Annotated in this window: 217 protein-coding genes and 1 tRNA gene (2 of these 218 running past the window's edge); 82 read left to right on the plus strand and 136 right to left on the minus strand. The window is 61.8% G+C overall.

Annotated features, from left to right (window positions below):
• The 5 genes from glgB to C9427_RS15225 all read right to left on the minus strand — a co-directional run.
• On the minus strand, positions 1–1,403 hold the 5' portion of the coding sequence (glgB, locus tag C9427_RS15205) for a 1,4-alpha-glucan branching protein GlgB (RefSeq protein ID WP_107649950.1). 811 nt of this gene lie to the left of the window's left edge; only the first 1,403 of its 2,214 coding nucleotides appear in the window; the start codon lies at positions 1,401–1,403; the stop codon falls past the left edge of the window.
• A gap of 138 nt (positions 1,404–1,541) precedes the next feature.
• Positions 1,542–4,004, minus strand: coding sequence for a glycogen/starch/alpha-glucan phosphorylase (locus tag C9427_RS15210; RefSeq protein WP_107649951.1), 2,463 nt, complete (start codon positions 4,002–4,004; stop codon positions 1,542–1,544).
• A 153-nt stretch (positions 4,005–4,157) separates the two neighbouring features.
• On the minus strand, positions 4,158–4,940 hold the full coding sequence (locus C9427_RS15215; RefSeq protein WP_167434371.1) for an ATP-binding cassette domain-containing protein: 783 nt from the start codon (positions 4,938–4,940) through the stop codon (positions 4,158–4,160).
• A gap of 2 nt (positions 4,941–4,942) precedes the next feature.
• Positions 4,943–6,004, minus strand: a complete 1,062-nt coding sequence (locus C9427_RS15220; protein ID WP_107649952.1) for an ABC transporter permease — start codon at positions 6,002–6,004, stop codon at positions 4,943–4,945.
• A 162-nt stretch (positions 6,005–6,166) separates the two neighbouring features.
• Positions 6,167–7,144, minus strand: a complete 978-nt coding sequence (locus C9427_RS15225; protein WP_425351652.1) for a sugar ABC transporter substrate-binding protein — start codon at positions 7,142–7,144, stop codon at positions 6,167–6,169.
• 271 nt (positions 7,145–7,415) lie between these two features.
• On the opposite strand from C9427_RS15225, the gene C9427_RS15230 reads away from it, so the two are divergent.
• The 4 genes from C9427_RS15230 (at position 7,416) to C9427_RS15245 (ending at position 11,422) form a co-directional block, all read left to right on the plus strand.
• Positions 7,416–8,642 carry an ROK family transcriptional regulator gene (locus C9427_RS15230; protein ID WP_107649954.1) on the plus strand — a complete coding sequence of 409 codons (1,227 nt, stop codon included), beginning with the start codon at positions 7,416–7,418 and terminating at the stop codon, positions 8,640–8,642.
• Positions 8,643–9,089 carry an RbsD/FucU family protein gene (locus tag C9427_RS15235; RefSeq protein WP_107649955.1) on the plus strand — a complete coding sequence of 149 codons (447 nt, stop codon included), beginning with the start codon at positions 8,643–8,645 and terminating at the stop codon, positions 9,087–9,089.
• Entirely contained in the window at positions 9,086–10,009 is a 924-nt protein-coding gene (locus C9427_RS15240; protein ID WP_107649956.1) for a carbohydrate kinase family protein, read from the plus strand. The genes C9427_RS15235 and C9427_RS15240 overlap by 4 nt, the downstream gene beginning before the upstream one ends.
• A gap of 270 nt (positions 10,010–10,279) precedes the next feature.
• Complete coding sequence (locus C9427_RS15245; RefSeq protein ID WP_107649957.1) at positions 10,280–11,422, plus strand: DegT/DnrJ/EryC1/StrS family aminotransferase; 1,143 nt, start codon at positions 10,280–10,282, stop codon at positions 11,420–11,422.
• 16 nt (positions 11,423–11,438) lie between these two features.
• Here C9427_RS15245 and cysQ read toward each other — a convergent pair whose 3' ends face one another.
• Genes cysQ through cysD form a run of 3 tightly spaced genes read right to left on the minus strand, consistent with a single transcriptional unit; the run spans position 11,439 to position 15,083 of the window.
• Positions 11,439–12,227 (minus strand): 3'(2'),5'-bisphosphate nucleotidase CysQ, encoded by a 789-nt coding sequence (cysQ, locus tag C9427_RS15250; protein WP_167434373.1) that lies wholly within the window; start codon positions 12,225–12,227, stop codon positions 11,439–11,441.
• Positions 12,228–12,237: 10 nt separating this feature from the next.
• Positions 12,238–14,175 carry a sulfate adenylyltransferase subunit CysN gene (gene cysN, locus C9427_RS15255; protein WP_167434359.1) on the minus strand — a complete coding sequence of 646 codons (1,938 nt, stop codon included), beginning with the start codon at positions 14,173–14,175 and terminating at the stop codon, positions 12,238–12,240.
• A gap of 2 nt (positions 14,176–14,177) precedes the next feature.
• Positions 14,178–15,083 carry a sulfate adenylyltransferase subunit CysD gene (gene cysD / locus C9427_RS15260; protein WP_107649960.1) on the minus strand — a complete coding sequence of 302 codons (906 nt, stop codon included), beginning with the start codon at positions 15,081–15,083 and terminating at the stop codon, positions 14,178–14,180.
• 590 nt (positions 15,084–15,673) lie between these two features.
• Here cysD and C9427_RS15265 point away from each other — a divergent pair.
• Both C9427_RS15265 and C9427_RS15270 read left to right on the plus strand, forming a co-directional pair.
• Positions 15,674–16,858 carry an O-antigen ligase family protein gene (locus C9427_RS15265; RefSeq protein ID WP_107650167.1) on the plus strand — a complete coding sequence of 395 codons (1,185 nt, stop codon included), beginning with the start codon at positions 15,674–15,676 and terminating at the stop codon, positions 16,856–16,858.
• A gap of 19 nt (positions 16,859–16,877) precedes the next feature.
• Positions 16,878–17,819: an NAD-dependent epimerase/dehydratase family protein gene (locus C9427_RS15270; RefSeq protein ID WP_107649961.1), complete on the plus strand. Its 942-nt coding sequence runs from the start codon at positions 16,878–16,880 to the stop codon at positions 17,817–17,819.
• 98 nt (positions 17,820–17,917) lie between these two features.
• Here the strand turns inward: C9427_RS15270 and C9427_RS15275 are convergent, their stop codons facing one another.
• From C9427_RS15275 to C9427_RS15285, 3 genes are all read right to left on the minus strand, one after another.
• Complete coding sequence (locus tag C9427_RS15275; protein WP_107649962.1) at positions 17,918–18,457, minus strand: sugar transferase; 540 nt, start codon at positions 18,455–18,457, stop codon at positions 17,918–17,920.
• Between the two features lie 99 nt (positions 18,458–18,556).
• Positions 18,557–19,489 carry a glycosyltransferase family 2 protein gene (locus C9427_RS15280; protein WP_107649963.1) on the minus strand — a complete coding sequence of 311 codons (933 nt, stop codon included), beginning with the start codon at positions 19,487–19,489 and terminating at the stop codon, positions 18,557–18,559.
• A gap of 51 nt (positions 19,490–19,540) precedes the next feature.
• Positions 19,541–21,544 carry a nucleoside-diphosphate sugar epimerase/dehydratase gene (locus tag C9427_RS15285; protein ID WP_167434360.1) on the minus strand — a complete coding sequence of 668 codons (2,004 nt, stop codon included), beginning with the start codon at positions 21,542–21,544 and terminating at the stop codon, positions 19,541–19,543.
• A gap of 226 nt (positions 21,545–21,770) precedes the next feature.
• Here C9427_RS15285 and C9427_RS15290 point away from each other — a divergent pair, with 226 nt between their 5' ends.
• On the plus strand, positions 21,771–22,556 hold the full coding sequence (locus C9427_RS15290) for an ABC transporter permease (protein WP_167434361.1): 786 nt from the start codon (positions 21,771–21,773) through the stop codon (positions 22,554–22,556).
• Positions 22,556–23,305, plus strand: a complete 750-nt coding sequence (locus C9427_RS15295) for an ABC transporter ATP-binding protein (protein WP_107649964.1) — start codon at positions 22,556–22,558, stop codon at positions 23,303–23,305. Before C9427_RS15290 ends, C9427_RS15295 begins: the two co-directional genes overlap by 1 nt.
• Positions 23,306–23,348: 43 nt before the next feature.
• Here the strand turns inward: C9427_RS15295 and C9427_RS15300 are convergent, their stop codons facing one another.
• The 18 genes from C9427_RS15300 to C9427_RS33820 form a co-directional block, all read right to left on the minus strand.
• Entirely contained in the window at positions 23,349–24,356 is a 1,008-nt protein-coding gene (locus tag C9427_RS15300) for a class I SAM-dependent methyltransferase (RefSeq protein WP_107649965.1), read from the minus strand.
• A complete protein-coding gene (locus C9427_RS15305) occupies positions 24,343–25,497 on the minus strand; it encodes a rhamnan synthesis F family protein (protein ID WP_146172547.1) in 1,155 nt (384 codons plus the stop codon). The genes C9427_RS15300 and C9427_RS15305 overlap by 14 nt, the downstream gene beginning before the upstream one ends.
• Positions 25,498–25,631: 134 nt before the next feature.
• On the minus strand, positions 25,632–26,234 hold the full coding sequence (locus C9427_RS15310; RefSeq protein ID WP_167434362.1) for a methyltransferase domain-containing protein: 603 nt from the start codon (positions 26,232–26,234) through the stop codon (positions 25,632–25,634).
• A 135-nt stretch (positions 26,235–26,369) separates the two neighbouring features.
• On the minus strand, positions 26,370–27,299 hold the full coding sequence (locus tag C9427_RS15315; RefSeq protein ID WP_107649968.1) for an NAD-dependent epimerase/dehydratase family protein: 930 nt from the start codon (positions 27,297–27,299) through the stop codon (positions 26,370–26,372).
• A 9-nt stretch (positions 27,300–27,308) separates the two neighbouring features.
• Positions 27,309–31,967 (minus strand): glycosyltransferase, encoded by a 4,659-nt coding sequence (locus tag C9427_RS15320; RefSeq protein ID WP_107649969.1) that lies wholly within the window; start codon positions 31,965–31,967, stop codon positions 27,309–27,311.
• The gene (gene rfbD, locus C9427_RS15325) at positions 31,960–32,859 is read right to left on the minus strand and encodes a dTDP-4-dehydrorhamnose reductase (protein ID WP_107649970.1); all 900 of its coding nucleotides are present in this window, start codon (positions 32,857–32,859) and stop codon (positions 31,960–31,962) included. The genes C9427_RS15320 and rfbD overlap by 8 nt, the downstream gene beginning before the upstream one ends.
• Positions 32,856–33,926: a dTDP-glucose 4,6-dehydratase gene (gene rfbB / locus C9427_RS15330; protein ID WP_107649971.1), complete on the minus strand. Its 1,071-nt coding sequence runs from the start codon at positions 33,924–33,926 to the stop codon at positions 32,856–32,858. The genes rfbD and rfbB overlap by 4 nt, the downstream gene beginning before the upstream one ends.
• 10 nt (positions 33,927–33,936) lie before the next feature.
• A complete protein-coding gene (gene rfbC / locus C9427_RS15335) occupies positions 33,937–34,491 on the minus strand; it encodes a dTDP-4-dehydrorhamnose 3,5-epimerase (RefSeq protein WP_107649972.1) in 555 nt (184 codons plus the stop codon).
• Positions 34,492–35,373, minus strand: coding sequence for a glucose-1-phosphate thymidylyltransferase RfbA (gene rfbA, locus C9427_RS15340; protein WP_107649973.1), 882 nt, complete (start codon positions 35,371–35,373; stop codon positions 34,492–34,494).
• 164 nt (positions 35,374–35,537) lie between these two features.
• Positions 35,538–36,857: an O-antigen ligase family protein gene (locus C9427_RS15345; protein WP_107649974.1), complete on the minus strand. Its 1,320-nt coding sequence runs from the start codon at positions 36,855–36,857 to the stop codon at positions 35,538–35,540.
• Positions 36,854–38,107 carry a tetratricopeptide repeat protein gene (locus tag C9427_RS15350; RefSeq protein ID WP_107649975.1) on the minus strand — a complete coding sequence of 418 codons (1,254 nt, stop codon included), beginning with the start codon at positions 38,105–38,107 and terminating at the stop codon, positions 36,854–36,856. The genes C9427_RS15345 and C9427_RS15350 overlap by 4 nt, the downstream gene beginning before the upstream one ends.
• A complete protein-coding gene (locus tag C9427_RS15355; RefSeq protein ID WP_107649976.1) occupies positions 37,995–40,367 on the minus strand; it encodes a GumC family protein in 2,373 nt (790 codons plus the stop codon). Before C9427_RS15355 ends, C9427_RS15350 begins: the two co-directional genes overlap by 113 nt.
• A gap of 52 nt (positions 40,368–40,419) precedes the next feature.
• Positions 40,420–41,163, minus strand: coding sequence for a polysaccharide biosynthesis/export family protein (locus C9427_RS15360; protein ID WP_245437081.1), 744 nt, complete (start codon positions 41,161–41,163; stop codon positions 40,420–40,422).
• Positions 41,164–41,210: 47 nt separating this feature from the next.
• On the minus strand, positions 41,211–42,020 hold the full coding sequence (locus tag C9427_RS15365; protein ID WP_107649978.1) for a tyrosine-protein phosphatase: 810 nt from the start codon (positions 42,018–42,020) through the stop codon (positions 41,211–41,213).
• 304 nt (positions 42,021–42,324) lie between these two features.
• The gene (locus C9427_RS15370; RefSeq protein WP_107649979.1) at positions 42,325–42,834 is read right to left on the minus strand and encodes a hypothetical protein; all 510 of its coding nucleotides are present in this window, start codon (positions 42,832–42,834) and stop codon (positions 42,325–42,327) included.
• A 457-nt stretch (positions 42,835–43,291) separates the two neighbouring features.
• Positions 43,292–43,756 carry a hypothetical protein gene (locus C9427_RS15375; protein WP_107649980.1) on the minus strand — a complete coding sequence of 155 codons (465 nt, stop codon included), beginning with the start codon at positions 43,754–43,756 and terminating at the stop codon, positions 43,292–43,294.
• Between the two features lie 72 nt (positions 43,757–43,828).
• Entirely contained in the window at positions 43,829–46,087 is a 2,259-nt protein-coding gene (locus C9427_RS15380; protein WP_107649981.1) for a mannose-1-phosphate guanylyltransferase/mannose-6-phosphate isomerase, read from the minus strand.
• Positions 46,088–46,108: 21 nt separating this feature from the next.
• A complete protein-coding gene (locus C9427_RS33820; protein WP_146172548.1) occupies positions 46,109–46,426 on the minus strand; it encodes a hypothetical protein in 318 nt (105 codons plus the stop codon).
• A 246-nt stretch (positions 46,427–46,672) separates the two neighbouring features.
• Here C9427_RS33820 and C9427_RS15385 point away from each other — a divergent pair, with 246 nt between their 5' ends.
• Together C9427_RS15385 and C9427_RS15390 are read left to right on the plus strand one after the other, a co-directional pair.
• A complete protein-coding gene (locus C9427_RS15385; protein WP_107649982.1) occupies positions 46,673–48,613 on the plus strand; it encodes an acyltransferase family protein in 1,941 nt (646 codons plus the stop codon).
• A gap of 515 nt (positions 48,614–49,128) precedes the next feature.
• Entirely contained in the window at positions 49,129–50,352 is a 1,224-nt protein-coding gene (locus C9427_RS15390) for an O-antigen ligase family protein (protein WP_107649983.1), read from the plus strand.
• Between the two features lie 6 nt (positions 50,353–50,358).
• Here C9427_RS15390 and C9427_RS15395 read toward each other — a convergent pair whose 3' ends face one another.
• The 12 genes from C9427_RS15395 to C9427_RS15450 all read right to left on the minus strand — a co-directional run bounded on the left by C9427_RS15395 (position 50,359) and on the right by C9427_RS15450 (position 62,172).
• Positions 50,359–51,081 carry a hypothetical protein gene (locus C9427_RS15395; protein ID WP_146172549.1) on the minus strand — a complete coding sequence of 241 codons (723 nt, stop codon included), beginning with the start codon at positions 51,079–51,081 and terminating at the stop codon, positions 50,359–50,361.
• A gap of 287 nt (positions 51,082–51,368) precedes the next feature.
• Positions 51,369–52,445: a glycosyltransferase family protein gene (locus C9427_RS15400; protein WP_107649985.1), complete on the minus strand. Its 1,077-nt coding sequence runs from the start codon at positions 52,443–52,445 to the stop codon at positions 51,369–51,371.
• Between the two features lie 13 nt (positions 52,446–52,458).
• Positions 52,459–53,202, minus strand: coding sequence for a methyltransferase domain-containing protein (locus C9427_RS15405; protein ID WP_167434363.1), 744 nt, complete (start codon positions 53,200–53,202; stop codon positions 52,459–52,461).
• A 61-nt stretch (positions 53,203–53,263) separates the two neighbouring features.
• Entirely contained in the window at positions 53,264–54,178 is a 915-nt protein-coding gene (locus tag C9427_RS15410) for a hypothetical protein (RefSeq protein ID WP_107649987.1), read from the minus strand.
• A gap of 33 nt (positions 54,179–54,211) precedes the next feature.
• Positions 54,212–54,946, minus strand: a complete 735-nt coding sequence (locus C9427_RS15415; RefSeq protein WP_107649988.1) for an FkbM family methyltransferase — start codon at positions 54,944–54,946, stop codon at positions 54,212–54,214.
• A complete protein-coding gene (locus C9427_RS15420) occupies positions 54,943–56,214 on the minus strand; it encodes a lipopolysaccharide biosynthesis protein (protein WP_167434364.1) in 1,272 nt (423 codons plus the stop codon). The genes C9427_RS15415 and C9427_RS15420 overlap by 4 nt, the downstream gene beginning before the upstream one ends.
• 82 nt (positions 56,215–56,296) lie before the next feature.
• Complete coding sequence (locus C9427_RS15425) at positions 56,297–56,914, minus strand: class I SAM-dependent methyltransferase (RefSeq protein WP_107649990.1); 618 nt, start codon at positions 56,912–56,914, stop codon at positions 56,297–56,299.
• A gap of 126 nt (positions 56,915–57,040) precedes the next feature.
• Complete coding sequence (locus tag C9427_RS15430; protein ID WP_146172550.1) at positions 57,041–57,814, minus strand: glycosyltransferase family 2 protein; 774 nt, start codon at positions 57,812–57,814, stop codon at positions 57,041–57,043.
• A 22-nt stretch (positions 57,815–57,836) separates the two neighbouring features.
• Positions 57,837–58,931: a GDP-mannose 4,6-dehydratase gene (gene gmd / locus C9427_RS15435; protein WP_107649992.1), complete on the minus strand. Its 1,095-nt coding sequence runs from the start codon at positions 58,929–58,931 to the stop codon at positions 57,837–57,839.
• A gap of 105 nt (positions 58,932–59,036) precedes the next feature.
• On the minus strand, positions 59,037–60,320 hold the full coding sequence (locus C9427_RS15440; protein ID WP_245437082.1) for a sugar transferase: 1,284 nt from the start codon (positions 60,318–60,320) through the stop codon (positions 59,037–59,039).
• Between the two features lie 274 nt (positions 60,321–60,594).
• On the minus strand, positions 60,595–61,194 hold the full coding sequence (gene nusG, locus C9427_RS15445) for a transcription termination/antitermination protein NusG (protein ID WP_107649994.1): 600 nt from the start codon (positions 61,192–61,194) through the stop codon (positions 60,595–60,597).
• A gap of 387 nt (positions 61,195–61,581) precedes the next feature.
• Positions 61,582–62,172, minus strand: a complete 591-nt coding sequence (locus tag C9427_RS15450) for a biotin transporter BioY (RefSeq protein ID WP_107650170.1) — start codon at positions 62,170–62,172, stop codon at positions 61,582–61,584.
• A 116-nt stretch (positions 62,173–62,288) separates the two neighbouring features.
• Between C9427_RS15450 and C9427_RS15455 the strand changes: the two genes are divergently transcribed.
• Entirely contained in the window at positions 62,289–63,197 is a 909-nt protein-coding gene (locus C9427_RS15455; protein ID WP_107649995.1) for an MBL fold metallo-hydrolase, read from the plus strand.
• A gap of 3 nt (positions 63,198–63,200) precedes the next feature.
• Here the strand turns inward: C9427_RS15455 and C9427_RS15460 are convergent, their stop codons facing one another.
• The gene (locus C9427_RS15460; protein ID WP_107649996.1) at positions 63,201–63,980 is read right to left on the minus strand and encodes a DUF1499 domain-containing protein; all 780 of its coding nucleotides are present in this window, start codon (positions 63,978–63,980) and stop codon (positions 63,201–63,203) included.
• Between the two features lie 75 nt (positions 63,981–64,055).
• Entirely contained in the window at positions 64,056–65,684 is a 1,629-nt protein-coding gene (locus C9427_RS15465; RefSeq protein WP_107649997.1) for a fatty-acid--CoA ligase, read from the minus strand.
• A gap of 178 nt (positions 65,685–65,862) precedes the next feature.
• Here C9427_RS15465 and C9427_RS15470 point away from each other — a divergent pair, with 178 nt between their 5' ends.
• Together C9427_RS15470 and C9427_RS15475 are read left to right on the plus strand one after the other, a co-directional pair.
• Positions 65,863–66,219, plus strand: coding sequence for a hypothetical protein (locus tag C9427_RS15470; RefSeq protein WP_107650171.1), 357 nt, complete (start codon positions 65,863–65,865; stop codon positions 66,217–66,219).
• Between the two features lie 155 nt (positions 66,220–66,374).
• Positions 66,375–66,764 (plus strand): DUF427 domain-containing protein, encoded by a 390-nt coding sequence (locus tag C9427_RS15475; RefSeq protein ID WP_107649998.1) that lies wholly within the window; start codon positions 66,375–66,377, stop codon positions 66,762–66,764.
• A 25-nt stretch (positions 66,765–66,789) separates the two neighbouring features.
• Here C9427_RS15475 and C9427_RS15480 read toward each other — a convergent pair whose 3' ends face one another.
• The 3 genes from C9427_RS15480 to ppdK all read right to left on the minus strand — a co-directional run bounded on the left by C9427_RS15480 (position 66,790) and on the right by ppdK (position 71,541).
• The gene (locus tag C9427_RS15480; protein ID WP_107649999.1) at positions 66,790–67,530 is read right to left on the minus strand and encodes a polysaccharide deacetylase family protein; all 741 of its coding nucleotides are present in this window, start codon (positions 67,528–67,530) and stop codon (positions 66,790–66,792) included.
• Between the two features lie 76 nt (positions 67,531–67,606).
• Complete coding sequence (locus C9427_RS15485; protein ID WP_107650000.1) at positions 67,607–68,698, minus strand: glycosyltransferase family 9 protein; 1,092 nt, start codon at positions 68,696–68,698, stop codon at positions 67,607–67,609.
• A gap of 164 nt (positions 68,699–68,862) precedes the next feature.
• Positions 68,863–71,541 (minus strand): pyruvate, phosphate dikinase, encoded by a 2,679-nt coding sequence (ppdK, locus tag C9427_RS15490; protein WP_107650001.1) that lies wholly within the window; start codon positions 71,539–71,541, stop codon positions 68,863–68,865.
• 217 nt (positions 71,542–71,758) lie between these two features.
• Here ppdK and C9427_RS15495 point away from each other — a divergent pair, with 217 nt between their 5' ends.
• Both C9427_RS15495 and C9427_RS15500 read left to right on the plus strand, forming a co-directional pair.
• On the plus strand, positions 71,759–72,103 hold the full coding sequence (locus C9427_RS15495) for a VOC family protein (RefSeq protein ID WP_107650172.1): 345 nt from the start codon (positions 71,759–71,761) through the stop codon (positions 72,101–72,103).
• A gap of 143 nt (positions 72,104–72,246) precedes the next feature.
• Positions 72,247–72,321, plus strand: a tRNA-Gln gene (locus C9427_RS15500).
• 641 nt (positions 72,322–72,962) lie between these two features.
• On the opposite strand, the gene C9427_RS15505 is transcribed toward C9427_RS15500, so the two are convergent.
• The 4 genes from C9427_RS15505 to C9427_RS15520 form a co-directional block, all read right to left on the minus strand.
• Positions 72,963–73,952 (minus strand): NAD-dependent epimerase/dehydratase family protein, encoded by a 990-nt coding sequence (locus C9427_RS15505; RefSeq protein WP_107650002.1) that lies wholly within the window; start codon positions 73,950–73,952, stop codon positions 72,963–72,965.
• Between the two features lie 106 nt (positions 73,953–74,058).
• Positions 74,059–77,517, minus strand: a complete 3,459-nt coding sequence (gene smc, locus C9427_RS15510; RefSeq protein ID WP_107650003.1) for a chromosome segregation protein SMC — start codon at positions 77,515–77,517, stop codon at positions 74,059–74,061.
• 69 nt (positions 77,518–77,586) lie between these two features.
• Positions 77,587–78,330 (minus strand): DsbA family protein, encoded by a 744-nt coding sequence (locus C9427_RS15515; protein WP_107650004.1) that lies wholly within the window; start codon positions 78,328–78,330, stop codon positions 77,587–77,589.
• Between the two features lie 142 nt (positions 78,331–78,472).
• Entirely contained in the window at positions 78,473–78,973 is a 501-nt protein-coding gene (locus C9427_RS15520) for a DUF721 domain-containing protein (protein WP_107650005.1), read from the minus strand.
• A gap of 52 nt (positions 78,974–79,025) precedes the next feature.
• Here C9427_RS15520 and mutY point away from each other — a divergent pair, with 52 nt between their 5' ends.
• Complete coding sequence (gene mutY, locus C9427_RS15525; protein ID WP_107650006.1) at positions 79,026–80,186, plus strand: A/G-specific adenine glycosylase; 1,161 nt, start codon at positions 79,026–79,028, stop codon at positions 80,184–80,186.
• A 34-nt stretch (positions 80,187–80,220) separates the two neighbouring features.
• The gene (locus C9427_RS15530; protein WP_107650007.1) at positions 80,221–80,832 is read left to right on the plus strand and encodes an HAD family hydrolase; all 612 of its coding nucleotides are present in this window, start codon (positions 80,221–80,223) and stop codon (positions 80,830–80,832) included.
• Between the two features lie 104 nt (positions 80,833–80,936).
• On the opposite strand, the gene C9427_RS15535 is transcribed toward C9427_RS15530, so the two are convergent.
• A complete protein-coding gene (locus C9427_RS15535) occupies positions 80,937–82,070 on the minus strand; it encodes a site-specific DNA-methyltransferase (RefSeq protein ID WP_107650008.1) in 1,134 nt (377 codons plus the stop codon).
• 178 nt (positions 82,071–82,248) lie between these two features.
• Here C9427_RS15535 and C9427_RS15540 point away from each other — a divergent pair, with 178 nt between their 5' ends.
• The gene (locus tag C9427_RS15540) at positions 82,249–82,929 is read left to right on the plus strand and encodes an HAD family hydrolase (RefSeq protein ID WP_107650009.1); all 681 of its coding nucleotides are present in this window, start codon (positions 82,249–82,251) and stop codon (positions 82,927–82,929) included.
• 37 nt (positions 82,930–82,966) lie between these two features.
• Here C9427_RS15540 and C9427_RS15545 read toward each other — a convergent pair whose 3' ends face one another.
• Positions 82,967–83,674 carry a hypothetical protein gene (locus tag C9427_RS15545; RefSeq protein WP_107650010.1) on the minus strand — a complete coding sequence of 236 codons (708 nt, stop codon included), beginning with the start codon at positions 83,672–83,674 and terminating at the stop codon, positions 82,967–82,969.
• Between the two features lie 127 nt (positions 83,675–83,801).
• Between C9427_RS15545 and thrC the strand changes: the two genes are divergently transcribed.
• The 4 genes from thrC to C9427_RS15565 are packed head-to-tail and all read left to right on the plus strand — an operon-like array spanning position 83,802 to position 90,009.
• Positions 83,802–85,199: a threonine synthase gene (gene thrC, locus C9427_RS15550; RefSeq protein WP_107650011.1), complete on the plus strand. Its 1,398-nt coding sequence runs from the start codon at positions 83,802–83,804 to the stop codon at positions 85,197–85,199.
• 14 nt (positions 85,200–85,213) lie between these two features.
• Positions 85,214–86,506, plus strand: coding sequence for a M16 family metallopeptidase (locus tag C9427_RS15555; protein WP_107650012.1), 1,293 nt, complete (start codon positions 85,214–85,216; stop codon positions 86,504–86,506).
• Between the two features lie 15 nt (positions 86,507–86,521).
• Positions 86,522–87,118, plus strand: coding sequence for a GNAT family N-acetyltransferase (locus C9427_RS15560; protein WP_107650013.1), 597 nt, complete (start codon positions 86,522–86,524; stop codon positions 87,116–87,118).
• A gap of 2 nt (positions 87,119–87,120) precedes the next feature.
• Positions 87,121–90,009, plus strand: coding sequence for an EAL domain-containing protein (locus C9427_RS15565; RefSeq protein ID WP_107650014.1), 2,889 nt, complete (start codon positions 87,121–87,123; stop codon positions 90,007–90,009).
• 270 nt (positions 90,010–90,279) lie between these two features.
• Here C9427_RS15565 and C9427_RS15570 read toward each other — a convergent pair whose 3' ends face one another.
• The 3 genes from C9427_RS15570 to C9427_RS15580 form a co-directional block, all read right to left on the minus strand.
• Positions 90,280–90,606, minus strand: a complete 327-nt coding sequence (locus C9427_RS15570) for a helix-turn-helix domain-containing transcriptional regulator (protein ID WP_107650015.1) — start codon at positions 90,604–90,606, stop codon at positions 90,280–90,282.
• Between the two features lie 5 nt (positions 90,607–90,611).
• Complete coding sequence (locus tag C9427_RS15575) at positions 90,612–90,941, minus strand: type II toxin-antitoxin system RelE/ParE family toxin (protein ID WP_342587249.1); 330 nt, start codon at positions 90,939–90,941, stop codon at positions 90,612–90,614.
• 106 nt (positions 90,942–91,047) lie between these two features.
• Positions 91,048–91,656: a YqgE/AlgH family protein gene (locus C9427_RS15580; protein WP_097576712.1), complete on the minus strand. Its 609-nt coding sequence runs from the start codon at positions 91,654–91,656 to the stop codon at positions 91,048–91,050.
• Positions 91,657–91,804: 148 nt separating this feature from the next.
• On the opposite strand from C9427_RS15580, the gene C9427_RS15585 reads away from it, so the two are divergent.
• The 3 genes from C9427_RS15585 to C9427_RS15595 all read left to right on the plus strand — a co-directional run bounded on the left by C9427_RS15585 (position 91,805) and on the right by C9427_RS15595 (position 93,717).
• Positions 91,805–92,611 carry a protein-disulfide reductase DsbD domain-containing protein gene (locus C9427_RS15585; RefSeq protein WP_107650016.1) on the plus strand — a complete coding sequence of 269 codons (807 nt, stop codon included), beginning with the start codon at positions 91,805–91,807 and terminating at the stop codon, positions 92,609–92,611.
• A 113-nt stretch (positions 92,612–92,724) separates the two neighbouring features.
• A complete protein-coding gene (locus C9427_RS15590) occupies positions 92,725–93,207 on the plus strand; it encodes a peroxiredoxin (protein WP_107650017.1) in 483 nt (160 codons plus the stop codon).
• A gap of 30 nt (positions 93,208–93,237) precedes the next feature.
• On the plus strand, positions 93,238–93,717 hold the full coding sequence (locus C9427_RS15595) for a DUF2938 domain-containing protein (RefSeq protein WP_107650018.1): 480 nt from the start codon (positions 93,238–93,240) through the stop codon (positions 93,715–93,717).
• Positions 93,718–93,721: 4 nt separating this feature from the next.
• Here C9427_RS15595 and C9427_RS15600 read toward each other — a convergent pair whose 3' ends face one another.
• From C9427_RS15600 to coxB, 13 genes are all read right to left on the minus strand, one after another.
• Positions 93,722–94,033: a type II toxin-antitoxin system RelE/ParE family toxin gene (locus tag C9427_RS15600; protein WP_107650019.1), complete on the minus strand. Its 312-nt coding sequence runs from the start codon at positions 94,031–94,033 to the stop codon at positions 93,722–93,724.
• A complete protein-coding gene (locus C9427_RS15605; RefSeq protein ID WP_107650020.1) occupies positions 94,023–94,304 on the minus strand; it encodes a ribbon-helix-helix domain-containing protein in 282 nt (93 codons plus the stop codon). The genes C9427_RS15600 and C9427_RS15605 overlap by 11 nt, the downstream gene beginning before the upstream one ends.
• A 103-nt stretch (positions 94,305–94,407) precedes the next feature.
• A complete protein-coding gene (gene rnhA / locus C9427_RS15610) occupies positions 94,408–94,947 on the minus strand; it encodes a ribonuclease HI (protein WP_107650021.1) in 540 nt (179 codons plus the stop codon).
• Complete coding sequence (locus tag C9427_RS15615; protein ID WP_107650022.1) at positions 94,944–95,906, minus strand: homoserine kinase; 963 nt, start codon at positions 95,904–95,906, stop codon at positions 94,944–94,946. Before C9427_RS15615 ends, rnhA begins: the two co-directional genes overlap by 4 nt.
• A gap of 7 nt (positions 95,907–95,913) precedes the next feature.
• Positions 95,914–96,918 carry a 4-hydroxy-3-methylbut-2-enyl diphosphate reductase gene (ispH, locus tag C9427_RS15620; protein ID WP_107650023.1) on the minus strand — a complete coding sequence of 335 codons (1,005 nt, stop codon included), beginning with the start codon at positions 96,916–96,918 and terminating at the stop codon, positions 95,914–95,916.
• Between the two features lie 149 nt (positions 96,919–97,067).
• Positions 97,068–97,865 carry an SURF1 family protein gene (locus tag C9427_RS15625; protein WP_167434365.1) on the minus strand — a complete coding sequence of 266 codons (798 nt, stop codon included), beginning with the start codon at positions 97,863–97,865 and terminating at the stop codon, positions 97,068–97,070.
• Positions 97,862–98,248: a DUF983 domain-containing protein gene (locus C9427_RS15630; protein WP_107650024.1), complete on the minus strand. Its 387-nt coding sequence runs from the start codon at positions 98,246–98,248 to the stop codon at positions 97,862–97,864. The genes C9427_RS15625 and C9427_RS15630 overlap by 4 nt, the downstream gene beginning before the upstream one ends.
• An 83-nt stretch (positions 98,249–98,331) precedes the next feature.
• Entirely contained in the window at positions 98,332–99,213 is an 882-nt protein-coding gene (locus tag C9427_RS15635; protein ID WP_107650025.1) for a cytochrome c oxidase subunit 3, read from the minus strand.
• 1 nt (position 99,214) lies between these two features.
• On the minus strand, positions 99,215–99,844 hold the full coding sequence (locus C9427_RS15640) for a cytochrome c oxidase assembly protein (protein ID WP_107650026.1): 630 nt from the start codon (positions 99,842–99,844) through the stop codon (positions 99,215–99,217).
• 1 nt (position 99,845) lies between these two features.
• The gene (locus tag C9427_RS15645; RefSeq protein WP_107650175.1) at positions 99,846–100,007 is read right to left on the minus strand and encodes a hypothetical protein; all 162 of its coding nucleotides are present in this window, start codon (positions 100,005–100,007) and stop codon (positions 99,846–99,848) included.
• A gap of 2 nt (positions 100,008–100,009) precedes the next feature.
• The gene (locus C9427_RS15650; protein WP_107650027.1) at positions 100,010–100,954 is read right to left on the minus strand and encodes a heme o synthase; all 945 of its coding nucleotides are present in this window, start codon (positions 100,952–100,954) and stop codon (positions 100,010–100,012) included.
• Between the two features lie 75 nt (positions 100,955–101,029).
• Entirely contained in the window at positions 101,030–102,682 is a 1,653-nt protein-coding gene (gene ctaD / locus C9427_RS15655) for a cytochrome c oxidase subunit I (RefSeq protein WP_107650028.1), read from the minus strand.
• 37 nt (positions 102,683–102,719) lie between these two features.
• Positions 102,720–103,634 (minus strand): cytochrome c oxidase subunit II, encoded by a 915-nt coding sequence (gene coxB, locus C9427_RS15660; protein ID WP_107650029.1) that lies wholly within the window; start codon positions 103,632–103,634, stop codon positions 102,720–102,722.
• A 376-nt stretch (positions 103,635–104,010) separates the two neighbouring features.
• Here coxB and C9427_RS15665 point away from each other — a divergent pair, with 376 nt between their 5' ends.
• The 4 genes from C9427_RS15665 (at position 104,011) to C9427_RS15680 (ending at position 106,919) form a co-directional block, all read left to right on the plus strand.
• Positions 104,011–104,565 carry an invasion associated locus B family protein gene (locus C9427_RS15665; RefSeq protein WP_107650030.1) on the plus strand — a complete coding sequence of 185 codons (555 nt, stop codon included), beginning with the start codon at positions 104,011–104,013 and terminating at the stop codon, positions 104,563–104,565.
• A gap of 147 nt (positions 104,566–104,712) precedes the next feature.
• A complete protein-coding gene (gene tldD, locus C9427_RS15670; protein ID WP_107650176.1) occupies positions 104,713–106,125 on the plus strand; it encodes a metalloprotease TldD in 1,413 nt (470 codons plus the stop codon).
• 142 nt (positions 106,126–106,267) lie between these two features.
• Positions 106,268–106,543: an AbrB/MazE/SpoVT family DNA-binding domain-containing protein gene (locus C9427_RS15675; RefSeq protein ID WP_107650031.1), complete on the plus strand. Its 276-nt coding sequence runs from the start codon at positions 106,268–106,270 to the stop codon at positions 106,541–106,543.
• Positions 106,530–106,919 carry a type II toxin-antitoxin system VapC family toxin gene (locus C9427_RS15680; RefSeq protein WP_107650032.1) on the plus strand — a complete coding sequence of 130 codons (390 nt, stop codon included), beginning with the start codon at positions 106,530–106,532 and terminating at the stop codon, positions 106,917–106,919. The genes C9427_RS15675 and C9427_RS15680 overlap by 14 nt, the downstream gene beginning before the upstream one ends.
• A 26-nt stretch (positions 106,920–106,945) precedes the next feature.
• Here the strand turns inward: C9427_RS15680 and C9427_RS15685 are convergent, their stop codons facing one another.
• From C9427_RS15685 to C9427_RS15740, 12 genes are all read right to left on the minus strand, one after another.
• Positions 106,946–107,317 carry an antitoxin Xre/MbcA/ParS toxin-binding domain-containing protein gene (locus C9427_RS15685; RefSeq protein ID WP_107650033.1) on the minus strand — a complete coding sequence of 124 codons (372 nt, stop codon included), beginning with the start codon at positions 107,315–107,317 and terminating at the stop codon, positions 106,946–106,948.
• Between the two features lie 95 nt (positions 107,318–107,412).
• A complete protein-coding gene (locus C9427_RS15690; protein ID WP_245437083.1) occupies positions 107,413–107,679 on the minus strand; it encodes a hypothetical protein in 267 nt (88 codons plus the stop codon).
• A 125-nt stretch (positions 107,680–107,804) separates the two neighbouring features.
• Entirely contained in the window at positions 107,805–109,046 is a 1,242-nt protein-coding gene (locus C9427_RS15695; RefSeq protein ID WP_107650034.1) for a class I SAM-dependent RNA methyltransferase, read from the minus strand.
• Positions 109,043–109,837 (minus strand): TlyA family RNA methyltransferase, encoded by a 795-nt coding sequence (locus tag C9427_RS15700; RefSeq protein WP_107650035.1) that lies wholly within the window; start codon positions 109,835–109,837, stop codon positions 109,043–109,045. Before C9427_RS15700 ends, C9427_RS15695 begins: the two co-directional genes overlap by 4 nt.
• A gap of 127 nt (positions 109,838–109,964) precedes the next feature.
• Positions 109,965–110,258, minus strand: coding sequence for a hypothetical protein (locus C9427_RS15705; protein ID WP_107650036.1), 294 nt, complete (start codon positions 110,256–110,258; stop codon positions 109,965–109,967).
• Between the two features lie 147 nt (positions 110,259–110,405).
• Positions 110,406–112,319, minus strand: a complete 1,914-nt coding sequence (gene dxs, locus C9427_RS15710; RefSeq protein WP_107650037.1) for a 1-deoxy-D-xylulose-5-phosphate synthase — start codon at positions 112,317–112,319, stop codon at positions 110,406–110,408.
• Positions 112,320–112,451: 132 nt separating this feature from the next.
• Positions 112,452–113,372, minus strand: coding sequence for a pirin family protein (locus tag C9427_RS15715; RefSeq protein ID WP_107650038.1), 921 nt, complete (start codon positions 113,370–113,372; stop codon positions 112,452–112,454).
• Between the two features lie 9 nt (positions 113,373–113,381).
• Positions 113,382–113,648: a DUF2277 domain-containing protein gene (locus C9427_RS15720; RefSeq protein WP_107650039.1), complete on the minus strand. Its 267-nt coding sequence runs from the start codon at positions 113,646–113,648 to the stop codon at positions 113,382–113,384.
• Positions 113,649–113,756: 108 nt separating this feature from the next.
• Positions 113,757–114,008, minus strand: coding sequence for an exodeoxyribonuclease VII small subunit (locus C9427_RS15725; RefSeq protein WP_006330579.1), 252 nt, complete (start codon positions 114,006–114,008; stop codon positions 113,757–113,759).
• Between the two features lie 3 nt (positions 114,009–114,011).
• Positions 114,012–114,938: a histone deacetylase family protein gene (locus tag C9427_RS15730; RefSeq protein ID WP_107650040.1), complete on the minus strand. Its 927-nt coding sequence runs from the start codon at positions 114,936–114,938 to the stop codon at positions 114,012–114,014.
• 75 nt (positions 114,939–115,013) lie between these two features.
• Positions 115,014–115,994, minus strand: a complete 981-nt coding sequence (locus C9427_RS15735) for a hypothetical protein (RefSeq protein ID WP_107650041.1) — start codon at positions 115,992–115,994, stop codon at positions 115,014–115,016.
• Between the two features lie 96 nt (positions 115,995–116,090).
• Complete coding sequence (locus C9427_RS15740) at positions 116,091–116,939, minus strand: SDR family oxidoreductase (RefSeq protein WP_107650042.1); 849 nt, start codon at positions 116,937–116,939, stop codon at positions 116,091–116,093.
• Between the two features lie 88 nt (positions 116,940–117,027).
• Here C9427_RS15740 and C9427_RS15745 point away from each other — a divergent pair, with 88 nt between their 5' ends.
• Positions 117,028–117,954 carry an AraC family transcriptional regulator gene (locus C9427_RS15745; protein ID WP_107650043.1) on the plus strand — a complete coding sequence of 309 codons (927 nt, stop codon included), beginning with the start codon at positions 117,028–117,030 and terminating at the stop codon, positions 117,952–117,954.
• Here C9427_RS15745 and C9427_RS15750 read toward each other — a convergent pair.
• Entirely contained in the window at positions 117,895–118,515 is a 621-nt protein-coding gene (locus C9427_RS15750; RefSeq protein ID WP_107650044.1) for a TetR/AcrR family transcriptional regulator, read from the minus strand. The genes C9427_RS15745 and C9427_RS15750 overlap by 60 nt on opposite strands.
• Positions 118,516–118,635: 120 nt before the next feature.
• Between C9427_RS15750 and C9427_RS15755 the strand changes: the two genes are divergently transcribed.
• The gene (locus tag C9427_RS15755; protein WP_107650045.1) at positions 118,636–119,856 is read left to right on the plus strand and encodes an MFS transporter; all 1,221 of its coding nucleotides are present in this window, start codon (positions 118,636–118,638) and stop codon (positions 119,854–119,856) included.
• A 31-nt stretch (positions 119,857–119,887) separates the two neighbouring features.
• Here C9427_RS15755 and ribB read toward each other — a convergent pair whose 3' ends face one another.
• Together ribB and aroC are read right to left on the minus strand one after the other, a co-directional pair.
• Entirely contained in the window at positions 119,888–120,988 is a 1,101-nt protein-coding gene (gene ribB / locus C9427_RS15760; RefSeq protein WP_107650046.1) for a 3,4-dihydroxy-2-butanone-4-phosphate synthase, read from the minus strand.
• Between the two features lie 96 nt (positions 120,989–121,084).
• Positions 121,085–122,200, minus strand: a complete 1,116-nt coding sequence (gene aroC, locus C9427_RS15765; protein ID WP_107650047.1) for a chorismate synthase — start codon at positions 122,198–122,200, stop codon at positions 121,085–121,087.
• Between the two features lie 181 nt (positions 122,201–122,381).
• Between aroC and C9427_RS15770 the strand changes: the two genes are divergently transcribed.
• Entirely contained in the window at positions 122,382–122,636 is a 255-nt protein-coding gene (locus tag C9427_RS15770; protein WP_107650178.1) for a DUF1344 domain-containing protein, read from the plus strand.
• Between the two features lie 153 nt (positions 122,637–122,789).
• Here the strand turns inward: C9427_RS15770 and C9427_RS15775 are convergent, their stop codons facing one another.
• From C9427_RS15775 to C9427_RS15795, 5 genes are all read right to left on the minus strand, one after another.
• The gene (locus tag C9427_RS15775) at positions 122,790–124,919 is read right to left on the minus strand and encodes an adenylate/guanylate cyclase domain-containing protein (protein WP_208636372.1); all 2,130 of its coding nucleotides are present in this window, start codon (positions 124,917–124,919) and stop codon (positions 122,790–122,792) included.
• 593 nt (positions 124,920–125,512) lie between these two features.
• Positions 125,513–126,100: a histidine phosphatase family protein gene (locus C9427_RS15780; RefSeq protein ID WP_107650049.1), complete on the minus strand. Its 588-nt coding sequence runs from the start codon at positions 126,098–126,100 to the stop codon at positions 125,513–125,515.
• Positions 126,101–126,157: 57 nt separating this feature from the next.
• The gene (gene fabI / locus C9427_RS15785) at positions 126,158–126,976 is read right to left on the minus strand and encodes an enoyl-ACP reductase FabI (RefSeq protein WP_107650050.1); all 819 of its coding nucleotides are present in this window, start codon (positions 126,974–126,976) and stop codon (positions 126,158–126,160) included.
• 106 nt (positions 126,977–127,082) lie between these two features.
• A complete protein-coding gene (locus C9427_RS15790; RefSeq protein WP_107650051.1) occupies positions 127,083–128,009 on the minus strand; it encodes a DnaJ C-terminal domain-containing protein in 927 nt (308 codons plus the stop codon).
• A gap of 100 nt (positions 128,010–128,109) precedes the next feature.
• Entirely contained in the window at positions 128,110–128,571 is a 462-nt protein-coding gene (locus C9427_RS15795) for an RT0821/Lpp0805 family surface protein (protein ID WP_107650052.1), read from the minus strand.
• 41 nt (positions 128,572–128,612) lie between these two features.
• On the opposite strand from C9427_RS15795, the gene pdxH reads away from it, so the two are divergent.
• Positions 128,613–129,230, plus strand: a complete 618-nt coding sequence (gene pdxH, locus C9427_RS15800; protein ID WP_107650053.1) for a pyridoxamine 5'-phosphate oxidase — start codon at positions 128,613–128,615, stop codon at positions 129,228–129,230.
• A gap of 11 nt (positions 129,231–129,241) precedes the next feature.
• Here pdxH and C9427_RS15805 read toward each other — a convergent pair whose 3' ends face one another.
• Together C9427_RS15805 and C9427_RS15810 are read right to left on the minus strand one after the other, a co-directional pair.
• A complete protein-coding gene (locus tag C9427_RS15805) occupies positions 129,242–129,994 on the minus strand; it encodes a crotonase/enoyl-CoA hydratase family protein (RefSeq protein WP_107650054.1) in 753 nt (250 codons plus the stop codon).
• A gap of 32 nt (positions 129,995–130,026) precedes the next feature.
• Positions 130,027–131,793, minus strand: coding sequence for an acyl-CoA dehydrogenase family protein (locus C9427_RS15810; RefSeq protein ID WP_107650055.1), 1,767 nt, complete (start codon positions 131,791–131,793; stop codon positions 130,027–130,029).
• A gap of 203 nt (positions 131,794–131,996) precedes the next feature.
• Here C9427_RS15810 and C9427_RS15815 point away from each other — a divergent pair, with 203 nt between their 5' ends.
• Positions 131,997–132,233: a hypothetical protein gene (locus C9427_RS15815; protein WP_107650056.1), complete on the plus strand. Its 237-nt coding sequence runs from the start codon at positions 131,997–131,999 to the stop codon at positions 132,231–132,233.
• Positions 132,234–132,402: 169 nt separating this feature from the next.
• Positions 132,403–133,512 (plus strand): glycoside hydrolase family 25 protein, encoded by a 1,110-nt coding sequence (locus C9427_RS15820; protein WP_107650179.1) that lies wholly within the window; start codon positions 132,403–132,405, stop codon positions 133,510–133,512.
• Between the two features lie 9 nt (positions 133,513–133,521).
• Here the strand turns inward: C9427_RS15820 and C9427_RS15825 are convergent, their stop codons facing one another.
• Complete coding sequence (locus tag C9427_RS15825; protein WP_425351649.1) at positions 133,522–134,535, minus strand: AraC family ligand binding domain-containing protein; 1,014 nt, start codon at positions 134,533–134,535, stop codon at positions 133,522–133,524.
• Between the two features lie 74 nt (positions 134,536–134,609).
• Between C9427_RS15825 and melA (C9427_RS15830) the strand changes: the two genes are divergently transcribed.
• The 6 genes from melA (C9427_RS15830) to melA (C9427_RS15855) all read left to right on the plus strand — a co-directional run bounded on the left by melA (C9427_RS15830) (position 134,610) and on the right by melA (C9427_RS15855) (position 143,589).
• On the plus strand, positions 134,610–136,076 hold the full coding sequence (melA, locus tag C9427_RS15830) for an alpha-glucosidase/alpha-galactosidase (RefSeq protein ID WP_107650058.1): 1,467 nt from the start codon (positions 134,610–134,612) through the stop codon (positions 136,074–136,076).
• A 107-nt stretch (positions 136,077–136,183) separates the two neighbouring features.
• Positions 136,184–138,265, plus strand: a complete 2,082-nt coding sequence (locus C9427_RS15835; protein WP_107650059.1) for an ABC transporter substrate-binding protein — start codon at positions 136,184–136,186, stop codon at positions 138,263–138,265.
• 109 nt (positions 138,266–138,374) lie between these two features.
• A complete protein-coding gene (locus C9427_RS15840) occupies positions 138,375–139,382 on the plus strand; it encodes an ABC transporter permease (protein ID WP_107650060.1) in 1,008 nt (335 codons plus the stop codon).
• On the plus strand, positions 139,383–140,522 hold the full coding sequence (locus tag C9427_RS15845) for an ABC transporter permease (protein ID WP_107650061.1): 1,140 nt from the start codon (positions 139,383–139,385) through the stop codon (positions 140,520–140,522).
• A 10-nt stretch (positions 140,523–140,532) separates the two neighbouring features.
• Complete coding sequence (locus tag C9427_RS15850; RefSeq protein WP_107650180.1) at positions 140,533–142,200, plus strand: ABC transporter ATP-binding protein; 1,668 nt, start codon at positions 140,533–140,535, stop codon at positions 142,198–142,200.
• A gap of 18 nt (positions 142,201–142,218) precedes the next feature.
• Entirely contained in the window at positions 142,219–143,589 is a 1,371-nt protein-coding gene (melA, locus tag C9427_RS15855; protein WP_107650062.1) for an alpha-glucosidase/alpha-galactosidase, read from the plus strand.
• An 18-nt stretch (positions 143,590–143,607) separates the two neighbouring features.
• Here the strand turns inward: melA (C9427_RS15855) and purD are convergent, their stop codons facing one another.
• A complete protein-coding gene (gene purD / locus C9427_RS15860; RefSeq protein WP_107650181.1) occupies positions 143,608–144,888 on the minus strand; it encodes a phosphoribosylamine--glycine ligase in 1,281 nt (426 codons plus the stop codon).
• Positions 144,889–145,019: 131 nt separating this feature from the next.
• Positions 145,020–145,817: a phytanoyl-CoA dioxygenase family protein gene (locus C9427_RS15865; RefSeq protein WP_107650063.1), complete on the minus strand. Its 798-nt coding sequence runs from the start codon at positions 145,815–145,817 to the stop codon at positions 145,020–145,022.
• A 180-nt stretch (positions 145,818–145,997) separates the two neighbouring features.
• Between C9427_RS15865 and ubiA the strand changes: the two genes are divergently transcribed.
• A complete protein-coding gene (gene ubiA, locus C9427_RS15870; RefSeq protein WP_107650064.1) occupies positions 145,998–146,981 on the plus strand; it encodes a 4-hydroxybenzoate octaprenyltransferase in 984 nt (327 codons plus the stop codon).
• 375 nt (positions 146,982–147,356) lie between these two features.
• Positions 147,357–147,569 carry a hypothetical protein gene (locus C9427_RS33825; RefSeq protein ID WP_146172551.1) on the plus strand — a complete coding sequence of 71 codons (213 nt, stop codon included), beginning with the start codon at positions 147,357–147,359 and terminating at the stop codon, positions 147,567–147,569.
• Positions 147,570–147,703: 134 nt separating this feature from the next.
• Here the strand turns inward: C9427_RS33825 and C9427_RS15880 are convergent, their stop codons facing one another.
• The 3 genes from C9427_RS15880 to C9427_RS15890 all read right to left on the minus strand — a co-directional run bounded on the left by C9427_RS15880 (position 147,704) and on the right by C9427_RS15890 (position 150,905).
• Positions 147,704–148,273, minus strand: coding sequence for a DUF6101 family protein (locus C9427_RS15880; protein WP_097575532.1), 570 nt, complete (start codon positions 148,271–148,273; stop codon positions 147,704–147,706).
• Positions 148,274–148,457: 184 nt separating this feature from the next.
• Positions 148,458–149,888: an FAD-binding oxidoreductase gene (locus tag C9427_RS15885; protein WP_107650066.1), complete on the minus strand. Its 1,431-nt coding sequence runs from the start codon at positions 149,886–149,888 to the stop codon at positions 148,458–148,460.
• Positions 149,889–149,897: 9 nt separating this feature from the next.
• Entirely contained in the window at positions 149,898–150,905 is a 1,008-nt protein-coding gene (locus tag C9427_RS15890) for an L-threonylcarbamoyladenylate synthase (RefSeq protein ID WP_167434367.1), read from the minus strand.
• A 161-nt stretch (positions 150,906–151,066) separates the two neighbouring features.
• Here C9427_RS15890 and C9427_RS15895 point away from each other — a divergent pair, with 161 nt between their 5' ends.
• Positions 151,067–151,501 (plus strand): hypothetical protein, encoded by a 435-nt coding sequence (locus C9427_RS15895; protein WP_107650068.1) that lies wholly within the window; start codon positions 151,067–151,069, stop codon positions 151,499–151,501.
• 19 nt (positions 151,502–151,520) lie between these two features.
• Here C9427_RS15895 and C9427_RS34790 read toward each other — a convergent pair whose 3' ends face one another.
• From C9427_RS34790 to glyS, 4 genes are all read right to left on the minus strand, one after another.
• Complete coding sequence (locus C9427_RS34790) at positions 151,521–151,676, minus strand: hypothetical protein (protein WP_245437084.1); 156 nt, start codon at positions 151,674–151,676, stop codon at positions 151,521–151,523.
• 72 nt (positions 151,677–151,748) lie between these two features.
• Complete coding sequence (locus tag C9427_RS34795) at positions 151,749–152,042, minus strand: hypothetical protein (protein ID WP_245437085.1); 294 nt, start codon at positions 152,040–152,042, stop codon at positions 151,749–151,751.
• A 176-nt stretch (positions 152,043–152,218) separates the two neighbouring features.
• Positions 152,219–152,584, minus strand: coding sequence for an ATPase (modular protein) (locus C9427_RS15905; protein ID WP_107650182.1), 366 nt, complete (start codon positions 152,582–152,584; stop codon positions 152,219–152,221).
• A gap of 110 nt (positions 152,585–152,694) precedes the next feature.
• The gene (gene glyS / locus C9427_RS15910) at positions 152,695–155,046 is read right to left on the minus strand and encodes a glycine--tRNA ligase subunit beta (RefSeq protein ID WP_107650069.1); all 2,352 of its coding nucleotides are present in this window, start codon (positions 155,044–155,046) and stop codon (positions 152,695–152,697) included.
• Between the two features lie 226 nt (positions 155,047–155,272).
• On the opposite strand from glyS, the gene C9427_RS15915 reads away from it, so the two are divergent.
• The gene (locus C9427_RS15915) at positions 155,273–155,461 is read left to right on the plus strand and encodes a hypothetical protein (RefSeq protein WP_107650070.1); all 189 of its coding nucleotides are present in this window, start codon (positions 155,273–155,275) and stop codon (positions 155,459–155,461) included.
• Here C9427_RS15915 and C9427_RS15920 read toward each other — a convergent pair.
• The 4 genes from C9427_RS15920 to C9427_RS34800 all read right to left on the minus strand — a co-directional run bounded on the left by C9427_RS15920 (position 155,422) and on the right by C9427_RS34800 (position 159,475).
• Complete coding sequence (locus tag C9427_RS15920) at positions 155,422–156,117, minus strand: DUF4328 domain-containing protein (protein ID WP_107650071.1); 696 nt, start codon at positions 156,115–156,117, stop codon at positions 155,422–155,424. The two genes, C9427_RS15915 and C9427_RS15920, sit on opposite strands and share 40 nt — an antisense overlap.
• An 87-nt stretch (positions 156,118–156,204) precedes the next feature.
• Positions 156,205–157,149: a glycine--tRNA ligase subunit alpha gene (locus C9427_RS15925; protein WP_107650072.1), complete on the minus strand. Its 945-nt coding sequence runs from the start codon at positions 157,147–157,149 to the stop codon at positions 156,205–156,207.
• 72 nt (positions 157,150–157,221) lie between these two features.
• Entirely contained in the window at positions 157,222–158,982 is a 1,761-nt protein-coding gene (locus C9427_RS15930) for a tetratricopeptide repeat protein (protein ID WP_107650183.1), read from the minus strand.
• 127 nt (positions 158,983–159,109) lie between these two features.
• Positions 159,110–159,475, minus strand: coding sequence for a hypothetical protein (locus C9427_RS34800; RefSeq protein ID WP_245437086.1), 366 nt, complete (start codon positions 159,473–159,475; stop codon positions 159,110–159,112).
• A 9-nt stretch (positions 159,476–159,484) separates the two neighbouring features.
• On the opposite strand from C9427_RS34800, the gene C9427_RS15935 reads away from it, so the two are divergent.
• The gene (locus C9427_RS15935; RefSeq protein ID WP_245437087.1) at positions 159,485–160,393 is read left to right on the plus strand and encodes a helix-turn-helix transcriptional regulator; all 909 of its coding nucleotides are present in this window, start codon (positions 159,485–159,487) and stop codon (positions 160,391–160,393) included.
• Positions 160,394–160,445: 52 nt separating this feature from the next.
• Here C9427_RS15935 and C9427_RS15940 read toward each other — a convergent pair whose 3' ends face one another.
• Positions 160,446–161,462 (minus strand): polyprenyl synthetase family protein, encoded by a 1,017-nt coding sequence (locus tag C9427_RS15940; protein ID WP_107650074.1) that lies wholly within the window; start codon positions 161,460–161,462, stop codon positions 160,446–160,448.
• 160 nt (positions 161,463–161,622) lie between these two features.
• Here C9427_RS15940 and C9427_RS15945 point away from each other — a divergent pair, with 160 nt between their 5' ends.
• The 6 genes from C9427_RS15945 (at position 161,623) to moaB (ending at position 165,379) form a co-directional block, all read left to right on the plus strand.
• On the plus strand, positions 161,623–161,847 hold the full coding sequence (locus C9427_RS15945; protein WP_097575540.1) for a putative signal transducing protein: 225 nt from the start codon (positions 161,623–161,625) through the stop codon (positions 161,845–161,847).
• On the plus strand, positions 161,847–162,647 hold the full coding sequence (locus C9427_RS15950) for a tRNA1(Val) (adenine(37)-N6)-methyltransferase (protein WP_107650075.1): 801 nt from the start codon (positions 161,847–161,849) through the stop codon (positions 162,645–162,647). The genes C9427_RS15945 and C9427_RS15950 overlap by 1 nt, the downstream gene beginning before the upstream one ends.
• A gap of 139 nt (positions 162,648–162,786) precedes the next feature.
• On the plus strand, positions 162,787–163,650 hold the full coding sequence (locus C9427_RS15955; protein WP_107650184.1) for a S49 family peptidase: 864 nt from the start codon (positions 162,787–162,789) through the stop codon (positions 163,648–163,650).
• An 82-nt stretch (positions 163,651–163,732) separates the two neighbouring features.
• Positions 163,733–163,918 carry a hypothetical protein gene (locus C9427_RS15960; RefSeq protein ID WP_107650076.1) on the plus strand — a complete coding sequence of 62 codons (186 nt, stop codon included), beginning with the start codon at positions 163,733–163,735 and terminating at the stop codon, positions 163,916–163,918.
• 44 nt (positions 163,919–163,962) lie between these two features.
• Positions 163,963–164,826, plus strand: coding sequence for a 4-(cytidine 5'-diphospho)-2-C-methyl-D-erythritol kinase (locus C9427_RS15965; protein ID WP_425351650.1), 864 nt, complete (start codon positions 163,963–163,965; stop codon positions 164,824–164,826).
• 1 nt (position 164,827) lies between these two features.
• Positions 164,828–165,379, plus strand: a complete 552-nt coding sequence (moaB, locus tag C9427_RS15970; RefSeq protein WP_107650078.1) for a molybdenum cofactor biosynthesis protein B — start codon at positions 164,828–164,830, stop codon at positions 165,377–165,379.
• Between the two features lie 9 nt (positions 165,380–165,388).
• Here the strand turns inward: moaB and C9427_RS15975 are convergent, their stop codons facing one another.
• Together C9427_RS15975 and C9427_RS15980 are read right to left on the minus strand one after the other, a co-directional pair.
• A complete protein-coding gene (locus tag C9427_RS15975) occupies positions 165,389–166,360 on the minus strand; it encodes a phytanoyl-CoA dioxygenase family protein (protein WP_107650185.1) in 972 nt (323 codons plus the stop codon).
• Between the two features lie 243 nt (positions 166,361–166,603).
• Complete coding sequence (locus C9427_RS15980; RefSeq protein WP_107650079.1) at positions 166,604–167,107, minus strand: glycosyltransferase; 504 nt, start codon at positions 167,105–167,107, stop codon at positions 166,604–166,606.
• A 150-nt stretch (positions 167,108–167,257) separates the two neighbouring features.
• On the opposite strand from C9427_RS15980, the gene C9427_RS15985 reads away from it, so the two are divergent.
• Positions 167,258–168,412 carry a PA0069 family radical SAM protein gene (locus C9427_RS15985; RefSeq protein ID WP_146172552.1) on the plus strand — a complete coding sequence of 385 codons (1,155 nt, stop codon included), beginning with the start codon at positions 167,258–167,260 and terminating at the stop codon, positions 168,410–168,412.
• 259 nt (positions 168,413–168,671) lie between these two features.
• Positions 168,672–169,367, plus strand: coding sequence for a ribonuclease HII (locus C9427_RS15990; RefSeq protein WP_107650081.1), 696 nt, complete (start codon positions 168,672–168,674; stop codon positions 169,365–169,367).
• Positions 169,368–169,615: 248 nt separating this feature from the next.
• On the opposite strand, the gene C9427_RS15995 is transcribed toward C9427_RS15990, so the two are convergent.
• The 8 genes from C9427_RS15995 to C9427_RS16030 form a co-directional block, all read right to left on the minus strand.
• Positions 169,616–170,107: a F0F1 ATP synthase subunit B gene (locus tag C9427_RS15995; RefSeq protein ID WP_107650082.1), complete on the minus strand. Its 492-nt coding sequence runs from the start codon at positions 170,105–170,107 to the stop codon at positions 169,616–169,618.
• Positions 170,108–170,117: 10 nt separating this feature from the next.
• Entirely contained in the window at positions 170,118–170,717 is a 600-nt protein-coding gene (locus C9427_RS16000) for a F0F1 ATP synthase subunit B (protein WP_107650083.1), read from the minus strand.
• Between the two features lie 77 nt (positions 170,718–170,794).
• Positions 170,795–171,019, minus strand: a complete 225-nt coding sequence (locus C9427_RS16005; RefSeq protein WP_006330271.1) for a F0F1 ATP synthase subunit C — start codon at positions 171,017–171,019, stop codon at positions 170,795–170,797.
• Positions 171,020–171,101: 82 nt separating this feature from the next.
• Complete coding sequence (locus C9427_RS16010) at positions 171,102–171,860, minus strand: F0F1 ATP synthase subunit A (protein WP_107650084.1); 759 nt, start codon at positions 171,858–171,860, stop codon at positions 171,102–171,104.
• 71 nt (positions 171,861–171,931) lie between these two features.
• Positions 171,932–172,330, minus strand: coding sequence for an AtpZ/AtpI family protein (locus C9427_RS16015; protein ID WP_097575556.1), 399 nt, complete (start codon positions 172,328–172,330; stop codon positions 171,932–171,934).
• A gap of 231 nt (positions 172,331–172,561) precedes the next feature.
• Positions 172,562–173,746: a cell wall hydrolase gene (locus tag C9427_RS16020; RefSeq protein ID WP_107650186.1), complete on the minus strand. Its 1,185-nt coding sequence runs from the start codon at positions 173,744–173,746 to the stop codon at positions 172,562–172,564.
• 392 nt (positions 173,747–174,138) lie between these two features.
• The gene (gene der / locus C9427_RS16025; RefSeq protein ID WP_107650085.1) at positions 174,139–175,566 is read right to left on the minus strand and encodes a ribosome biogenesis GTPase Der; all 1,428 of its coding nucleotides are present in this window, start codon (positions 175,564–175,566) and stop codon (positions 174,139–174,141) included.
• A gap of 68 nt (positions 175,567–175,634) precedes the next feature.
• The gene (locus C9427_RS16030) at positions 175,635–176,300 is read right to left on the minus strand and encodes a tetratricopeptide repeat protein (protein ID WP_107650086.1); all 666 of its coding nucleotides are present in this window, start codon (positions 176,298–176,300) and stop codon (positions 175,635–175,637) included.
• A 301-nt stretch (positions 176,301–176,601) separates the two neighbouring features.
• Here C9427_RS16030 and C9427_RS16035 point away from each other — a divergent pair, with 301 nt between their 5' ends.
• A complete protein-coding gene (locus tag C9427_RS16035; RefSeq protein WP_107650187.1) occupies positions 176,602–177,615 on the plus strand; it encodes a polysaccharide deacetylase family protein in 1,014 nt (337 codons plus the stop codon).
• Between the two features lie 24 nt (positions 177,616–177,639).
• Here the strand turns inward: C9427_RS16035 and sbmA are convergent, their stop codons facing one another.
• The 3 genes from sbmA to C9427_RS35320 form a co-directional block, all read right to left on the minus strand.
• On the minus strand, positions 177,640–178,899 hold the full coding sequence (gene sbmA / locus C9427_RS16040; RefSeq protein ID WP_107650087.1) for a peptide antibiotic transporter SbmA: 1,260 nt from the start codon (positions 178,897–178,899) through the stop codon (positions 177,640–177,642).
• 119 nt (positions 178,900–179,018) lie between these two features.
• A complete protein-coding gene (locus C9427_RS16045) occupies positions 179,019–180,179 on the minus strand; it encodes a YbfB/YjiJ family MFS transporter (protein WP_107650088.1) in 1,161 nt (386 codons plus the stop codon).
• A 168-nt stretch (positions 180,180–180,347) separates the two neighbouring features.
• Positions 180,348–180,680: a hypothetical protein gene (locus C9427_RS35320; protein ID WP_342587251.1), complete on the minus strand. Its 333-nt coding sequence runs from the start codon at positions 180,678–180,680 to the stop codon at positions 180,348–180,350.
• Between C9427_RS35320 and C9427_RS16055 the strand changes: the two genes are divergently transcribed.
• The 3 genes from C9427_RS16055 to C9427_RS16065 all read left to right on the plus strand — a co-directional run bounded on the left by C9427_RS16055 (position 180,657) and on the right by C9427_RS16065 (position 183,380).
• Entirely contained in the window at positions 180,657–181,571 is a 915-nt protein-coding gene (locus C9427_RS16055; RefSeq protein WP_107650089.1) for a LysR substrate-binding domain-containing protein, read from the plus strand. The two genes, C9427_RS35320 and C9427_RS16055, sit on opposite strands and share 24 nt — an antisense overlap.
• Positions 181,572–181,713: 142 nt before the next feature.
• Complete coding sequence (locus tag C9427_RS16060; RefSeq protein ID WP_107650189.1) at positions 181,714–182,970, plus strand: aminopeptidase; 1,257 nt, start codon at positions 181,714–181,716, stop codon at positions 182,968–182,970.
• A gap of 47 nt (positions 182,971–183,017) precedes the next feature.
• The gene (locus C9427_RS16065) at positions 183,018–183,380 is read left to right on the plus strand and encodes a DUF488 domain-containing protein (RefSeq protein WP_107650090.1); all 363 of its coding nucleotides are present in this window, start codon (positions 183,018–183,020) and stop codon (positions 183,378–183,380) included.
• A 158-nt stretch (positions 183,381–183,538) separates the two neighbouring features.
• Here C9427_RS16065 and C9427_RS16070 read toward each other — a convergent pair whose 3' ends face one another.
• Positions 183,539–183,892 carry an ArsC family reductase gene (locus C9427_RS16070; RefSeq protein ID WP_107650091.1) on the minus strand — a complete coding sequence of 118 codons (354 nt, stop codon included), beginning with the start codon at positions 183,890–183,892 and terminating at the stop codon, positions 183,539–183,541.
• Positions 183,893–184,064: 172 nt separating this feature from the next.
• Between C9427_RS16070 and C9427_RS16075 the strand changes: the two genes are divergently transcribed.
• Entirely contained in the window at positions 184,065–184,430 is a 366-nt protein-coding gene (locus tag C9427_RS16075) for an ArsR/SmtB family transcription factor (protein ID WP_107650092.1), read from the plus strand.
• Entirely contained in the window at positions 184,427–184,912 is a 486-nt protein-coding gene (locus tag C9427_RS16080; RefSeq protein WP_425351651.1) for an SRPBCC family protein, read from the plus strand. The genes C9427_RS16075 and C9427_RS16080 overlap by 4 nt, the downstream gene beginning before the upstream one ends.
• 10 nt (positions 184,913–184,922) lie before the next feature.
• On the opposite strand, the gene C9427_RS16085 is transcribed toward C9427_RS16080, so the two are convergent.
• From C9427_RS16085 to C9427_RS16120, 8 genes are read right to left on the minus strand one after another with little or no spacing between them, the layout of a single operon-like run.
• Positions 184,923–185,558: a 2'-5' RNA ligase family protein gene (locus C9427_RS16085; RefSeq protein ID WP_107650093.1), complete on the minus strand. Its 636-nt coding sequence runs from the start codon at positions 185,556–185,558 to the stop codon at positions 184,923–184,925.
• Positions 185,559–185,617: 59 nt separating this feature from the next.
• Positions 185,618–186,604 (minus strand): 2-dehydropantoate 2-reductase, encoded by a 987-nt coding sequence (locus tag C9427_RS16090; protein WP_107650094.1) that lies wholly within the window; start codon positions 186,602–186,604, stop codon positions 185,618–185,620.
• 2 nt (positions 186,605–186,606) lie between these two features.
• Positions 186,607–188,142, minus strand: a complete 1,536-nt coding sequence (locus tag C9427_RS16095; protein ID WP_107650095.1) for an acyl--CoA ligase — start codon at positions 188,140–188,142, stop codon at positions 186,607–186,609.
• Positions 188,135–188,827 (minus strand): fumarylacetoacetate hydrolase family protein, encoded by a 693-nt coding sequence (locus C9427_RS16100; RefSeq protein WP_107650096.1) that lies wholly within the window; start codon positions 188,825–188,827, stop codon positions 188,135–188,137. The genes C9427_RS16095 and C9427_RS16100 overlap by 8 nt, the downstream gene beginning before the upstream one ends.
• A 2-nt stretch (positions 188,828–188,829) precedes the next feature.
• Positions 188,830–189,585: an ABC transporter permease gene (locus C9427_RS16105; RefSeq protein ID WP_107650097.1), complete on the minus strand. Its 756-nt coding sequence runs from the start codon at positions 189,583–189,585 to the stop codon at positions 188,830–188,832.
• 6 nt (positions 189,586–189,591) lie between these two features.
• Positions 189,592–190,395 (minus strand): ABC transporter ATP-binding protein, encoded by an 804-nt coding sequence (locus C9427_RS16110; RefSeq protein WP_107650098.1) that lies wholly within the window; start codon positions 190,393–190,395, stop codon positions 189,592–189,594.
• A 1-nt stretch (position 190,396) separates the two neighbouring features.
• Positions 190,397–191,224, minus strand: a complete 828-nt coding sequence (locus tag C9427_RS16115) for an ABC transporter permease (protein WP_107650099.1) — start codon at positions 191,222–191,224, stop codon at positions 190,397–190,399.
• Between the two features lie 12 nt (positions 191,225–191,236).
• Entirely contained in the window at positions 191,237–192,229 is a 993-nt protein-coding gene (locus C9427_RS16120; RefSeq protein WP_107650100.1) for an ABC transporter substrate-binding protein, read from the minus strand.
• A gap of 190 nt (positions 192,230–192,419) precedes the next feature.
• Here C9427_RS16120 and C9427_RS16125 point away from each other — a divergent pair, with 190 nt between their 5' ends.
• Positions 192,420–193,112 carry a FadR/GntR family transcriptional regulator gene (locus tag C9427_RS16125; RefSeq protein WP_107650101.1) on the plus strand — a complete coding sequence of 231 codons (693 nt, stop codon included), beginning with the start codon at positions 192,420–192,422 and terminating at the stop codon, positions 193,110–193,112.
• A gap of 89 nt (positions 193,113–193,201) precedes the next feature.
• Here the strand turns inward: C9427_RS16125 and C9427_RS16130 are convergent, their stop codons facing one another.
• The 5 genes from C9427_RS16130 to C9427_RS16150 form a co-directional block, all read right to left on the minus strand.
• Positions 193,202–194,287: an ABC transporter ATP-binding protein gene (locus C9427_RS16130; RefSeq protein ID WP_107650102.1), complete on the minus strand. Its 1,086-nt coding sequence runs from the start codon at positions 194,285–194,287 to the stop codon at positions 193,202–193,204.
• Complete coding sequence (locus C9427_RS16135) at positions 194,277–194,885, minus strand: cupin domain-containing protein (protein ID WP_107650191.1); 609 nt, start codon at positions 194,883–194,885, stop codon at positions 194,277–194,279. The genes C9427_RS16130 and C9427_RS16135 overlap by 11 nt, the downstream gene beginning before the upstream one ends.
• A gap of 180 nt (positions 194,886–195,065) precedes the next feature.
• Positions 195,066–196,136 (minus strand): ABC transporter substrate-binding protein, encoded by a 1,071-nt coding sequence (locus C9427_RS16140; RefSeq protein WP_107650103.1) that lies wholly within the window; start codon positions 196,134–196,136, stop codon positions 195,066–195,068.
• Entirely contained in the window at positions 196,121–196,996 is an 876-nt protein-coding gene (locus tag C9427_RS16145) for an ABC transporter permease (protein ID WP_107650104.1), read from the minus strand. The genes C9427_RS16140 and C9427_RS16145 overlap by 16 nt, the downstream gene beginning before the upstream one ends.
• Positions 196,993–197,871: an ABC transporter permease gene (locus C9427_RS16150; RefSeq protein WP_107650105.1), complete on the minus strand. Its 879-nt coding sequence runs from the start codon at positions 197,869–197,871 to the stop codon at positions 196,993–196,995. The genes C9427_RS16145 and C9427_RS16150 overlap by 4 nt, the downstream gene beginning before the upstream one ends.
• A 400-nt stretch (positions 197,872–198,271) precedes the next feature.
• On the opposite strand from C9427_RS16150, the gene C9427_RS16155 reads away from it, so the two are divergent.
• The 5 genes from C9427_RS16155 (at position 198,272) to C9427_RS16175 (ending at position 203,627) form a co-directional block, all read left to right on the plus strand.
• A complete protein-coding gene (locus C9427_RS16155; RefSeq protein WP_107650106.1) occupies positions 198,272–199,429 on the plus strand; it encodes a fumarylacetoacetate hydrolase family protein in 1,158 nt (385 codons plus the stop codon).
• 281 nt (positions 199,430–199,710) lie between these two features.
• Positions 199,711–200,643, plus strand: a complete 933-nt coding sequence (locus tag C9427_RS16160) for a sugar ABC transporter substrate-binding protein (RefSeq protein WP_107650107.1) — start codon at positions 199,711–199,713, stop codon at positions 200,641–200,643.
• Positions 200,644–200,758: 115 nt separating this feature from the next.
• The gene (locus C9427_RS16165) at positions 200,759–201,745 is read left to right on the plus strand and encodes an ABC transporter permease (RefSeq protein WP_107650108.1); all 987 of its coding nucleotides are present in this window, start codon (positions 200,759–200,761) and stop codon (positions 201,743–201,745) included.
• A gap of 3 nt (positions 201,746–201,748) precedes the next feature.
• Complete coding sequence (locus C9427_RS16170) at positions 201,749–202,543, plus strand: ATP-binding cassette domain-containing protein (RefSeq protein ID WP_107650109.1); 795 nt, start codon at positions 201,749–201,751, stop codon at positions 202,541–202,543.
• A gap of 61 nt (positions 202,544–202,604) precedes the next feature.
• Entirely contained in the window at positions 202,605–203,627 is a 1,023-nt protein-coding gene (locus tag C9427_RS16175; protein ID WP_107650110.1) for a LacI family DNA-binding transcriptional regulator, read from the plus strand.
• A 275-nt stretch (positions 203,628–203,902) separates the two neighbouring features.
• Here C9427_RS16175 and C9427_RS16180 read toward each other — a convergent pair whose 3' ends face one another.
• Positions 203,903–204,484, minus strand: a complete 582-nt coding sequence (locus tag C9427_RS16180) for a TetR/AcrR family transcriptional regulator (RefSeq protein ID WP_097571595.1) — start codon at positions 204,482–204,484, stop codon at positions 203,903–203,905.
• A 263-nt stretch (positions 204,485–204,747) separates the two neighbouring features.
• Between C9427_RS16180 and C9427_RS16185 the strand changes: the two genes are divergently transcribed.
• Genes C9427_RS16185 through C9427_RS16195 form a run of 3 tightly spaced genes read left to right on the plus strand, consistent with a single transcriptional unit; the run spans position 204,748 to position 209,362 of the window.
• A complete protein-coding gene (locus C9427_RS16185) occupies positions 204,748–205,008 on the plus strand; it encodes a hypothetical protein (RefSeq protein WP_107650111.1) in 261 nt (86 codons plus the stop codon).
• Positions 205,002–208,190 (plus strand): efflux RND transporter permease subunit, encoded by a 3,189-nt coding sequence (locus C9427_RS16190; RefSeq protein ID WP_107650112.1) that lies wholly within the window; start codon positions 205,002–205,004, stop codon positions 208,188–208,190. The genes C9427_RS16185 and C9427_RS16190 overlap by 7 nt, the downstream gene beginning before the upstream one ends.
• 17 nt (positions 208,191–208,207) lie before the next feature.
• The gene (locus tag C9427_RS16195; protein WP_107650113.1) at positions 208,208–209,362 is read left to right on the plus strand and encodes an efflux RND transporter periplasmic adaptor subunit; all 1,155 of its coding nucleotides are present in this window, start codon (positions 208,208–208,210) and stop codon (positions 209,360–209,362) included.
• A 9-nt stretch (positions 209,363–209,371) separates the two neighbouring features.
• Here C9427_RS16195 and C9427_RS16200 read toward each other — a convergent pair whose 3' ends face one another.
• Positions 209,372–210,310 carry a LysR substrate-binding domain-containing protein gene (locus C9427_RS16200; RefSeq protein WP_107650114.1) on the minus strand — a complete coding sequence of 313 codons (939 nt, stop codon included), beginning with the start codon at positions 210,308–210,310 and terminating at the stop codon, positions 209,372–209,374.
• Positions 210,311–210,418: 108 nt separating this feature from the next.
• On the opposite strand from C9427_RS16200, the gene C9427_RS16205 reads away from it, so the two are divergent.
• From C9427_RS16205 to C9427_RS16240, 8 genes are all read left to right on the plus strand, one after another.
• Positions 210,419–211,207 (plus strand): HalD/BesD family halogenase, encoded by a 789-nt coding sequence (locus C9427_RS16205; RefSeq protein ID WP_107650115.1) that lies wholly within the window; start codon positions 210,419–210,421, stop codon positions 211,205–211,207.
• 110 nt (positions 211,208–211,317) lie between these two features.
• A complete protein-coding gene (locus C9427_RS16210; RefSeq protein WP_107650116.1) occupies positions 211,318–212,010 on the plus strand; it encodes a GntR family transcriptional regulator in 693 nt (230 codons plus the stop codon).
• A gap of 33 nt (positions 212,011–212,043) precedes the next feature.
• Positions 212,044–213,150: a mandelate racemase/muconate lactonizing enzyme family protein gene (locus C9427_RS16215; protein ID WP_107650117.1), complete on the plus strand. Its 1,107-nt coding sequence runs from the start codon at positions 212,044–212,046 to the stop codon at positions 213,148–213,150.
• 1 nt (position 213,151) lies between these two features.
• Positions 213,152–214,336 (plus strand): mandelate racemase/muconate lactonizing enzyme family protein, encoded by a 1,185-nt coding sequence (locus tag C9427_RS16220; protein ID WP_107650118.1) that lies wholly within the window; start codon positions 213,152–213,154, stop codon positions 214,334–214,336.
• Between the two features lie 233 nt (positions 214,337–214,569).
• Positions 214,570–216,234, plus strand: a complete 1,665-nt coding sequence (locus C9427_RS16225) for an ABC transporter substrate-binding protein (protein WP_107650119.1) — start codon at positions 214,570–214,572, stop codon at positions 216,232–216,234.
• 70 nt (positions 216,235–216,304) lie between these two features.
• Entirely contained in the window at positions 216,305–217,258 is a 954-nt protein-coding gene (locus C9427_RS16230) for an ABC transporter permease (protein ID WP_107650120.1), read from the plus strand.
• The gene (locus tag C9427_RS16235; protein WP_107650121.1) at positions 217,255–218,145 is read left to right on the plus strand and encodes an ABC transporter permease; all 891 of its coding nucleotides are present in this window, start codon (positions 217,255–217,257) and stop codon (positions 218,143–218,145) included. Before C9427_RS16230 ends, C9427_RS16235 begins: the two co-directional genes overlap by 4 nt.
• Positions 218,138–220,201, plus strand: a complete 2,064-nt coding sequence (locus C9427_RS16240) for a dipeptide ABC transporter ATP-binding protein (protein ID WP_167434368.1) — start codon at positions 218,138–218,140, stop codon at positions 220,199–220,201. The genes C9427_RS16235 and C9427_RS16240 overlap by 8 nt, the downstream gene beginning before the upstream one ends.
• Positions 220,202–220,207: 6 nt before the next feature.
• Here C9427_RS16240 and C9427_RS16245 read toward each other — a convergent pair whose 3' ends face one another.
• On the minus strand, positions 220,208–221,119 hold the full coding sequence (locus C9427_RS16245; RefSeq protein WP_107650122.1) for a LysR family transcriptional regulator: 912 nt from the start codon (positions 221,117–221,119) through the stop codon (positions 220,208–220,210).
• Positions 221,120–221,235: 116 nt separating this feature from the next.
• On the opposite strand from C9427_RS16245, the gene C9427_RS16250 reads away from it, so the two are divergent.
• The 4 genes from C9427_RS16250 (at position 221,236) to C9427_RS16265 (ending at position 226,889) form a co-directional block, all read left to right on the plus strand.
• Complete coding sequence (locus tag C9427_RS16250; protein WP_107650123.1) at positions 221,236–222,891, plus strand: ABC transporter substrate-binding protein; 1,656 nt, start codon at positions 221,236–221,238, stop codon at positions 222,889–222,891.
• A gap of 2 nt (positions 222,892–222,893) precedes the next feature.
• The gene (locus C9427_RS16255) at positions 222,894–223,784 is read left to right on the plus strand and encodes a DUF427 domain-containing protein (protein ID WP_167434369.1); all 891 of its coding nucleotides are present in this window, start codon (positions 222,894–222,896) and stop codon (positions 223,782–223,784) included.
• A 258-nt stretch (positions 223,785–224,042) separates the two neighbouring features.
• Complete coding sequence (locus C9427_RS16260; RefSeq protein ID WP_107650124.1) at positions 224,043–225,365, plus strand: NAD(P)H-dependent oxidoreductase; 1,323 nt, start codon at positions 224,043–224,045, stop codon at positions 225,363–225,365.
• A gap of 21 nt (positions 225,366–225,386) precedes the next feature.
• A complete protein-coding gene (locus C9427_RS16265; protein ID WP_107650125.1) occupies positions 225,387–226,889 on the plus strand; it encodes a xylulokinase in 1,503 nt (500 codons plus the stop codon).
• 44 nt (positions 226,890–226,933) lie between these two features.
• Here C9427_RS16265 and C9427_RS16270 read toward each other — a convergent pair whose 3' ends face one another.
• Positions 226,934–227,896, minus strand: a complete 963-nt coding sequence (locus C9427_RS16270) for a sugar-binding transcriptional regulator (RefSeq protein ID WP_107650126.1) — start codon at positions 227,894–227,896, stop codon at positions 226,934–226,936.
• A 332-nt stretch (positions 227,897–228,228) separates the two neighbouring features.
• On the opposite strand from C9427_RS16270, the gene C9427_RS16275 reads away from it, so the two are divergent.
• Positions 228,229–228,488, plus strand: partial view of an ABC transporter permease gene (locus C9427_RS16275; protein ID WP_167434377.1) — the start only. 718 nt of this gene lie beyond the right edge of the window; the window shows 260 of its 978 coding nt (coding positions 1–260); its start codon is at positions 228,229–228,231; the stop codon falls past the right edge of the window.

The raw sequence follows: 228,488 nt of genomic DNA on the forward strand, positions 1-228,488 counted from the left end.
ATCACGCCCGGATGGTGGCCGTAGACCTCCTTGTTCATCCTTTGCAGGAAGCTGACCGCTTCGAGGTTCTCGCGCCCGCCCTTGTCGTTGGGAATCCATTCGCCGGCCTTGCGCGAATAGTCGAGGTAGAGCATCGAGGCGACCGCATCGACGCGCAAGCCATCGACATGGTATTTCTCGGCCCAGAACAGCGCATTGTTGACGAGGAAGGAGACGACCTCGCGCCGGCCGAAATTGTAGATCGCGGTGTTCCAGTCGGGATGGAAGCCCTTGCGCGGGTCGGCATGTTCATAGAGCGCGGTGCCGTCGAACTTTGCCAGACCATGCTCGTCCACCGGGAAATGCGCCGGCACCCAGTCGAGGATGACGCCGATGCCGGCACGGTGTGCACCGTCGACGAAACGGGCGAATCCGTCCGGATCGCCGAAGCGAGCCGACGGTGCGTAGAGACCGGTCGTCTGGTAACCCCAGGACGGATCGTAGGGATGTTCGGAGATCGGCATGAATTCGATATGGGTGAAACCCGTCTCGACGACATAGGGGATCAGTCTCGTGGCGAGATCATCCCACGACAGGAAGCTGCCATCGTCGTTAAGCTGCCAGGAGCCGGCGTGAACCTCGTAGATCGACACCGCTTCGCGCCTGTGGTCGGCGTTGCGCCAGAAATTGCGGTGCGCCTCGTCGCCCCATTCATGCGCTGGCGGAAGCGCCACCACCGAAGCGGTGGCCGGGCGCAGTTCGGACCTGAAGGCAAACGGGTCGGCCTTGAGCGGCAGCCGCACGCCGTCGGGGCCGATGATCTCGTATTTGTAGGGCCGGCCGGCACCGATATCGGGAATGAACAATTCCCAGATGCCGGTGTCGCGACGGTCGCGCATCGGGTGCCTGCGGCCATCCCATTCGTTGAAGTCGCCGACCACGGAGACGCGCTTGGCATTGGGCGCCCACACCGCGAAATGCACGCCGGATGCACCCTCGTGATCGATGAGATGAGCGCCAAGCTTGTCGAACAGCCTGAGATGCGATCCTTCGGCGATATAGTAATCATCCAGCGGCCCAAGCACCGGACCGAAGGAATAAGGATCGGTCAGCCACCAGTCGCCGCCGGCGTTGCTGGCGTGATAGCGCAGCGGCTGGCGTTTCCTGAGCGACAGCTTGCCCTCGAAAAAACCGTCGTCGTCGCGCCGCGACAGTTCGCCCACCTTCTTGCCGGTCAGCGTATAGGCGGTCATGAACTCCGCATGCGGAACGAAGCAGCGGGCGACAAAGCCCTTGCCTGCCTCCTGCACACCGAGGACAGCAAACGGGTCGCCATGAGTGCCGGCGACAATCGCCGCGACATCGCCGGCTGGCGCCTGTCCGTCCGGCCCGCTTGTCGCAGCGGTCACGCGCGGCTTCCTCATCAGGCAGTCGCCCTCCCCGGGCACCAAGTATTTGTTTCAGCGGATTTTTTAATTCGATATTAGCATTGCCGACTGGCGCGTTGCGAATGTCAAATTCAATCCACCAAACCACGTTGTTCGTGGCCTCATGCAATCATATCAAACAGGCACGTTCCAGATTTCTTTCGCATATTGACGGATCGTGCGATCGGAAGAGAACCAGCCGACGCGCGCGACATTGCGGATCGCCTTGGCGTACCAGTCCGGGCTGTTGCGCCAGACAGCGTCGACATTGCGCTGGGTGTCGGCATAGGCATCGAAATCGGCCGCCACCATGAACCAGTCGCTCTGATAGAGACCGTTGATCAGGTCGCGGTAGCGCTCCGGATCGTCTGGCGAAAAAACGCCCGATGAAACGGCGGCGATGGCCTGCGACAGTTCCGGCGATGCCTCGATCACCGCGCGAGGATTGTAGCCGTTGTTGCGCCGCTCGGCGACCTGCTCCGTCGTCAGGCCGAAGATGAAGATGTTGTCGTCGCCAACGCACTCCTTGATCTCGACATTGGCGCCGTCGAGCGTGCCGATGGTGAGCGCACCGTTCAGCGCGAACTTCATGTTGCCGGTGCCGGAGGCCTCCATGCCGGCCGTCGAGATCTGCTCGGAAAGGTCGGCCGCCGGCATCATGATCTCGGCCAGGCTGACATTGTAGTTCGGCACGAACACCACTTTCAGCAGGCCGCGGACGGCCGGGTCGCGGTTGATGACCTTGGCGACGTCATTGGCCAGTTTGATGATCAGCTTGGCGTTGTGATAGCTCGGCGCCGCCTTGCCGCCGAAGAATTTTACGCGCGGCATCCAGTCGCGCTCCGGATGGGAGCGGATCTGGTCGTAAAGCGCGACCGCTTCGAGGATGTTCAGGAGCTGGCGCTTGTATTCGTGGATGCGCTTGACCTGGATGTCGAACAGCGCCGAGGGATCGACCTTGATGCCGAGGCGGTCGGCAACGAGATTGGCGAGCCTCACCTTGTTCGCCCGTTTGACGGCGGCGAACTTGTCGCGGAAAGCGGCGTCGCCGGCAAACGGGTCGAGGCCCTTGATCGCGTCGATGTCGTCCATGAAGCGATCGCCGATCGCCTCGCGGGTCAATCCGGTCAGGCCGGGATTGCACTGGATCAGCCAGCGCCGCGGCGTGATGCCGTTGGTCTTGTTGTTGATGCGGTCGGGGTAGAGCTTGTGCAGGTCGGCAAACACCGTCTGCTTCATCAATTCGGTATGCAGCGCAGAGACGCCGTTGATCGAGTGCGAGCCGACAAAGGCGAGATTGCCCATGCGCACCCGGCGGTCGCCGTTCTCCTGGATCAGCGAGATGCGACCGATCTGCTCGTCGGAGAACTGGTTGGTCGCGCGAGCCTCCAACAAGACCTCCGCATTGATGGCGTAGACGATCTGCATATGGCGCGGCAGCAACCGCTCGAACAGCGGCACCGGCCAGCTTTCAAGCGCTTCGGGCAGCAGCGTATGGTTGGTGTAGCCGAAGGTGCGCCTGGTGATGCCCCAGGCAAGATCGAAATCCATGCCATGGACATCCATCAACAGGCGCATCAGTTCGGCCACCGCAATGGCCGGATGGGTATCGTTCAGATGGATCGCCGCCTTGTCGGGCAGCGACTGCAATTCGCCATACTGGCTGAGATGACGCTGGACGATGTCCTGCAGCGAGGCGGTGGAGAAGAAATATTCCTGCCGCAGCCGCAGCTCCTGCCCGGCCATATGCGAATCGGCTGGGTAAAGGACGCGCGACAAGGCGTCGGCCTTGTTGCTTTCGGCCAGCGCGCCGATGTGATCGCCGGCGTTGAACTTGTCGAGCAGGATCGGGTCGATCGGCATGCCGGACCAGAGACGCAGCGTGTTGACGCGCTTGGCCCGCCAGCCGGCCACCGGCGTATCATAGGCGACGGCGAGCACATGTTCGGTCGGCTTCCAGACATGGCGCTCGAGCCGGCCGTCCTTCGAGGTGATCGATTCCACCGAGCCGCCGAAGCCGACCTCGAAGGAGCGTTCACGCCGCTCGAACTCCCAGGGATTGCCATGATCGAGCCAGGTCTCGGGCAGTTCCACCTGCCAGCCGCCATGGATCTCCTGGCGGAACATGCCGTTGGCGTAGCGGATGCCGTAGCCATGCGCGGGAATGTCGACGGTGGCCATGCTTTCCATGAAGCAGGCGGCGAGCCGGCCGAGACCGCCATTGCCAAGCGCCGCATCCGGTTCGAGCGCCGCTATGAGGTCAAGATCGACGCCAAGCGACGACAGGGCCTCGCGCATATTGTCCATCAGGCCGAGATTGGAGAAGGCATCGCGCATCAGGCGGCCGATGAGGAATTCGAGCGACAGATAGTAGACGCGCTTTTCCTGCTGGTCGTAGGCCTCTTTCGTCGCCTGCATCCAGTGATCGACGATGCGGTCGCGCACCACCTTGATCGAAGCGGTGAGCCAGTCGTACTGCGTGGCGACGGTGGTGTCCTTGCCGACCCTGTATTTGAGGGCCTTCAGGACTTCGTCCGCGAGTGTTTTGGGGTCTGGATTTTCGAGTATGGGGGCTTCGGAAGTCATCGCGCGTGTCATGTCGCCTCTCGTGCGGTTGCCATGATCATACCGGCTTTCACCATTCCTCCCAGCCCATGCTAGCGCATATGACCATATGTTCAATCGATTTAGGCAGCCACGGGGCAAGGCGGCCCTGCGGCAATTTGGCAATTCAGGCCACCGGCAAGCGCTTCAGGCAGCGAGCGCTGCTTCAGGCGGCAGCTTGGCTCCGGTCATGAAGGCGACAGCGTCGGACATCGTATATTGCTTGGGATCGATGACGCAGAGGCGACGGCCCAGACGATGGATGTGGACGCGGTCCGCCACTTCGAAGACATGCGGCATGTTGTGCGAGATGAGCACGATCGGCAGGCCGCGCTTCTTGACGTCGAGGATCAGCTCGAGCACGCGGCGAGATTCCTTGACGCCAAGGGCTGCCGTCGGCTCGTCCATGATCACCATCTTAGAGCCGAAGGCAGCGGCGCGCGCCACCGCCACGCCCTGGCGCTGGCCGCCCGAAAGCGTCTCGACGGCCTGGCTGATGTTCTGGATGGTCATCAGGCCAAGTTCGGTGAGCTTGTCGCGGGCGCGCTTTTCCATCGCCGGCCGGTCGAGCATGCGCAGCCATTCGCCCAGAAAGCCCGGCTTGCGGATCTCACGGCCGAGGAACATGTTGTCGGCGATCGACAGCGCCGGCGACAGCGCCAAGTTCTGGTAGACGGTTTCGATGCCGGCTTCGCGGGCCTCCATCGGCGATTTGAAGGCGACGGGTTGGCCTTCAAGCCGGATTTCGCCCTCGTCGGGCACGGCCGCGCCGGAAATCGCCTTGATCAGCGATGACTTGCCGGCGCCATTGTCGCCGATGACGGCCAGGATTTCGCCGGGATAAAGGTCGAAGTCGGCATTGTCGAGGGCTGTGACACGGCCATAGCGCTTGACCAGGCCGCGCGCGGTGAGGATGGGTTCCTGGGTCATGGCTATGCCGAAACCTTTCTGATCCATTGGTCGATCGCCACGGCGCCGATAATCAGCACGCCGGTAAGCAGCACTTTCCATTGCGGATCGGCGCCCAGCATGTTGAGGCCCATCGAGACGACGCCGACGATCATCGCGCCGAACAGCGTGCCCAAGATCGAACCGCGCCCGCCAAAGAGGGAAATACCGCCGATCACCGTCGCGGTGATCGCCTGCAGATTGTAATCGGTGACGGCGGCGGACGGCGAGATCGAGCCGTTGCGGCCGATGGAGACCCAGGCGGCAAAGGCAGCGATCAAGCCGGCAAGGGTGTAGACCGTCATCAAGACCTTTTTGGTCTGGATGCCCGACAGCTTCGCCGCCTCCTGATCATCGCCAACGGCGTAGACATGGCGGCCCCAAGCCGTGTGGTTGAGCACGTACCACAGGATCAGAACGAGCACGACCGTGGCAATGACGCCGAGCGTCAGCACCGCCGTGCCGACCTTGAAGCTCAGGGCAAACAGATGCAGCAGCGGCGCCTGAGTGTCGACGTCGGTGTCGCGGATCGTCTCATTGGCCGAATAGATGAAATTCGTGGCCATGACGATGTTCCAGGTGCCTAGCGTCACGATGAAGGGCGGCAGCTTCATATAGGCCACCAGCACCCCGTTGAGCAGCCCGCAGGCCGCTCCGGCGGCAAGCCCGATTGCCACGGCGAGCACGGCCGGCATACCGTAACTGACGGCGCAATTTCCCATGATCACAGCCGAGATCACCATGATCACGCCGATCGACAGATCGATGCCGGCGGTAAGGATGACCAGCGTTTGCGCGGCTCCCAGAATGCCGACGATGGCGATCTGCTGCAGGATCAGTGTCAGCGTGTAGGACGAAAAGAACCGCCCGCCGATCGTGATGCCGAAAATGATGATCGCCAGAACCAGCACGATCAGCGGCACCGCGGCCGGCGTCGAGTGCAGGAAATGCTGGATGCGCTTGACGGCCGATTTGTGCTCGTCAAAAGCCGCAACGCTTGTGTCGCTGCTCGAGAGAACCTTCTCGAATTCCTGAGCCTGAGCCATGCTTCCTCCCCGTCTAGGCCTCAGCCACCCGCTGACGCCCGTCCACGCCTTTCCGGTCTGCCGCCGGGATTGTTTCGCGTTTGTTGTGGTCCATCGTCCACCCGAAGCGGCCGGGGATCAAGTCCCCCCGGCCGATCGGGTCTATTGCCGGTCAGACCAGCATCAGCCCCAGCACTTGGCGAGGCCTTCCTTGGTGTCGATGGATTTCACGCCGTTTGCCGGCTTGTCGGTCACCAGGTTGACGCCGGTGTCGAAGAAATCCTTGCCTTCGGTCGGCTTGGGCTTGGTCCCATCCTTGGCGAAAGCGGCGATCGCCTCGATGCCGAGTGCCGCCATCTGCAGCGGATATTGCTGCGAGGTCGCACCGATCACGCCTTCCGCGACCGACTTGACGCCGGGGCAGCCGCCGTCCACCGAGACGATTAGCACCTGGCTTTCGAGACCGACAGCCTTGAGCGCCTGATAGGCGCCGACAGCGGCGGGCTCGTTAATGGTGTGGATGACGTTGATGGTGTTGTCCTTCTGGAGAAGGTTTTCCATAGCCTTGCGGCCGCCTTCCTCGTTGCCGTTGGTGACGTCGTGGCCGACGATGCGCGGATCGTCCTCGTCGCCGATCTTGTTGGGGTCCTTCACGTCGATGCCGTAGCCCATCATGAAGCCCTGGTCGCGCAGCACGTCCACCGTCGGCTGCGAGGGCGTCAGGTCGAGAAAGCCGATCTTGGCGTCCTTGGCCTTGTCGCCGAGCGTGGCGGCCGCCCACGCGCCGATCAGCTTGCCGGCTTCGAGATTGTCGGTCGCGAAGGTCGCGTCCGCGGCGTCGATCGGATCGAGCGGCGTGTCGAGCGCGATCACCAGCAGGCCGGCGTCGCGTGCCTTCTTTACCGTCGGCACGATGCCCTTGGTATCGGACGCGGTGATCAGGATACCCTTGGCGCCGTCTGCGATGCAGCTCTCGATCGCCGCAACCTGGCTCTCGCTGTCGCCGTCGATCTTGCCCGCATAGGATTTGAGGTCGACGCCGAGCTCCTTGGCCTTGGCGGTGGCGCCCTCCTTCATCTTGACGAAGAAGGGGTTGGTGTCGGTCTTGGTGATCAGGCAGGCGCCAACGCCGGCCGCCGACGCGGTCGAGGCAAACGCCATCAGGCTCAGCCCGGCCGCCGCAAAAACGGTGGACTTCAATAGATTTGTCTTGGTCACGATTTTCCTCCCAGTGGAACCATTTCGGACACCGGCCAACCGGTCTCCGCACAGGCGCCCTGACGAAATTCTCCCAGCGCGGGCGCCGTCTCCAACAGACACCAGCCCGAAGTTCCTGTCAATAATTAAATCACTCTTATTTATTATTGACAGCCTTGCATCGTTCACTCATTCTGGACCAAAAGCATTGAGGGGAAACGACGGGAGGTACAGGGTGGAGACCGGCATTGCGAGGCACGGTTCGCCCGAGGCAGCCGAAAGCCAAATTCACCGCGGCACCAACCAGAGCGGCATGCGGGACCACAATGAGCGGCTGGTGCTGTCGCTGGTGCGCCAGCACGGCAGCCTGGCCAAATCCGACATCGCCCGTATGACCGGGCTTTCGGCCCAGACCGTTTCCGTCATCATGCGCGAACTCGAGCAGGATAGCCTGCTGGTGCGCCAGGCGCCGTTGCGCGGCAAGATCGGCCAGCCCTCCATCCCGATGGCGCTCAATCCAGAAGGCGCCTTTTTCATCGGCCTGAAGATCGGCCGGCGCAGCGCCGAACTCGTACTGATCGACTTCCTCGGCAATGTTCGCTCGATGCTGCAGCACTCCTACCGCTATCCAGCACCGCGCGAGACGGTGGAGTTCGTCACCTCCGGCATGAAGAAGATGCGCGGGGAGCTGACCCAGGCGCAGGACAAGCGCATTGCCGGACTTGGCATCGCCATGCCGTTCGAGTTGTGGAACTGGGCCGACACCGCCGGTGCGCCACGCGACATCATGGACGAGTGGCGCCACCGCGACATTCGCGCCGACATTCAGGCGCAATGCGAATTTCCCGTCTACCTGCAGAACGACGCCACTTCGGCTTGCGGCGCCGAGTTGGTGTTCGGCCAGGCGGGCGCGGCGCGCGACTTCGTCTATTTCTACATCGGCGCCTTTGCCGGCGGCGGCATCGTGCTCAACGGCCGGCTTTTTGGTGGGCCCACTGGTAATGCCGGCGCACTCGGCTCGATGCCGGTGCCCGGACCGGACGGAAAGCCGACCCAGCTGATCGACGTGGCATCGATCGCCATGCTGGAAAAGGCGCTTAACGCCCGTGGCGTCGAGGCCTCGCATCTGTGGACATCGCCGCAGGACTGGGGCGAGATCGGCGTCGAACTGGACGACTGGATCGCCGACGCCTCCGAGGCGCTCGCCTATGCCATTGTCGCGGCGGCCTCGGTCATCGATTTCGAGGCGGCGGTGATCGACGGATGGATGCCGCTGACGGTGCGGCGACGCCTCGTCGAGGCCGTCGTCGTGGCGGTCGGCAAGATCGACTGTGAGGGTCTGAAGCTTCCGGCGGTGCGCGAGGGTACGGTTGGCATTCATGCACGCGCGCTGGGCGGCGCCAGCCTGCCGCTTTCCGAGCGCTTCCTGATCGGGTCGACGACGATTTCCAGGAGCACCTGAATGCTGATCGGCATCCCGGCGCTGCTTGGCCCGGAACTCCTGGCAACGCTGCGCGCCATGGGCCATGGCGACGAGATCGCGCTTGTCGATGGCAACTACCCGGCGCAAGAGCATGCACACCGGCTCATCCGCGCCGACGGTCATCATCTAGTTCCGATGCTCGATGCCGTATTGAGCGTGTTACCGGTGGATGACGCCGTGCCGGAGGCGCTGTTTCGCGCCTCGGTCAAAGGCGATCCCTCGCTTGCCGATCCCGTTCATCGCGAAATGGAGGCGATCTGCGCCAAACGCGCACCGGGCCGCAATGTGGTTGCGCTGGCTGGCGCCGACTTCTATGCACGGGTCAAGTCCGCGCACGCGATCATAGCGACAAGCGAGCCCAGGCTCTACGCCAACATCATCATTCGCAAGGGCGTGATCTATCCGCCGGAGAATACGAAATCATGATCCTTTGCTGCGGCGAAGCCCTCATCGACATGCTGCCTCGCACCACCACCGAGGGAGAGCCGGCCTTTGCCCCCTATGTCGGCGGCGCGGTGTTCAACTCGGCCATCGCGCTTGGCCGGCTCGGCGCGCCCGCCGGCTTCTTTTCCGGCCTGTCGTCGGATCTGTTCGGCGGCCAGTTCAGGGACGCGCTCGGAGCAAGCAAGGTCAGCTCCACCTATGCGCATACGTCGCCGCGACCGACGACGCTCGCCTTCGTGCGGCTCACCAACGGCCAGGCGACCTACACTTTCTACGACGAGAACACGGCCGGTCGCATGCTGACCACCGACGACCTGCCGGAGCTCGGCAGCGAGATCGAAGCCATGCTGTTCGGCGCCATCAGCCTGATCTCGGAGCCCGCCGGATCAGCCTATGAGGAATTCATGCGGCGTGAACATGAGCGCCGCCTGATGATGCTCGACCCCAACATCCGGCCGAATTTCATCCCGGACAAGGCCAGGCATCTCAGGCGCATCCGCTCCATGATGGCGATGGCCGATATCGTCAAGCTGTCGGACGAGGATCTGAACTGGTTCGATGAAGCCGGCTCGCATGAGGACGTTGTCCGCAATTGGCTGGATCGCGGGCCGAAGCTGATCGTCGTCACCCATGGCGCGGAAGGCGCCGTCGGCTATACTAGGGAGCACAAGGTCACGGTCGTGCCGGACAAGGTGACGGTGGTCGACACGGTCGGCGCAGGCGACACGTTCAACGCCGGCATTCTCGCCTCGCTGCATGAGCAAGGCATGCTGTCGAAGACCGCTATTGCCACACTTTCAGAAGGTATCATCCACGAGGCTCTGACGCTCGGCGCCAAGGCGGCGGCGGTGACGGTATCGCGAGCCGGCGCCAATCCGCCCTGGCGGCACGAAATCGCCTGAGCAGGCAGAGAACCCTTGGATCAGCCCTGGTTCCGCGATCACTTTATGTTTCGCCGGATCGGAGGGATGCGATCGAAAGGCTTGGCAGCGGCTTGCGAACGCCGGATTTCCGCCATCTTGCCAAGACAGGCTCGAAAACAGAGGTAACAGGCTGCGACACCTAGGCAATTCGCCGTTTGGCTGGTTCGGCTTTCTCGGCCGGCCCAAGTCTGGTACCAGCGGCCAATTACCCGGCTAACCCGGCGATCATCTGGCTAGAACGAGGCCAACATGCAGTTCATCGATCTTGGCGCGCAACGCGAACGCATCCGCGACCGGCTGAAAGCCGCGATCGACCGCGTCGTTGACGACGGCCGCTATATCCTCGGACCAGAAGTCACCGAATTCGAGAACAAGCTAGCCGCCTATGTCGGCACCAAGCATGTCGTGGCCTGCGCCAACGGCACCGACGCCCTACTCTTGCCGCTGTTTGCGGCCGGCATTGGCCCAGGTGACGCGGTGTTCGTGCCGAGTTTCACCTTCGCCGCCACGGCGGAAGTGGTGGCGCTAGCCAAGGCCGAGCCGGTTTTCGTTGATGTCGATCCTGAGACCTACAACATCGATATAGCCAGCCTCGAGGCGGCGATCGCGATGATCAAGAAGGAAGGCCGGTTGAGGCCGAAAGCGATCATTCCGGTCGACCTGTTCGGCCTTGCCGCCAACTATGAGGCGATCATGGCGATCGCCAACCGCGAAGGACTGTTGGTGATCGAGGATGCCGCCCAGTCGATGGGTGGCTCGCTCGACGGCACGATGTGCGGCGCGTTCGGCCATGTCGGCTCGACCAGCTTCTACCCGGCCAAGCCGCTCGGCTGCTACGGCGACGGCGGCGCGATGTTCACCAATGACGATGCGCTGGCGGAAAAGCTCCGCTCTCTCGCCTTCCACGGCAAGGGCGAAACGCAATATGATAATGTACGCGTCGGCATCAATTCGCGGCTCGACACGCTGCAGGCGGCGATTCTGATCGAGAAGCTGGCCATTCTCGAAGACGAAATGATTGCCCGGCAAGCGGTTGCGAAACGTTATGCCGAGGGTTTCGGCGACATCGTCAAGGCGGCGCGCAACCTGGATGGCAGCCGCTCGGCCTGGGCGCAATATGCGATCGAAACGCCAAAGCGCGACGGTCTGAAGGCGCATCTCGGCGAAAAAGGCATTCCCTCGGTCATCTACTACGTGAAGCCGCTGCATGCCCAGGTCGCCTATCGCGACTATCCACGCACGCCGACAGGCCTTGCGGTTTCGGAGGACCTGCCGAAGCGCATCCTATGCCTGCCCATGCACCCTTATCTGAGCGAGGCCGACCAGGACCGGATCATCGAGACGATCCGCAACTATATCGGTTCCAATTCGGCGCACGTCGCGGCGGCATAACCAAAGCCGAGAAGAATCACGCCGAGCTTGCAGCCTTGCCGCTGGCGACAAAATGCGGGTTGGCGAAATCCTCGTCGTCGGCCTGATTGCGCTTGCCGTAGGTGAGCGGCTGGCCGTCCAGCGTGCGCGTCATGCCGCCGGCGGCGCGCAACACCGCATCGCCGGCCGCCGTATCCCACTCCATGGTGCGGCCGAAGCGCGGATAGAGGTCGGCCTCGGCACCAGCGACGAGACAGAATTTCAGCGACGAGCCGACCGAGACGATCTCGGCGGCGCCGAGATCACGGATGAAGGCTTCGGTCTCAGGCGTGTTGTGCGAGCGGCTAGCGACGACGGCGAGCGGCGTGGCGCCTGCGCGCACCGAAATCGGCTGGCGGCCCGTGATCTGGTAGTCGGCATCGACTTCGATCGTTTCAGCCCTGCCCGGCCGGCCGGAAAAGAAACGCCCGGTGCAGGGCGCGAAGACCACGCCGATCTCCGGTACGCCATTGCGAACCAACGCGATGTTGACGGTGAAGTCGGTCCTGCGGTTGACGAACTCCTTGGTGCCGTCGAGCGGATCCACCAGGAAGAAGGCGTCGCCGAGATCCGGCGGCATGATGCCGGCCGACGCCTCTTCCTCGGCCACGCAAGGGATGCCAGGGAATGCGGCACGCAGCCCGGCCAGAATGATCTTCTCGCTCTCGCGATCAGCCTCGGTCACCGGCGAGGAATCGGATTTCCGGTCGACCGCGCAGCCGGCGTTGAAAACGCGCATCACCTCGCGTCCGGCCGCCAGCGCCAGGCGCTCGAACACGGCGAGCATCTGCCCGTCGTCAGATGCCGCCGCCGGCGTCGTATTGGTCTTCTGCAATGTCACGCTCGTTCAGCCAGAGTTCCAGGGCCTCCACCATCTCCTCGGCCGACTTGCCGAGCGTCTTGAGGTGGATTTCGGGATTTTCCGGAGCCTCGTATGGAGAATCGACGCCGGTGAAATTCTTGATCTCGCCATTCAGCGCCCGCGCATAGAGCCCCTTCGGATCGCGCCTGGCGCATTCCTCGAAGGGTGTATCGACGAAGACTTCGACGAATTCGCCATCCGCCATCAATTCGCGCGCCATGCGCCGCTCGGCGCTGAACGGCGAAATGAAGGAGACGATGACGATCAGCCCGGCATCGGCCATCAGGCGCGCCACTTCCGCAACACGGCGAATATTTTCGACCCGATCGGCGTCGGTGAAGCCGAGGTCGCGATTGAGCCCGTGGCGGACGTTGTCGCCGTCCAGGATGTAGGTGTGGCGCCCGGTGGCGAACAGCTTCTTCTCGAAGAGGTTGGCGATGGTCGACTTGCCGGATCCCGAGAGCCCGGTGAACCAGAACACGGCGGGCCGCTGGTTCTTCATGTCGGCGCGGCCGCGCTTGCCGACATCGAGCGACTGCCAGTGGATGTTTTCGGCGCGGCGCAGCGAGTGCAGGATCATCCCGGCGCCGACCGTGGCGTTGGTGATGCGGTCTATCAGGATGAAGGCGCCGGTGGTGCGGTTCTCGGCGAACGTGTCGAAGGCGATCGGCGCCCGCGTCGAGAGGTTGCAGATGCCGACTTCGTTCATTTCGAGCGACTTGGCAGCCTCATGGGCGAAGTCGTTGACATTGACGCGATATTTCAGGTCGGTGACGGTGGCGCTGGTCTGGTCGGTCTCCGTGCGCAGTATGTAGGAGCGGCCCGGCAACAGCGCGTGCTCGTCGAACCAGACGATGTTGGCGGCGAACTGGTCTGCAACCTGCGGCCGCGCAGCCGGCGACACCAGCATGTTGCCGCGCGAGACCTCGACTTCGTCGTCAAGAACAAGGGTAATGGCCTGGCCGGCCACCGCCTGGTTCAGATCGCCGCCATGCGCGACGATGCGCTTGACGCGCGACGACTTGCCGGATTTGGCGACGACGACCTCATCACCTTGCGACACCGAGCCGGAAGCGATCGTGCCGGCAAAACCGCGAAAATCGAGGTTGGGACGGTTCACATACTGCACCGGAAAACGGAACGGCAGTTCGACCGCGGCTTCGTCCACCGAAACGGTTTCGAGATGCTCGATCAATGTCGGCCCGGAATACCAGTCCGTCTTTACTGAGCGGCTGGTGACGTTGTCGCCATAACGGGCGGACATCGGAATGGGCACGATCGTCTCAAAGCCGAGCTTGTGCGAGAACTGCCGGTAGTCCTCGACGATGCGTTCGAAGACGGTCTTGTCGAAGCCGACGAGATCGATCTTGTTGACGGCCAGAACGACGTGCCGGATGCCGAGCAGCGAGGCGATGATCGAATGGCGCCTTGTCTGGCGCAGCACGCCCTGGCGCGCGTCGATCAGCACGATGGCGAGATCCGCGGTCGAGGCGCCGGTGGCCATGTTGCGCGTGTACTGTTCGTGGCCGGGCGTGTCGGCAACGATGAATTTGCGTTTCGGCGTGGCGAAGAAGCGATAGGCGACGTCGATGGTGATGCCTTGCTCGCGCTCGGCCTCGAGGCCGTCGACCAGCAGCGCGAAATCGATGTCGTCGCCGGTCGTGCCGTGCTTGCGCGAGTCGCGCTCGAGCGCGGCGAGCTGGTCTTCGAAAATCTGCTTGGTGTCGGACAAAAGGCGGCCGATCAGCGTCGACTTGCCATCGTCGACCGAGCCGCAGGTCAGGAAGCGCAGCAGCGACTTCTTTTCCTGCGCAGTCATGTAGTCGCGGATACCGTCGGTCGGGGCGAGGCTCTTGGCCATGATGTGGCGCATGCTCAGAAATATCCCTCGCGCTTCTTTTTCTCCATCGAGCCGGCTTCATCGCGGTCGATCAGACGGCCTTGGCGCTCGGAGGTGCGCGCCGTGAGCATCTCGCCGACAATGGCCTCCAGCGTGTCGGCATCCGATTCGATCGCACCGGTCAGCGGATAGCAGCCAAGGGTGCGAAAACGCACCAGGCGGTTCTCGACCGTCTCACCGGGCCGCAATTGCATGCGCTCGTCGTCCTTGAGGATGAGCATGCCGTCGCGCTCGACGACCGGGCGTTCCTTGGCGAAATAGAGCGGCACGATCGGGATATCTTCCTGCAGAATGTATTGCCAGATATCGAGTTCGGTCCAGTTGGACAGCGGAAAGACCCGGATCGATTCGCCAGAGGCGATGCGGGTGTTGAATATCTTCCACATCTCCGGCCGCTGGTTCTTCGGATCCCAGACATGCTGGGCGTTGCGGAAGGAGAAGATCCGCTCCTTGGCGCGCGACTTCTCCTCGTCGCGGCGAGCGCCGCCAAAGGCTGCATCGAAGCCGTATTTGTCGAGCGCTTGGCGCAGCGCCACGGTCTTCATCACATGGGTGTGGGTGTTCGAGCCATGGTCGAACGGATTGATGTTGTCGCGCACGCCATCTTCGTTGACATGGACCAGAAGGTCGAAGCCGAGCTTTTGCGCCATCTGATCGCGAAAGGCGATCATCTCACGGAACTTCCATGTCGTGTCGACATGGAGGAAGGGAAAAGGCGGCTTGGCGGGGTAAAACGCCTTCATCGCCAGATGCATCAGCACCGACGAATCCTTGCCGACGGAGTAGAGCATGACCGGCTTGGCGAAGGCCGCCGCAACTTCGCGAAAAATATGGATGGATTCGGCTTCAAGCCGCTGCAGATGCGTAAGCGCGATATTCATGGACCGTGAGCGTTCTCTCGTGTCATCCAGATCTTGCACCGATGCATCGGGCGCAGTTCGCGGCCACCCGGTCCGGCTCACTTCTGGACAATCTTGTTTCGTGCAGGCGTTCTAGCAGATCGCCGTTGTTTATAACAATGCAAGACAGGCCTGCCGCAAAGTGGTTCGGGAACGAATCTTCTACTCAAGGCCCGGAACTCGGAAATTCCTACTCGCCGAGTTGACGAGCTTGGTAGGCCGAGAAAAAAAATGTCTGAATGGGCGGAACGAGCGTCAATCGGTCCCGGGCCTGCACTGACGCATGAACGACACTGTCGATTTTTGACGGCAGTCCGCCCTGCCGGACTATCGAAAATCATCCTCAGCCGTTATACCGGTCCACGGAGTTCAGCCACTGCGCGTGGCATCACGTGCACGACGTGCTGAAGATCATCGCACCAGCGACGGCCAAACCAGATTCCCAAAGACCCTGCAGAATGCGACTTAAGACCTTGAGCTGGCTTTCATCGACAAAACAGCAATTCACACCATCGCGGGTCAATATCTACTTTTCCATTCTTTGCTTCTTTTCTCCTCCGGTTTTGGGATCGGTGGTCAGCTTCGTGTTCAATGGCGGCGGTCTGTGGTCGACCTTGCTGGTTGCCCTGAAGAGACGGCGTTTCAATGTCGATCAGCCCATGGTCGCCCTTACCGCAGCGATCTATGCCTATTGCGGGGCAATTATTCTTGCTTCGATCGTCAACAACTCGATCGCGAGGGATGCGGCGCATCTTGTGCCGCTGATCACCTTCCTGTTTTTCCCCTTCTCTTACTCGGTCTGGAGCATTTCGCAGAAAACCACCCTTGCGCGCATCATCATACTCAGCAGCATGGCCGCCTGCTTCGGCGCATTGCTGCTGACGGGCATCCAGTATTATTGGCTCGGCATGTTAAGGGTCGAAGGCGCGGCCGGAAATCCGATCGTATTCGCCACGGTCGTCTGCCTCAGCGTCATGGTGTGCATGGCTGGCGCCTTGTCGGGCATCGAAAGGAACCGCAGCCTTCTCGTCTGCGCTGCGCTGGCCGGGACAATCGCCATCCTCTATACCGGTTCGCGGATCATGTGGTTGGCGATGCTGATCGCAGGCATCGCCGTATTGCTGATCCACCGGCAGAATCTCAGGAGCAGGAACGCTCGTCGCCTGTTGCTGGTATCGGGCGCGGTCGGTCTCGCAATCGCTGCCCTTGGATTCCACATCATATTGGATCGAGCCGAGTTCCTCCGCTCCGACTGGGATGCACTCATGGCGCATGGCGAGCACAACACCGCCTTGGGATTTCGCGTCGCCATGTGGCAAATCGGTGTTGACGCATTTCGCGAGATGCCGTTTTTTGGACATGGGGTGGGAGCGACCTCGCGCCTGATAAAGCAGGGCTTCCACGACCAATTCGGCATGGACAAAGGCTTCAGCCACTTCCACAACGGCTTTCTGACCGTGTTGGTGGAGGCGGGAATCCTGGGAGCTGTCGCGCTGGCGGCGATCTTTGTCGTTGCCGCCAGAAATGCCGCCAAAGTGCTGCGCATCAGTGCCGATCCAATCGAGCGGTTTGGCGCCACCATGATCGTCATCGTCGTGATCACCTACCTTATAGGTGGAATGGTCGGCATTCTGGTCGGGCATGATATTCTGGATTCGGTGCTAATGATCTTCCTGGTGTCCGGCACCTATCTTGCGTCAGGACGCACCCTTCCGATAACTGAAGAACAAACGCTGCCGGTGACGCCGGCAGCCTGATAGGGATTCGGCAACAGCAATGAAGGTGTTGGTGACAGGCGCCACGGGGTTCATCGGGAGCCTTGTCGTGCGACAGCTTCGCCATGCCCAGGTCGAGGTCCGGATCGCTTCCCGACGCCCGCAGCCCGGCGCGGCATACGACGTCGTGCCGCTGCCGGCTTTCGACGCGCCCGCGCAAGCCTTCCTGGCGATCGCGAAGGACGTCACGCATGTCGTCCATTGCGCCGGGCTGAACAACGACGCGGGCAATGCGGCCGAAGCGGATTACCTGAATGCCAATGCCGAATTGACCGGCCAACTAGCACGTGCGGCAGCGGCACAGACCAGCGGACGCCTGATTTACCTCTCGTCGATCCGGGCTGCGGTCGGCGCCAACTTCAGCGGAACGATCGACGAAGACATGGCCCCTGTCCCGCAATGCGCCTATGGGCGTTCGAAACGTGAAGGTGAGGTGAGGATGCTGGATGCCTATGCATCGGCCGGCCGTCGCGATGCCACCGCGCTGCGCCTGCCGCAGGTCTACGGATCTGGCATGGGAGGAGCGCTGGCGACGCTGATGCGCCTGGCCGATACCGCCTTGCCGCTGCCCACAGCCACGCTGAGGGGCGTCCGTTCGCTGATATCGTCCGAGGCGGCGGCGCGGGCGGTCCTGCACCTGCTGACCCGTCCAGGCCCGCTTCGCCCGGTCCACGTCGCAAGCGATCTGTCGCCAATTTCCATCGCGGCCATCATCGAAGCCTTTCGGCAAGGCTTAGGGCGTCCGAGGCGCCTGATTGCCTTGCCTGCCGGCCTGATGCGACCAGTCGCGTCGCTGCTGGGCAAACGCACATTCTGGGACAGCTTGAGCGCGACGCAGATATGCGATCCGTCGTTGCTCGTTTCGGAGGGCTGGTCGCCTGAAACCGACACGTTCCAACGGCTGAGCGAAGTAGCGCGGCGCTCCAAAGCGCGGCGCGTTTGAACGGGTACAGGCGACGCGCTTTGGATTCCTTTCTTCGTGCATGTCGTGATCGCAAACCGCTGCGCACCTTTGCGCGACATGCATTAACTTCGACCTGCTCAACCTCGATAGATGGTTCCCAGCAAGATCCGGAGATCAAGACCGAACGACGATGCCTTGAGATAGGCGGCATCGGTTTCGGCGCAGAGCGCCGGATCGGACATGTCGATGGACCGGATCTGGGCCAGGCCGGTTATGCCCGGAAGCAGCGACGAGACGCCCAATTCCCTGCGACGTTCGATGAGCTCCGTTTGCGTGGGCAGGCATGGACGCGGCCCGACCAGGCTCATCTCGCCCTTCAGTACGTTCCAGAGTTGCGGCAACTCATCAAGCTTGAACCGCCGCAGGATCCTGCCGACCGTCGTGACTGATTTTGCCGGCGCTTCATGTGTCGGCAATGAAGGCGTTCCCAGAACCATCGTTCTGAGCTTATGACAGCGAAAAGGCCTGCCATCGCGACCGACCCGCGTTTGAGAAAAGAGCGCCGGCCCGGGCGACGACAACCGAATTGCCAGGCCGGCCAGCAACAAGACCGGCGAGGTGACCAGCAACAGCAGCGCCGCCACCACCAGGTCGAAGATTCGCCTCCCCGCCTTCATGGATGCCGACAATGCTCCCTGCTCAACAACAAGTGCATCTTTCCGGACATGTTGCGCCTCCCGGAGTCAAACCAGGGGGAAGGCTTTTGGGTAAACATATCAAACCCGGCCCGCGACGACCGACAGATAAAGTCCGAATGTTCCAAAAGGTGTCTGCCGATAGACGCCACTCCTGCGCAACAGGCTCAAGCGGCTCAAAACATTGCCTTTTCGTGACTGTGTGAACAGGTTGAGACAAGCGGCTGCATCTGCGGTGAGAAGATCCCGATTGGCAGCCAGGCCATTGAGATTTTCATCTATCCAACGGGCAAACCCGCCGTTCAGCAAGTGCTCGAGCCGGGAAAATCGTGCCCGCCATGAAATATTGGCGCCGACCAGATTCGCCTGATGCTGGCGATAGCGCACCAGAGGCCGCGGCTCATAGCAAACAACGCCGCCTGCACCCGTCACGATGAGATAGGCCCACCAATCGTGACTGACAAAATGCGTCCTTGACGAGGCCTTGGCCAGCAGGTCGCGCGCCACCCGGTTGAGCAGAATCGTGTTGCCGCCGGCAATGCTTTGCACGAGGGCGTTGCGGAAGGACGGCGGCCGCTGGAACAGCGGCGAGCAGCCGATCATAGCTCCGGCTTCGGACATGGTCGCGGTTCGGGAGCAAAACATAAGCGGGACGGTTGCATCCAGCGTCTGCATCCAGGAGAGCGCGCTCTCCAGCCTGTCAGGCTCCCAGATGTCGTCCTGGTCGCAAAAGGCGTAGCAGTCCGCCTCGATCCGCGGATCGACGATCATCGAGCGAAAATTGGCGGCGAAGCCTTGGCGAGGCCCGTCCACCAGCGTCAAGCGGCCCTTGTCCCAGCGGGTTTTCCATGCGTCGACGATGGCGGTCGTGCCGTCGATCGACCCATCGTCGGAGACCCACAGGTCGATGGCAGAATGCGACTGCGCAAGCAGAGAGCTCAGCTGTTCTTCAATGAAAGCCGCGCCGTCCTTCGTGCCCATCAATATGGCTACACGCTGATCTTCCTTGCTCACTGGCGTGGTATCGCCTGCAAACGCCTGGGAACGATCATGGGAGTTTTCGCTTCATCCAGCGTGTCCCATGGCTTTCGGACTAGTTTGCCGATACGTGTCGCCTGGTGATTTTTCCGCCTCGTGAAAGCCGGCCAGCGCCGCAAGGGCCGAGGCCTTGTCCTGGTTCTTCACCGCCGTCTCCAGCGCCGTGAGAGCGGCCTTAACCCGCGGCCATTCCAGGACATCGGTCCGAAGGCCAAAAATCTTCGAGGTGCTGAGTTCGACGACCTCCTCATTGTCACCGTGAAGCGCTTCATGAAGTTTTTCGCCTGGCCTGATCCCGGTAAACCGGATGGGAATATCCGTATAGGGACTCTTTCCGGCCATGCGGATCATCGTCTCGGCAACTTCAACGATGGGCACCGGCTTGCCCATGTCGAGCATATAGACGGCATAGTCGTCCTGGCCCTGTCGCTGCGCTGCATCGGCCCCCGACATAATGACGAGGTCGACGGCTTCGGCCACGGTCATGAAATAGCGCGTCATGCGCTGATCCGTAATGGTGAGCGGCCCACCGGCCTCGATCTGCGCCTGGAATATGGTCGCCACCGATCCGTTGCTGCCAAAGACGTTGCCGAACCGGACAGCAATGAACTTGGTGCCGGAGTGAAGCCCACCGGCGCGAGGCCCGTTTGGCGGGGTCATATGCGTTTCGTGCAGGGCGCTGACGATCTGCTCGGCGGCTCGTTTTGTCATTCCAAGCACCGACGTCGGATCCACTGCCTTGTCACTCGAGACAAGCACGAATTGCGGAACCCCGCACTTGGCGGCAACTTCCGCACAGACGAGCGTTCCGAAAACATTCGTCTGGATTGCCGAGTCCCAGTTTTCCTCGAGCAGGGGGACGTGCTTGAGCGCAGCGGCATGAAAGATGATGTCGGGTCTGAATTCGCTGATCACTCGCGTCATCTGCCGCCTGTCCGCCACGTCGATGATGCGGGCCTTGAGACGATGGTGATCCTTCTCGTCGATATACTGGCTCAACTGGAAAATTCCGAACTCTGAGAGGTCGGCAACCAGAACTGCCTCGGCGCCCAGTTCCAGCGACCGTTTGACCAGAGTTCGCCCGATGGAACCGGCGCCGCCCGTCACCAAGACACGCTTGGCGTGGACAAAAGCGCCAATGCGTTCAATGTCGGAAGGTACCGCTGGACGGCGTAGGATCGTCTCCATCTCGACGGCGTCGAGAACCAGCTTTCCTCCCTGCCCTAGCTCGGAGAAACCGGAGAATTGCAGGACGGCTATGCCGTTGTGCCGGGCGACACGGACCAGTTCGGCATACTCCTCGATTTCTCGTGCGGCTCCATTGCCGAAGATCAACATGTCGAGGCTTTTCGTTCCCGCGGCGTAGTCGTCCAGGAATTCAGTCAAACCGGGCCGGATTGCCACTACCGGAACCCCCTGGATTCGGGTGCGCAGCGGAGCATCGTTCTCGATCGCCATGATGCCCGCGATGGAATAGTCGCCCGACTCCGCGGCGCGCGTAAAGCGGATGATCAGATCGGCCTCGGCGAGGCTGCCAACGAAAAGGGCTTGCTTGGTCGACCGCTTATCGGCGGCTCTCTTCATGATGCCCCAACTCGCTCCGTCACGGAGAAACCGGTAGAAGAGCCGAGGCGCCGAAATGATCGTGAAGGACACGAGGAAAAAGACGATGAACTGGCGTTCGTTGATGCCCGTCACCGGCTTGAAGTGGCGGAACGAGACCGCGGCGCAATAGAGCGCAACGGTCAAAATCGCGCAGCTCTTTAAGATGTTGAAAAAGTCAGGGGTCGAGGCGAAGCGCCAGACCGTATTGTACAGGCCACAAGATCTGAACAGCAAATGACTGAAAACGACGATACACGCCCAGGTGGTCAGACCCTCGTAGGAAAAAGCGGGGAAAGAGAGGTTGGACCGCGACAAAACCAGACTGAGCGCGACCGCGATCAGGACCATGACTGCGTCTTGGATCATGATTAAATAACGCCGTATGTCCGGCTTAAGTCCGAATACGGCTTCTATATGCTGTGTCATTGAATAGTACTGAACTCCAGGCCCTGGGATATGGACACTAAAGCGGCGCGAGATACACGCATCACCGCCACCTGTTCCTAGTGCCACCCTTAGCCCACCACGTTGTATCGCATATCGTGGATTTGGGATCATCGCCAGATATTTTTGAGGCTCATCGGCGTATGACCGACCGCTTTGCATCACGAAGAGACTGTGATACGAGCGCCAAGCTTTTGCAGGGAAGACGATGCTGAAGGTGGTACGAAGCGCGCTTGCCGATATCGGCCGCGGCCTCAGAATGCGCAATGTGTGGATGGCTCTCGCCCATGAGGATATTGGCGACCAGCACAAGCGCACGACGCTCGGTCCTGTCTGGCTGCTGATCAACTATCTTGCCTATGCCGGCACCTTCGTCGTCATCTTTGGCGACAATCGCTCGGTGCCGCATTTTGCGGCCTATGTGGCGACAGGGCTGTTCGTCTGGCTCTATCTCATGGAAGTGCTCACCCAGAGCGTCACGCTCTTTACCCGCGAGGAGAGCTTCATCAAGGGCACCACCCTGCCGCTCACAGTCTATGTCATGCGAATGACCATGCAATCGGTCATCCGGGCGGGCTATGCGCTGGTTGGCTGCCTCGCCATCCTGCTGCTCGTCGGCACGTCGGTCACCGTTGACTGGATTTGGTCGGGGCTGGCGCTCTGCTTGATTGTTGTGGCGACGCCGGCGGCAATTCTGGTGCTTGCGGTAGCCGGTGCCTTCTTCCCCGATTTGGGCTTCATCGTGCAGAACCTCATGCGTATCGGCATGTTTCTAACGCCAGTGTTCTGGACGGGCCCGGGCCACGGCATTCGTGGCGAGTTCTACCGCTGGAATCCCTTCACCTACTTCCTGGAGATCGTGCGCCTGCCGGTGATCAACGCCGAAGTCCCGATCGCCGCCTTCGGCATTTGCGCCACAATTATCCTCTTGCTGTGGGTCTTGGCCGCGCTGCTTTTGGGCGGCTATCGCAAGAAGATCGTGTTCGCGCTCTGATGGTTTCGATTCGCGTTGAAAGCCTTAGCCTCGCCTACAGGGTGCGACAGAAGCTGACGCTGGCCGCACGCGACAGGCGGCTGCCAGCTGGCGGGCGCATCGAGGGACACGGCCGTTCGCGTCATGTGACGGCGCTCGATGGCGTGAGCTTTTCACTTGATGCTGGTGATCGGCTCGGTCTTGTTGGCGCCAATGGCTCCGGCAAGACCACTCTCCTCAAGGTGCTGTACGGTATTTACGAACCGACAAACGGCACGGTCGCGATTGACGGGCGGGTCGACGCTCTGTTCAATATTAACTTGGGCTTCCGCCCCGAGGCCACCGGACGGCGCAATATTGAATTGCGCGGCCTCATCAACGGCTGGCATCCCGATGAAATCAGGGCACGCATGGACAACATCATCGAATTCAGCGAGCTTGGCGATTTCATCGACCTACCCTTCAAATCCTACAGCCAGGGCATGGCGGCGCGGCTGGCCTTCTCCATCGCCACGAGCTTCGAACCCGAGATCCTGCTGATGGATGAATGGATCGGCGCTGGCGATCCGAGTTTTCAGGAAAAAGCGCGCCGGCGCATGAACGAGATGACCGAGAAGGCAGGGATTATGGTACTTGCGAGCCACAACCATGCGCTGTTGGAGAAGACCTGTAACAAGATCTTGGAGTTGCAACAGGCCCGCCTGAAAGTCTTTTGTGGGACTGAAGAATGGTTCGGCAAGGTCAGCCCCGCGGCTGCCGCCGTGCAATGAAGGCGGCCATTGCCGCGAAGTTCATTTTGATTTTCTGTCCAGACTAGGGGTTGGTTTTGCGTGCGATAGCGACCGCGTAGTGGTTTTCGCCCATCATCGATAGGGCATGATCAAGCGCAAGCGCGGCTTTCAACTCTGTTCCGTCGTCATCAAAATTGACGAGAATATCATTTAGCGCGGCGTGGTAGATCGCGCCCCCGGTCATAACGACCGTCGGCGCCGAGAATGTACGGTGAAGGGCAGGAAGGATCGAAGAGCTGTCTGCGGCCTCTGATGGATCCATTCGGAGCATGTACTCCACCGTGGGGCGCTCGATTGGCTTGGCTGGCTTCGATGGATCACGAGGATCGGAAAGCATGGAAGCCGGTAATGATGCTCGATATTGGCGAGCGAATCCCAAAGCGGTGTCAGTCCATTGAAAACGCGAAGGCCCGATGAAGTCGTCCATCGCGAAAATGCCGTCGTCCTTTAAGCGGTCTCTCGACCACCGAACGGCAAGGCTTGTGTCCATCATGTGATGGAGGGCATTGTTCCAGTAGACGAGATCGAAATTTGTCTCTGCGCAGGCTTCGAAGGCGTCCGCCTGGTAGAAGTGCATTCGATCAGCAATGTTCGCCTTTTGCGCCTGCTCAATTCCAGTCCGGATGCGCTCAGAGCTGATCTCGTATAGGTGAAATTCTTGCACCACCCCACTCACTAGAAGCGCGCGTTCCTTAAACCCGGTACCGGCCCCTACAGACACCGCTTTGGCGGCCGGTTTTGATCCAATTTCTTTGGCCAAGAGCCTGTGAAAACCGGCATGCAGCCCGTCAACCGGCTCTCCGCAGACCTTGTCATTAATGTGACGAATAATCGTCTTAGATTCCCACCAGCGCGTTCGAGGCTTGCGAGGAACGGTGCCAACGTTGTTCCAATAGGCGGCCGCTTGTTCAACTGCAACACTCTTCGAAAGTGGCGCACCTACCGTCCCAGACGACCCTCTCGACCACACGCTCTTGAGCAGCTGGCGTAGCCGTTTGAAGGAAGGTGGAGTTGGCTTAGGAATCATCATAAAGCGCGTCAAGATGGTTGGCAGTCTGGCTTCTGGCCTGGGCCTTGCGGAACAGGCAATCGCGGGTCAAGAGCGAGACGTTCCTTCTCGACACGAAGCTTTTTACGATGGCAGGGTCAGATACGGACTGTATCTGCACCTTGACGGAGTGCCACTTCGGAACCGCTATCTTCACCCATTTGAAACCGGCGGCTTCACAAGAGACGAAAAACAGCCGCTCTATTGCATGAGCAATTGTGCCTGCAATCTGCCCTTTCTCTTCGGGAAAGTCGGAAGGGTTAAGATGAAGCCTCAACAAGGGCTCCAGCGCCTTCGGCCGAGCCCAGAACATCGAGCCGGAAGGGAAGTCGATCTCTGTCAGTTTCCCGACGTCGACGCCAAACTTCCTAGCCAGCGGTGCCGCAATTTCCTTGAACTCCTCGTCCCCCCTGACAAATGCGCGGATGAATCGCAGGTGTTGGGGGGCCACCATGCCAACGTCAGGACACTGCTCGAAAATATCGATAATGCTGCAGACAATCTCGGGCGAACCGAGAAGATGATCCCAAAGGAACTGCCGCCAATCCTTCAGCTGATCCCTGTGCTGCGACTTCTTGGTGTGGATGTGGAGAACATAATCATAGCCATCATGCAGATGCCCCATAGCATAGAGCTTCGGGTAGATGTCGCGGCCGATGTTCTTGGTAATGATCGCCATCGCACCGCCAAACCTCGCGCTGATATGATCTAGCTTCGAAAGGGTATCAGTGGTGAAATACAGATCGAATGGAAATGGGATATTTTCAAGTGCGCGCTCGATGTCGTCGAGCATTTCCGGGACCCAGAAAGCATGGATGTAGACGGCGATCTTTCTGTTGGCCGGCGAAACTGGATGATATCTGAAAGGCACGGCCATCGAGGCGTTTTGCGGCAAAGGATGGAGCCGACCCGTTGACGGGACGGGCCTGGCGAGTTCCCGCCACTCTCTCGCCAGTCGATTAAAACGCCATGGATACGACCAGATCATTTCTACACCGACCGCAACCACTGCACGGCCCTCTGACGTAGCCCCTTGATTTGCACGCCCGACGGTAAGACCACTATGGACCACGCCGCGCCGTGGCGGAACAGGTTTTGCTCGTTTGCTCGCGTTCTCACGCAAACTTGACGCCGTAACCCGCCGTTGGCTCGGCTGAACCACGTTCGCCGCACAAACCAGGCCGCGGAAGCTAGTTGGCGACGAAGGACCTCCAAAATCCACGCTATAAATGTCGAGAGAACGATTTGTCTCGATCCCTATACACGGACTCTAGCATCATCTTTGCCGAAGACGAAAATCGTCGAGCTGTTTAACGTCCACCGTTGGTTTCTAGGAACGTTTACTTCATCCAGTATGTTCTCACTAAAGCAGGAGCCAATAATATGCCTGCTTAAATCTCCTTTAAATATCATGCCTAGCGTCTTATTTAGATCAGAAACCCCTATGCGACGCACATGGTCGTTCTGACCGAATCGGCGCACCGCTTCGTCTTCTGAAAGGGGAAAAAGCGATTCTTCATAACATCCTTGTAATATCGGCATACAGAATACGTGATGCCCTGAATATTTCAAGGCGCGATGCAGAAATAACAACACCATTGTCCAGTTACATGGGACGTGTTCCATAACGTGACTATGAATTATGTAGTCGTACGAGTCATGCTCAAGTTTTTCTGCGTCTACGCATAAATCAAATTTCGTGGCCGAAACATGTTTGTAAAGATCTGGAAAAATATCAACCGGCTTGTAACCTTCACCGGCCTTTTCTTTCAACAATCCTGAAATCATCGGCTCAGGTGCTATGTGAAGCACTCGGTCGCCTTTTTCTGGCAGACCAATGCGGTCGAGGTGAAGCTTCAATGCACGCGTGCGCTCAAGCGAGCTACATTTCAGACACCTTACATTTTGGCGTGTCCCCTGGGCTCCAAAAGCTTGATGACCGCAAATGTTGCATCGCATTTGTTGTCGTTCCAATTAACTTGTGGTCAGTGGATGTCATTTCAAAAAATCCCACATCGTTGCGACACCCTTGTCGAGCGATATGGTGGGCCGCCATCCGGTTGCCGACCCAAAAAGGTTCCATTCAAGCACATTGCGTGGCACATCGAAGCCGCGATTGGGCTGTCGGTCAACCATGAGTCCCCTACCCGAAACCTGTTCGACCAATTCAATAATCTGAGACAGGCTGCTGCCGATGCCAGTCGAGATGTTGTAAGGACCCGGCGCCAGATCGGGCACTCTTGCCGCCAAGCAAAAAGCCTCCGCTACGTCGTCAGCACTGATATAGTCTCGGACAATCGACCCGTCTCCGAACAATGTGATCGGGCGATCCGCTCGCGCCGCGAGCAGGAAGTTGGCGATGCTGCCCACCGGAACACCGCGTAGTTGATAGGGACCGTAGGGATTTGTGATGCGCAAGCTTACAACATCGAACCCATCGCGACGGCCGATCACCCGTCCGTAGCTTTCGAACGCAAGCTTTGCCGCGCCGTAAATCGAGACCGGATTGGTTGGGTGATTCTCACTGGCTCGCTCGCAGTTAAGCTCGCCATAGACAGTGCCGCCGCTTGAGGAGAAGATCAGTCGCCGTGCGCCCAGCCGTGCGCACGATTCGAGGAGCCGGATGCCGAGGCTGACATTTGCATCCAGATCCTGAACTGGAAATTTCATCGACGTCGCCGGGTGCGACGCCCAAGCCATATGTATGATGGTCTCGAACTGCCAGTCCCTTGGCGCGGCAAGAAATTCCGAGATTGACCGCGCATCGTGGCGTATGCGCCCTGGAAACTCTTCCAGCACGGTGGCTGGGATTTTCCGGTCGAGAATGGTGACAAACACACTGGCATCAGCCGCGAGCAGCCTTCGCACAATACTTGATCCAAGAAAGCCGGAACCGCCAGTTACAAGGACGTGACGAGCATGCATACCAAACTCTTAGACCGCCGCGGCGTGGGCGATTGCGACAGCAGAAATGGTGATGCGCCGCAGACGCCGCTTATCGTAGCCGGACTTTTGGCTGGTCATGTCGAAGAACGCTACTTCGCTTGTCATCGCGCGCTCTGCCAGCACTTCTGAAAATCGAGCAAGCTCACCGGGTCCAGCAATCAACCTGCCTTCATGCGGTTCCACCACCAAGACCTCACCGTTAGCATCGATCTTTCGAGCCAAGAGCGTCCAGAACTCCCTCTCGTCTCCAGAAACAAAGTCCGAGTCCACGACGACACAAGAAAGCCCCTCCGTGGCTTGGATGGAGCGCATGAAGTCGGCCTGATTTTCCAAATTGATTACCGACTTGAACATTCGGCCCGAGGTCTTTCGGGGCAGAGCCTTGGTTTTAGCAAGGATAGCAAGATTTCCTCCCCGGTAGATGTAGTGCGCGTTCGCGAGCGCTCGATAAACGAGACGTTCCAGTGGCAACGAAGCGCACGCAGGACATTGCACTGCCGGTCCGTAGGCGGGCGATGCCTTGAATTCAGCGAAGCTTCCGCCGCACATGTTACATAATCGTCCCGCCGGACTCTTGAGCGAATCCAAACGTGTTTTGACGTTTTCGACATCGAGAGGATGCGCCACAATCGTTTTCTCGTCGAGTATCGCTTCCAAACCTGGCAGCGTCTTGCGGGTGACGGAGGCGACGTCATCCAAATGGGAAAGCTTAAATCCCTGGCTCTCAAAACAGTAGGAGAGTTCCACATCCATATTGTCTTGTGGCGTTGCATCATTATAGCCGCCGACCGTCTCAAACATCGACCGACGAATGATTTTGGCTCCTCCTTGGATATGCCCGAAGCGCCGTGAGGGGTTGCCTTTGGCAAATTCTGTGTTCCTAAAGAGGTGGAAGGCGGGGTGCCTGGCGAATTCAGAACCAAGAATGTGTTTTGGCAGGTGGGAAAGATGACCTCCGAGGCCGATGTCTGGCTGCCTACGCATCATATCGATGAGCGTTCGCTCCCAGCCGTGCTCCTTAATGAACCCCTCCTTGCTGCACAGGTAGATAATGAACTCCGCGTCGCTGCGGGCGATCGCTATATTAGATGCCGGTCCACAGAATACATTTTCGCGCTTCCGGATCAGTTGTACATTCGGCCTCCCCTTAACTTGTGCGACGACCTCATTCCAAAAATCCTCATCGCTGTTGTTGTCAACAACGGTGAGGCGGAAGTTCGTAGTCGTATGCGCAAAGACCCGTCTTAGAATCTCCAACGTCTCCCGTCTGTTCTCGTATTTCTTGTTGTTGAAGGTCACTAGAATGATATCTACCTTGTAGCCAAGCCAGACATCCAGCAATCGTTGTACGGTCTTCTCGACACCTACCATTCGTTCGACTAGGGCCATGGCTCGACTCAGCATTGCTGATTTATGTGCAAGCGTGGACTGACGGAATGCGGTTATAGCGCTGGCGATCGCTTGAGGGTCGTGTGGAGGTATGACCATGCCCTCGACGCCGTCTCGGACGTAGTCGGGAATTGCAGAAACTGCCGTTGTCAAAACTGGAACGCCTGCAGTCATGGCTTCCAGGATGACCGTTGGGAAACCGTCGATATCCCCGTTCTTGGCCTCGACGCAAGGAACAGCGAGCATGTCTGCCTTTGCATAAGCATCGGCAAGGGCGTCGATCCCCTTCACGACGCCGCGAAAGTTCACATTGTTCAGCTGAAGCCTCATGACGAGGCTTCGCAGGTCGTCCTCGAGAGGTCCGTATCCGTAGAGATCCAGTTCTATGTCGGACCCATTCAACAATCCCATGGCGCGGATGAGATCGCCGAAGCCCTTCTTTTCGATAAACCGGCCGATCGCTACGATTTTGAATTTGGAGTTTTTGACCGCGTTCTGGCGATTGGCGCGGACATTCTCGAACTCGGAGAGGTTCACTGCTTGGAACGTATAGGCGATCTTTTCGCGAGGTACGCCCTGGCTTTCCAAAAAGTTTCGATGGTGATCGCCGTAAACCATGACCTTGAGACAGAGCGGATCAGCGCCGAGTTCACCGACTTTGGACCTTTTGCGGTTGCTTTCATGGAAAATGTCGACCGCATGCGGCATGAACGTGTAGTAGACGCCCGTTACCTGACAGGCAGGTCGGACAAAATTCGTCACGCCCGGATAAGCAAAGTGGCTGTGGCAGATGTTGCGATCGTGCTGGACAAATAGACGCGCTAATTCGTCCGCATTGGCCACTTGGTGGGATTCGACCTCAAAATCCACTTCGGCAATGATATCCGGTCGTACGGAATAATATACCTTTAGATCGATACCACGCTTCAACAACTCGCCAATCTCTGCCAGCACAAAGGTCTGTGACAAGGCCGGATAGTCATAGACGAAATAAGCCAGTTTTAGTGGCTCGACCCCCAAACTGATGCGCTCAGGCCGGTTGGCCAAGGCAACTTTGCTGTAGTTCTCCTGCAGTGGCTGGGTGTTGGTGATATTGTTGAGACTGGGACTGAGCTTGTAATCAACACCGATAAACGGAAGATAAAAGGGCCAATAGGTCTGCGTGTAGCGAATGATCAAATCCCAGTCTACCAATCGCTTAAGGTCGCGACGAAAGCCGCCGAACTGCTGGTACAGTTTGCGCTTATGGACCAGCACGTTGAGGTCGATGAAATTGCTCTGCAACAAATGCGTGCGCTCGAAGTCACGCCCTCTGATCAGCGTGCGCCCGTCACCGAGATTTTCCTGGAGCAGCCCAGCATAGCCTATTTCCATTTCGTCCGACTCGATGAAGGCGGTCGCCATCAGCAGAAGAAAATGCGGCCTCCATGCGTTGTCGCTGTCGAGATAGGATATTAAGTCACCCGTGGTTGCAGTTAGCGCGGCATTTCGAGCCGCACTGACTCCGCCATGTTTGTTACTCAATATCTTGATCTGACCGCTCGCCATCTGTTGCGGGAAATTGGCAGCGATTGCTTCGAGTGTTTTGTCAGTACTGCCGTCATCGGAAACAATAATTTCGAACGGCGGCAACGACTGTTCGAGCGCTGACCGCAGAGCATTGATAACGGTCAGTTCGCGGTTCCACGTTGGCATCACGACGCTAATTTTCGGCTGCCAACTGCTCTTGGCTACGAGGTTCTGTGCATAAGCGACTGCCGCTTCCGAAGGGTCTCCAATCGCGCGATCCAGCGACTTTTCCAGTAGAGCGCGGATTTCCAAGCGATGCTTGCTCAATGCTCGCGGCTGCGCTGTGAAAGTAGATGACTGGGCGGCGGCAAAAAGTGTGGACGGATTGGGCAAGGCGGACGGACCAACGGTGAGCGAGACCGCAGGAGGTTCGGCCTTGATGACGATCTGCCGGGCAGCACGGATCGGCGCGCCTGCAATTGGCCGATCAATGAACCTGCCGAGCTTCAATCGCTCATAAACACCTCGACTGAGATTGACGGCCAACCTGCGGAGATAGCCTCTGCTAATAGCCATCCGCTTCACGGCACGGACCGGAGCTGTGACGCGCCAGGAAGTCGACGAAAGCAGGGCTATCTTTTCTTGTTCCAGGGAAGCAATGCGAGCAGCCGAATGGCGGGCTTCTTCGTCTCTGCGGCCTGCTTCCTCTTCTAGGGACGCAATGCGGGCAGCGGAACCACGGGCTGCTTCGTCTCTGCGGCCTGCTTCCTCTTCCAGGGACGCAATTCGAGCAGCGGAACCACGAGCTTCCTCGTCTCTGAGGCGCGCGAGGGACTCAAGTTCAGACTTGAGTCCCTCATTAGCTTGGAGCAAATCGGCGCGCTCTATCGCTGTCGTTTCCTGCCGCTTTTGAACAGAAGCTTCCTCTTTAGCTTGCTTACCAAGTCGAGCCTCGATCTCGGCTGATTGGCGCTGCAATCGCGCGTCTAGGGTCCACCTGTCTCCAATGATTTGAAAGCGCTCCCGCAGTTTGTTGGCACTTTCGTGATCGAGATTGCAGAGTTCCATCGCAGCTGGGTGGGCATGATTGCCGAAACAAAGGACGCCTAACCCATGGCTGTGGAGAAACTCGAAGGTTGGAAACTGTTGCTTTAATTCTTGCCAAAGCCGCCAGATTCCGAAGCCGTCCTTGTATTCGTTGGTGTCGTGAAACAAAACGATGGCACGGTCGGAGAGTTTCGGCTTCCATTTATTGAAATCGTGGCTACCTGCCGCATAGGTGTGGAAACCATCAATATGCAAAAGATCAATCGTCCCGTCGGCGAAATGCTCTACCGCATCATCGAAAGTTTTGCGTAACAGGGTCGAGAAGCTACCATAATTCGCCTCATTAAACCGTGAAAAACCCACGTAAATCTGTTCTGGGTAATGACCTGCGTGATCATCCCCCTTCCACGTATCGACAGCGAAACAACGAGTGTTCAGATTTCCGCGTGCGACCGTCGAACAGAACGCCGAATAAGAGACGCCAGCGTGAGTACCCAATTCCACCAAGACATTGGGGTGTGTGGCATTGACCAGCCACTGCGCGAAGGGGACGTGCCCGAACCAGGCGCTTGTACGATCAAGCGAGGCAGGCGACCAAAAAAGGGGAGCAAGTCCGTCATCCAGAATCGGACTTAGTCGGTCACGGTGTATTTCGTGCAAGGCTGCCTTCCGGCGGTCGCGCGGCGTCAATGAATCATCCATTTGAAATGCGCCTTGTAAGCAGTTGTTCGACAACTCGGCTCGTCGCCCCCGGCCAATCGGGCGCCGTCCATCCAAACACGGACCTAAATTTCTCTGTCGAAAGCCGCGAATTTCGGGGGCGCTGCGCCTTGGTCGGATAATCCACAGTGGCGATATCCCGTACCCGCGCATAGGGGCCACCAAACGCCTGGCTTGTGTCCAGGATATGGCGGGCAAAGCCGCTCCAGCTGGTCTCGCCGGTTCCCGCAAAATGATAGACGCCGAAGGAAGCAAAACCCTTGTTGCCATACAGCATCGCCGCCAAATGCAAGATCGCGTCGGCAATATCAAGGGCGGAAGTGGGGTTTCCCCACTGGTCGGCCACCACTGCTATCTCGTCGCGATCAGTTGCCAGCCTCAACATCGTCTTGACGAAATTCCTGCCGAACGGGCTGTAGACCCATGCCGTGCGCAGGATGAGGTGACGCGGGTTGGCCTTGGCGACCGCGTGCTCGCCGGCGAGTTTCGAGGCGCCGTAGACGCTGCGCGGAGCGGGTTTGTCATTCTCAGTGTAAGCCCGCTCGCCGCCTCCGTCGAAGATATAGTCGGTCGACAGATGGATCACCGGCTTACCGATCCTTGCCGTGGCTTCGGCGACATGACCGGCGCCGGCGCCGTTGACGGCAAAGGCGAGGTCCGGTTCGTCCTCGGCCTGATCGACCGCGGTGTAGGCGGCGGCGGACACGACGAGGTCGGGGCGGGCAATGGCCAGCGCCGGTGCGATGGTCTCCGGCTTCGCCAGGTCGAGTTCAGGTCTGCCGAGGACGACAACCTCGAAGTCTGGGCGCGCGTGCGCACGCTCGACGAGGCTTCTTGCGACCTGGCCCTCGCGTCCGGTGACGACCAGCCTCACGCGGCACCCTTTCGCGCTTCGCCGAGCCGTTCGCCGGCGTAGCGCTCGCGGCGGATCGGCCCCCACCACCACTCGTTCTGAAGATACCAGTCGACCGTTCTGGCGAGGCCGCTTTCGAAGCTCTCGCGCGGTTTCCAGCCGAGATCGCGTTCGATCTTCGAGGCGTCGATCGCGTAGCGCCGGTCATGGCCCGGGCGGTCGGTGACGAAGGTGATGAGATCGCGATAGCGCCGGCCGGCGGAGCGTGGCCGCTTGTTGTCGAGACTGTCGCAGATCGCCTCGACCACCGCCAGATTGGTGCGTTCCGAGGCGCCGCCGACATTGTAGCTCTCGCCGACCGCGCCGCGTGTCGCAACCACGGCCAGAGCGCGCGCATGGTCCTCGACAAAAAGCCAGTCGCGCACATTCGCGCCGGCGCCATAGACCGGCAACGGCTTCTCGTCGAGCGCGTTCAAAATGACAAGCGGGATCAGCTTTTCAGGGAAATGGAACGGGCCGTAGTTGTTGGAACAGTTCGACAGAACGACCGGCAGGCCGTAGGTGTCGTGCCATGCGCGGACCAAATGATCGGACGCGGCCTTCGACGCCGAATAGGGCGAAGATGGCGCATAGGGCGTCTGTTCGGTGAAGATGCCGCTGTTGAAGGGCAGGTCGCCGAACACTTCGTCGGTCGAGACATGATGAAAGCGAAACTGATCTTTCTTCGCCTCGGGAAGCCCGCGCCAATAGTCCAGAGCCGAATTGAGCATTCGGTAGGTGCCGACGATATTGGTCTCGATGAATGCTCCCGGCCCATCAATTGAACGGTCGACATGGCTCTCGGCGGCAAGATGCATGACGATGTCGATGTCGTCGCGATGCAGCACCTCGAGGATCGTTCTGTCGTCACAGATGTCGGCGTGTTCGAATCTGTAATTGTGCGCGTTCTCGATCGACCGCAGCGAGGCGAGGTTCCCGGCATAGGTCAGCTTGTCGAGATTTGTCACGCGGTGGGCTGGATTGGCGCACAAATGCCGGCACACGGCTGAGCCGATGAAGCCGGCACCCCCTGTCACCAGAAAGTTCATGCTGCTCTCCTCACACAAATACCTCGGCGGCGGCGAGCGGCGGCGCCTCGAGGTCCTTGTCCGAAAGCTGGAACCCGCCAGATAGCGATGGCCATTCGATGCCGATGGCGGGATCGTCGAAACGGATCGACCGGTCATGCTGCGGCGAGTAGGTGTCGGTGACCTTATACAGCACCTCGGTGTCCGGCACGAGCGTGACGAAACCGTGCGCAAAGCCTTTCGGCACCAAAATTTGATTGCCCTTTTCGGCGGAGACCTCGAGGGCGACCCATTTTCCGAATGTCTTCGAGCCGCGGCGTATATCGACCGCGACGTCAAAAACCCTGCCTCGGACAACGCGTAGCAGCTTGTCCTGGGCACGTGGGGGAAGTTGATAGTGGAGCCCCCGCAAAATACCCGTCGCGGCGGAATAGGAATGATTGTCCTGGACAAAACGCAGATCGATGCCTGCGTCTGAAAACCGCTCCTCATTGTAGGTCTCGACAAAGAAACCCCGGGCGTCGCCGAATCGTTTCGGGACGATCTCGAGTACGCCGTCGAGACCGAGCGGCCTGATCTCCAGCACCTAGTTCTCCGTCAACTCGATGACGCGCCTGCGCAAATAGGCGGCATATTCATTTTTTCCCAGCCGGTCGGCGCGCTGCAGCACCTTGTCCGCCGTCAGCCAGCCCTGTTCGAAAGCAATCTCCTCCGGACAGGCGACCTTGATGCCCTGGCGATGTTCGATGGTGCGCACGAAGGAGGAGGCTTCATGCAGGCTGTCATGGGTGCCGGTGTCGAGCCAGGCATAGCCGCGGCCAAGTTGATGGACCTGCAACTGCCCGCGCTCGAGGTAGACGTTGTTGACCGCTGTGATCTCGAGTTCGCCACGCGCCGAGGGCCGGATGGTCGGGGCTATATTCACGACATCATTGTCGTAGAAATAGAGGCCGGTAATAGCCCAATTCGACTTCGGCGCTTGCGGTTTTTCCTCGATCGTCAAGGCGGAGCCGCTGACCTTGTCGAACGAAACCACGCCATAGCGCTGCGGATCATCGACATGGTAGGCGAACACCGAGGCGCCGCTTTCGCACGAAGCCGCCTTGCGGCAGAGCTGCGACAGCCCCTCGCCGAAATAGATGTTGTCGCCAAGGATCATCGAGACGCTGTCATGGCCGATGAAGTCGCGGCCAATGATGAAGGCTTCCGCCAGGCCGTTAGGATGCGGCTGCTCGGCATAAGACATTTCAAGCCCGAACTCCGAACCGTCGCCGAGCAAATCCCGAAAAACCGGCAAGTCGCGAGGGGTCGAGATGACGAGAATCTCACGGATACAAGCGAGCATCAACACGCTCAGCGGATAGTAGATCATCGGCTTGTCGTATATCGGCAGGATTTGCTTGGAAACCGCCAGTGTCAGCGGATAGAGCCGGGTGCCGCTACCCCCGGCCAGGATGATGCCTTTCAACAAGCTCTCCTAGAAACTGCCTTCGCTCCCCCGACCGGTGCAATTTGCTGGTGCTTTATGTTTCGCACGGCTGCGTGTCAATCACTTCTGCACCCTGTGGTAGAGAAAGATAGGGACATCAACCTGTCGAATGTCTCGCGACGTCAACTCCTGCAGGCCCTGCATCACGACGAATGTCCAATAGGAACAAGCAACTTGTCACCATTGTGGTCGACCTCGATCATTTCGCTCTTCTGGCGCGAGCGATCTGCAAACCCCTTGTGAAAAATAATCGCGTTCATATAAGCAAACGTCATTGCAAGCGCAGCGGTGCGCAACGGATAATCAACCAGCGAATGTATGAGAAGAAAAGACACTGAGAGAAACGCTGCTTTCTGATGCGGATCGCGGCGGATTCTGGCAAATGAAACAATAAGCAGCACAAGATAAAATGCCATCAGGAGAATGGCGAGGACTCCGCCCTCGAAGGCTATTTCAAGATACTCATTGTGGGCATGATTTACGAATTGTTTGAAAATCATACCTTCCTTTTCGTATATCTGATAGGCCTTCTGGAAATTACCAAATCCGACGCCGGCTGCCCAGTTCTCCTTGATTCCGTCAATAGTGGTACGGGCAAACTCCCCTCGCCCGAAAGCCGGATCAATCGCGTCAACATCGATCTTCGTCCATGCGCTTATCGTGTAGACCGAAAGCCCTATGAAAATCAGCAAGGTGCCCCATCCGCTCGCCCTCGAACGCGCTGAGAGAAAGACGACGGACAGGACGGTAATCGCCAACCCAATCAGCACACCGGCGCGCGAGCCGGCTGCCAGGAGAAGCAGCAAAAGCGTGACCAGTCCGAGCAATCCGGACAAGAGATTTCCGCGAAACAGCCCGTGGTAGACGACGAAGGGAATAGAGACGAAAAGCAAGGCCGCAAAGTGATTTCGGTTGGCAAACAGCCCGGCGTTGATCGTAAACGGCAGTAATCCCTTGATGGCGATGTCGTCGGAGAGCGAATACTGAATCGCTGCCGCGAGCCCATTGCATATGACGCCCATGAAAAAGAATGGAAGAAGCGCCTGGATCTGCTCGGTTCGCAAACGCAACACGCTCAAGAAAAACGCTGCCACAGCCACCAGGTACAGCAGGCATTCGATCGTGCGTCCCACGCCGAGGCTGACGAAACGAAATCGGGTTTCTCCAACGAGTGAGGAATCCGCAAGCAACAGATCTGGTCGCAACCCGTCGAACATGGAGGCCGGCAGTGGGACGATTTGCAAAATCACCAATGCCGCGGCGAGCGCAAGCAGCCATACAACAGAATGGTGAGGTCTTTGACCAGATGGCCGTGAAAGGACCGCAGCCGCCGAGATAATCGCCAGGACTTCAATCAGCGTGTCCGTGTAGAGGCCGCTTGCAGTCCCGCCACCGATCAGCAGCGATATGAACAAAACCGACCCGAGGAGATATTTATCCCATTCCGCTGACCGGTCGCTCAAGACGGAAGTCTCTCGATGCTCAATTTGTGCATTACCAACGTGCCGACATACCGAAACCGCCAGCTCTCAGCAATGGCGGCAGTTTCCAGCCTCAAAAATTGCATGGGACAGGTGTCAGGACCAATCAAAAAATCCTGACTCAGGGCCTGACGATTGTATGTGCCCTCTGGAATATTGAACCGTGCAACTTCGCCAGATGGACATCTGAGAGACCAGAATAACTCCTTTGGAAGTTTCAGGTTTCTTGCAGATGCAACCAGAGAAACCTTATAGGAGCCAGGAGGTAACTCAATATACTGCTGAAGAGCAGAGTTCTTCACCGGCGTATTCAGGAAACGGACTGTCGCTCCGCCCTCGCCTTCGACCGCGTCCTGGGATGTTGCAAATGTAACTTCCATCCCCGACTGATCACGGATCTGCCAATCGAAAGGCTTGCCGCTAGGCGCCGGTTCAAAGGTGCTGTTGAAAATATACCCGCCTAACTTCCTTTCTTCATCAGAAAGGCTGAAAAGAAATAACCGGTATGCTGGCTCATATTGCTTCTGGCGAATGTAGCCGTTGATTACAAAGGACAACTCGCCTTGTTTCGGTGGTGCGCTTGACCCGATCAAATCGAGCAGCAGCCGATTCGCGAAATCGAGCCCCTGGGGGGCGTTGCCGAGAGCGACGAACAGACTGGATCGCCAAGGCGCATCCACCTTGAGGGCCGCCAGCACAGCCTGGTATCCATCGGGGTTTGAGAGGATAGTCGGCATTCCCCCGGCTATTTCGGGAAACCGATCTGGCCATCGCCGCAGCAATATATCGATCTCGCCGACAGCCTTTGACAGATCGCCCATTTCAATCGAGCGGCCAATTGACCTCTGAAGCGCATGGATTTCCGTCTTGGACAATTTTCGAGCCTGATCGAAAAGCTCATAGGCCTGATCCTTTTCGCCTTGGCGATACTTGATCTCACCGATCAGGCTGTAAAGGCGAGCGTCCACGAGATCAAAGCGAAGCGCACCCTCGGCCTTGGCAAGCAAGGCATCAAGGTCGGGAGTATTGCTTGTGTCGTTCAGGTCCTCGGTAATTTCACCGATCACCGCGTCGACATTCAACGGATCCAGCGCGAGCGAAACGGTCGGCGTTTCGGTCTCAAGAAGCCGACTTAGACCGATCGACGAAGCCGCCAACACTAGAACGGATGCGACGAACCAAACGCTTGAACGCCGGAGATTTTGCATAAGCGGGCTGGCCTGCTCCGTCATCCACTTTGCCTTCAAGTTTCGGGGTGCCGTAGTCGTAATACTGGTAGTTCATATATTTATAGGCGTAGTTGTAGTCGAATTTGTTCACCGCAAATTTCGACATCGCCGCACCGACCACGTTCGCGCCGGCGGCCCGCAGGCGCTTCAATGCTGTCTTGGCCGATTTGCGCGTGACCTGATTGGTGGAGATGACCATCAACGTACCCTCGGCAAGCCGACTGAGGATAGGCGCATCCGAAAGGCCGACGACCGGCGGGGCATCGATTATGACAAGGTCGAAGCGCTTGCCGAGGTTGGTGACGATCAGCGCCATCTTGGGCGAGGAGAGCAGATCCGCAGGATTCGGTGGGATCGTTCCAGACGTTAAAACGGTCACATTCGGATATTTCGTCACCCGGAAAATGCTCGCAAGATCCTCCTTGCGAACGGTGTTTGTCAGGAGGTTGCTAAGCCCAATCGTGTTGTCGAGCCCAAACAGCCGGTGAAGATTGGGCTTGCGAAGATCGCCGTCGACGATGAGAACTCTTGCACCAAGTGCGGCAAAATCCTGCCCGAGCTTGAACGACGTGGTCGACTTGCCTTCCGAGGGCTCCGAACTCGTGACCAGCAGCGATCGTGGCGCGCCCTCGGCTCCGGAGAATTGCAACGATGTTCGAAGCGAACGATAGGCTTCGGACAGTCCTGATTTCTGATCGGCGATGCTTGCCAAGAGTTCCCGGTCATCGACATGTGGCAGGATGCCCAGCATCGCCAATCCCAATTCCTTCTCGATCTGCTCGGGATTGGTGAAGGTGTTGTTCAACAACTCGATAATATAGATTATCGACGCGCTCAGAGCCATGAAAAGAGCCAGAGCGATCGCAAGATTGATAGTCAGGCGCGGAGAATAGGGACGCTCAGGTAGCGACGCAAAATCAACGATTGCAGCGCTTTGTGTCTTTAGCTCGGAGCTCACACCAACTTCATTCAACTTGGAGATAAGGCTGTCGTACTGGGAACGATTCGAATCGACCTCACGCTTCAGGATTGTGTACTTGATGTTTTTATCGTTGAAGACAACCTGCTGCTTCTCCATCTCAGCAAGTTTGGACTTGAGGTCAGCCTCCTTGTTCTGAGCCTCCTGGTATTTCTGCCGCAAGGAATCGGTTATCGTCAAAACACCATTGCTATAGAGCCGTTGCAACTCCTTGATTTGCGACTGAAGCTGTTGCATTTCTGGAAAACCGGGCTTCAGTATGCCCAGCTTCTGCTGATACTGGCTGGTCAAATCAGCCAGTTTCTCGCTGAGCTTCTGCAAACCTTCACTTTCCAGAACCGGGGCCAAGCTCGAGCCGCGGCCTTTGTCGACTTGTTCCACGACCCGTCCGGCGTCGAGACGTTCCTGGATCGCTGTTGCCAGCGCGGTATTCAGAGCCTCGATGTTCGACGATATCAGCGATTTGTCGTCGCCGGTTACCGTGATGCCTGCATCCTTTGCATAAGCGACCAGCTCCTCCTCGGATTTCTGGAGCTTCTGCTTTACCTGCAAAACCTGTTCCTGGATGAATTGCCGTGCCAGGTCCGAGGTCTCGCTGGTCTGATCGAGGCGCTGGTCGATAAAGCTTTGTGCGACCTGATTGGCTACGTCCGTTGCATATTTCGGATTCTGATCGGCGAACGTGATCGACAACAGGCTTGTATTGGTGACCAGATTGACCGAGAGGTCATTTAGAATCCGATTGATCGCAATCGCCTCGCGCTGCTCCGGACTCTTCTCCTCGATGGTGGGTGACTTGGCAATTCCGAACGCACGGTAAAAGATGTTGCTTAGCGAGAAGCTCGGCGTCGGAAACAGGAAATCTGGCTTTTCGGTGAGCCCCAGTTGGAACACCACGCGCTGCGCCAATGCTCTGCTTTTCAGCTTTTCGCGTGCAGTCTGAAACGCCCGCAGGTCGCTGTTTTCGGAAACTACTTCAATGTCCTGGAACACCTTGGCCGAAGGAACCAACACTTCCAGTTGCGTTGTCGCCTGATATTTTGGCGTCTGCATCATGGTAACGATAACGCCGGCGACAAGCCCCGCCGCCGCCATCATGACGATCAGCCACCGATACTGAACAACGTAAAAAAGCAGCTTTAGTGGATTAAAGCCCTCGTCCTGCTCCGGCTGATCGCGACCGTACGGGTTGTAGTTTTGCGCACCGTCATAATACAGGTCCGCGGACAAGGCCTGACCGTGTCCTGGGCCTGCAATTTGATGCTGTCTGTTACGATCGAGCATGGCGCGAGGTAATCCTGAGTTCGTCCGTAGGCTGAATTCTGACCGACTGTGGCTATAGTCCCGGGACCACCGCAATTCGGGCTGCACTCGAGGCGACACCGAGGGCGTCCTTGAGATTGTTCATCGCAATTTTCGATTTCGAGGCGAAGACGACAACCTTGTCGCCGCCATAGATGCGCGGATTGCGGCTCTTGCCGGCACGAATTTCCTCCACATTGTAATTAGCGACCAGCGTATTTGAGCCGATATTGCGATAGACAAAGACCTTTTTTGCATCTCCAACGGTGTTGAACCCGCCAGCAAGGGCGATCGCATCGATGAGAGAGGCGTTGCTCGATACTGGAAAGATACCCCCCCTGGTGACTTCACCGTCGACAGTAATGCGCTGTCCGACCGACTCCTTGACGAAAACCGACACATCGGGCGACTGCAGATATTTGGCGCCGTAGGCCGTTTCGATTTCCTTCTCCAATTGACGGACGCTCTTTCCCGCGGCGGTCATGGTTCCGATAAGTGGAAGCGAAATCTGCCCGCCAGCATCGACCTGAACGGTTCTGTTCAGATTGTCGACCTGGAACACATTCACCTCAAGCACATCGTTCGGAGACAAAGGCTGCTCGCTGCCGTTCTGGGTGTTTTGCGGCGCAGGCAGGTCTTTTACGACCTGCAGAGCGCCACCGCTCGAAAGCGGCGTCGACGATGACGATGTCAGTTGCAGCGCATCGACCGAAGTCGATGAAGATGGTGCCGTTGACGAGGTGCTCGTGCAGGCAGACATCGCGAGCGAAGCGAACAAGACACATATCGTGCCGGCAAAGCTTTCTACGAACCGAAACCCGCCCATCACGCGGTCCCGCCCTTGAACAAGCGACCCAGTCCGGCAAAGCGGCCGACGTTGCCGGGGCTCGGCTTCTTGGCATGTGCCTTTCCGACCGGCTCGAGAGGCCGATTCGCCAAAATCTGGCCTGGACGTTTCAACACCATATTGCGGGCCTCATCCTCTCCACATCGCTTTGCGGCAGCGGCAACTGCCTGCGATAGCCCAGGACGCCGGCGGGTGGCGCCATGGGTGTCCGATGCGATTATATCTACCCTACCTTCGTCAATCAGCTTTTCCGAATAATAAAGCGCCGTGCGGCCAAAAGCACCAACAATCGAGTCCGCCGTAAGCTGAATAAGACACCCCGCTGCATTCAACCGCTCGACGACGTCGTAATTCGCCTTGATCCAGGTCAAACGCTCGGGATGGGTAAGAATCGGAATAAAACCGGCGTTTATGAGGCGTAGAACAAGATCTTCCAGCCTTGGCGGCAAAACGTGGTGCGGCGGTTCAAATAGAAAATAGCGGGATCTGTTTAAAGTTGGCACGCTGCCGAGCGCCAGTTGCTCCGGAAGGTCGGGCGCCACATGGATATCGGCACCGACATAAAGAGCGAGCGGTATAGCGGCACGGCGTAAGGCCTGATCCAGCCCTCGAACGGCTCGGATGATATTTGCCGATCCATTTTCGTACATTCCTGGCATGATATGGGGTGTACACGCCATGTGCGTCGTCCCATCGGCCACCGCCAACCGTGCCATCTCCAACGATTCGGCAAGACTGGGCGAGCCGTCGTCAAGACCGGGCAAGATGTGGGAATGCAGGTCGATCATTGACGTTTCTGCCTGCACCGAAGCAACGTAGCGACTGCACTCCAACAACACGCCAATGCATCAGCCGCAGGGTGGCGAATGACGCGTCCGCCAAGCTTAAGCACGAGGGTGAGTGTCGGATCCCAACCACCAAAACGGTGCGCCCAAGACGAATCGCGTCGAGACCAGCCCAAAGCAATAGAGCGACACGGTTACCAAATTTAGCAAAACAAACCTGGGCGCCAGCAAGGCCGGCCGAGGCATCCAACAGCAACACGCAACAGAGGCCTCACGCCTCCGCTGCCATTGCCTGCCCGGCATCCGCCTACTGGCTGACGCCGTTGTTGTCATCCTGCGTTGCGGCAAGGATACCGGCGGTGCCGGCCATGCCCGCAAAAATACCGAGCGGCAGCCAGGACGGGGTGCCGACCGAGGCAATCTGACCCGTATGCTCAGAGCTCACACCAACGGCAGCCGTCTGCTCGGAGCCCACGACTTTCAGGCAAATGTTATTCTCGACACGTGAAATGTCGAGGCTCGAGTTCGCAGGCACATTCACATTGCAGCCCCCGACCTTGACGGAAGCCGATCCTTTGGCACCAACCACCACGCGGCTACCGAAATCCAAGGTAGCCCCTGCTTTGGCAGGACCGTAGCCAGCCGTCTGCGAAACCATCACGTCGCCATTGGCACGCCCAATCGATCCAATTGAACTCGCCACTCCTTGATAAGCGGTCGCGCAGGTGCATGACGCGTCCTGAGCGAACGATGAAACAGGACCGAAACTGATCGACGCGATCAATCCAGCCAACGCAATTTTCACATTAAGGTTCATTCGTTCAGATCCTTTTGTCCCGCATTTCCCAGACCCACCCGATCCCCCAAGGCACCAAACATGCGCGTAACAGCTTTCGTCTTCAATTCCAACCCATTTCGCATTTGCGAGATGTCTTTTGGTTTCTGCTGTGTTTCATAAAACACACTTATTAGAAGACTTGAATGTACCATTCTTGCTGCCGAATGCACGGGCTATAGTTCAGGAACGCACTTGGTTCCTTTCGCCAAGATGCTCACCGGTACAGGTTGATTGGTAGGTAAGAGAAGTTAAGATTCAATTTCACGGTCTTTGAAGCTGCCGTCGCGCCGGTCCTTCATGCCAAGGTTACAGTCGACTTGGTTTGACGTCAGGCGTTGTCGCATATTCTGCTTTTCATTTTATGACAGTCGCGATTTGGACGCGATCCATGACATGATGATACGAGGGCCGCTGGCGAACCCCTGAGCTGCGAGCCTTACGGACAAGACTTGTAGGTCGAACCCGCTTGCGCCGGCTGCCCGCACAGGATGCCGTTTTCGGCAAGCTTTGCGGCTAGATCCGCGCCATCGGAGGTAACGCACTGTACGACAGTGGCATCACCGAACTTTGACGCGATATTGCCGTCGCAAGGCGTTCCCGAGCCGACGGGCTTGCAAGTCAAGGCGAGCCCTTGATAGTCCCGGCGCGCGGCCTCGGTGACCATCGCGCGCATGGACTGGGGTTTCGTAAATGCTACGCCACACAGCACAATCTTGCGGTTGCCGACCCTAAGATCGTCGATCGATTGAATCGCGAGCTTGCCATCAAACGGCTGAAGTGCCGTTTGCGGCTTTGGAGGTCGCGAATGAATATCTGTTCCTTTTTTCGTGATAACGACCAGGAAGCCAACCGCGAACGCCAAGGCGACAAGTGCAAGCAAACTCATTTTCTTGAACGACAAGACCTTCCCTCCGCCGCAGCTAAAACGCGTCGCGTTCTTGTTCCGTCAATCTTTCCCCCGAGGATTGGCTTTCTACCGAGGATTGGCCTTCTGCAGAGGGTTGGCTGCAGTACTGTCCAGATACTGTGTCAATGCACAGACCAGATGGTAGAAGATGCTGGCCGGCACATCGGTGGCCAACGAACGGCCGCGTTCGTCGATCCGGTCGACCCACAGACCGAGCGGCGCCGGGTTGATGTGCCAACGGAACAGGCGACCGACCCGCGCTTCGATCTCGGGCTTGAGGTCGGGTCCTCCCGCGCCATTCAGTGCGATCGCCGCCTTGATCGCCTCCGCCTGCGGCCAACTGCGCGAGACGCGATCAAGCGGCAGGCCTTGCCGCGAGACGGCGCCGTAGGCAAGGCCGGTGGCGCGGTTGAGGCCATTGGCGATGGCCGAGGCATAGAGCTTCCTGGCAAAGCCGCTCAGTTCGCTCTGACCACTGCGCCCGGCGAAATCGACCAGCAAGGAGGCCCATTCGAAATGGTGGCCGGGTTCCGTCCACAAGCCTTTCTCGCCCTTGACTGGTTGCCATTCGCGATCGAAATACTCGCCAAGCGTCCAGCTTTCCGGATCGAAGAAATGGCTGCGAAACAGATCGACGATGCGCGCGGCGCGGCGAAGATAGGCGCGCTCGCCGGTCGCCTGATGCCACGCCAGGAAAGCTTCAAGCAGATGCATGTGCGGATTGGAACGGCGTTCGCCAGCGCCGTCCGAGGTTTCGAGAAAACCGGTCATGCGATGGTCCTCGAGGTGCGCGTCGAGAAAAGAAAACGTCTCTTCGCCAAGCCGCAAGGCATCGGGATCGCCTGACATATGGGCATGCGCGAGCGCCAGCAGCACGCAGGAATGATCGTAGGCATCCTCGACGGGGTCGGCGACCGTCCCATCGACATTGAGCGTGCGCACCCAGCCGCCATTGTCGGTACGGCCGTTCCTGGCCATGAATTCGATACCGTGGCTGATCAACCGGTCGGCCGGTCCGTCCCATCCCCGCGCCTTGGCGACGGCGAAGGCGTAGATTTGCCTGGCCTGCGTGCGCATGCGCTTGGGCTTCATCAGCGGCGTGGCGTCGAAACCCAACGCTTCATGGAAGCCGCCATGGCGTTCGTCGACACCGACTGTCGACCACAGCGGAACCGTCTCTTCAAACAGCCAGTGATAGACCCGGCGCCGCCAGGCGCCGCTTTCGATCACGCGATCGTCCGCGGGCGTGAATTTGGTTTCCAGCCTGCCGCTCTTTTCGAGTTGCTCGACGATCTTCTTGACGTGTTGGCTGTGGCTGACCGGAGCGACGAAGGTGGCGTCCGCGGTTGAGACGATGGCGAGATTCTCGACGCCGATGGCCGACAGCAGACGGCCGTCGCTACGGATGTAGGAGTTTTCGCAATCGATGGCGACGACGTCGCCGATGATGACATTGCCTTGCTTATCCGAAGGGCTGACATCCAGCAGCGATTGCCAGGAACCGAGATCATTCCAGCGAAAGCCGGCCGGCACCATGGCGATGTCGCTCGCCCTCTCCATGATCGCGTAATCGATCGAGGTCGAGGGAATGGCGGCGTAGAGCTCGAGAGGCATATAAAGGCCGGAAAGATCCGATGTCGCGGCCTGGTAGGCAGCCTCGGTGGCCGTCCATATCTCTGGTTGGAAAGCCATGAAGGCGTCGCGCATGGCGCTGGCGCGAAACAGGAAGATACCGGTGTTCCAGTAGAAATTGCCAGCGTCGAGATAGCCCTGCGCGGTCGCGAGATCCGGTTTTTCGACAAAACGCGAAACATCGCAGACGCCGTCCCGCTCGCCGGCAACCTCGATATAGCCGTAACCCGTCTCCGGCTGGCTAGGCTTGATGCCGAACACCACCAGCCGGCCTGCGCGCGCCGCCGCAGCGCCACGTTCCACGCTCTGCCAGAATTGCTGGGCGGTGGCGATCTCGTGGTCGGACGGAACCACCAGCACCAGGCTGTCGCCGTGGTCGGACAGAGTACGCAAAGTCGCCAGGGCGACGGCGGCGGCGGTGTTGCGGCCTGTCGGCTCGAACAAGGGACCGCCGCCGGAAAGATCGAGGCCGGCCAGGTCAGCATGGACACGATCGGCGTGCCGCTCGGATGCGATCAGAAAAACCGGCGTTTCGCCTTTCGGCCTTGCCGTCAGCCGACGAAGCGTCTTGGCCAGCATCGAGCCATCGCCCGAAAAATCATGGAACTGCTTGGGATTGTCCTCGCGCGACAGCGGCCACAGCCTGGAACCGACGCCGCCGCTCATGACAAAACTGACGATTTTCTCGATCATTGGGGGACACTTCCAGCATTTTCAAACATTGCAAGGAGCGCAGTCTCGGCGGCGCACTTGTTGCCGGGCCTGCAGCACGACGATATTCTCGCGGACAAAGCGTAAGAACACGCCGCCGGTCGCCCGAGCAAACCAGGGTGTTCCCTTCCGGCCGAAGCCGATGAGATGGCAGCCTTCCGGCGCAAGGAACCGGGTGAGATGCAAGCCGATGAAACCGCCAGCGCCAGTTACCCAGGCGGGCTTTGCCTCTTTTGATTGTGTCAAGAGAATCAGCCCTTTGCAGCCTCGGTGGGAAGGATCGTTCCCACCTCTATCACTTTGCGGCAGCGCGTCGATCACGCTTCAGTCAGGAGGTTGTTCGAGACGTCCAGCTAAGCTACCGTTTCCAGACTCGTCAAGCTCGCGAGAATTCGAACGGCGCGAATTTCGCCTCGCAAAAACGCTCTCTCGTCCTTGTCCAACTGAGTTCGCTCCTCCTCCCGGAGTCCCATCCATAGATGGTGATTATCGCCGCAGCCTGGAGTAGCGCCCCGGCTCTCGTTCTTCTATAGACGGAATACTGCCCCGGGGACCTGAACAGACAACATGCACACCAGAGTCGGAAGCGCGGATTCGCACCTTATTGGCTATCGGGCGGACGTCGACGGCCTGCGCGCGATCGCCGTCATTTCGGTGATAGCTTTTCACTTGTCGAGATCATGGTTGCCGGGAGGCTATCTGGGCGTCGATATTTTTTTCGTGCTTTCGGGATATCTGATTACACTGATATTATGGCGTGAGGCGCTGAAGGGACAGTTCTCGATTTTACGGTTCTACGAGCGGCGGATCCGCAGGATCATGCCGGCTCTTCTCTTCCTGCTGTTTTTCACCACCATGGCCGCGATGGCGTTGCTGCTGCCTGCCGACTTGATCGGATATGGAAAGAGCATGCTCGCCACGCTCGGCTTTGTCGCGAATATCTATTTCTGGCGGGATACGGACTATTTTTCCCGAGCCGCTGAAGCCAAACCGCTCCTGCATGTCTGGTCACTGGGCGTCGAGGAACAGTTCTATATCGTCTTCCCGCTGCTCATTGCGGTGCTCGCCCGATTTTGGCCCCGCGCAACTTTCCCCGCGATCGTGCTGCTTACCCTGCTATCTCTGGTGGCCAATTACCTGGCTTTGAGATTTGGCGGTGCGGCGCCTGCCTTCTTCCTGCTGCCAACCCGAGCGTGGGAGTTGGGGGCCGGCGCCATGGTTGCGCTTTTGCCGCTCTCCCTGACGCCGCGAGGAACCAATGCAGGCTTCCTCGCAATCATCGGCACGATCGCGGTCCTTGTCGGGATCATCACCCCACTACCGAAATATGGCGCCGTCCCGGTCGCTCTACCTGTCGTTGTCGGCGCGATGTTCTTGATAGCGGCCGGGCAAATTCAGCTATCGCCCGTGAACCGCCTGCTTGGTGCAAGGCCTCTCGCCTTCGTGGGGCTGATCTCCTATTCGCTATATCTCTGGCATTGGCCGATCATCGTCTTTGCGCAGTACTATCTCGTGCGCGATCTCAACATTGGCGAGATGATGATCGCCGTCGTCGTTATGACCATCTGCGCCGTTGCTTCGTGGCGCTTTGTCGAGCGGCCATTCCGCAGCAAGACAATGACCGCTCCAACATTATACCGCTCCGCCGCTGCCGGTGTTTGCGTGTCGGCGGCGCTCGCGTCAGTGCTGATCTGGTCCAACGGACTGCCCTCTCGCATGAGCGGCGAGGCTGCGGCCATCAATGCGGCAGTCGGGACCAACTACCGCTGCCCAGTCTCAAATTATCTCCGCCTGGGCCAGTCACGCGCCTGTGTACTCAACCTTCCCTCTCGAAATCCTGTCGATGCGAAGGTCGTTCTACTGGGCAATTCCCACGCTCAAATGTACGCGCCGGTTTGGGAAGCGATTTTCGCCGAGATGAACATGCCCGGTCTTCTTGTCCCTGCGAACGGCTGCCTGCCAACCGTATCCGTCAACATCTCGCGTGAATGCACCGATATAGCCGCAGGCAACCTCAGGGAGATCGGCAAGCTTCCGAACGTCAAGACTGTCATCCTTGGCCTGACATGGGAACATAGCGATCTGATCGACCCCAATGGCAATGCACTCGACAATCGGAACGACGCAACGCTCGCTCAAGGAATTGACGATCTGATCAACCGGCTGCAAGGAATCGGCAAGAAGGTCGTTCTCGTCGGCCCGGTTGCCTATCCTGGCTGGGACCTACCTTCCGAACTGAGCCGTGATCTCGCCTTTGGACACTCCCTTGAGAAACCAACCTCTCTCCCGGCAGAGGAGTTCCAGCGGCAGGATGGAGCAATCATCCAGCATTTCGAAGCGCGTAATGATATCGGTTTTGCCCGTCCGGACACGGTGCTGTGCGATCCAAGCCGATGTAATTATGTTATAGACGGACGTTCCATGTTTGCCGATGCCAGTCATATCGCCCAGGCGGAATTGTTCCGCTTCCGCTCCATCTTCACCGAGGCGCTAGCCGCGCAACATTGAGTCTCGCGTGACCAAGCCGCGAAAGGCCTTCACGTCGCCGCAATCGCCGGCTCTGGATGTCTCGGGCAACGGGTGGCGATGAGCGCCAAGGTGGCGAGACGAAGAAAAGTGCGAGCCTCGCATGGCCCTGGATAGTAAGCCTTCCCCGACCCGCCGCCGTCTGCTGACCGGAACCTTGGCGCTGGGAGCCGTGACGGCCTTGGCCGCTGGCTCGGCGGCCGCGACGGTCAGGCGATTCATGCCCGGACGCATTCCGGCGCGAGTGCCCAACGGCCTTGCCTTGTCGTCTTTGGCGACGACGGGCACCGGCGTGATGGCAATGGCAGGTTGGCAACTATTGTGGCGCTTGAGAGTAGCGCCTTGGCTCTGGTTCTTCTATAGACGGGTACTGCCCCCGTGGACCTGAACATTTAACATGCTCACCAGAGTCGGAAGCGCGGATACGTATCTCATCGGCTACCGGGCGGACATAGACGGCCTGCGTGCGATCCACTTGCCAAAGATGAGTAAGTGAAATGCTCATAACCATTCAAAAGCGGCTGGTGGAAATCGTGCTCCTATGGGCACTGATAGGGTACCCGCTGCTGGGAATATACACCACCGTTACCGGCATCGACAACCGTGCCGCCTCTGTTTCAGTTAGGACATTGATTGTTTTGATGTCCTTGTTTCTGATAGCGACTTCGCTCTCCGACAAAAAATTCAAGGTCGGAAAAATTTTATTTTTGTTCCTTTTCTTATATCTTTCAAGACTCATATACGACTACGCTTATAAATACAACGAATACGCACTTGTAGCAATTCAAATATACCTTTCGTCGGTTCTAATTCCGGCCCTAGCTGTTGGTCCATATTCGGAATATATACTGTCGATTCAAAAGAAAATCGTGGTGATGCTCTCTTTTTCCGGCGCATTGTTCCTTCCGGCATTCTTCTATGCGTACCACAGTGGGCTCTTCTACACCCAAGGCACGGACGACTCTAACGTCCGGTATGCTTCGGAATTCGTCAATGCGGTTTCGCTCGGTCATTTTACCTGCACTGTCGCAATCGCAGCGTTTTTTTATATAGTCGAATATAGGCCCCGCCTGATTGAATGCGTGGTGCATACGGCGATTGTCGTCGGTTCGATAGCCGCCTTGTTCCTGTCGGGATCCCGCGCCGCCTTCGTCGGCGTGGTCGTCGCTTCCACTGTCTATGCGGTTTCCCGCCCATCCCGCCTGTTGATTTTAGTACCGTTCTTGCTTGGCGGTTTGATGTTCTTGCCGCAGGACAACTACCTGGTTCGGCGCATGAATGACCTTGTCATCGCAAAATGGGACACAGGAGCGTTGGCGCGCTTCGATGTGCAAAGCACGGCGATTTCCGACTTCTTCGACAGCCCTATCATCGGCAAGCACTTTATCGACATGAACTGGGGGCCGGGCCTGTATCCTCACAACATCATGATTGAGATTCTTATGGCACTGGGCCTTGTGGGGGCCGTTCCGTTTTTCATCGTGATAGGTATGTCGATGTACAGAGCGATGAAATTTCGGGCCCACCTCACCTTCTATACGATCATATACATTGTTTCTTTCACATTCTTGCAGACTTCAGGTGCGATATGGGCGGCAGACAGTCTGTTTGTGCTGACCTCTGTTTTGTTGGCGGCCAACAAAAACTTCATGCCCCGCTCCCTAACAGCGCCTTCTCGACCGAACAGAACCGCTCAACGCTCGTTTCATGCCCGCGCGTAACGGGCTCTAAGGAATCTTGCCCAGATCACGAAGGAACCTCAAGGTGGCCTGCCACCATTCAGCGTTTTCGTCCCACTTCTCGGGCGAATAGACTGCCTCGCCAGTTATCGTGCCCCAGATGACGATCCCGTCGGCGAATTTCCTGCAGGTGTCCAGTTGGGCATACCAGTAATCACCTGGCAGAAAGGCAAAAGTCTTGTGAAACTGCGGCCATAGGAAACAGTAGACCGGCTTTCCCGCCGAAATTCGCCGCGCCTCCTTCAGGTTGGCTTCGGCGTAAACGATCCATGCGTCCTTATCCCCATAGAACGCATAGAGCGAAGGGTAGAGATCATCGACATAAGGAACGATCCCGGCTGCCAATCTGGTGTTCGCCTTCTGCCATTCTGAGAAACCATCCTCCCCGTTACGGCCGTTCGCCCTCCAGTAATCACGCACCGGCAAGACACTGTAGAGCCCGACACGAACGCTCGGATCGGCCTTCTTGAGGGCCGAAATCGTCTGCTGGTATTTGCTTATGGAGAGCGCTTGACCGTCACCTTCCAGCGGCCAACTTTCGATATCGATGACGAGGTGATTGCCGGTTCTAGGCTTTTGCAGCGCCTTTTCGACCTGATCCGCATTCGGAACGTCCGACCCGAGATAGTGAGGGCCTACGATCGTTATGTGTTCGAGCCCGAATTGCCGGAAGTCTTTTGGACCACCCTCGAAATACAGTTGCTCGAACATCCTGAATTCCGCTGCGTGGCCCGGCGAGACGACACCGAGACACGCGGCAAACAACCACGCCCTTTTCATCGCTGTCGTGCCCGGAATGCCTTCCGCAGATATGGCAGCGCGAAGTACACGATCAGGATAATCCAGGCGGCGACGGTCATCCCGATAAGGGCCTGGCCGAACAGTTCATTCAGAAAGCCGGGCTTGTAAATGGCGAGTCCTCCGTCTGCTTCGATATCGTCAACGACGCACTTTCACAAAACCCTTCCGCCGCACTGACGCCAATGAAGCGGGTATTGCTACACCAGTTCGAGAAACCGTTCAAACTGGCGTTTTTTGCTGTACTCTTCACGAATTGCGTGATGCCCGGCCCAGCCGATCGTGTCCCAGCTTCCACTATCCAATTGTCGTTCGATTGTTTCCGATGCGTCCTGCGGCTGCTGATAGACGGCCATGGTCTCCCCGTCGCGCATTGGTGCGGGGTAGATACCCGAGTCTGAAACCAGGAGAGCTCCAGCCCCCATGGTCTCGAAACAGCGCATGTTGCCGCGGTCCGGGCCTGCCATGTCGATCGAGGCATTCACGACGACCTTGGCTCTTCCAAGCTGCGCATACATGGCGCGACCGAACACGGGAGGCGCGCTGACCTTGCGGATCGCAGCCGGGCGGCGAACCGCTTTCAGGGGACCGAACCAGCCAAGCGGCGTCTCGGCAAGCGGCGTGTAGCGTGACAGATCCAAATGGAAAACAACCCGGTGGCGGCCGGCAAGACGTGCGACCGCTTCCAATATCTGCCGCCGACGCTGGTGATGACGGCTGTAGCCGCCGAAGAAAAGCACATCGATGTCCCTGTTCCGATTTGCAGCGATGATATCGAGTTCCGGATCGTGAGCGGGAAAGAAGTGAGCCGTCTTGGCGCCCTGCTCTTCCCAAAGCTTTCGCATGGACGGAAAATTACAAAGCACTAGATCGTAGCCGGAAAAGTCAATCCTGCCTGGTGCGGCGCGCCAGGCAATCTTTCGTTTCACATGCCCAGGCAAGCGGCGGATAAAAGCAGCGTCATAACGAAACGGGTCGAGATTGTAGAAGATGTCCGTCTTGTGATGCTCGATCTGGGCAAGAAGGATATCGGCCAGCGGCGTATCTTCACCAAGCCCGTTTTCGCGCGCCCATGCCCGCTGCAGCGATTCGTCGTCACCGTTCGTAAAGAAGGTTTCGGGATGCCGTCCGAGTACCGGCAGGAGGATGTGCGCTGCACCGTAACGATCATTCAGGAATACGTCCTTCTGCTGCTCGAAGCCGCTGATCCCCGCGACGAGGCCAGCAAGCCGGGGCCGATAGCTTGGGGCAATCCCAGAATTCTGAAAAAGTCGCATGGTTCCGTTCTTGCTATTGCGTGGGTTTTGTAGCGCTGATGACGAAGCCGGAACAGAAGATGCGCCAGTTCAGCAGGGCGCAAAGATTCTCGAACAGAGCGACGGAAACGTACGCGGGCAAGAAGAAAGCAAAATAGTCGCTGGCACGGTAAAACGACTTGGCGTCTACCTGCTCGAATCCCTGACTGCGAAACAGCTTCGTCATGTCCGAAGGGGAGCAATGGTCGAAAAAAGCCGGGTAGCCGGTAACGCCGACCGCCGCTGGCCTGAGATACGGGATCAACCATCTTTGCATGACGGGTCCGACGATCCGCAATGCCACCGAATAGGGATGCCACTTCGACGGGATATAGTGGTGCATCACGCCACCTGGCCGCAGCGCCAGGAACATCGAACGCGCCGCCGCCTTGTTATCAGGCACATGCTCCATCAACGTGATCGAAATGAGCATATCCGCCTGGACATCAACGGGCTGCTCGATCGACTGGACTACAAACTGATCGTAGATGCGATGGCAGTCAGGCTTCTCCTCGATGTCGAGACCGATATAAGTGAAATCGGCACTGCGCTCCAGAAGCGGCCTGTCAATGCCGCCGACCTCAAGGATGGCCGCCGGCGTCAGGCGCGCAACGTCCTTAGCGATACGCCGCTCAAGCTCCGCCTTATACGACGGTGCGCCGAAAACTCGGGGAAAGCGGCGTTCCAGCCATGCTGCTGCGCTCCTGTTCCAGCCGATAAACCTGTTGAGAATCACCACACTCCTCTTCCTGCCAGCCGGGCGAAACCCGGACTTCGCTATAGATTGCATCAGCCAGCCCTTAGGTCAGCTCGCTTTGCTTTTCTCGATTTGTGAACTGTGTCCTGACCTGCTTTACGAACACCTCAGGAAGTGGCGCCTCATCATGGAAGCTCGTTTCGCGGGCCGGATCGTCATTTACCGCAACGATCGCCTGGTTTGGATAGGTGATCCGCGGCACCTGTCCAAAAAAGGCCGCCCACAGGTTGAAGTTCGAGCCAGCTCCGATGATCGCACTTGCCTGGGTCATTTCCAGCATGTGCGTGACCGATTCCGCGTCATTGGCTCGGCGTACGTCCGGAAGACTGAGCAGCGGAGCAAGTTCAGTATCATCTCCGTCGGAAAAGACACGAGCCCGCATGTTCGTGCCCAATGCCTCACGAAGGGCGACGAGGCTATCGCAATACCATTCGATCGGAAGCCTCTGATTGTGCGTCCCAACCTCGGCCCGATTCACGTCGAAGCGGGAGAAGTCGCCAAGGCGCACATGGACAGCGAGGAAAGGCGCGGCCGGGGCTTCCGGCAGGTATTTTTTGCGGGTAATCCTGCGAAACGCGTCATACAGGACCGGACCGTGGCCGCGAACTTCATGGAAATGCTTCTCGAAATTTGATCCCACCGCATTCTTGAAGACAACCACCGTGTTCCTGCCGTCATATGCCACGGATGCAGCCGCCTCTGCCGGAACCTTTCGTGCAGTTGCGAGGAGTGCGGTGCGCCATGGTTCGCCGACATAACCCTTGTTGTCAAAGAGCCTGAAATACTCGCGCTTGTCCCGTTCGCGGCGCAAGTAGGGACCGATACGTGGGCGGAACCAACGCGGTCCGAGCATCTGTGCATCGTTATTTCGACACCATACCTCACAGCGCGCCCAGGCAAGCATGCTGTGACCAAGACCGAAGCGGCCGATATCGGGATAGCCATAGAGATGTGCCATGAGCGCCTGCCTCCCTATCGAAACTAGCGGAAATCAATCAATATCAGGAAGATAGATCGCATCGGCCCAGGCCAGTCGGCCGGACTCGTTATGATGCTGGTTGTAGATAGCGTGAAGCCGATAGTTGAATTGATCGAGATAGGCGGTCACCTCGTGGAACTGGCAACATCCCTCGTATATCTTCATAAATAAAACTTCGGAATATATAATCCTTATGCGTTTCTTGATAATAAGATTTTCGGCTCCTTTTAAAATATTCAACTCAGAACCCTGAGCATCCATCTTAAATAGATCTATGCTTTCTATGTTATTTTCCTTACAGTATTCACTTATTGTTGTAACATTAACCTCTATCACGTCATTTTCCGACATATATTTGTCAAATCTTGAACCAGTTCGCCGCGGGCTGAACAAGGAACTGGCGTCGGGAAGGGCTGCGACATGAAAGGAAGCTGTTCCAACTTTCGAAGAGACCGCCGCGTTGACCGGAACGATTCGCGACTCGCTCTCGGCAACGATGCGAAGCTTGGCAAAATTTTCTGGTAGAGGCTCGAAAGCATGAACGATCGCCTTCGGACACCTGTCAACGTAGGTGCGCGTATCCCGCCCGTCGGCTGCTCCTACTTCAAAGATTGTTGCGGCATCGCCTGCGAGACGTAATTGCTCCTCGAACGAGTCATCGATCCGAACACCGCGATCGAGCTTTCTCAAATGATAGCCGAACATGCCGAAAACTCGCTGTGCGGCAAACGCCAAGCTCATTGTCATGAAATGATTCCTTCGCTTTCCCTTGCCTGCAGATTGACTATCTTCGTTGCATGGTCAGCCAATGCAAGTTGGAGAGCATAGGTAACGCCAGTCGCCAATCCGTACCAAACCATAACGGTCATTGGATTATCGACACCTACCCAGCCGAGCCAGCCGAAGACGCACAAAGTGAAAAGGAACCGGCCTATTTCCCAAGTAAACTGAAGCGACTGGCGGTCGATAATGATAAGAGTCATTGTCAATGCTGTAGCGACAAAGCGGATGTATGCGATCGGAAACGCAATGGCGCAGAGCTTACCGGCCATGGTCCAATCGGCGCCAAAGACGAGCGGAACGAGGCTTGGTGAAAGCATCATCCCGAGCACTGTCGGCACCAGACCGATGGCAAGAAGCTGAAAGAGCGACCGTCGAAACGCCCTGTTCAAGTTTTTCTTGTCTGTACGATAGAGTGTCGACAATTCGCCGGTGAAGACCTGCGAAACAGCCGCCGCGATGACACCAACCGGCATCAGGATAAACCGCTCGAGGAGGGAGTACTGTCCTGCGACTTCGAGGTTGAACAGTGCCAGAAAGGCGAATGGCGCGACCGCGGCGCTTAGGGACGACAGAAGGGTTCCCGGGAAGGTGAGGAGGCCATATTTCTGGAAACGAATTGCCGTAAACTTCATCTCCGAAAAAGAGAGCGGAGAGATCAAAGTGCGCCAGAGTTTGCCACTCTCGAAGAGCACACTGATGGCCCCGAAGGCCCGGCCGAATACATCGGCCAGAACGAGCCCGACGCCAATCACAGGAAGAAAGGCAAAGCCAAGTGCGCCAAAGGAGAACCCTACCGACTGCAGGATTTTGGACCGTGCGCTCAGGCCGTAGTTACGGTCGCGGATCGGCAAGAAGGTGAGCATCTGGTAGATGCCCGCGACGGCCATCGCAACGGGTAAAAAGAAGACGATGCCGCGCAAGGATGACAGGACACCCGGTATCAACAAATCGACGGCGCCGGCGACAAGAAGAGCGACCATGCTGGTCCAGATACAGAGCCGAAATGTCAATTTTAGCAGATTTTCATAAACCCTTCCCGGCCGCGCGCTTAGAAGCGCTACTTCATAGCGAAATGCCACGAACATGACCGCTATGTTCAGTATCGAAATATAGATCTGATACCGGCCGAACGCTTCAGCATCATAGAGCCGTGTCAGGATGGGAAGAACGGCAACTGCAATGATCTGCGCAATCACCGACCCCGACAGGACGGTCAGGATGCTTCGGAACATTCCAAATCGCCAGATATGAAAGTAAGGGCAATTTTCGCCTGCAACCTGCTCGCAGCAGGGGCGTGGCGTACTCGGTGTTCGCTCATTTTGCCGTTCTTTTGCGAACCGCGATGAACTGATCGTTGAGAACGCCATGAATCCATTCGGGCGCAGGCAAAACGTCTTCCAACTTCTCCATGACTTCGGCCTTTCGCGGCCATCCCGGCTCGACGCCAAACAAGCGAAAGTCGTCTACGATGACCGCGCAGAAACGGTCCAGGTTGGCCTGGATGAGGTCAAGTTCCTTCAGCACAGGTTCGGGTTCGTCACCTTGACCGGTGATACCACCGCTGAAATGACCGTCCAGAAAGATGAGGGCCTTGTTCACCCGCGTAGCTATTTCCGGCAGCAGCTTGGAGCCGTCGCCGAGCAGCAACTCGACATTCTTGCGTCCCGCACAGCGCTGGCTGGCTTGATGATACAGTGCTTCGTCAATTTCGACTGAGATCACCTTCTCAAACAGACGAGACATTCGCTTTGTCGTGACGCCCTTGTAAGAACCAATCTCCACCGCTGTCGTAGCGCCAGCCATATCCCGGCACGTTTTCATATTGTGCAGCTTCGTCAGCGAATGCGGGACAAACTGTCGATTGCGCAGCTTCGCGACGAGGTCGAGGACATAACCTCCGATCGGCTCCAAAATGCTCTTTGGGTCATTCATCGTCAGGGCTCTGCAGCTTGGAATTGTTGTTGATTCTTTGTAGTGCTCGGTCGTCCAAAGGTCGCAACGCTCGATCCATATATATCTCGGGGATTATCCGCTAGGCATCGCCCGAATTGCCCGCCTTCAGGCGGGAGGACCGTTGCTTCGGTGCATTTTCGATAGAAACTGCCCCAGCTTGCGCACCGGCTTGGCAACAAGCGCATAGTCGATCGGACCGGAACTCAGCCATTGGCGCCGCGACCGCAACGCTTCCAAATTGTGCCCGATGTAAGAGCCCAGGCTGCGCGTGCTGGCGCCGCCAACCATCATGTCCACCAATGTGTGGTTGGTGGTGACCGATTCGAATCCGTGAAGTTCAATGGCCCTCAGCATCCAATCATAATCTGATGCGACTTTGAGATCGAGGTCGAACGGGCCGACCGTCTCCGCCACTTTCCGCCTGACGTAAAACGTTGGATGGGCTGGCATCCACCCAGTCCGAAAACCCTTGGCGGGCCTGGGAACGGCCCGCCAGCGCCTTACGACACGCTTGTTGAGATGGTTTTCAACAAAATCCAGATCGCCATGCACGATATCGGCCTGTTCCAGCCCTGCCGAAATTCGCCCTAGCACGGTGTGGTCGTGAAAACAGTCGTCGGAATTCAGCACGCCTACTGCGTCTCCGGTGTAGAGACGCAATCCTTTGTTCAAGGCGTCGTACATCCCACTGTCGGGTTCGCTGATCAATTGGATCCGGTCCTGTGGATAGGACTGGACTATCGCCAGCGTTTCGTCCGACGATCCGCCATCGACGACCACCAACTCCTTGTTAGGATGATCCTGGGCAAAGAAGCTGTCGACCGTATGCCTGATCGTCGCGGCCGAGTTCCAGCAGACCGTTAAAACCGAGATTTTCATCTCAACTCGGTCCAACGTTTCCTTACCGTGCCGCAACGCGAATGCGATCCTCGTCCAGACGACGATGCTCGGATTCCCGTCTTACCGTCTCGAGGTCGGACTGGACCATCTCGCGCACCATCGCAGCCAGCGACGTTTTAGCTTTCCATCCGAGGATGCGCTCCGCTTTCGATGGATCGCCTATCAGAAGCTCAACTTCGGTGGGTCTAAAGTACCTTGGATCAACTTCGATCAGAACATCGCCGGATTTTGCGTCGACGCCTTTTTCGTCGACACCCGAACCAGCCCATTGGATCTCGATCCCGACCTCGCCAAAGGCAAGCTCGACAAATCGGCGTACCGAGTTTTTCACCCCGGTGGCAAGCACATAGTCGTCGGGCACGTCCCGCTGAAGAATTCTCCACATGCCTTCGACATAATCGCGAGCATGCCCCCAATCGCGCTCGGCAGACAGGTTGCCGAGATAGAGTTTGTCCTGGAGACCCAGGCTGATCGCGGCAGCCGCGCGTGTGATCTTACGCGTCACAAAAGTCTCGCCCCGCATCGGACTTTCGTGATTGAAAAGAATCCCGTTGGAGGCGTGGATGTCGTAGGCCTCGCGGTAGTTCACCGTGATCCAATACGCATAAATTTTGGCTGCAGCGTAAGGCGATCGCGGATAAAAGGGCGTTGTCTCCTTCTGCGGAACCTCTTGAACCTTGCCATAGAGTTCGGATGTCGACGCCTGATAGAATCTTGTTTTCTTGGCCAAGCCGAGCAGTCGAACCGCCTCCAGGAGACGCAGCGTCCCCAGAGCATCGGCGTTCCCGGTGTATTCAGCGGTCTCGAAACTCACTTGAACGTGTGACTGTGCAGCGAGATTGTAGATTTCGTCAGGCTGCACCTCCTGGACGATGCGGATGAGGTTCGTGGCGTCGGTCATGTCGCCATAGTGGAGCGACAGCCTGACGTTCTTCTCGTGCGGATCCTGATAGAGATTGTCGATGCGGCCGGTGTTGAACGACGACGACCGCCGCTTGATGCCGTGGACATCATAGCCTTTTGCCAGAAGAAGTTCCGCCAGATAGGCGCCATCTTGGCCAGTGATGCCGGTAATGAGCGCGGTTTTCTTAGTCATTGTTCTTCTCCGGAATCGACAACGATATTCTCAACGCTGAGCAGTGTAACTTTAGACATCATAATACCCGGCGACGTCTCGAAAATCGGCTCTCACAATTAACATTCAACGAGCACCAAACCCTGTCAGCATGGTCCGGATGGTCCGAAACACAATCAGCACGTCGAGCCAAGGCGAGAAGTTCTTGATATAGTAGAAGTCGTAGTGAAGTTTTTCCAAAACGTCGTCCACGGCCGCAACATGACCCTGGTTGACCTGTGCCCATCCGGTAATGCCGGGCCGAACGATGTGCCGATATCGATAAAACGGCAGCTCCGCCTCATACCACTGCGAGAGCACGAGCGCTTCCGGCCGCGGGCCGATCCAGCTCATCTCGCCGCGCAAGATGTTTATGGCTTGCGGCAATTCATCGATCCTTGACTTTCTCAGGAACTGTCCAAGGCGCGTGATGCGCGCATCGTCGGCCTTTGTGATGGCCTCTTCCTTTTCATTGCCGACAGCGGCGTTGAGTTTCATCGTCCGAAACTTGTAAACCTGATAGATTCTTCCTCTATATCCCATCCTGTTTTGCCTAAACAGGGCAGGGCCAGCTGAGTCAATTTTTATCGCAACCGCCACAAACAAAAGCAATGGTGAGAAGACAACGAGAATAAACAGAGCTGAAATCCAGTCTATCGCCTGCTTTATTTTCAAATATGCCTGATTTGGATTCAAAGATCCCAAAGTATTTTCGGAAAGATGCTCTATTTCCACCCGGCCGGTGAGCGACTCGCTGATCTGTTTGACATGGTAGACCGGCGTTCCCGAAAGCGCGCTATCGGCGATATACCGCTCCCATTCATCCGAAAGATCGGATCGGAGATCGGCAACGACGCCATTTACCCGGTCAACGATGATATCGGGAGAGGCAAGCCAATGCCAATTCACGCCGCCAATCTCGTGAAGGCGGGCAACCGCTCCGCCTGGAACCACGGCGAGGCTGTAGGGATCCAGGCGACGGCTCAATATGTTCAGACCGAAATACCAGAGAATTGATAGCGTCAAGCTACTGGCCGCCTGGAAGGCGCTGTAGTCGATACGGAACAAGAAAATCGCCAAATACACAATTCCGTAGCATAATGAAAATGTTGGAAAAATATAACCCGCGGCCGCGACGCCCGGGAAATTTCCTATTCGACGAAAAGAAAAGAAACCTGCAGTATGTGCAACAATACCTGCAAAAACGGTAATGCGCAGATTGGAATAATAAAATATCTGCGGGTCAATCGCCATGCGAATCAACGCGGGCGCCAAAATTGCAAAAGACAACCCGCCAAGAAGCTGAAACCTGACACGATGCAGCAGGTGTCGTTGATTTCGCGGTTTTACGATGGGAGCATTCAACTGCAAGCGCTCTCTGATGGACTGCCGAAACAGGCTGTGAACCGTCGTGCATTCAATGCAAAACGCAAAAATCGCAGGGCTCGGTATTCATTCAGTATAAGGCGACCACACGATGCCAATCAGGCCCTGCGCGGAACGCCCCTCCCCACAAGTGGCGGCAAACATCTTTATTATACCGGCATCCCCGGCCACAACAATGGCTACCGCACTCCCGGGTGAAAACCCGAGAGCCGACTTTGCCACAGCTTACACCGCATGACCGAGCGCCAACGCTCCTCAGTTATGCGATTGCGACGAGATCCCTGGCGTCGAGGTCAACAGCGACTTCGCCGTTCATGAAGGCAACAAGAACCCGGGCCCTCCCGGCGGGATCGAGCCGATCGAGCCGCCCGATCATCTCGGCGAAAGGCCCGGAAAGTATCTGGACCGAAGCGCCCGCAGCGAGGCCGCCGCGAAAATCCAGCAGGCCGTCCTCGCCGGTCAGCGCAATGAACCGTTCCACCAACCCCGAGGGGACCGGCAACGGCCGGTCGCCCTGCATGACCAGCGAGCGCACGCCCAATGTTCCGTTGACCGAGCGCCATCGCTGCAGCGCCACATCGAGGGCGACGAACATATAACCCGGGAAATATGCCGCTGACCGCGTTTCTAGGCGCCGGGCATGACGCGTGGTCTTCTCGTAGCGAGGCACAAATGGGTGAAAGCCCTGCCTCTGGAGATGCCATTCGGCGACGCTCTCCTTTCCCGGAAATACACTGGCCGCGTACCAGCGGGTTGCCGGACTGACAGCTGGCCGTTGCGACAAAATATTCGCCTTGTCCATTGTTTTTTCCGAACTAATCACGCGACTCGCCTTCGCGGGTTTCGGCATGGTCAGCATGAAGGGTTACGACAGCGTGAGGTTACCAGCAAGCAACTATGTCGCGAGAATCAAGATGGCTGGTCGAAAAAATTCCCGCAAATTGCGCATAGACTTTAGCCGTGCCTAAGAAGTCATCGGGCCGCTTTCTTTATTAGCTGTAGGAGGAATAATGTTGGGCAATGCGCCGATGTGTAGCTGTCTGGTTACCTTGGCCACGACGAATCGCTGGTCGTCCTCTCCTTAAGTCGCTGACTTGAAGATAGTGTGACGGCGTCGCCGGCCCGTCGTTGCGAAGCGAAGCCCGTCAGTTCGGGAACCCGCCATCGATCGATCGCCAACCTGCTATCGGAGAAACCCCGGGCCATCTCTGGTCCGGTGTTTCAGCCGATCCGGTTGACCCAGAGATCAGGAGCGCTTCAGAAGCGACCACGCGGCCGGCACCAAGCTCGCCGCCAGGGCAACCTTGATCAGGTCGCCAATGATGAAGGGCACAACGCCGAACTGCCACGACTTTTCCGCACCGATCAGCAGCGCCAGCCAGGCAAAGCCCATTGCCATCATGACGATCTCGGCAACCAGAAGCGCGTTGAAGAGCTTGATCGGATGCCGATCCCAGCCGCGATCGGCAGCCCAGCCGACGATCGCCGCCATGACCACGAAGCCGGCAAGATAACCGCCGGTGGACCCCAGCATGTAGGCGATGCCTATGCCCTTTTCCGGCGTGCTCTGGAAGACCGGAAAGCCCATGGCGCCCTCGGCCATGTAGAGAAGCAGCGTGGCGACGCCGAGGCGCATGCCGAACGCCGCGGCGATCAGAAAGACGGCTAAGGTCTGCATCGAGATGTCGACCGGGCCGAGCAAAACTTTCGTCTTGGCCGCGAGCGTCAACACCAGCGTTCCGGCGATCGCCAGCAAAAGCTGCGTCGCAAGGCGGGTCGCGCCCTTTTCAGGCAGAGCGAGAGAAACAAGCGGACGCATCGTCGTTGCAATTGCCATGGTCTTCCCCATCTTCGGATTGCCGCCGAACGCGGCCATGCGTTTTCCTATATTGGCTTCCGTGCTATGCGGCAATCGGTTTTGCCTTCCCCCCAATAAAGGTCGCGACACTCGCCATGGCGCTGGAATTCGACACACGCTTCAACCCGTCCTACGGCCGGGGCGTGACCGTTGCGCCCGACGTGCTCCGCATTACCGCCCCCAATCTCAGCCCTTTCACCTTCCACGGCACCAACAGCTATGTCATCGGGCGCGAGACGCTGGCGGTCATCGATCCGGGACCGGATGACGACGCGCATCTCGAGACACTGATCGAGGTGATCGCGGACAGGCCGGTCAGCCACATTTTCGTCAGCCATACGCATCGCGACCATTCCCCGCTGGCAGCCCGGCTCAAGCAGCATACAGGCGCGGTCGTACTCGCCGAAGGCGCGCATCGCCCGGCGAGGCCCTTGCGCACAGGCGAGGTCAATCCGCTCGATGCCAGCGCCGACATCGCCTTCGCTCCCGACATCGCCCTGCCCGACGATGGGGTGATCGACGGCGACGGTTGGGCGATCAGAACGGTGCTGACGCCGGGCCACACGGCCAATCACGCCGCTTTTGCGCTAGAGGGAACCGGCGTCCTGTTCTCGGCCGATCATGTCATGGCGTGGTCGACCTCGATCATCGCGCCGCCGGATGGCGCCATGGCCGACTATATGATGTCGCTCGATCGGCTGATCGCGCGCGACGATCGCCTGCTGCTGCCTGGCCATGGCGGGCCGGTGACCGCGCCGCGCAATTTCATGCGCGGATTGAAGACCCACCGCAAGATGCGTGAACGCGCGATCCTGGAGCGGATCAAGGGCGGCGACCGCACGATCGAGGACATGGTCAAGGCGATCTATCGCGACACCGACCCGCGCCTGCATGGCGCCGCCAGCCTGTCCGTGCTTGCCCATCTGGAGGACCTGGTGGCGCGCGATCTGGTGAGCACTGATGGCGACCCAGCCATCGACGGCATTTTTGTGCCTGCGGCGTAGACATCATTCGGCTGGCGCTACGCCCACCTGGCCGGCGACCTCCTGATCGAGCTCGGCCAGAAAATCCACGATGCGGGCCGCATTGTCGCCAAGGTCGTAGCGGCCGTAGCGGGAGGCCGAGCGCATGTCGACGATGACAGTATCGCCATCGTCTGCGACGCGGATGGCGACATCGGCGGGAAGGCTGAGGACAAAGCTTTTGGCCAGGGCGTCGATGGTCACCTCGCTTTGCCCACTCGCGTCGGGAAACGGCACTGCCAGCTGCCAATCCCGCCGGCCAAGCACGGTTTTTACTGCTTGGAGGACGCTATCGAAGGGCAGATCGTAGCTGCGCCCGGTGACCAGCGAATAGGTCTCGGTTTGCAAGCGCTGCTCGCCCGGGGTCGGCGGCGAAAGCATATTCATGTCACCCGTCCGGGTGGCGGCGAGCGCCGGCGGATCGTCAAGATCGGTCGAGATGTCGTTCAGCGGCGGATAGGTCGCCGCCTGGTAGGCGACGACACCATAAGGAGCGAGCACCAGAAGCGCCAGCAAGGCGCCGACGGCGAGGTCGCGACCGCCGCGATCGCCGAAATTCCACAGTCTCGAAAAGGCAAATCCGGCGAACAGAAGCGCGAAAGCGGCAAGCAGCGCGACAATGGCGAGCACCCAAAGGAAAACCGGCGTTTCAACGAGATCATACCGATGGCCGATGAGAACGCTCAGAAGCAGGACCACCGCAAAGGCGCCCGTTCGCCGCGACCAGCCGGCAGCCTTCGACGTCTGTCGCTCGGCAATTTCCATCGTTTTCTGCACTGCCCCTACCCAAACGGACATTTAGAGCCTTTGGTGGCGGCTTGAAGGCGGAAAGCCTTCCCGTCAATCCGTTGGCAGGCGATAATCCCTGAATTGCTCGCGCAGGCTGGTCTTCTGGATCTTGCCGGCGGCGGTGTGGGGGATTTCGCCGACAAAGGCGACGTCATCCGGCATCCACCACTTGGCTACCTTGCCGTTCATGAAAGCAAGGATATCGATCTTGGTAGGTTCCCTGCCCGGCTTGCGGACGACGACAAGCAGGGGCCGCTCACCCCATTTCGAATGAGGAATGCCGATGGCGGCGGCCTCGGCGACATCGGGATGACCGACAGCGAGATTCTCGAGGTCGATGGTCGAAATCCATTCGCCGCCCGACTTGATGACGTCCTTGGCGCGGTCCGTGATCCGCATGTAGCCACATGGATCGATATGGGCGACGTCGCCGGTATCGAACCAGCCTTCCGCGTCGAACTGTTCCGAACCCACCCCGCCATAATAGGCGCCAGCGACAGCCGGTCCGCGCACCTTCAGCCGCCCGAAGGTCTTGCCGTCCCAGGGCAGCGCGTTGTTTTCGTCATCCGTCACCTTCATCTCGACGCCGAAGGGCGGATAGCCCTGTTTGCTCTGGACATCGAGCCGGGCGTCGTCCTTGAGACCGGCATAGTCCGGCTTCATGGTGCACAGCGTGCCGAGCGGCGACATTTCTGTCATGCCCCAGGCGTGGATGACCTGGACATCGTAGCTGTCCTGGAATTTTGTCATGAGCGCGCGCGGGCAGGATGAGCCACCGATGACAACCCGCTTCAGATGCGGAAGTGTCTTGCCGGTCTCCTCCAGATGCTGAAGCAGCATCATCCACACGGTCGGCACCGCGGCGCTGAAGGTCACCTTCTCGGTGTCGAGCAATTCATAGATCGAGGCGCCGTCCATCTTGCAGCCAGGCATGACCAGCTTGGCGCCGACCATCGGCGCGCTCTGGGCAAGGCCCCAGGCATTGGCGTGAAACATCGGCACCACCGGCAGAACCACGTCGCGCGCGGATATGCCCATCGCGTCGGGCATGGCGGCGATCATGGCGTGCAGCACGTTCGAACGATGGCTGTAGAGCACGCCTTTCGGCTCGCCCGTCGTGCCCGAGGTGTAGCACATGCCGGCGGCGGTATTTTCATCGAACGTCTTCCAGGCGAACGCACCGTCGGCTTCGCCGAGCCATTCCTCGTAGGCTACGACGTCCGGCAGCGCCGTTTGCGGCATATGTGCCTTGTCGGTCAGCACGATCACCTTCTTCAGCGATTTGACCGCGCCGGCGATCTTTTCGAGCAATGGCATGAATGTCAGATCGACGAAGACCGCCTTGTCTTCGGCATTGTTCATGATCCAGACGATCTGCTCGGGAAAGAGGCGCGGATTGAGCGTGTGATAGACCGCGCCGACGCCCATGATGCCGTACCAGGATTCGATATGGCGCGCCGTGTTCCAGGCTAGCGTGGCGATGCGGTCGCCAAGCCCGAAGCCGTCGCGCTCGAGCCGTTCGGCGACCGCCAGGGCGCGGCGACGAATGTCGGCGTAGGTGGTCCGGACGATCGGGCCTTCGATCGAGCGCGACACGATCTCGCGGTTGCCGTGCTGCATGGCTGCGTTGTCGATAAGTTTATGGCAGAGCAGCGGCCATTCCTGCATCAGTCCGAGCATTCGTTCCTCCCACTGGTTTTTGTTCCATTGTGAGACGAACCTGTGGATTGTCCAGCCATGCCGGCGCGGAAGCGGTGCATTGCTCGAAAACACAGGGAAAACCGCCACAATCCGGCCATCGTCGCCGTTAATCTTGATTAACGGGGTGGGGCGCGATTGGCGAATGAAAGAGGTTCGCATGGACGCGCAGGTTGACGACGATACGCTCGAAAATACACTTGCCGAAAGCTTGGCCGATATGGTGCCGGACACCAAGACCGTTTCCGAAGACGAATTCGCAGAAGTCGTCGGCGGCGCCCTTGAGGCAGTCGGTGGCACTTTGCTGTTCAAGATGTGCGTCCAGAACGAAGGCGAAGGCGAACATGTTGCCGCGGCATGCGTGGGTGACGGCGGCAACCGCCAGTTCCTGCTTCTCACCTTGCCGACCGCCGGTGGCGCGCTCAAGGTCGAGACGGTGTCGCGGAGCACCAATCCGGTGGCCGGCATCGCCGCCGCCTATGCCGGGTTGATGGATGCATTTCAGGCTGCCGCCTGATCGTTCCGGGTAAGATCAGTTAGACGAGCCACCAGGCCAGAACCTGAGCGGCGCCGGCTGTATGTCACTTGTTGAACGGTGCCCTTGCGAACCGCACTCGTTCGACACACCTATTCCGGACGGCGCCCCATGCCGGTCACGGAGAATCCCAGCCAATGGACCAGATCGCAAATCCCGCACCAGGCTTTCAACGCAATCCCGGCAAGGTCATCACCGTCGGGGCCTACCGCGGCACCGTCACGGTGCGTAGCGGCGAAACTGTTATCGCCTCGTCAACCAAGGCAAAGCTCCTGACCGAGCCCCCCTACCCCCCGGTCCTCTACATTCCGTTCGAAGACATCGATTTCGACCAGCTTCGCAAGACGGAGTTCTCGACGCATTGCCCTTACAAGGGCGATGCGAGCTATTGGAGCGTGCTGCCTGCTGCCGAGGCGGGCAAGGATGCGATGTGGGCGTATGAGCGGCCTTTCGACGAGATGGTCGAAATCCGCGATCATGGCGCATTCTATGCCAACAAGGTGACGATCGAAGCCGCGCCGGACTGAGCAGCGGATACTCAGAACTTCGCGGTCAGTCGGTGGTGCCGTTGTTGCCGATTCCGTCGGCCTCATCGAGCCGCACGAAGGTGAGACCCTTGGCCTTCAGCGCCAGCAGACCTTGCACCACGCCCTCGCCGGCGGCATGGGTCGGCTGATTGATATGAGAGATGATGACATCGCCGTCCTTAGCCGCGGCGATCCGGCGTGCGGTTTCCTTCGCTCCCAGCAATGAACCGCCGTCGCCGTTTATCGAGAAGCCGGCGACCTTGAAGCCAAGCTTGCGGATCATGGCGATGGCCGAGGGGCTGTATTCGGCGGTTGCGCCGCGAAACCATTTCGGTGCCGGCTCGCCGGTGCCGGCAAGGGCGGCGGCGCCCGACTCGACCTCGGCCAGAACCGCGGCCGGGCTGCCGGCGGCGCGGATGCCGTAGATCTTGCGCGGTGTGTCGACCGCCGGGACGTGGCGGCCGCCATGGTTTTCCAACTCGAACAGATCAGGATGCGCCCGCATGATCTCGACGGCGGCGGCGTTGCGTTTCAGCCAGATGCCGGTGACGAAGATGGTGGCCGGGATATTGTTCTCCACCAGGGCCGACAGGATCCTTGTGTCGGTCCGCCCGCCACAGGCATCGAGCGTAAGCGCGACACGACCGTTGCCGCCAGCCTCCGGCTTGATATGCAACGTCGGCTCGACGAGTGGCGCGGCATTGGCCGCGGATACCACCCATATCGACATCGCGATCGCGCAAAAATGCTTTTGGAACAGATGCATAGTTTGGTTTTCCAAGCCGGCGCCATCAAGGACGCGGCAGTCTTGAACGCCACGCCCAACTTTGGCAAGTGCGGCGTCAGTGTACGTGCTCCACGTCCTTAACCGTGCGTGAAAGGACTTCCCGCATCGCGGCGACAACTGGCTTGACCTCCAGGCGCCAGACACAACAAGCCTTGCTCGGATCCGGCCATTGACACAGTCTGTTGGCCACGCACGGACATGGAAAGAGGGGCTGGAGGGCAATGCCTGGGACGCCGACTGGTCCCCATCTGGCCGGATCAGTGAGGCCATAAAGTCCGACGACCGGAGTTCCGACGGCGGCCGCCATATGCATCGGACCGCTCTCATTGCCAAGGAAAAGCCGTGCCTGTTTTAGGACGGCGAGCAATGTTTCAAGCGGCGTCGTGCCGACCAGATTGACTACAGGCGAAGTGGTCTTGGCGACAATGCGCTCGGCGGGCATCCGTTCGTCCGGACCGCCGACAAGCACGAAGTCCAGCCCGGTCTCCCGCGAGATCTCGTCTATTGTCATGGCAAAGCGCTCCGGCTGCCATTGCCGCCCCTCGAAACTCGCACCCGCATGCACAGCGATGAAGGCGTTGCGCCGAAGATGGTGTCTGTCGAGCAGCGCCAGCGCTTTGGCTGTTTCCAACGGCAGCGGTTGAATGGACGGGACCGGCACACGCAGATCGACGCCAAGTGCCTCGAGCGGCGAAAGATAGCGATAAAGGAAGTGCCGTTCGCCAAAGCCAAACGGTTTTGCCAGGACGTTGGCAGGCTGCGGCTCGTGCCAGCGCAAGGGCCTTTCGGGAGGGTCGTAGCCCACCCGGGTCCTGGCTTTGACCAACCGCGTGATGATCCGCGAGGTCTTTGAATCGGTCAGGTCGATCGACAGATCAAAGCCAAACCGGCGCAGCGTCCGCACCATCGTGTAAAGTTCGTGTCCGCGCTCAAACGGCGTGCCGCGCATGCGGGCACGCCTGAACGTCACGACGTCAGAGGCGATGCTGTGAGCGGTCAGAAAGTGTTTGAAGCGAGCTTCACAGAGAAACACGATCCTGGCCTCGGGATATTCGAGCCGCAGGTTTTTGGCGAGCGCGGAGGCAAGGACTATATCGCCGATGAACTTCGTCTGGATGATCAGGATCGAGCGGAAAATCTGAGGCATCTGTTTCTGCAGCCGGGAGCGGTTTGGGAGCCGCAAATTGGGCAGAAACGGTGTCGAGATTCGGAGCTGAAACGCGCAACTTCGCGTGAACTCAATTACAAAATTTTAATGTTAGACCGGGGACCGCCAGGACCAATCGACATCATCGATTGGTCCGAGAACCCTCACCCGCGGCCGACCTTCGCAACCCGCACCGCCGCCTGGGCGGCAGCCAGCCTGGCGATCGGCACGCGGTAGGGCGAGCAGGACACGTAGTCGAGGCCGATCTTTTCGCAGAAATGGATCGACGAGGGATCACCGCCATGTTCGCCGCAGATGCCGAGCTTGATGGCCGGCCTTGTCGCCCTGCCCTTCTCGGCCGCCATCCGAACCAGTTCGCCGACGCCTTCGATGTCGAGCGATACGAACGGGTCCTGCTCGATGATGCCCTTCTGCCGGTAGGTTTCCAGGAATGAGGCCGCATCGTCGCGCGAGATGCCGAAGGTGGTCTGGGTCAGATCGTTGGTGCCGAAAGAGAAGAATTCAGCCGTCTCCGCAATGACATGGGCGCGGATCGCCGCGCGCGGCAGTTCGATCATCGTGCCGGTGAGATAGTCGATCTTGACGCCGGTCTCCTGCATGACGCTCGCGGCAACCGCATCGATCCGCGCCTTGACGTAGTCGAGCTCCTTCACCAGGCCGACCAGCGGCACCATGATCTCGGGAACCACCAGCGCTCCAGCCTTCCTGCCAGCTTCCACGGCCGCCTCGAAAATGGCGCGCGCCTGCATCTCGGCGATTTCGGGATAGGAAACGGCGAGACGGCAGCCGCGATGGCCGAGCATCGGGTTGAATTCGTGCAGCGCCTCGGTGCGCTGCCTGAGCTTGTCCGGCGACACCTTCATGGCGGCGGCGACCTCGGCCACCTCTTCCTCGGTCTTGGGCAGGAATTCGTGCAAGGGCGGATCGAGCAGGCGGATCGTCACCGGCAGGCCGGCCATGATCTCGAACAGTTCGAGGAAATCCGAACGCTGCATGGGCAATAGCTTGGCAAGGGCCGAGCGCCGGTCCTTTTCCGTATCGGCCAGGATCATCTCGCGCATGGCAACGATACGGGCGCCGTCGAAGAACATGTGCTCGGTGCGGCAAAGCCCGATGCCCTCGGCGCCAAAGGAACGTGCCATGCGCGCGTCGAGCGGCGTTTCGGCATTGGCGCGCACCTTCATGCGGCGCGCCGCATCGGCCCATTCCATGATGGTGGCGAAATCGCCGGAAAGTTCCGGCTGCTGCATCGGCACGGCGCCTTTCAGCACCTGGCCATTGGCGCCATCGATGGTGATGATGTCGCCTTTGCGGAAGGTCGATCCCATCGCCATCAGCGTGCCGGCCCGGTAATCGACGCGCAACGAGCCGGCGCCCGACACGCAAGGCTTGCCCATGCCGCGCGCCACCACCGCGGCGTGGCTGGTCATGCCGCCGCGCGTGGTCAGGATGCCTTCCGCCGCATGCATGCCGTGAATGTCTTCGGGGCTCGTCTCGATGCGCACCAGGATCGCCTTGCGGCCTTGCGCCTTGGCTTCCTCGGCATCGTTGGAGGAGAACACGATCTCGCCAGTGGCAGCACCCGGAGAGGCTGGCAGGCCGACGCCGATCACGTCGCGCGCGGCCTTCGGATCGATGGTCGGATGCAGCAACTGATCGAGCGAGGCGGGATCGATGCGGGCGACGGCCTCTTCCTTCGAAATGAGCTTGTCGCGCGCCATCTCGACGGCGATCTTGAGCGCTGCCTTGGCGGTGCGCTTGCCGGACCTCGTCTGCAGCATCCACAATTTGCCGCGCTCGATGGTGAATTCGAGATCCTGCATGTCGCGGTAGTGTTTTTCCAGGCGGTCGGAGATGGTGACGAAGGACTGGAAAGCCTCCGGCATCAGCTTCTGCAGCGATGGCTTGTCGGAGCCGGCGGCAATGCGTGCCGCTTCGGTGATGTTCTGCGGCGTGCGGATGCCGGCGACGACATCCTCGCCCTGCGCATTCACCAGGAACTCGCCATAGAGCATCTTTTCGCCGGTCGAGGGATTGCGGGTGAAGGCGACGCCGGTGGCCGAGGTGTCGCCCATATTGCCGAACACCATGGCCTGGACATTGACCGCCGTACCCCAGCTTTCAGGAATATCGTGCAGGCGCCGGTAGGTGATGGCGCGGTTGTTCATCCAGCTCGAAAACACGGCTGATATCGCGCCCCACAGCTGCTCGTGCGGATCCTGCGGAAACGGCTTGCCGAGTTCCTCCTCGACCTTGGCCTTGTAGAGCGCGATCACGCCTTGCCATTCGATGGCCGTCAGTTCGGTGTCGAGTTCATGGCCGAGCCCGCCCTTCTGGTCTTCGAGGATTTCCTCGAACACCTCATGGTCGAGACCCATGACGACATCGGAATACATCTGGATGAAACGGCGGTAGCTGTCATAGGCAAAGCGGGCATCGCCCGAATCGGCGGCCAGCGCTTCGACCGTCTCGTCGTTGAGGCCGAGATTGAGCACGGTGTCCATCATGCCAGGCATCGATGCCCGGGCACCTGAGCGCACCGACACCAGCAGCAATTTCGAGGGATCGCCGAAGCGGCGCCCGGTCAGCCGGCCGATATGGTCGAGGGCGACGGCGACATCCGCTTCCAGGGACGCCGGATAGCATCGCGCGTTGGCGTAATAGGCATTGCAGACTTCGGTGGTGATGGTGAAGCCCGGCGGCACCGGCAGCCCCAGGCTGCACATCTCGGCCAGATTGGCGCCCTTGCCGCCCAGAAGGTTCCTGTCGCCGGCACGGCCTTCAGCAGCGCCATCGCCAAAGGTGTAGACCCATTTGGTCATGCTTGCTCTCCACTCGCAGGAGATTGAAAAGATTGACGAAGCCGAAGTTTCGCCGTGCCCATTCCGAGCGATATGATGCTGCACTGCGAAAGGCAAGGCGTCGGCAAAGCCGGCCGCCCTCTACAATCGATTAAGAAAAAGCGACATCGAAAAGACTTGCAATTCGGGTGGCTTTCCTGTAGAACAAACCATGAACAATCAACAGAAGCCTGCACCGATGAGATCGACGGGAAAACTTGATTACCTGGAAATGCCGGCGACCGGCGGAACGCTGGACAGCGTGAAGGCTTTCTACAGCGCCGCCTTTTCATGGTCGTTCACCGATTACGGACCGACCTATTCGGCCTTTGCCGAAGGGCTCGACGGCGGCTTTCAGGCCGATGCCGCGGAAGCGCCGGCCAAGCCGCTGCCTGTGCTTTATTCCGAGGATCTGGAAGAAACGTTGGACGCTATCGAAAATGCCGGCGGCACGATCGTCAGGCCGATCTTTTCATTTCCCGGCGGCAGGCGGTTCCATTTCGTCGACCCGGCCGGCAATGAAATGGCGATTTGGGGCGAATAGACGCCATCGCACGGCCGCGGGGAACGATACGAACGCCTATCCGCGGGAACCGGTGGATCAGTTCCGCGCACTCGCCATCCCGGCATTGAGCTTTCCCCCGGCTCGTCCTATAAGGCCGCGCTCAGCCGGCGCGTTCAGGCTGTTGGGGCGTAGCCAAGTGGTAAGGCATCGGTTTTTGGTACCGACAATCCCAGGTTCGAATCCTGGCGCCCCAGCCAAATATCACTGGGTCCATTCCGGACACATGGGTTACGGTTTATACCGGAGATGGTGGACTGACCCCCTTGGGTGAGACACTAATCAGGGACAGTTCCTCAGGGTTTGGATTGCGGCAAGGGATCCTGGCGTCTCCTCCGGCCACCAGTGGCCCGCGGGATCGCACTGCAGCTGATCTCGACTCCTCCCCCGACGCGGATCAAAGCAATCGTCGACGAAGCCGAGCGGACCGTCCGGCGCTGAGGCCTTGATCGCTTCTTTGAAGCAGCCCGGGCCAATTAGCTTAACACGGTCAGAGAGACGAAAAAATCGTCAAGGGGAAACTTCCCGGTTTGAAAGAGCCAGAGTTGATGTTGGCGGACCTACAACAGGCAGCGCCTGCATTCCGCACTCGACTATCTCTCGCCGGATGAATACGAAGCCGGCCTAATTTAACGCGATTGCGCCCGGGCCGGTTGCTGAGGCTCTGACGAACTTCTGGGCGGATCTGCCGGATCCCGCAGAGGCCCAAACGACCGGTTCCCGGGGGTAACGCCTGGGGATCGGCGACATGGCAACATTTGGCCCCAGCCACGCTGTTTTCGGCTTTGCCACCTTGGAGCGCGTCGTGTGATGGAATTCACGCGGCGCGCTTTTCAGCTGGTTACTCCCGGTTTGTTTCGGATAGCGCCATCCATTCCGACCGGTACCAGTCGACAAACTTCTTCAAGCCATCTTCTATCGAAACGCTCGGCCGGAAGCCGAAATCGCGCTCCAGCGCCGCGATGTCGGCGTAGGTTCGCTCCACATCGCTCGCCTGCATCGGCTCGTTCCGGCGGATCGCCGCGACACCGAGCAGCTTTTCCAGAATGTCGATGAAATCGCCCAGCCGCACCGGCCGGTTGTTGCCGACATTGTAAAGCCTGTTCGGCGGAACCTCCGTGGGGGGCTTGTCGAGCACGGCGACGACGGCCTTCACCACATCGTCGACATAGGTGAAATCGCGCCACATCTCGCCATTGTTGAACACCCGGATCGGCCTGCCCTCGAGCATCGCCTGGGTGAATATCCAATAGGCCATGTCGGGTCGGCCCCAGGGACCATAGACAGTGAAAAACCGCAGGCCGGTTTGCGGGATGCCGAAGAGATGGGCGTAGGTATGGCTCATCAGCTCATCCGCCTTCTTGGTGGCGGCATAGAGCGACACGGGCTTGTCGACCTGATCGGCCTCACTGAACGGCACGGTACGATTGCCGCCATAGACGGAGCTCGACGAGGCATAGACCAGGTGCTCGAATGCGGACTCGACGCGGCAGAATTCGAGCACTTCGAGATGGCCCATCACGTTGGAGCGGACATAGAGCCGGGGATTGTCGAGGGAGTGGCGCACGCCCGCCTGCGCGGCGAGATGGACAATCCTGACGATGCCCTTGCCGGCCAGGGCAGTAGTGAGCGCGCCCGGTTCGGCAATATCGAGCTGGTGAAATGAAAAATCCCGGTGGGGCAGAAGGCGGGCGAGCCGCCCCTTCTTGAGCGCCAGATCGTAATAGTCGTTCATGTTGTCGACGCCCACCACCGCCTCTCCCCTGTCGAGGAGATGATGGCAGACATGGCTGCCGATGAACCCCGCGGCTCCGGTGACGAGTACAGGCAACGAGGTTCTCCAGACGCACAGCCATCGAACGGAAACCGTCCGCTTCATGTCGTGCTATAATTGAAAGCCGGAATTGAGGCCACCGGCAAGCCGCGTTATCGATGCTTCAGCTTGCCTCGCGCATGGCTTCGGCCGCCTGCAGGTCGACCGACACGAGCTGGCTTACGCCCTGCTCGGCCATTGTCACGCCGAATAGCCGGTTCATGCGCGCCATGGTGATCGGGTTGTGCGTGATGATGACGAAGCGCGTATCGGTGGTGGCGGCCATTTCGTCCATGAGATTGCAGAAACGCTCGACATTGTGATCGTCGAGCGGCGCGTCGACCTCATCGAGCACGCAGATCGGCGCCGGATTGGTCAGGAATACGGCGAAGATCAGCGACATCGCCGTCAGCGCCTGCTCGCCGCCGGACAGCAGCGTCATGGTCTGCGGCTTCTTGCCGGGCGGGCGGGCAAGAATCTCCAGACCGGCTTCGAGCGGATCGTCGGATTCGATCAGTTGCAGCTCGGCCGTGCCGCCGCCAAACAGATGCGAGAACAGCCGCTGGAAATGACCGTTGACCACCTCGAAGGCAGCGAGCAGCCGTTCGCGGCCTTCGCGGTTCAGGCTCTGGATCGCCTGCCTGAGCTTGCGGATCGCCTCGATGATGTCCTCGCGCTCGGAAACGATGGTCTCCAAGCGGTCGGACAGTTCCTTCTGCTCCTCCTCGGCGCGCAGGTTGACGGCGCCAAGCCGTTCGCGCTCGATCTTCAACCGGTCGAGCTGACGCTCGATCTCGGCCATTTCGGGCATCGGGCTGTCGGCCTCGAGGCCAGTATGGCGGATGACCAGATGCGGCGGCGTGTTCAGCGTTTCCTGGATACGCGCCTCGACCTCCAGCCGCCTCTCGTCGGCGGCGGTCAGCCGCTCTTCGGCGCGGACGCGCGTTTCACGCGCCTCGGCCAGCGACTGGATCGCCGCAGTCGCGGCCTTGTCCAACTCCGACTGCCGGTTCTCCGCTTCCTGCAGGCGGTCGCCCGCCGCCTGACGCAGGCTTTCCGCCTCGGCAAGCTGCGAGAGAAGCGCACGCCGCTTGGCGTCGATCTCGTCGGGGGCGTCGGCGAGCATTTCGCGCTCGGCCTCGGCTTCGGCCTTGCGTTCGCCGAGTGAAGCGATCTGCGTCGAGGCGTTCTCGGCGCGCTCCAGCCAGTTGCGGCGCTCCGTCCCGATGGCCTCGAGCCGGCGCATCCGCGCCTCGGCCTCCCGCCTCAGGCCCTCATGAACGGCGCGCGCATCGGCAAGAGCGGCGCGATCGCGGGCGACATTGGCCGAGGACTGTTCGAGCTGCAACTGCAGATCGCCGAGATCGGGCGCTTCTTGCAGCAGCATTTCCGCCTCGACGAAAGCAGCCGCCGTCTCCTCATGGCTGTCGACGATTCGGGCGCGCGCCTCGTCCAGTGCGGCGCGCCGGCTCGACAGCTCGCCGCCGGCTTTCTCGGCCTCGGCCAGCACGTTGCGCGCGGCGTCAAGCCCGTGCTGGGCGTCGCGCCCGGCCTGCCTGGCATTGCGTTCGGCCTCGCTGCTTCGCGCCAACGCCTGTTCGGCTTGCGCAAGCGCGGCTTCGGCGCCGCGCAGGACAAGCGTGGCTTGCACGGCTTCGGCATCGAGCTCCGCCAGCCGGTTCTTCTGCGCTAGCCTTTGTGCTGCCGCGGTCGGCGCATCGGCGCTGGCGGTGAAGCCGTCCCAGCGCCAGAGCGCGCCTTCGCGGCTGACCAGCCGCTGGCCGGGCGCAAGCAGCGCTTGCAGCCGCCGCCCGTCGCCGGCCTCGACAATACCGATTTGCGCCAGCCGGCGCGCGAGTTGCGCCGGCGCGCGGACGACACTGGCAAGGTTCCTGACGCCTTCGGGCAGAGCAGCGTCGCCAGGCTGGATTTCGCTTTCACCCCAATGCACTGGCGCGCTGCGGTCAAGCGGTACGTCAAGATCTTCGCCAAGGGCAGCGCCAAGCGCGGTCTCGTAGCCGCGTTCGACGCTGATCTGCTCCAGCACGGAGGGGAAGAGATCGCCGCTGGCCGCATTCAGGATCTTGGCCAGCGTGCGCGCCTCGGTCTCGATACGAGCCAGTTCGCCCTTGGCATCCTGGACCGGCGGGCGGGCCGCATTTTCGGCCGCGCGCGCCTCGGCAACCGCCTGTTCGGCAGCGATGGCGGCGGCCTCGGTTTCCTCGAGCAGCGCCATGGCGTCCTCGACCAGAAGCCGCTTTTCGGCCGGATCAGGCAGGCCGGCAACCCTGGATATGATGTCGGACAATTCCCGGTCGACATCGGCGAGCTGGCGGGCGAAGCGGTCACGGCGCTCGGCGGTATCGCGCAGGCTGCGCTCGATCTGGTTGCGCGAGGCGGCGGCCTCGGCCCGTTCGGCGGTCAGCGCCGCCAGTTTCGCCTCACTCGCGGCAAGCGTTGATGCCGCCTGTTCGAAAGCCGCGCGAGTGTTGGCCTCGCGCTCGGCGGCGCCGGCATTTTCGGAATTCAGCTCGGCTTCTTCGGTGCGCAGGCGTTCGAGAATGTCGGCGTTGTCGCGCACCATCCGCTCCTCGCGGGCGATGTCGCCGTCGAGTTGCTGGAGCCGTCGGTCGAGTTCCGCCTGGCGGGCGCGGATGCGGCCTGCTTCCTCCTCGATCTGCGCCTTGGCGATCGACAGGCGCTGGAACGCGGCAGCGGCGGCGGCTTCCGCGTCGCGCAGGTCCGGCAGCCGGTGCGCCCCGATCCCCTGCTCCCTGGCGGCGGCCATTTGAGCGGAGGCGCGGTCGCCGACAAGCGCGGTGGCAACCGCCAGGGCCGAGCGTGCCTCGCCTTCCTGCGTCTTGGCAAGCGTCCAGCGCAGATGCAGCAGCGTCGCTTCGGCCTTGCGGATATCGGCCGACAGGTTCTTGAAGCGCGAGGCCTGACGGGCCTGGCGCTTCAGGCTTTCGATCTGGCTTTCGAGCTCGCCGACGACGTCTTCCAGCCGCTCCAGATTCTGTTCAGCCGCCTTCAGCCTGAGCTCGGCTTCGTGGCGGCGCGTATGCAGGCCGGAGATGCCCGCCGCCTCTTCGAGCAGCGCACGCCTCGCCTGCGGCTTGGCCTGGATCAGTTCGCCGATGCGGCCCTGTCCGACCATCGATGGCGAGCGCGCGCCGGTCGACTGATCGGCGAAAAGCAGCTGCACGTCCTTGGCGCGGGCTTCCTTGCCGTTGATGCGGTAGAGCGAGCCCGCCTCGCGCTCGATGCGGCGCGAGACCTGCAGTTCGTCGGCATCGTTGAAGGCGGCGGGCGCGCTGCGGTCGGTATTGTCGAGGAAGAGCGTGACTTCGGCGGTGTTGCGGGCCGGACGCGTTCCCGACCCGGAAAAGATGACGTCGTCCATGCCCGACGCGCGCATGTTCTTGTAGGAGCTTTCGCCCATCACCCAGCGCAACGCCTCGACTAGGTTCGACTTGCCGCAGCCGTTCGGCCCGACGATGCCCGTCAGGCCGCGCTCGATGACGAACTCACCGGGTTCGACGAAGGATTTGAAACCGAGCAGGCGAAGGCGCGAAAACTTCATTCACGCCGCCCCGAAAGAGACAAACAAGCGCGCACGCCGAAGCGCGGTCGCCTCGGCGCTGCTGGAGCGTCAAAGCAGAGGGTCGATGATGGCCGACATTTCCTCAATCGACATCGCCCCTTTGTAGGTCTTTCCGTTGATAAAGAAGGTCGGCGTCGAGTCGACCTTGAATTCATCGGCGCCGCGTTTCTGGACCGATCTCACATCGTCCAGAAGTTTCTGGTCCGTCAAGCAGGCTTCGAACGACTCCTGTGTAAAACCGGCGAGCTTGGAGATTTGCAGCAGCGCGTCCTTGGTATTGTTGACGCCCACCCAGTTCGCCTGCTGCTTGAACAGAACATCCACCATCGGGAAATAATTGTCCTTGGCGCAGCGCGCCAGCATGAAACCGGCTTCGGCGCTGGGGTCGAACGGGAACTCGCGCAGGATATAGCGAGCCTTGCCGGTGTCGATGTATTTCGTTTTCAGCTCCGGAAATGTCGTCTCGGCGAAATGCGCGCAATGCGGGCAGGTCATCGAGGCATATTCGACGATGGTGACTTTTGCGTCGTCCTTGCCAAGCTGCTCGTCAGGCAGCGCGCCCGGCTTCAGCAATGCCGCCATATCCACCGTGCCCTGCGCTTCGGGCGCCTTCACGGCAGCCGGAGTGGCCGGCTTCGCCGGATCGACGGGAGTTGCGGGCTTCACGACCTCCGCCTCGGCTTTCTCTCCCGAGTCGCTGCATGCGGCGAGCAGAACCACGGCTGGAACGGCGGCCAGCGAAGACAGGAGGTTTCTGCGGGACAAGCTTTTGCCAAATGTGGGACGGGTCATACGAATCACCTGATATCGGTTGGATATTGCAATGCAAAGGCTAGAAAAGGCGAGAGTTGGCGCGAATTAAGGCATCGCCATCCCCATTCCAATCGCCAAACTTTTAGGGAGCGATCACGAATACGCGAGATTGACGACAGGTCTATGGCTTTCTTTGGCCAAGAATAGTTGCGCCGAGCCGCTCCAGCGAGGCGCGCAGGCCATCGTCCTCGATCTTGCCGACGGTCTGCAAGAGCTTTGATTTTTCGGCATCATTGAGCGGTCTGGCGGCTGGTTTCGGGCGGAGCTTTTGCGACAGAACCGGCTTTTGCACGATCCTGATCCGGCCAACGGCGTTGAAGCCGAGGAAGGCATTGACCCGGTTGATGATTTCGCCGGTCTCGTGCTGGAGATGCAGCGCGGCCATGCCTTCGCAGGCGATGACCAGCACCGCCGGCTCGAACGGATCGTCTTCATGCATGCGGCGCGGCCACTGGATCTTTTCGGGGCGCGAGCGGCCGGCGAGCCTTGGCCCGGCAATCTCTTCCCACGACTGGACGAGCCCGATCGACATGCCGGCCCGCTTGCGCAGCACCGGATCGAGGATCTGGGTAGCGAGATCGCTCACCGGAACGGGATTGCCGAAGGGCCTTTTCCCTGCCATGTGCGTTCTCCAGTCACAACCTTCGCCGAGCGGTTAGGCCAGTCCTCGATCAATGGCACTGCACGACCAGACCCGCAAGACCGCATCCGGAGATACCAGCAAAGCTGGATCCCGGGACAGCAGCAAAGCCGCATCCGGGGATAGCGGCGGAATCGCGTCCCGGCTGCTCGGCTGGTACGACGCGCATCACCGCGATCTGCCCTGGCGCATCGCGCCGCGGGACGTTTTGCGTGGCATACGGCCCGATCCCTACCGCGTCTGGCTTTCCGAAGTCATGCTGCAGCAGACCACTGTCGAAGCGGTAAAGTCGTATTTCCGGGCCTTTGTCGGCAAATGGCCCGATGTCGAGGCACTGGCAGCGGCCTCGACCGAAGATGTCATGAAAGCCTGGGCCGGGCTCGGCTATTATTCCCGCGCACGCAATCTCAAGGCCTGCGCCGATCTCGTCGCACGGCAAGGCGGCCGGTTTCCGGCCACGGAATCCGGTCTGAAAGAGCTGCCCGGCATCGGCGCCTATACGGCGGCAGCGATCGCGGCGATCGCCTTCGACCATCCCGCCGCGGTCGTCGACGGCAATGTCGAGCGGGTGGTTTCCCGGTTGTTTTCGATTGCCACGCCGCTGAGCGAGGCCAAAGCCGAGATCCGCGCGTTTGTCGAGCGCATGGTCCCGCAGGCAAGACCGGGCGATTTTGCCCAGGCGATGATGGACCTCGGCGCGACGATCTGCACGCCGCGCCGGCCGCGCTGCATGCTTTGTCCGCTGCGCGAGGATTGCAGCGCCATCCTCGCAGGCGATCCCGAACGTTTTCCGGTGCGCCTGCCAAAGGCGGAAAAGCCGTTGCGGCGTGGCGCCGCATTCGTCGCCGTCAGGGCCGATGGCGCCATTCTTTTGCGCAAACGCGCTGAGAAAGGCCTGCTCGGCGGCATGACCGAGGTGCCGACGACCGGCTGGACCGCGCGGGTCGACGGCGCCACCACGGATGCGGCAGCCCCCTTCCCCGCCGACTGGCGGCCTGCCGGGCGGATTGGCCATGTCTTTACCCATTTCGCGCTCGAACTCGACGTGTTCAAAACGGCGACCGAGAGCGCCGCTCCAGCGGGGCATTTCTGGTCGCTGGCCCATGAAATTTCCGGGGAAGCCCTACCCACTGTCATGAAAAAGGTAATCGAAGCGGCGATACCGGGCGCGACCAAAAAGCAACGCCCGCTTTGATCGCCCCGCATTGAATTGCATTGATGAGGACAGAATGACTGAAATCCGCCACATCGTTTTCGACATCGGCAGAGTGCTGATCCACTACGATCCGAACCTGCCGTTCAGCCGTCTCATTCCGGATGCCGAGGAGAGAAAATGGTTCTTCGACAATGTCTGCACGCATGACTGGAACATCGAGCAGGATCGCGGACGGACATGGGAAGAAGCCGAGGCGCTGCTGATCTCCGAGCACCCTGACCATGCCGAAAACATACGCGGTTTCCGCCGCCACTGGCACGAGATGGTGCCGCATGCCTATGAGGACAGTGTCGAGATCATGGAGAAGCTGATCGACAGCGGCCACGACGTCACCATGCTGACCAACTTCGCCTCCGATACGCTCGCCGAAGCCAGGCAGCGTTTCGACTTCCTCAACCGTCCGCGCGGCGTGACCATTTCGGGCGAGATCGGCCTGATCAAGCCGGATCGCGGCATCTACGATCATCACGTCGCCGCGTTCGACCTTGAGCCGGCGGCCACATTGTTCATCGACGACAGCCCGAAGAATGTCGAAGGCGCCAAGGCGGCCGGCTGGCACTCCGTGCTGTTCACCGACGCAAAGACGCTCGAAGCGGACCTCCGGCGGCTGGGGATCACTGTGTGACCCTGGGGATCACAGTGTGACCTGGGGATCACGCTGTGATTTGAATCACTTCGATCGATCACCTGAGAACTTGATTCAACGCGGTACGGACAGGGTTGCGAAATTCAGGCCCCTGCCCGCTCCATGCCGAGGCGAGCGATGCGGCGAAGCTCGTCGATCGGGGTCAGGCCGCCGCTGCGCTCGTAATGCCAGAAGGTCCAGCCATTGCAGGCGTCCAGCCCCTGCACTTCGGCGCCGATCTTGTGGATCGAGCCGGCGCTGTCGCCGATCGCCACCGTGCCGTCGGCACGCACCTTGGCCGCCCAGCGTTTCTTGGCGTCATAGAGCGTGGCGCCCGGCAGCATCAGCCCGGTATCGATCAGGCTGACGAAGGCGACGCGCGGCTCGGCGCGCTTGCCGGTGAGCACGGTCAGATCGGCGCCGTCCAGTGGCCGGACCGCATCGATGCGTTCATTGGCGGCGTCGATATAGGCCTGCTCGCGCTCGATGCCGACGAAGTGGCGGCCAAGGCGCTTGGCCACCGCGCCGGTGGTGCCGGACCCGAAGAAGGGATCGAGCACGATATCGCCAGGCTTGGTCGAAGCCATCATGATGCGGGCAAGCAAGGCTTCCGGCTTCTGCGTGGGATGCAATTTGTCGCCATTGTCGTTCTTCAGCCGCTCGCCGCCGGTGCAGATCGGGAACAACCAGTCGGAACGCATCTGGACGTCGTCGTTCGAGGCCTTCAGCGATTCGTAGTTGAAGGTGTAGCCCTTGCCCTTCTGGTCGCGCGAGGCCCAGATCATCGTCTCATGCGCGTTCTGGAAGCGGCGGCCGCGGAAATTCGGCATCGGATTGGTCTTGCGCCAGACGACGTCGTTGAGGATCCAGAAGCCGAGATCCTGCATCCTGGCGCCGACCCGGAAGATGTTGTGATAGGAACCGATGACCCAGATGGTGCCATTGGGCTTCAGCACGCGCCGCGCCGCCAGCAGCCAGGCGCGGGTGAAGGCGTCATAGGCCTCGAAACTCTCGAACTGGTCCCAGTCATCGTCCACGGCATCGACCTTGGACTGGTCGGGCCGGTGCAGATCGCCTTCGAGCTGCAGATTGTAGGGCGGATCGGCGAAGATGACGTCGATGGATTTTTCGGGCAGCCGGTCGAGGGCTGCGACGCAGTCGCCTTTCAGGATCGTATCCAGCCACTCGGATTGCTGAGGAGCATGGGAAAGCTCGTCGAGAAGACGCACGGCTGACATTGTTACACCCAAGGCACGCGTTACTGTTTACTGCCTGTTATGGTTACCGATCAGCGTAAATATTCAGTGAAGGCCTGAGGTGCCGGCCCGGCAATTTGCGAAGGCCGGCCCGTTGGTGTATGCCCGCGCCGCCCGGGCTTGCTCGGGCCAACGCCCGCCCTCCCGCTTCCGGACCGCCATGCCACAGCCAGACCTTGTCATCTTCGATTGCGACGGCGTGCTCGTCGATTCCGAAATCATCGCCGCGCGCATCGAGGCCGAGCTGCTGACCTTGGCCGGGTATGAGATATCGGCCGAGGAGATTGGCGAAACCTATGCCGGGCTGACCTTCAAGGACATCATGATGCGGGTCGAGGAGAAGTCGCGCATCCCGTTCCAGGCCTCGCTGATCGACCGCGCCGAAGAGCTGGTCGACCGCAAATTGCGCAGCGACGTGCGCGCCATCGACGGCGTGCGCGAGGCGGTCGCCGCGGTGACAGTGCCGCGCTGCATCTGTTCGAATTCACGCTCGGAGCGGATCGAGTTCATGTTGGAAAAGGTGCATTTGCTGCCGTTCTTCGCCGGCCGGATTTTTTCGGCGATGGAAACACCGACCGGGAAAACCAAGCCGGCGCCCGACGTGTTTCTCCATGCCGCGGAAAAGCTCAAGGCCGATCCGCAAAACACCTTCGTCATCGAGGATTCCGTGCATGGCGTGACCGGCGCCAGGACGGCGGGGATGCGCGTGATCGGCTTCACGGGAGCCGGCCACAGCTATCCCGGCCATGCCGACGCGCTGACCGAGGCCGGCGCCGAAACGGTCATTCGCCGCTGGGCGGAACTGAAAAGCGCCCTGTCGGAATGGTCGGCGGATGCGTAAGGCATGCGCCTCCGTCTGGAGGCGCAATTCCCAGCCGCTATTCGGCCGCGGCAACCTTTTTCTTGTCGCCCTTCTTCGGCGCGCCTTCATCATAGCCGGCAAACGCCTGATAGTCCTTCGCGGTGGGCTCGGGAACGACGACGCTGGAATCGGTGAAGACGAATTGGCTAGCGGTCGAAGGGTCGGTAACCTGGATCTGATATTGGTGAAGCTGCGAGTAAAGCACGTCTGAACCATGCATCACGGCAATACGGATCGGCATGGTGATCGTACCGGGCTTGAACATCGGACCCGGCACGACCTTGCCGGCGACCCCGATCTTCATCGACAACTGGCCGTTGGCGCGGCTGCAGTCGCGGGTGACGTCGGTGATCGAGGCCTGGTAGATGATCTTCGTCGGATCCTTCTGCGGATCAACCAGAGTACCGTCCGGCGCCGTCTGGTCGGTCTGTGCCGCGTCAGCGGCGGGCTCGGCTTTCTTCCTGGGCTTCGGGCCGCTCTTGGCATAGGTGTTGAAGAAAGCGGTGCCGTCGCGCAGCGTCACTTTCGGGCAATAGGCCAGCAATTGGCTTCTGAGAACCTGTGGGTCCGGAGGCGGCGGTGGCGACGTGTCCTTCTTGCCGAAGCCAAGGATGCCATTGTCGCTCGATTGGCAGCCGGCGGCGGCAAGCATAAAGCCGGTGAGCGCCAGACCCGCGACAAAACGACGATAAGATGGGCGACCGTTGAACGAACAAAACGCCATGAACTGCTCTTCCCTCTCGCAAAGCCGGTGACGTATATCAACCGCGCGGCAAAAATGCGACTGAGCCAGCGCAGAAATTAACCACTTTGCCGGGATAAAGCCGCCCGGCCGCAATGGACATGTGACGATGCAATATGTGAGTACCCGCGGGAAAGCGCCCGTGCTTGGTTTTTCCGACGCGGTGATGGCGGGACTGGCGCGCGACGGCGGGCTTTATGTGCCCAGCGCATGGCCGCATCTTTCGGCAGCCGAAATCCGCGCCATGCGCGGCCTTGCCTATCCCGATCTCGCCATTCGCGTGCTGGCGCCGTTTCTGGGCGGCGAGATCGCGATGCCGGTGTTCGAACGGCTGGTGCGCGAGGCCTATGCGACCTTCCGTCACGAGGCCGTCTGCCCGCTGGTGCAGACCGGTCCGAACACATTCGTCCTCGAACTCTTTCATGGCCCGACGCTGGCTTTCAAGGACGTCGCCATGCAGCTTCTCGCCCGGCTGATGGACCATGTACTGGCCGAACGCGACCAGCGCGCAACAATCGTCGGGGCCACCTCAGGCGATACTGGCGGGGCTGCCATCGATGCCTTTGCCGGGCGCGCCCGCACCGACATCTTCGTTCTGTTCCCGCATGGCAAGGTTTCACCGGTGCAGCAGCGGCAGATGACGACATCGACCGCCGCAAACGTCCACGCACTGGCGATCGAAGGCAATTTCGACGATTGCCAGGGCCTGGTGAAGGACATGTTCAACGATCACGCCTTTCGCGACCGGGTGTCGCTGTCCGGCGTCAATTCGATCAACTGGGCCCGCATCATGGCCCAGATCGTCTATTATTTCTCGTCGGCGCTGTCGCTGGGCGCGCCCGACCGGCCGATCTCCTTCACCGTGCCGACCGGCAATTTCGGCGACATCTTCGCCGGCTACGCCGCCAAGAAGATGGGCCTGCCGGTCGAGCGGCTGATCATCGCGACCAACGACAACGACATTCTGGCGCGCACGCTGTCGAGCGGCGAATACCGCACGAAAGGCGTCTTTTCGACGACGTCGCCGTCGATGGACATCCAGGTGTCGTCGAATTTCGAACGCCTGCTGTTCGAGGCGGCCGGCCGCGATGCCTCGACCGTGCGGCGCTACATGAACGGGCTGAAACAGTCCGGCGCCTTCACCATCGAAACGGCGGAGATCGCCAGGATCCGCGCCGAATTCGACGCCGGCCGTTCGACGATGGATGAAGTCGCCGCCACGATCCGCTCGACGCTGGCGGCCAGCAACTACCTGCTCGACCCGCACACCGCCGCAGCCATGCATGTTGCCGCCGCAACGGCCGCCAATGCCGTGCCGATGGTGGTGTTGGGCACCGCCCATCCGGCAAAGTTTCCGGCTGCCGTCGAAGAAGCCTGCGGCGTGTCGCCCGCCCTGCCCGCATGGCTAGGCGGGTTGATGACATCAGAGGAAAGGTACACGGTACTTCCATCCGACCTGAAAATGGTGGAAGATTATGTTAGCCATCACACGCGGGCGGCAAGTTAGGGAGTACCAGCTATATGGGTGTTGAGGTAAGCCGTCTGTCGAACGGCCTGACAGTCGCCACCGAAACCCTTCCAAGTCTCGAATCCGTTGCTCTTGGTGCCTGGGTCAAATCAGGCGCCCGCAATGAGCGTGACGAAGAGCACGGAATGGCCCACCTGCTTGAACACATGGCGTTCAAGGGAACCAAGCGGCGAAGCGCTTTCGAGATCGCTTCGGAAATCGAGGATGTCGGCGGCGAGATCAATGCCGCCACCAGCGTCGAGACGACCTCCTACTATGCAAGGGTGCTAAGCGACGACGTGCCGTTGGCCGTCGACATCCTCGCCGACATCCTGCAGGAGTCCGAGTTCGATCCGCAGGAGCTGGAACGCGAGCAGCACGTGATCCTGCAGGAGATCGGCGCCGCGCACGACACGCCCGACGACATCGTCTTCGATCGCTTCACCGAGACGGCCTTCCGCCACCAGACGATCGGCCGCTCCATCCTCGGCACGCCGGACACCGTCAAATCCTTCACGTCGAAGCAGTTGCACAAATTCATCGAACGGCAATATGCCGCCGAGCGCATGGTGATCGTCGCCGCCGGTGACATCAAGCACGACGATTTCGTGCGTGAGGTCGAAAGACATCTCGGCGGCTTCCGCGCCAAGGCCGAAGGCAACATTCCGCAATATGCGCAATATGTCGGCGGTGATTTCCGCGAGGACCGCGACCTGATGGACGCCCAGATCGTGCTCGGCTTCGAAGGCCGCGCCTACCATGTGCGCGACTTCTACGCCTCGCAGGTTCTGTCGATGATCCTTGGCGGCGGCATGTCGTCGCGCCTTTTCCAGGAAGTCCGCGAAAAGCGCGGCCTGTGCTATTCGGTCTATGCCTTCCATTGGGGCTTTTCCGACACCGGCATATTCGGCGTCCATGCTGCCACCGGGCAGAGCGACATCGCCGAACTGGTGCCTGTCGTCATCGACGAACTGCAGAAAGCCGGCGAGAACATCCTGCAGGAAGAACTCGACCGGGCGCGCGCGCAATACCGCGCTGGACTGATCATGTCGGCCGAAAGCCCTGCCAGCCGCGCTTCGCAGATCGCCCGGCAATTGCTGCTGTTCGGCCGGCCGATCGCCAAGGAAGAGTTGATGGAGCGGCTGTCGGCATTGACGATCAATCGGCTGACGGACCTGTCGTCGCGGCTGTTCTCGACCAAGCCGACGCTGACCGCTGTTGGACCGGTGGGTACGCTCGCCCCCTATGAAGCGATCCTCGACTCGCTTTCGGGCACGCAGACCACGGCCCGCAAGCTCGCCGTCTAGCCTGTCCAAGCGCCCGTGTTCGCGCTCCCTTTCTTTCGCCGTGACCTGCCGGCGCTGAAGGGCGACCGGGTTACGCTGCGCGTACCGCTGACCAACGACTATCGCGAATGGACGGCGCTGCGCGGGGAAAGCCGCGCCTTCCTGGAGCCGTGGGAGCCGCGATGGACCCCCGACGAGCTCGACCGCGCTTCATGGCGCCACCGCATCGGCCGCTACCGCGAGGACTATGCGCAGGGAACGGCGATCGCCTTCTTCATCTTCGAGAAAGGCAGCGGCAAGCTTGCCGGCGGCATCACGCTCGGCAACATTCGCCACGGCGTCGCGCAGAGCGGCCATATCGGCTACTGGATCGGCGAACGCTATAGCGGCCTCGGCCTGATGACCGACGCGGTCAAGGTGGTTTCGCGCTTCGCCTTCGAGACGCTGAGGTTGCACCGGATCGAAGCTGCCTGTATTCCCGACAACGCCCGGTCGATCCGCGTGCTTGAAAAAGCCGGATTCCGGCGCGAAGGACTTCTGCGATCCTACCTCAGGATCAATGGCATCTGGCAGGACCACTACCTCTACGCCCGGATCGCGGACGATCCGCCTGGCGCAGGAACGAAGGACTGATTTTGACGAATTTCCTGCGAATCAGGTCGCTGTTCGCCTTTGTCCTGGCAGCGATCATCATGCTTGGAGCGGCGTCCTCGTCCTTTGCCGTCGAACCGATCAAGATCGCCCGCGACGATGTGGCGCTCGATCTGTCGGGCGCCGTCGAAATCTACCGGAACCAGGGCGAGAACTTCCAGGTGTCGACCGCGCCCGGGCCCGACGGCATCGTGCGGCGCATCGAGGTCGAGGCCAATGACGCGCGCTCGACCGGCGACTGGGCGGTGTTCGCGCTGGCCAACACCACCGATCAGCAGCTTGACCGGCTGATCGTCGCACCGCATTTCCGGCTGGTGAATTCCGGCATCTTCTGGCCGGATCTCGGCTCGACCCGCATTGCCGCGATCACGCCGAGCGAAGGCTTCGCGCTCGACCGCCAGACCAGTCCCGACGCCGATGTGTTCCGGGTGACGCTGAACCCCGGAACGGTGGTTACCTTCATCGCCGAGCTAGCCTCGCCCAAGCTGCCGCAGGTCTATCTTTGGGATCCGGAATCCTACAAGGATTCGGTCAATTCCTACACGCTGTTTCGCGGCATCGTCATCGGCATCGCCGGCCTGCTGGCGCTGTTCCTGACCATTCTGTTCGTCGTCAAGGGAACCTCGATGTTTCCGGCGACCGCGGCGCTCGCCTGGGCGGTGCTCGCCTATATCTGCGTCGATTTCGGCTTCCTCAACAAGATCATAGAAATATCGCCCGGCAATGAGCAGATGTGGCGGGCCGGAACGGAGGTGGCGCTTGCGGCGACCTTCGTGGTGTTCCTGTTCGCCTATCTCAACCTAAACCGCTGGCACGGCCATTTCAGCTACGGCGCGCTGGTCTGGATCCTGGGGCTGGTGCTGATCGCGGGCGTCGCCATCGTCGATCCGGCGGTCGCCGCCGGCATCGCCAGGATTTCCTTCGCCGCCACCGCGCTGACCGGGCTTGGCCTGATCATCTTCCTCGGCATACGCGGCTATGACCGCGCGATCATGCTGGTGCCGAGTTGGGTCATGGTGCTGTTGTGGCTGTGCGGGTCATGGATGGCGATCACAGGCATGCTCGACAACGACATCGCCCAGCCGGCGCTGGGCGGCGGACTGATCCTGATCATCCTCTTGATCGGCTTCACCGTCATGCAGCATGCCTTTGCCGGCGGCGCGCTGCATCAGGGCCTGTTCTCCGACCTCGAACGCCAGGCGCTGGCCGTCGCCGGATCGGGCGACACGGTGTGGGATTGGGACGTGCTGCGCGACCGCGTCGTCACCAAGCCCGATGTCAGCATCCAGCTCGGGCTCGCGCCCAACAGCCTCGGAGGTGCGGCCCGCAACTGGCTGCCGGTGCTGCATGCCGACGACCGCGACACTTTCCGCACCACGCTCGACGTTGTGCTCGAACACCGCCGCGGCCGCGTGGCGCAGAATTTCCGGCTGCGCGGCGCCGACGGGCACTATCACTGGTTCTCGCTCAGGGCGCGCCCGGTCATCGGATCGGACGGCGAGGTCATCCGCTGCGTCGGCACGATGGTCGACGTGACCGAACAGAAGAAATCCGAGGAACGACTGCTGCACGACGCCGTGCACGACAATTTGACCGGCCTGCCGAACCGCGAGCTGTACATGAACCGGCTGGAGGCGATCATCTCGATCGCCCGCACGGAAGACAAGGTGCGCCCCACCGTCTTCGTCATCGACATCGACCGCTTCAAGCAGGTCAATGACGGGCTCGGCATCTCGGCCGGCGACACCATCCTGCTGACGATCGCGCGCCGGCTGCACCGGCTGCTCAAGCCGAAGGATTCGCTGTCGCGCTTTGCCGGCGACCAGTTCGCGCTGATGCTGTTGTCGGAGCAGGATCCTGCCCGCATCGCGGCCGTGGCGGACGCCATCAAGCATGCGATCAACAACCCGATCACCTTCGCCAAGCGCGAGATCGTGCTGACCGCTTCGATCGGGCTGATCACCTGGACTTCGGCGCAAACTTCGGCCGAGGACATGGTCAAGGACGCCGAGCTTGCCATGCATCAGGCCAAGCGCTTCGGCGGCGACAGGATCGAGCCGTTCCGCCCGGCCTTCCGCACCGTCGGCACCGACCGCTTGCAGCTCGAGTCCGATCTGCGCCGCGCCATCGAACGGCGCGAATTCACGCTTGCCTATCAGCCGATCGTGCGGCTGGAAGATGGCAGCGTCGCCGGGTTCGAGGCGCTGCTCAGATGGGACCATCCGCGCCGCGGCATGATCCCGCCGGCGGATTTCATCCCGGTCGCCGAAAGCTGCGGCCTGATCGTACAGCTTGGCCTGTTCGCCATGCAGCAGGCGGCCGAAGACCTCGCGACATGGCAGAAACAGATCGGCGACGCGCCGCTGTCGGTCTCGGTCAATCTGTCCAGCCGCCAGCTCATCCGCCGCGACCTGGTCAGCGACGTCCGTTCGGTGATCGCGCGCGCCAATCTGAAGCCACGCTGCTTCCGCCTCGAACTCACCGAATCGCTGGTGATGGACAATCCCGAACAGTCAGCCCATGTGCTGACCAAGCTGAAGCAGCTTGGCATCGGCCTGTCGCTGGACGATTTCGGCACCGGCTATTCATCACTGGCCTATCTGACGCGCTTTCCCTTCGACACGATCAAGATCGACAAGAGCTTCGTCGACGACACGACGCCGAAGCGCGCGGTGCTGCTCAAATCGATGGTCAGCATGGCACATGACCTTGGCCTCTCGGTCGTGGCCGAAGGCATCTCGGATGAAAGCGACGCGCTCGAACTGCGGCAGATGGGCTGCGAATATGTGCAGAGCTTCATGTTCGGCGCGCCGATGCCCGGCGACCAGGTGCTGAAGACACTGAAGGAACAGTATCCGCTCACTCAGGCGTGATTAAGATTCAGGACGAGACTCAGGCGCAACCGACTGCCACGCTGAGATGCGCCAGTTGAAGTTGAATCGGCTCGACCGATGCCCGGAAGCGGGGGAGCCCGTATTTGCGTTCCGATATATCCGTCGGCCTGCGAAGCGGGAGACATTGGTCGCTCTCGAATGCCGGCCCATTGTCGTGTGTTGCGCCGGCAGCTTCACGACCGGGCCCAACACCGACCAACTCTACCCATACAGAGCGATGCCTGATTCGATAGTCCGCTTCGATATTTCTCAGTGCGCGACCCGCTCAGGCTCGACCTTGAAATGCACGGCCTCGCGACGGTTGAGTTCACGCAGGACCGCCGAGAGGTTGGCAAGCCGAGGATTTCCGCGCGGCCCGAACATCCGCATCAGATTTTTCGGATCAATCGAGACGGCCTCACCCAAGCTATCGAAGCCAATAGTGGCGTTGATATAATCCCGGATCAGCGCCTTGCCGGTGTCGGCCTCGCCAGCGGCAAAGGCTTCAACCGCCTCACCGAGAAGCGCTGCCCTAAACTCCGGATCGCGCTCGGCACGCGCCTTCACGGTCTCCTTGAAACTGCGCGACAGTGCCATTGCCTTCACTCCTTCGCTTTCTTGCGCCGCTTGTAGGCTGTCCAACGATCATGGGCCTGGGCGATGTCTGCCTGCTGGCGGCTTTTCGTTCCACCCGCCAGCAGGATGATCAGCTTCGCGCCATCGAATGCCAGGTAGATTCGAATGCCCGGCCCCCAGTCGATCCGCCATTCCGACACACCCTGCCCGACCGGCTTCAAACCGGATTGGCTGCCGACGCTGAGACGAACGATAGCAGTCGTGACTTTGGCGGCATGCGCCGCCGGGAGCTTATCGAACCATTCCTCGAACGGGCTATTTCCCCGCTCATCCTCATAGACCTTGACTTCGATCATATAGTGTCATATATGACACCTTCAAGTTTGACGCAATGCTCAGGTGACATAATTTCCACCCAAGGGGCGGCTGTCGTGTCGGGAACCAGGCGTCAGGTTTTCATGGCTAGGCGTGACCGGCGGCCACGCTGAGATGCGCCAGGTCGATGCCGATCGATGCGAGGATCCGATCGTATTTGCGCTCGATGTCGGTGTCGAACAGAAGCTCGGCACTTGCCGGGCAGGTCAGCCAGCCGTTCTCGGCGATCTCGCTTTCCAATTGCCCCGCGCCCCAACCCGAATAGCCGAGCGCCATCAGCGCATGCCGTGGCCCGCGGCCCGACGAGATCGCGCGCAGTATGTCGACGGTTGCGGTCAGGCAAATGTCGTCGGAGACGGTGAGCGAGGATTCCACCCGGTAGTCGCCCGAATGCAGCACGAAGCCCCGGCTGCGATCCACCGGGCCGCCATTGCGCACGACGAAATCGCGGGCCTGCGCCGGCAGGCGGATCGCCTCCTGCTCGTTCATGATGCCGAGTTGCACAAGCAGGTCCGGAAACAGCATCTGCTGGGTCTGGTTGATGATCAGGCCCATCGCGCCTTCATCGCTGTGCGCGCAGATGTAGATGACCGAGCGCGTGAAACGATCGTCCTTCATGCCGGGCATGGCAATCAGGAACTGGTCGTCGAGGAAGCCGCGCGCGGCAGCCGTCTTCTTGTGGCGCAACAAGTCCATGGGAGGGAGGGTAACGCGTTTCCGCACCGCCGAAAAGATGCGCAGCGCGCGATTTGGCCAAAGCTCTCTGACCGAGGTCACGCAAATATGATACCAGCGACGCCATGAAGTCATTGCACAGCCATCAACTGACGCTCAAATCAGCGCCATGCAACGCTTGAAAGTCCTGCTGCTCGGCGCCGCTGTTGGATTGGGAACAGGTCTTCCCGCGGCCGCCTCATCATCGATCTGGTACAACAGCGAAGGCGGCAAGGTGCGGCTGGTGACGAGCGGCAAGCCCGACGAAGCCGGCCGCATCCGCGGCGTGCTCGATATCGCCCTCAAGCCCGGTTGGAAGACCTATTGGCGCGATCCGGGCGACGCCGGCGTGCCGCCGCAACTCGATATCTCGGCCAGCACCAACATCTCCGACGCAACGTTTTCGTTTCCGCCGCCCCAGCGCCACGACGACGGCTACGGCAAATGGGCCGGCTACGACCATCCGGTCTCGTTGCCGGTGACGTTCACCCTGTCGGCACCGAACCAGCCGGCCGTCATCGATGCCGATATTTTTCTCGGCATCTGCGAGACGATCTGCATTCCGGTGCAGACGCGGCTGACCGTCGACCCCGGCTCCGATCCGGACAATGCCGAGGATGCCGCGCTGGTGAAGGCGGCCCTCGCGACGCTGCCCACCCCCGCAAGGCCCGATTTCGGCATCAATATCTTGCCGGGCGACCACGAGACGCTGATCGTCGAGGCGAGCTTTCCCGGCGATCCGGAGGCGGCGGATTTCTTCGTCGCCGGCGAACGGGATTATATGTTCGGCGCCCCTGCCCGCAGCGAAAAGGACGGCAAGCTGGTGTTTACGGTGCCGATCCTCGACCGGCCGTCGACGACGCCGACGGATGGCGGCCTCTACTACACGCTGACCAGCGCCGATGGTGCTGTCGAGGGACTTCTGCCGTTCCCTTGAGCGTCTTTGCTTCATGCTGGCCGCTCTGATGTCGGTCGCTGGCCAGTTGCGGGTACAGGCCTGGTCCGCTAGAGCGGGACACCTCCTTTCAATCTTCCCAAGCGAGAGAGACAATGACCATTTCCGTTGGTGACAAGCTGCCCGAAGCGACCTTCAAGACGATGACTGCCGACGGCGCCAAGGTGGTGACGATGGCCGAGATTTTCTCGGGAAAGAAAGTGGTGCTGTTCGCCGTTCCCGGCGCCTTCACGCCGACCTGCAGCAACAACCATCTGCCCGGCTATCTCGACAATTACGACGCCATCCTGGCGCGCGACGTCGACACGATCGCGGTCGTAGCCGTCAACGACGTCCACGTCATGGGCGCCTGGGCGCGCTTCACCGGCGGTGAAGGCAAAATCCTCTATCTGGCCGACGGCAACGGCGATTTTGCCAAGTCAATCGGCCTTGACGCCGACCTCTCCGGCGGCGGTATGGGACTGCGCTCGAAGCGCTTTTCAATGATCGTCGACGACGGCAAGGTCACCGCACTCAATGTCGAGAGCAAACCGGGCGTCGACACATCAGGTGCGGCTCACATTCTCGGACAGCTTTAGCCTGGCGATTGCCTGCTTGGGGGGACTTCCATGACGTTTGACATTTTCTGGCGCGCTGTGGCGATCGGCATCGGCGCCACCGTGCTGATGGATATCTGGGCGATTTTTCTCAATTTGGCGTTTGCCCAACCGCGCCCGAACTGGGGGCTGGTCGGCCGCTGGGTCTGGCACCTGCGTGAGAAGGTCTTTCATGACGATATTGGTAAGGCCGCACCCTATGCGCATGAATCGGCGCTGGGCTGGGCCTTCCACTATCTTGTCGGCATCGCCTACGGCATCATTCTGGTCGTCTTGGCGGGATCGGCATGGCTCGACGCGCCGACCTTCCTGCCGGCCTTCATCCTCGGCATTGTCACCGTGGGCGCTGGCTGGTTCCTGCTGGCGCCCGGCATGGGCGCCGGCTGGGCCGCCTCAAAGCGCCCCAATCCGATGCAGATCCGTGCCCTCAATTTGGTGTCGCACACAGTGTTTGCGGCCGGGCTTTACGGAACGGCGCTGCTGATCCGCTGAGCATCTAGAACAGACGGTTCAAATCTCGTCGCCCGTCCACCACACGGATAATCTCAACGCGCTCAACAGGGCCTTCGTCCGTGTCTGGAGAGGTTTCATAGAGCAACACAAACGGCGCTTCCACCAGCATTCGCGCCGAGCGCCGAATATCCGGTCGCCTCAAACCCATGCGCGGCTGATCCGCCAGTTGCATAGCCCGCGCTTCTATCCGGTCATAATAGCGGTCGGCTGCCCGTATGTTTTCGCAGCCTATTGTTACGTAGATGTCGATAAGGTCGGTCCTGGCCGCGGGCGACCAGACTATCTTAACGGCCATTCGGCGAGGCTTCCGTCAGCTTCCGCCGAGCTTCCTTTCGCAAGATGTCGAAGTCCACAGGCTCGGGTTTCCCGCTTGCCTTGCCTTCATCCCACAGCTGCCTCAGACGGCGCACATCCTCATGCCGCAGTTCGCGCTTGGCCAGCCAGTCCCGCATCGCTTCGCGCACAATCTCGCTTGTGGTGGCGTACTCGCCCGTTTCCACAGCCTCGCGCATGACAGCCGCCTGCTGCGGCGTCACGGCCACACTCATTTTTTCAACGCCTGCCATGACTCCTCCTTATGCTCTTTGGTAGGAAATATTACTCCTATCACACCCTTGGAGCAACAGCTCGTCGTCAGTCACCGACTTCGCGGCGCGGCATCTGAGAGCCTCAATAGCTCTGGGTCGAGCGCCGGACAGGCTTTGATGCCGGCTTTTTCGATGAGGCCGCTTCTTTCGCTGATGCGGCCGAAGGCGCGGGCCTCGCCAGCCTGGGCTTGAACGGCGCCATGCCTTCCCGCGCCAGTTCATCGGCGCGTTCGTTTTCGGTATGGCCAGCATGGCCCTTGACCCAATTCCAGGTGACCTTGTGGCGCCGGTTGGCCTCATCGAGCGCCTGCCACAATTCACCATTCTTCACCGGCTTCTTGTCGGCGGTCTTCCAGCCATTCTTCTTCCAGCCATGGATCCACTTGGAAATACCGTCCATGACGTATTTGCTGTCGGTGTGAAGATCGACCTCGCATGGTTCCTTCAGCGCATTCAGCGCCGAAATGGCCGCGAGCAGTTCCATGCGGTTGTTGGTGGTTTCGGCCTCGCCGCCCGACAGTTCCTTCGTCTTGCCGTTGAAGCGCAGGACCGCTCCCCAGCCGCCTGGTCCCGGATTGCCCGAACAGGCACCATCGGTGAAGATTTCAACGTGCTTGGTCATGTCAGTCCGTATTCGGAGGGAGAGCTGATCGCCCGGTGGAAGCGCATTCGCCTGATATATTCGGTCGGATCGCGTTTCATGACCAGCCCGCCATCGGGAACGGTCAGCCAGTCGTAGAGCCGGGTCAGCATGAAGCGCAGCGCCGAGCCGCGCGCCAGCATCGGAATTGCTGCCTTCTCGTCGCCGCTCAAGGGCCGGACGCTCTGGTAGCCGGCAAGCAGTGCGGTGCCCTTGGTCAGGTTGAAGGAGAAATCCTTCTCGAAGCACCAGGCGTTGAGGCAGGTGGCGACATCATAGGCATAGAGATCGTTGCAGGCGAAGTAAAAGTCGATCAGGCCGGACAGCCTTTCGCCGAGAAAAAAGACGTTGTCGGGAAAAAGATCGGCATGGATGATGCCTTCCGGCAGGCCCTTCGGCCAGTTGCTCTCGAAATCGGCGAAGTCGGCGTCGACCTCGGCCGCCAGTCCCGGCTCGACCTCGTCGGCGCGGGCGTGGGAGGCGTTCCACAGTTTGCGCCAGCCATCGATGGCAAGCGCGTTCTGCCGGGTCATGGGAAAGTCCTGACCCGCAAGATGGAGTTGCGCCAGCGCCTTGCCAACCTCGCCGCAATGCGCTGCCGTCGGCCGCCGCAGCGACAGACCTTCGAGAAAGGTGATGATGACGGCTGGCCGACTGGCCAGCGCGCCGATGACGGTACCGTCATGCGCGGTCACCGGAAGTGGGCAGGAAATGCCCTTTCTGGCGAGATGGCCCATGAGGCCGAGGAAGAAGGGCAGGTCTGCCTTGTCGACGCGCTTTTCATAGAGCGTCAATATGTAGGAGCCGCTGGTCGTGTGGAGCAGGAAATTCGAATTCTCGGTGCCTTCGGCGATGCCTTTGTATGACAGCAGGTCGCCGACCGGATAGGCCTTCAGGAACGCGCCGAGTTCGCCTTCATTAACATCGGTATAGACCGCCATGGGCTGTTCACGCGGCTCCGTTGACGAAAGCCATGTCGGCCTTCGTCAGTTCGACATCGCGCAGAACCCGCATGACGGGAAAATCTTCCGTTTCCGTCGCCGTGATCGCCAGATCGATGGTCACGTGGAAGCGCTGGCGGAACGCATCGATGATCTCGTCGACGATGATTTCCGGCGCCGACGCGCCGGCCGACAGGCCAAGCGTCGAGATAGCGCCGATGTCATTCCATGGAATCTCGGAAGCGCGCTGGACGAGAAGCGACATCGACGCGCCGGCACGCTCCGCCACTTCGACAAGACGCCGCGAGTTGGAGGAGTTGGGCGCGCCGACGATCAGGAAGAGATCGGCGCCGGCGGCAGTCTCCTTGACCGCTTCCTGGCGGTTGGTGGTGGCATAGCAGATCGATTCGGCGGCCGGCGCATGCAAGTCGGGAAAGCGGTCCCTGAGCGCCCGGATGATGCCGGCGGTGTCCTCGACCGACAGCGTCGTCTGGGTGACGAAACCGAGCGCATGCGGGTCGGCGGGCACCAGTTTGCCGGCATCGGCTTCGGTCTCGATCAGCGTGACGGCACCGTCCGGCAATTGGCCCATCGTGCCGATCACCTCCGGGTGCCCGGCGTGGCCGATCAGAAGCACATGGCGGCCGAGCCGCTGATGGCGCATCGCCTGCTTGTGCACCTTCGACACCAGCGGACAGGTAGCATCCAGATAGAACAGGTTGCGCGCCTGGGCGTCCGCCGGCACCGATTTCGGCACGCCATGCGCCGAAAAGACGACCGGGCTCTGGCGGTGCTGCGCCGGGATCTCGGACAATTCCTCGATGAACACGGCGCCCAGGCTTTGCAGCCCCTCGACGACATAACGGTTGTGCACGATCTCGTGGCGGACATAGACCGGCGCGCCGTATTTCTTCAGCGCCAGCACGACGATCTGGATGGCGCGGTCGACGCCGGCACAAAAGCCGCGCGGCTGGCAGAGCCGGATCGTCAGCGGTGGCTTTGTCTGGAGCATGATTGCGGGCCGGTTGATCGGATCGTGGACTTAAGAACTCAAGGCGCGAAATGAGGTGCGTACCCCTGCCCTGTCAAGGGTGGGGGTGCAATCTGTAGAGCGACGTGCGTCCATTTGGACGCACAAAGTACGCTCTAGTACTTTTGGATCTACGCATCGTGCTTTCCGAAAATCGATTCCGATTTTCGGGCCGATGCGTCTTTCGCCGAACGACGGAGCCTGAAGATGAGAACGCCGGCCAAGGCCGCGGCAAGACCGTACCAGGTAACGGCATATTGCAAATGGCTGTTCGGCAGGTCGATGATGGTGACGCCGCCGACCGGCAGGCCACCGGGATTTGGCGCCTTGTCGGCATCGATGAAGAATGGCACCAGGCGAGCCCCGGCCGGCAGGCCAGCGCTCTGTGCCATCGCGTCGCGGTCCTTCCAGTAGAAAATGTTCTTCTTCAGATCGTTGTCGGGAAGCATCATCGAGGGCTTCGCCGTCAGCGGGTTGCGGGCCAGGCCCGTCACCGTCACTTTGCCCGCCACCTGGCCTTGCGGACGCTTGGCCGCGTCCTTCAGGTCGTAAGGCACGAAGCCACGGTTGACCAGGACGAAACGGCCGTCGTCCAGTTGCAGCGGCGTGAAGACGTCGAAACCGGAAGCGCCTTCCCAGGTGGCGAAGAAATGCCGCTCGCCTTGATGCAGGAAGGTGCCGGTTGCCGTCACCGGTGTGTAGTCGACATCGCCGCTTGACGCGAATTCGTTTTCCACCTCGGCCAGCGAGCGGGGTGGCGAATGCGTGCGCTGGTCGATGGTCTGGAGAAGCGCTTCCTTCCAGTGCAGGCGCTGGACCTGCCAGGTGCCGAGCGCCAGAAGGATGAGGAACAGCACGAGGCCGAGGCCAAGCAGCAACGCCGTCTTTGGCCACGAACGGCCTGCAACCGGGCCGGAAGCCGCACTCATTCGCCGCGGTCCAGCCTGCCCTCTGCCGCCTTGTTGCGGTATTGCAGCGTCAGGAGCACGCCCTTGATCAGCCTGAGCGCCACCAGGCACAGCACCAGCGTCAGCGGTATCCACAGCAAGAGATGCAGCCAGAGCGGCGGGCTGAGCGTCACTTCCGTCCACAGCGCCAGCCCGACGACGATGAAGCCGATGATCAGGATGACGAACACCGCCGGCCCGTCGCCGGCATCGGCGTAGGAATAGTCGAGGCCGCAGTTGACGCAGCGCTTGCCGACGGTGAGGAATCCGGAAAACAGCCGTCCCTCGCCACAGCGCGGGCAGCGGCCGTGCAGGCCCGCCGAAATCGGATCGACCGGTGGCCAGATCGCCTTGTCTTCACTCATCTCGCTACCTTAATTCGCTTTCCCGCAAAAGATAAGGCGGCCACGTCGCCGCAGCCGCCCCATCAAAATCCGGATGCCTTTTGTCAGTGGCCCTCGATCATCGCGCCGTTCGAGGCCCAGACGTAGATGGACGCGAACAGGAACAGCCAGACCACGTCGACGAAGTGCCAGTACCAGGCGGCCGCCTCGAAGCCGAAATGCTGCTTGGGCGTGAAATCGCCCTTCATCGCGCGGACCAGGCAGACAGCCAAGAAGATGGTGCCGATGATGACGTGGAAACCGTGGAAGCCGGTGGCCATGAAGAACGTGGCGCCGTAGATGGAATCCTTGAAGCCAAAGGGCGCATGTATGTACTCGTAGGCCTGCACCATGGTGAACAGCAGGCCGAGGCCGACAGTCAGCACCAGGCCGTTGATCAGCCCCTTGCGGTCGCCATGGATGAGCGCGTGGTGCGCCCAGGTCACCGTGGTGCCCGACAGGAGCAGGATGATGGTGTTGTAGAGCGGCAGGTGGAAGGGATCGAGGACCTCCATTCCCTTCGGCGGCCAGACGCCACCGGTGAAGGTGGTGCGGGCGTATTGCTGGACCTCGCCGGGAAACAGGCTGGCGTCGAAGAAAGCCCAGAACCAGGCGACGAAGAACATCACCTCGGAAGCGATGAACATGATCATGCCGTAGCGCAGATGCAGCGACACGACGCGGGTGTGGTGGCCCTCATGCGCTTCCTTGATGGTGTCAGACCACCAGGCGAACATGGTGTAGATGACGATCAGGAGGCCGATGAAGAACAGCCAGGGATTGGCGATGTTGTAGCCGAAGATGGGGAAATCGCCGGCCTTGAGATACTGCATGTAGCAGACGCCGCCGATCGCGGTCACCAGCGCGCCGACCGAACCCAGGAAAGGCCACGGGCTGGGGTCGACGAGATGGTAGTCATGCTGTGGTTTTGCGTGCGCGTCTGCCATGTCAACCCCCGAGGCTTCCTTCGGTATTTGAAATCTTGTTGCTGCTTTCGGCCGGAAGCGACGACGCCACCGGCTTCTTCTTCTCGACCGGGAACATCGTGTAGGACAGGGTGATGGTACTCAAGTCCTTCAGTTCCGGAACATTGACGATGTCGGGATCTACATAAAACACGACCGGCATGTCCAGCGTCTCGCCGGGCTTCAGCGTCGTGTCGGTGAAGCAGAAACATTCGACCTTGTTGAAGTAAGGCCCGGCCAATTCCGGCTGCACGTTGAAGGTGGCGCGGCCGGTGACGGCGCGGCTGAACTTGTTGGTCGCGCTGTAATGCGCCTGGGTCGTCTCGCCTATCTTGATGGTGACCGAGCGGGCGACCGGCTGGAACTGCCAGGGAACGCCGGCCGTGTTGGCGTCGAAGCGGATGGTGATATCGCGGTCGAGCACGCGATCGGCATATTGCTGGGTGGCGCGCTTGACCGTGCCGCCATAGCCGGTCGCCTTGCAGAACATCGCATAGAGCGGCACCGCGGCGTAGGCCATGCCGATCATGCCGCCGAAGAAGGCGACGCACACGCCCGCGACAATGCGGTTCGTGTTCTTCTTCCTGGGATCGGTCACGGTGTCGCGGTTCATCTCACATCGTTCCGGCGAGGTTGTGGCCAAACTTCACGATGGTGGCGACATAGAAGATAACGACAAGCACCGCCAGCGCCACGCCGATGGCGACCGAACGATTGCGCCGGGCCTTCTGCTGGCGCTCGGTCAGCGAAACGAGTTCAAGATTCTTGTCGACCATGGTCATGCTCCACCGATCGCCAGCGCGCGCCCGACAACGCAGTCGGCGAGATAGACGGCGAAGATGGCGAAGAGATAAAGCAGCGAGTAGCCGAACAGAGCCTTGGCCGGTTTCATCACCTTGTCGTCCGCCGCCATGCGCAGCACTTTCCAGGCATACCAGATGAAACCGGCGCCAAGCAGGGCCGCGACGACGCCATAGGCAGGCGTGGTGAAGCCGAGCACCCATGGCAGCACGCCCACGGGCGCCAGGATCAGCGCGTAGGCGAAGATCTGACGTCGGGTCGACGCCTGGCCGGCGACATTCGGCATCATAGGGATGCCGGCCCTGGCATAGTCCTCGGACTTGAAGAGAGCGAGCGCCCAGAAATGCGGCGGCGTCCACAGGAAGATGATCAGGAACAGGATGAGGCTTTCCAGGCTGACCGTTCCGGTCACCGCCGCCCAGCCGATGACGGGCGGGATGGCGCCGGCGGCACCGCCGATGACAATGTTCTGCGGCGTCCAGCGCTTCAGCCACATCGTGTAGATCACGGCGTAGAAGAAGATGGTGAAGGCGAGCAGCGTGGCTGACAGCCAGTTGACCAGCACGCCGAGCGTCATCACCGACATCACCGAGAGCACCAGTCCGAAGCTCAGCGCCTCGCCGGGCGGGATGCGGCCGGCCGGCACCGGACGGCTTGCGGTCCTGGTCATCACCGCATCGATATCGGCGTCGTACCACATGTTGAGAGCGCCGGAGGCGCCGGCGCCGATGGCGATCGACAGGATAGCGATCACCGCCAGTAGCGGATTGATGGTCACCGGCGCCGCGACCAGGCCGACAAACGCGGTGAACACCACCAGCGACATGACGCGCGGCTTCAGCAGGGCAAAGAAATCGCCCGCCGTCGCTTCCGACATGCGGAAACCCGCTTCGTCAGTCAATCTCTCGTCGACAAGGGCCATGCGTACTTAAAGTCCATCATTCCGTTGGCCAAAACCGCCGGGCGGGCCGGCGGTTTCTTATTCGCGGGCAACCGCCTATTTGATCTTCGGCAGTTGTTCCCACTGGTGGAAGGGCGGCGGCGAAGGCAGCTGCCATTCGAGCGTCGTCGCACCCTCGCCCCATGGATTGGCGCCAGCCACCCGCTTCTTCTGGAAGGCCTCGAACACGCCGTAGAGGAAGATGACGACGCCGATGGCCGAGATGTAGGAGCCGTAGGACGACACCATGTTCCAGCCGGCGAAGGCATCCGGATAGTCGATGTAGCGGCGCGGCATGCCCGAAAGGCCGAGGAAATGCTGCGGGAAGAAGACCAGGTTGACGCCGACGAAGGTGACCCAGAAATGGGTGTTGCCGATGACAGGCGAATACATGTAGCCGGTCATCTTCGGGAACCAGTAATACCAGCCGGCGAAGATGGCGAAGACCGCGCCCAGCGACAGCACGTAATGGAAGTGCGCGACGACGAAATAGGTGTCGTGCAGCGGGCGGTCGAGGCCGGCATTGGCGAGCTGGACGCCGGTGACGCCGCCGACGGTGAACAGGAAGATGAAGCCGATCGCCCACAGCATCGGGGTCTTCAGCGAAATCGACCCGCCCCACATGGTGGCGATCCAGGAGAAGATCTTCACGCCCGTCGGCACGGCGATGACCATGGTGGCGAAGACGAAGTAGCGCTGCGTGTCGAGCGACAGGCCGGTCGTATACATATGGTGCGCCCAGACGATGAAGCCGACGGCGCCGATGGCGACCATGGCATAGGCCATGCCGAGATAACCGAACACCGGCTTCTTCGAAAAGGTCGAGACGATGTGGCTGATGATGCCGAAGCCGGGCAGGATCAGAATGTAGACTTCCGGATGGCCGAAGAACCAGAACAGGTGCTGGAACAGGATCGGGTCACCGCCGCCGTCCGGCGTGAAGAAGGTGGTGCCGAAATTGCGGTCGGTCAAAAGCATGGTGATGCCGCCGGCAAGAACCGGCAGCGACAGCAGCAGCAGGAAGGCGGTGATCAGCACCGACCAGGCAAACAGCGGCATCTTGTGCATGGTCATGCCAGGGGCGCGCATGTTGAAGATGGTGGTGATGAAATTGATGGCGCCGAGGATCGAGGAGGCGCCGGCGATATGCAGCGACAGGATGGCCAGATCCATCGCCGGTCCGGGCTGACCCGATGTCGATAGCGGCGGATAGATCGTCCAGCCGCCGCCGACGCCGTAGGCCCCGGGCGCGCTCGGTACGAACATCGAGGTGAGCAGCAGGATCAGAGCCGGTGGCAACAGCCAGAAGGAGATGTTGTTCATGCGCGGGAAGGCCATGTCAGGCGCACCGATCATTATCGGCACCATCCAGTTGGCGAAGCCGCCGATCAGCGCCGGCATGACCATGAAGAAGATCATGATCAGCGCATGCGCGGTGGTGAAGGCATTGTACATGCTCTTGCCGCCGTCGATCGCTGCATCGCCATCCATGCCATAGACCATCTGCGCCAGGCCGGTGAAGATCTGGATGCCCGGTTCCATCAGCTCCATGCGCATGACGACCGAAAGCGCGCCGCCGATGCAGCCCGCGATGATGGCGAAGATCAGGTAGAGCGTACCGATATCCTTGTGGTTGGTCGAATACACCCAGCGGACCCAGCCATGATAGGGCTTGTGGTCATGATCGCCGTGAGCTGCAGCCTCTGCCATGTTCCGCTCCGTTCCCTGATCTTTCCTGGCCGCGGCATCAGTTGCCGGCGGCCGCTACCTTGTCTGCGCTGTCGACTTGGGCCATCAACGCCTTGTTGGCGCCAGGCAGGTCGGTCCTGGCCGCTGCCAGCCAGGTGTTGTACTGCGCGTCGGAAACGACGCGAATCGCGATCGGCATGAAGGCGTGGTCCTTGCCGCAGAGTTCCGAACACTGGCCGTAGTAGAGCCCTTCCTTCTCGGCCTTGAACCAAACCTCGTTGATGCGGCCAGGGACAGCGTCTGTCTTGATGCCGAAGGACGGCATGGCGAAGGCATGGATCACGTCGGTCGCCGTGACCAGCACGCGCGTCATGGTGTTGACCGGCACCACCAACTCGTTGTCGACGGTTAGCAGGCGCGGATAGACGGCGCGATCTTCCTTGCCGGCCGCCGCGCGGTCAGCATCCGCGAGGATGGCGGAATTGAAGGAAAGCGTCTTGTCGACCTGGTATTCATAGTCCCAGTTCCACTGGTTTCCCGTCGCCTTGATGGTCAGCTTGGCTTCTTCCGGCGGCGTATACTGCGCGGTCAGCAGCTGGAAAGAGGGAATGGCGAGGCAGAGCAGGACGACGACCGGCCCGACAGTCCAGATCACCTCGATCAGCGTGTTGTGGCTGGTCTTCGAAGGGACAGGATTCACACTCGCCCGGAACCTGAAGATGCAGTAGGCGAGCAGGAAAAGCACCAGTGCGGTGATTGGGACGACGAACCACATCGAGTAGTTCCCGAACCACTCGATCTGCCGCATGATGTCGGTTGCCGGAGGCTGAAAAGTGGTTTCCCAGGGTTGCGGCTGCGCCGCATGGGCAGACGCTCCAGCGAACAAGATGGCTGCGGCGCCTACACTTGCCACAAAATTGGCACTTGCCTTGGCGCTTGCCAGGAATTTTGCGCCTGCCAGGAATTTTCTCATCGCCCTCATCATCTCCCAGTTCCTCGCGATCGGACCGCAAGACTATCGAACAGGCCGGGATGGGAATCCCGGACAGTCCCAAGGGTGGTTCAAACCATACTCTATTTCCCTCCGCAAGAAAGGAGCGGAGGAAACCGTGCGGCATTTTTGCGCGCAAGCGCCGGCCGCGCCGTTAGGGTGGCAAAACGCGCTTCGCCGATCACCGGCTCGTGAACAGCAGCGACTGCTCCGGAGCAATGCGCCGGGCGGTCGCAATTCGGGCGAATTTGCTAGGGAAAAGCGCATAAACGCCCAGATCGGGGCAGACCGGCAGCGGTCTCATCCTTTACTTGGCCTTGGCGCGGCTTAAAGTGCCGTGATTCGCAATGGAGCCGTCATGACCTCTTGGCTTTCGAGACTTGGGCTTTCGAGAACCTTGGCGACGTTCGTCTTTCTCGCCGCGTTTGGCATTGGTTTGTCGGGGAGCTTGTCCGGGATCGGCCAGGCCAGTGCCGCGCAGCCTAGCGGCACGGTCAAGTCGACGCATGGCGCGTGGTCGATCATCTGCGACACGCCCGCCGGCGCGACTTCAGAACAATGCGTGATGATGCAGAACGTCGTCGCCGAGGACCGCCCCGAAATGGGGCTGTCCGTCGTCGTGCTGCGCACCGCCGACAACAAGGCCGAGATCCTGCGCGTGCTGGCGCCGCTCGGCGTGCTGTTGCCCAACGGGCTTGGTCTCAATGTAGACGGCAAGGACATCGGCCGCGCCTATTTCGTGCGCTGCTTCCAGGACGGCTGCTACGCAGAGGTCATTCTTGAAAAGCCGCTGCTCGACACGCTGAAGACCGGCACCTCGGCCACCTTCATCGTCTTCCAGACGCCGGAAGAGGGCATCGGCATTCCGGTCGACCTCAAGGGTTTCGCGGACGGCTTCGCCGCTCTGCCCTGAAATCAGCCCCACATCCCACCCCTTGATGATTATCTGGCCCGTCCGACGGCGATCGTCACCGCGTTTGGCGCCATTGCCGATTGTCTGAACCTGTTTTCGCTCCTACATCGGGGGAACGACGACCAATCTTCCATGAATGGACCTGCCATGAACAGCCTGATCGGCCAATTCGACATTTCCGACGATCGCATCAAGGAGATCGTCGCCGAGACCATCAACGGCGCCGATGACGGCGAACTGTTTCTCGAATACAGCGAGAGCGAAGCGCTGATGTTCGACAATGGCCGGCTGAAGACCGCCAATTTCAACACCGACCAGGGTTTTGGCCTGCGCGCGGTTGCCGGCGAGGCCAGCGGCTATGCGCATTCGAGCGACCTTTCCGAGGCGTCGCTGCTACGTGCCGCCGACGCCGTTTCAACGGTCAAGGGCGGCTATTCCGGCACGCTTGCCGCCGCACCCGCCCGCACCAACCGCCATCTCTATGGCGACGAGAATCCCATCCCCTCGCCGTCCTTCGAGGCCAAGGCCAAGCTGCTGCAGGAAATCGATGCCTGGCTGCGCGCCGAGGATCCGCGCGTGCGGCAAGTGACGGCCTCGCTCGCCGCCTCCTGGCAGCATGTCGAGATCGTGCGCGCCGACGGCCAGATGGTGCGCGATATCCGCCCGCTGGTCAGGATCAACGTGTCGGTGGTGGTCGGCGATGGCGACCGGCAGGAAAGCGGCTCCTACGGCATGGGTGGTCGCAAGGCGTTTGGCGAATTCCTGGTCGAGGAGAGCTGGAAGCACGCGGCCAAGGAGGCGCTGCGCCAGGCGCTGGTCAATCTCGAGGCCATCCCGGCGCCGGCCGGCACGTTCGACATCGTGCTGTCCAGCGGCTGGCCGGGCGTCATGCTGCACGAGGCCGTCGGCCACGGGCTGGAAGGCGACTTCAACCGCAAGAAGACGTCGGCCTTCGCCGGCCTGTTGGGCCAGCAGGTGGCAGCGAAGGGCGTGACAGTCGTCGACGACGGCACCTTGCCCGAACGGCGCGGCTCGTTGACCGTCGACGACGAAGGCACGCCCTCGGCCCGCAATGTGCTGATCGAGGACGGCAAGCTCGTCGGTTACATGCAGGATCGCCAGAACGCCCGGCTGATGGGCATGAAGGCGACCGGCAATGGAAGGCGCGAGGGCTACGCGCACCAGCCGATGCCACGCATGACCAACACCTACATGACAGCAGGCGACATGCAGCCGGAAGAAATCATCGCCTCGGTCAAGAACGGCATCTATGCCGTCTCGTTCGGCGGCGGCCAGGTCGACATCACCTCGGGCAAGTTCGTGTTCGGCTGCACCGAGGCCTACATGATCGAGAACGGCAAGGTGACGCAGCCGATCAAGGGCGCCATGCTGATCGGCAACGGCCCGGACGCCATGCACCGCGTTTCGATGATCGGCAACGACATGAAGCTCGACAACGGTATCGGCATGTGCGGCAAGGCCGGACAGGGCGTGCCCGTCGGCGTCGGCCAGCCGCATCTGAGGATGAACCAGATGACGGTGGGTGGGACAAGAGTTTGATGGAGACTGGTGCTTCCGACGGCGTTGTTCGAACACCCAAACCGGCAGCCCTGCCCTTTGCCCTGAGGCGACGTAGTTGCGCCTTGAATTTGGCTCGCCCTACGGGTATCTTACATTTGTCTTACATCAAGGGTGAGTTGAGATGGCCGCCGCGGAAAAGCTCATAACCACCGTCTCGACCAAGGGACAGGTCATTCTGCCCAGTGCGATCCGGAAACGGAGGGAATGGGACGCCGGCACACGCCTTCTGGTGGAAGATACTCCCGAGGGTGTACTGCTGAAGCCTGCGCCAGTCTTCGCCGAGACGCTGCCTGAGGACGTTTTTGGATCCCTGCCCCATAAAGGCAGGCCGAAGACGCTGGAAGAAATGGACGCAGGGGTGCTCGCCGAAGCACGGCGGCGCCATGCTCGCGATTGATACCAACCTGATCGTCCGCTACCTGACGGGCGATCATCCGACGCAGTCTCCTCGCGCCCGGTCGCTGATCGATGGCCAGCCGGTCTTTGTCGCCGTCACGGTGATCCTGGAAGTCGAGTGGGTACTACGCAGCACCTATGATTATGCGCCGCTCGAAATCGCCCATACGCTACGAGCGTTTTGTGGGCTCCCTACAGTGAATGTGGAAGACGGAGCGGTTGTATCGTCCGCTCTCGACCTCTCGGGGAAGGGGATGGATTTCGCCGATGCGCTGCATCTGGGCAAGTCCGCTCACTGCGCCGGCTTCGCCACCTTTGACCGCAAGTTCGTGAAGGCCGCAAAGGCGGCCGGGTATCACGGCGTGCAAGAAGCGTAGCGGGCCAGCCAGAGCGTCAGGCTGGCTCAGGCATAGATGCCGGAGCGGACTGCCCCCAGATAGGCAAGCACCTTGTCCGTCTTGCCCTCGCGAACAAGATCGTAAGCGGTCTTTCCCGCCCAGCCGGGGATCGGCCGATGCTTGAACCAGATCGCCGCGCGTTGCTCGTTGTCGGCCATTTCGCCCGCCATCGACAGGATGCGAACAACGGGACCGAGGGCAGCGCCGACCTTGCGCGCGCCGGCCTTGGCGGCAAGTGTGCTACGTGTGACACCGATCAGGCCGGCCAGTTCGGTCAAGTTGACGCCGAGCAGTTCAGCGACCCGCCTTGCCGAGGGGCTTGGTGACCCCTCACCACCGAAGCCCGATGCCGGGACTTCGAAGTCTCCAGTGTTCATGACGGCTTCCTAGCGCTTCGGATCTCTGTTCACTTCGCGCATAGTCCTATCCGGAACAGATCAGCTTGAAGCGTATGGCCTGCTGGAGCGAGCGGCTACGTCTTGCTTACAGATCTGCGCGACGTCGCATAGAGAATCAGGAAGCCGACAACACCGCCGATCGCTTGCCTGATCCAGCCACTCAGGTAGTCGACAGCCCCATCCTGGTTGGAGACATACAGCGCCGCGCCGACAAATGTCATGATCGCGATGCCAAGTGCATAGGATGGCAACAGCCCGATGCGGGTGACCTTTCTCAAAAGCCAGCCGATCAGCGCACCGGTGAGCGCCATGAACAAAGCGGCGCCCAAAATCTCAGCCACAACCCCTGATGAAAGAATTATTCTTCCTCTACCATAGCGTGCATTATGCCCGTTTCGGCCAGCAGTGCAAGATGGAAGAAACAAGAATTAGAGCGTGTCTCGCAAAGCCGTTCAACGCGACGCGCCTAACGCCTTCGCCTCGGCTTCTCCAGCAGCGCCACGGCCTCGACATGCGGCGACCACAGGAACTGGTCGATCGGGGTGACACTTTTCAGGGTGTAGCCGCCGTCCAGCAGGATGCGCAAATCCCTGGCCAGCGTCACCGGATTGCAGGACACCGCGGCGACATAGGGCACATCCGAGCGGGCGATCTGCTTCGACTGGTCTTCCGCACCCGCTCGTGGCGGATCGAAGACCAGACCGTCGAAGGTGTTCAATTCCTTGAAGGTGAGCGGCCGCCGGAACAGGTCGCGACGTTCGCTGGTCACCCGCTTCAGGCCGCTGGCGAAACGAAAGCCATGATCGAGCGCCGCAAGGGCCGGCGCATCGCCTTCCACCGCATGGACTTCCGACTTCGCGGCCAGGCGCAGCGCAAAACTGCCGCAACCGGCGAAGAGATCGGCGACTTTTTTCGCGCGCAACAGATGCTGGCCGACGATGCCGGCCATCGCCTGCTCGGCGGCCTCGGTGGCCTGCAGGAAGGCGCCCGGCGGCACCGCGACGGCGACACCACCAAACAGGACGACCGGTTTCTTTGGTTCGATGATGATCTCGCCGTCGATCGACAGCCTGGCCAACCCCTCGGCGATGACGAAGTTGGAGGCGACGCGGCGCTGGTTGTCGCCGAGCTTGCCGGACTCGTGAGCCGCGACATCGAGGCCGGAACCGGTCGCTGTCACCGTCATGTGGAACGATTTGGTCGTTGTGCAGATCAGCCCGGCGAGGGTCTTCAAGCGGTCGAGTGCTGCGACGATGCCGGGCAGCGAGATCGGGCATTCCTCGATGGCAATGATTTCGGACGACAGCGCACGGACGAAACCGAGCCGCATGCCGGCGTCCGTGCGCCGCGCACTGAAGACGACGCGGCGGCGCGTCTGTGGCGCGCACGGCACCAGCGCTCCGACGTCGCAAGCGATACCCTTGCTCTTCAGCGCATGCGCGACCTTGTCGCGCTTCCACCTATGATAAGCTTCGGCTTCGAAGTGCTGGATGGCGCAGCCGCCGCATTCGGCGAAATGCCGGCAGGCCGGGTCGATCCTGAGCGGCGAAGCCTCCAGCACCGACATCAGCGTGGCGCGGTCCTTTTCGCGCGCGGCGGTCACGGTTTCGCCGGGCAGCGTGAAGGGAATGAAAACCTCGCCGCTGTCGGTCTCGGCAACGCCGTCGCCCTGGGAGCCCAGCCTTGCGATTTGGAAGCGCGCGCTCATCGGTCCCCAATCCCGGTGTCCCCGATCCCAGTGTCCTTGATCCCGGCAAGCAGGAACTCGCGATTGCCGTCGCTGCCTTCAATCGGCGACAGGTTCAGCCCCAGCGAGCGCCAGCCGGGAACGCCCTCCAGCCAATCCCCGAGCAGGCCGGCAACACGCGCCGCATCGTAGGGATCCCTCAGCAAGCCACCCTTGCCGATTGCCGCACGGCCGGCCTCGAACTGCGGCTTGACCAGCAGCAGCGCGCGCGCACCTTTGCCGGCCAGTTCCAGTGCCGGCGGCAAGGCAAGCTTCAACGAAATGAAGCTGACATCGCAGACGATGAAATTGGGAATGCGGCCGGCAAGATCATTGGCCAGCAGATCGCGGGCATTGAGGCCCTCGATGACGGTGACACGCGGATCGCCAGAAATGTCGGGATGTATCTGGCCGTGGCCGACATCGATCGCCGTGACATGTGCCGCGCCGCGTTCGAGCAGCACCTGGGTGAAGCCACCGGTCGAGGCGCCGACATCGAGTGCTTCGCTGCCCGAGGGATCGAGGCGGAAATGGTCGAGCCCGGCGATCAGCTTCAGCGCCGCGCGCGAAACATAGCCCCGGGCCGGATCGTCGATGGCGATGCGACAGTCGGGCAAGACGGTCTGGCCGGGCTTGCGGGCGACGACGCCGTCGACCGTCACGGTGCCGCGCTCGATGGCATCACGGGCGCGCGAGCGGCTGGGAAACAGACCGCGCGCGACGAGCAGTTCGTCAAGCCGCTGGCGTATGCTGGCTGGCATGGGGGAATTCATCGGCCTTCATGGCGAAAGCCGGCCGCGAAGGCAAGGATATTAGAGCAGGGAACGCTGACCGGCCCCACGGCGTGTTGAATATCGCACCCAGTCCGGCAAAATGTGAGGAGCGAGATGCCTCTAGCTTCTAGAAGATCGTCCGCGAAACCTGCCGTTCGACAGCCGGCGCCAGACCATCGCCCTGGTCGCCGGAAGCTTGCCGGCGCGGGCGCTCGGTGGAGGCAGGCGGCGGCGACGCGGCTTCGGGAACGACAACGAATTGCGGCATCTGCTTGTAGGAAAAGCCGCCGCGGATATCACCCATCTTGCTGGCGACGATGCCCGCCGCCGCTTTTTCGAGATTGCGGTCATAAGGCGTTTCGGCGACGGCCGGCGTGGCGATGACAGCCAAAAGCGCCACGCCGCACAGAAGCGTTCTCATGTATTGGTCTCCCTGCCTGATCAAACCTTAGCAGGGCGCCGTTGAAAAATGGCCAAGAGACAGGGTAAGCAAAACGCCAAACGGCAGCGTGAACAACAGGTTACCCTTGTTCGCCGGCAAATTGATTCAAGCCGTTGAGGTTTTGATTCAGGCGCGTTGCGCGCTGACGGCGTGGCCAAGGGCGACGAAGACCGTGCGCACGATGCCGGCCGAATCCAGCCCGGCGTCGGCATACATCTTTTCGGGCTTGGCGTGATCGGTGAACACGTCGGGCAGCACCAGCGGGCGCACCTTCAGGCCGCTCTCCAGCAAGCCTTCATGGGCGAGGAATTGTAGCACGTGGCTGGCGAAGCCGCCAACCGCGCCTTCTTCCACGGTCACCAGGACCTCATGCGAACGCGCCAGCCGCCGGATCATATCCTCATCGAGCGGCTTGGCGAAACGGGCGTCGGCAACAGTGGTGGAAAGCCCGGCCGCGCCGAGTTCCTCCGCCGCAGCCAGGCAATCCTGCAGCCGCGTGCCGAAGGAAAGGAGCGCTACCTTGGTGCCTTCCCTGACGATGCGGCCCTTGCCGATTTCGAGCACAGAGCCACGCTCCGGCATGTCGATGCCAACGCCGTTGCCGCGCGGATAGCGGAAGGCAATAGGCCCCTCATCATAGTGCGCGGCCGTGCGCACCATGTGGCGCAGTTCCGCTTCATCGGCCGCCGCCATGACGACGAAACCGGGCAGCGTCGCCAGAAAGGTGGTGTCGAAGGCGCCGCAATGGGTGGCGCCATCAGCGCCGACGAAGCCGGCGCGGTCGATGGGAAAGCGCACCGGCAGGCCCTGGATCGCCACGTCATGGACGACCTGATCGTAGGCGCGCTGCAAGAAAGTCGAATAGATCGCGGCAAAGGGCCTGTAGCCCTCGGTGGCGAGGCCGGCGGCGAAGGTCACCGCATGCTGCTCGGCGATGCCGACATCGAAGGTCCTCGTCGGGAACACCTCGCCGAAAAGATCTAGACCCGTACCGTTCGGCATGGCGGCGGTGACGGCGACGATACGCTCGTCCTCCCGGGCCTCCTGGATCAGGCTCTCGGCAAAGACCTTGGTGTAGCTTGGCGCGTTGGCTGGCGCCTTGGCCTGCGCGCCGGTGATGACGTCGAATTTGTTGACGCCGTGATATTTGTCGGGCGCGGCCTCGGCCGGCCCGTAGCCCTTGCCCTTCTGGGTCACGACATGGATCAGCACCGGGCCGTCGGCATTGTCGCGGACATTCTTCAGCACGGGGATCAGATGCTCGAGATTGTGCCCGTCGATCGGGCCGATATGGTAGAAGCCAAGCTCCTCGAACAGCGTGCCGCCGGTGACGTAGCCGCGCGCATGCTCGACCGCCCGGGTGATGGCGCGATCGGCGCGCTCGCCCAGATAGGAGGTCAGCTTCTTGCCGAAATCGCGCAAGCCGAGATAGGTCTTGCCGGAAGCAAGCCGGGCCAGATAGGCGCTCATCGCGCCGGTCGGCGGGGCGATCGACATGTCGTTGTCGTTGAGGATGACGATCAGGCGGGCATCGAGCGCACCGGCATTGTTCATGGCTTCATAGGCCATGCCGGCCGACATGGCGCCGTCGCCGATGACGGCAATGACATTGTTGCGGCCGCCGGAAAGGTCGCGCGCCATCGCCATGCCGAGGCCAGCGGAAATCGAGGTCGAGGAATGCGCGGCGCCGAACGGATCGTATTCGCTCTCGGCGCGCCGGGTGAAGCCGGACAGGCCGCCCTCTTGCCGCAAGGTGCGGATGCGGTCGCGGCGGCCGGTCAGGATCTTGTGCGGATAGGCCTGATGGCCGACATCCCAGATCAGCCGGTCATCCGGCGTGTTGAAGACATAATGCAGCGCAACCGTCAGTTCGACCACGCCAAGGCCGGCGCCAAGATGTCCGCCAGTGTGGGACACGGCGTCGATCAACTCGGCACGAAGCTCCGACGCCAGCTGCGGCAGCTCGCCTTCGGCAAGCGTCCTGAGGTCGGCCGGAATGCGGACCTTGTCGAGAAGCGGCGTATCGGGCTTTGCGTTCACTGGTTACGGGCCTGCTCGGGCTTTTTGTTCATCGCGAGATAGGCCGAAGGCCTTTGAATGTAAATGCGTGTCAGTGACGCGGCACGGATACAAAGTGTTAAAATGCCCTGTGTGCGCCCAAGAGGCTGCATTCTAATTGTCCGGCAAAGGAATGAATTCTTTCTCATCTCCCGGAACGATATCGAAGCGCCCCGTCTTCCATTCTTCTTTCGCCTGTTCGATGCGTTCCTTCGACGACGAGACGAAATTCCACCAGATATAGCGCTTTGAGCCGAGCGAGGCGCCGCCGAACAACATGAAATGAGCGCCGCCTTCCGACGACACAACAATCTCGTCGCCGGGCCGGAACACCAGCAGCCGCTCGGCCGGAAAGCGGTCTCCGGAAATCGAAACCTCGCCCTCAAGCGTATAGATGGCACGTTCTTCGGCATCGGCCGGGATTTTCACGCTGGCGCCGGGCGCCAGGGTGAGATCGGCATAGAGCGTTTCCGAGGCGGTGCTTACCGGAGACCGCAGCCCGGAAAACGCGCCGATGACGACGCGTCCGATGACGCCATCGGCATCGATCTCGGGCAGGTGCAACGAGGCCGTGTTCTCGAAGACAGGTGCGACCTCTTCCTTACCGTCCGGCAGCGCCAGCCATGTCTGCAGGCCGGATACCGACATCGGCGCCCCGCGCAACTCCTCCGGCGTGCGCTCGGAATGGACGATGCCGCGGCCGGCAGTCATCAGATTCACGTCGCCGGGCTGGATCACCATTTCGGTGCCGAGCGAATCGCGGTGCCTGATCTTGCCGTCGAACAGGTAGGTGACCGTCGACAGGCCGATATGCGGATGCGGACGGACATCGAGCGCCTGGCCGGCCCGCAGGATCGCCGGACCCATGCGGTCGAAGAAGATGAAAGGCCCGACCAGGCGGCGCCTGGCGGTCGGCAGGGCACGCCGAACCTGGAAGCCGCCGATGTCCTTGGCGTTGGGAACGACCATCAATTCGATCTGGTCGCTGGCGAAGGCATCGCCGGCCTGCGGGTCATTTCCAGGAAAGAAGCTCATGCGGTTTCCTCAGGCGAAGCGAAGTGCGGATCTGGCTTTCGCCCTGGCCGCCACCTCTTCGCGATTGCGCGGTTCTTGCGTGGTTTCCATCGAATCCAGCAGTTCGCGCGCAGCAGCTGCGATCGCCTCGACGGCATGGTTGAAGGCATGCTCGTTGCGCTTGGAAGGTTTGGCGGAGCCGCTCAGCTTGCGGACAAACTGAAGTGCGGCGTCATGCACTTCGTCGTTGGTCGCCGGCGGATCGAAATTGAACAGGGTCTTGATGTTTCGGCACATCGTTCGCAATCTCCTCGTCCTGGAGCCGTTTCAATCGGGATGAGTTTTATCCTCAATCATGATCATGTCCAAAAGCCGGTAAGGCGAAATTGTGGTTGAGGCCGTGCCTCAATCCGCATCGAGCGGCTCTGTTCCCACCGGCTTGCCGTCGCGCGACAGCCTGATTTTCTCGACCTTGTCCTCGGCCGCCTTCAGAAGCCGGTCGCAATGCACCTTCAGCGCCTCGCCGCGCTCATAGATGCGGATCGACTGGTCGAGCGGCACGTCGCCGCGCTCCAGATCATCGACGATCTTCTCCAGCGCGTCGAGCGCCTGTTCGAAGCTCATCGCCTTGACGTCTTCATTCGCTTCGCCAGCCATTCCTCATCCTTTCATCAGTCGCCCGACATGGGCGGCGACCGAAAATGCCAATCCCTGCAGATCGTAGCCGCCTTCCAGCAGGCTGACGAGCCGATTGCCGCTGTGGCGCCCGGCACACTCGATCAACTGGCCGGTCGCCCAGTCGAAATCATCCTCGGTCAGGTTGATCTCGGCCAGGGGATCACGGTGATGCGCGTCGAAACCGGCAGAGATGATGATGAGGTCGGGCGCGAAATTGTCGAGCGCCGGCAAAACGCGCGACAGGAAGGCGTCGCGGAACATGTCGCTGCCGGTGCGCGGCGCCAGCGGCGCGTTGACGATGTTGCCGGCGCCGGTTTCGCTCCTGGCCCCGGTGCCGGGATAAAGCGGCATCTGGTGCGTCGAGCAATAGAGCACCGACGGATCGTCCCAGAAAATGTCCTGCGTGCCGTTGCCGTGGTGCACGTCCCAGTCGACGATTGCGACGCGCTCGGCGCCATGCTTGCGCTGCGCATAACGCGCCGCGATCGCCGCGGTGTTGAACAGGCAGAAACCCATGGACGTCGTCTTCTCGGCATGATGGCCAGGTGGCCGGGCGGCGACAAAGACGTTGTCGGCGCGCCTCTCGAAAACGTCGTCGACAGCGGCGTTGGCGGCGCCGATCGCGGTCACGGCCGCCTGCCAGCTTTTCGGGCTGGCGGTGGTGTCAGCATCGATGCGGGCGATGCCGGTGTCGGGTATGGCGGCACGAACGCGCGCGACGAATTGCTCAGGATGCGCGTAGAGAATGGTCGCCTCGTCGCCTTCCGGCGCCTCGGCACGATCAAGTGCCGCAAAGGCCTCGTCGTCGAGCACGCGCTCGATGGCGCGCAAACGGTCGGGCCGTTCCGGATGACCGGGCGGCGTTATATGTTCGAGGAAGATCGGATGGGTGTAGAGCCGTGTGACCATGCCCCGATATAGGCGCGCCCGGCCGTTTTGACCATGTTTTCGCACGACCAAAGCCAGACGTTCAACAGGGTTTAGCTATTGGGCGCGGGCTTGAGTCCAGCGCGAACCACCGAATGAGGCCAGCGCCTCGTCCTTGAGTTTCCTGAATTTCAAGGACGCCTCCGCCAGCCTCCGGTCCCAGTCGGGATCGGGCACCTGGCCTTCGATCGTCCTGAAATAGACCTGCATCAGGCAAGCGATGGCAAAGGGTTCGATGAAGGCGGCCTTGAAGGCCCAGGCGAAGACGATGGCGAGCACGAAGGCCCAGCCGCCGAGTTGGCCGGGCATGAACCAGAGGATGGCGCCGGCTGGCGCCAGCATCAGCAGAAAAATGACGAAGGAAATGCCCCACATGATCACCGCCAGCCAGATGGCGTTCTTGACCATGGTCTTGCCGTTCTGCGCGTAGAGCACGACGCCCTGGCGCGCCGTCTCGAAGGGCGAGGCGGAATTGGTGCGGATGTTGTAGCCGAGAATGACCTCGTCGACATAGGTCAGCGACAGGCGGATCACCGTGTTGATGGAGCTGACGAGACCGCCCAGGCCTGGGATGGGCAGAAAGGCGGCGATGCCGCCGATAAGACCGGTGATGGCGCGGATGGCGCCCTTGACCAGTTGGTCGAGCACGAAAAGGACGTTGGCCTCGGCGAAACGCTCCTTCACGACCTCCCTGGCATAGGCGATCTGGCCCCGGCCGCCGGGCACAGGCTGGCCGTCGATCAGATGGACCATGACCGCGATATGGCCGGCCTTGACGATGTAGAGGATGTATTCGCGTATCCAGTATACGGCGATGGAAACGACACCGAACCCGACCACGCCGCCCCACAAGGCAAATGACAGCGGCCCGTCCGGATCGGTTGAGACGTGGCCGACGCCATAGCCGACGCCGGCGCCCGTGCCGGTCGCCACGATATAGGTCAGCGTGATGCCGAAATAGACGATCATGCGAAAGACGATGAAGGGCCATGTCCGCATCATGATGGACACCGACCTGCCGATCTGGAAATCCCACATGCGCCCGAATCTCCCCCTCAGAGATGGAGGTAGAGGATGACTTCAGGCCGGCGATTGTCAATCTCGGGCTGGTCGGAGCGAGATCGCCAAGGGATTTCAGGTATTCTCCAGAGACTCGGACGACAGTTGCGGGCTGAACATCTCGCGCATTTTTCTGAGGTAATGCTCTTCCGAGGTCGTCCAGCGTAGCTCCGCGAGGAGTTTGCTGTCCGCGCCAGCGGGATAGCGGATCGTCCGCCCTTCGTCCGTCGCTGCCGCGAAGACAGCCTCGGCGACTTCCGTCTCGGTGCAATAAGGGGTCGGATAGTTGGCCATCTTCTCAAAATAGGATTGGGCGAAGGAGCCGTAATCCGCCGGGATCAAATCCTTCATGCGTGCGCCGCTGTTGGCGCTGAAGTTGGTGGTCGGCGCGTAGCCAGGCTCAACCAGCCGAGCCCTGATGTTGAACGCGTCCAACTCGTAGGACAGCGATTCGGTGAAGCCCTCGACGGCGCATTTGCTGGCGGCGTAGATCGCCACGAGCGGCATGATCCCGAGGGTGACGCTCGACGTGACGTTGATGATGACGCCGTGACCCTGTTTGCGCATTTGGGGGATGATGGCGCGGCTGGTCGCGAACACGCCAAAGGTGTTGGTTTCGAATATCTCGCGCACGGTGCTGTCCGGCGTCGCTTCAACGACCGATGCCAGTCCGACACCCGCATTGTTGGCGAGCACATCAATCGCTCCAAATGCGGCGACACCTTCCGAGATCGCCTTGCCGATGCTGCCGGTATCGGTGACATCGAGCGGCAGCACTTTCAGGCGATCGGAGGCGGTTGCGAACACGCTCGGATCGGGGCGCCGCATGGTCGCGATGACGTTCCAGCCCCGGTCGAGGAAGAATTCTGCAACGGACTTGCCATAGCCCGACGACGTGCCGGTAATCAGAATTGTCCTGGTCATTCAAATCTCCATTTTTCTGCCGGCAACATAGACAAGGACACAGGACGGTCTATAATCTGGCGTCCGCAATTCATTATCGATCGTCCAAATGGATCCTCTCAGCGATGTGATCGCACTGCTGCGGCCGCACGCCGTGTTCTCAAAGCCGATAACGGGCCGCGGGACATGGGGCGTTCGTTATCCCGCTTATCAGGCGCCGGGCTTCTCCATCGTGCTGGCGGGGCGATGCTGGCTCGCTATCGACGGGGCGAAGCCAGTGCTGCTCGATCATGGAGACTTCGTGCTGCTGGCCTCTTCGCCGGCATTCGCGCTGCTGAGCCAACCGGATGCCAAATGCGTTCCGGGCCGGCCTTCACAAGAAGCCGTCCGGCATGGCGATCCGAACGGTGAGCCTGACTTTCAGATGCTTGGCGGCAGCTTTCAGATCGACAAGGTCAATGCGCCGCTTCTGCTCGCGCTGCTGCCCACGATGATCCACATACGCGCTGCGGAAGTCGATACCGGGCGTCTCGCCCGCATCATCGATCTCATCAAGGAAGAGTGCGCCGCCGATGGGCCGGGCCGGGAAATGATCCTGGAACGGCTTCTCGAAATCATGCTGGTGGAGGGCCTGCGCTGGCCCGGCATCAGCCAGGATTTGCTTCCGGCGGGGCTGCTGTCGGGAATGCGGGACCCAGCCTTGGCTCCTGTCTTGCGCGCGATGCATGCCAATGTTCGGGCGGGATGGACCGTGGCTGAGCTCGCGAGTTTTGCCGGCATGTCGCGATCAGCGTTCGCGGCCAGGTTTTCCGAAACCCTGGGCTGCGCTCCGATGGAGTATCTTTCGCGTTGGCGAATGACGCTCGCTCGGGATGCCTTGAGCCGGGGCGGAAGGTCGCTTGACCGCCTCGCCGAAGAGATAGGCTATGATTCCGCCAGCGCCTTCAGTACGGCGTTTCGCCGACGCGTGGGATGCTCACCAGGCGCGTTCGCACGCTCCCACCGGAACGGGGACGCGAAGCAGGCCCTCCAGTAGCACGTTGAAGGCCTTCACGGCCTTTTTCGACGTGGCTCGCGGATCGTTTGAATTGGCGATCCACTGCGCGGCATGCAGCGACGCGCCGCTGATCAGCCGGGCGGCAGCTTCGACATCGACGGCCACGATGGTTCCCTCGTCCCGGAGCTTGCCAAGACTCTCCGCCATGGAGTGGATGCATTTATTCTGGCTCGGCCATTGCGAGGGGTCGCCGAGCACAGCAGGGCCGTCGCGAAGCACGATGCGCTGGATCTCCGGCTCCAGGGCCATCTCGATATAGGCCGTGCATTCATCGACAAAGCCCTGCCAGAAATTGTCCGCCCTGGCCGAGACGATTTTTAACCTTGCCGACATTTCAGCGTCGATCTCGGCGATGACCGCCTGAAGCAGCCCCTTCTTGTCGCCGAAATGATGATAGAGTGCGCCGCGCGTCAGGCCGGCCGACGCGGTGAAGTCATCCATCGAGGCTTCGGCATAGCCGACAGTTCCGAAGGCATGGCGGGCCGCGGCTATCAGCTTGGCGCGCGTCTCGGCGATCATCTCCTTGCGGGGTCTATGCATGGTTCTGGCCCTATCGACATACGCCTCGTATGCCAATTGACATACGATGCGTATGAACTACCTCATAGTCATACGCTGCGTATGTAATTGTCGAACCGTCCCTTGTCGAGGAGCCAGACCATGCAAAACCCGTACTCGGAAATTTTTCGCGCCCCCGGCGCCAAGGGCTTTGCAGCATCCGGCTTCGTTGCCCGGCTGCCGATCGCCATGGCTCCGATCGGGATCGTCGCGATGCTTTCGCAGACGCATGGCGAATACTGGCTGGCCGGCGCCGTCTCGGCGACATTCGCGCTGACCAACGCTTTCCTGGCACCGCAGATATCGCGACTGGTGGACCGCCTCGGCCAGACACGGATTCTCGTGCCCACCACAGTCGTTTCCGTGCTCGCCTTCGTCATACTGATTGCGGCGGCCAATCAGGACTGGCCGATATGGACGCTGTTCGTGTCCGCACTGCTGGCCGCCGCCATGCCCAGCATCCCGGCAATGGTGCGCGCGCGCTGGACCGAGATCTTCCGGGATCGCCCCGAACTCAACACCGCGTTCGCTTTCGAGTCGGCGGCGGACGAACTGGTCTACGTCGCCGGCGCATCGCTGTCGGTGGGCCTGAGCGTCGCCCTGTTTCCGGAAGCCGGAATGCTGGCGAGCACCTTGTTCCTCGCCTTCGGCTCGACGGCCTTCATAGTGCAGCGCTCGACCGAGCCGCGCGTGCGGCCGGTGGAGCATGGCTCAAGCGGCTCGGCCATCCGCCTGCGGCCGGTTCAGATCATCACCTTCGCCCTGATCTTCATCGGCGCTACCTTCGCGACCACGGAAGTGACCACCGTGGCGATCACCAAGGAGCTTGGCCAGCCGGGCGCCGCCAGCTTCGTCATCGGCGTCTATGCGCTGGGATCGTTCGTGCTGGGGATCATCGTCGGCGCGCTCAACCTGAAAATGCCGCTGCAGCGCCAGTTGGCAATCGCGATCGCCATCATCGCGCTGACCACACTGCCGCTGCTCGTCGCCGATACCGTGCCTACCCTGGCGCTGGCCGTCTTCATCAGCGGCGTGGCGATCTCGCCGACCTTCATCACGGCATTCGGCCTGATCGAGCGGCACGTGCCGGAAGCGATGCTGACCGAGGGCGTCACCTGGGTGATGACCGGGATAGGTATCGGCATGGCGCTCGGCTCCTTCGCCGCCGGGGCGGTGGTCGACGCGTTCGGCGCTCAGAACGGGTTCTTTGTGTCGGTGGCGGCAGGCACAATCGCACTCGCCACAGTGCTCATCGGACAGCGCAGCCTTGCGACACCGGATTGCGATCTGGAAGGATGCGAGGCGGTAGTTCCTGCCGAGTAACAGCCCGGCATCACCTGAATATCGACGGACCCTAGAGAATCTCGGTCCTGGCGATGTGAATGCCAAAACCTTCGAGGCCGACATAGTGGCGTTCGCGCGAGGCGATCAGGTTGATCGAGGAGATGCCGAGATCCTTCAGGATCTGGGCGCCTAGGCCGATCTCGCGCCACTCGTTCTCGCGGCGGCGCGCCTCTTCATGGTCCTCGCGATCGCCGGGCGCGGGGCGCTTGCGCTCCTGATGGGCGACGCCGACCGAGCCCTCGCGCAGATAGACGATGACGCCGCGCTTGCGCTCGCCCATCGCCTTCATGATGCCGTCCAGCCGGTGGCTGGTGCCGAAGACATCGCTCACGACATCCTCGGAATGCAGCCGCACCGGCACGTCCTCGCCGTCGCGGATGTCGCCGAAAACGATCGCGACGTGATGCATCGAATCCCAGGGCAGCGTGTAGGTGAAGACCTGCGCCTTGCCGCCCGGCGTCTCAATGTCGGAGCAGGCGACACGCTCGACCAGCGTTTCCTTGCGCTGGCGGTAGGCGATGAGGTCGGCGACCGATATCTGCTTCAGGCCGTGCTCCTCGGCGAACGCCTGCACCTGCGGGCCGCGCTTGACGGTGCCGTCATCGTTGACCAGCTCGGAAATGACCCCGATCGGCGGCAGGCCGGCGAGCTTGCACAGGTCGACCGCGGCCTCGGTATGGCCCGAACGCATCAGCACGCCGCCTTCGCGCGCAATCAGCGGGAAGATGTGGCCGGGGCGGACGAAATCGGAAGCGCCGACATTGCCGTTGGCGAGGTTGCGCACGGTCAGCGTGCGGTCGTCGGCTGAAATGCCTGTCGTGGTGCCGTGCTTGAAATCGACGCTGACGGTGAAGGCAGTGGTGTGGGCCGAATCATTGTCGGCGACCATCGGCTGCAGGTTCAGCCGCTTGGCTTCCTCGCGCGGCATCGGCGTGCATACGATGCCGGAGGTGTTGCGGACAATGAAGGCCATCTTTTCCGGCGTGCAGTGGACAGCCGCGACGATCAGGTCGCCCTCGTTCTCGCGGCCGTCATCATCCATGACGACGACGATCTCACCGCGCTCGAAGGCGCGCAGGGCTTCGACGATTTTCTTCTGGTCGTAAGGCATTGGCTCGCTTCGCTCGCAGGGAATAGGGAGTAGGGCAGTAGGGCAGTAGGGGAAAGGAAAAAATAGCTGTGTCAGGCGGCCAGGCTTACATACTGCCTACTGCCTACTGCCTACTCCCTGCCCCGTCTGTCCCCTATGGCGCAGATAGTGATCGGCAATCGCGCAGGCAACCATCGCCTCGCCGATCGGCACGGCGCGGATGCCGACGCACGGGTCGTGCCGGCCCTTGGTCATGATCTCGACGTCGCGGCCGTCCTTGTCGATCGATTTTCGCGGCGTCAGGATCGACGAGGTCGGCTTGACGGCGAAGCGCGCGACGATCGCCTGGCCGGTTGAAATACCGCCAAGGATGCCGCCGGCATTGTTGGACAGGAAGACCGGCTTGCCGTCATTGCCCATGCGCATCTCGTCGGCATTCTGTTCACCGGTGATGCGGGCGGCCTCGAAGCCATTGCCGATCTCGACGCCCTTGACGGCGTTGATCGACATCAGGCCCGAAGCGATGTCCTGGTCGAGCTTGGCATAGATCGGCGCGCCGAGGCCCGCGGGAACGCCGTCGGCGACGATCTCGATGACGGCGCCGACCGAGGAGCCCGACTTGCGGATGCCGTCGAGATATTGCGTGAAGACGGCCACCGATGCCGGATCCGGGGTGAAGAACGGGTTTTCGGCGTCGCTGACGAAATTCCAGTTCCAGTTGGCGCGGTCGATGGATTTTTCGCCCATCGACACCAGCGCGCCGCGCACCACCATGCCAGGCACCACCTTGCGGGCCAGGGCTCCGGCGGCCACCCGCGCCGCCGTCTCGCGTGCCGACGAGCGGCCGCCGCCGCGATAATCGCGCAGGCCGTATTTGACGTCATAGGTGTAGTCGGCATGACCCGGCCGGTACTGGCGGGCGATCTCGCCATAATCCTTGGAGCGCTGGTCGACATTCTCGATCAGCATCGACACCGGCGTGCCGGTGGTGATCATCGTCTCGCCGTCCTCGTCCAGAATAAAGCCGGACAGGATCTTGACCTCGTCGGGTTCGCGACGCTGCGTCACAAAACGTGACTGGCCGGGACGGCGCTTGTCGAGTTCGGCCTGGATATCGGCCTGCGTAAAACGGATACCGGGCGGACAACCGTCGACCACGCAGCCAAGCGCTGGCCCGTGGCTTTCGCCCCAGGTGGTGACGCGGAACAGATGGCCGAACGTGTTGTGAGACATGAAAGTGACCCTGCCCGGCAGCGGAGCCGGCTTAGAGTTGCCTTCTATTGGCGTTTTCCACAGTGGTCAAACTGTGATCCTGCGGATTTAGTTTTGACACATTCGGTTGGTTTCTGGTTCGCTTGACCGGTCCGTTGAACCCTCGCCGGCATCCTGCCGGCGCAACGATAAGAGGACGATGATGCGTATCCTGATTGGCGCCTTCGCCGCGACATTGCTTGTTTCCACCGCTGCCTTGGCCGGCCAGACCGAAGGCCTGATCAAGAAGGTGGACAAGGATACGCTGACGCTCACGCTCGACGACGGCAAAGCCTACAAGCTGAACGCCGAAACCGACCTCGATGCGCTGAAGCCGGGGATGGATATCGTGATCGCCTATGACGAGACGAATGGCGAGAATGTCGTCACCGACATGCAACTGCCGGATGGCGATTAAACGAATAGAGTTTTGCGGCGAGCCATCCTGAAGCCGGCGGTGGAAACGAGCACGGGCGCTATAGGCGGCCGTGGGGATACGCAGCATTGAATGACCGAAATGGGGCCGGAAGCCGTCAGTCCGCTTTTGCGGGTGAAGCACTACAAGCTGCCGTTAAAATCTCAATACCCAGGCTTCCACTTTTCCCTTGCCTTTGACTTCGATAGCGCCGCGCGGCTCGAAGACGAATTGGTCCTTGAGCTGTTCGTAGACGGGGCGCGTCACTTGAACAGAGTCGGGAACTCCACCAGACTCCATGCGGCTCGCCAGGTTCACTGTGTCACCCCATAAATCATAGATGTACTTACTCTTGCCAATGACGCCGGCGACCACTGGCCCACTGTTGACGCCAACCCTGAGCTTCATCGAGACGTTGTGTTCCATCGCGTGCTCGCGGGTAATGTGGACCATGCGGATGGCCATGCGGACCATGCGCTCGGCGTGGTTGGCCACCGGCACGGGTAGGCCGCACACCGCCATATAGGAGTCGCCCACCGTCTTGATCTTTTCGATGCCGAGATCATTGGCGGCAACGTCGAAGCGCGTGAAGAGTCCGTTGAGAAACATCACGACATCGTGCGGCGGCATTTCCGATGTCAGTGCCGTGAACCCGACCAGGTCTGCGAAGGCGACCGTGACCTCGGCGAAGCCGTCGGCGATCCTCTCCTCGCCAGCGCGCAGCCGATTGGCGATCGGTGCCGGCAGGACGTTGAGCAGCAGCTGCTCGTTCTCGCGGTTCTTGTTCTCGATCACGACATTCTTCTGGTGCAGATCCTTAACCATGCCATTGAAGGCCGAGCAGAGTTCGCCAATCTCGTCGCGCGTGCGGACCGGCACGCTGGTCGCATAGTCGCCAGCAGAGAAGCGTTTCACCCCGGCAGTGAGATCGCGGAGCGGTCCGAGCAGCGCGCGCGAAAGCCAGGCGGCGGTGGCGGCGACCACGAGCATCGCCAGTCCTCCGACGAGCAACAGATCCCGGCGGAGTTCGGCGATCGGCGCGAAGGCCTCGGCGCTGTCGATCTTGGCGACGAGAGCCCACTTGACATCGGAAATCGCAAGCGGTCCCCATGAAGCGAGCGTTGGTACGCCACGGTATCCGATGATCTCGCCCGTGCCCTCGACACCGGCGAGCGCGGCACGGGAGGCCTTGGTGTCGATGCGCTGATGCAACACTGGTGTCCCGTAACGCTGAATGACGGCGATCTCCTCTTCCGAGGCGCCGACGGATTTGAGGTCGGCGAAGAAGCTATCCCGGTTCTCGTAGAACGCCCGCGGGCCAGAACGCGCCAGATAATCGGGTCCGACGAGATAGGCCCCACCCGTGTCGCCGAACCCTTCCTGCCGCCAGCGGCGGTTGCCGGTGACGACGTTGTCGATCTCATCATTCGACAATTGCGCGACCAGCACGCCGATGACAACGCCCTGGGCAATCACCGGTGCTGCCATGAAGGCGATCGGCGCGCCGCCTGATGGCGCATAAGAGGCGAAATCTACGAGGCAGATGGCTGACGGGTCTGCGATCGAGCAGCGAGCGACGGCAGCCGCGACGTTGGTGCGGCGGTAAGGACCCAACTGAAGAGACGTGGTGAAATCCACCTGCTTCTCGACCGTATAGATCAGGCGACCTGATTTGGGATCGGCAATCATGAAATCGAAAAAGCCGACCGTGGTAGCCGCAGCGCGCATCAATGGATGATATATGGCATGCAGCCTGGAGTATTCGCTTCCGTCGCCGGCGTCGTCGAGAAGCTTGCGCCGCTCCGCCGGGTTGGGATTTTCCACAATGTAGTGATACTGCAGATAGTAGGGGGCACCACCGACCGGCAGGTAGTCCGACAGGGCTGGTTCCCTGCCCAAGGTGCGCGTCATTCCGGGGATGAAGTTCTCAGCATACCAATCGCCGACCCTCTGCCGCAACTCAGGCGGCGCGCCTGCCCGATCGAGTTGGTCGACCGCAGTTCGGAACTCGCGTGTCGCATCGACCACCATCTTGGAAGTGGCAAGCAGGCGCAGCTCCGCCTGGATCGTGCGGAAGTAGGTTTCGACCTGGCGCGCCTTCGTCTGACGGGCGGCCGTGAGTTGGTCGAAGACTGCTTTTTCGAGGGCGTCGCGGGCGCGGAAGTAACCGAGCGCCCCGGTGACCATGACCGCGATCGCGCCAAGAAGGACGAGGGTTGTAAACAGCTTTGCAGCCAATCCCCAGCCCGCGGGGCTGGATGAGCCGGTCACATCTGAAGAAGACATGAGATCTTACTTTGCTTTTGCATCAGGTCTTCGGAAACAGGAGCGTCGGCGTCGCGCCGGATGGCAAGCCAGGATCGTGTTTCATCTGTTTCCCCCTCTCCCTCGCATATGCATACCAAATTTACTGCGAGACGTGTGCGGGAATGCGTTGTCGATTTTGCCCATGGGACCGCACGGCGCAGAAGCGTCGCGGCCGCACGGACACCGTCCTCTCGTTCTATCGCTGGGTTAGCAACTATACTCACCAACTGCATAGTGCCGCACCGTGCGCCGTGCCATCCCAGCGAGCAAACGGTTACGGCCGTGCCTCGCGCTTCGGCTTCTCGCATTTCGGCAACTTTTCCGCCGAGAACTAGCGCCAGTTTGCGGAACCGCCCTCGATGAAGCTCGCCAAGGCGCTCGGAACGAGTTAGCCCGTCGCGAAACCCCACTGTAATTGGGTCAAGACGGAATTCATCCCGGCATGAGCCGACCGTCTGCTTTTGGGAAACGACCAGGGAGGCCTAAATGTCGGATATGAGGCGCAAAGCCGCCATTCGCTGCCATCAATATCCCAGAAGGGGCCAAACCCGATCGCTCAGATCGATTGGACGCTACAACCACTCCAGCCTCCGGCCCTCCAGCCGGAGCAGGCGATCCTGCGGCACGTCCATCCTGACCGCGTCTTGCGCGGACATCCCCAGCACAAGGCGGAACAGCGCGCGCACGACGCCGCCATGGGTCACGCAGACCGTTTGGCGATCGAGTGCCTCAAACCACGGCTTCACCCGTTCGAGCAGCCTCTGGTAGCTTTCGGCGCCCTCGCCCGGCGGCTGGAAATTCCATTTGTCGAGGCGCCGTTGCCTGGTCGAACCGGGATCCCTGGCCTCGAGCTCGGCAAAGGTGAAACCCTGCCAGTCGCCAAAGCTCAACTCCACCAGCAGCGGCTCGGTGCGGTAGGCGTGCGGATCGAGCTTCATCGCCGCGCGCATCAGCTCCATCGTCTCGCGCGTGCGCCGCATCGGGCTTGAGACAAAGTCGAAATCCTGAGGATTATGGACGAATTCGGCGAGCCGGCGCCCGTTGCGGCTGGCCTGCTCGCGGCCGCGCGCATTGAGGTCGGTGTCGGCCTGTCCTTGCAGCCGGGCCTCGGCGTTCCACTCGGTCTGGCCGTGGCGCGCGATGTAGACGAGCGGATACATCAGGTCTTCCGGGTGAGATCTGGAGCAGACAGGCAGGATTGGTGTTCGTGGAAGGAACTAGTCCTTGACGGTCGAAATGTCGGGTGCGTCGACGGCCTTCATGCCGACGACATGGTAGCCGGAATCGACATGGTGGATCTCGCCGGTGACGCCGCGTGAAAGGTCGGACAGGAAATAGACGGCTGAATCGCCGACTTCCTCCTGGGTGACCGTCTGTTTCAGCGGCGAATTGTATTCGTTCCACTTCAGGATGTAGCGGAAATCGCCGATGCCGGAGGCGGCTAGCGTCTTGATCGGCCCCGCCGAGATGGCGTTGACACGGATCTTCCTGGCGCCGAGATCGACGGCCAGATAGCGCACGCTGGCTTCGAGCGCCGCCTTGGCCACACCCATGACGTTGTAGTGCGGCATCACCTTTTCCGCGCCATAATAGGTCAGCGTCAGCAGCGAACCGCCCTCGCTCATCAGCGCCTCGGCGCGCTTGGCGATGGTGGTGAAGGAATACACCGAAATGTCCATGGTGCGCAGGAAATTGTCGCGCGTCGTCTCGACATAACGGCCGGTCAGCTCGTCCTTGTCGGAAAAGGCGATGGCGTGGACGAGGAAGTCGAGCTTGCCCCAATGCCTGGCGATATCGGCGAACACCGCATCGAGGCTTGCCGGGTCGGTGACGTCGCAATGGCCGGCGACATGCGCGTTGAGCTCGGCCGCCAGCGGCTCGACGCGCTTCTTGAACGCCTCGCCCTGATAGGTGAGCGCGATCTCGGCGCCGTGGTCGACACAGGCCTTGGCGATGCCATAGGCGATAGACCGGTTGTTCGCGACGCCAAGGATAAGCCCGCGTTTGCCGGCCATAATGCCCAGTCCACCCGCCATGTGAGTGCTCTCCGCAAGATTTCTGCTTTGTGGACAGCCCTATCGCACAGGCACAGTGCCCCTTCAAGCGTGCAAGATGGACAGTTCGGGGGACAAAAGCGTGAGATCAGCCTTTTCGGTTGCGCATCAGCGCTTCGAGATCGCTGTCGCCGCCTTCCGGCAGCATCAGCCGCACATGCGCATAGAGATCGCCGTGACCGCCGGCTTTTTCCGGCAGGCCCCTGCCCTTCAGCCTGAGCACCTTGTCCGAGCTTGACCAGGCGGGGATGTTGACCGCGAGCTTGCCGGTCGGCGTCTCGACCGCCACCTTGGCGCCAAGCACTGCATCGGCCAGCGCCACCGGCAGATCGGCATGCAGGTCGCGACCATCGACGCGATAACGTGGATGCCGGCGAAAGCGGATCTTGACCAGCGCGTCGCCCGGCTGCGGCCCTTGCTCGCCCTGGCCCTTCAGGCGGATGGTCTGGCCGTCCTCGACATAGGCCGGCAGCTTGACGGCGATCTTGCGGCCGTCGGGAAACATCGCCGTCACCTTCTCCGCTGTCGCAGCTTCCTCGATGGTTATATCCAGCGTCACGTTCAGGTCGGCGCCCGGCTGGGCCTGCCAGCGGTCGCCAGCACCAGCGCCGCGCGCGCCCGAAAAGGCATCGCCGAAAATCTGGCTGAAGATATCGCTGTTGCCGTCGAAAGGATCGCCGCCGGGGCGACCGGAGCGAAATTCGAATCGCGATCCGCCCGGCCCCTGCTGCCGGCGAAAGCCGGAAAAAGGATCGCCGCCGCCCGCGGCGCCTTCGAAACCCTGGAAACGCGGCTTGCCGTCGGCGTCGATCTCGCCGCGATCGAAAGCCGCGCGGGCCTTCTCGTCACCGACGATCTCGTAAGCCTGGTTGGCGGCGGCAAAACGGTCCTTCGCCTTGGGATCATTCGGATTCTGGTCCGGATGATGCTTCTTGGCGAGTTTGCGGTACGCCGATTTTATGTCCTTGGCCGATGCGTTCTTGGCAACGCCCAGCACCTCATAGGGGTCGCGCATGCTTCCTGCCTGCAAGAGAGTATGAGTCCACGATTGCCACCTATATGCGCCCGCATAGGAAGAAATTCCAGTGGCGGGCGGCCATTATGATGGCTGAAAATCAGAGCGCCTTGAAGTCCTGCATGCGCCAGGCGCCGGCGCCGGCCAGGCACACCTCGCCCTTGAACAGGGCGACGCCGTCGAAGCTTTCGCGCGACGCGGTGAAACGGCGGCACGTCTGCCCCTTGTCCCTGGACTCCGCCAGTTCGGTAATCGAGCCGCGCGAACCGGTATCGGCATTCGCCCAGGGAACGGCCTGCCCGCTGAGTTGCTCGATGTCGGCCGAAGACACCGCATTGCCGATCGTCGTCTGGTCCGAGGCGCGGTCCTGATCGACCAGCGAAGCGTTGGCTGACGTGCTTGAGGTCAGGATCGTGCGGTCGACCTCGGCCTGCTCCAGACTGAAGCCTCCACCACCGCAGGCGGCCAGCGGCAGGGCGACCAGAACGATCGCGGCTTTGGCGCTGGCCGAAGCAATTACGCTGCGTTGCCTGCTGTCAAAAGCTTGCGCGATACGCGACAATCGGCAATCTCCCCAGCCAGCTATCAAGATTTGGAAAAACTATGAGCGAAACCGGGTTAACAAGCGGTGACTTTACCGAGGTCGCCGAGCCGTTCCGCCTTTTTGCCGCATGGCTCGAGGACGCGACGAAGAGCGAGATCAACGATGCCAACGGCGTGGCGCTGGCGACCGTCGATGCCGAGGGCATGCCGGATGTGCGGATGGTGCTGCTCAAGGGGTTCGATGAAAGCGGGTTTGTCTTCTATACGAATTTCGAGAGCGCCAAGGGCCGCGAGATTCTTGGCAGCATGAAGGCGGCGATGTGCTTCCATTGGAAATCGCTGCGCCGGCAGGTGCGCGTGCGGGGGCCGGTGGAAATCGTCACCGAGGCGGAAGCGGATGCCTACTACGCGACGCGCCCGCGCGGCAGCCGCATCGGCGCCTGGGCGTCGAAACAGTCGCGGCCGCTGGAAAGCCGCTTCGCGCTGGAAAAGGCCGTTGCCGAATACACCGCGCGCTATCCGATCGGTGAGATCCCGCGGCCAAAGCACTGGTCGGGCTTCCGCATCGTGCCGCAGACGATCGAGTTCTGGCACGACCGGCCGTTCCGGCTGCATGATCGCATCGTCTTTTCCCGCAATTCCCAGGGCGGCTGGGACAAGACGAGGCTTTATCCCTAAAACGCTGACGCTCAGGCTTTTTTCCTGGTCATGAAGGCCGTCAGCGCCGCGCGGGCCTCGTCGGATTTCAATTGCTCGCGGAAATGGGCGCTCTCCTCGCCGATGCGGGCGACAAGGTCCTCGCGGGAGCCGCGCATCAGGTCGCGCGCGATCTTCAGCGCCTGCGGCGGCTTGGCGGCGATCTGGGCGGCGGCGGCCAGAACCGAGGCTTCGAGCGCCTCTTCTGCGACCACCTCGTAGATCAGCCCGGCGGCTTTGGCACGCTCGGCGGAAAAGCCTTCGCCGAGCCCAAGCAGCGCGAAGGCGCCTTGCCGGCCGAGCACCTGCGGCGCGAGCAGGCTAGATCCGGCCTCGGGCACCAGGCCGAGATCGACGAAGGGCGTGCGGAATACGGTGCGCGGCGTGGCGAAAGTCAAATCGCAATGCAAATTGAGCGTGGTGCCGATACCGACGGCGATACCGTCGACGCCCGACACAATGGGCTTTTCCGCCCTGGCCAGCGCCATCAGGAAATCCCAGACCTCGGTGCCGCCCTCGCCGCCGGTGGCGACAACCATGAAATCGGCAAGATCGTTGCCGGACGAGAAGGCGCCGGGCACGCCCAAAAAGACATGGACGCGGACCGCCGGATCGGCGTCGCCCTCGACAAGGGCGGCCGACATTTTCGCATACATGGCGCGCGTCAGCGCATTCTTCTTGTCCGGACGGTTCATGCGGATGATCTGGATGGCGCCCTGGCGCTCGACGAGGATATGGTCTGTCACGGTTTTTCCTTGTGAACGTCAGACTGGAAAATTCAGGCGGAAATCAGCGCCTTGCCGGCGTCGGCAAGGCTTTTGGCGCCGCCAATGACGCGCTCCTTCAGCGCCCGCACCTCGCCAAGCAGGTTTTCGGCAAAGAAGCGGCACAGCGGCACGCGGGTTTGGTCGGCAAGCCCGCCGCGCGCCAGATAGGCGCCGCCGGCGGCAAGCGAGAACAGCCTGAGATAGGGCGTGGCGCCGGCCAGCGCCGCGTCCGAACGACCATCGGCGAGCAGCTTCTGCAGGAAGCGCGTCGCTTCATTAAGATCGTCCAGTGCCTGGTCGAGGCTGTCGGCCGTGCGGCCGAAACCCCCGAGGTTCGAGGTCCGCACGGAATTGGCGACCGCTTTCAGTTCGGCGATGTAGCCATGCACATGCTCGCCGCCGCCGAGCGGCAATTTGCGCGCCACCAGATCGATCGCCTGGATGCCGTTGGTGCCTTCGTAGATCGGTGCGATGCGCGCGTCGCGATAGAGTGCCGCCGCGCCGGTCTCCTCGATGAACCCCATGCCGCCATGCACCTGCAGCCCAAGCGAGGCGACCTCGACGCCGATATCGGTGGAGAAGGCCTTGGCCAGCGGCGTCAGCAGATTGGCGCGGTCGCGCCAATGCGCGGCGTCGCCGTCCAAGACGCGCGCGCAATCGATGGCATGCGCGCAGGAATAGCTGATGGATCGCGCAATCTGCGTCAGCGCCTTCATGGTCAAGAGATTGCGCTGCACGTCGGGGTGATGAACGATCGGCGCCATGCCAGGCCCGCCATAGCTCGCAGCCTTGCCTTGCCGGCGTTCATTGGCATAGGCAATCGCCTTCTGCGTCGCCATCTCGGCGACCGCGACGCCCTGCATGCCGATGGCAAGGCGGGCATTGTTCATCATGGTGAACATGCAGGCGAGGCCCTTGTTCTCCTCGCCGACCAGCCAGCCGATCGCGCCAGGCGACGCGCCTTCGAAACCATCACCATAGATCATGGTGCAGGTTGGCGAGGCATGGATACCGAGCTTGTGTTCCAGCCCGGAGCAGAAGACGTCGTTGCGCGCGCCGAGCGTGCCATCGTCGCCAACCAGGAATTTCGGCACCAGGAACAGCGAAATGCCACGCGTGCCGGCCGGCGCGTCGGGCAGCCGCGCCAGCACCAGATGGACGATGTTGTCGGTGAGATCGTGCTCGCCATAGGTGATGAATATCTTCTGGCCGAAGATACGATAGGTGCCGTCGCCGGCCGGCTCGGCGCGGGCGCGCAAGGCATTCAGATCCGAGCCCGCCTGCGGCTCGGTCAGGTTCATCGTGCCCATCCATTCGCCGGAGACGAGTTTTTCGAGGTATTTTGCCTTCAGTTCCCGCGACGCATGCTTGTCGAGCGCTTCGACCGCGCCCATGGTCAGCGTCGGACCCACGCCGAAGGCCATGGCGGCGGAGTTCCACATTTCGAGCGCGGCAACGCCGAGCATGGTCGGCAGACCCTGACCGCCGAATTCTTCCGGCGCCGACAGCGCGTTCCAGCCGCCATCGATCCAGCGGCGATAAAGCACCTTCCAGCCGGGAGGCATGGTGACCGCCGCATCCTTCAGCACAGCGCCTTGTTCGTCACCGACCTTGTAGAGCGGCGCCACCTCCTCGCTGGCGAAGCGGCCGGCTTCCGCCAGAATGGCGTCGACGAGGTCTTCGCCCAGCTCGCCAAAGGCGCCTGCGTCGAGCGCCAGCTTCAGGCCAGCCACGTGCTTCAACGTGAAGGCGATATCCTCGACCGGTGCCCGATACATGCCGTTTTGTCCTCCTCAACTGGCGGATCAACCTAAGACCGCAGGCGATGCAAAACCATCGGTCCTTGGGTCGCTCCTCCATCTTCTTTTTACGTAAACGTCAACTTTTGTCACGCGGATTTTGCAAATGCCGCAGCGCCCGTTAAATTTGCCAAAGTCGGATCAAGTTCGTCCGGCGCAAGACCCTGGATCGGAACCGCGCCATGCTGGCCAGACCTGACGCCTATCGCTGCATCGAATGCGGCCTGCCCTATCGGTCGACAGGCTTTTCCTATCATAAGGGCATGATCGAAAACGGCGCGGCCTACTGGTCGGACCGTGGCATCTTGTGTTCGCCGCAATGTTCGCTGGCCCATCATCGCAAGCGCGCGGCCGAAGGAACGCTGCCGCAAGCGCCGGCGCCCGACCCGTTCGAAATCCAGCCACTCTCGCGCCGTTGATGACCAGTTGGACGATCAACAGTGTTCGAACCGCAGTATCCTCCGGCTGCCAAAAGCATTTCCTTAACCATGGCGGTTCAGGATCGGCGTTTGGTCAGCGGAAATTCCCTGTTTGAAGAAACCGGCACACCCACTTCGCCGCTTGGTACTCCTCGCTTTCATCGCGGCGATGGCGCTGACGCCGGCGGCAAAGGCCTCGGATTTCTCCGAGCCGTGGAAGAATGCCGACCGGGCACTGGTCATCGACGCCTACGAGTACAATCCCATCGACTGGGGCCAGCTTGCCACCGACACGCGGATCGTCGGCTTCATCAACAAGGCGTCCGATGGGATGCCGCCTCCCTATTCCTGTTTCGGCGACGAGACCGAGGCGCGGCTCTGCAAGACGCTGTGGAAGCGCCATGCGGTGGCGCAGGAGTTGTTCCAGACGCGCAAGGTGGTGGCCAAGGCGCTCGGCCTGAAATGGGGCGCCTATCACCTCGCCCGTCCAGGCAATCCGATCGGACAGGCCAACAACTTCATCGATTTCGCCCAACCCGATCCTGACGACCTGCTTGCCCTCGACATCGAGGACGACGATCCCACGCAATGGATGTCGCTCGAGGATGCCGAGGAATTCGTACGCCAGGTGCATCGGCGGGTCGGCCGCTTTCCGGTGCTCTACACCAATGGCAGCACCGCCCGGCACATCGCCGAAAACAGGTACAAGTACCGGCTGCTGTCGCGGCTGCCGCTCTGGTATGCGCGCTACAAGCCCGACATCGGCGTGCACTTTCCGATGGGCAACTGGCAAGGCTACGCGCTGTGGCAGTTTTCGGCGAAAGCGAATTGCGGCCGCTTCCGCTGCCCGTACCGGGTCGCCGGCACACCCACCGACATCGACGTCAACGTCGCGCCTATGGATGCCGCGGCATTGCGCGCGCAATGGCCCTTTGGCGGCCTGATCGACATGCAGCCGGATTACCTGGCCTCGATACCAGTGCCTCTGTCGCGTGAGGCTGCACTCGCGGGCAATGTCACCATCACCTACGCCACCGTGGCGACGCCGCCGAGCTTCGACGAGATGGTTTCGGTGTTCAGCGCGCGCTGGGCCAGATTCCGTGATAGCTTCCAGATGCCAGCGGTGGTGACGGCAGCGCCACGTCAGCCGCGCGGGATCGCCGAATATGTGGCCTGGGCGCGGAAGGAAAAGCGCGCCGCATCCCCCTTTGAGGCCGCGCCTTCCACAGGCGATACGCTCAGCACCGCCTCGACCGAGTCCGATCGTGGCCTGCGCTGAAGCATCGGATCAACGGCGGCTTCCCATGCTGGCGTACATGCCTGTGGTGCGGAATTGGCTGGGCGTAATACCGTAGCAGCGGCGAAAGACCTTCGAGAAATAATTCGTATCCTCGAAGCCGCACATGATGGCGACTTCCTTCACCGGCAGGAAATCTGCCTTTGTCAGCAGCTTCGCCGCGCGTTGCAACCGCTGCTGCAACACGAACTCGGCCGGCGGGATGCCTTCGCTGTCGGCGAAACAGCGCGAGAAATGCGCGCGGCTGAGACCGCTGATCTGGACGAGGTCGGCCACCGGCAAGGCCTTGTCGAGATTGGCGTTGATGTGGTCGATCACCGGCTGCATGGCGCTCTGTTTTTCGGCAAAGGCATGTGAGCCGAAAACATCGTCATAGAGCGCCATCGCCGCTTCATAGGCGACGGCGGAAGCAGCACCCGGCGAAGCGGCCCCCTTGATCAGACGCAGGCTGCAATCGGCAAGGTGGTCGATCGTCGCCGGCTGCAACCGGAATACGGGGCCCGAGACGCCGAGGATCGATTTGTGGATGCGCAGCGCCTCCTCGCCATTCATCGAGATCCAGAAGTATTCCCAGCGGTCGCCCTTCGCCAACCAATAGCGGTGGTTGTGCGGCACCAGCACCAGCAGCGTGTCGTTCTTCTGCAGGCGGTAGTCGCGGCTCTCGTAGCGCAACCGGCCGGTTCCGCCGATCGTGTGCTGCAACACGGTGAACGGTGTCTGGCCGCGCTTTCGCCCGTCCCAGTCATAGGCTTCGTCCTCGCGCACTTCGTAGCCCGTGCTCGTCGGCATGGCGTGCAGGCGCTGGCGGCCACGCGGCAGCGAGATCGTCCGCATAGACTGTCCGTTGGCGATCAGGTCTTGCAGCACAAAATTACCCTCGAAAGCATAATCCTTCTCTGGCCGCGCTTGCGAATAAGCGCATAATCCCTCCCCAGAGAACGCGAAAGACCCGCGGCCGAGGAGCGAACGGGAGGAGAAAAGCCGGATTTCCGGCTTGAATGGCATGCGCGCCGTGGCGCATGGCCATACTCTCCCCTGTTGCTCCTTGCCTAGCATTCGATTGGATCGAGGTGAAGGTGATGAGCTTCAAAATCGCTATTATCGGCGCCGGCAGCGTCGGATTCACCAAGAAGCTGTTCGCCGACATTTTGTGCGTGCCGGAATTCAGGGATATCGAATTCGCGCTGACCGACGTCAGCGAGCATAATCTGCAGATGATCAAGGCGATCCTCGACAGGATCGTCGAGGCGAACAAATTGCCGACAAAGGTGACGGCGACGACCGACCGCCGCAAGGCGATCGAGGGCGCGCGCTACATCATCAGCTGTGTCAGGGTCGGCGGCCTCGAAGCCTATGCCGACGACATCCGCATTCCGCTGAAATACGGCATCGACCAATGCGTCGGCGACACGATCTGCGCCGGCGGTATCCTCTATGGCCAGCGCAACATTCCGGTGATCCTGGATTTTTGCAAGGACGTAAGAGAGGTCGCCGAGACCGACGCGAAATTCCTCAACTATGCCAACCCGATGGCGATGAACACCTGGGCGGCGATCGAGTATGGCAAGGTCGACACGGTCGGGCTATGCCACGGCGTCCAGCATGGCGCCGAACAGATCGCCGAGGTGCTGGGCGCGAAATCGCCCAGGGAACTCGACTATGTCTGTTCCGGCATCAACCACCAGACCTGGTTCATCGATCTGCGCCTCAACGGCCGCCGCATCGGCAAGGACGAACTGATTGCCGCCTTCGAGGCGCACCCGGTCTATTCCAGGCAGGAAAAGCTGCGCATCGACGTCCTGAAGCGTTTCGGCGTCTATTCGACCGAAAGCAATGGCCACCTTTCCGAGTACCTGCCCTGGTACCGCAAGCGGCCGGACGAGATCACGCGCTGGATCGACATGTCCGACTGGATCCATGGCGAGACGGGCGGCTATCTCCGCTATTCGACCGAGACCCGCAACTGGTTCGAAACGGAATATCCGCAATTCCTCGAAGCGGCGTCGAAGCCGATCGACGCGTCCAAGCGCTCCAACGAGCATGCGAGCCACATATTGGAAGCGCTGGAGACCAACCGCGTCTATCGCGGCCATTTCAACGTCAGGAACGATGGGGTGATCACCAACCTGCCGCAGGACGCCATCATCGAGTCGCCCGGCTTCGTCGACCGCTTCGGCATCAACATGACCGCCGGCATCACGCTGCCGGAGGCATGTGCGGCCACCTGCATGGCGTCGATCAATGTCCAGCGCATGTCGGTGCATGCCGCGATATCAGGCGATATCGATCTCTTGAAGCTCGCCGTGCTGCACGACCCGCTGGTTGGCGCGGTTTCGACGCCCGAAGAGGTCTGGCAGATGGTGGATGAGATGGTCGTCGCGCAGGCGGCCTGGCTGCCGCAATATGCCGATGCTGTACCGGCCGCCAGGGAGCGGCTTTCGAAATCCGGGGTGAAGACCCGCGAATGGGCAGGCGCGGCACGGCGCAATGTTCGCTCGATCGAAGAACTGCGCGCCGAAAAGGCCGCGCTGAAGCAGGCCGGCTGACGCCTCAAATGCCGAGGCAGACCTGCGGGAGGCAGGTCCGACCTGGCCGGCCGTCATTACGAAAAAGGTGGGCAGCAAACAAACGTCCAGACACGAGGGAGGAGACAATGAGAAACTTACGCAACATGGGCATTGCAGCCGGACTGGCGCTGGGCGTCTCCGTCCCGGCACTCAACGCATTCGCTTCCGAACCGACGGTCCCGCCGGCGCCGGCGCAGTTTCCGGCCGAGGGCAAGATCAGCTATGTGCCGCGCGACTCCATCCTGGAGTTCAAGGCGCTGCCGCAATATCACGAGCCGGACTGGGTCACCGAGAAATACGTCAAGACCGGCAAGCTGCCGCCGGTGCAGGACAGGCTGCCGAAGGAGCCGCTGGTCTTCAAGACGGGCAACATGCCGGACGGCATCGGCGCCTATGGCGATACGATGCGCCATGTCATCGGCGGCCGGCCGGAAGGCTGGAATTACGGCGCCGGCCAGACGCAAGGTTGGGGCGGCATCGATATCGGCCTTTCCGAATGCCTGACGCGCACGGCGCCGCTGTTCCAGGTCGAGGCGAAGGACACGGAGCCGCTGCCGAACCTGGCCAGGAGTTGGGACTGGTCGAGCGACGGCCACAAGCTGACCATGCATCTGGTCGAAGGCGCCAAATGGTCGGACGGCGCACCCTTCAACGCAGACGACGTCATGTTCTACTGGGACGACGAGGTCGTCGACCCGAACGTCTCGCCATTGAACGGCGCGACGCAGGAGACCTTCGGCGTCGGCACGACGCTGAAGAAGATCGACGACTACACCGTCGAATGGACCTTCAAGGAAGCATTTCCCAAGCAATACCTCTACGCCATGGCCTATGGCACTTTCTGCCCGGGCCCGGCACATATCCTGAAGCCGCAGCATCCGAAATATTCTGATAACACCTACGACCAGTTCAAGAACGCCTTTCCGCCGGAATTCATGAACATGCCGGTGATGGGCGCCTGGGTGCCGGTCGAATACCGGCCGGACGACATCATCGTCATGCGCCGCAATCCCTACTACTGGAAGGTCGACGAAAAGGGCAACCAGCTGCCCTACCTCAACGAGCTGCACTACAAGCTGTCGACCTGGGCCGACCGCGACGTCCAGGCGGTGGCCGGCTCGGGCGACTTCTCCAATCTCGAGCAGCCGGAAAACTTCGTCGCCTCGCTGAAGCGCGCGGCCGAGGCGAATGCGCCGGCCCGGCTCGCCTTCGGCCCACGGCTCATCGGCTACAATCTGCGCATGAACTTTTCCGCCAATGGCTGGGGCAACCCCGACGAACGCGGCCAGGCGATCCGCGAATTGAACCGCAACGAGGACTTCCGCAAGGGGGTCACCATGGCGCTAGACCGCAAGGCGCTCGGCGACTCGCTGGTCAAGGGTCCGTTCACCGCCATCTATCCCGGCGGCCTCTCCTCGGGCACCAGCTTCTATGACCGCAATTCGACTGTGTATTACCCCTTCGATCTCGAAGGCGCCAAGGCCGAACTCGCCAAGGCCGGACTCAAGGACACGGACGGCGACGGCTTCGTGAACTTCCCGGCCGGTACCGCCGGCGGCAAGAACGTCGAGATCGTGATGCTGGTCAACAACGACTACGGCACGGACAAGAGCCTCGCCGAAGGCGTCGTCGCCCAGATGGAGAAGCTTGGGCTACGGGTCGTGCTCAACGGTCTCAACGGCACCCAGCGCGATGCTTCGCAATATTCCGGCCGCTTCGACTGGCTGATCCGGCGCAACGACCAGGAACTGACCTCAGTCGTGCAGAACACCGAACAGCTCGCGCCCGTCGGTCCGAAGACCAGCTGGGATCACCGTGCGCCGGAAAGCGGCCAGGTCGACCTGATGCCTTTCGAAAAGGACCTCGTCGACATCGTCAACAAGTTTGTCTCCTCGTCAGATAATGACGAGCGCGCCAGCTTGATGAAGCGGTTCCAGAAGATCTCGACGGAGCATGTCTACAATGTCGGCCTGACGGAATATCCCGGTGCACTGATCATCAACAAGCGCTTCTCCAACATTCCGCAGGGCACGCCGATCTTCATGTTCAACTGGGCCGAGGATTCGATCATCCGCGAACGGGTTTTCGTCGCGGCCGACAAACAGGCGAAATACGAGTTGTTCCCTGAGGAGCTCCCCGGCAAGCCTGGAGACAAGGGCCCAATGTAGGTTTACCTCCCCTGACTGAGAGAGACCCGGCCGCGCTGACGGCGCGGCCGGGACAAACCACACCCCGAACGCCCCAAGCGTCCGGCGAGACAAGGAAGCGGACCGTCTGATGTTGCGATTCCTGTTCACGCGCATAGCGTCGGCGATCCCGGTCCTCGCCATTTTGAGCCTGGTCACCTTCGCCATCATCCAGGCGCCGCCGGGCGACTACGCCGATTACATCCGCTCGCAGCTGATCAACCAAGGTGGAGCCTCATTCGCTGAGGCCGACGCGCAGGCCAAGGCCTATCGGATAGAACATGGTCTCGATAAGCCACTGCCGGTCCAGTATCTCAACTGGATCGGCGGCATCATCACCCGCGGCGATTTCGGCTACAGCCTCTATTACAACAAGCCGGTGGCCGATGTGGTGGGAGAGCGCCTGCCGCGCACGCTGCTTCTGGCGCTGGTCTGCCATCTGCTCGCCTCGGTTCTCGGCATCACCTTCGGCATATGGGCGGCGACCCGGCAATATTCCTGGATCGACTCGACGCTGTCAGCCATTTCCTTCCTCGGCATGACGGTGCCCCGCTTCCTGATGGCGCTGATCATCGTCTACCTGCTGGTCTTCCAGTTCAACGTCTCGGAGATCGGCAGCTTCTTCTCGCCGCAATATGGCGGCGCGCCGTGGTCGTGGGCGAAGTTCGTCGACCTGGTCAAGCATGTCTGGCCGGTGGTGGCGATCGCGACCTTTGGCGGGCTCGCCTACAATATGCGCGTCATGCGCGGCAATCTGCTCGACACGCTGAACGCGCAATATGTCGAAACGGCTAAGGCCAAGGGCCTGACCGGCAGCGCCGTCGTGATGCGCCACGCCGTGCCCAACGCGCTGCACCCGCTCGTCATGTATCAGGGCGTGGTGCTGCCCTACATGCTCACCGGCGAGATCGAGACGGCGATCATCTTCGCGCTGCCGACCGTCGGCCCGGCCATCGTCGGCTCGATGGCGGTCGGCGACGTCTATGTCACCGCGACCTTCATGATGGTGCTGTCGGCAACGCTGATCGTCGGCAACATCATAGCTGACATGCTGCTCGTGCTGCTCGATCCGCGCGTGCGCCAGTTCGGGGAAAGATAGATGCTGGCTCGCGACACACCGCTACCGCCGCTGCCGGCCGAGGGAATTCCCGCAACCAAACCGGCGCGCGGCAATGAGAGCTACATCGCACTCGTCTGGCGCCGGCTGAAGCGTTCCTGGACCGGCATGGCCGGGCTTTGGCTGGTCGTGTTCCTGCTGCTGATGACGGTGTTCGCCGAGTTCCTGGCGCCGATGGACCCGAAGGCGACGGATGTCGGCTTCGCCCCGCCTCAGTTGCCGAGCTTCCACGACAGGGACGGCAATTTCGTCGCCCGGCCGAGGGTGTATGCGCTGGCCGATTCGGCCGATCTCGATCCGGTCACCTTCCAGCCCATCGTCGGCGCCGACTATGACCATCCAAGGCTGCTTGGATTCTTCGTCGAGGGCGCGCCCTACAAGCTCTTCGGGCTCATCCCGGCGAACCGGCATTTCTTCGGCTCGATGGACGGCCAGCCGGTGCATTTCCTCGGCACAGACAAGTTCGGCCGCGATCTGCTGTCGCGCGCCATCCAAGGCTCGCGCGTCTCGCTGATGATCGCGCTGACGGTCGTCTTCATCATCACCGTCATCGGCACCACAGTCGGCATGGTCTCCGGCTATTTCGGCGGCAGGTTCGATGTCTGGATGCAGCGCTTCGTCGAACTGGTGCTCGCCTTCCCGCAGCTGCCGCTCTATCTGGCGCTGACGACGCTGATCCCGGTCACCGCTCCGACCAATGTCTTCCTCGCCTTCGTCATCATCGTCATGTCGGCGCTGGGCTGGGCGCAGATGTCGCGCGAGGTGCGCGGCAAGACGCTGGCGCTGGCGCAGATCGAGTATGTGCGCGCCGCCATGGCGGTCGGCGCCACCGACCGGCGCATCATCATGCAGCACATCTTCCCCAATGTGATGAGCCATGTGATCGTCGCCGTGACGCTGGCGATCCCGACGGTGGTGCTCCTGGAATCCTTCCTCGGTTTCCTCGGCTTCGCCGTCAAGCCGCCGCTGATCTCTTGGGGCCTCATGCTGCAGGACACCGCGACCTATTCGGTCATCGGCACCTATCCCTGGATCCTGTCACCGGTCGGTTTCGTGCTCGTCACCGTCTTTGCCTTCAACGCACTCGGCGATGGCCTGCGCGATGCCGTCGATCCCTATTGAGGTGGCAGAGATGACCGTTGTACTCGCAGAGCCCTTTGCACCAGCCGTCCGCTACGACCATGGCGGGCGCCAGGATCAACCCGTCATCGACGCCCGCAACATCGAGGTCGCCTTCAAGGTCGAGCACGGCGTCGTCGAAGCGGTCAAGGACGTCTCGTTCCAGCTCTATCGCGGCGAGACGATCGCCATCGTCGGCGAATCCGGTTCCGGCAAGTCGGTGACGGCGCGCACCGTCATGGGGCTGCTGTCGCGGCGGGCCACGGTGTCGCCCAAATCGAGCGTCGAATACGATGGACAGAACATCCTGAAGTTCCCCGAGAGCGCGCGGCGCAAGCTGCGCGGCAACCGCATCTCGATGATCTTCCAGGAGCCGATGAGCTCGCTCAACCCGATCTACACGGTCGGCAGCCAGATCGTCGAGGCGATCAGGGTGCACCGCAAGGTGAGCCGCAGGGAGGCCTGGACACGGGCGCTCGAACTTTTGCAGCATGTCCAGATTCCCGACCCCGTCGCGCGGCTCAAGCAATATCCGCACCAGCTCTCGGGCGGACAGCGCCAGCGGGTGATGATCGCCATGGCGCTGGCCAACGACCCCGACGTGCTGATCGCCGACGAGCCGACGACCGCTCTCGACGTCACCGTCCAGGCGCGGATCCTGAACCTGATCCGCAATCTGCAGAAAGAGCTGCGCATGGCGGTGATCCTGATCACCCACGACCTCACCGTGGTGCGCCAGTTCTCCGACTATGTCTATGTCATGCAGCACGGTGAAATGTGCGAGCACAACGTCACGGAACGGCTTTTCGCCGATCCGCAGCATCCCTATACAAGGCGGCTGCTTGCGTCCGAGCCGCACGGGCGGCCGAAACCGCTGCCGGAGGGCTCTAGCACCATCCTCGAGGCGAGCGGCGTGCGCGTCTGCTTCATGCTGCGCCATGGCGGCTTCCTGAAACCGGACTGGCGCGAACTGGTCGCCGTCGACGACCTCGACCTCAGCCTGCGCCGCCATGAGACGCTGGGGCTGGTCGGCGAATCCGGCTCCGGCAAGACCACTTTCGGCCAGACCCTGCTGCGGTTGACCGACGCCAAACGCGGCGAGATCCGCTTCGACGGCAAGCCGATCCACGACCTGTCGCGGGCCGAGATGCGGCCGCTGCGTTCGCGCATGCAGATCGTCTTCCAGGACCCGTTCTCATCGCTCAATCCGCGCATGACGATCGGGCAGATCATCGAGGAAGGGCTGATCGTCAACAGCATAGGCGCGACGCGGCGCGAGCGCATCGAACGGGTGCGCGAGGCGCTGGTCAGCGCCGGCATGCCCGGCGACATCCTGTCGCGATTTCCGCATGAGTTCTCCGGCGGCCAGCGCCAGCGCATCGCGATTGCCCGCGCCATCGCGCTCGAACCGGAATTCATCCTGCTCGACGAGCCGACCTCGGCGCTGGACCTTTCCGTCCAGGCGCAGATCATCGACCTGCTGCGCAAGCTGCAGGACGAGCGCGGCCTGAGCTACCTCTTCATCTCGCACGACCTCAAGGTGGTGCGCGCGCTGTGCCATCGCGTCATCGTCATGCAGCACGGCAAGATCGTCGAGCAGGGTCGCGTCGACGACGTCCTCACCAATCCCAAGACCGCCTACACCGAACGGCTCGTCAGGGCCGCATTCGAAGTGGCCTGAACATAGCCGGAGGTTAGCGTGGCAAGAAATCCCAAGATCACTTTCATCGGCGCCGGCTCGACGGTGTTCATGAAGAACATCGTCGGCGACGTGCTGCAGCGCCCGTCGCTTGCGGGCGCGACGATCGCACTGATGGACATCAATCCGCGGCGGCTGGAAGAGAGCGCCGTCGTCGTCAACAAGCTGATCGCGACGCTCGGCGTGAAGGCCAGGGCCGAAACCCATTCCGATCAGCGCAAGGCGCTGGCAGGCGCCGATTTCGTCGTCGTCGCCTTCCAGATCGGCGGTTACGAGCCCTGCACCGTCACCGACTTCGAGGTGCCGAAGAAATACGGCCTGCGCCAGACGATCGCCGACACGCTCGGCGTCGGCGGCATCATGCGCGCCTTAAGGACCGTGCCGCATCTGTGGAAGGTCTGCGAGGACATGCTCGCCGTCTGCCCGCAGGCGATCATGCTGCAATATGTCAACCCGATGGCGATCAACACCTGGGCGATATCGGAGAAATATCCCGACATCAGACAGGTCGGCCTCTGCCATTCGGTGCAGGGCACGGCAATGGAGCTGGCGCACGATCTCGACCTTCCCTACGAGGAGATCCGCTATCGCTCGGCCGGTATCAACCACATGGCGTTCTACCTGAAGTTCGAGCATCGCCAGCCGGACGGCTCCTACCGCGACCTCTATCCCGACCTCGTGCGCGCCTATCGCGAAGGCCGCGCGCCCAAGCCCGGCTGGAACCCGCGCTGCCCCAACAAGGTGCGCTACGAGATGCTGACGCGCCTAGGCTTCTTCGTCACCGAAAGCTCGGAGCATTTCGCCGAATACACGCCCTACTTCATCAAGGACGGCCGTCCCGACCTGATCGAGAAGTTCGGCATCCCGCTCGATGAATATCCGAAGCGTTGCATCGAACAGATCGAGCGCTGGAAGGACCAGGCGGAGGCCTATCGCTCGGCGGAGCGGATCGAGGTCGAAGAGTCGAAGGAATATGCCTCCTCGATCATGAATTCGGTATGGACCGGCGAGCCTTCCGTCATCTACGGCAACGTCCGCAACAATGGCTGCATCACTTCGCTGCCCCGGGATTGCGCGGCCGAGGTGCCGTGCCTTGTCGACGCCTCAGGCATCCAGCCGACCTATATCGGCGACCTGCCGCCGCAATTGACGGCGCTGATCCGCACCAACATCAATGTGCAGGAATTGACGGTGCGGGCGCTGATGACGGAGAATCGCGAACACATCTACCACGCGGCGATGATGGATCCGCACACCGCGGCCGAGCTCGACCTCGACCAGATATGGTCGCTGGTCGATGATCTGCTCGCCGCTCATGGCGACTGGCTGCCGGCATGGGCGCGAACGCGCGCCAAGACCGAGGCGGCCTGATCGCCCGACAGGCTGGGATCAGGAGCCAGCTTTTTCGCGCGCCACGGCCTGCCAGCCGATGTCGCGGCGGCAGAAGCCTTGCGGCCAATCGATCCGGTCGAGCCCGGCATAGGCCTTTTTCTGCGCTTCGCCGACCGTCCGGCCGAGCGCCGTGACGTTGAGCACGCGGCCGCCATTGGCGACCAGCGCGCCGCTGTTGATGGCCGTGCCAGCATGGAAGATCTCGACGCCGTCACCAGCCGCCTCTTCGACGCCGCGAATGACCGAACCCTTTTCAGGCGTGCCGGGATAGCCCCTCGCCGCCATCACCACGGTCAGCGCTGCCTCATCGCGCCAGCGTATGGAGGTGTGCGCAAGCTGGCCGTCGACGGCGGCGTTGAGCAGCACCAGGAGATCGTCCTTCAGCCGCATCATCAGCACCTGGCATTCGGGATCGCCGAAGCGGGTGTTGTATTCGATCAGCTTCGGCCCGTTGTCCGTGATCATCAGCCCGGCAAACAGCACGCCGGAAAACGGCGCGCCTGTTTCAGCCATGCCGCGCATGGTCGGCTCGATGATCTCGCGCATGGTGCGGTCGATCATCTGCGGCGTCATCACCGGGGCTGGCGAATAGGCGCCCATGCCGCCGGTGTTCGGGCCGGTGTCACCGTCGCCGACACGCTTGTGATCCTGAGCGGTGCCGAACGGCAGCGCGGTGACGCCGTCGCACAGGCAGAAGAAACTCGCCTCCTCGCCGACGAGGAATTCCTCGACCACCACTTCGGCGCCGGCCTGCCCGAAGGAGCCGTCGAAACAGGCATCGAGCGCGGCCAGCGCTTCGGGCAGCGTCATGGCGACGGTGACGCCCTTGCCGGCCGCCAGCCCGTCGGCCTTGATGACGATCGGCGCGCCCATGGTCTGGACATAGACCCTGGCCGACGCCAGGTCGCCGAAGCGGCCATAGGCCGCCGTCGGGATATCGTATTTGGCGCAAAGGTCCTTGGTGAACCCCTTGGAGCCTTCCAGCCGTGCTGCCGCCCTGGACGGACCGAAGACCCGGATGCCCGCGGCGCGCAAATCATCGGCAATGCCGGCGACCAGCGGCCCTTCCGGACCGACGACGACAAGATCGATTTTTTTCTCCTGGCAGAAGGCGGCGACCGCGGCATGATCGGCAATGTCGAGCTTGACCAGCTCGGCGTCGCGGCCGATGCCCGGATTGCCGGGTGCGGCATAGAGCTTGGTCAAGAGCGGCGAGGCCGCGATCTTCCAGGCCAGGGCATGTTCGCGGCCACCGGAGCCGATCAACAAAACGCGCATGCCCATGTTCCTTCATTCCACAACAGGGACTGCGCTATTGCGCCTCGCACGACTGGTCAAGACATTTGGGCACCATGAGCGCGGTTGCGCACGGGAACGTCAGACATCAATCTTCGGTGAGCGCGGCGCGATCAGCTGCGAAAGACGACCGGGAACCAATCCTCGCGCAGTTTTTGTCCGGGCTTCATGTCGTGGCCTGGGTAAGGAGGAGAGGTGCGGCCGGGCCGCTCGACATAGCGCGCATCGTCGCCGACCCAGCGCAGCGACAGCGCGCGGCGCCGTGCCGCAGTCATGTTGCCGCGGGCGCCATGCGCGGTCCTGAAGTCGAACAGGATGGCGTCGCCCGGTTGCATTTCCCATTCGAGAACCTTCATGCCGGGATCCTGGTCGGGATCGGGCACCGGCAGATAGTCGCCCTCGGCGGCGTAGAAATTGCTGTCGTCGAGCCAGCGCACCGGCAGGATCATCTTGTCCCATTTGTGCGAGCCGGCAATCACCCGCAACGTCGCTTCCTTGACCGGATCGATCGGTATCCAGAAGCTGACCGTTTGCCGCCCGTCGACGAAGTAATAGGGGATGTCCTGATGCCATGGCGTCGGCTTCTGCGTGCCGGGTTCCTTGACCAGCACGTGATCGTGGAAGAACTGCGCGGTGCGCGACTGCATCACCGCCGCAGCCAGTTCGGCCGCTGGTGATTCCCGTATCACCTTGACGAATTCGGGAATGCGCTCCCAGTTGCAATAGTCGTCGAAGAAACTGCCGCGGCCATTGGCGATATCGGAAGCGGTGGCGCTGCGGTTCTCGATGTTGCGCTCGATGCCGGCGGCAATCGTGTCGACCCAATCGTGGAAAGCACCGCGGATGCAGACGGCGCCATCGCGCTGATAGTCTTCTATGGTTGCGGCGTCGATCTGGTGCTGGGAGGCCATCGCGTTCTCCTACCGGGATGGCCAACTATTGCAGTCGTTGCACGAGAGGTAAACATCGATCCGCAACCGTTGAATGCGGCGCTGGCGCTCGTTGCGAGAGGATGGCCGTAACGATTTTTCACATCATGGCCATTCGGCTTGACGCTTGACGGCTTTCATCGCTGCTGCCACTTCAGCGGGATGGAAAACATCCAATCGAAAGCAGCCCAGGGGCGCGTCGCCGATGCGCCGAGCGGCCATTGGGTCTATCGGGTGCTGCCGCGCTGGCTGTGGCCCTATGCGCAGCTTGCAAGGTGGGACCGGCCGATAGGCTGGCAGTTGCTGCTGTGGCCGTGCTGGTGGTCGGCAGCCCTTGCCGCGAGCGCCTATCCCCGCCCCTCGGATCCACTGCTGACGCTGTTGCCGGCGCCCTGGTATCTCCTGTTGTTCCTGATCGGCGCCATCGCCATGCGCGGCGCCGGCTGCACCTATAACGACCTGGTCGACGAGGACATCGACAACCAGGTGGAACGCACGCGTTCGCGACCGTTGCCGGCGGGAAAGGTCACGCGCCGGCAGGCCTGGGCGTTTGTCGCCATTCAGGCACTGGTCGGCCTGGCGGTGCTTTTGCAGTTCAACGACTTCGCCATCCCGCTCGGCATCGTCTCGCTCGTCATCGTCGCCGTCTACCCATTCATGAAGCGATTCACCAACTGGCCGCAACTGGTTCTCGGCCTTGCCTTTTCCTGGGGTGCGTTGATGGGATGGGCGGTCGAGTTCGGCGATCTCGATGGCCCTGCAATCATGCTCTACATCGGCTCGATCCTGTGGGTGATCGGCTACGACACGATCTATGCGCATCAGGACAAGGAGGACGACGCCATCGTCGGCGTGCGCTCGACCGCGCGCCTGTTCGGCGACAACACCAAGACCTGGCTCGTGGGGCTCTATGGCGGCGCGCTGGCCTGCTTCGCCATCGCCTTCGCCTCGGCGCAGGCGCCGGTGCCGGCGCTGGCCGGGCTGATCGCCGCCGGCGCCCATATGGCGCGGCAGATCGCGAGGCTGGACATCGACGATCCGGACCAGTGCCTCAAGCTGTTCCAGTCGAACAACCAGGTCGGCTGGCTGATCTTTCTCGGCCTGATCGGCGGCGCGGTGTGGGTGGCGCTGAAGCCGCTCGTCTAGCAGCGCGCGAAGATCCCATCAGCCGCATGCATCGAAGACGACGATCGCCGGAAATCCTTGTCGTGAGGAAGTCGCACCGTGACGGGGCAACCGAATCCAAGGTCTTGCGTTAATCAAGCAATCGGTGAACTAGCCTCAGGGCAGAAGGATGACTTACGAGATAAAAATGCGTCATGCTCGCGACAGAGATCTCCTGTCCGGGAGCGAGCCCTATGTGATTGAGTGTTTCGCGCGGCAAAACGGCATCACGGCCGCTCAGGTGCACACCCTTATGAGGCGATATGGAAGCCGCCGTACGGTGCTCGAAGCCGCGGTGAAGCGCTTTGACCGCGCCCAGCTCCGTAAGCGCCAGCTGGCAAGGTGGGAGCGCGACTGATGCCTCAACTGGTGGTTTTCATGATTAAAAATCTTGCGACGGGAGCAATGATCGGGCTCTTTGTGGCAGGTTGGCTGATCACTTATGGCTCCATCGCTGACCTTTTGCCTTCAAGCGACAACAGTTACCTGGCGATTGGGATAGTGGCGTATTCGATGGCTTCCACATTCGGCCTCGGCTTTCTGGCCACGGCGTTGTTGCTTTTGAAATAAGCGGCAGCGCCTTGCCTGGCGACAACCTTCCCTTGAGATCTTCAGTTTGAGACAATACCGCCCCAGCTGGACCACGAGGCACTTCAGGGAAAAACAACCCGGACGCCGGTTGAATTGGAACTCATCGAAACCGTCTATTCGTCGCGCGAGATGATTTCCTCGCCGCCGATGACCAGCCTGAGGCCGAGGTCGCCGGCCCGACGGCGGGCGAGGAAACGTGGGCGGCGCGTGGTCGAGACGCGGCCCTTGCGGCGGTCCTGCGCCGGCAGCGTCTTGATGGCGGCGCCAAGCGATTCCTCCAGCGTGCGAGCAATGCCGTCCGCTTCGATCAACAGCATCGGCAGGCGGTAGGCGTCGGCCCAGGCGCGCCAGTCGGCGGCGACATCGTCGAGATCGTCGGCCACCAGCAGCGGCACCGACAGCATCGGATCATTGTGCAGGAGCTCCAGGGTTACCGTGACATTGCCATCCGGATCCTCCATCGCGCGGGCGGCCACGCCGCGAAACGCGTTGGCGGGCAGAGCGATGATCGCCGGCACGCCGCTCATCTCCAGCGTGCGGCGAATGACAGCGCCACGCTGGTCGATGGTGAAGGTAACGTCGCCATAGTCGTCGCGGGTGGCGTAGCTTGCCACCTGCGGCAGGCGGAATGGGTCGAGGCGCATATTGCACCCGGCCCAGACTGGCTTCAGTCCGATGTTCATAGATTGCCTTTCCTGTCTCTCCTGAGAGCCGGCTTGCGGTTCTCTCCGGGCCGGTTTGTCCAGCCTCGTTGTGGAGAAACATTAGCGCGCGCTTCTTACCGCTGCGCTTAAGAAAGTCAGTTAAATTTTGCTGATCGCAGGCGATGGTTATCGGAATGCCACCGGGCTCGCGCTCAGGAAAGGATCAGATAACCTTACCGGGATTCATGATGCCGGCCGGGTCGAAGACCGCCTTCACCCTGCGCATCAGATCGATGGCCATCGGCGGCGCCGTGGCGATCAGTTCGTCGCGCTTCAGCTGGCCGATGCCGTGCTCGGCCGAGATCGAGCCGTGATAGCTGCGCACGACATCGTGCACGGCCTGGTTCATGGCGTGGTACAGGCCGAGGAACGCCTCGTCATCGCCATCGACCGGCCGGGAGATGTTGTAATGGAGGTTGCCGTCGCCCATGTGGCCGAAGCAAACCACGCGGGCACCCGGGCTGACGGATTGCACCGCGCCAGCCGCCTTGTCGATGAAGGACGGGATGGAGGCCACCGGCACCGAGATGTCGTGCTTGATCGAGGCGCCCTCGGGCTTTTGCGCATCGGGCAGAACCTCGCGGAAATTCCAGAAAGCGTCGCCCTGCGCGATGCTCGCCGCAATCACCGCATCGCCGACGATCTCCTGCTCGAGGCCTTCCGACAGCACCTCTTCGATCAGCGCCCGCGCATCCTCCGCCGAGCGCCCGGATGAGATCTGCATCAGCACATACCACGGCCAATCCTCGGCCAGTGGGCGCACCACACCTTGGGCATGCGCAAGCGTGAAATCGTGGGGCCTCTGGCCGATCAGCTCGAAGGCGGTGAGCGCGGCGCCGGCGCGGTCCATGGCCAGGCTGAACAGGGAGAGTGCCGCCTCGGGCGACGACATTCCGACAAAAGCCACTTCCCGCCCCTTCGGCTTGGGAAAAAGCTTGAGCACGGCGGCAGTGATGACGCCAAGCGTACCCTCGGCGCCGACGAACAGGTTCTTCAGATCGTAGCCGGTGTTGTCCTTCTTCAGCTTGCGCAGGTCGTCGAACACCTCGCCGGTCGGCAGCACCACTTCGACGCCGAGACAGAGCTCACGCGCATTGCCATAGGCAAGCACGCCGGTGCCGCCGGCATTGGAAGAGAGGTTGCCGCCGATCTGGCAGGAACCTTGCGCGGCGAGCGACAGCGGAAACAGCCGGTCGGCGGCATCGGCCGCCTCCTGCAAGGTCTGCAGGATGACGCCTGCCTCGACAGTGACCGTGTTGGACAAGACGTCGATCTCGCGGATGCGGTTCAGCCTGGACAGCGATAGCACGATCTCGCGGCCGGAAACATCCGGCACCTGTGCGCCGACCAGCCCGGTATTGCCGCTTTGCGGCACGATCGGCGTGCCGGTCTCGCTCGCCAGCCGCATGATGCGGCTGACCTCGTCGACGCTGCCGGGCCTCAGCACCAGCGCCGTTCTGCCATGCCAAAGGCCGCGCCGCTCGGTGAGGAAAGGCGCAATATCCTGCTGGTCGCGAAGCGCATATTTGTCGCCGACAATTGTCGCGAAGCGGTCGATGAGGGCGGCGTCGAGGTCTTGGGATATGTCGTTCATGGGTGGAAACTATTGCCCTGTGTCGATCTTGTCACGCGTGGCGGCCCGGTCACGCGTGGCGGCCCGGTCACGAGGAGCGGCGGCGCGCGACAGCCGGTCGTTGATCGCCTCGCCCAGCCCATCGAATGGGATAGGCTCGACAGCGATGGTCTTGGCGCCGCTGTGATCGAGATCCTGCAAATGGGCGAAAAGGTTGCTCGCCGCCTCGCGCAGGTCGCCTGATACCGACAGGTTGCGAAAGGCGACCGCACCTTGCCAGCCTTCGGCACGGCGGCCGCCAAAAGCCAGAAGAGCCTCGCCCTTGGCGATTTTCCCGGCGTTGACACGCACCGCGGCGCCCGGCGCGTAGTGCGAGGCGAGCATGCCCGGCGCCTCGATGCCTTCGGAACCGCGCAGCAGCGGCATGCCGGCGACTGCCTCGATGTCGCCGGCGGCAATACCGCCCGGTCTCAGGAGCCGCAATCTTGCGCCTTCAACCTTGACGATCGTCGATTCCAATCCAACAGGCGTCGCACCGCCATCGACCACCAATTTGATCCTGGGACCGAGATCGGCTGCCACGGCCTCGGCGGTCGTGGCGCTGATCTTGCCCGAGGAATTGGCACTGGGCGCCGCGAGCGGGCGACCGAGCCTGGCGATCAGCTCGCCGCCAAAACCCTTGGGCATGCGCAGCGCGATCGTGTCGAGCCCCGCGGTGACCAGCGGATGAATGCCGTTGCCGGAACGTTGCGGCAGCACCAGCGTCAGCGGCCCCGGCCAGAATGCCTGCGCCAGCCGTTTCGACAGCGGGTCGAACAGCGCGATGCGCTCGGCCATCGCCAGGTCGGCGACATGGGCGATCAGCGGGTTGAAGCGCGGCCGACCCTTGGCCTCGAAAATGCGCGCCACGCCGACGCCATTGGTCGCGTCCGCGGCCAGCCCGTAAACGGTTTCCGTCGGAATGGCGACGACGTCGCCGCTTTCGAGCAGCGCCAGCGCCATTTCCATCGCATCGCCGACGGCGCGTATTTCAACCACGGTCGTTACCTCACAGATGCCGGCTGCGTAGTACGGCGGCGGCCGTGGGGCAAGTCCGAGCGTCAGCGAATCCTCGATCGCTAAAATGCCATGCTTCCCCGCAAGCCCGCATCAATCGCTGCACAAGTATGGTGCCGGCTTCTTGGGCAAGGGGAATTGTCATGGTCTCGGTGCGCATTCTCGGAGCGCTTGGTCTCATCCTGGCGGCGGGCGAAGCGCAGGCTTCATCCATCATCGTTCTCAGCGCACCGGCTTCGACGCCATCGGTCGTCAGGCCCGGCGCACCCGAGACGGGGACGATGGCCGAGAGCAAGGCCGGTAATTCGACGCCATCGGTCGTGGCACTCGGCGCCGCTGAGTCCGACGTCACCTATGAAAAGGTGGCGGCGATCCCGAACCAGCCCGAGCTAAAACGCGGTTTCATGCCCGGCCCGATGATCATTCGCGGCGGCATTGTCGGTGGCGACTTTTCTATTCCAACGCCGGCCGCCGCCGCAGCGGCGCCTCAAGCAGGGTCCGGCAACCAGACGGAAGCGGCGAACAGCCCACCCGAGCCGCAACCGACACCCATCCCCGAGACCGACCAGGCCAGATAGAGTTCGAAGCGCTTCCGGCTCAAACGCCCGCAATCGCCAAGAGCCAGGCCAGGATATCGAACAACAGAAACAGCAGCGCAATCTGCAACGCCACCCGCAGCCGCTGGATAATTCGCCAGTTGCTGGCCATGTCCGCCTTGATGCGAAGGGCAAGCGCGCGGCGCATGGCCGACATCGTTGCCGGCCTGTCGCCATCGACATATTGATGGAGCAGTTCTTCGGGGTCGAAGCGGAATGTGTATTGGTGCTAGGGCCAAAGCATGAAGACGATCAGCCCGCCGATGCCGAACAGCAGAGCCACCGCGATCCAGTCCCAAAGTCCTAGCCCGTTGGCAAGAGCCGCGCCGCCGAGCAACGAGTTGGCGAATGCGGTGGCAAAGATAAGGCTCCCGGCGCGGGTGCTCATGTTCTCCACGAGGTTCTGCTGCTGCGTAAGACCTCTCACCGCCTCCTGATAGATGAACGCAAGACGCGGATCATCGTCGGCAAGACTGCTTGCGGCAGTTCCGTTGCTGTCTCCTCCGCTCGGACGTTCGGCCATAAGGGTGCTTCTCCAGCGCGGCAGGGATGCGCCAGCTTAGCTCAAATCCTGCGCCGTAAAAACACGAGAGCATTTTGCAGCCAGGTGCATCACCTGGCCAGCGCACGAATGCGATCAAAAAAATAGAGCGGGATGCACCGCATCCCGCTCCCGTGAATTCCGGAGCCTGATAAATATCAGGCCGCGACTTCTTCGTCCGCCTCGTCGGTGGATGCCTCGTCGGATTCGTCTTCTTCGTCAGCGTCTTCGGCTTCGGCCTTCACGCTGTCGTCGTCTTCCTTGTCGTTGTCATCATCGTCTTCGTCTTCGTCGTCTTCGTCCTCATCATCGTCCGAGAGGGTGGCGGCTTCTTCGTCTTCGTCGCCGTCCTCTTCCGTACCTTCGCTGTCTTCGTCGTCGCCTTCCTGCTCGTCGTCAGACAGGTCGGTTGCCTCGACCACCGCGGCGGCGGCCTGGTCGAGCATCGTTTCGGAAGCGGAATCAAGCGCCTCGGCGGGGGCCGGGGTTTCTTCTGTCACTTCGATTTCGTGAGCGGAATTCATGGAAGCCTCCGTGGGGTTGGGGAACATGTCCTTTTTGCCACGGAGAGATCATCGTCATATGACTGTAAGCCGGCTCGAACGGCCGGCCCAGCAAGATTTTTTCTGCTAATTCAGCCCGCGATCCTGGAGAAATCGGCGACCTGATCGGTGGCTGCCCGGATCCGGGCGAGCAAGGCCAGGCGATTGGCGCGGACGGCCTGATCCTCGTCGTTTACCAGCACTTGCTCGAAGAATGAATCAACCGGCTCGCGCAACACGCTAAGCGCCAGCATGGCGGCGGAAAAGTCTTCGTTTCGAATCGCTTCGCCGGCTTGCCTCTCAGCTTGATTCACCGCCGCAAACAGCGATTTCTCGGCCGCTTCCCGAAACAGCGCCGGCTCGACATGATCGGCAATCGTCGTTTTCTTCTTCTCCTCGGCGGCCAGGATGTTTGCCGCACGCTTGGTGCCGGCAAGCAGGTTCTTGCCGTCCTCGGTGTCGAGGAAGGAGCCGAGGGCTTCGACACGGCGGACGAGCATCGCCAAGTCATCGTTAACGGCGTCGCCTATCCTGCCTTCATGTTCTATGCCGCCTCCTTTGAGGAGTTTGACTGCGTCTATAAGGTCGTATCTCTGTCCCCGGTCTCTGAGGACCTGCTCCAGTCGATCCAAAACGAAATCCCGCAGTGACGCCGAATCTGACATCACTTTGATCATCACTTCGAAAATTGCCCCGTGAATTTCCTTCTGCTGCTTTTCGGCGGCGATTGCCTTAAGCCGATACTCGAGAAGCTTATCCATTTCGCCCGCTGGAAAAGCGGCAATGTAGCTTTCCATGCTGCGAAGAAAATTGGGAAGCTCGTTCGAACGCCAATTGAGACCGTGCATTAGAGCGAGAGAAATTATCGAGCACCGAACATCATTGTCTAGAATCAACCGGATCATCCCTAGCGCCGCCCTGCGAAGCGCGTAGGGATCCTTGCTGCCGGTTGGCTTCTCGTCGATGGCCCAGAATCCAACCAGCATATCGAGCTTGTCGGCGAGCGCCACCGCAATCGACACGGGATCGGACGGCACGCTGTCGGACGGACCCTGCGGCTTGTAGTGTTCCTCGATTGTCGCGGCGACCGAAGGATGCTCGCCTTGCAGCAGCGCATATTTGTGGCCCATGGCGCCCTGCAGTTCAGGGAATTCGCCGACCACTTCAGTCGTCAAATCGGCCTTTGCCAAAACTGCGGCACGCTCGACAAGATCGGGATCGGCACCGACGATAGGCGCGATCGCGCGCGCTAAATTCCGGATGCGCATCACCCGCTCGCCCTGCGTGCCAAGCTTGGCATGGAACGTCACGTTGAGATGGTCGAGGCGGGCCATGCGCTGGTCGAGCGGTTTCTTGAGATCCAGCCCGAATTTTTCGGCCGATGCCTTGAGCTGGTCGAGATCAGGCAAATCGCCCTGGTCGGTCGTCCAGAAATAGAGGGCGTCGGAGAGACGCGCGCGCACCACCTTGCCGTTGCCGTGCGCGATCTCCTTGCCGCCATCCTTCGCCTCGATATTGGCGGTCAGGATGAAGCGGTTGGACAGGTCCTCGCCATCACCTTGCGGGCGCGTCACGAAACATTTCTGGTTGGCGCGGATGGTCAGCCGGATCACCTCGGCGGGTATGGCCAGGAAATCCTCCTCGAACTCGCCCATCAGCACGACCGGCCATTCGACCAGCCCGGATACTTCTTCCAGCAATCCCTCGTCCTCGACGAGGTCGAGCCCGTTGGCGAAGGCGAGGTTGCGGGCGTCGGCAAGGATGATCTCCTTGCGCCGGTCGGCATCGAGCACGACCTTGGCCGCTTCCAGCTTGCTCACATAATCATCGAAGCGGCGCACGGTGATTTCGCCCGGCGCGAGGAAGCGATGGCCGTAGGTGACATTGCCCGAGCGGATGCCGTCGATCTCGAAATCGACCACCACCGGCTCCTCGGTCTCCGGGCCGAAGGTGCACAGGATCGATTGCAGCGGCCGCACCCAGCGCAATGAGCCCGGCTTCGCCGAAGCCGGCCCCCACCGCATCGATTTCGGCCAGGGAAAGCTGCGGATGATGCCGGGCACCAGTTCGGCGATGATGTCTTCCGCCGCCCTGCCCGGCCTGGAGATATGGGCGACATAGAAGTCGCCCTTCTTCGGATCGGCATGGATATGCGCCTCGGCAGCCGAGGCAAGGCCGGCCTTGCGCAGGAAACCCTGGACAGCCTGCTCCGGCGCCTTGGTCGAGGGGCCCTTGATCTCCTCGTTGATGTCCTTGGAGCGCGCGGTCAGGCCTCTGATATCGAGCGAAAGACGCCGCGGCGTCCAGTATTCGCGCGCCGCCTCGTAGGTCAGGCCCGCCTCGACAAGACCGTCGGTCAGCATCTTCCTCAGGTCGCCCGCAGCCTTGCGCTGCATGCGGGCGGGGATTTCTTCGGAGCGAAGTTCGAGAAGCAGGTCGGGCATTGGATGGGGCTCACGCGGCAAAATGGTCCGCGCGGGGCATAGCAACTCGGCTGGCCGCTGTCACCCTTCCGCGCAACATCGAGGCATCTGCCGGCGATTTCCGAAAAAATTCGACGGACTGTCGGGCCGAGGCAAACCCGCTCGTCCTTGGATCAAAGATTTCCATGAACCGAACGCAGCGCTGAAGCGACCCACGCTCAGGCAGAGAACTATTGGCTGAACGACAATGAAAACGGCATCGACATTCCTGCAGATCCTGGCGCTCAGCGCCTGCTTTGCCGCGCAGGTGCATGGCACGTTCGCGATGCCGGGCGTCAGGCAGGCGCTGCGGACCATCGATGGCGCGAGCGGTCAGGGCATGTTTGCCGCGGCGCTCTACACCGTGTCGCCGGCGGCCAGCCCGGCGCTGTCCTGAGCCCGCAAGGCGGACGCAGCCGGCCACGCGGTCTGCCGACGATAAATCTCCTTCACGACCTCCAGGAAGAGCAGGCTCAGCACAATGCCTGCGACATCGGCCGCGGTGAGCGCAATCGAGGCATTCTTCAGCTCCGGAAGCTCCTCCGCATTCATGGTGAGCTTGAAGGACAGGCGGCCGAGCACATTGGCCACCAGCCAGGCGAACCACCAGCCCGGCAGCGATCCCGAGGTTTCGTCCGATTTCCAGTCCGGCGACCCGCTGCTCGCGCGCCAGATCTCGGACATCGCCTGGTAGGGTTTCCACAGATTGGCGATCGGAATGAAGTACCAGCCGATCGCCCAGCCGGGCGTGAATTCCATGTCCTTCGCACCAAGCAGCCTGATGTTTTTGTTGGCGAGCCTGATCCAGGCCAGAATGGTGACGGCCTGAGCCACATATAGAACGAGCTGAATGATACCGATCGCGCCCTGCCTCAAATCGTTCCGGTTGGCCGCTGCCGCGAGGTCGTAGTCATAGCTGCCGCTCTCGATGTCGCTGAGCAGCCAAAGCTCGGACAGGCCGGACAGGACGGCGATCGTGTCGACCAGGATGCCAATCCAGAGCAGCCTGACGACCCAGGTTGTGCTGATCGAAAAGTTTCGGAAAATGCCCACGTTAACTGCCCCCCGGCTTGCACGCGCTCACAACCTAAACGGGAAAAGAGGAAAATCAAGCGGGAAGGTTGATCATGTGCGACCTCTTCAGGCCGCCAGCCCTCCGGCCTGCGTCAGCAGAAACGCCTCGCCGCAGGCCTTTGCCAGATTGCGCACCCGCAGGATGTAGCTTTGGCGCTCGGTGACCGAGATCACGCCGCGCGCATCGAGCAGGTTGAAGACGTGGCTGGCCTTGATGCACTGGTCATAGGCGGGAAACACCATGCGGTGCATCGCCAGATTGTCGCTTGGCGCCGGCGCGCCCGCATCGAGCAGCGCCTTGCACTCGGCTTCGGCGTCGTCAAAGTGCCGGAGCAGTATTGCCGTGTCGGCGAATTCGAAATTGTGGCGCGAATATTCCTGCTCGGCCTGCAGGAAGACGTCGCCATAGGTCACCTTGTCGGCGCCCTCGCGGCCATTGAAATTGAGGTCGTAGACATTGTCGACGCCCTGCACATACATGGCCAGCCGCTCCAGCCCGTAGGTGAGCTCGCCCGCTACCGGCGCGCATTCGATGCCGCAAACCTGCTGGAAATAGGTGAATTGCGAGACTTCCATGCCGTCGCACCAGCACTCCCAGCCCAGCCCCCAGGCGCCCAGCGTCGGGCTTTCCCAATCGTCTTCGACGAAGCGGATGTCGTGCAGCAGCGGATCGACGCCGATCGCCTCGAGCGAGCCGAGATAGAGCTCCTGCAGATTGGGCGGGTTCGGCTTCAGGATCACCTGATACTGGTAGTAGTGCTGCAGCCGGTTCGGGTTCTCGCCGTAGCGTCCGTCCTTGGGCCGGCGCGAAGGTTGCACATAGGCCGCGTTCCAACGCTTGGGCCCGAGCGCGCGCAGCGTTGTCGCCGGATGAAAGGTGCCGGCGCCGACTTCCATGTCGTAGGGCTGGAGGACGACGCAGCCATAGTCCGCCCAGTAATTGTGCAAGGTCAGGATCAGCCCCTGGAACGAGCGGCTGGGATGCATATGGGCGGGAATGGCAACGGTCACGGCGGCCTCGACGGGAAAGGCGGGGATGCGGCCCTCCCTAGAGCGCCGCTCCGCAGGCGTCAAGGCAAGGGGTCAGCCCTTCGGCGGCTTCACCTTCGGAGTTTCCTGCGCCGTGTTGGATTCGATCGGCGGCAGGCCCTTCAAAAGCTTCTGCTGCACGGCGGCAAGCACATCCGGGTCCGGCTTCAGGTCGCGGGCCTGGTTCCACTGGAAGGTGGCTTCCAGCTTGCGGCCGACGCGCCAGTAGGCGTCGCCGAGGTGGTCGTTCAGCACCGGATCTTCCGGCTTCAGCGACACGGCCCGCTCCATTTCACGCACAGCGTCGTCGAACCGGCCGAGGCGGTAATAGGCCCAGCCCAGCGAATCGACGATGTAGCCGTCGCTCGGCCGGAGATCGACGGCCTTCTGGATCATCTGAAGGCCTTCCTTGAGGTTCATGTTCATGTCGACCCAGGAATAGCCGAGATAGTTCAGAACCTGTGGCTGGTCGGGGAACAATTCCAGCGCCTTGCGGAAATTCGGCTCGGCCTTCGGCCATTCCTTCAGCCGCTCATAGGCGATGCCGCGCTGGTAGAAGATGTTCCAGTTGGCGCCGGTCGGCGTCTTCAGCACCTCCACCGCCTTGTCGTAGAGATTGGCCGCGGCGCGGAAATCCTCCTTGGCGGCGTAGACGCCGCCGAGCGCCAGATAGGCGCGCATGTCGTCGGGATGCGCGTCGACCAGTGCCTTCAGATGGGTGACCGCCTCGTCTTGGCGGTCGAGGTCGGCAAGGTTGAGGCCGAGCTGCAGGTCCGAAAGCTCCTTGAGCGGCGAACTGGCGGGAATGCGGCGATACAGGGCGATGGCGCCTTCGCCGTCCTTCAATTGCTCGGCGACAGCCGCAAGCTGGACAAGGGCCGCATCGCTGTCGGGCTTCAGCGCCAGGGCATATTGCAGATAGAGGCGCACGAACGGCTCGCCGCCGCCGCGATTGAGCGCGGTGGCGAGATCGAGCAGGATTTCCGAGGCGCCGTCCGACGGGCCGGCAACGAAGGGTTCGACCTTCTCGCCCTTGGTGATCTTGTCGCGAAGGGCCGATATCTCAACCTTGCCGGGCGCGAACGTCTCGGCCTGGTCCAGCACCGAAAGCGCCTTGGCCTTGTCGCCCTTGCGGGCGAGGAAGGAGGCGTAGGCCTGTGCGTTGCGCAGCCAGGTCTCGGGCGCAGCACCACCGGCCGTGGTGTCAGCCAAGGTCGCGGCATAGAGTTCGTCGGCCTTTTCGGGCAAGCCCGAGGCGTCGGCGATCAGCGCGCGATGGTAGGATTTGAACAGGCCGAACCAGTCAGGCCCCTGCAGCTTGTCGACGAAGGTCAAGGCATCGCTGCTGTCACCAGCGCCCTGCTTGGCCCATCCGGTCATGATGCCGGAGATCAGCCGGTCGAGATCGGATTCGAGCGAAAGCTTGAGCCAGTATTCAGCCTTGGAGAAATCCTTCTTGTGGAAAGAACCGACGGCGAGCGCCAGGCGCGAGAACCGCTCGACATCGGGAACGGTCTTGAGCTTGTCGGCATAGACCAGGGATTCCTCGAAGCGTCCCTGCGCGATCAGCGACAGCATCAGGCTTTGCTGCAATGAGGTGTCGCCGGGATCGAAGGCGAGCGCCTGCTTGTAATAGGTGATGGCGCTGTCGAGATCGTTGTCGCCTTCGGCGACCCGCGCGGCGAGATAAGCGCCCGAGAAGGATGTGATCTTGACCGGTTCGGTGGTCTGTTTGGCATAGGCCGGCAGATCGGACACCGCCATAGCCGTCACAATTGCCAGCCCTGCCAGCCAGCGCGCACATCCTTGCCGCATCATATTCCTTTCAGCCTGGGGCTCCCGCATCCGCGGGCTCACCATAGACTCGATCTTTTCCGGGCAAAGCATGGCCTTTTTTGGGTCAAGCATCAATCCGGCCCGAATTCACAATCGGGTCATGCGATTAAGAAAGCATGCCGACAGGCGAATGCACCTCTTCAAATATCGCCCTGCGACGTTCCAATGTGACGTTGCTCACTTCAATGCCTCCGATGTTCCCGTAAGCAGCAAGGGTTGAGAACTGCCGCGACGTAAACCACCCGTGGCGCGTGCAGAAGGATGCGCTTGCTTCGCCGAGGAGGTGCCTATGCTGGAAATGCCGCGTAACGAGCAAGCCTTCGCCATTGTCGATTTGATCTATGAAGCGGCCTTCGCCGCCGAGAGGTGGCCGGATGCGCTGGAAGCGGCCAGCGCGCTGTCGCGCTCGGCGGGCGGCGCGATTTTCGTGGTCAGCGACCATGCGCCGGTTCGCGCCATCGGCGAGGCGCATCTCCAGCCGTTGCTCGACGCGTTCATGGCGAAGGACAATTGGGCGGCTTCCCAGAGCGTCCAGCGCATGCTGAGTGCCCGGCCGGCGAGCTTCGCGCGGATCGACGAGTTCATGACCGGCGAAGAGATCGAGCGCGATCCCATCTGCACATCCGCCAAAGCTTTCGGCGTCGGGTCGCTCGTCTGCACATCGATTTCGATGCCCGGTGGAGAGCTTTTCCTGTTTGTGTTCCTGCGCTGGCTGAAGGACGGCGATTACGATCAGGCCACGATCGATCTGTTGAACGGGCTGCGTCCGCATCTGGCACGCGCTGGCCTCATAGCCCAGCGCCTGGGTCTGGAGCGAGCAGGCACGGCCGTGTCCGTCCTCGGTGACATGGGATTGCCGGCCGCCGTCACGAACGGATCGGGCCGTGTGCTGCTGGCCAACAGCCTCCTGGACGGGATGGCGGACGTTTTCCGATCCCTGGCTCATGGCGGCATGGCGCTTGTCGACGAACCGGCAAACGCGCTTTTCCAGCAGGCCGTCGTCCAGAACAGGGATAACCGCGTCGTGCGCTCCATCCCCGTTCCGGTCGTGCGGGAGCGGCCCGCGCTGATCGTTCACCTGTTGCCGTTGCGCCGCGCCGCGCACGATATTTTTTCGGGCGCCGAAATTCTGGTCGCTGCGACGACGGTAAGCGTTGACGCCACCATTGCGTCGCCGAGCATCCTTGCGGCCCTGTTCGACCTGACGCCGGCGGAAGCCCGGCTCGCCACCGCGCTTGCCTCAGGCCGTTCCACGCAGGAAGCGGCCATGGAAATCGGCATCGCCGTCAAATCGGCCCGCAGCTACCTCGAACGAATCTTCCGAAAGACCGGGACCAACCGCCAAAGCCAGCTCGTGGCGCTGCTGAAGAGCGCGCGGTCTTTTGTGTGATCCAATAAGCTGTTCCGTCGAACCACGGATCCGCAGATGCCGCTCGGCTTACTCAGCTCACCCGGCTGATGCAGAAATCGATGACGTCGATGAGCGCCGATTTCTGCGGCGTCGCCTCGAGCGGCGCCAGCGCGTCGCGGGCGATCTCGCCGAAATGGCGGGCGCGCCCGATTGTATCGGCGATCGCCCCGTGGCGGGTCATCAGGCCGATCGCCTTTTCCAGCCCGGCGTCATCGGTGACATTGTCCTCGATGGCGCGCTTCCAGAAGGTGCGTTCGGCCTTGGTGCCGCGCCGGTAGGCGAGGATGACCGGCAGCGTTACCTTGCCCTCGCGAAAGTCGTCGCCGACATTCTTGCCCAGATCCTTGCTGGTGCCGCCATAATCCAGCGCATCGTCGATCAACTGGAAGGCCAGGCCGAGATTCATGCCATAGGAGCGCAGTGCCGCGCGATCGTTGCGCGTCGCCTGGGCGATGACGGGTCCGACCTCGGCGGCGGCCGAGAACAGCGCCGCGGTCTTGGCCTTGATGACGGCGAAATGCTCGTCCTCGGTGGTTTCGAGGTTTTTTGCGGCGGCGAGTTGCATCACCTCGCCCTCGGCGATGATCGAGGCGGCACTCGACAGGATGTCGAGCGCTTCCAGCGAACCGACATCGACCATCATGCGGAAAGCCTGACCAAGCAGGAAATCGCCAACCAGCACGCTTGCCTGGTTGCCCCAGATCATGCGGGCGGTCTTCTTGCCACGCCGCATGCCACTCTCGTCGACTACATCGTCGTGGAGAAGTGTCGCCGTGTGCATGAATTCGACCGATGTGGCGAGCTTGACATGGCCATCGCCCGAATAGCCGAACATCTGGGCCGAGGCGAGCGTCAGCATCGGCCGCAGCCGCTTGCCGCCGGACGAGATCAGGTGGTTGGCGACCTCCGGGATCATCTCGACATCGGAACCGGCCTTCGACAGGATCAATTTGTTGACCCTTGCCATGTCGGCGGCCGTCAGATCGATGAGATCCTTGATGGACGCAACTTCCCGCTTCCCGTTTTCAATGTTGAGAACGACACCCACGACAAAACTCCCAACCTCATATGCACGACGGCACGCTGGTCCCTTGAGAAGACTCTAGGGCGCTACCCACCGGGGCGGCAAGAGGCGAATTGGCGCGGATGCTCTGGCGCCTGGGTCCATCCACATTTACATCAAGGCCGCAAACTGCGAGTTTCGCCCAATGATAGAGCTTATCCGCACCAACGATGCCGTGATCATCTCCTTTGTCGAATCGCTGATGCGCGACGCCGGCATCGGCTGTTTCGTGGCCGACCAGAATATGAGCGTGCTCGACGGGTCGATCGGCATCCTGCCCCGGCGCATCATGGTCGACGCCGATCAGGCCGACGCGGCGCGGCGCATCCTGACCGATGCCGGCATCGCCAACGAGATCCGCCTGACATAATGTCCGTGTCGCGCGCCACCCTTGTCCGCGACACGCCGGCCCACACGGTCGATGCCTTCCATCGCGGGCGCTTCTGGCTGGTGCAGCCGAAACAGGCCGGCCATCGCGCCGGCATGGATGCGATGATGCTGGCCGCTTCGGTACCGTCCGCCTTCACTGGCCGGCTCGCCGATTTCGGCGCGGGCGCCGGTGCCGCGGGCCTCGCGGTGCTGTCACGCTGCCCGGCGGCGGAAGTGGTGCTCGTCGAACGCTCGCCTGAAATGGCGGGTTTTGCGGCAACCACGCTCGCCCACCCCGGCAACGCCCATCTCGGTGACCGCGCCCGCGTGCTCGCCGCCGATGTCACCCTGTCGGGCCAGGCGCGGACGGCCGCCGGCCTTGCCGACAATTCCTTCGATTTCGTCATCATGAACCCGCCCTTCAACGCCGCCGAGGATCGCGCCACGCCCGACCCGCTCAGAAAGGCGGCGCATGTGATGGAGGACGGGCTGTTCGATCACTGGATCCGAAGTGCCGCGGCGGTGGTCAGACCGCGCGGCGGTCTCGCCATCATTGCCCGGCCGGAGCAGCTCGGCGCCATTCTGGACGCGATATCGGGCCGTTTCGGCGACGCCGAGATGCTGGCCGTCCATCCGCGCCCCGATGCGGCGGCGATCCGCATCATCCTCAGGGCAACGCTCGGTGCGCGCGGAAAACTGTCGATCCGCCCGCCGCTGATGCTGCATGCGCAATCGGGCGACGGCCCAACCGAGCGGACCGAGATGATCAACAACGGGCTGGCATCGCTGTTTGGCGATTGATTTTTGATTTGATGCATGTCGTTAACCCAAAACCGCAGCACACTTTTTGGGCGACTTGCATCTTGCTGGCCGGCGTCGCGGCATTGCCGTTGGCTGGCGAACCGCCTACATGCCATCAGGCCAATTGACCGGAGATCCCGTGAAACGCCTCTTCAACCGCCTGCTGCCGAAATCCTGGCGCTCCAACGTCGTCGTCATTCCGGTCATCCGGCTGCACGGCACCATCATGGCAGGCGGCGGCCAGTTCCGACCGAGCCTGTCGCTGGCTTCGACCGCAGGCCTGATCGAGAAGGCGTTCTCCTTCGCCGCACCAGCGGTCGCCATCTCGATCAATTCGCCGGGCGGCTCGCCGGTGCAGTCGCGGCTGATCTTCAGGCGCATTCGCGACCTGGCGAACGAGAAGAACAAAAAGGTTCTGGTCTTTGTCGAGGACGTCGCAGCCTCCGGCGGCTACATGATCGCGGTCGCCGGCGACGAGATCTTTGCCGACCCCTCCTCGATCGTCGGCTCGATCGGCGTGGTGTCGGCCTCGTTCGGCTTTCCCGAGCTGATGAAGAAGATCGGCGTCGAGCGCCGCGTCCACACCGCCGGTCAGAACAAGGCCGTGCTCGACCCGTTCAAGCCCGAGAAGAAGGAGGATGTCGAGCGGCTGAAGGCGTTGCAGCTCGAGGTCCATGAGACCTTCATCGATCTCGTCAAGGAGCGGCGCGGCACCAGGCTCAAGGACGATCCCGACCTGTTCACCGGCCTGTTCTGGACCGGCAAGAAGGGACTGGAGCTCGGCCTTGTCGACGCGCTTGGCGACATGCGCAGCGTGCTGAAGACCCGTTTCGGTACAAAGACCCAGCTCAAGCTGATCACGGCGCCGCGCGGCCTGTTCGGGCGGTTCGGCCTGTTCGGTTCGCGCCAGGGCTTTTCGGCGCCCGATATCGCCGCCGCTGCCGCCAGCGGCGTGATCGATGCGGCGGAAGAGCGCGCGCTTTGGGCTCGCTTCGGGCTTTGAAAAACCTGCGGAAACGTCTAGCATAGTGCGTTGACCGACCCCATTGGCCGCGTTTGCCAGCCCTGCGAGGGAGGAGTTTGACATGCCACAGATCGTTTTCTTCGCCGCCGTCGGGGTGCTTGCCTATGTCGGTTACCGCTCCTTCGTGAGGGAGGCCCAGCGCGTGACGGCCAAGATACGGCGCACCGAAAAGCAGGCGGCAAACGGCACGATGGGAACGTTGGTCAAGGATCCGAAGACCGGCGAATACCGCCTGGCCAAGGACTGAAAATCATCTCCCTCGCCGCCGAGACCGTGAATTCCGACGCGCGGATGTGGCATGCGCATGCCAAGATCAACCTTGCGCTGCACGTCACCGGCAAGCGGCCGGATGGCTATCACCTGATCGAGAGCCTCGCCGTCTTCACGCGCTTCGGCGACAGGGTCGAAATCGAGCGTGCCGACAGCGACGGGTTTTCCGTCTCCGGCAAATACGCGTCCGCCGTCCCGCTCGACGGCGGCAATCTGGCGGTGAAAGCACGCGACGCCTTGCGGATGGAGGCCGGTCTCCAGCATGCGCCGCCGGTTGTCATCCGGCTGGAGAAGAACCTGCCGGTCGCGTCGGGCGTCGGCGGCGGCTCTAGCGATGCCGCGGCCGTGTTGCGCGGGCTGGTGCGGAGCTGGGGGCTCGACATTGACGATACCGAACTGGCGCGGATCGGCCTTTCGCTTGGCGCCGACATTCCGATGTGCCTGGCGGCAAAGCCGCTGATCGCGCGCGGCGTCGGCGACGAGCTGTCGGTCGTGCCGGGTTTTCCGGCCTTGGGACTGGTGCTGGTCAATCCCGGCGTCGCCGTCTCCACGGCCGACGTGTTCAATGCGCTTGAGAAACGCGACAATGATGGGCTGCCGCCGCTGCCGCGCAATTTCGACTTCCACAGCATCCGCAACTGGCTGGAGATCACCCGCAACGATCTCGAGCCTGCGGCGCGCGCCATCGAGCCGGCCATCGGCAAGGCGCTGTCCGTGCTGAACAAGGCCGGAGCGGGGTTTGCCCGGATGTCGGGCTCAGGCGCGACCTGTTTCGGGCTGTTCGAGACCGGCAATGTGGCGAAGCGCGCCGCAGCCGAAATCCGCAGTCGCGAACCGGATTGGTTCGTCGCCGCGACGCGCAGCCTGACATCGGAGGCCGACTGACATGGCCAGGATTGACGAGAGCCGTCCCTTCATTCCCGTGCGCATCGCGGTGCTGACGGTTTCCGATACGCGCAGCCTGGCCGATGACAAATCCGGCCAGACGCTGGCCGACCGCATCACGGAAGCCGGCCATATCCTGGCCGCCCGCGACATCGTCACCGACGACCGGGAAAAGATCCGCGACACGGTCCTCGCGTGGTCGAGGGACAAAAATATCGATGTCGTCATCACCACCGGCGGCACCGGCTTCACCGGCCGCGACGTGACGCCGGAGGCGCTGGAGCCGATCTTCGAAAAACGCATGGACGGCTTTTCCGAAGTGTTCCACCGCATCTCCTACGACAAGATCGGCACTTCGACGATCCAGAGCCGGGCGACCGGCGGCGTCGTCAACGCCACGTTCGTCTTCGTGCTGCCGGGTTCGCCCGGCGCCTGCAAGGACGCCTGGGACGGTATCCTGAAGCCGCAGTTCGATTACCGGCACATGCCCTGCAATTTCGTCGAGATCATGCCGCGGCTTGACGAGCATCTCAGGCGCGGGAAGACCGGATAGCCGGAGCGTTTAGCGAATGACCGGCTCGCCATGGAAGCGCCGGCGCGAAGGCGGCGAAACACCGAAGCCGACTTCCATCATCAGCCGCGGCGCGCGCGTCGGCACGGTGCCCATGTGGAAACCGAAGGGATCCTCGACAAAACCGAGACCGGCCTCGCCGGTCAGCGTGACCGGGCTGTCGTCGCCGTAGACCTTCAGAACCTCCTCGGCCGGATGGCCGACGAGAAGCGTCATCTGATGCTTGACGATGCGGCGGTTGTGGCTGCCCCTGACATAGACATGCGGACCGGTGCCGTCGTCGACCGGCACAAGGTAGAAGAAGAATTTCAGCATGCGCCAGTCGTCGAGGTCGAAGTGGTATTTGCCGAGCGATGCGAGGTTTTTCTCGGCGTCGGAGACCCCACCGGTCGGAAAGCTCCACCAGACGCGTGTCGTGATCAGCTTCGCCTGGCTGCCGAGATAGTGGGCGGCGATGTCGAGAAGCAGCGGGTCGCGCTGCACGGCAAGTGCCGCGTCACAGTCGAGGATCCGTTCGAAAAAATGGCCGCTGAGCAAGGGACGGCCGAAGTGCTTCTCGGCCTCGGCATGCTTGGCCGGCTGGAATTCCAGCCTACGGTCGAAATTGCCGAAGCACGGCGTGCGCTGGGCAAAGCGGGCGATCTCCTCATAGATCGACGATGGCAGCACCAACCCGGAAAAGAGGCCGTCCGAGCGGAGCGCATCGACGACTGTTCCACGATCAACGCCGGTGAACATCGTTTCCCGGGCTTTTTGTGCCGGCCGAACCGGTTTTGCGCCACGCCAATGCAGCCGGCGCGCCGGCATGGTGCGCGCCAGCACGAACATCGGCAACCAGGCCGGGTTCTCGCGAAGGTCGGTCAGATAGGTCGGGATGCGCACGGCGATGCGGCGCAGCAGGCTGCCGTTTCGGGCGATCGCCTCGAGGCTTGCGCCGGATTTGTCAGGGCTTGAAAGGGTCATCGGCTCCTCGGCTGTGAAGGCGGCGTCGACGAAGTGTCGGTCGCTCACCGCTCCGGCATTACCCAAACCCTGATATCCCGCATCAGGAGAATGCTACCCCGAGGGAAGGTATTGTGCAATGCACAATAAAGGACAGCCCGGTAAAAATTCCCGTAATCAACCTCCCCCTCGCCCACCTACGGACGGAGGAAACGTGGCGAGCAGCGTGAATGGAGAAGAGCGAGGAGCAGCGCAAGAAGGAGCTCACTTCGCCGGCGCGACGGAGATCTCGGCGTGGAGCCGCTTTGTCGCGAGGCCGCGCGCTATGGCTTCGGCACTGCGGGCGTTCTTGGACAAGGCAGCAGCCTGACGCTTGCTGATCACCAGCCCTTCGGCCAGCGCCCGGTTTCCAGAAAAGACCCGCGACAGAAACGGCGTGCGGCTGGCGCGCGCCCGTGAGAACCGCGCCGGCATGGTTTGCCTGGCTGTATGGGCGGCGACATCGTCGATCCAGCCTTCCGCCAGCCGCGCGCCCGGCTCCAGCATGAGCAGCCATTCGCCCTTGGCCTGCCTGATGCCGGCGGCAACGCCGCCCGTCACGTAGTGGCAGCCGGCATGGTCGGCTACCCGATGCGTCTGGTCGGTCGAACCGGTGTCGCAGACGATGACATCGCGCACCACGCCCTCGACCGCGCCGCCGATCAGCGAGGCGAGCGTGCGGGCAAGGCCCTCTTCGTCGTTCAGGGTTTCGATGAGAACGCTGAGCATGTTTAGCCGAATAGCGGAAAGCCGGACGAAGCGCCAGTTTTTGCATCGCACCATAAAAAGTTCTTGCTTTGTTCTCGTCAATGAAATAGGAATAATTTCATGAACAGAGCGATTCGACAGCCTGCCGACAGTCCCTGGGAGAGGGCGAAAATGGAACAGATCGTGCGTGCCGACATTGCAGCCTTCGGAGCAGGAAGAGCCGAGATGGCCAATGCGATGATTGAGCAGAGCGGCATGCGCGTGCGTCCGGAACGCAATCGCGGCCGTTCCGCCGGCATCAATCCGTCCGGCCGCTTCGAGCCGGTCAGCCGGCATGTCTTCGACGACGGCTGGAATTCGCTGGAGGAACTGCCGCCGTTCAAGACCGAGGTGCAGGTCGAGAAGCCGCGCACGATCATCACCCGCAACGAGTCGCCCGATATTTCCTTTGACCGGTCCATCAATCCCTATCGCGGCTGCGAGCATGGCTGCGTCTACTGTTTCGCCAGGCCGACGCACGCCTTCATGGGCCTGTCACCAGGGCTGGATTTCGAATCGAAGCTGTTCGCCAAGCCGGATGCGGCGAGGATGCTCGACAAGGAACTGTCCAAGGATGGCTACCAGCCGCGCACCATCGCCATCGGCACCAACACCGATCCCTACCAGCCGATCGAAAAGCAGTACCGGATCATGCGCGAGATCCTCGAAGTGCTGGAGGCGCGCGGCCACCCGGTCGGCATCGTCACCAAATCGGCGCTGGTGACGCGCGACATCGACATATTGTCGCGCATGGCCGAACGCGGACTGGCCAAGGTGGCGCTGTCGGTGACGACATTGGACCGGATGCTGGCCAGAACGATGGAGCCACGCGCGTCGACACCGACCAAGCGGTTGGAGGCGATCAGGCAGCTTTCGGATGCTGGCATTCCCGCCTCTGTCATGGTCGCGCCGATCGTCCCTGGCCTGACCGATCCGGAGATGGAGCGTATCCTCGATTCGGCCTATGCGGCGGGTGCGCGCGAGGCCGGCTATGTCCTGCTGCGCCTGCCGCTGGAGGTGGCGCCGATCTTCAAGGACTGGCTGCTGCGCCACTATCCCGACCGCTATCGCCACGTCATGTCGCTGATCCGCTCGATGCGCGACGGCAAGGATTACGATTCGGAATGGGGCAAACGCATGAAAGGCTCCGGTCCCTACGCCTGGCAGATCGGCCGGCGCTTCGAGATCGCCGCCAAGCGGCTTGGCCTCAATGCCGAACGGCGATCGCTCAGGACCGACCGGTTCGTCGCCGCGGCCAAGGCAACGGAGCAGTTGATGCTGCTTTGAAGACATGATGTGCCGCCGGTACTGGCGGCGCCTAAAAGCGCGTCGCGTTCGACCGGCCTCATGCAACGCGCTTTCAGGTTCTTGTTTTTATGCATGTCGTTACCGCAAAACCGCTGCACACTTTTGCGCGAGATGCATTGGAAAATTCCGTCCGGCCTGTCTTGTCCCCGGGCTTGCAGACGGTGCCCTCCGGGTCCGGTGCCCCATCGGCCCGGAGGGGCTTGCGGAGAATCGGAGCTGATGCGAACCTCGCCGCACCATGGCTCGCCAGCGTTCCGATTCTCCGCTTCTCTTTGAAATCGTCGAGAGACCCGACTTCTCCTTCGAGACGAAGGCGATGGCCGAAGGTCTGTGGCCGGTGGCGGGCATGGACGAGGCCGGCAGAGGGCCGCTTGCCGGACCGGTCGTGGCGGCGGCGGTGGTGCTCGATCCCGCCAACATTCCCGATGGTCTCGACGATTCCAAGCGCCTTAGCCATTTGCAGCGCGAGGCGTTGTTCTCGAGGATCCTCAGTTCCGCCTTCGGCGTATCGATGGCCTCGGTCAGCGCCGAAGGCATCGATGACAGCAATATCCTCAAGGCCAGCCTCGAGGCGATGCGCCGCGCCTTGGTCGGCCTGCCGGTGCAGCCGAAACTGGCGCTCGCCGACGGCCGTGACGTGCCGCCGGGCCTGCCCTGCGCCGGACGCGCGCTGATCAAGGGCGACCAGCGCTCGCAGTCGATCGCCGCCGCCTCGATCGTCGCCAAGGTTATGCGCGACCGCATGATGTGCGGCTGCGGCAGCCATCACGCGCATTACGGATTCGAGGTTCATATGGGCTATGCGACTGTCCGTCACCGCACGGCCATCGAGGCGCACGGGCCGGTGGCGCGGCTGCACCGCGTGTCGTTCGCGCCGTTCCGGCTTGGCGGGGCGGAAGTGGTGGAGGAAGAGAGCCTTGCGGGTCTGGATTAGGCGGGTTCGTAGCTTCGTCGTCCTCGGGCTTGACCCGAGGATCCATGCCGCGACACTTGCCCAGGAATGCAGCGGATCAGAATTCTGCAACGTCGCACCGCTCCAACGTCACGGCATGGATCCTGGGGTCTCCGCGACGTCGCTTCGCTCCTGCTCCGCCCCAGGATGACGAAACGATAGAGCTTGCCACAACAAAGAAAGCCGCCGGGTTGCCCGGGCGGCTTCGATGATGCGATGACGGCTTTCGCCTAATTCAGCTTAGACTTCAAATCCTGAAGCGACGCCTTGAACAAATCCGCACCAGCCTTTGCGTCCGTCTTGGCGGCGAGCAGCGCGCGGGCAGCCTCGACGGCGATGTCGACGGCGCTGGCGCGCACTTCGCCGATCGCCTCGCGTTCGGCCTGACCGATCTTCTGCTCGGCAAGCGCTGTGCGCCTGGCGACATAGTCCTCGGTCTTCTTGTGCGCCTCTGCGGCAAGCATGTCGGCCTCGCGCTTGGCGGCGGCGACGATGTCGGCAGCCTCCTGCTCGGCTTCCTTGCGTTTCTTCTGGTATTGGCCAAGCAGTTGCTGGGCTTCCTCGCGCAGCCGGCGCGCATCCTCAAGCTCGGCGCTGATCTTGGCGGCCCGGGCATCGAGCGACTTGGCGATCAGGCCCGGTACCTTGATGTAGATGGCAATGGCCAGGAAAATGACCAGGGCAACCGTGGCCCAAAGCGTTGCGAGAGATGTGGCGTCCATGATGCGCTCCTCACCGGGCCACGGATTTGACCGCAGCCGCGATCTCGGCCTTGCTGGCCTTGCCGCCGACCAGCGCCTCGACGATTGCCGAAGCGGTATCCTCGGCTATCGTGCCGACTTCCTTCATGGCGTTTGCCTTGATGGAGGCAATGCGGGCCTCGGCTTCGCCAAGTTTCTGGTCGAGCGCCGCCTCGATCTTCTTGCGGGCGGTCTCGGCCTCCGCCTTGGCGGCATCGTTGGCCTGCTGGCCGATCGTGTTGGCCCTGGTCTTGGCTTCCGCCAATTCCTGCTCATAGGCGGCAACGGCGGCGTCAGCCTCGCCCTTCAACCTGGCGGCATGGTCCAGATCCTGAGTGATCCGGTCATTGCGCACGTCGATGATGCCACCGACGCGCGGCATCACCACCCGCTTCAGGAACAGGTAGAACAGCCCGAAAGTGATCGCCAGCCACAGAAGCTGCGACGGGAAAGTCGCCGGATCGAATGGCGGGAACACGCCGTGCGCCTCGGCGGGCACGCCGGTGCTGGAATGCGTATCGCCTTCCGTCCCGGTGGGGCCACCTTCGACGGCGGGCGCGGCCTCTTCTGCAAAGGCAGATGTCACGAACATGGACTATCCCCTGATATCAGGCCCGCCGCAGGTTTGCGGCCGGCCTGTCCAATTCCCAATGTCAGCCGAACAGGGGCTCAGCCGAACAGGGCCAGAAGCGCGATGAGAAGGGAGAAGATGCCCAGCGCTTCGGTCACGGCGAAGCCGAAGATCAGACGGCCGAACTGGCCATCGGCGGCCGACGGGTTGCGCAGCGCGCCCGACAGATAGCTGCCGAAGATGTTGCCGAGGCCAATGCCTGCGCCACCCATGCCGAGGCACGCGATGCCAGCGCCGATGTACTTTGCTGCTTCTGCTTCCATGTGTTCAACTCCTTTGGATCTAAAATTCCGTTGCAATTCCATCCGGCGGCAATGTCGAAACGCTTGGGCCGGAAACTCTTGATCAGTGCCCGGGATGCAGGGCGTCGTTCAGATACATGCAGGTCAGCACGGCAAAGACGTAGGCCTGCAGGAAGGCGACCAGCAATTCCAGCGCCGTCAGCGCCACCGCCATCGCCAGGGGCAGGATCGACCCGGCGACGCCGACCGCTCCCAGCGCGCTCAGGCTGACGACAAAGCCGGAGAACACCTTCAGCGTGATGTGGCCGGCCAGCATGTTTGCGAACAGACGAACCGAGAGGCTGACCGGGCGCGAAACGAAGGAAATCACCTCGATCAGCACGACCAGCGGCAAAAGGTAGACGGGAACGCCATGCGGCACGAACAGCTTCAGGAAACCCAGGCCGTGTTTCATGAAGCCGTAGACGACGACGGTTCCGATCACCAGCGCGGCGAGGCCGAAGGTGACGATGATGTGGCTGGTGACTGTGAAGAAATACGGGAAAAGGCCAAGCAGATTGGCGACGAGCACGAACATGAACAGCGAAAACACGAAGGGGAAGAACTTCATGCCTTGCGTTCCGGCTGCGTCCCTCAGCATGTTGCCGACGAACTCGTAGGCCATTTCGGAGACCGACTGAAGACGGGTGGGAATGAGGCTGCGGCTCGACGTCGTGAGGTAGAGGAACGCCGACGCGACGGCAACGGTGGCGACCATGAACAGCGCCGAATTGGTGAAGGACAGATCGTAGCCGCCGATGTTGATCGGAATCAGCTTGACGATATGGAACTGGTGGATCGGATCGACCTTGTCAGCAGCCACTTAATAATCCCCATCAAAGCCGCGCGCGACTCTATTGTCCTGTTCATCGCGCCGACCAGCGGCGCCTTCGTTCATTCTTTCGGATCGCGCGGTTTTTCGCCCTGTCCGAATTGCGCCACAAGCCCCGCGGAGCGCATGACATTGAGCACACCAGCGCCAAAGCCCAGCAGCAGGAACACGATCAGACCCCATGGCGATGTCCCCGCCAGACGGTCGATGATCCAGCCGATGCCGGCACCCACCACTACCCCGGCGATGAACTCGCTGGACAGTTTGAGTGCCTGGCCGTACCCGGCCGCACTGCCCGCTTTCGCGTCGTCTTTCCCCTCGAGCCGGTCCGGCCGCCTTGTCGCTAGCGATGCTTCAAGGTCGCGCCGGCGGCGCTCAAGATCGTCGTCGCGGATGTCGGCTTCATGCTGCTTGCCGCGGCCGGTTTCTCCGGTTCCGTGTGGCCCATTCTTGTCGGCCATCGAACCCCCCTGCCCGGTCAGACCGTCGCCGTCCGTCCGCTTCTAAAGTCGCCGGCAACATAGTTAGAGGGTCTGCCTCCGTCAAGCCACGGGCAGAACTTCAGCCTCAAGTATTTTTCGTATTTAAATCAACGGCTTGTCAAGGTGCGACATCGTGCCCGACACTGTCTCTGGCGCGCCGCGGCCGAATCCCTGCGGCGATGGCTGTTCGATTGGCCGCGCCGGGGGTGCTCAACTCCAGCCGCCGCCATAGGTGCGGTAGAAGATATGCAGGCCGATCTTGGTCATTCTTTTCATCGCCCGCGCCCAGCCCGGATTGACATAGTTGGCGTAATAGTGGGTCGACGATCCCACTTCCGGGATGAAGATCTTGCCGGCGGTGACCGCCATGGCGACATCCTGGGCTATTCTGTAGTTGGCGGGGCTTTCGATGCGCTTCTTCCTGCCGTCACAGGCGAAGGAGAACTGGCAGCGGTTGAACCATTTGTCGTTCTGGTAGACGACGCCGCAGATCGAATTCGGATAGGCCGGATTGCGGACGCGGTTAAGGATGACCTGGGCGACGGCGGCCTGGCCGCGCACGCTCTCGCCGCGCGCCTCGAAATAGATGCCGTTGGCAAGGCATGCCTGCTCCGGCTTGGAGAAGACGCTCGCCGGCAGCGGATTCTGCATCCAGGAGTGGTCGCCCTTGGTCATTGGCGGAATGAAGCGGCCATTGTTCGGCTGCTCGTCCTGCAGCAAAGCCTCGAAGGGCGATGCCTGCGCATAGTCGGGCGCGGCCGATGCATAGGCGGTCGCGAGCACATCGGGACGATCGTTGTTGACCAGCGCCGCAAGCATCGGCGGCATGTCGGGATCGGGCTTCTTGTCGACGCGCGTGTGGAATGCGGCGGCGATCTCGATCTCCTTGCCTTTGATCTCGGGCTTGGCGAAAGCCATCTTCAGGCCGCTGTCCATGCTCGGGCGCAGCAGCGAGGAGGTGCGCTCGAAGATCGAGCCGGCATTGAAGTTCCTCGGCGGCGCCACCGGCGAGACCTGGATGATCCGGTCCCCCTTGTCGGCGCGCATGACGCGGTCCTCGTCGGGCGTCGTGCCGGCCACGTTGCCCTTGCCGCGAAACGACACGGCGCCGATGCCGGGCAACCGAACGCCGGAACCCGAGATCGAACCGGTGGTGTCGGAATCGAGAAAAGGCATCTCGGCGGCATGGACCGAACCGGCGACGGATTTCTCGACAAAGGCGTTCCAGCGGGCGTTCGGCGCTTCGAGGCCGGAGATCAGGCTCGTCATGTCCTGGTAAGCAATGACATTGGGAAAACCGACCCAGATGCCAAGCCCAATGACCAGAGGAGACAGGAAGGAACGTTTTTTCTCGCCAGCGGCAGCGACAAGCCGCGTCAAGACATTTCGATGCACGGAACTCTTGGGCAAGCCGACCAAGATGCCGAGATCAATAACCAGAGGAGACAGGAAGGAACGCTTCTTCTCACCGGCGGCGGCGAGCAGCCGCTTCACAACACGTCGATGCACGGAACTCTCCAGAAACGCAACGGACCCCACTGGAGAGGAACAATGATGCATTAACCTTGATGGGGCGTTAACAAGGTCGATCGTGTTTTTTTGATGTTGACGCGAAACGAGCCGCTTTTTTGCGTCATCAGCCGGGCCGGAAAAACCGGCCAGGCGATCAGCGCAGACGGCCGCCGCCAGCCATACGTCCGACCACGAGCAGAGAATTACAAGACCCGGAATGGCTGCCGGCAGCAGGAAGCGATGGGCGTCTCAGCCAATCGCCGAGGCGCGGCCGCTCAGCGCTTCTTGGCCCTGCCGGCAAACGGATTGTCCGAGGTGCGCAGAGCGATGCGGATCGGCACGCCTGGCATGTCGAAGGCCTCGCGCAGGCTGTTCGAGAGATAGCGGACGTAGGATTGCGGCATCGCGTCGGGCCGCGAGCATTGGACGACGAAGCCTGGCGGGCGGGTCTTGGCCTGGGTGACGTATTTGACCTTCAGCCGGCGGCCGGCGACGGCGGGCGGCGGATGGTGCGCCAATATGCCTTCCAGCCAGCGGTTGAGCTTGCCGGTCGAGACGCGGCTGTTCCACACCTTGTGCGTCCTGATGACGGCATCCATCAATTTATCGAGGCCGCGCCCGGTCTCGGCCGACACCGGCACCGCCTGGATGCCGCGCGCCTGCGGCAGCAGCCGCTCGGTTTTCTCGCGCAGTTCCGCCAGGAGTTCCTGGGGGCGGTCGATCAGGTCCCATTTGTTGAAGGCGATCACTGGCGCACGGCCCTCGCGGATGATCAGGTCGGCGATCTGCAGATCCTGCTTCTCGAAGGGGATGGTGGCGTCGAGCACGATGATGACGATCTCGGCGAAGCGGATGGCGCGCAGGCCGTCCTGCACCGACATCACTTCCAGCTTTTCGTGGATCCTGGCCTTGCGGCGCATGCCGGCGGTGTCGAACAGTTTCACCCGGCGGCCGCGCCAGTCCCAGTCGACGGAGATGGAATCGCGGGTGATGCCGGCTTCCGGCCCGGTCAACAGCCGCTCCTCGCCGATCAACGCGTTGATCAAGGTCGACTTGCCGGCGTTGGGCCGGCCAACGACGGCGATGCGCATCGGCTTGGTGTCGTCATAGGTCGGTTCGGCATCGGGATCGGCGATGTCCTCGCCGATCAGCACCTCGCTGGCGGCGATCTCCTCGTCTTCGTCCTCTTCCTCGCCGAAGGCACGTTCCTCGCCGAGCGCCGCCACCACCGCGTCGCGCAGGTCGGGCAGGCCCTGGCCATGCTCGGCCGAAACCGGGATCGGCTCGCCAAGCCCAAGCTCCCATGCCTCCAGCATGCCGCCCTGGGCGCCCTTTGCCTCGGCCTTGTTGGCGACCAGCACGACGGGCTTGCCGGATTTCCGGACGATCTCGGCAAAGGTCCTGTCGTCGGGCAGCAGGCCGGACTTGGCATCGATGGTGAAGAAGATCAGGTCGGCTTCACGGATGGCGATCTCGGTCTGGACGCGCATGCGGCCGGGCAGCGTCGCCGCGCCCGCATCCTCGAAGCCGGCGGTGTCGATGACGTCGAAAGCGAGATCGTAGAGCTTGGCGGCATGGACGCGGCGGTCGCGGGTGACGCCCGGCGTGTCGTCGACGAGCGCCAGCTTCCTTCCCACCAGCCGATTGAAAAGAGTCGATTTGCCGACGTTAGGACGGCCGATGATGGCGACTTTGAAGCTCATCCGATTCTACCGCCTAATGTGCATGTCGTTGATCCCAAAACCGCTTCGCACTTTTGGGCGACATTGCACTACGACGCGCTGCCCGACCCGCGGATCAGCTCGGACATCAAGGTCGCCCGCTCGCGCGTATTGCGCGGGGCGCCGTCATCCGCGGCGATCTGGTCGAACAATTTCAGAGCATCCTGTGACTTGCCTTCCTTCCAGGCGGCCAGGCCAAGCGCCTCGCGCGCGGCGTGGCGCAGCGGATTGGTGTCGGCGGTCAGCGCCTCGACGCGGCTGGAGACATCGGCAAAAGAGCCGTGGTCGACGAGCAACAAAGCTGCCCTGAGGCGCGCCATGTCACGAAGGCCTGATGGAATGTCGGTGTCCGCGGCAACCTCGTCGAAATCCTTGACGGCGGCGTCGACGTCGCCCTTGTCGGCCTTGACGGTTGCCGCGCGCATGCGGGCAAGCAGCGGATAGGCGCCGTAGCCGTCCTTTTCCAGGGAATCGAGCGCGGTCAACGCCTCGTCGCTCTTGCCGTCATTGGCGAGCTTCAGCGCCTGCGAGAAAGCGTCGCCCGAACGATTGGCGCGGGTCTCGTCCCAATAGCGGTAGCCCACGACGGCGGCGGTGCCGACCACCACCAGCACCGCGAGCACAATCAAGGCAGGACCAAAACGGTCCCATAGCGCATGCGCCTGTTCGCGACGAATCTCTTCGTTGACTTCGCGGATAAAACTGTCGTCGGACATCAATCAAAACCATTGCTGCCCGGAACGGGGCGCTTCTTGAGCCCGCGTTTTAGCGAAATTTCGCCGGCATGGAAGGGGTTCGCCAGGAAAATCGGCGAGATCAGGATGATGTTTGGTTGAATCGTCATCCTGATCTAGCTCTTGTTGGAGCATGATCTTTTTCGAAAACCGGTTCCCACTTTTCGGGATCATGCTCTATCGGGAGGCAGACGACCGAAAGTGCGACGGCAGAGGCGACCGCACCCGTGCCACATTTCGCCGATAGCCGATCTTAACCGTTTCTGTGCCAGACCGGATGCCGATGCCTCGTTTGTTCCGCGTTGTTGCGTTTTCCCTTGCCTCGCTTTCCCTTGCCGCAGCCGGCACGGCTTTCGCCGATCCGCCGGCAGCACCCGCGCCGGCAAGGCAAAAGCAGGTCGTCATCATCTCGTTCGACAGCGCCCGCGACATTTCGCAGTGGAAGCGCAGCCGCGCGTTGGCACAGCGCACCGGCGCGCATTTCACCTATTTTCTGTCCTGCGTCTTCCTGCTGTCGCCGCAGACGCGCACGGAATATACGGCGCCCGGCAAGAGCGCCGGGAAATCGAATATCGGCTTTGCCGCCTCGAAACAGGAAGTAGCCGATCGGCTTGAACAGATCCGGCTGGCTGCCGCGGAAGGCCACGACATCGGCAGTCATGGCTGCGGTCATTTCGACGGCAAGGATTGGAGCAAGGCCGACTGGCTCGCCGAGTTCGGCGCGTTCGAACACACTCTCGAGAATGCCTATGCGATCAATGGCATTGCGCCCGAACCCCGGGGCTGGCGCGATTTCGCGCAGCATGAAGTGGTCGGCTTCCGCGCGCCCTATCTGTCGACGAACAAGGCGCTCTACCAGGCCTTGCCTAGGGCCGGCTTCCTGTTCGACGCCAGCGGCGTCTCGAAAGGCCCGGTCCAGCCGCCGACCAGCAACGGCATAACGCATTTTTCGCTGCCGCAGATCCCGGAAGGCCCCAGCTCAAGGCCGGTGATCGCCATGGACTACAATCTCTATGTCAGGCATTCCGGCGGTTTCGAACGGCCGAGCAAGGCGGCCGAATTCGCGGAGCGGACCTATGACGCCTTCCGCGCCGCCTTCGACAAGCAATATCAGGGCAAACGCCTGCCGCTGGAGCTCGGCTTCCACTTCACGCTGATGAATGACGGCGCCTACTGGAACGCGCTGGAGCGTTTTGCCGGCGAGGTCTGCGTCATGACGCAAGTCGAGTGCATCAGCTTCCACGACTATGTTTCGCGGCAACGGGGCGGCGAGCGACAGGCAAATGTGGGCGGCTGAGCCGCACACGCTTTTTCCGAGATGTCAGACCTGATCCTCGGCGCCCTGACGTTGGAGATAGCGCTGGTCGATTTCAGGCAGTGGCTCGCCCTGCAACGTCGCCTCGAAGGCGCGCAGGCGCTTATGCACGGACTGAAGTTCAACGATGGTCGACCAGGAGGTGAGCAGAAACTGCAGCGAACCGGTCACTCTGCCAAAGGCGTTCGGTATCTGATTCAGGACGCCAAGTGTTATCCTGTGCGCCACGATGGATGGCCCCATGACAAAGAATGAGAAGATATTGTCAGCTTGCAAGTAGGTGTAACGAACCACATTGAAGTAGATGTAATGGAAGTAAAGCCTGAAGTAATTTCGGCGAACATTGTTGAACAACTCCGCTGTCGTAACGGGCTGAGCACGGTCAGCGTGATCCTCTCCATAGACCAGCTCCTTACGATAAGCTGCCTCGACGCGCTGATTGCGGAACTGGAGGCCGGGCAGTTTCAGACCGGCGATCATTACTGAAATGGTTCCGAAGACGCACCAGGCTATCGCGGCAACCACAAGGGGATGAGGAATAGCGCCGACTATTGGCAATTCGCTGATATTGGCCTCAAGTCTGATCAACACCGGAAGGAACGCGATCAACGTCATGATCGACTGCACGAAGCTGGTGCCCAGATCCTCCATGATTTGAGCGAAGCGCATGGTGTCTTCCTGAACGCGCTGAGAGGCGCCCTCAATGTGGCGCAGTTTGCTCCAGTTCGTCATGAAGTGATCGTTCATCGCCATTCGCCAACGGAAGATCCAATGGCTGACGATAAAGGCATTGATCACGCTGACATTCATACCGACCAGCGCCAACCAAGCGAATGTGGCCAGCCGGGCGTAAAACTCGGCATTGGTCGATTCGATCGTTTTAGAAATCAGTCCTTGGATATAGTCGAAGAACGGGCCGTACCAGTCGTTAACGGCGACGCTGATCTGCACATTGAAATAGATCAGAAAGAGGATCAAGGCGGCTACAAGGATGGACCAGTTCTGCCAGGGGTGCGGTGCGTAAAGACGCCAGAACGCGTAGAAGACCCCAACGCCGATAGTGAAATAGATATAGAACCAGAGGAATGGCTTCGAGACCAGGACGGCGATGCCAACGATTGGCGGCGCATCGGCGGCAGCCGGCGGCAGGCCGAAAATGGCGCCCAATTGCTCGCCACCGAAAAACCAGAACAGGATTGCCGCAAGGCTCCAGACGGCAGCCGAGCTGAAAAACAACTTCGGCTGCGGAAAAAACGATACGAACACTGTGGCGAAATCCTCGGTCGGCGCGCAAATCAGCGGCGTTGCTGTTCAGCGGGCATAAGGTCACACATCGACCGGAAAGAAAATGGTGGCTCGATGCCCGCCCCCGAGCAAGACCACAATCATGGCGATTTTGGCGCAGCCGACCAGGCGACGACGCCGGAGACGACCAGGACGACGGCAGCCACGAGCGAGGCCAGGAAGAAGCCGCCCGATGCCTGCGCCAGCAGACCGGCGACGAGCGGACCGATGATCTGGCCGAGGCCGAAGGACGCCGTCATGACCGCGAAAGTCCGGCGCGGCGCTTGCGGTGCGAGCTGCTTTACGGCCTGCAGGCCGAGCGCGGTCATGGCCATGAATGTCGCGCCAAGCAGAAACCCGCCGAGCAGCGGCCCGGCGCGCCCGCCCATGGCGACGCTCGCGGTGACACCGACCGCCTCGATCAGGCAACCCGCAAGGCAGGCCGCGTAGAGACCGATCCTTGCCGCGATCTTCTGCCAAAGCCAGACCGAGGGAATTCCGGCAAGGCCGGTGACCAGCCAGACAACCGCCTCGAAGACGCGGCCGCCGCCGCCCTGGCGCACGATGGCAACGAGGAACGTCGCCGTCACCACATAGCCGAAACCGAACAGGCCGTAGGCGACAATCATCTTCACCAACGACCGGTCCTTCGGCAGCGCCGGCTCGCGGCTGTCAACGCCGTTGGTGGTCGACGCAGGCCCGACCAGCAGAGCCACGATAGCGACGCCGCAGGCGCAAATCGCCGCCGACCACAGCCAGCCAGCCGCCCAGCCGGCATGTCCGGTGACGAGAACGGCCATCAGCGCCGAGGAGGCCGCGATGCCGAGGCCGACGCCGCCGAAATGCAGCGCCTGCAGGTCGTTGCGGTCGGCTGCGGTGAGATGGCCAAAGACGATGCTGGACATGAAGACCATGACGAGGGCGCTGGCGACGCCGCCCAGAAAACGGATGACGAGAAAGGCCGCCATGCTCTCGGTCAGCCCCATCAGCGCGGCCAAGACGGCGCTGGCGGCAAGGCCGGAGAACATCAGCAGGCGCTCGCGTCCATGCGCCCAGCCGCCGGCGGCGGCAAGCGCGCCGACGAGGTAGCCGAGATAATTGGCCGACGCGATCCAGCCGGCGTCGGCCGGCGACAGGCCGAGTTCTTCCATCATGCCGGGCAGGATCGGCGTATAGACGAAGCGACCGATGCCCATGGCGACGGCAAGCGCGACCATGCCGGCGAAGGCGAGACGTAAAGGGGATGGCGAAGCGGCTTTCATTGCGGCGCACAATAAGTGCGCCGGCCTGTCAAACAATCCAGTTATGTTGGGCCAGAAGGGCTCCCAAGAACCGCTTTCGAGCGCCGCGGTACAGAACGAGCGTCGACGATCCTTCGCGCCCCCCTCTGTCCTGCCGACGTCTCGGCAGCGATCCTCTGTGCGAAGGATTCAACCGCAGCCGACCTGCGCCGTTACCGTCTCATAATCAGTGTGCCGCGCCGTCAGCCGGAACGGCACATCGCCAAGCTCGCGCTCCGACATGGTGTCCAGAACGGGGTGCGACAGCGGGTCGATGACCCACCTGGTGGTCTCGCTTTCATGCGACAGGCTTTGTCCCGTGCCGGCTGCGGAGAAGGCCCTCAGCCATGATAAAATCTTCATCAGCTTCGCTCCAAAGATCGGGTTGCCCGTTAAAATCTGCCATTTCGCCTGCTGTTTCAATTGAGATTTCGGCCATGCCGGTTTAGAAAAACTCAAATGGCCATGCTGAACCGCGTCCACCTGAACGGCCTGCGCGCCGTCGAAACCGTTGCCCGGCTGGGCTCGCTCGCCACGGCGGCGGCCGAGCTCAACGTTTCCGTCAGCGCCGTCAGCCAGCAGATCAAGCGCACCGAAATGCAGCTCGGCCAGACACTGTTCGAACGGACGCCCGGCGGATTGGTACTGACGGAATTCGGTGTCGTCTTCACGGCGCGGCTCAGCGCCGGTTTCCGCGAGCTTGCGCAGGCGGTGGCGCTGGCCGACGAGACGAGCCAATGCATGCTTGTGGTTTCTGTGGCGCCGGCCTTCGCTTCGAAATGGCTGCTGCCACGGCTGTCCAGGCATTTCGCCCGCCATCCCAACGTGCTGTTGCGCATCGACGCCTCGGTCAGGCTCGCCGATCTCGACCATTCCGACATCGACATCGCCATCCGGCTGGGCGATGGCAAATGGCCGGGCGGGCGCGCGGAACTTTTGCTGGCGCAGGAGGTGTTCCCGGTCTGCGCGCCATCGATCGCGGCCAGACTGAAGTCGGTCCAGGACCTGGCGCAGACCTGCGCCATCACCGACGAGCGGTCGATGATCAGTTGGGACAGATGGTTCGAGGCAGCGGGCGTCGAGCCAGTCACCTTCCTCAAGGGCGCGCGTTTCACCGACCCGATGCTGTGCCTGGAATCGGCGATTGCCGGCCATGGCGTGATGCTCGCCTGGCAATTGCTGACGGCTGACGCTCTCGCCGACGGCCGGCTGGTCGCCCCGTTCGGCGTGCGCGCTGAGAGTGGACTGGGGTACTGGATGGTGACTTCGGCAACCAAGGACGAGAGCCGCAAGGTCCGTGATTTCAAGGCCTGGATCCGCGAAGAGATCGCGGCGACGATGGCGCAGTTCAGCGCGCTCGACAGCGCCGCCTGAGGCTGGCGCATTCCAATGCCGCGGGCGTCCTTTGCGCGTCCGAATGGACGCACGGCGCTGTGGCCCATCGCAATGGCGGTGGAAAGCGCCATCCGGCCGGTCTATGTATGAAGCGAACCCCAACATCACGGCAGGCAGGACCATGACCACACATTCGCGCGGCGTTTCCGTAACGATCGACCCGGTGAAACTCGACAGGCTGGCGGAGGTCGCCATCAAGGTCGGGCTGCAATTGCAGCCGGGGCAGGATCTGGTGCTGACCTCGTCGATCGCGGCCCTGCCCTTGACCAGGCGGATCGTCGAGCATGCCTACAAGGCCGGGGCCGGCCTGGTGACGCCGATCTTCAACGACGACGAGATCACGCTGGCGCGCTACCGCTACGGGGCCGATGCCGGTTTCGATCGCGCCGCTGGCTGGCTCTATGAGGGGATGGCGAAAGCGTTCTCCAACAACGCCGCTCGGCTTGCGGTGCGCGGCGAGGATCCGTCGCTGTTGTCGGGGCAGGATCCTTCGAAGGTAGCGCGCGCCAACAAGGCGAATTCGATGGCCTATCAGCCGGCGCTGGAGAAGATCACCGGCTTCGACATCAATTGGAACATCGTCGCCTATCCCGACCTTGCCTGGGCGAAGCAAGTATTCCCCGGCGATGCCGACGACGTCGCGGTGGTGAAGCTCGCCGATGCCATCTTTGCGGCGTCGCGGGTGGATGTGGAGGACCCGATCGGCAACTGGACGGCGCACAACGCGGCATTGAAGAGCCGGACCGAATGGCTGAACGGCCATAATTTCCATGCGCTGCATTTTACCGGGCCGGGCACCGATCTCACCGTCGGGCTGGCCGACGGCCATGAATGGATGGGCGGCGCCTCGACCGCCAAGAACGGTGTCACCTGCAACCCGAACATCCCCACCGAAGAGGTCTTCACCACACCGCATGCAAGGCGCGTCTCGGGCCATGTCTCCTCGACCAAGCCGCTGTCCTACCAGGGCACGCTGATCGACGAGATCTCGGTGCGCTTCGAGGACGGCAGGATCGTCGAGGCCAAGGCTTCGAAGGGCGAGGACGTGCTGAAGAAGGTGCTCGACACCGATGAGGGTTCGCGCCGGCTCGGCGAAGTGGCGCTGGTGCCGCATTCCTCGCCGATCTCGGCGAGCGGCCTTTTGTTCTTCAACACGCTGTTCGACGAGAACGCCGCCTGCCACATCGCGCTCGGCCAGTGCTATTCGAAGTGCTTCGTCGACGGCGCCTCGCTCAGCCAGGAGGAGATTGCCCAGCGTGGCGGCAACAAGAGTTTCATCCATATCGACTGGATGATCGGCTCGGACAAGATCGACATAGACGGGCTCAGCAAGGACGGCGAGCGGGTGCCGGTTATGCGCAAGGGCGAATGGGCCTGACAAGCCGGCAGAAAGCCCGATGCTGATCGGCCCATGCGAGGTTGGCGATGGGACACGACATCGCGGTGAAGCGCATCTATGAGCCGCCCTCGTCTTCTGACGGTCAGCGGGTGCTGGTTGATCGCATATGGCCGCGCGGGCTCAGCAAGGAGCACGCCACGCTGACGCTGTGGCTGAAAGACATCGCGCCCAGCGACGAACTGCGCAAATGGTTCGGGCATGAGCCGGCGCGTTGGGCGGAGTTTCGGAGGCGGTATCGCGCCGAGTTGGATGGGAATGGCGAGGTGGTGGCGCAACTGCACGCCTTGCTTCGCGACGGCAAAGTGACGCTGCTCTATGGCGCGCATGATGAGGCGCATAACAATGCGGTGGCGCTGGCGGGATACCTACTTCGTCATCCTCGGGCTTGACCCGGGGATCCATGCCGTAACTTCAGCCGGAGGATGCGGCGGAGTAGAACCTGCCAGGTTGCAATGCTCGAAGGTCACGGCATGGATCCTATGGTCTGCACCGCGTCGCTTCGCCCCTTGCTCCGCCATAGGATGACGACGCGATCGGCACCGCGACTTCACTTCCCCCCAACCGCCTGCTCATAAATGTCAGGCTTGAAGCCAACCAGGATACGGTCGCCGACCTCCAGCACCGGGCGCTTGATCATCGTCGGTTTGGCCAGCATCAGCGCCTTGGCCTTCTTTTCATCGAGGTTCAGCTTGTCCTTGTCCGACAGTTCGCGGAACGTCGTGCTCGCCTTGTTGAGCAACTTTTCCCAGCCGACCTTGCCGACCCAGCCATCCAGCCGCTTCGCGTCCAGCCCCTCGGCCCTGTAGTCGTGAAACCGACAGGCAGTGCCATGATCCTCCAGCCAGACGCGCGCTTTCCTGACCGTGTCGCAGGTGGTGATGCCGTACATTGTGATCGTCAAAGGCGTATTTCCCCAGGGCTGACTGTCGAATCCGCTTCAGCCTAAAACCGCCCTTCCCGCTTTGCCAGCACCCTAGCCCAAATCTTCAGAATTTTGGGGCTTGCCAATACTAAGGAATTTACCTAAGTATTTTCGGAACGATCTTTGGCCGACGCAGTGGCGCGAGGAAGACATGACCGCGACAACAAACCCGCAGACCGCCGGTTCCGGCATCCCGCCGATCGACGGCATTTTCCGGGCGCTGTCCGATCCGACGCGCCGCCGTGTGGTCGAGCGGCTGAACAGAAGCCCCGCCTCGGTCAGCGAGTTGGCGGAGCCCTTCGGCATGGCCCTGCCCTCCTTCGTCGAGCACCTGAAGGTGCTGGAAGGCTGCGGGCTGGTGCGCTCGCAAAAGACCGGGCGCATCCGGACCTACCAGCTTGCACCCGAACCGCTGAAGCTCGCGGAAAACTGGCTGGCCGAACAGCGCACGCTGTGGGAGCGCCGCCTCGATCAATTCGAAGCCTACGTGATGAAACTTAGGGAAAGCGACAAATGAATATGATCCCGCTGTTCAAACCCGATCCGAGACTCGACCTCGTCCTCGAACGCGTTGTCGATGCGCCGCGCGAACTGCTGTGGACCGCCTACACCAAGCCCGAGCACGTCCGCCAATGGTTCACGCCGAAGCCGTGGATCATCACCGATTGCGAGATCGACCTCAGGCCCGGCGGCCTGTTCAGGACCCGCATGCAGTCGCCTGACGGCAAGGAGGTCAACGACCGCCATTGCTGCTATCTCGACATCGTGCCTAACGAGCGGCTGGTGTGGACCGACGCACTGCTGCCCGGCTATCGGCCATCAGGGAACCCATTCATCACCGCGGTCATATCGTTCCAGCCGGAAGGCAAGGCAACGCGCTACATCGCGACCGCCATCCACCGCGATGAAGCCACGCGCAACAACCACGAGGAGATGGGTTTTTATGACGGCTGGGGCACCGTGCTCGACCAGCTTGCGCAATACGTCAAGACGATCTGATGGTGTCTTCTCACATGGCGGCTACCGCATCGTCCTGGCCGCTCAGCCGCCAGCGCCCGTAAAGTTGATACCGGCCCTGCCCCAGGAAACTGTGGACGAGCACGAAGTCGCGGACCGTCCAGCCGATAGGTTCGATGGTTCGTTCGCCAAGCTTCGCGACACGCGTCCTGTCGCGCAGCAAGGTGACGTGGGGTTCGAAGGAATTCGCCAGGAAGGGCTTCAGCGGGCTGTCAGCGAGCGTGGCGCCGAGGCTGCGCCAAAAGGTTTGCAAGGGTGGAATACCGTCGCTGCCGCGCAACACCAGTGCGCCACCGCCGAAGGCGGACAGACGATCGAAGGAAACATTGAACGATGCCGCCTGGACGAGGCCACCGGCGCGGCAGGCGGCTTCCACCAGCGACATCGGCAATCCGTCATGATCGCCGAGCCCAACCAGCGAGATGTGCAACTGCTTGGCCGCAATGAGCTTGCCGCGCAGGCCCAACTCGCGCTGCCAGCTCGCCGCCCTCAGCGCCAGTGGCGTGGCGATCGTGCTTTCCAAAAGAATGGCGAAAAACAGCCGATCGTTGCGCCGCTGGTCCGGCTCGTCCCAGCGGAAGAAAGTCTGGCCGTTCTTGCCGATCCCGAATGAAGGCAGCTCGTTCATGGCTGATCCCGTCCGGCATTTTGGTCCGATCGAGCAGTCTAGAACAAAACAAGAACATACTACAACGGAAAATAGCACCCGCGCTCGATGCCAAGGCGGCGCACCAGCGCCAGCACATTGTCGATTGTGGGTGTCGGCTGGCCGGTCAGCCGGCCGAGCTCCTGCACCGCCGTCACCAGCGCGTCGATCTCCATCGGACGGCCGCGCTCCAAATCCTGCAGCATCGAGGTCTTGTGCTCGCCGACATCGCCGGCGCCCTTGATGCGCCGGTCGACCGATATCGGGAAGCGAACGCCAAGGCTTTCGCCGATCGCCTGAGCCTCCAGCATCATGGTGCGGGCAAGCGCGCGGGTTGCCTCATCGGCAACGATGGCCGCAAGCGTGCTGCCGGTGAGCGCGGAAATCGGGTTGAAGGAGAGATTGCCCCAGAGTTTTACCCAGATTTCGCTGCGGATGTCGTCGCGAACCGGCACCTGCAAACCCGCCGCGACCATCTCCCCGGCAAGCCGCGTGACGCGTTCGCTCTTCTCGCCCGAAGGCTCGCCAAGCGAGAAGCGCGTGCCCTCGACATGGCGGATCAGGCCGGGCGCATCCACTTCGGCCGCGGGGTAGACGACGGAGCCGATGACGCGTCCAGGGCCGATACGATCCCAGATCGTTCCGCCCGGATCGACCGCCTGCAGCCGCGTGCCCTCCAGCGGCCCGCCAACGTCATGGAAATACCACCATGGCACGCCGTTCTGCATGGTGACGACGGCCGTGCCCGGCCCGAGCAGCGGCGCGATCTGGTCGAGCGCCGGGGCAACGGAATGGGCCTTGAGCGCCAGCACGACATAGTCCTGCACGCCAAGCTCCTCGGCCAGCGCCGCCGCCCTGACAGCAGCGACGGATTCGCGACCGTCCTCGATCAGACGAAGTCCATCCGCCCGGATCGCGTCGAGATGCGCGCCGCGCGCCACGATCGAAAGATCGACCTTGCCGGCCACGGCAAGCTTGGCCGCGAGATAGCCCCCGATCGCGCCGGCGCCAAAGACGGTGATCCGCATCGTCAACCCGGACCAGGTTTGGTAAGACCGAGCTTGGCGGCGAGACCGATGCGCTGCAGCTTGCCGGTCGCGCCCTTGGGGATTTCGTCCAGGATCAGGACCTTGCGCGGGACCTTGAAATCGGCGAGCCGCGTCGCGGCAAAGCCGCGAATATCGGTCTCGGTCGTGGCCATGCCCTCGCGCAACACGATCGCGGCCGCAACCTCTTCGCCCAGCTTGTCATGCGGCATGGCGAAAGTGACGACCTGCGCCACCGCCGGATGATCCATCAGCACCTCGTCGACCTCGAGCGGCGAGATCTTCTCGCCGCCGCGGTTGATGATCTCCTTCAGCCGTCCGGTGACGCGCAGATAGAGATCGTCGTCGAGCACGCCCTGGTCGCCGGTATGGAACCAGCCATGCGCGAAGGCGCTGGCATTGGCGTCCGGGTTCTTCTCGTAGCCGGCCGTGACATTGGGACCGCGAATGACGATCTCGCCGGTCTCGCCGGCTTTGAGCAGCCGCCCGTCCGGCGCCATCACAGCCACTTCAGGCCCGGCGGCGGCGCCGACGCTGCCCGGCTTGCGCTGGCCCGGCGGCAGCCGGTTTGAGGCCATCTGGTGCGCGGCTTCCGTCATGCCGTAGGATTCGATCACCGGGCAGCCGAAGGTCGCTTCGAGCTCGGCCATCACCTGCGCCGGCAGCGACGCCGAGGACGAGCGGATGAAGCGCAGCGGTGCGGCCGCCAGTTGATCGGCATTGCGCGCGGCGCGCGGCAGGATCGCCTGATGCATGGTCGGCACCGCCGTGTACCAGCTCGGCCGCGCCTCGCCGAGCCAGTGAAAGAAGCGCAGCGCGTTGAAGCCCGGCGTGCAGAAAACGCTGCCGCCGGCGGCAAGCGAGGACAGCACCGCCGCAATCAGTCCATGGATGTGGAACAGCGGCATGATGTTGAGGCAGCGATCATTTGATGTCAGGCCGAGCGTGGCGCCGATATGGGCGGCCGATGCGGCGAGATTGGCATGGCTGAGCGGCACCAGCTTGGGGCGCGACGTGGTGCCGGAGGTGTGCAGCAAGAGCGCGATGTCACCATCCTCGGCCAGGCCGGACAAAACAGACGGACCGACCGGTTTGCCTACGATCTCGAAACTGCCGGCTGGCACGTCACCCCGTGCTGCGAGCCTCAGCACAGCTATGCCCAGGCGCTCGGCAACCGCGACCGCCGGGCCACTCTCGTCCTCGGCGACCAGGATCGCTTTTGCGCCGATATCGCTGAGATAAAAATCGAGCTCGTCGGCCCGGTAGGCCGGATTGAGCGGCGCCGTCGAGGCGGCGGCCGCCACGGCGACAAAGGCCGTCGCCATTTCCGGGCCGTTCGGCAATACGATGGCCACCCGGTCGCCGCGGCCGAGGCCGAGCGCATTGAGCCGCGTTGCCGTTTCGACGATCAGGCGGCGCAGCCCGCCATGGCTGAGCGTGGTCCTGTCCGGGGCCGCGATCGCCGGCGCATCGTCGGCTCCGGCACCGAGCCGTTCAACAATCGATGCGGCTTCAGACAACGCGAACCTCTAGGTCGCCGACGCCCTCGACATGGCCGCGCAGAACGTCGCCGCGAACGACCGCCCCGACGCCCGCCGGCGTGCCGGAAAGAATGATGTCCCCCGGCATCAGCGTGAAAAGGCCTGAGAGATAGCTGATCATTTCGGGAACTTTCCAGATCATCTGGTTGAGGTCGCCCGTCTGCTTTCTCTCGCCATTGACGTCCAGCCAGATCGATCCCTTGTCGGGATGGCCGATCGAACCTGCAGGAACCAGCGGCGTGCATGGCCCCGATGCCTCGAAAGCCTTGCCGACTTCCCATGGGCGGCCCATGTCCTTCGCCTTGCCCTGCAGGTCGCGACGGGTCATATCCAGAGCCACGCCGTAGCCGAATACACAGTCCAGGGCCTTGTCGACCGGGATATCCCTGCCGCCGCTTTTCAGCGCCACGACCATTTCGATTTCGTGATGAACATCATTGGAGGCCGGAGGGTAGGGAAATTCTCCCGACGTATCAAGGTTGTCGGGGTTCTTCTGGAAGAAGAATGGCGGCTCCTTGTTGGGGTCGTGCCCCATCTCGACCGCATGGGCGGCATAATTGCGCCCGACGCAATAGACCCGGTGCACCGGAAACAACTTGTCGGTTCCCGCCACCGGGATGCTCGGGATTGCGTTCGGTTCGATGACATAGGTCGTGCCGTGCATGTTCACTGTCTTGCTCCTGCATAATATTCGACTTTGGCTTCGGCCCGTTCGATCAGCTCGGCGATCACCAGGGCGAAGGCGAAAAGGATGACGGTCAAGGCCCAGAATTCGGCCATGCGGAAATTGCGCGAGAAAGTCTCGAACAGCGCACCGTAGCCAACGATGGCGACGAGCAGCTGGCCGATGACGACGCCCTTGACGCCGCGAATGAGGCCGAGGCGGATGCCGGCAAGGATTTCCGGAAGGGCGGCCCAAAGGATGATCTTGGAGTAGAGCGCCGGACGCGAGGCGCCATAGGAGCGCGCCATTTCGATCAGCGACGGCGAGATATGGCGAACGCCGGCGCGCGTGTCGAGAACGATGATCCAGATCGCAAACAGGAACACCGCAGCGACGATCGTCTTCTCGCCGAAGCCGAACAGGATCATCAGCACCGGAACGATCGCCGAGAGCGGCGCGCTGGAAAAGATGTTGACCCACATGCCGAGCAGATCGTCGGCGATCTTGACGCGTCCCATCAGGATGCCCAGCGGCACGCCGATGACGATCGAGAGCACCATGCCCGTGGCGAAGGCGCGAAGGGTGGTGACCGTGGCCTTCTGCCAGGACGGGGTCTGCACGAGATCGACCGCTGCAGCCAGCACCTCACTGAAGGGCGGCAGCAGGAAGACAAGGTTCAGACGACCAACGACCTCCCACACGACGCACCAGACAAGCAGGGACGCCATCATTGGTATGCGATAGCCAAACAGGGTCATTGCCGGTCATTCCACATATTGCTTCAGCCCCTGCCAGATCTCGTCGACGGTATCGAGATAGTGCCGGTCGCGATGAATGCGCTCGGGATCGCCAGAGCGGTCGATTTCCGGTTCGATGATCTGCGAAACCCGGCCGGGCCGCGGCGACAGCAAGACGATGCGGTCGGAGATGTAGACCGCCTCCTCGATCGAGTGCGTGACGAAGATGAAGGTCTTGTTCTGGTTGGTGCGCAGCCGGATCAGATCCTCCTGGAACTTGCGCCGGTTCTGCTCGTCGACCGCCGAGAACGGTTCATCGAGAAGCAGGACATCGGCATCGACCGACAGAGCGCGCGCCAGGCCGACGCGCTGGCGCATGCCGCCCGACAGTTCATGGGGATATTTGTCCTCGAAGCCGGCGAGGCCGACTTCGGCGATGTAACGGCGGGCGATCTCCTCGCGTTCGGCCCTGCTGGTGCCGCGCAATTCCAGGCCGAAGGCGACATTGCGCAACACGGTTGCCCAAGGCATCAGTGCAAAATCCTGGAACACGAAAGCGCGTTCGGGGCCTGGTGCGCTGACAGTCTTGCCGTTGATGGCGATGGTTCCGCCATCGGCCCTTATCAGGCCAGCGATGATCTTCAGCAGCGTCGTCTTTCCGCAACCGCTAGGCCCGAGAAGGCTGGTCAGCTTGCCCCGGGGAAAGTCGAGGTCGATGCCGCGCAGCGCCTCGACATTGCCATAGGTCTTGGAAATCCCCCTCACCTCCACAATAGTATCGATCGGTGCCGACACCGGCGACGGTCCATTTCGCAATGCGGTAGCGCGCATCTCAGGCACCTCTCTTCTCGGGCCTGAACACACGAGCTTCCACCCATTGCAGAAAGACCAGCGTCAGGGTGGAAAGGGCAATGATCGAGCCAATTGTTGCATACATCTCGGCGTAGTCGGCGCGCGAGCGGTGGAAGGTGATGAGGTCGCCGATGCCGGTCGGGGTGATCAGCAGTTCGGCCAGCACCACGCCGACGAACCCGGCGGCGACGCCGAGGCGCAGACCGGCGAAGATGACCGGGCTGGCGTCCGGAAGAATGATCTTGGCAACGGTCTGCCACGGCGTGCCGAGGAACGACCGGCACATGACGAGCAGCGATTGGTTGACGTTGCGCACGGCCTTGTAGGTGTTGAGCACGATGACCGGCAGCGCAAGGATGATGACGGCAAGCGTCTTGGCGGTCATGCCTATGCCGTAGACGAAGGTGACCATCGGAATGAAGGCGGCGACAGGGGCCGCCTGAAGCACGATGAACACCGGGATCAGCAGCCATTCGCCGGTGCGCCACAGGCCACAGATAGTGCCGAGGCCGACACCCAGGAACGCCGACAGGACGACGCCGAGCACCAGTGGCTGCAGCGTCGAGAGATAGGCGCTGGCCAGGCTCCCGTCAGCGAGCAGACCGAAAAACGCGACCATCGTGTCGGAAAAGGTCGGGAAGGCGAAGCTGACGGGAATGCGTCCAGCCACTTCCCATATCGCCGCGAAAGCAGCGATAGAGACCAGCCTGAGCACGACCGGCTCTTCCCACCAGGCGCCCGTCGTGCCGCGGCTGGAAGAGGCAGCGAGGCCAGCAGCCTCGCCGTCGGTTCTGATGCTCAAAGCCATCCGCCAGGCCGCCTATTTCTTGCCGAGCTTGGCGACGGCGCGGTCGAGTGCGGCGACATCCCAGAAGTCCGCCACCTTGAGGCTGGCGGGATCGCCCTCGATCTGGCCGGCAAGGCTGAAAAAGGCGAAATCGTCGGCGGCCGCATCGGCGCCGCCGCCGCTCAGCGCAAGGCTGCCGGCTGCCGCTGTTTCCTTGTAGTATTCGGTGATCTCGCCGTCGGCTTCAGCGCCGAGATCCGGCAGCAGTTTGTACTTGTTGCGGAATTCCACCGCGACAGTCGGGTTCTCGGTAATTTCGCGCGCGGTCTTCATCAATTCCTCGACCAGGATATCGACGTCGGCGGCGTTGTTTTTCAGATAGTCCGCCGTGGCGAACAACGCTTCGTCGGAGGCTTTGAGATTCTCCACCGGCAAGACGATGAACTTGCCGGGCGCTTCGGCCTCTAGCGCGCGCCGGTTGGCGGCGTCGACGATCGACGCCTTCAGCGTCCCCTGGAGCAGCGCGTTGCGGCGGACTTCGGAGCCCGGGACATAGCTGACGTTGCCGAGCTTGATGCCGTGGTTCTTCGCCATCAGCAGCATGACCGCCTCGGTGCCGGAACCGCGCGCCTGAACGGCGACGTCCTGCCCGTCCAGATCCTTCCATTCCTTGTAAAATTCGCTGTTGACGACGGGAAAGAAGCGCAGCGTCGATATCTGCGCAAAGACGCGGATCGGCACGCCCGCCTTCTGGATCAGCGTATAGGGCGCGCCGATGCCGACATCGGCCTGGCCGCCGACAATCGCCTGGGCAGCCAGGTCCTCGTCATTGAGCACGATGAGTTCGACATTTACGCCGCGCTCCTTGGCGCGCTCTATCGCGGCGAGCGTCTGGATGGATTCGATGCCGGGAAGGTCGCCGAATGCGATGCGCATGTCGCCCGCGCTTGCCGCCGGCAGCGGCGCACTCAAAAGGACCGCGGCGAAAGCGGCGGTTAGGATGGTACGTCTGGATAGTCTGGCCATTGTCATTCCTCCCGTTTCTTATAACCATTCTTATAACCATTTTTCTAATTGGTTAAGCAAAGGAAGCTGATTGGTCAAGGAGAAACATACCTGCTTGATGTCCGATAGCCTAGAAAACTTGGCAGTTGACGGTTAAGGCCAATCGTTTTAACACCAGGAAAGGGAAGCAATAGGCGAATTGGTTAAATTGATGGACGATGCCGGAAGTGGCGGCCAGGCCGCCTTGGTTCAGCTTCAGGCCTATCTGGCCCAGATGGACCATTCCGGTGAAACCCGGCTGCCCGCGGAGCGGGAACTGTGCGAGAGCCTTGGCGTGTCGCGCGGCGACCTGCGCAAGGCGCTGGCGGTGCTCGAGAAAGACGGCCGCATCTGGCGGCACGTCGGCAGGGGCACCTTCGTCGGCAGGGGGCCGGTCGAGGAGACGATCGGAATTTCCGAAATCGCCGGCCGCACAAATCCGGCGGATGTGATGCGCGCGCGCCTGATCATCGAACCGGAGATCGCGCGCGAAGCGGCACTGCACGCCACGCTGTCCGACATCGCGGCGATGCGGCAATCGCTGGCGCAGACGCGGGAGGCGGTTACTTGGCGGCAATATGAAAACATCGACAATCTGCTGCACCGGCAGATCGCGCAGGCAAGCCGCAACAATGTGCTGCTCGGCCTGTTCGATGTGCTGAACGCCGTGCGCCGCACCGTGGTCTGGGGACGCCTTCGTGCAGAGGGCGCCCGTCCGCCGGCGGACCATCACAGCTTCGCCGACCATGAACGGATCGTCGAAGCGATCGCCGAGCGCGACCTCGGCGGCGCGGCGGCAGCCATGCGCCTGCATCTCCAGCAGGTCGAGCGGCGCCTGATACCTGTTCGCGAAGCCGCCGAATAGCTCAGCCACACCACGGCGCCGCACGTCCATTTGGACGCGCGATGGATGCTGTAGCGCTTACAGCCGATGATGCCCTTGATGAAACGAGATCAGTTTGAGAGCATAGGGCAGTTAGCGCCACGGCGCAGGCTGATATGCGCCACGTCGCCGACGCTGAATTGAAAACCCTCCGCGCGGCGTGGCGCGTCGATCACCACCGGTGCCCCCTGCTCCAGTTCGGCATGCAGGCGCAGGGTGCGGCCGTGGAAGACGATGCTGGTCACCCGTACCGGTGCGGTGCCGGCCGCGGCTTCGGTTGTCGCCAGTAAATCCTCCGGACGCACGCCAATGGTTCGCACCGCGCCTTCGCCAGGCAGCTCGCCAGTTTCCGAGACGGCTTCCAACGGCAAGGCGCCAGCAGCGAAACGCAAGCGATCGCCATCGCGACCGAGAAACCGCGACTGCAGAAGGTTCATCGTGCCGATGAAGCTGGCGACGAATTTGGTGGCGGGCCGGTCGTACAGCGTTGCCGGCGGCGCGATCTGCTCGATGCGGCCCTTGTTCATGACGACGATGCGGTCGGAGATCGACAGCGCCTCGGTCTGGTCGTGGGTGACCATGACGAAGGTGGTGCCGAGACGCGACTGCAGCCGCTTCAATTCGACCTGCATCTGCTCGCGCAGATGCGCGTCGAGCGCCGACAGCGGCTCGTCGAGCAACAGCACGCGCGGCTCGCAGACAATGGCGCGGGCGAGCGCGACGCGCTGGCGCTGGCCGCCTGAGAGTTCGGACACGCGGGCGCCAATCTTGTCGGCGAGGCCGACCATGTCGAGGGCTTCGCCTACGCGCTTTGCCTGTTCGGCGCGGGTGAGCCTGCGCAGCGACAGGCCGAAGCCGACATTTTCGGCAACGTTCATGTGCGGAAACAACGCATAGTCCTGGAAGACCGTGTTGACGGGCCGGTCGAAGGGCCTGAGTGCGGTGATGTCTCGGCCTTCGAGCAATACCTCGCCGCTCGACGGACTTTCGAAACCGGCGATCACCCGCAGGCTGGTGGTCTTGCCGCAGCCGGATGGACCGAGAAGGGTGAGGAACTCGCCGCGGGCAATGTCGAGATCGACGGCATCGAGGCCGACAATGCCGCCGGGAAAGATCTTCGAGACTGCCTGCAGCCGCACGAGTGGATCAGGCGCCATCGCGAACCTCGGATGGTTTTGTCGTGTTGACCCAGAGGATCTGACAAGGCTCGCTGCCGGGATTGCGGAAGGCATGCAAAAGCGTGCTCTTGAAGGCGAAGCTGTCGCCGGTCTTTAGCCCGTATGTGGTCGAATCGACCACGAGCTCGACCTCGCCCGTTATGACGAACCCGAATTCATGGCCGGCGTGCGCATAGGCCTCGGCGGTGCCGCCGCCTGCGTCCACCGTCACCAGCATGCCGGTGAGCGTGGCGGCGGGCGGCGACAGCAGCGCCTTGGCGATGCCTTCCGACTTGACCGGGATCTGCCGCCGGCTGTTGGCGCGCACGCAGTAGAGATCGTTGACGGCATCGTTGCCGTCCGCGATCAGCGCCGACGGCTCGATGTCGAGGGCAGCGGCGAGCGGCCAGATCACCCGTACCCGCAATGACGACATGCCGCGTTCGATCTGGCTGAGCGCACCGATAGAGACGCCTGCCTTGGCGGCCAGCTCGGCCAGTGAAAGATTGCGCTCGAGTCTCAGCGCCCGCACGCGCCGGCCAACCTTGACGTCGGCATCGTCCTTAAGCCTTTCGGCCGCCTCGTCCAGCATGTCCATCCATCGGTCCTCGTTTCGTAAGGTTTTCCCTTCTCCCCTTGTGGGAGAAGGTGGATCGGCGCGAAGCTCCGAGACGGTTGAGGGGTGCTGGCCTGAGCGCTGCCGGTGCCAAGCTGGAACACCCCTCATCCGTCGCCTTCGGCGACACCTTCTTCCACAAGAGGAGAAGGAAGAGCGAACTCAGCCGCCCGCCTTGACCTTCTCGAACATCTTGGCGAGCTCGTCATTCTGTTTCATCGGCCCGGTGAAGACGGTGGTCTTCAGCATTACTTCCGGATCGGATGGCAGTTGCAGCTTGTCGAGTTCTTCCTTCGGCACCGCGGCGAAAGCCGAGCTGGTCGAGCTGCCATAGCCATAGGCCTGGATCAGATATTTGCCTGAATCCGTCTCCAGCCGGCTGTTGATGAAGTCATAGGCGAGGTCGACGTTCTTGGCATCCTTGAGCATGACGAAGCCGCAGGCCCAGGTCAGCATGCCTTCCTTCGGCTTCATGAACTCGACCGGCACGCCCTGCTTCTTCAGCGAAGTGGCCGACGCGTTCCAGGTCATGGCGGCTACCAGCTGGCCGCTGGCCAGCGCCTGTTCGACCGAGGTCATGTCGGTGGTGTAGTTCGAAAGCAGCGGGCGCTGCTCGCGCAGCTTTTCCGCCACCTTGTCCATCTGCTTAGGCGTCATGTCGAACGGATTGACGCCGGCCAGAAGTGCCGCCACCACCGGCGTGTCGTGCACGGCGTCGATGGTTGCCATGCGACCGGCATATTGCTTGTCCCAGAGCAAGCTCCAGCTCGCTTCCGGGTTCTTCACCAGATCGGTGCGGTAGAGGATCGAGGTGTTGCCCCAGTCCCACGGCACCATCCAGACCTTGCCGTCGCCGGCTTGCAAATCGGGCAGGTTCTTGAAGACGGGGAAGATCGAATCCCAGTTCTTGATGCGCTTGGTGTCGATCGGCTGTAGCAGGCCTTCCTTGTTCCAGCGCGCCACCTTGTCGTAACAGGGATGAGCGACATCGGGGCGGAAGCCGGCCTTGACCTTGGTGAAGGCGTCGTCATCGTCGCCGAACATCGAGGCCTCGACGCCATCGGGGTGTGCTGCGAGGAAGCTCTCGTTGAAGTCGGGCAGTTCATAGCCCGACCAGGTGAAATATTGCAGCTTGTCGCCCGCGAACGCCACGGTCGACGAAAGCGCCAGCGCCAGCGCGGCCAATCCGGCGCGGGCTCTCTTTCCACTTATCGATTTCAGGTCGAATGCCATTGCAGTTCTCCTCTCTCGGTTTGTTGTGGTTTGGGCAGATCGGCGGGCGCCGTCCGCTGGGCGCCGAGCCCGCGATGGCGCAGGATTTCGGCGAATGCAGCAATGACGAAGGACACGGCCAGGATCGCCGTACCCAGCGCCATGACGGTCGGCAGCGACTTGGGGAAGCGCAACTGGCTCCAGATATAGAGCGGCAGCGTCGGCTCGGTGCCGGCGAGGAAGAAGGCGACGATGAATTCGTCGAAGGAAGTCAGGAAGGCCAGCATGAAGGCCGAACCTATCGCTGGCAGGCTGAGCGGCAGCATCACGCGGCGGAATGTCGTCCAGTCCGATGCACCGAGATCGAGCGCTGCCTCGCGGATGGTTTTGGGGATGGCGGCGAAACGGCTCCTCATGATCACCACCGTCGTCGGCAGCGCCACCAATATGTGCCCGAGCACGATGGCAATGCGCGACGGCCCGAAGCCGATGAGATTGACCAGGATCAGCAGCGAGATGCCGACGATGACGCCGGGAATCAGGATCGGCAGCCGGGCAATGGCGCTGATCGTGGCGGCAAGCGGCGAGCGGCCATAGAGGTCCATGTAGGACACGGTGATGCCGCAGAGCGTGGCACCGGTGGCGGCGATCACCCCGATCACCAAACTGTTGGCAAGCGCGCCCGATAGCGCCGAATTGCCGAAAAGCGTCCCGTACCATTGGAGCGTAAAACCTTGCAGCGGAAACGCCGCCTGGATCGAGTTGTTGAAGGAGAACAGCGGAATCAGCGCCACTGGCAGATAGAGGAAGACCAGATAGGCGAGCACGTAGACGCCGAGCCAACGGCCGCCTTCCCTCGCGTTGGTGCGCGCCGCGCTCATGTCCGGCTGCCAAATCTGCGGTCGGCGAAGCGCACGACCAGCACCACGCAGAGGATGACCAGCATGACGGCGACGGAGAGCGCGGCGCCGAACGGCCAGTCATTGGCCTTGCCGAACTCGGCCTGGATCAGCGTGCCGATCATGGTGCTGGCCGGGCCGCCGACCAGCGCTGGTGTCACATAGTCGCCGACCGTCGGCACGAAGACGACGAGGGCTGCCGCCAGCACGCCCGGCATCGAGTTCGGCAGGACGACACGGCGGAAGGACGTGAAGGGTCTCGCGCCAAGGTCGGAAGCGGCTTCGAGCAGTGACTTCGGGATGGTGTCCAGCGCCACGTAGATGGGCAGGATGGCGAATGGCGCATAGGCGTGCGCGAGCGTGACGATGACGGCTGCCGGCGTGTTGAGGAACGCTAAGGTCGGCTCCGACCAGATGCCGCTTTCGATCAGCGCCGAGTTCAGCACGCCATTGTAGGCAAGCACGATCTTCCAGGCGAAGACGCGCAAGAGATAGCTGGTCCAGAACGGCAGCGTCACCAGGAACAGCAGCAGGCCGCGCCGCCGCCCGGCGTGGAAGGCGAGATAGTAGGCGACGGGATAGGCGGTCACGACCGTTGCCAGCGTCACCAAACCGGCAATCGCCAGCGAGCGCAGCGTCACCGTCCAGTACAGGGGATCGGACGCCACCATGGCGAAATTCGCAAGCGTGAAACCGGCGCCCAACAGAGAACCGTCATTGCCGCGAAAGGCGAGGAAAAGCACGAGGCCGAGGGCAAACAAGATCAGGAAGAAGGTTACCAGCCCGCCCGGCAGCAGCATAGCCAACCGGAAACCCGGCGAGGTCCGCGGTGGCTCAGTTGCAACGAAGGTCGACATCGGGCGGCCAATCGGGTTTTGAAATCGACTAAGCCTTTTTCATATTCATGAAACTGTCAAGCCGATTCAGCAACAGCTTAACAAGTCCACATGGAGCGGACGGCGCGATGCGCTTGGCATGCAGCGCGCTGGCAGCCGCTGTGGCGAGCCTGTCGAACGCGTCCAGTCGACGAGGATAGCGATTTCATGCTTTTGAAATATGCGTTCCGGCTTGGTCATTGGCGCACGCCATAATCGATTGAGGTCCAGTCGCGCAAATAACAAAGCTTGCCTTGAGGACGGGATAGACCTTTGGCAGGAATTTGTTGAAAGTGCCGCTCCGCCGACAACGCCGGTGTCTTGATCGATCATCGGCAAGACGACTGTCGCCGCGGAAAGAGACAATGGAGGATTTCAAGGCATGACCAACCCGACGCACCTGCCCGCCGAGGGCATCTTCATCGGCCGCGCCAGGACGAGCGATGCGTCGCATCCGCTGGTGGTCACGGCTCGCGACGGCACGGTCTTCGACATCACGTCGAGCGCCGCGCCGACCGTACGCGACATCTGCGAGATGGCGGATCCCGCCGGACATGTGCGTTCGGCCAAGGGCAGAGCGGTCGGCTCGCTGGACGCGATCGCCGCCAACAGTTTCCAGGCCGCGCGCGATCCGGCACAGCCATACCTGCTCTCCCCCGTCGACCTGCAAGCGGTGAAGGCGTCGGGCGTCACCTTCGTCGTATCCCTGCTCGAACGCGTCATCGAGGAGCAGGCGCGCGGTTCGGCGGAGAAGGCCGACGCCATTCGCGCCGACATTGCCGGGCTGATCGGCCATGATCTGTCGAAGCTCAAGCCCGGCTCGCCGGAGGCGATGGAGATCAAGGCCAAGCTGATCGCGCGCGGCGCCTGGTCGCAATATCTGGAAGTGGGCATCGGCCCGGACGCCGAGATATTCACCAAGTGCCAGCCGATGGCGTCGGTAGGCTTCGGCGCCGATGTCGGCCTGCATCCGGTGTCGACATGGAACAATCCCGAACCCGAGATCGCGATGATCGCGGCCAGCAGCGGCAGGATCGTCGGCGCCACGATCGGCAATGACGTCAATCTGCGCGATGTCGAAGGGCGCTCGGCGCTGCTGCTCGGCAAGGCCAAGGACAACAACGCCTCGGCCTCGCTTGGACCATTCATCCGGCTGTTCGACGCAACATTTTCCATGGATGACGTGAAGCAGGCCATCGTGCGCCTGAAGGTCGAGGGCGAGGATGGGTTTTCGCTGGAGGGCGCCAGTTCGATGGCGGAGATCAGCCGCTCGCCCGAAGAGCTGGTCGCGGCCGCGATGGGGCCGCATCACCAATATCCCGATGGCCTGGCGCTCTATCTCGGCACCATGTTCGTGCCGTCGAAGGATCGCGGCGAAAAGGGCAAGGGTTTTACGCACAAGGTCGGCGACATCGTCACCATCTCGTCGGAGAAATTCGGCGCCCTGGTCAACCGCGTGCGGCTGTCGCCCGACTGCCCGCACTGGACCTACGGCGCCAGCCATTTGATGCGCGACCTTGCCAAAGCCGACCTCATCTAGTTCCGGCGCCAAGGCGGCAAACCTTGCGATGGGCGTGCGAGGCTGTTGATGCATCCACACTGCACCGCCCGCCCTGGAAAATATCAGCCGAACTGATGCAATCTGATGGGATTGCTGATGGCGCCACGCCTTGCGCCAACATCCTTTGGTGGATGGAGGCTTGCCATCGACCGGAAAAGGGAATGCTCTTGCGACGTCCGGATCGGCGATGACAGGAGGTACGGTCGGGGCTTTGCCCGGATCGGCCGATGTGGAGGTCACTTTCAATGGGAGGAAATCAAATGCTTTCAAGACTACGACTGCTTGTATTCGGCTTGATCATGGCGCTGGCCATTCCGGCGGCGGCGCAGGCCAAGACCTTCTACTGGGTCTCGCATGGCGGTCCTGCCGACCCGGTCTGGACCTATTTCCTCGCCGGCGCCAAGCAATGGGCGACGGATACCGGCAATACCGTCAACACCTCGTTCCACAATGGCGACGTGGCGTCCCAACAGGAGGCCGTCCGCGCGGCGATATCGGCCAAGGCCGACGGCATCGTCACCACCAGCCCCGATCCGGGCAGCCTTGTCGAGATCGTCAAGGAAGCCCGCGCGGCGAACATCCCGATCATCAACTTCAACACGCCCGACCCGAAGGCGGATTTCAACGCCTATGTCGGCGGCGACAACGTCACCTTCGGCAAGCATTGGGCGCAGTATCTGGTCGACAAGGGCCTGGTGAAGAAGGGCGATTTCGTCTGGATGCCGGTCGAGATTCCCGGCGCCACCTATGGCGTTCAGGAAGAAGAAGGCATCAAGAGCGTCTTCGAGCCGCTCGGCATCACCTATGAAATCACCGAAGCGACGCTCGACCAGGCCGAAGTGATCAACCGCATGGTCGATTACCTCACCGCCAACAAGGCGAAGGTCAAGGCGATCATCGGCCTCGGCGACCTCGTGACTGGCTCGATCAAGCGGGTGTTCGACCAGGTCGGCGTCAAGCCGGGCGAAATCCCGGTCGTCGGCTGGGGCAACTCGCTCGACACCACCCAGGAAGTGCTGAACGGCTATGTCAATGCCGGGCAGTGGCAGGATCCGCAAGCGACCAGCTATGTGGCGCTTTCACTGGCCAACATGGCCGCCAGCGGCATTCCGCCAGGCTTCAACGTGATCACCGGGGCGCTCTACGAGAAGGACACCGCCGAGGTTTACGACAAGATCCTGTCCGGCAAATAATCCGCAATCAGAACAGTCGCGATCGCATCCGCGGTCGCGACTATCCTTTCCTTTCGCCGAGGCCGCCGGTGCGGCGCAGGCCCTCAGCCAATTCCACTCATTTCGCGGGACCAAGGTGGAAAATCATTCCCTCATCCAACGACTGATCGCGCGGCCTGAGTTCGGTCCTCTGGTGCTGCTGGTCGTCGAGATCGCCGTCTTCTGGAGCATCAACCCGAGCTTCCTGTCGCCGCAGAACATCTCCAACACGCTGGCCTTCACGGTCGAGCTCGGCCTGATCGCACTGGCGATGACGCTGCTGATGACATCTGGCGAATTCGACCTCTCCGTCGGATCGGTATTCGGCTTCTCGCCGGTTTTGATGTGGACCCTGTTCAACAGCGGCGTCACCTCACTCGAAATGGGCTTCCTCATCGCGCTGGTGGTCGCCGCCTTCATCGGGCTGGTCAATGGCTGGTTCGTCACGCAGCTCAAGATCCCGTCCTTCCTGGTGACGCTGGGCATGCTGCTTGTCGTCCGCGGCACCGCCCTGTTCGTCACCGACGGCTTCCCGCAGCGGACCTGGAGCGCCGAAGGCAGCTGGCTCGCGGAAGCGCTGGTCGGCGATTTCTTCATCGGGCCGTTCCGCATCTACATGTCGCTGTTCTGGTTCATCGCCGCGGCAATCGCGCTCGGCTATGTGCTGACGCAGAGCCGGACCGGCAACTGGATCCAGGCGGCGGGCGGCAACCCCAACGCGGCAAGGGCGCGCGGCGTCAATGTCAGCGGCGTCAAGATCGGCCTGTTCATCCTGTCGGCGATCATGGCCTCGCTCGCCGGCGTCATCTCCTCGCTGCGCACCTCGGCGGCCAATCCCAACAGCGGCACCGGCTACGAGCTCGAAGTCATCGCCATGGTGGTGATCGGCGGCACCGCGCTGACCGGCGGGCGCGGCACCATCATCGGAACCGTGCTCGGCATCCTGATCCTGCGCGTCATGCGCAACGGCATCGTGCTGATCGGCGTGCCCGGCCTTGCCTACAACATCTTCATCGGCGCCATCATCCTCGGCATGATGGCGCTCCACTCATGGCTGGAACGCCGGCATCAGGCAGGGACGTGAACCATGGCCGAACCGCTTGTCCGCATGGAAAACATCCGCAAGTCCTACGGGCGCGTGCGAGCGCTGGTGGACGCCAATTTCCACGTCAATGAAAGGGAGATCGTCGGGCTGCTCGGCGACAATGGCGCCGGCAAGTCGACGCTGATCAAGGTGCTGTCGGGTGCGGTGCCGCTGACCAGCGGCGACATCTTCATCCGCGGCAAGAAGGTCAATTTCCGCAGCACCAGCGACGCCATCGCCCATGGCATCGAGACGATCTACCAGGACTCGGCGCTGGTCACGCAATTGTCGATCGCCCGCAACCTGTTTCTCGGGCGCGAGCCGATCAAGCCGCCGCGCTTCCTCAACCGGATGGACCAGGAGGCGATGAACGTGGTCGCCCGCGACCTCTTGAAACAGGTCGGCATCTCCAAGAACATCCCGCCGACGACACCGATCGGCTCGCTCTCCGGCGGCGAACGGCAGGCGGTGGCGATCGCGCGGGCCATGCATTTCGACAGCGACCTCATCATCCTCGACGAGCCGACCAACAATCTCGGCGTCGCCGAGACGCAAGGCGTGCTGAGTTTCGTGCGCAGCGCCCGCGATTCGGGCCATTCCTGCATCTTCATCGCCCACAACATCCACCACGTCTTCCAGGTGGTCGACCGCATCGTCGTCATGCGCCGGGGCAAGGTGGTTGCCGATGACATTGACCCGAAGAAGACCAACGTCGCCGAAGTCGAGCGGGTCATCACCGGCATGTCCGATAAGGAGATCCGCGACGCCGTCGTCGAGGGCAAGCATTCGGGAGCCTGAGCGCCAGCCTGACTAGCCGCATGTCTGGCACGGGATCGCATCCGCTCCTATGACTGGGACCATGAAAGCCACCGTTTCGGATATCGCCAGAAGCTGCGGGCTGTCGACCGCGACGGTCGACCGGGTACTGAACAACCGGCCGGGCGCAAGTGCGGCCAACCGGCAGCGCGTGATGGAAGCGGCCAAGCAGCTCGGCTACCTGCCGGTCGTCGACCAGGTGGCGCTGCCGTCGCGGCCGGCGCATCTCGAATTCTTCCTGCCGATCGGCTCCAACGCCTTCATGATGGATCTGGCAAGGCACATCGAAGACTACGCTGCGCGCCTGCCGCTGGTCGCCTCATGCCGGATCCACAACCTCGCCGGCATCTCGCCCGGAGCATTGCAGGCGGCGATCGAAAACCTCTCGCTCAGGGCGAACGGCGTCGGCGTCATCGCCATCGACCACCCGCGAACGCGCAACATCCTGCGCGAGATCGTCGAGGCCGGCATCCGCCTCGTCACGCTGGTGTCCGACGTGCCGGGCGCGCCCCGATCGGCCTATGTCGGCATCGACAACCGCGTTGCGGGCCGCACTGCTGCCTTGTTGATGGGACGCTTCCTCGCTGAACGCCCGGGTCATCTGGCAATAGTCGTCGGCTCACGCTCCTATCGCGGGCACGAGGAGCGCGAAATGGGCTTTCGCTCGGTGCTGAGCGAGGAGTTCCCCAACCTGACCGTGACCAGCGCGGTCGAGATCAATGACGAGCCCGATATCAGCTACACCGCGACGATGCAGGCGCTGCACAACGAGCCGGAGCTGCTCGGCATCTATTGCGTCGGCGCCGGCCGCTCGGGCGTGGCGAAGGCATTGCTGGAAGCCAGGCCGCAGAAGAAGCCGGTCTTCATCTGCCATGATTTGACGCGGGCAACGCGCGGCTATCTCGTCGACGATTTGCTCGATGTCGTCATCGACCAGAATGCGCGGCTGATCGCCGAGCAGTCGGTCATTCGCCTACTCGGCTCAATTGCGTCCTCGGCGCCCTATCTGACCCGAAAATTCATCGAGCCGCGCCTGATCTTTAGGGAAAACGTCCCGGTGCAATAATGCCGCTTTCCGGCTTCAGATCACAGGCGCCACCGCAAATATGCACATCTGCTATGCATCTTTCGCAGTTGCCGAATCGTTAGGCAGTCCGTAAGTTCACAGTTGTCGGCCATCTACTCCTCCCAGATGCGATGCCGGCCTAGAATTCGGTGCACCTCCTCCCGCACCGCGTTCGAAATCAAGCCCGCTGCCACCTCCTCCCGGCAGCGGGCTTTTTTCTTTCCATTCATGGAGATGTCGTCCGCGTCCAAAACGCGGACTCGTATGGCCGGATCCTATCGCGCCTTGAACGATGCGATCAGGCCTTCAGCCATGCGCACGAACTGCGCGCTGGGGCCCTCGGCGCCGACACTTTGCAGACTGACGCGCGCGCCCTCGAGCAATAGCGACAACGTGTCGGCGAGAAGTTCGGCCTGGCCGACGCCAGCCTCCCGGCACAAATTCACCAGGCGTTCGCGCTGGGCTTCCTTGAGTTCCTTGATCACACGCCTTGCCGGATGATTGGTCTCACTCAACTCGACAGCGGCATTGGCCATGTCGCAGCCGCGGCTGTCGTTCGCCAGCATCTCGGAGGCCTTGCGAACCCAGGCATGCAGTTGCGCAAGCTTGTCGCCAGGATATTCGGCCTCGAATGCATCCCATATTGCGGCGGCCTTGCATGCGGTGGCGCGCAGGCACTCGATGATCAGATCGTCCTTGGATTCGAAGTGACGATACAGCGTCATCTTGTTGGTGCCGGCGGCTTCGGTGATGGCGTCGACGCCGACGCCCTTGATGCCATGCTTGTGGAACATGTCCTGAGCCGTCTCCAGGATTCGATCCCGGGGCCGAACGCGTTCCGAAATGCCGTCTGCCATCTCAGTCTCCTTGGCTCCCTAAGAGTGGGGGCTCCCTAAAAATTCAGCACACCTCTTGACTAGGGTGTTACCGGTCTGTAACGTCACGAATGTTACTTACTGGTAACACCTATCTTGCACCCCGTCAACAATTGGCATCGCCGTTGGGCACAGCCGGGACGGAACCAGGGCAAGGAAACTGCCTGTCATGCGGCTTCGGCCGGTGAGAACGACAAAACGATTCGCGATCATTCGATGCGAATCGCCAGCAAGGAGCCGCTTCGATGTCGCAGCGCAAGGATTTGACCATCGATGAAGCCATCCGGGATCCGATGATCCGGCTGGTGATGAAAGCGGACCGCGTCGACCCGCATGCATTCGAGAGGATGCTGCGGTCGCTGGCGGATGAACAGTATCCGGGCCGCAAGGCGCCGCCGTCCCGTTTTCCGGAAGATGCGGGATCCGGGCATGGCCGGCAGTTGTCCAGGATCGCCAAGGCATTTGGTGAAGCAAAAGCATTTAACGAGGCGTGCGTTTCATGGTGAACTATTTTATCCACCGTCCGATCTTTGCATCGGCGATCGCCATCATCATGGTGCTCGCCGGGACGATCTGTTATTTCCTGCTGCCGGTCTCGCAGTTTCCCGACATCACCCCGCCTCAGGTCGTGGTCAGCGCCCAATATCCTGGCGCCAGCGCGCAAGTCGTCGCCGACACCGTGACGACGCCGCTCGAACAGCAGATCAACGGCGTCCAGGGCATGACCTACATGTCGTCGTCGAGCTCCAATGACGGCTCCTCGACGATCACCATCACCTTCGAGGTCGGCTATTCGCTCAGCACCGCCGCCGTCGATGTCCAGAACCGGGTGTCGCAGGCGGCGTCCTCGCTGCCGGCGATCGTCAACCAGGGTGGCGTGACGATCAAGAAGCAGAACCCGAATTTCGTGCTGATCGTCAACCTCACCTCGCCCGACAGCTCCGTCGATCCGGTGGCGCTCAGTAACCTCGCCTACCTGCAGGTGGTCGACCCGTTGAAGCGGCTGCCCGGCGTCGGCGACGTGCAGATCTTCGGCGAGCGGCGCTATTCGATGCGTGTATGGCTCGACCCCGACAAGCTCGCCAATCTCGGCATCACCGCCGTCGATGTGCAGAACGCCATTGCCGAACAGAACGTCCAGGTGGCGGCCGGCAAGATCGGACAGTCGCCGGCTCCAGCCGGCACGGCCTTCGAGATGCAGGTCAACGCGGTCGGCCGATTGAGCGATCCCAAGGAATTCGGCGACATCGTCGTGCGCGCCGACGCCGCAAGCGGCTCGCTCGTGCGGCTGCGCGACGTCGCCCGCATCGAACTCGGCGCCCTGCAATATTCGTCGTCGGCCTTTTTTGGCAAGGATCCGACCGTGGTGCTCGCAGTCTACCAGATGCCGGGTTCGAACGCGCTCGATCTGCAGCAGCGCGTCAAGGACAAGATGCAGGAACTGTCGGGCCGTTTCCCGAAGGGCGTCAGCTACGCCATGCACTACGATACGACCCGTTTCGTCTCGGCCTCGATGCATGACGTGCTGGTCACGCTCGGCGAGGCGCTGGTGCTGGTTGTCGCAGTGGTATTCATCTTCCTGCAAAGCTGGCGCACCACGATCATCCCGACGATCGCCATTCCAGTGTCGCTGGTGGCGACGCTAGTCGTCATGTACATGTTCGGCTTCTCGCTCAACATGCTCAGCCTGCTCGGCATGGTGCTGGCGATCGGCCTCGTCGTGGACGATGCCATCGTCGTGGTCGAGAATGTCGAACGACAGCTCGAGGCGGGCCTCAAACCGCTGGCCGCCACGCGCGCGGCGATGGCCGAGGTCACAGGCCCGATCATCGCCACGACCGCCGTGCTGATGGCCGTGTTCGTGCCGGTCGCCTTCATCCCCGGCGTCTCCGGCCGACTCTACAACCAGTTTGCCCTGACGGTGGCGATCTCCTTCGGCATCTCCGCCTTCGTCTCGCTGACGCTCACCCCGGCGCTCAGCGCCGCCTTCCTGCGTCACCGCGGGGAAACGCAATTCGCGCCGTTCCGCTGGTTCAATGCGGGGTTCGAATGGCTGTCGCACGCCTATGCCCATGGCGTGGGCATCCTCATCCGCCTGCGCTGGATCATGCTCGGGGTGTTCGCGGCCGGACTTGTCGCGACCTATTTCGTCTGGCAGAAGCTGCCCTCGACCTTCCTTCCGGTCGAGGATCAGGGCTATTTCTTCGTCGTCATCCAATTGCCCGACGGAGCGTCGCTGGAACGCACTGACGCTGTAGCCCGCAAGGCACGCGACATCCTGCAGAGCACGCCCGGCGTCGATATCGTCGGCTCGATCAGCGGCTTGAACTTCCTGACCAGTGCCGCCCAATCGAACTCGGCGGTGGAATTCGCCATCCTGAAGCCGTGGGAAGAACGCGGCCCTGACCAGAGCGCTTCGAAGCTCGTCGCCGACGTGCGCGGCAAGCTGATGCAGATTCCGGAAGCCTTCGCGCTGAGCTTCGATCCGCCTTCGATCCCGGGCATCGGCACGACCGGCGGTTTCGAATTCCAGGTCGAGGATCTGACCGGCCGCGGCAGCGCCGCCCTCAACGACGCGACGCAAGCCGTGCTCGCCGAGGCGCGCAAGCAGCCCGAGCTCAACCCGCAGCAATTGTTCTCGTCGTTCTCGACCTCGACGCCGCAGTTCAACTACGACCTCGACCGCAACAAGGCGAAGCTGCTGGGCTTGAGCCTGCCTGACGTCTTCAACACGCTGCAGATCTATCTCGGCTCGCTCTATGTTAACGATTTCAACCTGTTCGGCCGCACGTTTCGTGTGACGATTCAGGCTGACAAGGATGCGCGCGCCGGTGCCGCCGATATTTCACGGCTCTATGTGCGCAACGCCGCCGGCGGCATGGTGCCGTTGAGCACGCTTGGCAAGCTGGTGCCCATCGTCGGCCCGGAAACCGTGCCGCACTACAACAACAATGCGTCGGCCCTGATCAATGGCGGCGCCGCGCCCGGCTTCTCGTCCGGCCAGGCGGTGGCAGCCATGGAGCGCGCCGCCGCCACGGCACTGCCGAGGGATTTCGGCTACGAATGGACTGGCATCACCTATCAGGAGCTCAAGGCCGGCTCGATCGCCTCGATTGTCTTCGGTCTAGCCATGATCTTCGTCTTCCTGATCCTCGCTGCCCAGTATGAGAGCTGGGCCATGCCCTTCATGGTCCTGCTCGCGGTGCCGCTTGCCCTGTTCGGTGCCTTTGTCGCCTTGTTGGTGCGTGGCATGCAGATCGACGTCTATTCGCAGATCGGCTTCGTCATGCTGATCGGCCTGGCGGCGAAGAACGCCATTCTGATCGTCGAATTCGCCCGGCGCCGGCGTGAGGAAGGCCTGAGCATCGCCGACGCCGCAATGGAAGCGGCGCGGCTCAGGCTGCGGCCGATCCTGATGACCGCCTTTGCGTTCATCCTCGGCGTGTTGCCGCTGATGTTCTCCACAGGTGCTGGAGCAGCGAGCCGCCAGTCGATCGGCACCACCGTCTTTGGCGGTATGGTCGCGGCGACGATCCTGTCGCTGGTGTTCGTGCCGGTCTTCTATGCGGTGATCGAGCAACTGCGCGAGCGCCGCGGACAGAGCGGACCCGCCGCCGAACATGAACAAGACAATATTGAACCGACTGCCGAACCAAAGCCCGTGCGCTTGGCGGAAGCGGCCGAATAGGATTGGAGATATCAATCATGCGTAAATGGAAAATCGCGTTGGGCGCGGCTGTCGCGCTGGGGGCAATCTCTATGGCGAGCGTTCACCTGCTCGACATGGGCAATCTCAGCCTCAATGCCGGCACAGCGTCCGCGACACCTGCTCCGGCGGCGTTCGTCATGCCGGTGCCGGTGGTGAACGTCGTCAAGAAGACGATCCCGATCTATCTCGACTATGCGGCCCGGGTGGAGTCCGTCCGCAGCATCACGCTGCAAGCGCGTGTGCCGGGTTATCTCGAGGAGCAGAGCGCCGATGACGGCAGCGATGTCAGCAAAGGCGATCTTCTCTACAAGATCGCTCCGCAAGACTTCCAGGCCGCTCTCGACCAGGCAAAGGCGCAGGTGCAGCGCGATACGGCGACGGTCGACTATGCGCGCTCCAATCTCGGCCGCGGCACCGAGCTTGCCAAGAGCGGCTATCTCGCCAAGGACAGCTTCGACCAGCGCACCAGCACATTGCGCGAGGCCGAGGCGTCGCTGGCGGTCAACCAGGCCGCTATGCGGACGGCGGAGCTCAATCTGAGCTATGCCGAAATCAAGGCGCCGTTCGCCGGGCGCATCGGCCGCAACCAGGCCTCGGTCGGCACGCTGGTCAGCGTCGCCGGCACCGTGCTCAACACACTGGTGCAGCTCGATCCGATCTACGTCACCTTCAATCCGAGCGAGACCGACCTGGCACAGCTCGAGGAAGCCCGTGCAGCAGGGCCTGTCGACGTCGATGTCCTGCTTCCCGGCGACGCGGAGCCGCGCCAGAAGGGCCAACTCACCTTCATCGACAATACGATCGATCATTCGACCGGCACCATCACGGCGCGGGCAACGATCGGCAATGCGAAGTTCACGCTGCTGCCGGGCCAATATGTGCGTGTGAGGCTGCATATCAAGGAGCAGCCCAATGCGCTGATGGTGCCGCAGGTCGCACTGGGCTCGAGCCAGCTCGGCAAATACCTCTACGTGCTCGGCAAGGGCAATACGGTCGACCAGCGCATCGTCTCGCTCGGACCGACCAATGGTGATCTCATCGCCATATCGAGCGGCATTGCCGAAGGCGATCAGGTGATCACCGGCAATCTGCAGAAGATCGGACCGGGAATGCCGGTTTCGCCACTGCCACAACAGAAACCGGCCACCTGATAACCCCCATCAGACCCGGTTCTGTGGCGCCCTCGACCCCCACGTCGAGGGCGCCATTTTGCTGAGCAAGTCCACCAGACCGGCGACGTCGGCGCGCTCGGCCTTGGCGGGAACCATGAAGGCGCAATAGGGCTGGCCGAGGCGGACCGAAACGGACGAAAGTGCGATCAGGCGGCCGGCTTCCAGATCGGCACGGGCCATGACCCGCTGGCCAAGCGCAATGCCGAGACCCAGCCTCGCTGAGGCGATCGCCAGGCTTGACAGGCCGACGCGCCGCCCGAGCGAGGGATCGGGCGCACGGCTTCCTCCTGACGCTGCGAACCAGTCCGCCCAGCTTGGGTGCGAGGCATAGTTCGGCCCCCAATTGGTGTGGATGAAAAGACTTTCATGCAGCTCAGCCAGGCTTGAAGCGCCGCTGTTGTGACGCTGCCAGAAATCAGGCGCGGCGACCGGCAGCACATCGTCATGGACGAGGCGGACCATCCTGAGCGCCGGATAGTGATAGTCGCCATAACTGACGCGCAGGTCGATGTTCTGGCGCACGACATCGACAGGGTCATCCTCGACGCGGACGTCGATCGCCATTTGCGGAAAGGCATCGAGCAGCAAGGCCAGCCGTGGCGCCAGCCAGAGTTCGGCCAGCGAAAACGGCACGCTGACGACAAGACGCGTCCTCAAGCCTCCTTCCAGCATGCGCCGGCCAATGGCTGCGATGTCACCCAAAGCGCGCGCGGTCTGCGGGTAGATCGCATGGCCGGCATCGGTCAACGCGATGCGATTGCCGGTGCGCACGAACAGCTGTTTGCCGAACCAGTTTTCCAGATTGCGGATCTGCTGGCTGACCGCTGCCGACGAGACGCCGAGCTCCGTGGCGGCCAAAGTGAAGCTGCCGGCGCGCGCCGCGACCTCGAAGGCCCGCACCGCATTCAGCGGCGGGAGTTTTTCCAAGCTCGCCCCTCTCCATAAGTTTTCCTTCTGCAAGCCTAACAATTTTCCGCGTTGAGAGAAAGATTTTCTTGCTGTCTAGTCCATACAGGATTTCATGAGGACGCGACGATGAAAGACATTCTCGACCTGGACCGCTATCCGCTCGACCGCGAGGGCAGCCCCGAATGGCAGCGGCTGGTGGAGGCCTCCGCCGCCGCGCTGGCAACCGACGGCATGTTCAACCTCGAGGGCTTCCTGCGCCCGGGCATAGCCGAGCGGGCGGCCTCTGAAATCCGGCCGGTGATGGACACGCGCTCGCATGTGCACAAGCGCATGCACAACATCTACTTCAAGCCTGAGATTCCGGAGCTGGCGCCTGACCATCCGGCGCTGCGCAAGGTCGAGACGATCAGCCACACGGTCTGCGCCGACCAGATCCCGGACAGCAGCGTGCTTGCCATTTACGAGTACGAGCCGCTGCTGCGCTTCCTGGCGGCGGCAATGGGCAAGCCGCGTCTGCACGTCATGCAGGATCCCCTCGCCCGCACCAATGTCATGGCCTATCGCGCCGGCGAAGCGCTGAACTGGCACTTCGACCGCTCGGAGTTCACCACGACACTTCTGCTGCAGGCCGCCGAGCGCGGCGGCGACCTCGAATACCGCACCGATCTGCGCTCCGACGACAATCCGAATTACGACGGTGTGGCCAAGCTGCTCGAAGGACGCGATCCTGAGGCGAAGATCCTGCGCATGAAGGCCGGCACGCTGAACGTCTTCCGCGGCAAAAACACCGCGCATCGCGTCACCACCGTCGAAGGTGAGCGCGAACGCATGATCGCGGTGTTTTCCTACTACGAGAAGCCGGGCGTGATGTTCAGCGACGAAGAGCGCGTCGGCTTCTATGGTCGGGCAGCCTGAGGCGCGCCTGACTGTCAAACGCCTGAATGAGTGTGCAATCCAGAAAACAACCTCTTGTTAGATTGTCGACAATCTGCTTGTCTGGCTGTCGGTTCCTCTGGAGTGGCCGAATGGGCAAGCTGGATTTCAGTCCGATCGCGGATACGACACGCAGAGCCGAGATCGTGGCGCTGCTGCGGCGCGCGATCCTGACCGGCCAGCTCGAACCGGGGCAGAAGCTCAACGAACTCAGGATTGCCGAACAGATGCGGGTGAGCCGCGCGCCGCTGCGCGAGGCGATGCGCGAGCTGGTGCAGGAAGGGATACTGACCAGCATTCCCTATGCGGGAACCTTCGTCATCGACGTCACCGCCAAGGATATCGACGATGCCTATTCGCTCAACAAGGTGCTCGACGAATTCGCCATCGAACTGACCTGGAAGCTGCGCGACCAGCGCTTCTTTGACGATCTCGACCGGCGCCACGAGGCGGTGAAACAGGCGACGCGCGACCTCGACACCACCCGCCAGATTGAAACGGCATTGCAATTGCACGGCCTCATCTACGAATGGGCCGACAATTCGGTGCTGCTGGAGACCTGGCAGCGGCTGACCAGCCGGCTGCAGATGTATTTTGCCCTGCATCAGCGGGCGCGCAACGAACCGGTGCCATCAGAGGACGTGCACGAGACCTATGTGCGGCTGCTCAAGGGCAACGACATGCGCGCCGCCCAGCGCCATGCGCGCGAACACATCGACCTCGATTTCGAAGAGCTTCTCGCCTACGCGCGCAGCCTCGAAAAGCGTTCGTCGAAAGGCGCTTGACCTTTTCTCACCTTGCTGAAAACGGACCCTACCGTGCAGATCAAAACCATCAAGGCCTACCATGTCGTGCAGCCCTTCGTGGACGGGCCCTACCGCATGTCCAAGGGGCGCGTCGCCGACGCTTTCGACGCGGTGATCGTCGCCATCACTTCCGACAGCGGCCTTACCGGCTGGGGCGAGATGGCGCCGCTCGGCAATTTCTACTCGCCTGCGTTCGCGGCGGGGGTTCGCGCGGGCGTCGTCGAAATCGCGCCGCACCTGCTGGGTCAAGAGCCGCGCGGCTTGGCCAGTATCGGCCGGCTGATGGACACGGTGTTCAAGGGCCATCCCTACATCAAGTCGGCGCTGGACATGGCCTGCTGGGATCTGGCGGCGCGTGCCGCCGATGTGCCGCTGGTCACGCTGCTTGGGGGCCAAGAGAGCGAGACGGCCGAACTCTACAAGGTGGTCACCCATGGCACGGTCGATGAGATGGCGGCACTCGCCAAGCGCATCGTCAAGGACGGGTTCCACCGGCTGCAGGTCAAGGTCGGTGGCAATGTCCATGAGGATATCGAGCGCGTCAGCGCCGTCGCCGCTTCGGTGCCGAAGGGTACCGTCATCTTCTGCGACGCCAATGCCGGCTGGACGCCCTATCAGGCGCGGCAGTTTGTCGACGCGACGCGCGCCATCGACTATACATTCGAGCAGCCTTGCACGACGATCGACGAAAACATGTCGGTGCGGCGCTCGCTGGACAAGCCGATGGTGCTCGATGAATCCGTCGCCTCGCTGGACGACATGCTCGAGATCCACCGCAAGGGCGCGGCCGACGGCCTGACGCTGAAGATCTCGCGGCTGGGCGGCGTGACGAAGACACGCCAGATCCGCGACCTCGCCGTCGACCTCGGCTTCATGATCACCGTCGAGGACACCGGCGGCGCCGAGATCGACACAGCAGCCATGGCGCATCTGTCGCTGTCGACACCGCAGGAGCGCCGGCTGCATGCCATTGCCTTCCATGAATGGGTGACGGTGCGCACCGCATCGAACATGCCGCCAGTCACGGGCAGCCGCATGGGTATCCCCGATGGACCCGGCCTCGGCATCGATGTCCTTCCCGACCTGCTTGGCAGACCCTTCTTCGCGGTCGGCAGTTGAGATGAAGATCCGCCGCATCCAGGCCACACCGATAAACCTCCGTCTGGAGGCGCCTTACGCCTGGGTGTTCGGCGAGCTCGACGGGTTTTCGCCAACCATCGTCGAAGTCGAGACCGAGGACGGGTTGATCGGCCTTGGCGAGGCGCCGACGCCGGCCGCCGCGGCGATCATCAATGACAATCTTGCGGCTCGATTGATCGGCCGCGACGCTTTCGACATCGCCGGCGCCGAAGAGGTCTGCCTGCCCTATTGGACCGGCGTGCAGTCAATCAACGACCGCAGCCGGATCATGGCTTTCGGCGCCATCGAGATGGCGCTGTGGGACCTGCGCGGCAAGGCGTGGCGGCAGCCGCTCTACCAGTTGCTCGGCGGCGCCGTGCGCAAGGACATTCCCTTTACCGATTATTTCTCGCTGCGCGGCGATGGGCCTGAGGTGAAGGGCGAGAAGACACCGGAACAAGTCGCCGACTACTGTGTCCAACTGCATGAGACGCATGGCACGACCTTCTTCGAAGGCAAGTTTTCGACCGGGGATACGAAACTCTCGCTGAAGATGGTGGAATTGATCCGCCAAAAACTCGGCGACGACGCGATGATACGGATCGATTCCAACCAGGCCTATTCGCTGGCGACGGCCAGGCGGCTGGCGCGGCCATTGGAGGAGCTCGGCGTGCGCAACTGGGAAGACCCGGTGGCGACCATCGAGGAGATGCGCGAATTGCGCCGCCACTGTTCAATCCCGTTCTCCACCCACAATATCGATATTGCGCGCGCCATGGAGATCAAAGTGCCGGACGCCTTCGTCGGCAATCCGACGGTGCATGGCGGCATCGGCCGCATGCTGCGCTTCGTCGGCGCCTGCGAGCACGCAGGCATCGACTTCTGGTGCTACAGCGGCGACAGCGGCGTCGGCAGCGCCGCCTATCTGCATCTGTGCGCGGCACTTGGCTGGATCAGGGAGCCCAACCAGTCGCTGTTTCGCATGCTGCCGATGGATGTCATCGAGGAAGGGCCGTTTTCGCCAAGGAATAATGTCGTGCGGGTGCCCGAAGGCCATGGCCTTGGCGTCACCCTGTCGCGTGAAAACCTCGCCGCCTGCCATCGCGACTTCATCGAGAACGGGCCGTGCAACAAATATCATGACCCGGCAAAGCCCGGGACCTACCGGCGCCTGCCGTTGAACTAGGAGTGATCACACGAACCGACAGGAGACAGCTAAAACAGGAAAAGCCGCTGCCGCGAATGGGAATGAACAGGTGGAAGCAGTGCCTTAAGAAAAACCGGCTCCTCCGCCGCAAGGACGGGATGGACCAGCCAAGACCGCATGCTACAGTCTCGACAGACCTCGTTGACGGCCGGGATACGGAGAACATCCAGGAATTCGTCAATCCAGAGAACACAGGGGAAAGGGTAGAACCCATGAGCAAGAACTATCGCATTCTCGATCTCATCCGGCGCAGTCGTTCGCCGCTTGAAAACCACCTCATCGACGGCCTGGTCGACGGCAGGGTCAGCCGCCGCGACTTCATTCGCCATGGCAGCCTGCTCGGCCTGTCGCTGCCGCTTCTGGGCGGCATCAGTGCTGCCGCCGGCCTGGGCGCCATGCCGACCCTCGCGCGCGCCCAGGGCGCGCCTGGCGCCACCATACGCGTGGCGAGCAGCGTGCCCGCCGCGGCTATCGACCCGGTGACCATCGCCGACGCCGGCGGCCTGGTGATCCTGCAGCAGGTTGCCGAATTCCTCTGCATCGACGGCCCGGACCTGGTGCTCAAGCCTGCCCTGGCCGAAAGCTGGAAGCCGAACGACACCGGCACGGTGTGGACCTTCACGCTGCGCAAGGGCGTCAAATTCCACAGCGGCGGCGAGATGAAGGCGGAGGACGTGGTGGCCAGCATCGACCGGCTCGCCGATCCTGCCAATTCGTCCAACGCGCTGTCGGTGTTCAACGGCATCCTGCAGAAGGGCGCCACCAAGAAGGTCGACGACTACACCGTCGAATTCCACCTCGACGCGCCGAACGGCAACTTTCCCTACATGGTGTCGTCCGACAACTACAACGCCGTCATCATCCCGGCGAGCTACAAGGGCGACTACGAGAAGAGCTTCGACGGCACCGGGCCGTTCAAGCTGGAAAAGTACACGGCGAAGGTCGGCGCGTCGTTTGTCCGCAACGACGATTACTGGGGTGACAAGGCGCTACCGGAGCGCACCGAGTTCACCTTCTTCGCCGACACGCAGCCGATGATCCTTGCGCTGCAGGGCGGCCAGGTCGACATCATCAACCAGCTGCCGGTGCTGGCCGGCGTCGGCCTGCTTACCGATCCGGCCATCGACATCATCAGCCTGAAATCGGTTGCGCACCAGCAACTGCACATGCGCTGCGATTCCGATCCGTTGAAGGATCCACGCGTGCGCCGAGCCATCGCGCTTTGCCTCGACCGCAAGAAGCTGGTCGCCGGCCTGATGAAGGGGCGCGCCATCGAAGGCAATGACAGCCCATTCGCCGCCGCCTACCCCTCGACCGATCCGACCGTGCCGCAGCGCCAGCAGGATATCGCGCAGGCCAAGCAGCTGATGGAAGCGGCCGGCGCCGGCAAGGGCTTCAAGGTGACGCTGACCACCGAGCGCTATCTGGAAATCCCCGAATATGCCCAGCTCATCCAGAACTGGGTCAAGGAAATCGGCGTCGAGCTCGAACTCAACATCCTCGACCAGGGCGCCTATTACGGCGATGCGGTGTTCGGCAAATCGAACTGGCTGGATTCGGTGATGGGCATCACCGACTACGGCCACCGTGGCGTGCCCAACGTCTTCCTGGCCGCGCCGCTGAGGAGCGACGGCACCTGGAATGCGGCGCACTTCAAGAACAAGGACTACGACACGCTGGCGACCAGCTACATCGCCGCCCTCGATCTCGAAGCGCAAAAGGCGGACGCCGGCAAGATCCAGAAGCTGCTGCTCGAGGAAACGCCGGTCATCTTCGGCTATTTCTACGACTATCTGACGGCGACCACGAAGGGCCTGACCGGCGTGCAGCCGACCGCCATGTCGCAGCTGTTCCTGGAAAAGGCCGCGAAGGCCTGATCGGGAGAGAAGAACAATCCTCTAATAGCCGGCTGTCCACGGAGAGCCGGCTCCAACGGGAGTATTCGCCATTCTCTCCTTCCTCGTCCGGCGTATGGCTCTATCGCTCGTCACGCTGTTCCTGCTTAGCATCATGGTGTTTCTGGGCGGCCAGGTGCTGCCGGGCAATGTCGGGCGGGCGATATTGGGTCCGTTCGCCGACCAACGCGCGGTCGACGCGCTTAATCACTCGCTTGGCGTCGATCGTCCGCTGCTGACCCAGTACTGGAGTTGGATCTCCAACTTCATCCAGGGCGACATGGGCACGTCCTATATCTTCCGCTCGCCGGTCGCCCCCTTCGTCATCGATGCGCTCGGCAATTCGATGAAGCTGGCGGCGGTCGCCTTCGTGCTGGTGGTGCCGATCGGCATCCTCGGCGGCGTCATTGCCGCGCTCAACCTCAACCGGCCGCTCGACCGCATCATCAGCCTTGGTGGATTGTCGGTGACGGTGCTGCCGGAGTTCGTCACCGGCATCATCCTGATCCTCATCTTCGGCGTCTGGCTGCGCTGGCTGCCGATCTCGGCCGCCTGGCCAAGAGATGCCGGCTTCTTCACCCAGCTCTATTACCTGATCCTGCCGTCGCTGCCGCTGTTTCTGGTGCTGTTCGGCTACATAGCCCGCATGGCGCGTTCAGGCATGATCGAGGCGCTCGATTCCGACTATACCAGGACCGCCGTGCTCAAGGGTCTGCCATGGCCCACGGTGATCTGGCGCCATGTGCTGCGCAATGCGCTGCTGCCGACGATCACCGTCATTGCCACCCAGACCGGCTATCTCATCGGCGGCCTCGTCGTCATCGAGACGCTGTTTCGCTACCAGGGCATCGGCTCGCTGATCTTCACTGCCGCGCGCGGCAAGGATTTTCCGGTGCTGGAGGCCGGCATCCTGACCATCGGCATCGTCTATGCGGTGGCGACCCTTGCCGCCGATTTTCTTTACTCGGTGCTCAATCCACGCATAAGGCTGGGGACAGACCAATGAGCGCCACCGACAGTTCCGCCGGCATTCCGGCTCCGGCACCGAACGATACCAACCGGCGCGGGCCGCTGGCGGAAGTCTTTTTCTCGCTGCTGAGGTCCGGCACCTTCCTCACCGGCCTTGCCATCGTTATGTTCTGGGTTGCCTGCGCGCTGTTTGGCGAACATTTCGCGCCCTATGATCCGCTGGCCGACGACATCATCAACGCGCTGGCGCCGCCCTCGGCCGAACACTGGTTCGGCACCGACCAGATCGGCCGCGATGTCTTCTCGCGCGTCATCGTCGGCTCGCGCGACATCCTCACCGTCGCACCGCTCGCTACCTTGCTCGCCACCATAGCCGGCACCGCGCTCGGCCTGTTCACCGGCTATTTCCGCGGCATCGTCGACGATGTCATCAGCCGCATCCTCGAAGCCTTCATGGCCATTCCGGTGGTCATCGTGGCGCTGCTCGCCATCGTCGCACTCGGCACCTCCAAGACGACGGTCATCGTCGTTATTGGCTTGAGCTTCGCGCCGATCATCGCGCGCACAGTGCGCTCAGCCGTGCTTGCCGAACGCGAGCTCGACTATGTCGCCGCCGCCCAGCTCAGGCACGAAAGCGCCTTGCATACGATGTTCGTCGAGATCCTGCCCAACGTTATCCCGCCGATCCTGGTCGAGACGACGGTGCGGCTCGGCTATGCCATCTTTGCCGTCGCCACGCTCTCCTTCATGGGCTTTGGCATACAGCCGCCGTCACCCGACTGGGGGCTCTCGATCTCCAGCAATTACGGCATGATCGGTGGCGGCTTCTGGTGGACGGTTCTGTTCGATGCGCTGGCCATCGCCTCGCTGGTGATCGGCGTCAATCTGGCGGCGGACGGCGTCCATGGAGCGTTCAATGACTGAACCCGCCAAGGCAATGACTGGGAAGGCCGCCAACGCGCTCGAACTCCGCGATCTCTCGGTCGCCTACCGTGTCGGCGGCCGCAACCGGGCGGTGCTGCGCAATCTCAATCTCACCATCGGCCAGGGCGAGGCCTATGGGCTGGTCGGCGAATCCGGCTGCGGCAAATCCACCGTAGCGCTGTCGGTGGTGCGCTATCTCCCGCGCAATGGCTCCATCACCGGCGGCGCGATTGCACTCGACGGCCAGGATGTGATGAAGCTCGACGCCGAAGCCTTGCGGCGGGCGCGTGCGGAAAGCGTATCGATGGTCTATCAGGATCCCGGCAAGGCGTTGAACCCGTCGATCCGCATCGGCCGCCAGCTGACCGAGATTTTTGAGCTTGCCAGCGTCTCGGGACAGGCAGCCGAGGATCGCGCGATCGCCATGCTCAACCGTGTGCGCATCTCCGATCCGGCGAGCGTCATGCAACGCTATCCGCATCAGCTTTCGGGCGGCATGCAGCAGCGGGTCGCCATCGCCATGGCGCTGGCCAACGATCCCTCGATGCTGATCCTCGACGAGCCGACGACCGGTCTCGACGCCACGGTCGAAGCGGAAGTGCTCGACCTGATCGGGCAGTTGCGCCAGGAACTCTCGGCATCGATCCTGTTCATCAGCCACAACCTCGCCGTCGTCTCGAAGATGTGCGACCGCGTCGGCGTGCTCTATGCCGGCATGCTGGTCGAGGAAGGACCGACGCAGGCCGTATTCAACGATCCGCGCCATCCCTATACGGTGGCGCTGCTGCGCTGCCTGCCGCGCGGCGGCCAGCGCAAGGACCAGGGCCGGCTCGACACCATACCGGGTTTTTTGCCCGGCATCGGCGTCGACATCAAAGGCTGCGCCTTCGCCGACCGCTGCGCGCTCGCCACCGAGCGCTGCCGCACAGAACCGCCGCCGCTCTACGAGCTGGGCGACGATCGGGGGCGGCGGCTATCGCGCTGCCACTATCACGAGCAGGCGCAATCGCTGCCACGGGCCACGCCGAGCAATGTCGCTGCTCCGGCACGACAGGCGGCATCGCCTGCGGTGCTGCGTGTCGAGGGCCTCAACAAGACCTATGCCAGCCATGGCCACCCCTTGCGGGCGGTCAAGGATGTCTCCGTCAGCCTGAGGCCGGGCGAGACACTCGGCCTGGTCGGCGAATCCGGCAGCGGCAAGACCACCTTCGCCAGGCTGCTGCTTGGCCTGGTGCCGCCGGACGAAGGCGGCATGATCGAGCTCGAAGGCAAGCAACTGGCGCCGCGGCTGGAAAGCCGCAGCGACGACCAGGTCAAGGCCATGCAGATCGTCTTCCAGAACCCGGACTCTGCGCTCAACCGCTCGCATTCGATCCGGCATATCATTGGCCGCGCGCTGAAGCGGCTGGCGGGCTTGAGCGGTGCCGCACTGCAGGCACGCCTCGACGATCTCGTCCGCTCGGTGCGGCTGACCGAGCGCCACCTCGCTCTCAAGCCGCGTCAGCTCTCGGGCGGGCTGAAGCAGCGCGTCGCCATCGCCCGCGCCTTCGCCGGCGATCCGCGCATCGTCGTGTGCGACGAGCCGACCTCGGCACTCGATGTCTCGGTGCAGGCGGCTATCCTCAATCTGCTTGCCGACCTGCAGTCGAAGGAAGATGTCAGCTACATCTTCATCTCGCACGATCTGGCCGTGGTGCGCTATCTCTCCGACCAGATCGCCGTGCTCTATCTCGGCCGCATCATGGAGCTCGGACCCTCGGAAGATGTCTTTGCCGGGCCGCATCACCCCTATACCGAAGCGCTGCTGTCGGCCGTGCCCAAGCTCGACCAGACCGAGACCGTACGCATTCGCGTCGACGGCGAAATCCCCAGCGCCACCAATCCGCCATCCGGCTGCGTCTTCCACACACGCTGCCCGCGCAAGATCGGCCCGATCTGCGAGACGCAGGAGCCGCCGCTCGGCGAGGTAGAACCCGGACACGCCATCCGCTGCCATATCCCCTATGCCGAACTGGCAAGGCTGCAGAAGAAGGTCATCCAGCCGGAACTTGCCTGATGACGGCTAGGCGACCGGCAGCGCGTCCGCCATGCTGAAGGCACGATCGCCTTCTGCAAAACCCTCGCCTGCCGACCAGTCCTTTGCCAGCGTCCGCAATCCTTCCAGGGCAACATCGAGAATGTCCGACGAGGTTGGGTTCGAGGGATAGGCGAGGTAGATCGGGCGCTGGAAGACCGGCGCGTCCTCGATACGTCGCAACTCGCCACGCTCGATGTGGCCGCTGACCGCGCTGAGCGGCAGATAGGCGGCGGCCTTTTGCGACAGCACATGCTGAAGCCCGATGAAAACCAGCCCGGCCGATATTGCCGGCGTCACCATCGCCGCAAAGGCCCGGTCGTGCTCGATGCGAAATTCCAGCCCCCAGTCCATGAGAATATAGTTCTCGGTCCATGACCCCACCTGCTCGGCATGCTGGACGAGAACGACCTGATCGACCGCCAGTGTTTCGTAGACGATGCCGGGATGCGGCCTCGGCAGATAGAGGATGCAGATGTCGAGCAGGCCCTCGGCCATCTGGTCGATCGCCAGGTCGGGGAAACTGCCCTCGAGCCTGAGCGCAACGTTCGGTCGCCTTTCGCGCATCCAGGCGATCCAGGGCGACGTGATGTGGTCCCACAGATAGGCCGGAGCGGTGAGCCTGAGCAGCGTCTCATAGCCGTCGGGAACGGCGATGTCCTGCCTCGACTGCTCCCAGGTGCGGGTGATCGAGGAGGCGTGCGGCAGGAACTGCCGGCCTGCCGGGGTAAGTGCTACGCCATCGCGGTCGCGAACGAAAAGCCGGCGTCCCAGTTGCTCTTCCAGACCCCTGATCCGGGCGCTGACCGTGGACTGGGCAAGGTTGAGCCTGTTGGCCGCGACGGTGAAGCTGCCATGGGCGGCAACCTCGAGGAAGCTGCGCAGATTTTCGGTGTCCATGTTCGAGCCCCTCGCATCGAAAATTTCGATGACCCCTATCAAAAAATATCGCTTTCCGGGTGGGATCAACAGTGAACTAGATAGCGGAGCCCCCATGAGAAGCAAGGAATGCCGCCATGCCAAAGCATTTCAGGATGATCGACACCGCCCGCAGAAACCTCACCGCAATCGAAAATTCCGCTATCGACGAGTTGCTGGCCGGCAGGATCGGCCGCCGCGATTTCCTCAGGCATGGCAGCTTGCTTGGCCTGTCGCTGCCATTCCTCGGCGGCATCGCCTCGGCGGTCGGCCTCGGCGCGCCGCAGGTGCGCGCTGAAGGCAAACCGGGCGGCACCGTGCGCGCCGGCGTGGCGACACCCGGCGGTGCCATCGATCCCGTCACCTATTACGACAGCGGCAGCTATCAGCTGGTTTTCCAGACCGCCGAATTCCTCTGCATCACCCAGCCGGACCTCACATTGAAGCCGGTGCTGGCCGAAAGCTGGTCGCCGAACGAGGACGGCAGCGTCTGGACCTTCAAGCTGCGCAAGGGCGTCAAGTTCCACAATGGCGAAGACTTTAGGGCGGACGACGTCGTGGCGACCTTCGATCGGCTGGCCGACCCGAGCGGCTCGTCCAACGCGCTCTCGGTGTTCAAGGGGTTGCTGTCGAAAGGCGGCACCCGGAAGGTCGACGACCATACCGTCGCCTTCCATCTCGACGCGCCGAACGGCAGCTTTCCCTATTCGGTGTCGATAGACAATTACAACGCAGTCATCCTGCCGGCGAGCTACAAGGGCGACTACGAAAAGACCTTCGAGGGCACCGGTCCGTTCCGGCTGGAGAGCTACACGCCGAAGGTCGGCGCGACCTTTATCCGCAATCCCGACTATTGGGGCGAGAAGGCGCTTCCCGACCGCCTCGAATTCAAGTTCTATGGCGACGTCCAGCCGCGCATCCTGGCACTGCAGGCCGGCGAGGTCGACCTTCTCGATGCCGTCCCGCTCGATGTCAGCCAGGTCGTGCTGAACAGCCCCGATATCACCGTCCTGCGCGTCGCCTCGACCGCGCATCGCCAACTGCACATGCGTTGCGACATGGCGCCCTTCACCGACAAGCGCGTGCGCCAGGCGCTCGCCTTGTGCATCGACCGCAGCAAGCTGGTCGATGGCCTCTGCCGCGGCATGGCGGCGACCGGCAATGACAGCCCGTTCGCGCCGGCCTTCCCGGCGGCCGACAAATCGGTGCCGCAGCGCACGCAGGACATCGCCAAGGCAAAACAGCTTCTCGAAGCGGCGGGACTTGGCAGCGGCTTCGACATGACGCTGACGACGCTGCGCTATTCCGACATTCCGGGCTATGCGCAATTGTTCCAGAACTTCGCCAAGGAGATTGGCGCCCGCATTTCGCTCAACATCGAGGACCAGGACAAATATTACGGGAAGGCGGTGTTCGGCCAATCGGACTGGCTGGACAGCCCGCTCGGCATCACCGACTACGCGCATCGCAGCGTGCCGAACGTGTTCCTCAAAAGCCCGCTGGTCAGCGATGGACCGTGGAACGCGGCGCACTTCAAGAATTCGACCTATGACGGCATGGTCACCAGCTATCTGAAGGCGCTCGATATCGGAGCGCAACAAAGTGCTGCCTCGGACATCCAGAAACTGCTGCTCGATGAGACGCCGGTGATCTTCAGCTATTTCCCGGATCTGCTTGTGCCGGTGCGCAAGAATGTCAGCGGCCTGCCGCCGATCGCCGCCGGGTTGCTGCTCGACCGCGTGTCCATAGGCTGATCATGACCGCGCACCAACGCCCGATCGCAAAAGAAAAGAAACGGGAGACTACCATTCGCAAGCCCCATCTGCGCGGCCGCGGGCCGCATTTCCCCTTGCTCGACACCATCGTGCAGTATGAGTTCGAACCAGGCTACGTCGCCTTCACCATGCCCTGCCCCAAGCGGCTGCGCGTGCAGGTCGGCTCGATGACCGTCGCCGACACGACCAAGGCGCTGGTCTTTTACGAATCCGATCATTTGCCAGTCTATTACTTTCCGATCGGCGACGTGCGCGAGGAGTTCCTGCTGCCAAGCCGGACGACGACGGAGGATCCGTTCAAGGGTGTCGCCACGCACTACTCGCTGAATACCGGCATCACGCTGGTCGAGGACGGCGCCTGGCGCTATCTCGACCCGGTCAAGGGTTGCCCGCCAATAGCGGACTACATGTCGTTCACCTGGAGCAAGATGGGCCACTGGTTCGAGGAGGACGATGAAATCTTCGTCCATGCCCGCGATCCGTTCCGCCGCGTCGACTGCCTGCCCTCATCGCGGCGCGTGCAGGTGATCCTCGACGGCGAGCAGGTGGCGGATTCACGGCGCGGTGTGTTCCTGTTCGAGACCGGGCATCCGGTGCGTCACTATTTGCCGATCTCCGACACCAGGCTCGATATGTTCGCGCCCAGCCGCTACATTTCGCGCTGCCCCTACAAAGGGATCTCCAACTACTACCACGTGACGACTCCCAAGAAGCGCCACGAGAATCTCGTCTGGTACTATCCCGAGCCGGTGCACGAGGCCGAGCGCATCAAGGGGCTGGTGTGCTTCCACCACGAGCTGGTCGACAAGATCCTCGTCGACGGCGTCGAAATCCCCAAGGAATCCACGGCCGCGTCGGACGGTTATTTCTAAGCTGTTCTCCCCAACGTCCGCTGAAATCCAATAGCCGCAGTGACTGCAACGTGCAGTCGCTGGGGCTATGCGTTTCGTCGCATTGCAGTGATCCGATGCTGCCTCTCCACAAATCCCCGGTGTCGTTCGCGTTGCTGATACCGGCACCGCCTGTCGAGATTTTGCCGAATTGCCGATTGAAATATTTTTCAAATGGAAATAGGAATGTTCAAAAGATGAGTTCGGCGCGGCGGCGCGTCAGGAATTGGAGGAAGCGACATGTCCAATCCGCAATTCGCAGCGGAACTTTTGCAGCGCGCTGAAAAGCAGGGGCCGATCACCATCGGGCTTGCCGGCGCCGGGCAGATGGGCACCGACATCGTCGTCCAGGTGGCGCTGATGCCGGGCATGCGGATCGGCGCCATTTCAGAGGTAAGGCCGCAGGCGGCGATCGACGCGGCGCTGCTCGCAGGCCACGACCGCTCCGACATCGTGCAGGCGGCCAACGCCTCGGCGATCGACCGCGCCATCGAGGCCGGCAAGATCGCGGTGACCGAGGACCTGCATGCACTCGCCGCCGCCGGCCGTATCGACGTCATCATCGACGCGACGGGCAACCCCAATATTGGCACGCTGTTTGCGCTGGAAGTGATGAAGAACGGCAAGCATGTCGTCATGCTGAATGTCGAGGCCGATATCACCATCGGGCGTTTCCTGAAGGAAGAAGCGCGCAAGGCCGGCGTCGTCTATACGGGCGCGGCCGGCGACGAGCCTGCATGCACTCTCGAGATCATCGGCTTTGCCCGGAGCCTCGGCTTCAACATCATTGCCGCCGGCAAGGGCAAGAACAATCCACTGAAGATCGACGCCATGCCCGCCGACTACGAGAAGGAGGCGAGCCAGCGCAACATGAATGCGCGCATGCTGGTCGAGTTCGTTGACGGCTCCAAGACGGCGATCGAAATGGTGGCGATCGCCAACGCCACCGGCCTGGTGCCCGACGTGCCGGGCATGCACGGTCCGACCGCGACGCTGGAGGAACTGGCCAGCGTGCTCTGCCCGCGCGAGGACGGTGGCGTGCTGCATCGCAAGGGCGTGGTCGATTATTCGATCGGCAAGGGCGTGGCGCCCGGCGTGTTCTGCATCATCGAGACCAGGCATCCGCGCGTGCTGGAACGCATGGTCGACCTCAAGGTCGGCAAGGGGCCCTATTTCACGATCTTCCGGCCCTACCATCTAACCAGCCTGGAAGTGCCGCTGTCGGCGGCGCGCGCCGTGGTCTACAAGCGCGCCGACATGGAGCCTCTCGACCATCCGGTGGCCGAGGCGGTGGCGGTTGCCAAGAGCGACCTTGGGCTCGGGCAATCGCTCGGCATGATCGGCGAGAACGACTATCGCGGATTTGCCATGACCTGGGAGGATGCGCGCGCCAAGGGCGCGCTGCCGATCGGCATTGCCGAACGCGCCAAGGTGGTCAAGCCGGTCAAGACAGGCGACTTCCTCACCTATGAAAATTGTGTACCCGACGATTCGATGGTGATAACCCAGATCCGCCGTCGTCTCGACCAGTCGGACGGACGGTTCGTTACCAACGCTGCCTGATCTTCACCGGATCCCCGCCTGATGGACGATGTCGTAATCGGGATCGACGCCTCGACGACGGCCGTGAAGGCGATCGCCTTCACGCGTGACGGCAAGGAACTGTTCCAAGCGCGCGAAATCTATCCGCTTTCCAATCCCAGACCAGGCCATTTCGAGCAGGATGCCGAACTTTGGTGGGCAGCACTGCTGGGCGCGCTGAGGCAGGTCACCGATGCGGTCGGCGCCGAGCGCGTGGCAGCGATTGCCGTCGCCCACCAGCGCGAAACCTTCACCCTGATCGACAGCACCGGTAAGCCGCTCATTCCGGCGATCCTGTGGCTCGATGAGCGCGCACGCCCGCAAGTCGCGCGGCTTTCGGCCGAGCTCGGCCGCGAGGCGATCCGCGACTGGAGCGGCAAGCCGCCGGATCCGACGCCGGCGCTCTACGCCATCGCCTGGCTGGCCGAACACCAGCCGCAGGTGCTCTCCAAGGCGGCGGCACTTGTCGATGTGCACGGCTTCTTCGTCCACCGGCTGACCGGACGGCTGGTCACCAGCACGGCAAGCGCCGACCCGCTCGGGCTTCTCGATGTCGAGAACGGCACCTGGCATCCGCGCCTTGTCGCGGCCGCCGGGCTGCGGCCAGAGCAACTGCCGGAGCTTGTCGGGCCGAGCGAAATCTGCGGCGGCCTGACTGGAAGCGTTGCCCGAACGACCGGCCTCAGGGCCGGAACGCCTGTCGTCGCCGGCGCCGGCGATGGCCAGGCGATGGGCTTGGGTATGGGCGTCCATGGCGCGGGCAAGAGCTACCTCTCGCTCGGCTCCGGTGTCGTCAGCGGCTGCCATTCCGGCACGGTCACCACGTCGGATGCATTTCGGACTCTGGTCTCGCCCACCGGTTCGGGATTCATGCTGGAGACAGTGCTGCGCTCGGGCATGCAACTGGTCGACTGGATCGTGCGCACGACCGGCGCGGCCTCCGCGGCGACGCTAGAGAAGGCGGCGGTCGATGTCGCCGCCGGCAGCGACGGTCTGCTTGTCATGCCCTACTGGGCCGGCGTCATGAGCCCCTATTGGGATGGTGCGGCGCGCGGCGCGATTGTCGGCCTGTCGCTCGACCATGAGCCGAAGCATCTTTTCCGCGCCGTATTGGAAGGCATCGCCTTCGAGCAGGCGATCGCCAGCGAAGCGATGGAAGCGCAAGCTGGCGGCAAGCCAACGGTGATGATCGCGGCCGGCGGCGGCACCAATTCGGCGCTGCTGATGCGCATCATGGCAAGTGTGCTGGAACGACCGCTCTCCATCTCGCCGGTCAACGAAGCTGCTGCCCTTGGCGCCGCCATGCTTGCAGCCTCGGCGATCGGATGGTTTGCCTCGCCCGAGTCCGCGGCGGAAGCGATGACGGCAGCACCGACCAGGCATGTCGACCCGGTCGGCGAACTGGTCCCCTTCTACCGCACGCGCAAAGAAATCTACCGCGACCTGTACCACGCGACGCGCGAGATCCACGCCCGGCTTGGTGAAGTTGGGCACTCGGCACCGTGAGATAATGGCAGGACAGAGGGGCCTCCGGCGTAAGGGTTCAAGCCCTACCGGCCCAGCAGGCCCTTGGCCGCATCCTCATCGGTGATCAGCACCGAGATCCTGGCGTTGGCAAGGGCGGCGCGCATGACGGCCACCTTCTCCTGTCCGCCCGAAACCAGGATGATGTTGGGAATGTCGGAGAGGTCCTGCAGCGGATATGCGCAGACCCGGCGATTGACCTCATGGTCGACCGGGCGGCCTTCGGCATCGATGAAATGGCACAATACATCGCCGACGGCGCCGGCTGCCTGCAGTTCCTCAAGCTCGCTCGGCTTGATGAAGCCATAATTGGCGATCGGGCTGTCATTGGAGAAGGAGCCGACGCTAAGCACGGCGATGTTCGCCCGGCGCGCACGGAAGACGACATCCTGGACGCTGCGCTGGCTCATGAAGGCATCGCGCTGCTCCGGCCGGTCGGCATAGACCGGCACCGGCAGCAGGAAACATTCGGCGCCGATCTTCTCGGCGAACTCCCAGGCGCTTTCGGTCGGGTTGAGCGGCTGCGCGTGGGTGAGACCACCGAGCATGGAAACCACCGTCGTCCTGGCGATCGGCCGGCGCGGCAGTTCCTTGATGGCGAATTTGAGCGTGCGGCCCCAGCCGAGCGCAATGACATCGCCGGCATTCACATTGTCGGCCAGATAGGTGGCGGCGGCGTGGCCAATCATGAGCGGTGCGTTGCTACGGTCGGCGGCCGACGGCACGACGACCGCTTGCGTCAGGCCGAAGCGCTGCTTCAGGCTCTCCTCGAGCTGCACGCATTCGACGACGCTGTCCCGGATGCGGAACTGGACGATGCCCTCCTCGCGGGCGGCTGAAAGGATGCGATGCACCTTGATGCGGCCGACGCCGAGAATCTCGGAAATCCTCTCCTGCGTCAGGCCTTCGACATAATAGTGCCAGGCGGCGCGGGCCTTGAGCTCGGCATCCGGAAAGCGCGAAGCTTTTTCGTTCTCGATCACCGCCATCCTCGTGCCCTCCCACGGCTGCCAACAGCCGTCTTACCTTGTCCCGGCCGCCGTCCACCCATGATCGGGAGACGTGCGAACCGGGGAACGCGATTCCGGCAAGGCATCATGCCTTTGACTTCCGTGGAGGGCAAACCGCCTTGCGGTCGAACCGCCGTCGAATGGCGCAACGGCCCTTGACAATTTTCTAATGAACAGTTTAGCTGAACAAAATTGCATATCAAAGATAAATTGTTCACAGGGAGGCGCCTGGTGAACAAAGGCAGCCGGCGACGCATCGCCTGCTTGCTGGTGGAGGAGACGACGTGGCTGTGAGCAACGATGCGAGCGATTTGAAAGCCGGCGCACAGGCCGCGACCGGCGCGAAGCTTTCGGCGCTGTTCGCCGGAACCATGGGACCGCTAATCGGTCTGGTACTACTTTGCCTGGCGCTGACGCTAACCACCGATACGTTCCTGACGGTGCGCAATATCCTCAATGTGCTCGACCAGATCACCGTGCTCGGCATCATGGCGATCGGCATGACGCTGGTCATCCTGGTCGGCGGCATCGACCTCTCCGTCGGTTCCGTGCTGGCGCTCGCCGCCATGGT

The sequence above is a fragment of the Mesorhizobium helmanticense genome, from assembly GCF_003034915.1.
GTDB classification, from domain to species: Bacteria; Pseudomonadota; Alphaproteobacteria; order Rhizobiales; family Rhizobiaceae; genus Mesorhizobium; species Mesorhizobium helmanticense.

Excerpts from the sequence above, each read along its gene's own strand:
- C9427_RS15210 (WP_107649951.1), bottom strand. The coding sequence starts at position 4,004 with ATGACACGCGCGATGACTTCCGAAGCCCCCATACTCGAAAATCCAGAC.
- C9427_RS15215 (WP_167434371.1), bottom strand. The coding sequence starts at position 4,940 with ATGACCCAGGAACCCATCCTCACCGCGCGCGGCCTGGTCAAGCGCTAT.
- C9427_RS15220 (WP_107649952.1), bottom strand. The coding sequence starts at position 6,004 with ATGGCTCAGGCTCAGGAATTCGAGAAGGTTCTCTCGAGCAGCGACACA.
- C9427_RS15225 (WP_425351652.1), bottom strand. The coding sequence starts at position 7,144 with ATGGCGTTTGCCTCGACCGCGTCGGCGGCCGGCGTTGGCGCCTGCCTG.
- C9427_RS15235 (WP_107649955.1), top strand. The coding sequence starts at position 8,643 with ATGCTGATCGGCATCCCGGCGCTGCTTGGCCCGGAACTCCTGGCAACG.
- C9427_RS15240 (WP_107649956.1), top strand. The coding sequence starts at position 9,086 with ATGATCCTTTGCTGCGGCGAAGCCCTCATCGACATGCTGCCTCGCACC.
- C9427_RS15245 (WP_107649957.1), top strand. The coding sequence starts at position 10,280 with ATGCAGTTCATCGATCTTGGCGCGCAACGCGAACGCATCCGCGACCGG.
- cysQ (WP_167434373.1), bottom strand. The coding sequence starts at position 12,227 with ATGCTCGCCGTGTTCGAGCGCCTGGCGCTGGCGGCCGGACGCGAGGTG.
- cysN (WP_167434359.1), bottom strand. The coding sequence starts at position 14,175 with ATGCGCCACATCATGGCCAAGAGCCTCGCCCCGACCGACGGTATCCGC.
- cysD (WP_107649960.1), bottom strand. The coding sequence starts at position 15,083 with ATGAATATCGCGCTTACGCATCTGCAGCGGCTTGAAGCCGAATCCATC.
- C9427_RS15270 (WP_107649961.1), top strand. The coding sequence starts at position 16,878 with ATGAAGGTGTTGGTGACAGGCGCCACGGGGTTCATCGGGAGCCTTGTC.
- C9427_RS15275 (WP_107649962.1), bottom strand. The coding sequence starts at position 18,457 with ATGAAGGCGGGGAGGCGAATCTTCGACCTGGTGGTGGCGGCGCTGCTG.
- C9427_RS15285 (WP_167434360.1), bottom strand. The coding sequence starts at position 21,544 with ATGACACAGCATATAGAAGCCGTATTCGGACTTAAGCCGGACATACGG.
- C9427_RS15290 (WP_167434361.1), top strand. The coding sequence starts at position 21,771 with ATGCTGAAGGTGGTACGAAGCGCGCTTGCCGATATCGGCCGCGGCCTC.
- C9427_RS15295 (WP_107649964.1), top strand. The coding sequence starts at position 22,556 with ATGGTTTCGATTCGCGTTGAAAGCCTTAGCCTCGCCTACAGGGTGCGA.
- C9427_RS15300 (WP_107649965.1), bottom strand. The coding sequence starts at position 24,356 with ATGATGATTCCTAAGCCAACTCCACCTTCCTTCAAACGGCTACGCCAG.
- C9427_RS15315 (WP_107649968.1), bottom strand. The coding sequence starts at position 27,299 with ATGCATGCTCGTCACGTCCTTGTAACTGGCGGTTCCGGCTTTCTTGGA.
- C9427_RS15320 (WP_107649969.1), bottom strand. The coding sequence starts at position 31,967 with ATGGATGATTCATTGACGCCGCGCGACCGCCGGAAGGCAGCCTTGCAC.
- rfbB (WP_107649971.1), bottom strand. The coding sequence starts at position 33,926 with ATGAACTTTCTGGTGACAGGGGGTGCCGGCTTCATCGGCTCAGCCGTG.
- C9427_RS15350 (WP_107649975.1), bottom strand. The coding sequence starts at position 38,107 with ATGACGGAGCAGGCCAGCCCGCTTATGCAAAATCTCCGGCGTTCAAGC.
- C9427_RS15355 (WP_107649976.1), bottom strand. The coding sequence starts at position 40,367 with ATGCTCGATCGTAACAGACAGCATCAAATTGCAGGCCCAGGACACGGT.
- C9427_RS15365 (WP_107649978.1), bottom strand. The coding sequence starts at position 42,020 with ATGATCGACCTGCATTCCCACATCTTGCCCGGTCTTGACGACGGCTCG.
- C9427_RS15370 (WP_107649979.1), bottom strand. The coding sequence starts at position 42,834 with ATGAACCTTAATGTGAAAATTGCGTTGGCTGGATTGATCGCGTCGATC.
- C9427_RS15380 (WP_107649981.1), bottom strand. The coding sequence starts at position 46,087 with ATGATCGAGAAAATCGTCAGTTTTGTCATGAGCGGCGGCGTCGGTTCC.
- C9427_RS15385 (WP_107649982.1), top strand. The coding sequence starts at position 46,673 with ATGCACACCAGAGTCGGAAGCGCGGATTCGCACCTTATTGGCTATCGG.
- C9427_RS15390 (WP_107649983.1), top strand. The coding sequence starts at position 49,129 with ATGCTCATAACCATTCAAAAGCGGCTGGTGGAAATCGTGCTCCTATGG.
- C9427_RS15395 (WP_146172549.1), bottom strand. The coding sequence starts at position 51,081 with ATGTTCGAGCAACTGTATTTCGAGGGTGGTCCAAAAGACTTCCGGCAA.
- C9427_RS15400 (WP_107649985.1), bottom strand. The coding sequence starts at position 52,445 with ATGCGACTTTTTCAGAATTCTGGGATTGCCCCAAGCTATCGGCCCCGG.
- C9427_RS15410 (WP_107649987.1), bottom strand. The coding sequence starts at position 54,178 with ATGGCACATCTCTATGGCTATCCCGATATCGGCCGCTTCGGTCTTGGT.
- C9427_RS15415 (WP_107649988.1), bottom strand. The coding sequence starts at position 54,946 with ATGACAATGAGCTTGGCGTTTGCCGCACAGCGAGTTTTCGGCATGTTC.
- C9427_RS15420 (WP_167434364.1), bottom strand. The coding sequence starts at position 56,214 with ATGTTCCGAAGCATCCTGACCGTCCTGTCGGGGTCGGTGATTGCGCAG.
- C9427_RS15425 (WP_107649990.1), bottom strand. The coding sequence starts at position 56,914 with ATGAATGACCCAAAGAGCATTTTGGAGCCGATCGGAGGTTATGTCCTC.
- C9427_RS15430 (WP_146172550.1), bottom strand. The coding sequence starts at position 57,814 with ATGAAAATCTCGGTTTTAACGGTCTGCTGGAACTCGGCCGCGACGATC.
- gmd (WP_107649992.1), bottom strand. The coding sequence starts at position 58,931 with ATGACTAAGAAAACCGCGCTCATTACCGGCATCACTGGCCAAGATGGC.
- nusG (WP_107649994.1), bottom strand. The coding sequence starts at position 61,194 with ATGCTGACCATGCCGAAACCCGCGAAGGCGAGTCGCGTGATTAGTTCG.
- C9427_RS15450 (WP_107650170.1), bottom strand. The coding sequence starts at position 62,172 with ATGGCAATTGCAACGACGATGCGTCCGCTTGTTTCTCTCGCTCTGCCT.
- C9427_RS15455 (WP_107649995.1), top strand. The coding sequence starts at position 62,289 with ATGGCGCTGGAATTCGACACACGCTTCAACCCGTCCTACGGCCGGGGC.
- C9427_RS15460 (WP_107649996.1), bottom strand. The coding sequence starts at position 63,980 with ATGGAAATTGCCGAGCGACAGACGTCGAAGGCTGCCGGCTGGTCGCGG.
- C9427_RS15465 (WP_107649997.1), bottom strand. The coding sequence starts at position 65,684 with ATGCTCGGACTGATGCAGGAATGGCCGCTGCTCTGCCATAAACTTATC.
- C9427_RS15470 (WP_107650171.1), top strand. The coding sequence starts at position 65,863 with ATGGACGCGCAGGTTGACGACGATACGCTCGAAAATACACTTGCCGAA.
- C9427_RS15475 (WP_107649998.1), top strand. The coding sequence starts at position 66,375 with ATGGACCAGATCGCAAATCCCGCACCAGGCTTTCAACGCAATCCCGGC.
- C9427_RS15480 (WP_107649999.1), bottom strand. The coding sequence starts at position 67,530 with ATGCATCTGTTCCAAAAGCATTTTTGCGCGATCGCGATGTCGATATGG.
- C9427_RS15485 (WP_107650000.1), bottom strand. The coding sequence starts at position 68,698 with ATGCCTCAGATTTTCCGCTCGATCCTGATCATCCAGACGAAGTTCATC.
- ppdK (WP_107650001.1), bottom strand. The coding sequence starts at position 71,541 with ATGACCAAATGGGTCTACACCTTTGGCGATGGCGCTGCTGAAGGCCGT.
- C9427_RS15495 (WP_107650172.1), top strand. The coding sequence starts at position 71,759 with ATGAGATCGACGGGAAAACTTGATTACCTGGAAATGCCGGCGACCGGC.
- smc (WP_107650003.1), bottom strand. The coding sequence starts at position 77,517 with ATGAAGTTTTCGCGCCTTCGCCTGCTCGGTTTCAAATCCTTCGTCGAA.
- C9427_RS15515 (WP_107650004.1), bottom strand. The coding sequence starts at position 78,330 with ATGACCCGTCCCACATTTGGCAAAAGCTTGTCCCGCAGAAACCTCCTG.
- C9427_RS15520 (WP_107650005.1), bottom strand. The coding sequence starts at position 78,973 with ATGGCAGGGAAAAGGCCCTTCGGCAATCCCGTTCCGGTGAGCGATCTC.
- mutY (WP_107650006.1), top strand. The coding sequence starts at position 79,026 with ATGGCACTGCACGACCAGACCCGCAAGACCGCATCCGGAGATACCAGC.
- C9427_RS15530 (WP_107650007.1), top strand. The coding sequence starts at position 80,221 with ATGACTGAAATCCGCCACATCGTTTTCGACATCGGCAGAGTGCTGATC.
- C9427_RS15535 (WP_107650008.1), bottom strand. The coding sequence starts at position 82,070 with ATGTCAGCCGTGCGTCTTCTCGACGAGCTTTCCCATGCTCCTCAGCAA.
- C9427_RS15540 (WP_107650009.1), top strand. The coding sequence starts at position 82,249 with ATGCCACAGCCAGACCTTGTCATCTTCGATTGCGACGGCGTGCTCGTC.
- C9427_RS15545 (WP_107650010.1), bottom strand. The coding sequence starts at position 83,674 with ATGGCGTTTTGTTCGTTCAACGGTCGCCCATCTTATCGTCGTTTTGTC.
- thrC (WP_107650011.1), top strand. The coding sequence starts at position 83,802 with ATGCAATATGTGAGTACCCGCGGGAAAGCGCCCGTGCTTGGTTTTTCC.
- C9427_RS15555 (WP_107650012.1), top strand. The coding sequence starts at position 85,214 with ATGGGTGTTGAGGTAAGCCGTCTGTCGAACGGCCTGACAGTCGCCACC.
- C9427_RS15570 (WP_107650015.1), bottom strand. The coding sequence starts at position 90,606 with ATGGCACTGTCGCGCAGTTTCAAGGAGACCGTGAAGGCGCGTGCCGAG.
- C9427_RS15575 (WP_342587249.1), bottom strand. The coding sequence starts at position 90,941 with ATGATCGAAGTCAAGGTCTATGAGGATGAGCGGGGAAATAGCCCGTTC.
- C9427_RS15580 (WP_097576712.1), bottom strand. The coding sequence starts at position 91,656 with ATGGACTTGTTGCGCCACAAGAAGACGGCTGCCGCGCGCGGCTTCCTC.
- C9427_RS15585 (WP_107650016.1), top strand. The coding sequence starts at position 91,805 with ATGCAACGCTTGAAAGTCCTGCTGCTCGGCGCCGCTGTTGGATTGGGA.
- C9427_RS15590 (WP_107650017.1), top strand. The coding sequence starts at position 92,725 with ATGACCATTTCCGTTGGTGACAAGCTGCCCGAAGCGACCTTCAAGACG.
- C9427_RS15595 (WP_107650018.1), top strand. The coding sequence starts at position 93,238 with ATGACGTTTGACATTTTCTGGCGCGCTGTGGCGATCGGCATCGGCGCC.
- C9427_RS15600 (WP_107650019.1), bottom strand. The coding sequence starts at position 94,033 with ATGGCCGTTAAGATAGTCTGGTCGCCCGCGGCCAGGACCGACCTTATC.
- C9427_RS15605 (WP_107650020.1), bottom strand. The coding sequence starts at position 94,304 with ATGGCAGGCGTTGAAAAAATGAGTGTGGCCGTGACGCCGCAGCAGGCG.
- rnhA (WP_107650021.1), bottom strand. The coding sequence starts at position 94,947 with ATGACCAAGCACGTTGAAATCTTCACCGATGGTGCCTGTTCGGGCAAT.
- C9427_RS15615 (WP_107650022.1), bottom strand. The coding sequence starts at position 95,906 with ATGGCGGTCTATACCGATGTTAATGAAGGCGAACTCGGCGCGTTCCTG.
- ispH (WP_107650023.1), bottom strand. The coding sequence starts at position 96,918 with ATGCTCCAGACAAAGCCACCGCTGACGATCCGGCTCTGCCAGCCGCGC.
- C9427_RS15625 (WP_167434365.1), bottom strand. The coding sequence starts at position 97,865 with ATGAGTGCGGCTTCCGGCCCGGTTGCAGGCCGTTCGTGGCCAAAGACG.
- C9427_RS15630 (WP_107650024.1), bottom strand. The coding sequence starts at position 98,248 with ATGAGTGAAGACAAGGCGATCTGGCCACCGGTCGATCCGATTTCGGCG.
- C9427_RS15635 (WP_107650025.1), bottom strand. The coding sequence starts at position 99,213 with ATGGCAGACGCGCACGCAAAACCACAGCATGACTACCATCTCGTCGAC.
- C9427_RS15640 (WP_107650026.1), bottom strand. The coding sequence starts at position 99,844 with ATGAACCGCGACACCGTGACCGATCCCAGGAAGAAGAACACGAACCGC.
- C9427_RS15645 (WP_107650175.1), bottom strand. The coding sequence starts at position 100,007 with ATGGTCGACAAGAATCTTGAACTCGTTTCGCTGACCGAGCGCCAGCAG.
- C9427_RS15650 (WP_107650027.1), bottom strand. The coding sequence starts at position 100,954 with ATGGCCCTTGTCGACGAGAGATTGACTGACGAAGCGGGTTTCCGCATG.
- ctaD (WP_107650028.1), bottom strand. The coding sequence starts at position 102,682 with ATGGCAGAGGCTGCAGCTCACGGCGATCATGACCACAAGCCCTATCAT.
- coxB (WP_107650029.1), bottom strand. The coding sequence starts at position 103,634 with ATGAGAAAATTCCTGGCAGGCGCAAAATTCCTGGCAAGCGCCAAGGCA.
- C9427_RS15665 (WP_107650030.1), top strand. The coding sequence starts at position 104,011 with ATGACCTCTTGGCTTTCGAGACTTGGGCTTTCGAGAACCTTGGCGACG.
- tldD (WP_107650176.1), top strand. The coding sequence starts at position 104,713 with ATGAACAGCCTGATCGGCCAATTCGACATTTCCGACGATCGCATCAAG.
- C9427_RS15675 (WP_107650031.1), top strand. The coding sequence starts at position 106,268 with ATGGCCGCCGCGGAAAAGCTCATAACCACCGTCTCGACCAAGGGACAG.
- C9427_RS15680 (WP_107650032.1), top strand. The coding sequence starts at position 106,530 with ATGCTCGCGATTGATACCAACCTGATCGTCCGCTACCTGACGGGCGAT.
- C9427_RS15685 (WP_107650033.1), bottom strand. The coding sequence starts at position 107,317 with ATGAACACTGGAGACTTCGAAGTCCCGGCATCGGGCTTCGGTGGTGAG.
- C9427_RS15695 (WP_107650034.1), bottom strand. The coding sequence starts at position 109,046 with ATGAGCGCGCGCTTCCAAATCGCAAGGCTGGGCTCCCAGGGCGACGGC.
- C9427_RS15700 (WP_107650035.1), bottom strand. The coding sequence starts at position 109,837 with ATGAATTCCCCCATGCCAGCCAGCATACGCCAGCGGCTTGACGAACTG.
- C9427_RS15705 (WP_107650036.1), bottom strand. The coding sequence starts at position 110,258 with ATGAGAACGCTTCTGTGCGGCGTGGCGCTTTTGGCTGTCATCGCCACG.
- C9427_RS15715 (WP_107650038.1), bottom strand. The coding sequence starts at position 113,372 with ATGAGCTTCTTTCCTGGAAATGACCCGCAGGCCGGCGATGCCTTCGCC.
- C9427_RS15720 (WP_107650039.1), bottom strand. The coding sequence starts at position 113,648 with ATGTGCCGAAACATCAAGACCCTGTTCAATTTCGATCCGCCGGCGACC.
- C9427_RS15725 (WP_006330579.1), bottom strand. The coding sequence starts at position 114,008 with ATGGCTGGCGAAGCGAATGAAGACGTCAAGGCGATGAGCTTCGAACAG.
- C9427_RS15730 (WP_107650040.1), bottom strand. The coding sequence starts at position 114,938 with ATGGTCACACGGCTCTACACCCATCCGATCTTCCTCGAACATATAACG.
- C9427_RS15735 (WP_107650041.1), bottom strand. The coding sequence starts at position 115,994 with ATGTGGGATTTCCAGATCGGCAGGTCGGTGTCCATCATGATGCGGACA.
- C9427_RS15740 (WP_107650042.1), bottom strand. The coding sequence starts at position 116,939 with ATGACCAGGACAATTCTGATTACCGGCACGTCGTCGGGCTATGGCAAG.
- C9427_RS15745 (WP_107650043.1), top strand. The coding sequence starts at position 117,028 with ATGGATCCTCTCAGCGATGTGATCGCACTGCTGCGGCCGCACGCCGTG.
- C9427_RS15750 (WP_107650044.1), bottom strand. The coding sequence starts at position 118,515 with ATGCATAGACCCCGCAAGGAGATGATCGCCGAGACGCGCGCCAAGCTG.
- C9427_RS15755 (WP_107650045.1), top strand. The coding sequence starts at position 118,636 with ATGCAAAACCCGTACTCGGAAATTTTTCGCGCCCCCGGCGCCAAGGGC.
- ribB (WP_107650046.1), bottom strand. The coding sequence starts at position 120,988 with ATGCCTTACGACCAGAAGAAAATCGTCGAAGCCCTGCGCGCCTTCGAG.
- aroC (WP_107650047.1), bottom strand. The coding sequence starts at position 122,200 with ATGTCTCACAACACGTTCGGCCATCTGTTCCGCGTCACCACCTGGGGC.
- C9427_RS15770 (WP_107650178.1), top strand. The coding sequence starts at position 122,382 with ATGCGTATCCTGATTGGCGCCTTCGCCGCGACATTGCTTGTTTCCACC.
- C9427_RS15775 (WP_208636372.1), bottom strand. The coding sequence starts at position 124,919 with ATGTCTTCTTCAGATGTGACCGGCTCATCCAGCCCCGCGGGCTGGGGA.
- C9427_RS15780 (WP_107650049.1), bottom strand. The coding sequence starts at position 126,100 with ATGTATCCGCTCGTCTACATCGCGCGCCACGGCCAGACCGAGTGGAAC.
- fabI (WP_107650050.1), bottom strand. The coding sequence starts at position 126,976 with ATGGCGGGTGGACTGGGCATTATGGCCGGCAAACGCGGGCTTATCCTT.
- C9427_RS15790 (WP_107650051.1), bottom strand. The coding sequence starts at position 128,009 with ATGCGCGACCCCTATGAGGTGCTGGGCGTTGCCAAGAACGCATCGGCC.
- pdxH (WP_107650053.1), top strand. The coding sequence starts at position 128,613 with ATGAGCGAAACCGGGTTAACAAGCGGTGACTTTACCGAGGTCGCCGAG.
- C9427_RS15810 (WP_107650055.1), bottom strand. The coding sequence starts at position 131,793 with ATGTATCGGGCACCGGTCGAGGATATCGCCTTCACGTTGAAGCACGTG.
- C9427_RS15815 (WP_107650056.1), top strand. The coding sequence starts at position 131,997 with ATGCTGGCCAGACCTGACGCCTATCGCTGCATCGAATGCGGCCTGCCC.
- C9427_RS15820 (WP_107650179.1), top strand. The coding sequence starts at position 132,403 with ATGGCGCTGACGCCGGCGGCAAAGGCCTCGGATTTCTCCGAGCCGTGG.
- C9427_RS15825 (WP_425351649.1), bottom strand. The coding sequence starts at position 134,535 with ATGCCATTCAAGCCGGAAATCCGGCTTTTCTCCTCCCGTTCGCTCCTC.
- melA (WP_107650058.1), top strand. The coding sequence starts at position 134,610 with ATGAGCTTCAAAATCGCTATTATCGGCGCCGGCAGCGTCGGATTCACC.
- C9427_RS15835 (WP_107650059.1), top strand. The coding sequence starts at position 136,184 with ATGAGAAACTTACGCAACATGGGCATTGCAGCCGGACTGGCGCTGGGC.
- C9427_RS15840 (WP_107650060.1), top strand. The coding sequence starts at position 138,375 with ATGTTGCGATTCCTGTTCACGCGCATAGCGTCGGCGATCCCGGTCCTC.
- C9427_RS15845 (WP_107650061.1), top strand. The coding sequence starts at position 139,383 with ATGCTGGCTCGCGACACACCGCTACCGCCGCTGCCGGCCGAGGGAATT.
- C9427_RS15850 (WP_107650180.1), top strand. The coding sequence starts at position 140,533 with ATGACCGTTGTACTCGCAGAGCCCTTTGCACCAGCCGTCCGCTACGAC.
- purD (WP_107650181.1), bottom strand. The coding sequence starts at position 144,888 with ATGCGCGTTTTGTTGATCGGCTCCGGTGGCCGCGAACATGCCCTGGCC.
- C9427_RS15865 (WP_107650063.1), bottom strand. The coding sequence starts at position 145,817 with ATGGCCTCCCAGCACCAGATCGACGCCGCAACCATAGAAGACTATCAG.
- ubiA (WP_107650064.1), top strand. The coding sequence starts at position 145,998 with ATGGAAAACATCCAATCGAAAGCAGCCCAGGGGCGCGTCGCCGATGCG.
- C9427_RS33825 (WP_146172551.1), top strand. The coding sequence starts at position 147,357 with ATGCCTCAACTGGTGGTTTTCATGATTAAAAATCTTGCGACGGGAGCA.
- C9427_RS15880 (WP_097575532.1), bottom strand. The coding sequence starts at position 148,273 with ATGAACATCGGACTGAAGCCAGTCTGGGCCGGGTGCAATATGCGCCTC.
- C9427_RS15885 (WP_107650066.1), bottom strand. The coding sequence starts at position 149,888 with ATGAACGACATATCCCAAGACCTCGACGCCGCCCTCATCGACCGCTTC.
- C9427_RS15895 (WP_107650068.1), top strand. The coding sequence starts at position 151,067 with ATGGTCTCGGTGCGCATTCTCGGAGCGCTTGGTCTCATCCTGGCGGCG.
- C9427_RS34790 (WP_245437084.1), bottom strand. The coding sequence starts at position 151,676 with ATGTCGGCCATGCGCCGCGCGCTTGCCCTTCGCATCAAGGCGGACATG.
- C9427_RS34795 (WP_245437085.1), bottom strand. The coding sequence starts at position 152,042 with ATGGCCGAACGTCCGAGCGGAGGAGACAGCAACGGAACTGCCGCAAGC.
- C9427_RS15905 (WP_107650182.1), bottom strand. The coding sequence starts at position 152,584 with ATGAATTCCGCTCACGAAATCGAAGTGACAGAAGAAACCCCGGCCCCC.
- glyS (WP_107650069.1), bottom strand. The coding sequence starts at position 155,046 with ATGCCCGACCTGCTTCTCGAACTTCGCTCCGAAGAAATCCCCGCCCGC.
- C9427_RS15915 (WP_107650070.1), top strand. The coding sequence starts at position 155,273 with ATGAAAACGGCATCGACATTCCTGCAGATCCTGGCGCTCAGCGCCTGC.
- C9427_RS15930 (WP_107650183.1), bottom strand. The coding sequence starts at position 158,982 with ATGCGGCAAGGATGTGCGCGCTGGCTGGCAGGGCTGGCAATTGTGACG.
- C9427_RS34800 (WP_245437086.1), bottom strand. The coding sequence starts at position 159,475 with ATGCGCCTCGCCGATGGCGCGAACCGGCGCATGGTCGCTGACCACGAA.
- C9427_RS15945 (WP_097575540.1), top strand. The coding sequence starts at position 161,623 with ATGATAGAGCTTATCCGCACCAACGATGCCGTGATCATCTCCTTTGTC.
- C9427_RS15950 (WP_107650075.1), top strand. The coding sequence starts at position 161,847 with ATGTCCGTGTCGCGCGCCACCCTTGTCCGCGACACGCCGGCCCACACG.
- C9427_RS15960 (WP_107650076.1), top strand. The coding sequence starts at position 163,733 with ATGCCACAGATCGTTTTCTTCGCCGCCGTCGGGGTGCTTGCCTATGTC.
- C9427_RS15965 (WP_425351650.1), top strand. The coding sequence starts at position 163,963 with ATGTGGCATGCGCATGCCAAGATCAACCTTGCGCTGCACGTCACCGGC.
- moaB (WP_107650078.1), top strand. The coding sequence starts at position 164,828 with ATGGCCAGGATTGACGAGAGCCGTCCCTTCATTCCCGTGCGCATCGCG.
- C9427_RS15975 (WP_107650185.1), bottom strand. The coding sequence starts at position 166,360 with ATGACCCTTTCAAGCCCTGACAAATCCGGCGCAAGCCTCGAGGCGATC.
- C9427_RS15980 (WP_107650079.1), bottom strand. The coding sequence starts at position 167,107 with ATGCTCAGCGTTCTCATCGAAACCCTGAACGACGAAGAGGGCCTTGCC.
- C9427_RS15985 (WP_146172552.1), top strand. The coding sequence starts at position 167,258 with ATGGAACAGATCGTGCGTGCCGACATTGCAGCCTTCGGAGCAGGAAGA.
- C9427_RS15990 (WP_107650081.1), top strand. The coding sequence starts at position 168,672 with ATGGCTCGCCAGCGTTCCGATTCTCCGCTTCTCTTTGAAATCGTCGAG.
- C9427_RS15995 (WP_107650082.1), bottom strand. The coding sequence starts at position 170,107 with ATGGACGCCACATCTCTCGCAACGCTTTGGGCCACGGTTGCCCTGGTC.
- C9427_RS16000 (WP_107650083.1), bottom strand. The coding sequence starts at position 170,717 with ATGTTCGTGACATCTGCCTTTGCAGAAGAGGCCGCGCCCGCCGTCGAA.
- C9427_RS16005 (WP_006330271.1), bottom strand. The coding sequence starts at position 171,019 with ATGGAAGCAGAAGCAGCAAAGTACATCGGCGCTGGCATCGCGTGCCTC.
- C9427_RS16015 (WP_097575556.1), bottom strand. The coding sequence starts at position 172,330 with ATGGCCGACAAGAATGGGCCACACGGAACCGGAGAAACCGGCCGCGGC.
- der (WP_107650085.1), bottom strand. The coding sequence starts at position 175,566 with ATGAGCTTCAAAGTCGCCATCATCGGCCGTCCTAACGTCGGCAAATCG.
- C9427_RS16030 (WP_107650086.1), bottom strand. The coding sequence starts at position 176,300 with ATGTCCGACGACAGTTTTATCCGCGAAGTCAACGAAGAGATTCGTCGC.
- C9427_RS16035 (WP_107650187.1), top strand. The coding sequence starts at position 176,602 with ATGCCTCGTTTGTTCCGCGTTGTTGCGTTTTCCCTTGCCTCGCTTTCC.
- C9427_RS16045 (WP_107650088.1), bottom strand. The coding sequence starts at position 180,179 with ATGAAAGCCGCTTCGCCATCCCCTTTACGTCTCGCCTTCGCCGGCATG.
- C9427_RS16055 (WP_107650089.1), top strand. The coding sequence starts at position 180,657 with ATGGCCATGCTGAACCGCGTCCACCTGAACGGCCTGCGCGCCGTCGAA.
- C9427_RS16060 (WP_107650189.1), top strand. The coding sequence starts at position 181,714 with ATGACCACACATTCGCGCGGCGTTTCCGTAACGATCGACCCGGTGAAA.
- C9427_RS16065 (WP_107650090.1), top strand. The coding sequence starts at position 183,018 with ATGGGACACGACATCGCGGTGAAGCGCATCTATGAGCCGCCCTCGTCT.
- C9427_RS16075 (WP_107650092.1), top strand. The coding sequence starts at position 184,065 with ATGACCGCGACAACAAACCCGCAGACCGCCGGTTCCGGCATCCCGCCG.
- C9427_RS16080 (WP_425351651.1), top strand. The coding sequence starts at position 184,427 with ATGAATATGATCCCGCTGTTCAAACCCGATCCGAGACTCGACCTCGTC.
- C9427_RS16085 (WP_107650093.1), bottom strand. The coding sequence starts at position 185,558 with ATGAACGAGCTGCCTTCATTCGGGATCGGCAAGAACGGCCAGACTTTC.
- C9427_RS16090 (WP_107650094.1), bottom strand. The coding sequence starts at position 186,604 with ATGCGGATCACCGTCTTTGGCGCCGGCGCGATCGGGGGCTATCTCGCG.
- C9427_RS16100 (WP_107650096.1), bottom strand. The coding sequence starts at position 188,827 with ATGCACGGCACGACCTATGTCATCGAACCGAACGCAATCCCGAGCATC.
- C9427_RS16105 (WP_107650097.1), bottom strand. The coding sequence starts at position 189,585 with ATGACCCTGTTTGGCTATCGCATACCAATGATGGCGTCCCTGCTTGTC.
- C9427_RS16110 (WP_107650098.1), bottom strand. The coding sequence starts at position 190,395 with ATGCGCGCTACCGCATTGCGAAATGGACCGTCGCCGGTGTCGGCACCG.
- C9427_RS16115 (WP_107650099.1), bottom strand. The coding sequence starts at position 191,224 with ATGGCTTTGAGCATCAGAACCGACGGCGAGGCTGCTGGCCTCGCTGCC.
- C9427_RS16120 (WP_107650100.1), bottom strand. The coding sequence starts at position 192,229 with ATGGCCAGACTATCCAGACGTACCATCCTAACCGCCGCTTTCGCCGCG.
- C9427_RS16125 (WP_107650101.1), top strand. The coding sequence starts at position 192,420 with ATGGACGATGCCGGAAGTGGCGGCCAGGCCGCCTTGGTTCAGCTTCAG.
- C9427_RS16130 (WP_107650102.1), bottom strand. The coding sequence starts at position 194,287 with ATGGCGCCTGATCCACTCGTGCGGCTGCAGGCAGTCTCGAAGATCTTT.
- C9427_RS16135 (WP_107650191.1), bottom strand. The coding sequence starts at position 194,885 with ATGGACATGCTGGACGAGGCGGCCGAAAGGCTTAAGGACGATGCCGAC.
- C9427_RS16140 (WP_107650103.1), bottom strand. The coding sequence starts at position 196,136 with ATGGCATTCGACCTGAAATCGATAAGTGGAAAGAGAGCCCGCGCCGGA.
- C9427_RS16145 (WP_107650104.1), bottom strand. The coding sequence starts at position 196,996 with ATGAGCGCGGCGCGCACCAACGCGAGGGAAGGCGGCCGTTGGCTCGGC.
- C9427_RS16150 (WP_107650105.1), bottom strand. The coding sequence starts at position 197,871 with ATGTCGACCTTCGTTGCAACTGAGCCACCGCGGACCTCGCCGGGTTTC.
- C9427_RS16155 (WP_107650106.1), top strand. The coding sequence starts at position 198,272 with ATGACCAACCCGACGCACCTGCCCGCCGAGGGCATCTTCATCGGCCGC.
- C9427_RS16160 (WP_107650107.1), top strand. The coding sequence starts at position 199,711 with ATGCTTTCAAGACTACGACTGCTTGTATTCGGCTTGATCATGGCGCTG.
- C9427_RS16170 (WP_107650109.1), top strand. The coding sequence starts at position 201,749 with ATGGCCGAACCGCTTGTCCGCATGGAAAACATCCGCAAGTCCTACGGG.
- C9427_RS16175 (WP_107650110.1), top strand. The coding sequence starts at position 202,605 with ATGAAAGCCACCGTTTCGGATATCGCCAGAAGCTGCGGGCTGTCGACC.
- C9427_RS16180 (WP_097571595.1), bottom strand. The coding sequence starts at position 204,484 with ATGGCAGACGGCATTTCGGAACGCGTTCGGCCCCGGGATCGAATCCTG.
- C9427_RS16185 (WP_107650111.1), top strand. The coding sequence starts at position 204,748 with ATGTCGCAGCGCAAGGATTTGACCATCGATGAAGCCATCCGGGATCCG.
- C9427_RS16190 (WP_107650112.1), top strand. The coding sequence starts at position 205,002 with ATGGTGAACTATTTTATCCACCGTCCGATCTTTGCATCGGCGATCGCC.
- C9427_RS16195 (WP_107650113.1), top strand. The coding sequence starts at position 208,208 with ATGCGTAAATGGAAAATCGCGTTGGGCGCGGCTGTCGCGCTGGGGGCA.
- C9427_RS16205 (WP_107650115.1), top strand. The coding sequence starts at position 210,419 with ATGAAAGACATTCTCGACCTGGACCGCTATCCGCTCGACCGCGAGGGC.
- C9427_RS16210 (WP_107650116.1), top strand. The coding sequence starts at position 211,318 with ATGGGCAAGCTGGATTTCAGTCCGATCGCGGATACGACACGCAGAGCC.
- C9427_RS16220 (WP_107650118.1), top strand. The coding sequence starts at position 213,152 with ATGAAGATCCGCCGCATCCAGGCCACACCGATAAACCTCCGTCTGGAG.
- C9427_RS16225 (WP_107650119.1), top strand. The coding sequence starts at position 214,570 with ATGAGCAAGAACTATCGCATTCTCGATCTCATCCGGCGCAGTCGTTCG.
- C9427_RS16235 (WP_107650121.1), top strand. The coding sequence starts at position 217,255 with ATGAGCGCCACCGACAGTTCCGCCGGCATTCCGGCTCCGGCACCGAAC.
- C9427_RS16240 (WP_167434368.1), top strand. The coding sequence starts at position 218,138 with ATGACTGAACCCGCCAAGGCAATGACTGGGAAGGCCGCCAACGCGCTC.
- C9427_RS16245 (WP_107650122.1), bottom strand. The coding sequence starts at position 221,119 with ATGGACACCGAAAATCTGCGCAGCTTCCTCGAGGTTGCCGCCCATGGC.
- C9427_RS16250 (WP_107650123.1), top strand. The coding sequence starts at position 221,236 with ATGCCAAAGCATTTCAGGATGATCGACACCGCCCGCAGAAACCTCACC.
- C9427_RS16255 (WP_167434369.1), top strand. The coding sequence starts at position 222,894 with ATGACCGCGCACCAACGCCCGATCGCAAAAGAAAAGAAACGGGAGACT.
- C9427_RS16260 (WP_107650124.1), top strand. The coding sequence starts at position 224,043 with ATGTCCAATCCGCAATTCGCAGCGGAACTTTTGCAGCGCGCTGAAAAG.
- C9427_RS16265 (WP_107650125.1), top strand. The coding sequence starts at position 225,387 with ATGGACGATGTCGTAATCGGGATCGACGCCTCGACGACGGCCGTGAAG.
- C9427_RS16270 (WP_107650126.1), bottom strand. The coding sequence starts at position 227,896 with ATGGCGGTGATCGAGAACGAAAAAGCTTCGCGCTTTCCGGATGCCGAG.